We start from the raw sequence: 221,335 nt of genomic DNA, 5'->3' as shown, positions 1-221,335 counted from the left end.
ATGGCGGTGGTCAACAAACTGCTTCGCCAGGCGTATGCAGTGGTTAAATTCAACGAAGACTATGATCCGAATTATCAGCCCGTTATACGCTCTTTAACTTGACTTTTAACACAGTTCATGTTAACTAAACGATAAAGTTAGCCTTCAATAGCAACTACCCATAGGCAAGTTTCACAAAGCTATGATAGTTTTTGTTTCAGTGTATAACTAACTACTATTAGTTAAATTACAGAAAGTATAGGATCAACTAGTAGTGTCTATGTCGAGAGTGGCCTCCAGAAATGGAGGCCTTTTTTTGTCCTTTTAGGGAGCACCTCCATGCCGGACTTTCGTGGCAGATCAATCAAACAACCACAAAAGCACTCGAATGAGCGGATTAATACTAGGAGGCCTCTGAAGTGTAGAAACCAGTTACGCCATGCAACTACATGGCATTATCCAGCCACGGCTGGCAGCAGGGCGGGATCCTTTGCCTCATTCATTTTTTGCCACGCATCCATCGGCCACCCTACCTGCCAGTGAGAACACCGTAATGGCTGGCACATCGGCTTATTATTCCTACGTAGCCGATGTGTACACTACCTCTGGTGTGTGTGATTCCCCTACAGGGAACACTTTCCAGATACGGCCTTTGCTCCTGGGGTTATGAGGATCTGGCTGGCATCATTGAGGTCGCTAACCAGCTCGATAGTGTGCAGGCCATTGTTTTAAAAATCGACTCTCCAGGAGGAGCCGTGAATGGTCAGGCCGCGGAGATCCTTGTGGAGGATTAAACGTTACCAGTCGTTGGCACCATCGGCACCTTACTCGCATATATGGATAATAGCGTTGAGCCTACCCCACGAAAGCACTTGTTTAATGGTTGGGGTATGTTTCCGAATGGTGGACAGCGCTCTCTTTTCGCCTGTTCCCATATAGATTGCTCAATTGTAGATGAGCAAGTTATGGCATTAAGCCATAGAAAAAGCCACCTTTTTGGGGTGGCTTTCGGTAATTATCAACTGGTTTGGCAGAGAGGAAGGGATTCGAACTACCTCTATATAAAGCCTTAATAATAACCGTGTTAATCGCGTGGATTAACAGGGTGCCACCTACTTTGCCACCGGCTCCGCAAAAAAATTTGATGGTGCTTCAAGCAGTTTAACTAAACCGTTGAATGTGTAATCGCGCACCATTAAATCGAATTGTAAATCACCAGTGTAAAGTGGTTGATAGATAGCACCCTCAGGCTTTCCCAGTAGATCCAACAGCTTTTCAATTTGCCTGTCTTTAACTTGAAGTTGTTCTCTTAAGATTCTAAGTTCTGACAGAATCGCTTCGATTCCATTAGTGTCTACCGAGTGCTCCCTACTTGATTTTTTACTTGCCTCTGGCAAGAAGTAATCATCCTTCAAATCAAGTGCTTTACTTAAAGCTAGTAGAGTCGGAACTTTATAAGTCCCTCGTTCTACCATCCTATAAAATCCAGATTCTGACATGTCTATGGCTTCAGCTACAGCTTTAACAGTCTTAAGAGGGCTGTCAGGCTGCCGTATCCTAGACTTGACCAATTCAAGTATCCTATCCATAATAATATAATTATCAAGTTTTACTTGCTTAATGTAGAGTTTTATTATACTATTGCACTACCAATTCTTGTAGTAGACGCTACAAATTAGTGTCCCAATTGCAACAAATGCAAGTATTGACTATGCAAACGGCTCAAAATTCTTCTCTTAGTAAGAATGCATTATGGGATAAATACCGTGATGCAGACAGCTTAGTGCGGGATGAGATTATGCTTGAACTAAAGAAGGCAGGTCTTTTTCGGCATTGGTGGGGTGTGGCCAGTAAAGCAAGCTATGACTTGCATAAAGCAAAGGCACCTTTACGGGACATATTCGTCAAGTTACTACCTGAGTCTGCCCCCTTGTTTGGACTGCCCCCTGTCAAGAAAGTGACAAAGCAGCCTGTAAAGCCAAAGGCAGATGGTACACTAAACCTGTTTGAGCAACCTTAAACCATACCATAACATTTGGAGTCATAATCCCGTCCCCTTAGTTTCCTTCAGGATTTGTTCAAACAGATCAAGGAAGCCAGTCACGACGACACCCGCTGCGAAGCTGAGGCTTTGGAGCAGTACGCACCGCACGAGCGGGAACAGCAGTGGACGATTACCGTATCAGGCCCCTGGATTGAGCTAGGGCCAATATTTGAAGCCAAGAACGTACGTGTCCTGGACATGAGCTGCAAGCGATCCGGAGCGAATACGACTGCTTACATTAAGTCGGTGCTGACGCTATGAAGACGCTCGAATACATCGGCCCATTCTGGCCCGCACTGGCCTTTCTGTTAGCGATTGTATTAGGCGTGCCTGGCGTGTGGTTAGTGATGATTACCTGGCGCGAAAACCGGCGTGCAGACAAGGCGATGAACACCTTTAAACCGCATCGCCATGCCTAGCCCAAACACAGATTTTGTAGTCAGCTATCACGTTGACGAGGTGCTGACTATTGATGCCGCACCCCTAACCCGCTGGCAGCGATGGCAGTTGATTGCCGAGATTGATCAGTACGTCGACCGGTACCAGCGGTGTTTGAATTATTGCCGCATTCGCAGTGAAACCCATCAGTTGTTGAGTGAGAAGCTCCGGGCTTTACGTCTCAAGCGCTTTCAGGTATGGAATTCCTTTTACCCGGCCTATCAGCGAGCCATAAAAATCGGATTCTATGCAGTTTGAGATCGATAATCTAACCGACCTGCTGGAGCCAGGCGAGCACAACGTAGTGTATACGCAGTTTGGCCTGGGCGCTGACTTTAACGAGCGAATGGATAAGCTAAACGATGCCGTAACGCTCCATTTTGGCCGGTTAATGAGTAAGCTGTATGGCACACACAATCCGGATCAGTGTACCACCAGTGCCCTACTAGCGACTACGCTAGGCATGGTCGATCAGTACGTAAAGCCCCAAACACCGGCAGAGCTTGTCTGTACAATTTACCTGGTCAGTATGCTGGTCTGCCACATGGAGGAGGCCGTAGCAGCCAATATTGAGATGGAACAGCAGCGCCAGCTGCAACAGGTCAAACCCTTAATCACAACATTTCATGGAGGAAATTCAGCAACAGCTTAATGAGCTGGCCAGGCTGACGCGTCTTATGCGCGAGGCTCAAACGAAATATTTCAAGACGAAGACCCCTGCTGCACTCAGCGAGGCCAAGCAGAAAGAGTCCGCCGTCGATACGTTCTTGGCAAAACTCCCTGATCCGGCCCGGCCGGTGCAGGGGCAGTTAGTCTTAGGTTAATTTCATCACACAATAGGTAATCAGGATTGGCGTCCTGGTCTCTGGGACGCCAATTTAAACACATTGTCATAGGAAACAAATCTGGCGGGGTAGCTCAGTTGGCAAGAGCGTAGGTTTCATAACCCTGAGGTCGGCAGTTCGAACCTGCTCCCCGCTACAATTGGCCGTCGTGCGGTTGGTCTGCACGGTAAAGTTCGGATAGTTCGGTAGGTAGTAATGCCTGGCTGATTGGCTCCGGGACGCTAGCAACACGATACAGCTGGTTGCTTGGGCTATCTGGGAAACGATGGCAGGGAGGGGTGCGGATAGAGGGTAGGTACAGCTTAGGGGTGCAGACTGCCCATAGGCGACGGCCGAAGCAGTAGTTCGAGTCTACTGCCCGCAGCAAGTCAACTGGCTTTCTGGTCTGGTTGATGGTGTGGATAGATAATACGGCAGCGCCGGGGCCAGTGGCCCCGGCCGCTCCTCTGCCCACACAAGTAGTGTCCACTTATAACACACGAGCACATGTTACACGCGTTTAACCCGCCTTAATTCCCCCCGTACGATACCGCCATTGGATGCCAGATTCGAGTTGCAAATCGAGCCTGTTAGGAATCCTACGTGCATTCCGTAGCCGCTAGATCAGCTGAAAAAATCATTTTCGGCGGTCAACCAGGAGAGATACTGCCTAGCCGTTTGGCTCTTTTTTTGGGTCCCGAATTGCAGTTATTCGGTTAGGGTAGATCATACTCAAAAGTTAGTCCTGGTTAGTCTAAGGTCTCAACTGTTGTCAACCTTAGGTTAACCGTTAACAAGTTAGGAGCGCGCGAAAAAAATCGAAAAAACGACTCCCCACTTATCCACATATCAACACCCGGCATAGGCCAGATACGCGCCTGTAGTGACCTGTTTTCTCCCCTAATTTTCAAGTTTAGCATGAATCAGCCAGCCCAATACGCCCGCAAACCCAATACCGGCTCTCCAAAGTTTGAAGCCGATCCGCTTAACTCAACGTTCCGCTGGGAGCTTCATTTAACCGCAGGCCACCCCTTAAACCGGGTGCCTCTGATGGATGGCTACAGCAAGGGCATAGGCTTCGAGAATCCAAACCGGGTGGAGTTACTGCACCGGAAACTGATGAACCCCCTGCTGCCTTATCTGGGGCGCTGTGATGCCATCATCGTCTTCGAGCAGAATGCCGCCCTGCCTAAGCCCTACCATAAAGCCTTGATCGAGCTAAAGCCCCGCTCCTTCAAAACGTTTGAGTGGGTCCAGCAGGATCAGTTTATCAATGATTTTCTGGAAGCGTATTATTCCGAGTATGTGCGCAAAGGCACCATGCCCGCCCTAGAGGATCGGCGTAAGAATGTACGACAGCAGTTTTATATCCCTGAACTGGATCACAGTAAGCACAACTTTAAGAGCCTGGAGGAATTAACGCAATTCTGTCAAAGCCGGATCGAGAAGTATTCAGCCACGTGCATGAATGACTGGTTCACCAAGCACTCCGACTTTCAGCCTGAGCTTTTCAATGCCGACATCGAAGAGGCTTTAACCCACCGGGTGCATTCATCGCCTACCTACGAAGGGGCCCAGGCTGCTCAGGCGATGCTCCAGAGTATGTACAGCAAACATCAAACGAACCGGAAATAACATGAGAGAGCAACTGATAACCCTGCTTATCGCCGATAATCAATTGTGCACAATTAATCTGCGCTACGTGCAAACTATGGAGTCGGCTGGTGATGGCACCCGTATCACCTTCAGCGATGGTCGGGTCATCCGAGCCAGCCATAAGCTAACGGAGATTACGGAATTGATCAATCAAGCCCAAACTTTCATGCCCTCGGCATTGCCAACGTATCTCTTAGCGCGGCATAAGGACGAACAGGCAGAAAATGAGAGTCAAGACTGATTAGCCCCCCATGCTGACCCTAAAGTTGCACCCCAACGAGTTCAAGAGCCTGATGCAATTCCTCAGATTGATGCAGGATGTACACGGCCCGGTACCGCTGATGCAGCGCCATCTGGCCGGCATGGTCTTGATTGGATACCTGGAGCGCTGGAAGCCTCACCAGATTCTGGCCTGGGGGCAACGCCGAGTTGACAAAGCGTACCGGCTTAACCTGCCGCTGACGGTGGCCAGAGCCTTGTATCAGGAAATGCAGTGTTCTGAGCTGATAGGTTGGCAACAGATCGTGCTCAACAAGCTCGACCAGGCGCTGATCAACTATCAGGACCCGAGCCGTATCGATCACCTGCTTTTATGAAAAATCCCCCGACTGCCCTACAGACCGGGGGAAAACCGAGCAATGTAACCACACGCGGCCCAGCCGCAAAGCTAGGGAATTACCATGAGCAAAGTAACCCTCTCCGGTGCGGATATTATACGCGGGCCACCTGGCCATCTTCGTGCCAGTGCGCGGGAAATGATTACACGACAAAAATGGGACCTGCGCACTGGTTTTTTAATCGAAACCGACAACCACAAGCCCTTATGCCCTATGCCTCCTTTTGACCTGGAAACCCAGAACTACGCCCAGATGGATCTGATGCTGCTGCATAAGCTGAAAGCAGCCCTGAAAAATCGCGTAGCCAATCCCAAAACCAACTGGGAAAAATCAAGAGCGCCCGAACACTACCGGGCCATTTCTGAAGAACTATACTGCCGGAAACGGCTTCCTGCACATGCTTGATTCTGAACAACTGGAACCTGACGAGGACGAACAATTTACAGTACGGCCAATCTCAACGGTTATCGCTGTACTTGTGACTATTACCTGCATTTTGATTGTCCTCAACTACGTAAAAATCATTGACTGGAGCTGGCTCTGGCTGACCGTCCCCCTGTGGGGACCTGTGGCGCTGTTCGTCGCCATCGGATCAGGCGTAGCCCTGATCTACCTAATTGGACGCATTATCAACCTGTTTACCGCCAAAAATCATGATTCACGAGACACCAAGCCCACTGGCCGGTAAGACGGTTCAGATAAAGTCATACGTATCCGAGTATGGTGGCCAGATCCTCGAGGTTGAGGACTGGTGGGACCGGATTGCCGGTAGATCCTGGGTTGAAAGCGAGGATAGACCCGAAACGAGGATCTATCCCTTCAGAGCCGGTTTTGAGCGGTTAACCCCTGACAATGACGTGGTATTTGGCAGTATTGGTGACAACAAGCTGCTCATGCACCTGAGCGAACTGGTTACCGATGAGCCTCTGTCCCTTGTCGATCTGTCTGAAAATGCCGTTAACTGGACTTACTATCAGTGTATGACGGTAAAGCCTAACGATGAGAATACCATTCTGGTGGCAGGTGTTCAGGGAGGTGCCCAATTTGAACCCGCGCGAATTGAAACGTATCGGCCGCAGATCCTGCACTACCTGGAACAACTGCCGCAGCAGTTCCGCAAATCGGGCGGTGGTGGCTGGAGCTTTCTCAATATGAACGAGGATAAGGATGGTCGGCAATGGGCGGACTTGCACATCTCAATGGACAAACTTATCTGCCTTGGCAAAGCGATCGGAGTATTGACAACCACTCCAAATGATCTGAACGAGGCTCTTCCGGGCGGCATGCCCTACGTATTTCTTGATTTATAATTCGTATCCCGATGGAAACCCAAACCGCTAACCCCTACTGCCTGGCGCAGTACGTAATTCCCAATCCAGTCGACAGAAAAAAACAGGCGAACGAATATGATGCAGATCCTATTCTGCAACGCCTGCCCGAACATCTGTTAGAATTCATTAAGAACGTATTCGATGACAAGGCAGACTTGGCGCAGTTCGTAGATAAGTACCCCCATCCAAATAGCTTTTTCCTGGCTCTATGTAAGGAGGCTGATCAATTTTGCCCTGGACGTAGTACGTCCGATTTACTGGCTAAACAGCTAATCTGTGAGCGGATGTTTCACTCCTTTGGTAAGGCGCTAAAGACTATAGTTGCTAAGGAACTGGGTGGTAGTCTGATTTTAGAAATCCTTCTGTCAAAGCTCCGGAGATAATCCCCTAAGGTTATGCACGATTGTATCCACTGCCAGAGCGATTGTTATTGCTCTGGCGACATCGACGATATCTACATGGGCGATGAGCCCAACTGCACCGGCTGTGACGAATGCCGGGAAGCGGATCTTGACGATTCGGACGATGACGAGTTCGATGATATTGAGGTAAGCGATGCTAGTACCTGTAGACAATGCGGCTGCCATACGTTCATGGCCTGCAACCATCCGGATCATGGACCTTGCTGGTGGGTAGAACAGGCAATTATTGATGCTGAAGGCGCAATACTCAAAGGCCCCTTATGCTCCCACTGTCTGATGGAAAAACAAAAGGCGGTAGAACCGAATTCGGTCGATCGGCCGTGGAAGGAGGTAAGTCATGAATAGTGCTGAAGTATCCACAAAAAAGCCGATCGGCTTTCAGGCAAAAGCCAAATTGATCAAACTGGCTAAGCCGGTTGAGTACCGTATGCAGTCGTTTGAGGTAAAAGCGGGAACGGTTGTGCCGCGTACAGCAAAGACAGACCGGGTTGTGATTTCGTATGGGTTTCGCCAGGCAGACAGCAAGCCTGAAACCAAAGTGTTTCCGGCCAACAAGGAAGGCATGTGTGTGTCGTGGCTTCAGATCGGTGAGGCACTGGGGGGCATCCGCCAATTGCTGACGTGTTAAAACAATTTGGGTATGCCCTGAAAACCTGATGCGCTATGTCCATCGACCGAAAGAACTATCCACCCAACTGGGAAGAACGCAGCCGCCGGTTCCGGGCCGAGGTTGCCCATGATCAGTGCCAGCGTTGCGGGGTAACACACGGAACGGTGTATCCGAAAGGCCCGGACCTGAAAAGCGAATACCCGGCTACGCGTATTGTGATTGTTATGATCAACACCGCGCACCGGTACCGCGACGTGAGCCGCAGTGACGATGAGGATCTGATTGCCTTATGCCCCCGCTGCCATGCTTATTACGACCTGGACGATTCACTAGCCAAACGGTCGTATGGGGTCAATTACGCCGGTGATCATCAGCTTAAGCTATTTACCGGTGAAGAATGAGACGTAAAACCTGGTAGGAGCCAAACGGTCGGTGGGTTGAAGATCGGTTGCCGAACAAGTTCATTACCCGCAATCATTTTCGGTGTGTAGCGGCCCTTTACCGACTAAGTAGCTGACACATATTAAAGCTAAACGTTCGTTCATCGCCGTTATCAAAATACACGTATGCTTTCACCCTATTTACGCAGCCCCAGCCCCTCCAACTGACAACAAAACCCGCATTCTTGTTCTCGGAAGACAAGTCCATGTTTTGAAAGGTTGGGTGATCAGGTTTATAGACAATCTTTTTAACTCGATCCTTGATCTGGTCTATTCCGTCTAGCCTAATTTCATACATGTACTTTGTTTGATTGTTAACTACACCAGCAGAAGTTGCCGTAACAACGGGCCGTAATTCTTCAACAGATGAATACGTTTCTTGGGGTACTTCTCGCAGAAGCTGATCATCATAGAAAAATCCGAAATTACCACCACTAGCAATTAATACACTTTCTGGCCAATCGCAGGAATCATCGTATAGATTAGCAATCAGTTGAACTTGATGTTGTCTTTTTGTAGTACCGTTGCGTAAAGCCGTATAAGGGATTTCAATTAAAAAATAACGGCTTATATCTATCTTATCTTCGTTCATTTGGAAGATAACCTTGTCCATAAACGGGTTATTTGCAAATTGTAATAACTGTCCATCAACTTTGATCAAAATCTCAAACCTTATTCCTTTCCCAGCTACATTGAAAATGAGATTTATAGGATTTACCTTAAAATAATAAGAGTTTTTAACTCTATCGTAGAGGTTATGCTGTATTTCTAGTGCTATACTTTTATCCGAAGGTCGTGCATTTTGATAAGCTGGAAGATTGCTTGATTGACCTACATATTCAGTTACGGGTGGACTTACCACGATTTGGTTAAATCTAAATTTATAGCTAAACCCGTCTGTATCTATTATTTCGAGTGTAGGCCCATGTTTTGGACTAATTCTCTCCATCACTTTAACACCATCTTTGGTAATGCGGGTTCGCACACCATTACTTACTCCCAGATCTTTACTAAACCGAAATTCGTTTAAGTCTTTCGTCCGTTGTGCAATCCCTCCTGTCCTGTTAAAGACATGATTAAAGAAACTTTTTCTTCTATTAACAAGAGTAGTGGATCCTTGAATCAAATTTTTAATGACATTTTTAGTACTGTATACAGCAGTTGCAAGTATTGGTAAACCGATGTTGCCCCCCCCACCTCCATCTGTACCTTTTCGTTGGTTTGACGGCGTGCGGTCTGGTTTTTCAGGTTTTCCTAAATGATCTTTTGGCGGCTTTTCTTTTGGCTTTTCTTTTGGAGATTCGGTAACCGTTGATCCGGGATGATCAACTTTTAAACTCGGTCTATCACCGGGATTGGATTGGCCTAAAACATTCAAATTAAGAACGCTTACTAGAATGCAGATATAAAGCCTCATAAATCCTCTTGAGATTAGAGTTACCCTGTTTTTTTAAAACCTGTGTCTTTTAGACTTACCCTCAGTGAAAATTGTAATCAATCAAATGAGAAGCCATTGAGCAATAGACGAAATAGCTAAACGATAGTCACTTATCTACAGATTGCGATGCCTGGTTAAAAGACACTCCAGTAGTGTGGCAATTTTGGCGAAACTTTTTCATGACAGATACCACATTAGTCACTATACAAAAGCCGCATCTATAGCATTAGACGCGGCTTTTTGATGAAGTATAGCAAATTAAGCAGTGAGCAATGCTAGAAAGGAGTGAGCGCCCAACTATGAATTTTAACTTTAGCGTCTTTTGCTGGGTTAGTGAATGCCGCTAATTGGATCCTCCGTAGAGCATTGGATTGCTTATTGACAACGGTCAACAGTTCATATACGCTTAACACGTTTGTATTTTCCGTATGGTAGATCGGCTGATCCATATCGTCGACGTAGATCAGGAATTCGATTCCTGTCGTTGCTTTATTCCGCAGACTAACTTTGACCTTATGCGTTTTTCCGTCGAATAGCGAGGGGATCGATTTATTGACAAGCACCTTCGTTGCTTGTATACCTGCTTGAATCAATGTTTTACCGTCTTTAGCACCAATACCTAGTGGACTGTAGGTAGATGATTTTTCCTGAATCATATTAACCTGGACAAACATCTCAGACGTGCCCGAAAACTCATAGGTTGATTCAAAGCCATTCAAGAGGTTAAACGGTTTAGTAAACCCAATAGCGCTCGCTGGATTTCGCTCACTATAACTAATTTCGAAAGCGGGCCCTACAAGTTGTGCATTGTTCCTGACATCCAGCTCGGTTGGAGACTTCGAGAAATCCGTAAGAGCAAACTTCTCACTATAGGATTCTTCAACGGGTACGAGTCGCTCGGCCCAGACGGATGCCCCTACAAACTGCTGATTGTTGGTGACAGCCACGTCAAATACGCAATTGCTGAAATATGGCTCATTTTTAATGCCAGCATTGCGGCACAGCGTTTGGGCCCGTCGGGTTGCCTCTAGGCTAGTAGTGGGTTGGCTTTTGGGAAAGTCGAGCTTAGTGTAGCTCTCGGTTGATTTACCGCTGGGGTAATACAGCAACGATTCTGCCTGAGTGATGCGCCAGCTGTTGGCGTAAGCGGGATAAAGTTGACTAAACTCATTAGCGATTGTTCGTCCATTACGAATCTGCAAATCATTTTCGGTATTGCCATCGTAGTTGCCGATCAGGCCAATGATCTTGCCTTTCCGATTGTCTTTCAGGTAGAGGATGTAGTCTAGTAAATAGCTGTTGTGAAACCGTACTCGAACCACGTCGCCGTTTGAAGTAACAATGTCCAATGTATAATACGAACCGTCTACCGTCCTGACTATATATGCGTTGTTTTGAAGGGATAACTGGTTAAAGTTGAGATCATGGACCTTGCCATTGATATATAACCAGTCCGGGTTAGCCGTAATGCAAACTACATCGGTTCCCGTTTGAACGGCAATCGCAGTGTTTAAGGTGGCTACGGATGTATTGGCAAGATCTTCCTGACGAACCTGAATTTCAAACTTGTCATCTGTCGTTGATTTAGCAAATATGAACTCACCGTGGCCGTGAAAATCATAATGCAGATTATCCGCGGTGGTCAAGTGCGGATCTCCCGTGCTACCCCCTGTTGGGGTTCTCCCACGGGTAGGATTTTCCTTCTGGTGATTAGGGTCGGATGGGAAGAGCAGTCCAGAAATTGTATCCGCTACATCGATTATACAATCGATTTTACCAGTAAAATCAGTTGCTGTCAATATAGAAGTAAGGCAGCTTAGTAAAGTTTGGGTGGCATCATCCAGACCCGTTTCTTCACATTTACCATTGAAGAAATCTTTAAAATCTTGAATTGCACTTATACAGGATAACAAGGTGTTGGCAATATTCAAGCTTCCGGCGACCGCGCCGATTCCGGAGGCAAACTCGGCGACCGTCAAGGATAAGGATAGTGCGCAACTCGTATAACTCAACGCTAAATGAACCATATTGGCCTGAGTTAAACACAAATTGACCGCATAGGATCGACGACCACCCCGGGCTAACGTCTGCCCATTTTCCTGAATCCTTTTCAGGATTGCTACTGCATTGGCATCTAACGTAATCTGCCGCTTGGCAACAAGCACTGCATTCGTATTTCGATCAACCAACTGCATGTTTACCTTGCCAGTGGCCAGATCGTATCCATCGTAAATAACGGCTTGGTGCTGCGTCTGACCGTGCAGGTCTATCTCGGTTATAAGGTTATCGCTGGAAAGCTTAACCCGCACTACGACCGGATTCTTAGGCGAATAGTAAACGATGTCAGAGATGGCAGATAAGACTCCTCCTGCATTTTTTTTACCAAACGCATAGGCAAATTCGGTCCCTAACGAATCGATAAGTGCAAAACCGAGATCTGTCTTTTTATTGACAATGGAATAGAGTTTATACCGTGACGATTGAGTTGACTGATTTGGAGTCGGAACAACGGTATTTTCCTGGGGCTTCTGACAAGAATTGAAAAAAACGAACAACAGGAGCAAAAAGGAAGCTAAAAGTCTTTTCATACAACTGGTGTGGTAACTAAGGTTGAAATGTAAAATTGTGAATCAGGTAATTATACTTTACTTGCCTGATTCACAATTTTACACAATATCAGCCGACTTCTTAGTTTCAGAAGGGTTTTAAATTCGATTTATTTAAGATTATTATCCTCATAACAAGTACATCAATTCACAAATAATTGTTACTGACTGGTAACATCGCCATAATAAAGTGAGTACTTCTCCTTATCTTCGACCTGTTTTCATCTGTACTCTCCGTAACACTAATGTACTTTTCTGAACCAGTCATCTTTGAGGTGCCGGTGCTGCCGCGCATCAAAAAGTTTATTGATGTAAAATTGCAGGACGCCCAAGGCCGTCCGCAGCCGATGCTCATTAGCCCCCAGTGTGAAGGGGCAGGTTTGTTCATGTGGGCGATGGCCCAATCCCGTAAAGTGATGATGCAGATCGGCAGCCATGTCCGTCGGCAGGAGTCAGGGACTCGCAGTGGTGGTGGCCGCATTTTGACGCCTGAGGATTTTACCGAAACCCTTGTCGTTGGCATCTGTGAGTTTCACCAATCGCGCCATCAGTATCTGTATAACGTAGCGGAACTGAACTCCATCTGCTCGTTCATTGACTACATCATTCTCAATGAAATGGTCAATACCTGTCAGCAGGCTCCCATCGACCCGATGCGGTCAATCAAGGTGTTTACCGATACGTATGATTTCTCAATGGAGGACTTAACCGAAGATTCCTTGAAACAAACCTACTTACGTGCCCGGAAAGGCGTCAGCGCCTTCAATTTTCATCCTAAGCTGGTGCATCAGAATCACTTTATGGCCGTAGGCGCAATGGCCGCCTAAGCCAGATGTCAACGCGGGTGTCGCGCCCCAATTTAGAGAGAGCCGGTAGGTTCGCAGTGTCAAAACTGCTTACCTACCGGCTTTTCTTATGTCTGACGATTCGCTAAAAACCATCGGTGGCCTACTGGTTATCTTACTCGTAGTTTTCTGCGTAACCGATTGTTGCACCGGCGCTCAGCGATTCTGCCCTGGTCAGGTCCGTCAGCACGTATTCCACCCTGCCTTCACAACAATTTCCTGCACGTCCGATAAGCACGGTAGTCACTGCCATACAGTATATCATCCGGCGGAATACCACCTGTTGGTCGACTGCCAAAAACCTAACCACATCGCCGATGTCAATACCGGCCGTGTTGGGTATGCCCTTTATCGGGACGATGACCGGGTAATTGTGGGCGAACAAATTGGCCGCTGGACAGGGATCATCTGGAGCGACTGGATCGAGCAAAAACAAACCTCTACTGATTACTAATCATGAAATCCGAAAGAACCACCGTACACGCAGACGTTATTGTTATTGGAGCCTCTAAAACGAGCGCCCGGTTAGCCCGCCTGATCTCGCAGATCGGAGCCACCGCCAATATTGTATTTACTCCCAGCCTGGAAGCGCTCAAAAGCTCAGAACACATCAAGCGGATTAGCATCTCGGCCAAAACGCTGGAGGTGTCGACCAAAGAGTTTGGTCAGGCGCTGAACATGTATCTGCATCCGCCCAAGCATAAATTTTATACGCTGGATGAAATCCGGACGATGAGCCGACAAATCAAGATTCTGGAACAGTGCAAGATAGCTACCCGGAAATCTACGCGCCGTCGGGATCATAACACACCACATCCCCGCATCATTGGCCTTAATTCAGCCTACACGATGCCGCAGTGGAACGATCGGCCGTCAACGCGGGTGTCGCGGGCCGCAGTCAGGTAGTAGGATAGGTTTGTATCACAATGATGGACCTTCTCTTCTCTGGTGGTAATAACGTAGGCGGGAATTACCTCATCCGCTTTACTCCGGTGGTCGGCATCCAGGCGATGCCGACACCGGCCACCAACGGTCCTACCACGCCCGCTACGTTTTACAGTGGCTACCGCTGGTTCGATTGTTACGGAACAGAAGGCACCAAAGCGTTTAGCGAGGACGAACAAACGACCGATAACGGCCCGATCTGGAACGTTACGGTAAACGCGTTTCTACCCGGCGATTCAGCCGAGCGCCGGCAGCAGCTGGCCGAACTGGTTCGACACCGGTTTGTCGTTGAAATTATCGACAATAACGGACAGCGCCGACGAGTGGGCAGCAAACTGGAAAACCTGGAGTTGTCGTATGAGTTCAAAACCGGAGCTGCTGCGGGCGATCGGCAGGGAGCTACCCTAAGCTTTAAAGGCCAGTTAACCCAACCCGCCCCCATTCTTACATATTAGTTTTAGAGAGGTGCCAGAATGGTTGAATGGAACAGACTGCTAATCTGTGGTCGCTTTCGCGACCTCCGGCCGGGCCGCCGGAGCGGTTCGAGCCCCGGTCTCTCTGCAATTTGGGAAGTTTTAAACTTGGTTAATACGGTTATTTGGAAAGCGCTGCGCCCGCTTCGGCGGTCCGATTTGGAGCAGCGCTTTTTTTATGCCACCGCCAGCCATCCTTTCTCAACCAGGTCTGCCACAAACTGGTCAGGGCAACTACTGGAGAGTCGCTGGCCACCGGTGAAATCCTGAAAGGTCATGGCGAAATGACGCATGAAGGTATTCACCGAACGGCTGTAGTGGGTACGTGTATTACCCATCAGAAAGTGTACTAGCTCGCGCGGGGATTGCGCGGGAAGTGGTCGCTCGCAACCAGGGATACGATAAGGCATAAGTGACAAGGAGTTACCGCTACGGCGGCCCGGGGAAACCTCGTGGTAATCTACTGACTGAGCAGACAAAGATAAGTTTTACCCTGAATGCGTCAACGCGGGTGTCGCGCCTGAGGGGTTGGAAGAGCGGCAGATTCGGCCCATGAATAAGCCCTTCCGGACCGTTTCGGCATTTATGCGCCACACCTGGCTGATCGAGCCAGTGTTCGCAGAACAGCATTTACCCATCGTAAATGCCTATCTGACCGGTTCGTTACCCCTAAAAGCCAGTGAAGACGACGAAGAAGAAAGTAGCGGTGAATCCATCACTCGCCTTGGTTTCGCGCTTGCTCCAACAGCAGCAGGCAGTGCAGACGCCCCAGCCCACCAAACCGCTACGGCGGACCGTCGCTACGCACTAGACGATCCGGAACTACCCGAAAACTCAGTTTTCGTCGTCGACATCCGGGGTGCCATTTTTAAAGAAAGCACCTGCTGCTCGTACGGTACCGAAGATTATTGCCGCGCGATCAACCAGGCGTACGCCAATGAGAAGATCATCGGCGTGGTGTGCCTCATCGACAGCCCGGGCGGTCAGCTCTCAGGAACGCCAACGCTATACGATGTCATTCGGGACCCCAAGAAACCAACCGTTTCGGTGGTCAACGAAGGGCTGATGGCCTCAGCTGCGTACTGGCTGGCCTGCGGCTCCGATTTTATCTACGCCACTCAGAAGACCGACCAGATCGGCTCAATTGGTGTTTTTGTGACCCTGCGTGATAGCCGGGAAGCCCTGGCCAAAGAGGGTATCAAAAACATTTCGGTTTACTCCGATCGCTCTACCCAGAAAAACAAACCGTACCTGGATGCCCTGGAGGGTGACACCACGCTCCTGCGCGAAGATCTCAACCAGGCGGCTGACCTGTTCCGGGAAGCTGTGGAAGAAGGTCGGGGTGCCCGCCTGAAGCCCGCCACCAAAGATGCTGACGTATTCAATGGCGGTCTGTTCTACGCTGGTAAAGCTATTGAACTGGGTCTCATCGACGGGTACGGCAACCTGGATACCGCCGTCGCTAAGGTTGTTGAGTTGCACACAAATCGCACACAACCTGATACCAGCACTGGACAAACAAGCCCTCAATCGGCTGTCGTTCAGACAAATTCCTCTGATTCATCTGCGCCCAATAGTGCGCCCATAACCTCCGCTCAGGAGGTCACCCCGGAGCCAGCAGCCCCTACGGCGGCTGCGGCTCCCTTAACGCTCAATTCCAACCCCAACCCCAATTCCAACGACATGTTAGGTTTAATCAGAATGACTGCACTAGCAGGCATTAAAGGTATTGCTGCGGCCGACGTAACAGCAGACCAGATTACGGCTATCAACGCTGAATTTGAAGCCGCTGGCTTCAACGTAGCCGTTGTCAGCGAATCAGATATCGTAGCCGCTCAAACGCTTCAAGCTGACCTCAATACAGCTAACGCAGAAATCACCCGCCTGAAGGGAGAAAACGAAAAACTCGGCAAACAGCCCGGTCACCTGGGCAGCAAGTCGGAGAAAACCGACGAGAAAACAGCCGGCGATTCTGAGGCCAGCGACATCAGCGATACCGATGCGGAGCTGAAGAAAATGAAAGCCACCCTCGGCATCAACTAACACCCCCATTCACTCATCGGACCGCCGATGCGGTTCCCCGCAACTGCTTTCGAGTACCCAACCGAACTTTTTTTTAACAGACAGAAGAAAATGCCACAAGTAAATGACATTCAGGCGATCCGCAACTATGCGGGCCAGTATGCCCCGACCATCATTGGTTCGGTGGTAAATGGCTTGGATATCGCCAATGATGTAACCGTTGTTCGGAACCTGACGGTACCGCGCAACCTGCCTAAATACAAAGGCAACAAGGGCCTTCGGCCGAACAACACCAGCATCGAAGAACCGAAGGGCCAGCATGGTACCATGTCGGTTCGGAAACTGGTACCGCATACAGCCATGAAGATCTTCAAGGTAATTCCGGAAGAGCTTCGTGATACGTATTTGTCGGAGCAGCTCAGCCCCAATGCCAAAGAATATCCGCAGGGTTTTGCCCAGTATTTCTGGCAGGAGCAGGTAAAAGTTGTTCAGTCTGAAATCAACGACAACAGTTTTGATTCGTTTGATTCGGAAGACATCCTGGCCTTCAACGCAGGTACGGCCTACACGGTTGGTCAGCGCTTCTTGTACAAGGACGATTTCTATGAAGTCGTAACGGCAACCACGGCCGGCCAGACACCGGAAACGCACGCGGTGAAGTTTGAGGAAGTCAACAACTCTTCGATTGCCAAAGGTTTCGGTACCATCATCGCCGAGGAGTACTCGACGCTGCCGTCAAGCAACAAGATCGCAACGGGTCTGATCACCGACACCAACGCCTACGACAAGATTGTCGGCTTCTACCGGGGTATTCCGGTCGCTCAGCGTAAACTGGGCGGTGTTGTCTACACCAGCTTCGATACGTACGACAGCTACATGATCCACGTGCAGAACAAATTCACCAACGGAACGAGCTACCTCGACGTAGAAGGCGAATTAGCCGGTTACATCTACGGCTCAGGCCGCCAGTGGAAGATTAAGCCCTGCACCTGGATGGGTGCCAGCAAGCGCATCATTGGTACCCGTAAGGAAAACCTGTACATGGGTACCAACCTGACGAGCGACTTCAGCTCACTGGGTAAAGTGGTGGAAACGCTGCACGGTTACAAGGCCATCATGAAAATGATCCTGTCGTACGAAATCGCCGATCTCGAATCGCTATTCGTCAACGACCAGGTATAAGCCACTCTCATCTGACTATTTCTAACCCATTCTGATCCGGGGCTGCTGAAAAAGCTGCAGCCCCGGATTAGCTAACCCCAAAGCCAAGATCATGGCTGATCAGGACCCAAAAGACAAAGAAATTCTGGAGCTGAAGACAAAGCTTCAAACGGCTGAAACCGAAAATGTAAAGCTGCAAAAAGAAGCTCAGCAAAAAGATACCGACCTGGCTACGGCCAACACGGTCATTACTGAATTAAAGCAGCAGCTGGAGAAGCAGCAGGGAGCTGTGCAGAAACATCCTCAACTGACGATTGGCAAACTAAGCTATGAGCTGATCTCGGAATTTATGTGGGCCGGCAAACTCGTTACGCTGAATCGCCTGAAGGAAGATGCCAAACTAGCCAAAGAGCTGGTGGATGAGGGCGTAGCGAACCTGCGCCTGGTTGAAAAAGCCTAAGTCTGTAATTCGCTCGACCAGGCCCTCTGCCTGACGCTAACCCTCAACTTTTTTAACTACAGTGGCAGACTACAAAGATTTACTCGGACCAGACGGCACCGAGAACAACATGGGTGGAACGCAGCAGTTCTTCTTCTTTACGCCCCATGAAGACATTTTGACGTTCGGAGAGCCAGCCGCGTCGCCTTCGGATGCCGACGATAAGTACGTGATTAAAGTCGCGCACATCATGAAGTCAGGCAAGAAATTCCTGACCGTCTACACGACCATTGATACATCGGAACTCGAACAGGCGCTCAATGGTGAGATCGACGGTCGTTCCTTCAAACCGACCTTCAAGTTCTTCTATCCCGGCTCGAAGAAAGAATCGATTGCCTTCGTTAACCGGGTCAAAAACGGCAAGTTCGTGTTCATCGTGCCGCTTTCTGATGGTACAATGATTCAGATCGGCGCAAAACAGTGGTGCGCCTATGTTTCGCCAAACTTCAAGACCGGCACAACCAGCGGCCGGGGTAAAGGCACCGAGTTCGAGGTAATGGCCTACCAGCCTGATATCATGATTTATGAAGCCGCCGTCCCAACGACGCCAGCTGCCTAATCCTAACTGCGTATGCCTCGTAAACGGACCATGAAACGCGGAAAGCATTATGAGATCGTCGGTCTACAGGAGGCCGACCGGATGCCGATCAGATTTGCCGGGCGTGAATTCGACCTGGCAAACCTGTCGGCCGAGGATGCCTACTTCCTGCTTCAGCACCCGGAACAGGTACCTTATTTAAAGAAATTAGACGTGAGCCCTGCGCCCGTGTAATGGTGGACAAATGGCAAAAGAAGCCCGGTTTTGCCGGGCTTCTTTGTTTTCCCTTCCTCACTTATGGATCTAATAAACCAACTCGCAGCCTGGCTGGAACAACCTGTTTACGGTGAAGGTGTCGTGCTGTACGAACGGCTGATTGGGCCGGGGTTCATGCTCTCGATGCTGAAAACCGGCGATGATGATTACAACCGGCAGAAACTAACGCTCGCCCTAACCGAAAAGCATGAGCAGCTGGTGGCCGAGCAGCAGGCCCGCCAGGCCAGCTACCCCGAACCGCTGACGGCATCCCTCCAGGACGCGGGTATTCTGATGGACGAACGTACCGTGCTGAAGGAGCGCATGCGCAACCAGCTCAACAGTGGCGTTTATGAAAGCCCGGAGCTAAAAGACTGGGCGTTTCGGATTCTGGAAATCCGGGATCAGCTGGGCGTCATCTATGGCCGGAAGGATTTCTTCGATCAGCACGGCTATATGCCCGAGGTGGCCAGCATCGATGCCGAACAAACGCCGGCGGATCTACTGAAACGACGCAACACCCTACGTACCTACATCACCCGCTATCAAAACAAGCTCAGGACCATTCTGACGGCTGAACAGCAGGAAAAACCCGTGCAGTTGCTGGAGCAGTACCGTAAGGAACTCTACCAGGTCGAACAGCAGCTTTCGGCCATAAATGGTCAGGGTGATTCTGTAACCTCCCTTAACGATGTCTCTTTTCACGATTGACGATGCCCACGATTATAGTATCCCCCAGCACCAGCAGGCCGGGGTGCGCCCGGTTGCTGAGCAGCCTGGGCAAACCCATTCACTCATCGGTCGAGTTTCGGATGCTGTCGCTTCAGTGTTCCCGGCTATCGAGCCCGGGCACTCCTACCACTACGCCACTGCCGGACTCTGGAGCACGCACGATCTGCTGCTGCACATCCTCCGGCAAACCGGACCAGCCCGCATAACGCTGGCTACCTGGTCGATGACCGAAGAACCCGCCCGGCTTCTGGTGCAGGGACTTGAGGAAGGCATTATTCTGGAATTGAAAGCGCTGCTCGACGTGCGCGTAAGAGTGCGGAACCCCAGCGTGTATGCTTTCGCCAAACATAACCTGGCCCACGTAGCGCTGTCGATCTGCCATGCCAAAGTAACGACAATTCAGAACGAGGCCTGGAACATCACCATCAACGGATCGGCCAACTACACCAACAACCCCCGTATCGAAGCGGGCGTCGTGACCGAGAGCCGCGACGTAGCGGAATTCCACCGGGAATGGATCGAAGCGGAAATGCAAAAAGCTAAACCCTTCGAAGCCTAACAGATGATAGTCGTGATCAAGAAACGAAGCCTGGTAAACCGCATCATTCGCCTGCCAACGCTCTGGAAATTCAACTGGAATTGGAGTAAAGGATCACCCGTGCAGGACCGGGTATGGCTGCTGTATTCTGCTACCAAAACCCTGCTCAACCTAAGAAGCCCAAACCGTGACACATGAAATTAGACCTGATCAGAATATCCTTAAACGAGGCCGATGAGCCTGTTTTGACCTTCACCCACCGCGAACGTAGTACCGACCTGGAGCAAAAGCTGTTGGGTGCCTTCATACGAAAAGTGAATAAGCAGGGCATCGAACTGAAGCTGACTAAAACCTACGGCGATAGCGAAGATAAACCCCTCTGGGAATACGAAATCCGCGCCAAACAACCTGATGAACTTGACCAAGGACCAGCTGACCCAGATTGAGAATCTGGCCAGCTACTTCTTCAGCCCGGACGAAACCGCCATCATCATTGATGTCGATACCGCGGACTTTGAAGAAGAACTACTCGACGAAACCAGCGATGCGTACCGGGCCTACCAGCGCGGTAAGCTCAAATCAAAGCTGGAACTGCGAAAATCCATCCTAACCCTCGCCAAGCAAGGCTCAGGACCGGCCCAATCGCTGGCTCTGCGCGTGCTCGATGACCTAGAAGCCCGCACGCTTTAGTGCGATCCTTATGAGTACCGAACTCACCCTAACAACAAATGCGCAGACCAGATGGGATGATAAGTTTGATAAGATCGTAAAATTCTACCGCGATCGTCGGCCGGACAGCGACCCTGACAAACTTACGCTCTCCAAGGATCTGCAATTGCAGCTGGACCGATGGATCTTGGTTCATGGGCTGCTCTCCACCGGTCGTTATCCCAAAACGACCCACCAGGTCAATGCCGTCATGAAAGCTATACCCGGCATTACGTCCCGGACGGCCCGCAACTACCTGGAGGACACCAAACGCTTCTTTGCGATGGAGGACCAGCCTAACCTGGCCTATGAGCGCGTGATGCTCATTGAAGAAGTGCGTGACGACATGCGCCTGGCGAAACGCAAGGGCGATTTACGTTCACTGGCAGCCCTACGTAAGCTGTACAGCGAATTGATCGGCGCCAACAAGCCCGAAGAGAAAGTCGAAAATAAAACCATCATTAACATTGTCAACTACAACCCCGAGCAATTGGGTGGTCAGCTGATCAGTGATGAAGCCCTCGACAAGATGATCGAGCGGATGATGGCCGACGACAAAAAGAAACAGGAAGAACTTTTCGACGACTACGAAGATGTCAGCAGCCCCCAACCCTAAGGGTGGAAAGCACCTACCTGATCGCTATAAACTCGATGATCTGCTCCTAGGTGATTTGGGAGCGGCCGTGCGTATGGCGCACGTCGACATCGACTGGAACGCCCTGTCTGATGACATCGTAACCGTTAGCCGCCACTTCAATAAGCCGCAGCTGCGGTCGATGAGCGTAGGAGCCAACGAAGAGTATGCCGTCTGGGGCCGTGGTACCGGTAAGTCTGAAGGGCTGATCGCCCCCCGAACGTTCCGGAACGTGGAAGTGATGCCTCGAAGCCACGGGTGTTTTGTAGGATCTACATACCTGCAATTGCTCGAACGTACACTGCCCCCCGTCATCAAGGGATGGGAGCAGATGGGCTGGGTACGGGGCCGCGATTTCTGGGTCAGGGAGCGCCCACCTAAGAAATTTAACGTTCCTCAGCCCATCGTCGGCCCGATCACGACCGAACACTGCATCTTTTTTCGCAATGGTGCCGTGGCCTCGATGGTCAGCCAGGACCGACCCGGTTCCGCCAATGGTAAAACTGTGCACTGGATCGCCGGCGATGAGGCCAAATTTCTGGATAAGGCCAAACTCGACAATGAATTATTGATGACCAACCGGGGTGATGAGCGATTCTTTGGCGGCATCCCGGAATTTCACAGCCTCTTATTCTGTACCGACATGCCCACCAGTAAGGCGGCCATGTGGATACTGGAGGAAGAGAAACGAATGCTGGAGCAGGAGAAACGACTTGGCTTTAGTCGCGTCAACGCCCTGCTCAACATCCGCACGAAAATCTATGCGTTGTATGAGAACCTGATTGCCTATCCCAAAAAGCGCGGTGCAATTCTTAAAGAAATTGCATCGCTACAGGCTACATGGGATCAACTGAGGGGCAACACCGTATTCTTCAGTGAAGCCTCAACGCTGGACAACATCCACGGCTTTGGTGCCAAGAACATCGCCAAACTGCGCGAGAAGCTACCCTGCTTCATCTTTCAGACGGCTATCCTGAACCGTCGACCATTCTTAACGGTCAATGCCTTTTACCCCGACCTCGACGAACATCATTTTTATGATCAGTTCGATTATAGTTTTCTGGATAGTAAAGAGTTCGATCAGTTCGGTAAGGGCTTATTTGAGGATTCGCGTAAAGATGCGGATGTCGATAAGTATGCGCCCCTCGACGTGGCTCTCGACTATGGTGCCCACATCAACCCCCTACTGGTAGGCCAACCCCACGGAAGGCAGTACCGCATCCTGAAGGAGTTGTATGTACGTCACCCCGAACGTATGCAGGACGTGGCTAAGGCATTCTGCCAGTATTACCGCTACCATGGTAATAAGCGAATCAACTACTTCTATGACCATACCGCAATCGGTACCTCAGCTACCAGTGCTTCTTCTCCTAAGGATGTATTCAAAGAAATCCTGATGAAGGAAGGCTGGGTTGTTGTTGATCGGTACATCGGGTCTACCCCCAACCCAGAGAACCGGTACGAACTATGGGGCCGCTGCCTGCGTGGTGGTGGTGATGGTCAGTTATTCCGGATTGGTTTCAATAAGGAGAACTGCCAGTTCGTGCGTATCTCCATGCAACAGACCCAGATCCAGCAGGGAACGAACGGCTTTCGTAAGGACAAGGGCGATGAAAAGAACCTCGACCTCGACCAACGGGAAACAACCCACTTCTCGGATGCTGCGGATACGTTGTTATGGGGCGCTCACCTGCTGCATCGGTTCGGCTCTAAAACGGGTAGTCTCGATGCGATATTCTTAACCTAACTCGACAGCTAACGTAAGGGAGCGACCTACCAACTAACCCCTTCTCATCTTATCGGACAGCTAACGTAAGGGCACCAGCGGCCCAAAACTCACCTTTTCGGACAGTCAACGCAAGGGCGGCCACACATGGCCGCCCTTTCATATATCGCCCCCTCCCCCCCTAGTGCAATTGCATTTCTCCCCTGTGCGTGTCATGGGGGGCACTGCGTGCCGGGCGCGAAGCGCACGAGAAAAAAAGAAGTTAACTCACTGATTGATAATAGTTTATACCGTTTCTAAATTTCAAAAATAGTGTGCATAGCGTTAGGAATTACTAACGGTAGTTCGTACCTTTATTATGTGATAGTCAGGGAGTTAGGGCATAAATCAGGGTGATTTTTGGGTGGGAAAAGTATGGGTTTGGGTGGGAATTAGGCGGCAGGTACTTGGTGGTCGTATCAGGCGGGAAAATGGGCTAGTTCTTTGATGTATGGTCAGGAAGAAAGCAAGCGGAAAAACCGCCAAGGGGCAGAGTATGCCCAATTTTTAAGCATGAATCAGTAACACTTTCAAACAAAAAAAACGAGATGGAAACGATTGCAAAACGCGACCACTTTGCAGAGGTCACCGCTAGAGTTATTAACAGTCTGGAAAAAGGTGTGGTGCCTTGGCATCAACCTTGGGGATTTGTAGAACCCGCACAGAACCACTTTACAGGCCATAAGTACAGAGGTATCAACCAGCTTTTAATGCTGTTAGAGCCGTATCAAACGCCCTATTTTGCCACCCTTCGCCAGATCAACGAGGCAGGCGGCAAAGTAAAGAAAGGGACGAAAAGTACAGCCGTATATTTTCATGATTGCATCTATCGGGATGCCAAAACGAACGCACGGCTGAAAGAGGAAGAGGCCCTAAAACGCATCAAGGCCGGAGACAAGAACGTAAAAAGATACCCGTATATACGCCTGTTTCCTGTATTCAATATGCAGGACGTAGAAGGGTGCCCGATCAAGCCCGTAAGCCGTAAAGGAAACGCCGAGAATCAGGAGATTGCAATTTGTGCGGACTTCGTTGCGGCCCTCAACTTAGGCCCCAAGCTGATAAACAGCCCGATAGAGGACGCGTATTTTAATAAAGCGGCTGATGTGGTGGTCATTCCGGAGTTGACCCGCTTTGAAACGTCCGAACACTACTATGCAACGCTTTTTCACGAGCTAACGCACTGGACGGGCCATTCGAGCCGGTTAAACCGCCCGACCTTAACCGATGCACTACGGTTTGGCGATACCAATTACAGTAAAGAGGAATTAGTTGCAGAATTGGGTGCCTGTTTTCTGTGCAATCGACACGGTATTGATACCGCGAAAGTTCAGGATAACGCGCATAGTTACATTGCCAACTGGCTGAAAAAGCTGAAAAAGGATAAGAAATTCATTTGGGATTCAGCCAGCGAAGCACAGGCCGCGTACACGTTCCTGATGGATCGAGCCGAGAACGGCCACTATTAACCAGCATTACCGCAAATCCAATTTATATAACCAGTTTAAACACTTTCAAACAAGATGAAAAGTACGCCAAACGTTAACGGAAACGGCACTGCAAACGGTGCAAATGGTTCAAATGGTAACCCTTCAAACGGTGCAGGATTCAAGATCAAGCCGGGAGCCATTACCCCGGTTTCGCAACTGATTGCAGAAGCGAAGGAGAAGAACCCCGACGCGATCACCGAGCCGACAACCTACCCACAGCCGCAGGTTCCGGAGCAGGAAGCCCCGCAAGCCGAGCCAGCGCCAGAACCGACGGTGCAAGCCAGCACACCACCGGCAGAGCCAGTAACGCCAGCACCGGCACCGGTTCAGCCAGCGGCACCGACCCGAAGCCGAGCCGATGAAATCGAATTTCAGATTGATAAGTCTCGCCAGTTGCAACTGATAAACCAACAGTTGCAAAACCTTAAATCGAAACTGGCCGAACTGAAACAGTTCAGCTTTGAGGTCGACAAGGACGACAACCACCGGTATGGACGGATTGCCATTTTTGACGATAACAACCGGGAGTTTAACGCCAAGAATCACGGTTTAGCGGCCCTTGTGGTAGAGTCTCTAAAGGCGGTTTTTAACACCAAAATCGAAGAGAAAGAAACGGAATTGTTAGCCGTTGCCAGTCGTGAGTGAATTTGATTTATTGTTGGTCGACGAGTTGCGCCGGGAGTTTCGGCGCACTCGCCCACCGGCAAAAGCCATTCAGGAGCCGTACACGGCCGGAATTTTCAGGGTGACACAAGGCAACCGGACAGCTTACCGCATTTTCTGGTATTCGTCCGAGTTGCTAACCCCGCTCATCTATACTGTTGATAACACGTTGTTTGAACTCATTGAGCCTTTAGAATTATGACCATTATACCCCACGATATAGAGCGCCTGTTTTGCGTTGGTGAAATCACGGTGCAGTACAACGTTGACCGGAGCCGCAAACGCGAACGGATTTTAAAAAGCTCGGACGCTTTTTTCATTTTGCGCCAGTACTGGAGCGACCAGATAAACCGGCTTGAGGAGTTTTATATTTTATGCCTTGATCGGGCAAACGAGGTTCTAGGCATTTATAAAGTTTCCGTTGGCGGCATAGCGGGCACACTGGCAGACCCGAAAATTATCTATCAGGTTGCTTTAGGTTGCCACGCCAGCAGTATCATATTGGCTCACAACCACCCCAGCGGCAACATGAAAGCCAGCGAGGCCGACAAAGACCTAACCCGAAAGTTTAAGGAAATCGGCCGGTTGTTGGAATGTCCTGTTTTAGATCATCTGATCTTAGGGCCAGAACCGCACGTATACCTATCGTTTGCTGACGAAGGCATTCTATAAACCCCGCCACACCATGCAACAGTATTTTGTTAGAATCAGTAGCCAGATGAAACCGGCAAACCGCTTGCAGGAGTATGTTTTGACTTTTATCAAGAAGGTTGACAACGTATTACTGAATGACCCCGAACTATTATTGAAATCGGTTGAACTGTACGTAAAGCAAGCCTGTAGAGCCTACCCCCGTTGTACAAAGCAGGAAGCCAGCCCAAACCGAGACTATAAGACCAAAGAGCTACGCAGTATAGGCATTAACGGTTTGGTAACCCTTAGCATTTTGAAGGTTGCCGGAGAATTTATACCGCATCCGGATGCAATACCCACCCCCGCACCAGCGACTGCACCACCGCCCGACGTAGCGCCCTATCTGCCCCGGCAAGCCATCCAGAAAAGCCGCGAAGATGATACGATTGTGAAGTTTGTTTACTGGGAAAAATTCCCCGTTTCGATTCGCGTATTATTGCAGGAGGGCAAAATATGGGCCATGTACGAGAACGTATTAGGCCAGATTACAGCCGAAGAGTACGGAGGTAAAACCCATTCCATTCTGTAAGCCCATAGAAGCCCCTTTTTAGCCCATTCCTGCCTATACCCTTCTAAAATTGCACTAGGCACCACAAAGCCCGTAGTTCGTCGCTACGGGCTTTTTTGCGTTCCGGTCAACTACAAACGTAGTGGAGAGGTCGGGCGCGACTTCTTTTTTTCTTTTCCTGTCTTGGGGGAAAAGAAAAAAAGAAGCAAAAAAAGAAAAGCCCGCTATTGGCTCCGCATCAGCTCCTATATTCGTCAGATGTGTTGCCAAAACTTAACCGTCTGATGAAACTTGATAGACCTTACAAACGAATCATTCGCCCATTCGAACGTCCTGACCAATTTAACTTGCCTGGATTAGCGATTGATAATAGCCACATTGCCGATTCTTTATATGCCGCTGACAGGTTCGAGATCATTCGTGCATATCATACGCTGGAAAAAGATTTGATAAACCTCTTCGAGTACGTAGAACCAGCTGACGCAAATCTTAAAACCTACTCTTACAGGATCTATGAGATGCTGTTAAGAGCGTCCACTGAGTTTGAACAGAATGCAAAAAAGATTTTAATGGCCAATGGGTACACCAAGAAAGGCAATTGGACCATGGACGATTATGCAAAAATAAATGCAGCGACCCGGCTAGATGAGTACCGGCTTCTTATTAACGTCTGGGCGAACGGTCAGAAAGAAATTAGGCCGTTTTCAGATTGGACGGCTAAGAATCCTTTGACTTGGTACAAAGGTTATAACCTTGTAAAACACAATCGACATGAGCAGTTTGAGAAAGCATCCTTTGAAAATCTGATAAATGCTGTTGCTGCTGTTTTCGCGGTAGTTTTTGCTCAATTCTTTATCTTTGTTTTTAACGAGTTTCAGTCGACAAGTTGGTATTTAAGTGATGATATTACGTCGGCTTTATCCTCCCAGGGCTCACTGTTCAGCATTATTCCACCGACTTCCTGGGCGGAGGAAGAAATGTATCGGTTTGACTGGAGAACGTTAAAGTTTGAAAATAACCCTTTTCAAAATTACCCGTTTTAAAAATCGCTGGTGCCGCAGATGGTTAGCGGACCGGAGCTGGAGTTAGGGCCAGATCCGGAAGTCGGTGGTTCGACTCCGTCCCGGCGAACAAATCTTTTCGACCCCGCTACGTATCACTTCAGCAAGGACGGCGCGATACGTACAAGCAGAGCCGTTCCCTACCGGCCTCGCTGCACTACTCAGCAGCGGGGCTTTATATAATAATTAATAGGGTTAGTTCAAGACAAGTGCTTTAAACTGTTCTAGCTGCAATATGGCATTCATAAGTGCAATTCGTACAGCAGTATCTTTAATTTCAGCAACCATTTTATGCAAGGAGTTTAACTGTTTAACTCCATCATGATCAAATACTTTCAACCCTTCATCTTTATCTATTTTGAGCCGATCTCCCTCAAAGGCTAAACTAACCTCCCTATGTAAATCTTGCATAAGACTTGTTGCCGTTTTAGCTGTATCATCTATATCATGCTGATCTTCTTCGTTTTGTATTAAAATGTAGGCATGAATTATCTCATCAAGCATTGATAACTGCGTGGATATTAATGGAATAATAGGCTCATTTCCTTCATCATCGTCTAATGATAGACCACTAAAACCTCTAAATAGAGCAGCCGCAATACCTAGGGTGTCATAAGCTTGTTTATGCAGTTTAAAAGTCGTCTTAGCCGATTCCCTTTCGAACTTATTAATTGCTTGTCGAAACGATTTTTCTACTGCATTAATCTTACTCCAAAAAAATCCATAGGTGACTAAACCAGTAAATCCTAATGCAATACCGACAAGCCATTCAAAGTGGCTTCCCTGCCGGTCTACGGCCATTACATAAAAATCATCCTTAGCCCGGTAGTAATACAGCTCTTTATTCAAGGAGTCATTTGTTCGGGTTACCCTTTGTAAACCCTTTGATAAGCTATCAAGCTGTTTAGCCATCACAATCTGTTGACGTTTTAACGTATCTGTTGGTGTGGGGACTGCTTGGCTAGGTTGAAACAGAAATAGTAAAGCGATGATTGTGAGTAATAGTGATTTCATCAAAGCGAATTTATAGTTTAAAATTAGATACAAAACACCCCCAACGCATAGCGCCGAGGGTGTCCACTTTCAAACAAAAAAATTCTTAATTGCCCGAAGGCAGCTTCCATATCTTCTCCTGCTTCACCGTAAAACCGGCTTTGGCAAGCATATCTTCTTTTTTATCCAGACTAATGCCTTTGCCGTTCTTCAGCATACTGCTAAACTGCCGACGTAGGTTGTTGGACTCGCCAGTCAGCGACCAATAATACGGGCTGTTAACCAGTATCTCGAATGCGTCGTGCGTGCCTTTTTCATCCTTAGCCATGCCCAAAAATACAAAAAGGCGTTAAGATTTCCTAACGGCCTAAAGGCATCTCTGTTCCCTGCGTCAACGCGGGTGTCGCGGCTGAGGGCTGCTGAGGACTCCAATTTGCCCTCCTTATGATCAAGGTGCGGGAACTAGTAAAGCAAATGAGGCTGACGGTTGGGATCAACAAACCTAGGCCGTTCAGCCTCATTTACGTCACCGCCGATCGCAAACGCCAGAAGGGTGGTCAGATTCGTGAACTTCATAAGGCCGTGCTGCTCACTAAGCAACCTTCAAAAAACCGCACGGTGAATCTCCAGCCCCTCGGCACTAGCGATATAGTTCCCGTTCACCTTGATCTCATTCTTTACTTCAATGGGCAAGATGTGGCATGAGTAGCCTCCATTATTTCACCGGTGATGCGCATGACGTGGTAATTGTTCCCCACGCCGGCGTGAGCATTGCCCTCGAAAACGACCGTCCCGCCCGCCGGTCGGGTCTGATCACGAGTCCGGGCGCTCAACCCACCGTTGCCCAGCCCGATTGGGCTATGTATCCCTCACTCGGTGGTGATATTATGCCCTGGGGCGATGGCAATGATTTCCCGCAGCGGATTGCTGAATTGTATCGCAAAGACCCCATCATTCCGACCACATTAGGCAAAGTAGCCTCGATGCTGACCGGCAAAGGCGTAAAAGCGGTGCTGGAAGATCTGGATGAGGAAGGCAAGGAAATTGACCGGGCCCTGCCTAAAAACGACCCGGTAACGCGGGAAATCAACGCGTTTCTCAATAACAACTTGTTTCGGCTGTATCTGCGCGAAATGGCGGGCGATGCGGCCTGGTTCTTTAACGGCTGGCCCGAAATGCTGCTCAGCAAGGACCGCAGCAAAATCGTGCAGCTGCACCCGCTCAACGCCGAAGAGGTTCGCTGGTGTAGGATGGACGAACGGGGAAATCTGCCCCATGTGTATCTGAATGCCAACTGGCCCAGCGCCACCACCGGCGACGGCCGTACCATCAAGATCAACGCCCTCGACCCCTACCGCTGGGATCGGGTCGACTGGCTCCGGGAGTCCTCGTTTTACAATTGCGTTTATCCAATTTCCTACCCAACCCCGGGCCAACGGTTTTACAGCCTGGCGCACCACTACAGCATCGTTGAATCGGGCTGGCTGGATGTGCACCTGGCGATTCCCGCCTTCAAGAAATTCCTCCTCAAAAATCAGATGTCGATCAAGTATCACATCAAGATCGACGAGGATTACTGGCCGGAATTATACGGGGATAAATACATCGGCGCGGGCGTGACCGACGAAACGCGTCGGCAGCTGCGCAAAGAGTGGATCGATTCGGTCACGCGCATGCTGACCAACGTAGAAAACGCCGGGGCCCTGCTGGTCACGGCCATGAAAGCGCCCCTAAACCCCGATGGCAAGGTGCGTGATTTTGTCACGCTGACGCCCGTGACCGACCCCATGAAGGACGGCAAGTACATCGAGGATAATCTCGAAGCGGCTGCCAATATCTTCTACACCCTGGGCGTCGACCCTACTCTGGTGGGCTTTGCCGGTGGTGAGAAAATGGGTGCTCGATCGGGCGGTTCTGACAAACGCGAAGCCTATCTGATTGCCCTGGAAATGCTGGCTCCGTTCCGCGATATGCTTATTGAGCCATTAGAGTTTGTGGCTGAATACAATGGCTGGAAAGCCCGCTTCCCGGATCTGCGGTTCCGCTTCCGCGACAAGATCTTAACGACGCTCGACACCGGTGCCGGCACCAAAAAAATCCTAAGCTAACATGAGACTTTTCGACGGCACGACGGAACAGTTTGCCCAGTACGTTCCGGTCAACATAAACTTCTCCCTGGAGGCCGCTATTCCTGAACTGGAAGCGGCTGAATTATCCATTTTGCCCCGTTTCCTGGGGGATGACCTAACCGAGCAGATTTACGAGCTGGCGGATAAGGATGATAGTTATTTGAACGCCCACCGCCACGAACAACGGGCGTTACACCTGGCCCGAGTCGCCGTCGCCCGTATCGGGTTCGCCGGGTATTTGCCTTTTGCTGAGGTGCAGATCGGGGATGACGGCATCACCGTATCGGCCGCTGATGGCCGTAAGGCTGCGTTCGAATACCAGACCTTAAAGCTGGAGCGCAAATTACTGGAGATCGGCTGGCGCTCGATGGATGAGCTGATCACCCTGGTGGCTAGTCAGCCGCCTACGTTCCCTACCTGGCCAGACTCCCCCTTCTATCAGGAGTATCAGGAATCGATTTTCAAAAGCCCGGTCGAGTTCAGCAAGTGCTACCCCATTCAGGATCGCTGGCTGACGTTCTGGGCGCTTCGCCCCTTCATTCAGCGGGTGGAAGAGGATCTGGGCGCTTCCGCTTTTGAGCGCATTGAGCAGTTGCCCGGTACCATTACCGAAAGTCAGCTAGGCCGGGTTAAACGGCCGCTCCTGCGGGCGCTGGCCTTTCAGGCCGTCATCGAGGCTCTGCCCAGCCTGAGTATCGAATTGAACGGCGCCAACGTGCAGGTCAATTACGGCTCACAGTACGGCAATGCGCAGTACTACCAGGCTCCTGATAAGGAACACCTCGGCTGGGTGATGGACAACCTGCAAAAGCAGTGTGCGCTATTCTGGAGTACGTTCGAAAATAACCTCGCTACCCTCACCGCAACACCAGATTCAGAACCTACCCCAACGGGCCGTGGCCTGCTGGGTGGTGGTGCTGTCGCCATGCTTTAAACCCGTACCACTATGCTCACATCCTGCATTCTTGCCCTGATTGCTGCTCTTGTTTTTGAATTTATCTGGAAACTCTTGTTCGACGATGAAATGCCAAGCCTGAGACTAGGGATCAGAGTTCTGATCATTGTTCAAGTCATAGACATGACCAGCTGCAAGCCCAAGCCAAAAGCGGTACCATCCACCCCCACAGTCATCTACGCCGATACCACCCGGGTACGGCTTCAGCACAAAGCTGATCAGTCAGCCAACGAACTCTTGATTGTGCGGGCCAATGCAGATTCTACCGTAACCTCCTTCAACCATGCTGAAACTAAATTCGACTCGGTACACGTCACGCTGCCATAAAGCCGCCCTGCTGCTGATTGCGTTGGGCCTGGCGGCTCTCTGTGCCTTGTTTACGCCCGCTGACGCCCAGAGCGTGCAGGCGATGGTACGTAACCAGCCATTCCCATACAAAACCGGTGTGGCGATGGATTCGGCCCTGTATGCGAACGTTAAAGCTAAACTTCAAGCCGCCGACCAATTGCGAGTAAAAGCCCGTCAGGCAATCGATTCGCTTCAGAAAGAAATCAAGGCGACTCGTCGCGCCATGGACGACCAGGCTCTGGTTGGAAAACACGATAAAGCGCAGCTTGAGATGCTGGCCGCTAAAATGAATTCCCTCCAGAATGATCTGAACATCGCTAAATCTAAACTTCAACAGGCCGAGGATACGATCGCGCAGATCGTCAATGCCCTGCCCAGACGCGTCCGCAAATCAATAACCACACCTGATCAGATTGCCCGGGCGACGGTCGATTATATCCATACCCTCCAGAACCGGAAGTGGAGCTGGTCCGCAGTTAGTGTTATAGGTGGGTTTCTGGCCGGGGTAGCCGCTATTCTCTTTTAACCGATGGGAAAGCTCCTCACCCTGGATGGCCTGTTAGCCGCGGCTAAACGACTACGCACCGGCGTCGCTGAAGTGCGTACGCTGGCCGCTGTAGAAAGCTCGGGTAAAGGGTTTCTGGATGATGGCCGGGTGGTGATTCGCTTCGAGCCGCACCACTTCTCCCAGCGGACCAAAGGACGTTACGATAAAAGCCATCCGCATCTGTCGTATCCGAACTGGAATCCAAACTATCCCCGTGATACGGCACATTCCTGGAAACTCTTCAACGAGGCCTGCACGCTTAATGCGACGGCGGCCGTGATGGCTACCAGCTGGGGCATGTTTCAGGTGATGGGCTTCAATTTCACCCTCTGCGGTTGCAACAGCCTCAAGCAGTTTGTGGCCCTGATGGAGAAGTCGGAAGATACGCAGCTCCAGCTGACGACGGAATACCTGCTGGCCACCGGCCTCGATGATGAATTGCGCGAGCACCGGTGGAAGGATCTGGCCCGGCTCTACAATGGCAAATATTATTACAAGAACCAGTACGATACGCGTTTAGCCCGATTCTTCGCCTGGTTCTCCAGACCGACCCCCGCCACGCTCCAACCCAGATGAAAACGAAAGTAAACACCCTCAAAAACTCCATGCTGCTGGTCACCAACGGCTATGGCCTGATCCTGATCAACTGGCTCGAACAGGTCGGCGGCTACGTTTTATCCCTGGGTGTCGACTGGACTAAACTGCCCTGGGCGTTTGCCGGAGCGACCATCGCCACCCTGAAAGCCAAAAAAGATGCCAACGGGGTTGTCATCCATAAACCCTTCTGGGAATGGGTCACCATCGCCCTCAGCGGTACGGTGATCGGTATGGCGGGCTGGAAAGACGTCGTAAACATGCTCAAACTAACGCCCGAGTTGAGCACGGTCATCGCCGGTCTCATCGGCTGGATACTGGCTGACGTGGTTATCAACCAGGCCAAAAAGCAACTGGGCGATTCCGTACCCAAACCTCCTAAACTCGAATAGCCATGCTACACAATCCCTATTTCTGGCTGGGCGAACTTGGCCTGGTCTTAACTTTTGTCAGCTGCCTTACGCTGATGTACCGCCTGCGTCACCAGCACTGGCTGACGACCATCGTGCCCATCTGGGCGGTGTTGATTTTTACCCTATGCATGCTGGTGCGGCCGGTGATCATCAACATCGACCACACCATACCACCTCTGCCGTATCTATACCGGTTTGCGGTGGGCGTTCTGATGGCCAGCCGCACCTGGCACTACCTGCGCGGAGAAGGCAAAACGACCGATGCCAAAGAATTGACTATGGCCCACCGGATACTGGCCTGGGCCAGTATTGTCGGTACGCTGGCCTTAATTCTAATCGGCTTAAAACTCAAACGCTAGTGAACACCTTCGAACTGGCCATATCGCCCAAACGTAACGCCGGATACAGGCTACCATTCAGTGGCCCCTCCTCATGGAAAGAACTAACCGATGCGCAGCAGGTCGCCCTGATGCGCATTCGTAATCAAGTTTCGACAAAACACGAAGTGTTGTTTGCCGCCCTGAGGATGTTGTACGGCATGAAGAAGCGGCACCAGCGGTGGTTGTTCGACGATACGTTTTTGCGTTATAAAGGGCTTTCGGATGAGGACCGCGCGCTGACGCTGCAACAGGGCATTAGCCTGCTCGATACGTTAAGCTGGATCGCCGAAGATGATGCTGACGCGGTTTTTGTCAAGCGCTTCCGTCGGTATTCGTTTCAATTCGGTTCGCCCCTGGTGTTGGTAAAGCGCTGCTTTAACCGCACTCTGTACGTGGGCCCGGGCGAGGGCCTGCGCGACTGCACGTTCGAAGAGTTCATGTATGCCGATAAGGCCTTCAAGGACAATAACTGGCCCCGCCTGGCGGCCGTGTTATACCGGCCGAGAGCAGCAGGTAGTGCGGAAAGAATACCGCTCGACACCAAACAGATCGAAAAGCGCGAAGCCCTGTTTACGAGTCTTGATCCGGCCCTATTGGAGCGAATCGCGTTCTCCCATGCCTGCACCTTGATGTTGCTGCAACGCGCGTTCCGGTTCGTTTTTCCGAAAAACCAGTCATCGGAGGAACCGACTGCCGGAAAATCAAACAAAAAATCGTCGGATACCTGGCTGGACGTAGCCATCGGCATGGCCAAGCATGACGTCACTAAGATTCCCGAGATCGAAAAGACAAATGTGTATCTGGCCCTGAAGGTGCTGAACGATCAAATCCGTCAGGCCGAAGAGATGGATGCTCAATTGGAAAGCATGAAGAAAAAATGAGCGAACAGGAATACATCGACTACTTCAGGAACCTGGCCACCAAACACACCGCTATTCAGCACTCGGAAACCAACAACCGGTTTTACGTGGCCAGCGACAATAACCGCACGTCGCTCGACCAGGCCGTACGTAAAAAACTAAAATTACCGGCCGTCGTGATCGATCAGTACCTGGATGATCTGGACCGTACCAGCGACAACTATCGGTTAAAAATCTATGGTGGTGTGTCGGTCCTGGTCACCTGTAATGGTAAAGATCCGGACGACGTTCGCCGGGCGCAGGCCGAGGCCCGCATCATTGCCTTATCATTCGTCAATCGGATGTATCGCGATTGCCGTCATCCCCAGGGATTGTTAGTTAACAAACGGATTATACCGAGTACGGAGTTTGAAGGCGAACCCGCCCAGACGATTGCCGAAATAGCCGCCGGATGGGGCTACCCCTTCGAGTGGACGATGCCCACCACCGTGGCCGTTAGTGCCGATGACTGGCTGGATCTTTGAATCCCCCTGCGTCAACGCGGGTGTCGCGGCCTAAGGACGGCTCACCGGGCTAATTCGCCCTCATGTCCGTACAGCTCGTTGAAACGCCCGATGTTTATGGTTTGACCAAAGGGGGCCGGATGACCTATGTCTTTTCCGGTTCGGGCCGATACATTACCCTCGGTACCAAGGCCAAGTGTTTATTATTTGTTGCTTCTCCAGTTATCGATGGCACCAAACTGACACTCCGCTGGAACGGACAAGCCCGCACTTTAACCTTCAAGAACACCCCCTCCCAACCCGGCGAGTTTACGACCGGCGACGGGTCGGCCGACTACCTGGATAACCTGCTCGATGAGTTAAAGGGCTACTATCCCATCCGGGAAGATTTTATTCTTACCCGGAATGAACCTGATCAGATTCCGGGTATCTATTTCACGGCTCGTCAGCCCGGCCCGGCCTACGACATTTCGGTCGGTACGCTGCCCGTCGGAACCCCGTTCGGCTTTGGTACCACCGTATATGGGGCCAATCCGCTCACCCGCACGCAGTACAGCATCTACGTTGAAATCTGGTTGCAAAAACTGGGTACGCCCGGCACCAACCTCGATACGGATTACGAGCGGCTTTTATCCCCTCCTGTCGAGTGCGATGAGAATGGCATAGCCCGCATCAACGTCGGCAATGTAATTCATGCCAAACTCGAAAAAGACTGGCCACAGTGGGGAAGTTCACAAGCTCCCACCGATTCACCCAACTCCGGCCGTAAATACATCATTGCCTCAGGCGAAGCCTGGGGCTCTCCCCTTCAAATCGGCCATGTTTCCTTCGATCAGATCAGGTATGCCTACCTGGGGGGTGCTGATTATATCAATCAAAGTGGTTCGGGCTTACCATTAAACCGGTTTATGGGCGCAACGGCGGCCCTCGACCGGGCGCTTCGCTACGGCTCCTATACCCGCTACATTCTGCCCAATGAGCCGCAGTTCCTGACTTTTCTCAATCAACGGGGTACCCAAACAGATACGTTACTGAAGGTTACGCTCACCCTGGACAATGGGGATACCGTTGTCAGAACGGATCTGTATGCGCCACAGACGGTAGCACAGGGCGAAAAGATTACGTATCCGGTTGGCCCGCTGCATCTGCAGCTGTCCAACTTGGTACCAGCTGGCCGCAACCTGGTGGAGTACTCGGTGCAGCGGGTTTCGGCGAATGGGCTGGTTGCCCTGAGCGTTCCCTATCGCTACCTCCTAAACGGTGAATACCGGCCGTATACCCGGTTTTTTGCATTTCTCAACAGTTTGGGATGCGTTGAAACGCTAACCACCTATGGGAAAGGTTCGTACGAGCTGAACCTGTTCGCCGAGCAGGCCCAGCATTACCTGGCCCATCATTACGATGTATCCGAAGGACAGTTTGCGCCCTATGACCTCTCTACCCAGCAGCAGATCGAAGTAACGACGGGTTTCTGGCCTGAGTCGGTACTGCGCGACTGGACCGACTTCTACCGTTCGCCAAACAAATTCGATCTGTCGAGCGGCCGGGCCTTACCCATTGGCCTGGTTAGCAAAAGCATCCAGCAGCAGAAGGACGGCGATAACTTATTTGCCCATAAGTTTCAGTATGTCTTTTTATACAAAGACGATTTTTATACACTCGACGAAACCGCCAGCATCGGCGACACGCCCCCTCCGCCTAATTTCCAGCCAGGCGGACAGGTCACTATTGAACTGCCGACGATCGTTCATGCCGTCGACGATACCATCCCGGATTTCATCCGTCAGGATTTTACCCAGGACCTGTTTAACAAGATGCGGATTAAGGCGGCTGAGCCAAATCCGGAAACGCTCGGCTTTCTCAAACAGGAGTCAGCTGATCAGCTGTATTTCCCCAGCAACCGCTTTTACACCCGGTCGGAGCTGAACCTGACCGACGTACCGACCATCACGGAGGTCGAGGCCATGATTGGCGAGCAGGCCGGCACGCTTGATGAAGTAACCCGACGCACCGACCTGACCGAAGAATGGCAGGAATCGCCCGGCCTGATGGCCGCAGCGGATAACGTAGCCGATGAAGACGGCAAACGACTGATCCGTTTCATGACTTGGGCGCGAGCAATGGCCAATCTGGTGGTCAACATTACCCCCGAATACGTCAAGCTGTTTGCCGCTAAACTCGCTCAGTTTTTTACCCTCAATGACATTCTCGGCTTTGGCAACATCGCTGACGAGAACATCATCTTACGGGGTAATCACAACTACATTACCCTCCAGGCGTGGGGCCAACCGGCCTCCGATCGGGGGCACATTCACCTGATCGAAAACGAAGACGGCTCGCGCAGTGTCGGCTCCTTTTCGGGCCATGCCGCCGATGGATCACGTGTTACGATCGTTGCTGGGAAGATTGTCGAGAAAACCACCGCTTCCCAGAAAATTTACGGTGTCAGTCGCCTGGAAGCGTCGGCTACCGCTGGCTGGTTCAAGTCGATCGGCATCAAGTCGCTGGCCACTACCGAGGTCGCCGAATCAATCGTTGTGCCCAACTGGGACACCAACGAGGTCGGCGACAACCTGCGCAAACTCTCCATGCGCGATTTGTCTAAAATGCTGGCCAAGCATGGCGACCCGGTTGTGTTCGCCAACTGGCTCCGCGATAAGCTGGGCAGTGGTAATGGTAGCAATGGCGGTGGGGAAAGTGATGTCTTTGTCGTGCAGAACGGCCACCTCTACTGTCGCCCGGTGGAAGATACCGGGGAAGAGCCGGGCACCGGTGGCGGTGGCTCTCCCGCTGAGGACTACGATTTCGAGGCTGACATCAACGATGAGCTCGACAACGACGATCCGATCGACAATCCGTTCGCGGGTCGGCGGGTGTACAACGTGCTCTACTACGGGGCCAGAGGAACCGGGGTCGTCGACGATTCGGATGCCATCCAGGCGGCTATTGATGCCGCTTCGGTTATGGTGGGCGACAGCAGACGCCCCGGTGAAGTGTATTTCCCAGGTAATCAGTACCGCATCGATAAGGGCCTCAACGTAACCAACACCCGCCTGCCCGGAACCCTGCTGCGCGATGGCATTGTCCTGCGGGGCGAATCCAAACTGGGTACGCAGCTGCTGGGCCGAACAGGCGGGGAGGCCATGATCGATCTGACCGGCTCGCAGTGGGCGCGGGTCGAATCGATGGCCCTGTTCTCGGACACGACGGCTCCGCTGGCTCAGCAGAGCACCTTAGGCATTTACACCGGCATCTTCGCGGCTCTGGAGCAGACCCAGAATCAGCAGTATGACAATGTGATCGTCATCATGCCCGATATGCCGTTAGCCAACGGTTTCCAGGGCACGATCGCCTTCAGCAACACCGGGGCCGAAGAAAACACACATACCAACGTATGGTACCGGGCTAACAGCCCCGTCGTGCTGAAGGGGGCTAACAATCCCCCCTACGAGCATTACAAGCACCCGCTGCTGGGCGTACCGCACTCGCTGGGCGTGACCTCGTTTTTGGGCTACTACATCGAGTGTCTGGGCAACGGATCAACCGCCGTCACCACCGAAGATGTCAACTCGCTGTGGATGGCCAACGGCTACATCAAGGTCAATGGCCTCGACAGCAGCGCCTTCGACGCGTTTGGCGGCATGTTCAACGCCAAACTGGGGGGCACCATCGAAGGCGGGGGCCGGGTGATGAACATCTATGGGGCACTCTCCCACGCCGAGATCAGGTTTCAACTGGCCAATGTGATTGAGCCCTCTAAATCTATCTTCGAGCTCAAGCGGGGAGGCCAAGGCTGGATCATCGATAGCAACATCAAGATCATCGACAATACCGGCGATCGCAGGCTGCTGACGACCGACACCCCGGCCAACGTCGACGAGAAGATCAGCTGCTACGTCCGCAACACGATCTTCAATTCATCCAAGCCGCTCAGCTTCTCCCAGCTACCGGCGAAGGTCTTGTGGAACCCCAAAACGGAATCGGTCACGCTGTATACGCCCGACAAACCGGCCTACTACATCGAATCGTCGACCCAGCACCGAACGACGATCCCCATTAAAGTGATCCGCGAAAGCTCGGGTGGTGCCACCAGTGCCAACATACTGCGACTCAATATGCCCCCCTTGGTGGCCAACAACATGGGTCAGAGCGTGCTGATCGAAATTGAGGGCCTGCTGTCGATGGGCTACGAAGGCTCGGATTCGATTGCCACCCGAAAAGTAAACGTATCGATCGCCGTATCAGCCCGCTACAGCGATGGGCAGATGAAGGCTGTACCGACCGTCACGCTGGGTAACCAGGTGGCCCTCAACTCGGCGGGCACGATCGATAACCTGAGCGTGAGCTGCGTGGCCACGGGCAACTCGGCGCTGACGATCGGCTTTTCGCCCCAGGTTACGGAGGGCATCGGCGAGAAGGTCCAGTTCGGGGGCACAGTTACCATGACCGCCATCGGCCACTGCGGAGACCGGTCACACATCCTCATTCTCTAATGGCAGCAAATCCAGACTCACCCGCCAAGATCAGGGACGTATCCAACGGGATGCGCAAGCTCGCTCGGGAGATGAAAACCCGAACCAGCGCCAGTGTGGGCTGGCAGACCGTGGCCACCTATGCCGATGCCCTCACGGCCGCATCGGGCTTAAAGGCCAAACTCATCACCGTCCTCGACGACGATTCGGCTGGCAACGCCGGGGCCGTCGAAGGGGGCACCAATCCGACCACGATGTACCTCTACGTGCCGACTGTGGGCCTTCGACAACTCTACTTATACAAACCCGCGTAATATGAATTCCTCGTTTAAGAACCTTCTTTTACTTTTTTGCTTTGCGGCCAGTGCCGTACTGGGTCAAACGCGACCTGTTGACAATAGCTTACGAATAAACGGCGTATCGGTCACCGGTACGCCTTCTGCTGGTCAGATCATCAAAGCGACTGGCCCTAAAGCCGCCACCTGGCAAGCGGCCCCGACCGGCTCCACCAACCTGAGCAGTGTCAGCGGCCCCTCCAGTATCAGTATAAACAGCGACACCGGCACGGACGTCGTGATCAGTGGCGCAACCTCCGCTAGTGCGGGGGCTATGTCAGCTGCGGATAAAGCTAAAGTGGATGCCTTAGGTTCGGCGGCTTATCTGAACGTACCATTTTCCGGTAACGCGAGTATCGGCGAAGCGGTACGGGGTACCGATACTAGGCTGGGTGACCAGCGGATTCCTGTGGATGGTTCGGTTACTGATGCCAAGATTAACGGTACGCTTAGCCAGTTAAAGATTACCAATCTGACCCTCGACCTGTCGTCGAAAGTACCCAACCTCCGCACCTTATCGATTAATGGGGTACCGCTCGACTTAAGTCAGGATCGTAGCTGGTTAGTGCCAACGGTCTTAACGGGCACCGTTGCTCCCACAAACGGAGTCGGTAACAATGGCGACGTATACATCAATACGGCAACCAGTACCTTCTACGGCCCCAAAGCATCAGGAACGTGGCCTGCTGGCGTGTCGCTCATTGGTGCACAAGGCAGCCAGGGTATTCAAGGCATTCAGGGTGTGGCGGGCGCTACCCCAACGTTCACGATTGGCACCATCACGACCGGCGCACCGGGCACGAATGCAGTGGTCGTATTGGGTGGAACCAGTACGTCTCCTACGCTGAGCTTCACCTTACCGCAGGGCGCAACGGGGGCGTCAGGTAGTGGTTCGGGTGACATGTCGCGTTCGGTCTACGATACCGATGCCAACAACGTCGTCGATAATAGTCAGAAGATCGGAGGGGTGACCGTAACGGGAACGCCATCAACTGGTCAGGTCATCACAGCAACGGGTCCAACGTCGGCGACCTGGTCCACGCCGAGTACCAGCGGCACGGCTACAGCCGGAACCAGCTACACCAACATCATCAATGCAGCCGCTGCGCCTTACAACATCGTAGCCGACGGGTTCACCGATAACGCGACCGGCCTGATGCTGTTGCGTAGTACGCTGGCTGGAGCCAACAAGCCCCATTATGATGCGTACATGCCGGGACCGGGCACGATCCTGACCTCAAACAATCGCTGGGCATACGCCATTAAGGACGCTGATTTTTTCCTGAATGGGAGTACGATTAAAACGATCTATTCAGGCACCGACGATGCGCTGGCCCGGCCGCTCAACATGGGCGAGCTGTTCCAGAACAACGTCCTGAGCTACATAGGTACCAAAACCTATAACCCGTCTCACCTCTTCGGTACCGTTACAGCGGGTAGTCGGAGTCTGACGCTCACCACCACTTCCGAGATCAGCAACTACTCAGCCGGCAAACGCGTGTTTCTGTGGCACTATGACCAGGTGGGCAATGGTGCCCCTCCGGGTGTGCGCTTTTACGAGTGGCACGTGGTCGAATCGGTAAATGCGGGCACGGGCGTCATTACCCTGCAAAAACCGCTTCGCTACAGCTACAATACAGCCGTATGGGATGTGCCCGGTATTCTGGGCGCGGGTAGATATTCAGGCAAACCCCGCATCTACCCCCTTGACGACAATACGTCAAATTACGCGAAGCATATCGGTATCCATAACGGCACGCTGGGCGACGCGACCGGGGGCAATGCCAACAGCCCCGTTGTCATTGGGGCCGAAGATTTGGTTTTAGACGATGTAAAGACCGAAACCGGTTGGGTGTGGGCTTCGGAGAATCGGACGGTGCTGATCGAGAACACCAACTTCAACGGCTCCTCTGAGCTGGATAAGCTCGTCGGTAGCGTCAAGTATAAAAACTCGTCTTTTAAAGGGCAGGTGTCGGGGGCCAGTGGTGTTGAATACGTCAGTTTCGAGGACTGCGATTTAGCTCAGTCGCTCTGGATTGCTCCACGTGCGTACCAGGTGAAGCGCACCCGGCTTCGGGGCGATACCCAGCCCACGGGCTTCCATCCCATCAATTACCACCCAGCCTATTACCCGATCCGGGAGGTGGTACTGGATCAGCTCGATTTCTCGGTCTCGTCTTCGTACCCCAACACGACCCTGATCGATCTGGGCCTGTTTCAGAGCCTGTCCATTCCGGTTGTGTCCGGTACGGATATCAAAATCCCCAACAGCAGCTTTTCGGAAGCCAGCATGCTGGCTGTGCGCACGATGGAGATTGGCACGCGGGTGTTCAAACAAGAGGGTGATAAAGGCGGCTTTGTAACAAATATCAGCTACGATGCTGCCTACAACTCAGGCCAGGGCGCGTATGTGATCTCCGGCACCTGGCCAGCCCCGGTGGTGGGCGAAACCTGGAAGTGGTCGAACATCAAGAACGTAATCGACAAAGGCAATCATACCTGGCCTGCAACACATCGACTCTGGAATGAATCTTCGCAACGTTGGGCGGGAAACCAGTCGTCGGGTGTCGTTAAGCAATTCAGATTGACTCAGCGGGATGTGAAGTGGACGGCCGGGGGCGGAGCTGCCTACGAAATGCCCTTGTACGGCCGGATCGAAAGCATCGAGATCCGGGTCAACAAGAAGTATTCCGGCACCACCTGCATGCTGTCAGTCAATCAGGTGCTGACGGGTAACTACAACCAGATTTTTAACGTGAATCTGATGCAGGAGGGCTACCGCAGGCTCGACCAGCTGAGCGGTAGTTCCGGCATCAAGACGGGGGAATTGCACATCAGCGATACCTGGACAGCCTCAACCGCTTATACCGCAGGTCGGGTGCTGACTGTCGTGCCGGGGGGCACCACGGCTAACCGGGTGTATCAGGTGATCACCGGCGGCACCTCCAGCGGCACAACGCCTACCGACGTTACCGGCAACAACTTCTCCAACGGCACCACCACGCTGAAATACCTGGGCAGCAACGCCCTCTATTCGGGCGCGCCGGTGCTGTCGATAAACACGTATTCGGTTTCGGGAGCCGTGGGCCTGGCTGATCTGCCCGACTTTGAGATTCTTTTCAACTGGCGCTCCTACTAATCCACCGTCATGGCTACCCGCACTCAACAACTTGTTGGCCGACCGGACCCCAACAATCCCGGCCAGCCTCTGCGCGATGCGCAGGGGCGGCTGGTGTTGTATATCGTGCCCCGCAATACCGTTTTAACCATTGGTCAGGCCATTGATCCGCAAGGGCGGGGCTGGGAACGCTACTACGGACCCGAAAACGAGCTGTCGACCGACTGCGCTCAAGAACCGGTACCCGTAACGGGTGCACCCGTGTGGGGGAATGTGCTACCGCCCGGTTTTCTGCCTGGTTTCTGGAAATGGATTGTGCCCCTGGATGCGGCTACGGCCGCGTCGGGTCAGTCTATTGTTAACTATATAGCTGACGTGTGGCCACAGTACCTGGCTCCTTCGTATACGCCGGAGGGGAATCTGGTGATGATCGGGGATAATGTACCGGCCGGAGCCGTGCCTGTGTTCACCCTGGAGGCCGTGCAGAGCGACGGCAAAAAAACTGCCAAGACGTTCACGATTCAGCAGCTCTCGGTGAACGTATACATGCACTATCGCTACTACGCCAGTGAGCGTCGTATCGTGGTGCGGGTGGGCGCTGACAGCAGCATACTGCCGTACGTGAACCTGAAAGGCCCTAGCGGATGGACCGATACCGGTATCTACCAGATGCAGCGTTTCAACGCGAGCATTGGCGCGAAGGACTACTTCTTCGTGTATCCGAATTACCTCAATCCGGTGTCTGGCCAATACACAGTTACGACCCACCACCAGGGGGTTGATATGTATGGCCAGCTGCCCATCGACGCAAATGTCGATAGCGAAGGCGTTGTCAACCTGACGACCGAGCTGCCCGCACCGGTACTGGAGACTACCCCCTGGGGACCCGACGACAGTGACGGCCCGGATCTGGTTGATCTGCCAGCACCGCAGCCCGTGGGCAGCTACCGCTGGAAAGATCTTCCCTACTCGGCCAACGAAGGCGGTGCCGCCATTAAAATTTCCGTTGAAGAAAAGCTCTCCGATGGCAGCTGGCGGCTGTATCCGAATCCGGGTCTGTCGGCTCCCGGCGCACCGGCCGGGGTGGGCTTTATTACGCCTACGGCGGGTGAGTTCAAGGCCAATGCGAACACCATCGGCGCCAATCTGAACCAGACCATTCGGGCGACCATGAGTGGGGTCACCATCGAGCAGAGCGTAGCCATCATCAATGCGGCTGACGTACCCACCGGTACCAACCGCATTGATGAGGTGGATGCCTATCTGATTCAGGGATGGCGGGAGGTGGCCAGCAATGGCAGCGTCAACGAGCACACCTGGATTTTCGCCCGCGTGACCGGCAACGTACGTCCTGAAATCAAGTACGTACAGTCGCGCAATTCGACCGGCAGCACCTTCACTCTGATGCAGCCCCTACCGGCTAACTCTCCGTTCGCTGCGTCTGGCTTTACCCACTTCTCGACCTTCTACAACGAGCAGTTGACCGGCCGAAGCAACCCCTTCAACCAGTTCCTCTTGCGTTTGCCAGGCGTGGACAACTCGCAGGTGCTGGGTACGCTGATCGTCAACCCGAGCTATCCGGATGGTACCACCATCCAGATCTACCCCCAGAATAACTAACTGAGTACCCATAAACCGTAACATGAAAAAGTACTTATTACTCTGGCTGCTCACCCTGATCGGGCTGAGTGGCCCCGCGCAGAACCTGAAGATTCAGAAAGCGAAGCGCGTCTATCTGGGTACGCTCCAAAAAGGGAGAGCCACCCGCAACATGGATTTATACCCGGACAATAGTTTGGGTAAAGCCGCGTTTTTCGATGCCCTCAATGCCGGCTGTATTTCGATCACGCTCAATACGGGCGTGGAGATCGTCGCTAACTGTAGCTCGTCGACGGCGGTGTCGAACATGCTGTCTGCCCGCTATACGTATAGTCCGGGCGTTCAGTCGCTCGACGTGGAAGCGGCTCCCGCTGGCGGCTCCGCACTCACCATGAAAGTGGAACGGGTGGATGGAGTGCCCCTGGCTATGCAGTCATCCGGCAATCAGCAGCTGACATCGGGTACGTATTACATACCTGGGCCGCTTTCCAATCAAGGAAGCTATACCCAGGAGTGGAGTTTTCGCAAAACCGATGCAGCCGGTAGTGGTATACCGGCTACGCCTATTCGCCTGACCTGGAAACGCACCAGCGACAGTCAGACGTTTAGCCACGTCTTTACGCCCACCTCTGCAACCCGACAGCAGATCGTTCAGGTTAGTGGCAATACCGATCCGCCCATCAGTGGTACCACCGGACAGCCACCTTCGTACACCGGTACCCAGAGCCTGAACTTTGCCGCCTATTCTGATCAGGGCTGGCCTCAGTCGGTCGGCATGAAATACATTGAAAACGATCAGATCAAGGTCGGTTTCATCCGGGGTGGGGCCGTGATCGGCTACGCAGCTCTCAAAAACGGGCCGCACGCTGGCCGCAACCTGGTCAACAATTTCCAGATCTACTGGGAGGATGACCCGAGCGATTATCGGTATAAGACCATCACGCCGGATTTGGGCCGCCAGATCATGTTCGGGTCGGATTATGGCACGCCTGGTCCTGAGCCGAATGGCTACACCCAGAACGGCAAAAACACCAAGCAGGGCTACAAAGGCCACGTGTTCAATACGGGCTATAATGTGGTGCAGGGAGGTTCCCTGTTCCCGGCTCTGGATGAATCACTGATCCTGAAATCCGCTGTTATCAACGACAGCCGGGGCCAGGTCTTCTGTGGCCAGATCCGCGCGCGGATCTGGGGGCTAAAAGGCGAGTCAGGCAACATTGTCTTAGATCAGGAGGTGTGGCTGAATGGTACGGCCATCTGTTACAAGGTTCGCCATAACGTTGAACCCCGCCCAGGCAACGCTGATCAGCCGCTGTATTATGCCATCGAGCAGGAAAACCCCTGCATGTATATCCTGGCGCCGTTCACTACCCACTATACAAAGTTGGGCGGGCAGCTGGTTAACCGCTATCCCGGTGGAAATCCGTCGGCCGGTCCACAGTTCTCCAACACCGTGTATTCGGACGAGTGCTGGGTTGGTGGCTATGAGGGGCCGAATGGCATTGGTTTAACCTGGTACTCACCGATGAACTCAGCCATCCGGACGGGCCAGATGACGGGTACCGTTGGAGCCTGGAACGACAACGCCACCAGCTATATCAACAGCGCTTACCGATTCAATTATGATAATCCGGGTGCGTATGATGACTATGGCTATATCATCTTAGGCTCGAACGTCGAGGCCCTGACCAAGATCGCGCAGTTGCCTGGCATTGACCAATCGTTCGACTTCGATTTCACCCAGGATAACCATAGGTGGTGGAACCTGAATAGCCGAATGATCAAGGGGAGTGGCAACTGGAGCGTCTACATCGGCGAGCTGAATCAGGATGGTGGTACGTTCGGCGAGTTTCAATCTCCGCCCCGTGCGTGGCAGGCTGGCGGTATCCAGACCATCCAGTTTGATATGGCCGTCGAGAACTGCTCGGGTCTCTGGCTGGAGTGGAGAAAGCCCGGTGATGTCAACGACAACAACCTGCGCTTCAAGAAATTCCTGCCCCTCCAGGGCGATGGCGTTCGGCGTACCTACACCATCAGCACCAGCGATCCGAATTTTTCGGGCATCATCTCGCAGATTGGACTGAAAGCGATCATGTCGGCTGAAGCGAACGGCAACCCCGTTACGCCCACGAATGCGAAGCTCACCGTGTATAGAATCCGCAAAATCTAATGGCTGACGCACGTAAAATACCGCTTGTGGGTGGACCAGCCGGAATCGACCTGGTGTCGATTCCGGAACTGGCTCGACTGGTCGCGGCCGAGATTGCCCGGCAGGCTCAACCTACCCCGGTTGAACCTGCACCTATTGAGCAAGCGCCCATCGAACCAGTACCGGTTGTGGTGCCGCCAGTTCCCACCGACCCTATCCCTGAAACGCCCACCGACGAAACAACACCCTGGATGGAAGATCAGCACATGGACGAAACTCCGGTGATCGATGCTGCACCGGCACCCACCGTGCCTGGTAGGCTGATTGAGGTTGAGCCTGTTTCGACCTTCAGCGAGGAACCGTTCGGCTATAACCGGTTACAGATCGAGCATCCTGCCTACGAAGATGAGTGGCAGATGAAAGAGTCTGAAATCGCGGTCGAGAATGCGCCGGGTTTCCCGGATGAAACGCCTGAGCTATTGTTTCGCCACGGCCGTACGCAGGTCGATGCGAAGATGTTCTACGGCGATGGCGGCCGGGCGTCGTGGGGGTTGCCGACTAAAAACCAGTCGCTATTCTTCGAGTACTCGGGTGGTGACTTCGAGCCCTACCGCTCACCATTCGACGTGCTGACGACGGACATTCACCAGATTGGTCTAAACCTGAAAAACGTCCGGCTGCCTCGCTGGAACAACAACGAAGGCGATGGCCTCATCGATGGGGTGGCTACCGTACGCGAAGCCCACTTAAACCTGGAGTATGCCTGGCTAACGCTCGATGACTGGAACCGCTGGAGTTATGCCCAGCGCCAAACGTTGTTCTTTAACTACGTAGCAGGCCGCACGGAAACACTCCAGCAGTGCTTCGATCGGGAGGGGCTGAATGGGCTTTCGGAAGCGCTGCACCAGAAATGGAGAAATATTATCGGGCTGGCTATTCTGATCATCAACCGCATTTGCCCTGGTGTCAACGCTTATTACGGGGATCATTCCGGAATAGCGCCCATCCATTCCATCAAGGACTTTTCGGGTAACTACAGTCTGTCGGATCTCTTCAGCTCCTCGGTCAATGATGCCAGCCGGTTTCCGCAGGCGAATGAATATTTGAACGCGGGACGTGTAACTCTCGACGGTGAAGTCTTCGACGTATCGGGTAATCTGCGGGCGCTCTCGAAGGTAGCCCACTGCTACAATTACGAGGATTACGTGATGATGCGGTGGCCCGATTATGGGGACTATCAGCAGGCTACCGGCGACATTCATGCCTGGCACGATAAGCTGGTGCCGAACCTGCACCGGCCGTATGACATCTGCCTGCATGCCGAACTAACCCAGTACGTAAAGCTGAAGAAGAATTGGCCGGATTTCCGCACGTACTGGCAGACCGAGCCGATCTACGAAAGCTCAATCGTGTTTCCCGACAAGAACTGGGAGCGGGTTGGAGCCTGGGTGCCCTGGACGAATAATACCTGCAAAATACCACTGCATCCGGAAGTTTCTCGTGGCCTGGTATTCAACGCCCGGCTTCACCTCGACGGCCTGTTTGTGTGGGGAAAAAACCGCCGACAGTACCTCGAAAAAGGTCAATCGGAAAACTCCCATCCGCAGCTGCATCAGGTTGGCCGGGAAGGGATTCAGATTGCCCTCGACCAGATCAACCAGGTGCGGGCCTTCACGCCAGATACGCAGATTCTGACGGGTTCGATACAGATCAAAAACGACGATCGCAACGAGTGGTTCGCCGGTGATGCCGCCAGTCTGCTGCGTCGCAATGGGTCGGCCGATAAAGCGGTGCCCCTGGTAACAGGTGTGTACAATCCTAAAAAACGGCTGGAGGTATACAGCGTCTACGCGCTCAACCCGGATCGCTACACATCCCGGATTGTGCCATTTCTATCGCCCATCGATGGGGCGGAGCTGAGGGCTGAGGCCAGAGGCTGGGGGCCAACGCTCTACGCTCGCCGTGGCGCTCAATTAATTAACCTATAATCTAAAACCTAACCTTTTTTCTTAAATAAATATGGCCAGAATCACCAACGACCAGGGCATAACGCTTGATCTGTTACCCGGACAAAATCTGGTGACTGAACAGGCTGTGCCCTGGCTGGCCGATGACGAACTACCCGCCGAGTACTCCTACCCCATCGACGCCCCGCTCAATGATAACAACAAGCGGTTCGTGCAATTCGGCTACCGGCCGGATGCCGCTATTCCACGGTACAGCTTGCCGGTGATGGTGGAACTGGAAGGAGTCGCTTACCGGCGCTGCACCTTTGTGTACCGGGTCTCCGGAGGCAAACTGAATGGGTACCTCAAGATCGATAGCGCGGAGGTTTACGATAAAATCAGAAAGTTAACCTTGCTGGAAGCGCTGCCCGACGTCATCAGCCTGGGCGATGGTATTGTGAGTGGTACGCAAACCACCCTGGCGACGCGCATGGGCCAGATTGTCAACATGCCCCCCGGTGAGTTTCCCTGTACGTTTTTCCCGATTCGTAATGAGGGCTTTTTAGAAGATAACTTCGATTCGAATAAACTGGTCGGCTTTGTGCGCCAGAGTTTCGTCAATGTGTGGTCGTCGACGGGTTTCAAAACCGATACGGCTACGCAGTCAGGCTTTTTAGTAGTCCCTCAATTTTACCTCAGCTGGGTATTGAGTCGCATTATGGCCCTGGCGGGCTATCAGATTGAATCGGACTGGTTAGCCGATCCGGAAGTGCAGCGCCTGGTCGTCGTGAATATGACGGCCATGAACGTACAGACCGGTACCAGCATCCTGACCAATCCGACATTGGTGTTCGGGCATAAGGTGACGGCCGGTATGCACCTGCCGGATATGAGTGTAAGTGAGTTTCTTAAGGCCATAAAAGGCCGATTCGGACTCAGCATTACGTTCAACGCCAATAGTCGGATATGTTACATCAAACAGTTCCGGAAGGCTGTACAGGATCAGACCCCGGTTGATCTTACCCAATACCAGAACGGAGAGTATGGTACCGAGCAGCCAGATGGCCGCGGCTACACGGTGGCCGAAGCGCTCGACGAGACTGACGAGTTAAACAAAAATGCCAAAGGTGAACTGCTGAAGCCCAACCAGGCGGTGATTGGTATTGGTGAGCAACTTGTGCAGTTGAAGTGCGGCACCTGCCAGATGGCCTACGAAACCTCTCCCCTGACAGGTAAAGGAAAATGGTTTGTGCCGACAGTTCGCCAGCCGGGCAACATCATTGATTCGTCGTATTCGGTGTCGGCTAATTACCTCGACGAAAAAGGAAAACGACGGAATCCGATTGGTCTTAAGCTGCTTTTGTACCGGGGAATGACCACCGATTCAAAGAATCAGGGCTACCCCCTCGGCACCAACGATGTACGCGATGGCAAGCAGCAGACGGCAGGCAATATGGCCCTCACGTTCACCGGCCGCTATGGTGCCTGGCGGAATGAACTACGTGCGTACTTCTTCTTTCGAAATAATACCCAGAAGATTGTTCAGGACCTGCTGGTACCGGTCACCCTGCTCAGTCAGATGAAGCTCCACGAAAAAGTAGCCTTATCGCTGGAGGATTACATACGTCGTTCGTATCTGATCAGTAAGCTTCAGGCCGAAAGTCCGGGCATCGATGGAAAAGCGATTGTAAAGCTGGAGGTGCTGACTTTACCGTCGGGTATTGACCAGCCGGCCGACGTCGACGATCCATTTGTCTGGGTGGCCATGAGTCAGACCGAAGTGTATAGTGAAGGCCCAGTACTGCCTCCCGGCCCGGCCCGTACGTTCCAGCAAAAGGCGGTTACGTTAACCTTAACCTTTTGGACTGATTCGGGGAAGACAACGCCCTATGCCGCCAACAATCTGCCGGTAAACATCCGGGTAAAAAAGACCTTCAACCCGGGTGGTGAATATGCTCCTCAGCCGGCCTACCTCGAAACGGTAACCACATACCTGGCCAGTGGGCAAAGTATGACCCTGACAGAAGAACTGTATACCCAGCGTCGCCGGCACATTCAGCGCTTTGATTTGGGGCCGTTACTGGTCGAAGATTACGTAGCGGCTTTTCAGCTCGATCCGGGAGAGGGCTATAACATCATCAGCTAATGGCCACCTCCTACAACGACCTGGATATTAATCAGCGCATCAACCTGAAGGGATTGGTGCAGGCCTGGCAGCGAATCAGTGTCGACCGCTTTCGGGGTGATCTGAATGAAAAGCTGTATGCCCGCAAGTGGGCCAAGAAGGCGAAGAAACTCTATCGCACGTATCAGCTGCGAAACAATTGGCGGATGTCGCTATCGGGCGCTGGTGACGATGTGCGCGATGCGAACCTGAGCTTTCTGTTGTACGGCCGTTTCGTCGATATGGGAGTAGGCAACGGCGTTTCCTATGCCCTTTCGAAATACCAGAGTGTTCGCAAGAATGGCGAGCGACGTACCCGAAGACCCATCCGGTGGTACAGCAAACGCAAAAGTTACGAGCTGCACCGCCTGCGCGAGTTGCTCACCCAACATTACATAGAAATACCGCTGGAGGTGCTGGAAAATGCGCTGACCGCGAAAATTGAAGTGATGGCTTAAGCATCAGATACAGCCTCACTTACAGCATCGGGCCAAGCTAAGTCTAAGCTAGGTCTAAGCTAAAGGACAAGTCATACCCACCACTACACAAAGCAGGCTCACGGCAACCTTAACCCTCAATTGCCGTGGCAAAAACGCAAAATGAGCGGGCCGTCATTGACCTCGTGATCAATGGTCAGGCCGCTAAAATCACCCTCAAAGACATCAGCCTGGCTGTAACGAAAACGCGCAGCGAGCTGAACAAAATGAAAGAGGAGGACAATCCGGCTGCATACAAAGCCAAGCTCGCAGAAATGCATAAGCTGGTTAACGCGCAGCGGGACATGACCGCCCGAATTAATGATACCAGTACGGCCTGGGGCCGCTTCAAAAAAGAGATGGCCACCGTTACCATGGGCGTCGTGGGCGGCAACGTCATTACGTTCATGCTGCAACAGCTGGTGGCCCTGATTCCCTCAACCATCGAACGGACGATGAAGCTGAAGGATGCCTTCGCGGACATCGAAAAAGCAACTGGTCTTAGCTCAGAAGGCGTAAAGGCGCTCAACAAGGAGTTAAAAAATATCGACACCCGGACCTCAAATTCCGAGCTTCGCAACATTGCCATCGCGGGTGGTCAGTTGGGGGTTGCCAATGATCAGCTGGTCGATTTCGTCAAAAACGTAGATATGGCCGTCGTTGCCCTGGGTGACGAGTTCACCGGTGGCGTCGAAGAGGTAGCCAAAACGCTCGGCGGTATTGGTAAGCTGTTCGATGAAACTCGGGATAACACCGCTGGCGATAACATTAAGGCGATTGGCTCGGCCATCAATGAATTAGGAGCCGCCGGATCGGCCACGGGTCCGGTCGTCGCTGAATTTACCACACGTATGGGGCAGCTGGGTGGTCTAGCACCGAAGCTGGCTGAAACGATGGGCCTGGGCGCTGCCATGCAGGAGCTGGGGCTGTCGGCCGAGATTGCCGCTTCGGGTCTATCCGGTTTGATGTTAACCGCGGCTAACCGCTCTGATCTGTTCGCTCAGCATTTGGGCATGAGTAAAAAGGCGGTCGAGGATCTGATCAACACCGACCCCAATAAATTCCTGATGACGCTCGCCAAATCCTTCGCCGGACTAAGCAGCACGCAGGTTGCCCAGCGCCTGAAGGAGCTGAAGGTTGAATCGCAGGAATCCATCAAAGTGATGAGTCTGCTGGCCGATCAGACCGACTTTGTTGCTCAAAAGCAAAAGCTGGCCGCCAAAGCGTTGGCCGAAAAAACCAGTCTTCAGGAAGAATATAACAAGAAGAACCACCAGTTGGCCCGTGACCTGAAAGCGCTCAATGAGTGGTTCAATAATCTGTTCACGAGTGAAGGCGTTCAGATGTTTTTAATGGATGCCCTGCATGGTGCCGTCGAGTTTATCAAGGTGCTGAAAGATGTTGGCAGCTGGCTGAACAAAACAAAGGACTACTTCTATATAGCCGCTATGGCGACGGCTGCCTACTACGCGTCGACGATGAAGGCCACGGCCTCGACCATCGCCAACACGGTAGCCGAATTAGCTCGCAAAGCAGCCTATGAACTTGGGTTTCGCTGGCTCGTCATTACCGAAGCAGCTACGAAAGCGTATGCCCTGGCCACTGGCGTATTGACCGGGCAGATTTCGTTGCAAACGGCCGTCGTCACCGTGGCCCGTACCGCTTGGTCAGCCTTCTCCGCGGTCTTGCTTTTAAACCCGATCGGCCTGGTCATAACCGCCCTGGCGGGTCTGGTGGCGGGCATTAAATACTTTTCCGATAACAGTGAACGGGCGCTGGACATCGAGCGCAAAAAGCAGCGTATTCAACGGCAAAGCATTCTGAACACGGAACTGAGTGCGAAAGCGCTGAAGGATCTGAATGAAAAGGTTGCCGGTTTCAATGAGCTATCGGTAAAAGAGCAGGAAAACATTCGTCGTACGATTGTGCTCAAACAACAGGAAGCCCGGGCACGCCTGGCCACTGCCCTGGCACGGGCGCGGGAGGTAGCCCGCGAAAATGCGGAGCCTTCGTTCTGGCAGGGTGTCAAGCAGGGCGCGGGCAATCTGGTAACTGGGAAGTGGGGTACTCTACTAGATAGTAAGGCGCTAGAGCAACAACGTAAGCAGATCGCCGAAGAAAATAAAGCAGCAGCCTACGAGGAAGCGAAACGGCTGGCGAATGTCGAGCAGTTGAAGGCTGATCTGGAGAAATTCGATGATCTGTTGGCCCAGACTAACCCCAAAACGGCATCGACCAAAACTGGCGGTACGTTAAACGAAGTCAAAGATCCAGACAAAAAAGGCAAGAAGGATAAGAAAACGGATGCCGAAAAAGAAGCGGAAGAATTAGAGAAAATGCTGGCTGACTCGCGCGAGCGAATTATGCAGGGCGAGAAAACCCAGTACGAAAATGAGGTGGCTGCTTTTGCCGAGAAGTACACCCGTATGTACGATCTGGCAAAAGACAACCAGGCTAAGATTGATGAAATCAAACGGCTCAGCTTACTGGAATTTGCCGAAATCGACAAACGTCGTCTGGAGCAGGATCGGTTACTGGAGAAGAAAAAACTTGAGCAGTCGCTCAAGGATCAGGACATCGACCTTCAGGCCTATCGGCAGGGAGAACTGGATAAACTACGTATCGATAAAGCGGCTGGCAGAATTACCGATACCCAGTTTGAAGGCCGATCGCTGGAGGCCGAAATGAAGTATTTGCTTGCCAAAAAAGCGATTCACAAAAAGTTTTATGATGACGTCGATGCGCTGGGCATTCAGTCGGAGGAAAAACGACTCGAAATCAGTAAGCAAAAAGCAGAGGATGAAGCGGAACTCGAAAAGCAAATTACCGAGAACCTAACCCAGCAGATTGAAGTCCGCATCCAGAAGTCGGATGAGTTTACGGCCAAAAGCATTGCAAACGAAAAGCGTCGCAAGGAAGCTACCAAACAATTGATCGAAGAGGTTCTGGCCATGATGATGATCAACTGGGAGGAGCAGTTGAAAGGGCTCAAAGAGTTCTGGCAGAAATCATCGACGATCCAGAAGGCCGCTTTCGTGGCCAGTAAAGCAATGGCTGTAGCTGAAGCCACTGTTGCCTATGCCAGAACGCTGATGAATATTCTGGCCAACACGCCTAACCCGTGGGCGGCCGTTGGATACTCAACGTTGGCTACTGGTACGTATGCGACTGTACTCAGTAAGATTGCTTCCGCCAACTATGCTGCACCGGCATTTGCGGACGGTGGATTCAGTAACCCGGAGGGCTTCACGAAGGGGCCAACCATGTACAGCGGCTCCACCGGGCCGTTCCTGGCAGGTGAACGCGGTACCGAGTTTATTATCAATAACCGGGCGCTTCAAAATCCTGTAATTGCCGATTTCGCCCGGATGATGGATGCCATGCAGCGGTCAGGTAATTACAGTATGCTTTCACAAGGGCTGGCCTCAGCCTCCAGCGAATCCATTAGCCCACTGGGTCTTGGTTCGGGTACCCGGCAAGCCAGTGGACTCAGCGATCAGGCGATCACGATGCTGGTGCGCGAACAGCAGCTGACGCGTCAAAAGCTGGAGGAAGTAGCCAAACGGCCAATCGTGCAGAATTATCGGCTACTGGAGGAATATCAGGACCAGGTTCAGCAGATTCGTCAGGAAAACACCCTATAATTATTGGATGTCGCGGAAAGGTTTCTTAACTAAATAACCGGCCTGATCGTGTAAAATATTTATGAGCTAGCTCTAACGGGGCTAGCTCATATTACTTAACGGTAGTAAGGCTGAATATTTAATCCGAGTAGTTTAGCGGTTTACATTAACGATACAATATGTATAAACTGTTACGCATCTTAAGTTTAGTTTTTATCCTGAGCAGCTGCTCCAAACGCGAATACTATTACCTGGCAGAAGCACCGGCAGATTTGCATCAAATGTCGTCAGGGCAGAGCTTGATTATTGGCGATGTAGAAGCTGGAGACACCTTAATTAGTCGGTCAAAACTCCGCAAACCAGATGGCCGATTTGTAAGGGTAAAGCATCGAGCGGGCAATGGCTGGGTCCGATATACTGGCCAAACCTATCTGTTTTCGGCTCTCTATGATTCACCTGGTTCTTCCTCTTATTACGGTTCCTCTTCAAGTCTTTCGGACCTGGATATGAGCAGGCCCGTACATGTACGGGCTCATACGCGACACACCAAATCGGGCAAAACCGTGCAGGTACGGGCTCATACAAGGAGTCTTCCCGGTAGTCGTAGTTCAGGATCGTCGGGCAGGAGTTACAGAAGTTCCGGATCAAGTTATCGAAGCGGAAGTTATCGAGGACGACATTAGAAAGAAAAGCCGGGCATCGCTACCCGGCTTTTCTCATGTTACTAAACGGTAGGTATGAGCAACTGGAAATAGCCGTAGTTTCGTGGTTCACCTTATACCGGAATTTATGACCAAACTTCTCTTGTTTTCTTTTGCCTTAATCCTCACCAGCTGTGCAACGTACCAGGCCCGGGTCAGTAACCGGGAAGATCCATTTACAGGCGCTCGTACCCGTGTAATGACCGTTACCGAATCCGATAACTCAATCTTACTGCGGGAACTAGCGGCCTACTCCAGCACGGGCGTATATCGACCAACCCGGCCAAGCGTAGACATCAATCATATTCTGACGATGATCGTCAGCACGGCCGATACAACCTTAACGTATATCCGGGTATTGCCGGAAAAAGCGTACGACGTACCCGTTGAAAGTCAGTTAATGATTCGGTTCTATGACCGCAAACGAACCGAGGGTGGCGTACTGAGCTTGCCGTTGGTGCGAGCCTATCATACGATCGGTGGCTCGCTGATCGTAGCTGCCCGCGTCGATAAGCAGGCGCTGACTGCACTCAGATCGGGTGTGGCGGATATTATCCGGGTGGAACGAGTCAGTACAAATGAGTCGGATTATCTGTCCAACGATTGGCCTACCGTTTTAGAGTACGCACGAGAGTTCAGAAAAGGCGTTGAGATGCTGTTCCCAGACGATGAACCAACCCCGCCCGTTCGTCGTCGACGTTAATCAAACTTAATCATGAACAGTGAAACCAAGCATCATGACCAGGTACTGGATGAATTCCGGAAGGAATCAGACCGGGCCATCCAGCTATCCCGCGAAGCCGGTCAAACTGTAGACCTCTCGGAGTGGCTGACAATTAAGCGGTACGCTCAGCGCTATAACGTATCCATGAACGTAGTATCCAACTGGATTGCACGCGGGATCATTCCCGCCGATTGTGTACTGGATCTACCTGAGCTCAATGACCTGAGATTGGTGAAAAACCAGCCGTATAAATAGGCAGGATATTTGTGAAGAATGCTTTCTATAGAGCCCATCCATTCTGTGGATGGGCTTTTTTAGTAGCTTTGTCCCGCTAAGTTCATGTAATATTCCAAGGGGTCTGCACCGCCATCCGGAGGGCGGTGCTGTACCCCCGTTCCTATACTGTAATAGTATAGGTAGTTTCTACCCCTTGGGCATGGACTTAGCAGCGGGTCAGGCAGCACCGCCATCCGTCTGCCGGTAGCACACTTCCCATGCCCAGATTGACCACCGCCCAAAAGCAAAAGCGCCGGATCGAGCAGCTGGAGAAAACACGTATCGTCGTTCAAAGTAAGATAGCTGTGTTGACCCAATCGCTGGACAGCATCGAAGCGGAGCTGAAGGAACTCACCTCAGCGAAATAGCAAGATTTTTTAGAGATTAGAATCTATAGTAAAGGTTTCAGGTGAAATCTTTACCAGTATAGCTATTCTGTAAGGGATGGGGTGTCAATTCCGGTCGAGTAAACTTTCTGGCATTAACGTTTACTTGGATATTTTCATATATTGGAGCTTCATTGCAAACTTCGGTTTGTAAATGGTGTGGATAGAATTGGAAAGCCTGGAGCAGCTGCTACCAGGTTTTTTTTGTGTACATCAAAACGGTCGCCTTTGTTTAGCTTTCTAAAAATACAGCTGTAATACACGTTGCTCAATGGTGTACACAACCACACAGGATAGATTGTAATAGGTATTGTCAACCCGAATAAACTGGCTACCAAATAATCCCCAGTCTACCGTATGGTTTTCTAATCGTTTCAACTTGTGATTATATACAGCGACTGCAAGAATTCTGGGCCATTCAACATGTTGATGAATGTCAATAGTCATCTGCTCGTTCGAAGTATTCATATAGTTTCCAATGTTGATGTATTAGAACGTACTCCGTTTGCATGTAGACGGATTCCTTTGATCAGAAATAGTGGGCCAACAGCACCGTTTCAATCGATCGACACCCACAGCCATCAACAGACTTTTTGTGTTCATTAAAACGAGTGATATGCTGAACACACCGGATAGTAAAATGGACTGGGGCTAAATGGCTTAAAGCGTGTCCAGAATACCTGTTCAGGATTGCTTGTTCACTATATTTGGTTTTAACCCCTTTACCTGAACACATGGAGCAATACTTACCCCAACGAATCCATGAGGAAACCTGCCTGATGCTGCTTAGCAAACTGGACGGCATGCGACAGGAGATCGATGCCAACCCTCCCATTAATGCTGATGAAATGTATGAACACCTGGACCTGGTTACCGGCATGGTTCAATTTAATCTGGATAGGATCAGAAACGATAAAGCTTAAGCATGAAAATAGGATACGCACGCGTTTCGACGATTGATCAGCACGTAGACCTTCAGCTCAACGCCCTGCGCGAAGCGGGCTGTGGGCTGATCTTTCAGGAGAAGGTGAGCGGGGCCAGTACGCAGCGCCCTGAACTAAACCGGATGCTGGAGCAACTCCGCCCTGGCGATGAGGTGGTGGTCTGGAAACTGGATCGGCTGGGCCGGTCGCTGTCGCACCTGGTGGAGTTGGTGAATGGCTTTGAGCAGCGTAAGGTTACGTTTTCCTCCCTACATGAGCACATCGACACCAGCACACCCTCCGGCAAGCTGCAATACCATATCTTTTGCAGCCTGGCCGAATACGAGCGGTCGCTGATCCGGGAGCGGACACTGGCAGGGTTAGCTGCGGCTAAGCTTAGGGGTAAGACCGGGGGTAAACCGAAGGGGCTAAGCGATGAGGCTCAAAAAACAGCCAGGGTCGTCGAGTCACTCCACCGCGAAGGGTATGCCATTAAGCAGATTAGTCAGCAGTTAAATCTTTCTCGAACTACGGTATATAAATATCTAGAAGAGAGAGGAGTGAAGATTCAGTAGTGATAAAGCCAAGTGCAGGATTGCAAACAGTAATACTTTGTTCATTGAGTGGCCAAGAATTTAGCTCCATTAGTATATCCACAAATAATAATAGCATGAAAAAGATCTATCTCTGTCTCTATTTTCTTGGGTTAACTGTTTCGCTATTTGGACAAGCGAAAACGATTTTTAATCAAGGGCAAGTGCTTCGCATAGGCGAGCGAATAGAATCACCACAGAAGTGCTTCTATTTGATTTTACAGGATGATTACAATCTGGTTCTTTACTCTTCAAGTGGCGTGGCTCTATGGGACGCAGTGTCTGCGGGAAAACCTGCTGGGGTAAAAGTTGATCGAGTAGTTATGGAAAAGTTCCTTACACTATACAATGGCAGTCAATCTGTTTGGAGATGGAACCTGAGAGGTATCCAGGGCTTTGGCTTACCTTCCTATAATGGGGTATACTTTGCTCTTCAAGACGATGGAAATGGAGTCATTTATAACGATTCGGATGAAGCTATACAAAGTACTAAGACTAATAATAAGGCATTCTGTTTGCCTCCAGCTGGGAATAAGCCATCAGAGAGCAGTAAATTGAAAGTATGGGAGGGGACAGGCCAAGGAATAATACTACGTTCTCCCAATCAAATATTTAGTCTCCACTTGGCGAGCACTGAACTTATATTGCTCGAACACAATAACGTTGCTTGGCGGCAAAGCTTTAGTCGAGGGGTATCAGAATACAACCATAACCAAAACGACCCAATCAGATGCCTAATGCAGCCCGACGGGAACTTTGTGATATATGGCTCAAAAAGAAGTGCGTGGTCGTCCCGCACAAACGGGACAGGCGCTACTGTGTTACAACTAAACGATGACGGAACTTTAGCACTTTATCAGAGCAATGGGAGAAGCGTAAATGTATTGCGAAGTCCACCCCCGCCCCCAGATCCCCCAGTAACCGAAACACCGCCACCGCCACCTAGAGAAACGATTTGTTATAGCCTTGTAGAGCAACAAAAATTTTATCAAAAACCAGGAAGTTGGGTGTTAGTTGATATGGGGTACAACTCAGCTATGTGTAATCCATTAGTAGTGCCAACACCTAATACTACATATTACAATTTTATGACATTTATGAGTATTGAAAATGTGAAAGATCCTGTAACAATTTGCTACCTTTCTAATATACCTAATGGTTGGCGGGCCGCACCAAATTCGACTGGTGCGAGTAACACTCTATGTGGAGGCATCCCCGTTAATGCGGCACCTGGCTTTATAAATATTCAGCAAATTGAGCGAATCCAGCGTTAGATAATGCGTTTAAACTCGCTTAAATAAACAATACAATTTTAGAGAGTTCCTTATCTTCAAAGTGTATGTTGAAGTAGTTAGTTTATACCTTTCAAATTTGTTTTAAAACTTAAACAGAACAGCCAGGCTCATTAACCCGGCTATTTTAATGTTAAGATGTAATTCGTATAGTTGAAGTTTTTATTTAAAATTGCCTATATGCCATGTAAGTTCATGTTACGACGCTCTTCTTCACTACCCTGCCAATAATCGTTCAATGAAATGTTCTCTTCCTTTTCAATTGACATCAAACTCAATAAGTCTATTTCTCTGGTATATAACCTTCCATCGAATCCCGGACTTCGCGGTATATTTTTAAATTTTATTTTATAATCACTACGACGAGTAATGGATTTACTGCTTCCAAAGGTTACATTGAGTTCAAGGTAGCTATCAGAATCAGTAAAGAATTTACTAAACTCACTAGATCTTAACTCAAAATCTAAGCTGCACTGTGCGCTCAAGCCATAAGTGATAATCGGTGATACTTCTTGTACAAAAACTAATGGTCCATTAAACAAGTAATTAGGCAAGTCAGTGCTACTTATAAATTTCCCCTCTGATGCCCAGATTTGCACATAAACCCCAGAATCGTTTAAATTTTTAGATTCATTGAACACTGTGACATCAAATTTAAGTTCTATGCGATGCTCATCATGATATCCTTCACCGAAAACGAACCGAAACCCAACAACGCGTAGATATCCTTTGAGCTCTGGTCTTCTAACCTGCTTAAAAAGGGCATCAATTACATAATGCGGAGCAGGCTTAGATTGGCCATCTAAACGAATAAAATACCTGTCCTCATACTGGTGCGGTTTAGATTCACTTTCTGGCACGTCAATTAGATATACAAACAGGCCATGACTAATCTTTACTTCTTTAAACTGCATCGGAGCTCCAAATGGCCTTATATTTTGTGCAACCTTACTTACAAAGTCATCCTTTGTATATCGCCTTTCAACTGGTGATAGATCACCTACACATACTTTAAGCCCATCTTTGTTTTTACTAGTAACTGGAGCTCCCCAGATTAATAAACCTCCACTTGAGTTCAGGAAAGCACAGATAGTCCTCAAAACTGCGTGCTCTTTGTGCTTAAAATCGTTTTCGCGTTGAACAAACGATTTAAACTCTAGGGTAAGCGATTCGTCACGTTCTATCGAAAAGAAGTTTTCTAAATCTTGCGGAGTTACGCCGTCAATGTCTTTACCAAAATAATCTTTTGCAAATGAGTGTGCCATATGGATAGGGTTGTAGTACAAATATAAAATATTAAACAGCCAGGCTAATTAGCCTGGCTGTTTTCGTTTACTATGCCTTTTGCTTCTTCCGCTCCTGCATCACTTTACTCTGTCGGAGTTCACTGGCCACTCGTCGCTCATCGGGTTTGCCATATACGTCGAGGCCAGAGGCTGACTTTCGGCCCAGGACTACCTTCACCGCGTCGGTAGTCAGCCCCAGCGTATTGAAGCACCAATCGGTAAAGGTCTTGCGACCGGCCTTGCTGGAGAGATCAGGATGGAAGCCCAGCTGAGCGGCTATGACCTTCAACCAATAGTTGAACTTAGCCAGGCTAATGAACGGCAGCTTTTCCCAGCCTCCGTATTTCTCAACGATTTCTTTAACCTCATCGAACTGGGGCACTTTCGTCATAACTTCCGTTTTGATACGTTCCTTCATGATCCAGACTTGCCCATCGATGCCCTTACGTAGTGCCGTCTTGTGGTGGCGGATCAGATCGCGCAGGTCATTATAGTGAAAACCGGTTCGGCATAAGATGATGAAAATATCGGCAACCTCCTGGAGCCTGTAATTGTCAAACGTATGGGCCCGCAGTTTGGCGAACTCCTCATCGGTCAGGAAAACGGGATCGTCGTATTCGATGCCTTTCAACCGGTAACCGTCGAGTGGGTTAGAATCGGTAAGTTTGTTGAGCTTCGCCCAGATCAGCACGTTCTTGATGGTTTGAGTCTGCTTGGTGATGTAGGAGTCTTTGTGCCCGATGGTACCATCGGGCAGCTTAACCTTTTTCATCCAGCTGCGATAGGCTTTAACCCACGTGAGGTCGAAGTCATCCACCAGCAGATCCAGGGCTTTCTTGTGGATGAGGAAGCTGAGCAGCTTCTTTCTGACGTTGTCGTAAACGCCCACCGTTTCTTTGGTCAGGTTGCGCTCGGGATCAGACCGGCAATCTTTCAGGTAAAGGTCGAAAGCCGCCAGGAGGCTGACCGATCCGGCGCTACCCAGATAGATGCGCTTGATCTTTGCGGCTGTGATGGGCTCCTTTTTTCGGAACAGGTCGTTGAAGATGGCCCGGAGCTGGTTGCGGATGATCACCAGCTTCTCGTTTTTGAAATAGGCATCCGGATCGGCATTCGTGATATTTTCGCCGTCCCAGTGGTTGAAGTCGATGGTCAGGCCGGTACTACCGATGTCCTGACGCTCCCCTCCTACTGAAATTCGGCAATACAACTGCGCCTTTCCCTTCTGTTTGCTCTTGTGTCTCCAGAAGGTAATTTCCATTTTGGATACATTCATTGTGCACTGCTATTTGGTGAGCAGTGCCGGACTATCCGTTTTAATCCTATGTTACTTTCTGTATACTTAGCGGCATCGATATTACTATCCGGCAGGTAAGTAACTGGTGCCACCAGCGTATTAAGGGTGCCACCACTATTGCCATCAAATAGTCAAATTGCGCTCAGTAAGCCAGAAACGGGCACAAAAAAAGCCCGATACGGCTTTGTATCGGGCACCTGGTCATTATTAATGGACTTTTGCAGAGAGGAAGGGATTCGAACCCTCGATACGGTTGCCCGCATACACACTTTCCAGGCGTGCTCCTTCAACCACTCGGACACCTCTCTAAAACAAGCGCACCAAGGTTTCCTGGTGCGCTTGTGGTCTTCGGCAGAGAGCGAGGGATTCGAACCCCCGGTACCCTTGCGAGTACTTCTGATTTCGAATCAGACCCGTTCGACCACTCCGGCAGCTCTCTTCGGCATTTGGGAGTGCAAATATGCAGGATTGCGCGTAACGACGCAACACCTACCCATAAAAAATCATCACCTATGAAGTTCCGGCAGGCTCATCTCCCCGCTTATGGGCTGGGCGAGTCCTGTTCTGAGCCGCGTAATAGCCTCAGCCTCCCGGTTACGTTCCCGGCCGAGCAACACCATGAGCTTCGTAACGGCGGCTTCGGTGGTGATGTCGGCCCCGCTCACTACACCAATCTGCTGGAGCAGTTTGCTCGTCTGATAGCGTCCCTGCGTCACCCGGCCTCCTTCGCACTGCGATACGTTGAACAAGACTACGCCCCGATCGATCGTCTCTTTAAGCGTATCCAGAAACCACCCGTCCGTCGGTGCGTTCCCGGCTCCGAACGTTTCCAGCACAATACCGCGCAGATTACGGATATTCACGATCGACTCCACTACGGGCTGCGTTATCCCCGGAAACAGCTTTAAAATCGTTACGTTCGGGTCCAGTACGGTATGGATCGTCAACGATTGCTCCGGTTGGTAGGTACGAATGAAGGGCCGATTGTAGTCGATGCTGACCCCGGCCGTTGCCAGGTGTGGGTAGTTTTCGGAAGCAAAGGCGTTGAACTGTACGCTTTCCTGCTTGGTCGACCGGTTTCCGCGCAGCAGCCGCGAGTTAAAGTACACGCACACCTCAGGCACAATCGGACGGCCATCTTCCTCGGCCGCGGCAATCTCAAGGGCAGTGATGAAATTTTCGCGGGCGTCGGTACGGGCGGCACCGATGGGTAGCTGAGCGCCGGTCAGAATAACGGGTTTATTCAGTCCCACCAGCATAAAACTCAGGGCCGAGGCCGTGTACGACATGGTGTCGGTACCGTGCAGAATCACGAAGCTATCGTACTGGTTATAATTTCTCTGAATAATTCGCGCCAGTTCTACCCACACCGCCGGTTTCATATTCGACGAATCGACAATGTCGTGCAAGGTAATGAGCGTAATTTCAAAATCGAGTCGGTGCAACTCGGGCAGGCGATCCGGCACCCGTTCGAAGTCAAACGGGATGAGCTGATCGGCCCGCTGATCATACACCATACCGAACGTACCACCGGTATAAATCACCAGAACGGACTGACGGGGGCGTTTGGGCAGAACCGGATTTATGTAGACTGTTTTATAAGACATGATACCAGAATTAAACGTCTTTGCGCCGGAATCGGTACGGGCGTTTAGCTAGTCGGGCAGCAGGTTCGCGTACAAGGCAGGCAACAGCGACAAGGCGTTAGCGGTTGTATGGCGCGCTACGTCATCAAGGCTTATTTGCTTCAGGTCTGCCACGCGCTGGGCAATAAGCCGAAGGTAAGCCGACTCATTCCGCTTCCCACGGTGGGGTACGGGAGCCAGATAAGGCGCGTCGGTTTCCAACACCAGATGCTCCAGGCCAATCGAGGGCAGAACCTTGTCCAGGCCGCCGTTTTTAAACGTACTAACGCCACCAATACCCAGCTTGAAGCCAAGTTCAATGGCTCGCTCAGCCTCGTCAAGTGTGCCGACAAAACAATGAAAAATACCGGTCAGACCCGGCAAGGCCAGCTTCTCGATCAGATCAGCGGCTTCGGCAAAGGCGTTGCGGTCGTGCCCCGAGCGCGTATGCATCGATACGGGCAACTTCTGCTCGCCAGCCCAGCGGAGCTGCGTTTCAAAGGCCATAAACTGCTGATCCACGAAGGTCATGTCCCAGTAAAAATCCAGACCAATTTCCCCCACGGCCAGGAACGCATGTCGATGTAAGGCATCTTCCACGGCAGCCAGTTCTTTGGCCACTGTTTCCGTTACGTAAGCGGGGTGCAGGCCCATCATAGGCAGGCAGCGATCGGGATACTGCTCGGCAAGAGCCATCATACCCGCCACGGTTTCCCGGGCGCAGTTAGGCATCCAGATCTGACTAATTTGGTGGGCCTCGGCCCGGCTGAGCATCGCATCCCGATCCTCGTCGAACTGAGGATCGTAGACGTGCGCATGCGTATCAATAAGTCGCATAGGGTTAAATTGTCGGCATCTGACACCCCCGGACGTACCGGGATGGCTCCCGTACCGACGGATTAGTTGTACGTTCTGCCCTTCCACTCAACCTGGTTGTTTAACCAGTAAGAAACGAGCAAAAAAGGGCCGATAATGAGCTGATACCCTTCGAAGGCGAACATATACGGCCATAACTTAGTTTGCCGAAACTTTATTAAGACACCCCAAATGCCGAGTGTTTGCCCCAGTAATTTAGGAACATAAATACCTAACGCCAGTGAAGGAGAAACCAGAGCCAGCGGAAGAATGAGGGGAATAGTCAAGTAGTTTAGGTGTAATAAAATAACCAGCCAGAGCGGTAGTTTCATGGCTCCCCGCATCCACCGTTTACGCTGGTTGATTAATTGGCGCAGGGTATCAACCGGCTCCGTATAAGCCAGCACGGATTCACTGATCAGGTTCCGAAAGCCAAACCCTTTCTGGGTGATAGCCTCAAACAAGGCGTGATCTTCAGTTATCGAAAATGGTATCGACTCGTACCCACCTATGGCGTCGTACGCCTGACGGCTTACGGCCATATTGTTTCCCATAGATGAAACCGGGACAGACAGGCGGCTTAGGGTGTGAATGACCAGAATATTATATAGCCAGTCAACAGCCTGCAACTTATCAAATGGGCGTAGGCCTCGGGTAGACGTAACACCGGTGACAATACCCATATTGGGTAAGAAATGGTAGTTCATTCCCTTAATCCAGGTAGGAAATACCTGCGTATCGGCATCGGTAAAAAACAGATACTCCCCACGGGCTTCGTGGGCCAGCTGAGCCAGTACGTTTGCTTTGCCGGTTAATGAATTAAGGGACTTGGTAATATTAAACAGCCGAAAATTCGGCTTGTCGGCAATGAACTCGGCGACAAGGTCATACGTACGATCCGTAGAATTATCGTTGCCAACCAGTACATCCATAGCCTCGGGCGGGTAATCCAGTTGGGCAACGGCCCGCAGACAGGCCAGTATGTTTGCTTCTTCGTTGCGGGCGGCAATCAGAACACTAACAACAGGCGGGCGATCAGTAGCCAGCATAAACGGGTTGAGGAATGGCACGGAATGAATAATCGCGCTCCGAAAAATGGGCTAGCATCCGGGGGAGCACGTACCGTAGGGTTGGCCAGGCTTTCAGGCTATCGTGAAAGACGACAATGGAGCCCGGTTCGGTATATTGAATGGTTTTTCGCAGGCACAGGTCGGCCGGTAATTTGGGGTCAAAATCTCCGGTCAGTACATCCCACATCACCACCGAGTAGTATTCCATCACCTGGGCAACCTGGGTCTTCTTGATACGTCCGTAGGGCGGCCGGAACAAAGCCGTGTCGATACCTAACTGCTGCTGGCATTTTTGCACATTTTCCAGATACAGTTCATCGTCCGTTTTCCAGCCGTTCAGATGATTGTAGGTATGGTTACCGACCATGTGGCCCGCTTCGAGCACCTGATAGAGCACATCCCGATGCTTGCGGATGTTATCGCCGATGCAGAAAAACGTGGCCTGAGCCGCGTATTTATCCAGTTGTTCCAGCACAAACTCCGTTACGTCCGGAATCGGGCCGTCGTCGAAGGTCAGATAAATTGTCGGTTCGGCGTCATCTTCGATCTTCCACCAAAACTCCGGGTATACCGTTCGAAGCAAAAAGTTTGACTTATGTAGAAAGAAAGACAAAGCGAGTTACGAGTTATGACGTACCATTTACAAAATCACCGGGTTTAGGTCTCCTGCGTGACCAGGCGGGCCTGGCTATTCAGTTCAGCTTACGGCCTTTCCACGTGTAGCCTTTTCCTTGCGCGGCCAGACCGAAGAATACGACGTAGAACGGATACAATAACTGCGTCAGCGGAATAAAGTTCACAGACGATTTTTTTTGTAAAAAAACAAGAACCTGACGTAAAAACAAAAACTCGGTTACAACCTTCAAGCCAACAACGATAAGAACCGCATTACCGTGTATCAGACCCAATCCCCACCCACCAACTGCTGCGACCGGCGCGGCATTACTTAAAAACACAAATACGGCCAGCAGCGAAGGTACCCAGCTCGAATAAGCCCGCCATTTACTGGCCCAGCGCTTCCGCTGGTTATAGAACGCCCGCCACGACCGGTGCGGCTGGGTTTGTACGATGGCTTCCCGACTTTTCAGAAACCGAATCCCGTCCGGATAGCGGGCGGCCACTTTATGCATCAGCAATTCGTCATCCCCCGAAGCCAGCTGATCGACCCCGGCAAATCCGCCCACTTCCGCGAATACCTCCTTTACGTAGCATAGGTTCGCTCCGTTGCACATCGTCGGCCGGCCCAACGCCAGCGTGCAGGCTCCCGACCCGATCAGGCTGGAAAACTCCACCGTTTGCAAGGAGTCAAAAACCGAGGTTTCGGTTGTAAACGTAACCGGCCCCGTAATCATTTTTGCGTTCGTTGCCCGATAGAAAGCCGCAAACGCGTGAATCCAGCCTGGCCCGACCCGGCAATCGCCATCGGTAGTAATAATCAGTTCACCCCTGGCGAGAGCAATGCTTTGGCTGATTGCCCGCTTTTTAGGCGACGCGCTTCGTTCATCCGTCAGGGGTACAGGCCGCAACGTATAGGGAACCCGGCTTACCTGCGCCTGAATTAAGGCCAGGGTGTTGTCCGTGGACGAATCGTCGGCAACGATAACCTCAAAGTTGGAATAGGTTTGCCGATTCAGATCGGCCAGCAACTGTTCGATGTGTTCCGCTTCATTGCGCACCGGGATGATGACCGTGATAAATGGACCATCTACTACGTTCTCATCGGCCTTGACCAATGGCATCCGGAGCCACGTAACCCAGAGTGTTAAGGCAAATAAGGCGTAGAGACCGCTGATCACCACCAGAGAAATCGTCATTCGGCGGTTAGTTTAAGTTTCCAGACCCAGAATAACCCGGCCAGCACAGGGGTCAGCACATTCGCGAGCCAGAGCGTGAGTGTCGCTGTCAGCAGAATGGGTGCCGGGACGGCCGTGGGCGCAAACACCCACAGCGCGGCCGCTTCCCGCACGCCCAGATCGCTCAGCAGATTAAAGGCGGGGGTCAGCGTCTTGACCAGAAACACCAGTCCGATACCCGATGCCGATACGTCGGCGGGTACATGTACGCCAACCAGCCGCAGGGCCAGGTAAAACTGGGTAGAAAAAATCAGGTAGCGAAGCGCTGCGGCTCCGAGCGCTAAGCCAATTTCGCCATCGGTGTAGTGGGCGGCTACGTTCCAGTAGCGCACGAACCGGCTCAACGCCGAACGTCTTTCGAACCAGCGTAAGAGCGGTCGACGAATCAGCGCGAACACGATGCCCAGTCCCGATAAACCCGTGAGTACCGCCAGCAGCCATCGTCCGGCCGTGGTGTTTCGCTCCGGAGCCACAACCAGGTGATGCGCCCAGGCGAGTGTGCCAAAGACCAGCGCTACGTAGAACTGCATGCCCCCCGATACCAGCGAGGCCCCAACGGCGGCTCCACGGTCACCGCTTCGCAGCGACAGCACCCGGCCGGCTGTATCGCCCAGCTGCGCCGGTAACGCAAATCCTAACGACACCCCGGCCAATACCCCCCGGTAAGCACTCCAGAAATGAGTCGTTTCGACGCGCTGGAGCAGAATATACCATTTCAGCGATTCAAAGCCCCAGTTAACGGGGGTCAACAGAAGCAGCGCACCTGCCCATAGTTCGGGATGGTCAACGGTCCGCATCTGCTTGCGCACGCTATGCCAATCGACCGGTTGCTGCCCGACAACGTAGCTGATGTAGGCAACGAGTCCGGCAAAAACGACGATTTTACCCCAAAACGCGATTTTTTTAGTTTGTTTAAGCGACAAAACGTATGAGAAAACGTTACTTTGCAAAAAGCTTAAACGCCCAATCATGATTATCTCCCCCAAACCTGTCGTTACGTCCGAGAAAATAATTCTTGGTGTAGACCCCGGCACCCAGGTAGCCGGTTACGGCATTATCTCGGTCAGCGGAGGAGTTATGCGTATGATTCAGTACGGCGTTGTTCAGCTGAGCAAATATAGCACCTACCAACTGAAGCTTCAGAAACTTCACGAAACCATTATCCGGCTCATCGAGGAATACAAGCCCGACGAGATGGCTATCGAAGATCCTTTTTTCGGAAAGAACGTGCAGGCCATGCTGAAACTAGGCCGGGCGCAGGGTGTCGTGATGGCCGCGGCCCTGTCGCGCAATATTCCAATTGTTGAATACGCTCCCCGGCGCATAAAACAGTCCGTTACGGGCAACGGTAATGCGTCCAAAGATCAGGTGTCGCACATGGTGGGCCACCTGCTGAAAGAAGACCTGAATCCGCAATTCTTCGATGCGACCGACGCCCTGGCGATTGCGGTATGCCACCACTTCCACGAAAACGCCCTGCCGACGGTCTCAAACAAGAAAACGAAGAAAGGAGCCTGGGGTGCCTTCGTGAGCGAGAACTCCGGCCGCATTAGCGGGTAAGTTTCGCCCAATCTTCAATCGGCCAAAGTAACGAACGTTTTATCGCAACCAGGTTCTGGCTACTGATATCTCTGACTATAACCTGTATGTCAGAGTATAGCGGATACTGCCCCGGTAGCGGTAGATTAACAACGTACAGACAGAAGGTATAGGTCTGCCATCGTTCAGCGCCGGTTTCCAGTTTAACTGATTAGGTGTCCATTCCGGCAGGTTCCGCATCGTACGCTGAACGTAACCGGATATGGTAGCTGGTTGCGGCTCAACGCCTAACCCCGCGTTTACTACTGACTTTACGTCAATGATCTGCCCGATTTCGTTGATGGTCAACGTAGCGGTGATGGTTCTGACTCGAAACCCATCGACCACGGCCTCGAATTTTTGCTTAAGATAGGTCGACAGGTCATTGGCGCTGCCTGTAAACTGCGCGGGCTGATAAAATGGTTCGCACGCCCTGACGCTCCCGTCGGGGGTGTAACATTGACTTTTCTTGAGGTGGCCGTGGCGGTAATAGTCCCGGCGTTTGATGGCTCCATCGGTATAGAAAACCATAAAAGGGCCCGTAAGCAGACCATCTTTATAATCGCAGGTTAGGTAGACCTGCCCCGTTGGGTACATAATTTTCGTCGGTCCATAGCGAACAAGTCGGCTCAGGCTGTCCAGTTGAAAGCCATTAGCCAGCGTTTTGGGCAAAACGGTGTACGTATCGAGTCGGTAGAGCGTACCATTTTTTTGCAGCGTCCGTACGGTAAAATACTGATCTCGTCGGCCGAAGTAGCTGATTTCCTGGTTATAATCCGCGTATTCTCGCCGAATCGTCGCTTTTGAACTCGCCGTTGTCAAACCAGATTGCGCCAATGTGGGTTGACAGATCAGAACGCAGCCCATGAAGAGATAGAGCGCACGCATACAATTTCCGGTTCAAAGCCGCGGCCCGGGTTATTCCGGGCAGTTGACTTTATTTAGCCAATATACACAATGGCCTTTTTCCAGAAAACCATTCATTTACCAGCTTATCCACGGGGCTTTCATTTGATCACGCGCGTGATTGAGCGGGAGTTTACTGATTTCCAGCAGATTCGAATTGGCTTACTGCACGCATTTATTCAGCACACCTCCGCCAGCCTCACCATCAACGAGAACGCCGATCCTACCGTGCGGGGCGACTTCGAGCGTTACTTTAACAAGACAGTGCCCGAGAATGCACCCTATTACCAGCACGACTACGAAGGATCGGATGATATGCCCGCGCATCTGAAAGCGGCTATGCTCGGCCACTCGGTCAGCATTCCGATTACCAACGGCCGACTCAACCTGGGAACCTGGCAGGGCATTTATCTGGGCGAGCACCGGAACCAGGGCGGTTCCCGAACGCTGGTGCTGACGGCCTGGGGCGAATAAATTCCCTGTTGTTGCATGCCGCCCCGCGAGTCTGCATACAACAGGGAATCAGAGAGTCGCGTTAACTTCAATAGGTTTCGTACTCGAAGCGCAGGGTCTCAACCGTAGTGCCGCTCACCTGAGTAATCCGGCTGGTTGGCAAATTGCTGCTGTTATACGTGTAGGTATAGGTCCTGGTCCCGTCGGAAAGCACATTGTTCTGGCTTAGGTTGAGCAGGTTATCGATACCCCCGTAATACGTGTAATACGGGCCAAATGAACCCGAAACAGGAGAAGGACCAAATACGCTCGGTGCCGGAATAAGGAATGTCCCGTAGAACGGATTTATCTTGTCGTCGTAGGTATACGTTGCCTTTGTTGATCGGGTGAAAACAGGCACGTTAGGCCCACCCGAACGCCCTACCCTAAACTCCTCCGTAGCAAACGTTACGTTATTTCCCGTAAAGGTTAAGGCTCCACCGCCACTGGACGTCAAACCGCTCACCCCGATTGATTTGTTGTATCCTGACACCTGATTTGCGGCCGTATAGCTGGGTATTATAAAAAATGTCGACGGCGCGTGACTAAAATCAGATATCTGACCAGCCGCGTTGTATCGGTATCTGTAGGTTTCCGAATTCGATCCCCGTCTGACTACCGTGCGCTGAGCCTGCGTGAGCCGATTTTGGCCGTCGTACTCATACACCGTGTTTTCTACCGGCGCTGCGCTGCTATCGGGCAGTTGATAAGCAATCAACAGGCTGAGCCGACCCTGACTATCGTAACGAAACGAACTAACCTTATTCGGCGCATTGGGCGTTTCCTGCGTGATGGTTTTAACCCGGAGCCGCCCCGCCGATGAACCAGGCGATACGACAGTGATCCGGTGATCGGTACAGGACACAACCCAACCGATGAACAGAAAACAAACAAGATAATGAAGCATACGGGTATGGAACATAAGAAAATTGCGTTAAATACTGGTTAAATTTTTCTTTACTAAATGCAATTTTACAGATAAACCATACCCGCTAACCAAACAAGCGAGCATCCACGCCTACAATTTATTTATCGGCTATAATCGCCTGCTTAAGCTATAAAACCTTTATTATGAGTTACTTGTAAGACTTGCATTTGGCGCAATTGCTTTCTTTCACTCAACGTAACAGCCGCCATACTTCGTCGACGCTCGTAACGGGCAGCTGACACGCCCGGTTGTAGCAGACGTACACTGTCGTTTGTCCGTTGATCGCGTTCCGTTGTTGAAGCAGCGGCAAATTATCCCGGCCGGCTTCGGTTGTATCGCTCGTCCCACACAAGACTTTGTTGGGGTAAAACTCCGCGTCGATCTGCGCCCGAAACTGCTCGGCTTCAGGACCAATCAGGGCTATTTCGGCCGTGGGGCGGGTCCGTATGGCAAATACGGCCGCCCAGTTAGTGAGGTAATCGGCGTTTTGCTGCACCAGTGGCTGTATTCGCCCCAGCATTCGATCGGCTCGTTCGGCATAGTCGGGTCGTTCCAGCAACAAGCTCAGGGCATACAGGTTTTCGGCCATCATCGAGTTGGATGCCGGTATTACGTTGTCGAACAACTCTTTACGCCGGGCAATCAGCTCTTCGCTGTTTTTGTCGGTAAAGAAGAGCATCGGATCGGTCCCTCCTTCCGACTCGGTATTATCGACAAAATTGGTGAGCACATATTGCATTAGTTGATCGGCTTCGTGTAGCCAGCTTTCGGCAAACGTGGCCTGATACAGCGCCAGCAAGCCGTCGATCACGGCCGCGTAATCATCGAGGAAACCGGCCTGTTTGGCTCTCCCCTGCCCGCCGGGGGTAGTTTTGTACGTATGCCAAAGCCGACCGTTACGACTGTCCCGCATTTTTTTCAACAAAAAGAACGCATTGCGCAGGGCCAGCGTCAGAAACTCGGGTTCGCCGAATACGCGATACGCCGTAGCCAGCCCTTTGAGCATCAGCCCATTCGACGAGCACAGTATTTTATCGTCCAGGCCCGGCCGGATCCGTTCACTACGTACGCGCATCAGGCGGATATGCGTAGCGTCCAGCCGAACGTTCAGATCAGCCAGTGTCCAGCCCATCCGTTCGGCAAACGATTCGTCGCTTTCAGTCCGGTGCAGAATGTTACGGCCATGTTCCCAGTTGGCCACTTCCGTGAGTTGGTCCACCGTTGTGGGAGACGCCGGGGCGGTGGGCAGATGGTATAGTTTAGCGAACCAGTCGTAGTCGGCACCCAGTATCTCCTGCAACTCCCGCGTAGTGAAGGTATAAAACTTACCTTCTACTCCTTCGCTGTCGGCATCCAGCGCGGAGTAAAAGCCACCTTCCGGACTCAGCAGCTCGCGCTGCGCAAACGCAATGGTCTGGTAAACGACATGCTTATACAACGAACTTTTGGTGAGGCTATAGGCTTCGGCGTACAGCGTCAGCAGTTGGCCGTTGTCGTAGAGCATCTTCTCGAAGTGGGGCGCAAACCAGTCGGCATCGGTTGAATAGCGGGCAAAGCCACCGCCGAGCTGATCGTAAATACCGCCCAGGGCCATGCGGTCGAGGGTTAACGTTACCTGATGCAGGGCCGCGTCGTTACCCGTAGTGTCGTAGTAACGGAGCAGAAACCGCCAGATGCTGGGCATCGGAAACTTGGGGGCCCGGCGCATACCGCCTTTCTCGTCATCGGCTTTTACGGCGACTTTCCGGTAAAGTACATCCAGCGTTTCGGGCGCAAACAGTGGGTCGTTCTGGGTCAGACCGTATCGTTCGGTATCGGTCAGGTTCAGTTCGATGGCGAATCCTTCAGCCGATTTTACCAGATCGTCGCGGTGTTCGGTAAAAGCCGCCCGAACGCTGTCGAGCAGATTGATCCAGTTAGCTTTGGGCAGGTACGTAACGCCGTAGAACGGCTTGGCGTCCGGCATCAGAAAGACGTTTAACGGCCAGCCTCCCTGCACTCCCATCGCCTGAACGGCTTCCATATAAATCGTATCAACATCCGGGCGCTCTTCCCGGTCGACTTTTATGCAAACAAAATGCTGGTTCATGACCCGCGCTACGTCTTCTTTCTCGAACGATTCGCGCTCCATGACGTGGCACCAGTGGCAGGCTGAGTAGCCAATGCTGACCAGAATTGGCTTATCTTCGGTGATGGCCTTGGTCAGCGCTTCTTCCCCCCACGGATACCAGTCGACCGGGTTTTCGGCGTGCTGGAGTAAATAGGGACTGGTTTCGTAAATCAGTTGATTAGGCATACGCTCGTTACGTGTCGATGGTTATTTTCGGGCCGGTCAGCCGCTTTAGATCCGAACGGATCAGTTATGGATAACAATTTTTTTGATTTGCTGCCCCGTGTCGCTACTAATGCGCAGCCAGTAAACTCCGGGAGCCAGATTGGCCGTATTCAGCACTTCCTTAACACTGTTAACCTCTTTTTTTAACCTGGTTTGGCCTTGTATGTTCAGAAGTGTCAATTCGGTTTTGCGACCCGGCAGACGCTGGAACTCGATGGCAATCGCCGTTGTAGCGGGGTTCGGGTATACCCAAACATCACCCAGCACCGGCTCGACTGCCGTTACGGCGCTCATATCGAACCGGCACAAATACACCTCCCGGCCGGTCAACTCAATGACCTGCTGCCATGCTTTGTAACGTACCATAACCGTTGTTTTCTGGGTTTCGCTGGCGTACGGGTTCTGGGCCGCAATCAGAATGTTATTGTTTTTGACGACACCCCGCCAAACGGGCAGTTGCTTGTCCATCAGATCACGGGCGGGCGTTTCGATCACCAGCTCGTGGGGTCCCTGAAACATATCGGCAAAGCGCGAAAGCCGGTACAGGCCATGCGTAAACTGTTCGTAGGCGGCATACACATCCGTGCGGCTCCGGTCCAGCCCCGGCTCTTCCCATAACCACAAGCCAGCAGCTCCGGAGAAAAACGGGAAAATAGCGGTAGCCTCGGCCATGAACGGCTGGATGAACGACGGGTAGCTGCTCGACGAGTTGTGGTAACGCAGCCATACCCAGGGGATTACCGGCTTGCTGCTCCACGCCCGGTTTACTTCGACCTGAAACAGCAGGTAAGCCAGGTAATCTCTCGCCAGTGGATTCGGATAATCATAGAAGTAATACGCCGAGGGCGACAAGACGTCTAACTGCTCGTAGTACGGTCCTCCAACCCTTCGCTCGGTTGAATCTTTGACCAGATAATTCACATTCGTGAGATTCGTTGTCCAGTCTGACCAGGAGTAAGTCGGTACGTTCAGATACGTATTGAGCACGGGCGTATCGGCATAGCTGCTGATCGTTACGCCGGTCAGGTCCGCCCGCTGGCGGATATACCGCAGCCCTTCGGCGTACAGATTCCGAATGGCTATTTTATAAGCCGCAATAAAATCGGCATCCGACAGCTTCCGATACGTATCGGGCACCTGCGCATCCTGCTTCAGCCGTAGGATGCGGCTGTCAGTTTCCTGAATCCGTTCGATGTCGAGCACCAGCCGACTGCGTTGGAGCACGTACTGGCCCGCTGCGTTTTTCTGCCCACCCGACACTTCGCGCAGAAACTGCTCCCATTTAGCCCGGTACGCCGTGAGGTCGTTTGCCCAGGGGCTCTCGATTGTTTCCCAGGGCTGATTCAAACCCGTAGCAAAGCCGTAATACACCAGGGCCAGGTGCGCTGGCTTTACCAGCGTACCAAACTCGCTGTCTTTAGCTTCCGCCAGGTGGCTAAAGCCGTGTTTGAGCGGGCTGGCCTGCGCATCGTCGAAGCGAGGACCGTTGTAAATAACCGGAAACGGCAGGCTGAACTCAGGAAATTTGTTCCACTCGATGCGGTTCGGCTGGCTAACGGGCGTAAACGTCAGCCGGTCGGCGCACTGCTGCTGAGCGACTCCCGACCAACCATTCGCTAGTATAAACACGAGCAACCATACCAAAAAAAAGCCAGATCGAACCCTCATTACTTATTTTTTGGCCAAAGTTAAGCTATCGACAACATAAGAAGGTTCACCTTCCGTTTTTGCTGCCTTTCATAAGACAGGTAGCGGAAGTGCCATTTTCGTTTGTTTCCGGCGACTGTTTCAATAGGGGTTTAGTGTTGTTTGCAACGGCTGTGGACGATTATTCAAACACCATACTCCGTAACTCCTCGCTTTCTGAGTCAGACCAACGTATTTATGCCTCCGCTCGGTGGGAGGGAGTACAAAAGCATTACGTGAACAAAACTCCGTTCTCTGCTGGCTTTTTCTATCAAGGGCAGTGAGTGGACCTTTGCGCATCATAGCGAATAAAGAAGTTTATCCACGTTAAGCGAGCCAGTCGGAAGACCACCGGCGTCAATACCACAATTAAGCTGATCAAGACAATCAAGAATTGAGTCAGCTCCCAGTTCAGCATGACTTCGAACAGGATAAAACAACCCACAATCAAGGCAGTATAATAGGCATAACTCACGTACAGAGCGCCAGTGTAGTAGCCAGGCTCTCGCTCAAAGCGTTCATCGCAACAGCTACAGCGCAGATTCATCTGGTCAAAATGCCTAAGGTTATAGGGATTATCAACGGCAAAGAATTTCCCCCGCTGACAACGAGGACAGGTGTTAAGAAGAATGCTGTAGAGTTTAGTGCCTTTGCCCAAAGTAATCATGAGACGGAGCCGTCCAGAGTCATAGTTTCTTAAGATGAACTACGCCTTTAGACGAGTTAGTGTGTTATGATTACTATTAAACCACCCCCGTTGTTTGCTCCTGTTAAGCGTGGATGTTACGGGGCCCCCTTCCCGTCTCGGCTGCACACCGATCTGCTTATAGCCATTTGAGAGAAGTTATCTTTTGAGCCCGATGGGTATTTTATTTCGCTGGCCATTCCGTCTGGACTGATATGCAACCGGCGAAGTGACCATTACTTAAACTTCCGTGGTCGAATTTGCAGGTGTGGTAATTTCTAAAAAGGGCGTGGGTGCAGGTTATTTTTTCGAATATCGTCTTCGGTTCTGGGTAGCAAGACCGTCCTCAAGTTTTGCTCAGCCTCCGCTTGTACCTGTTCTATAAACGGACGAAAGTTAGTATGATACGCTAAAAAGGCGTTCCCAACATTACCGTTCTGCTCGTACAAGGCATCGGCCAAGGCTGCTGCTCCACTTATCGCCAGAGAGCCACCCATACCCGCAGCCGGAGACGCACAATAGGCGGCATCGCCGACTAAGGCCACACGACCTTTCGTCCAGGATGGCATTTTGATTTGATAAAATTCAACAAAGTAAAAATTATCCGATCGTTGCATTTCCTCCAGCAGCTCAGCAGTTCGCCAGCTTTGTCCGGCAAACTGCTCCAGAATCAGCTGTTTTTGCTGCTCCTTGTTGCGATAATCGTATGGAATTTCGGTATCTGAAACAAAACTGAAAATAATATCCGTCTTATTGTTGTACGCGTTGAGTGCAATTGACTTGCCAGGTAGTCTGTACATCTGCATGCTCTTTGGTTTGATCAGCAGTTTATTCAAAATGGTAAGTGAGCCATATGCCTGCAAGAAATGAGCGTAGGTAGCCTCCTCACCAAACCAAAGCTTTCGTACCCCCGAATGGATGCCATCGCAGCCAATCACCAACTGAAAAGAGCGTTGTGGGCCATTTTTAAAATTGACAACGATAGCCTCATCGGTCTCACAAAGGGCCGTGATGTTGTCGCTGAATAGGAACGTTACGTCGTTTTGCAAACTCTGAAACAGAATATCAATAAAGGCATGCCGTTCGATCTCGATTTCGTCAGAAGCTCCGTCCTCCAGTTGAATCGAGCCTTCCGCCACATCGTCAGCATTCTTAAACTCTACCAAATCAACGTGTAAGCGGTGTTGTTTCAATTGGTCATACAGGCCCATGCGTTTCACTACGTCAATGGCATCGCCCTTTACATCAACGGCGGCTCCATTGATGCGGGGTTCGCTGGCTAGTTCAACAACCGTTACGGTATACCCGAGCCGATTCATCCACCAGGCGGTGCAAAGTCCGGCTATGCTTGCCCCAGAAATGAGCACTTCTTTTCCTTTTACTGCGTCCATTGTGTTAACGATTTTTGATGACACAAAGGAACTCAGCCTAACTGGGGTCCGAAATGACAAGACAAAGTAAGTATTGGACTAATCGAGGTTTTTGATTCGGAAGGCCAAAGCCGTCATGCCCGTTGTTTTGGTAAAGAGCCGCGAAAAATATGGATAATCGTCGTACCCTAATCCGGCGGCAATTTCTTTTACCGATTGATCGGAGTGATAAAGTAACCGCTTAGCTTCCAGAATGATACGTTGCTGAATGTGATGCGAAACAGAACGACCAGTCGTTTTTTTAACGCACTCATTCAGGTAAGCAGTCGATACGTTTAGTTGCTGGGCGTATCCTGCCGGGCGTTTGATGGTCGTATAGTTACGTTCCAGTAGGTGTCTGAACGCTTTGGTCACCAGGTCAAACCGAGAAAATTTATCGGGTGATTTCGCTTGTTCTAAATAGGCTGAAAGAACCAAAGCAACCAACGTATTACAAGCATCTTTTAACAACGAGTGGCTTAGTCGGTTGCTTCTGCGTTCCGACAACTTCAGGCAAAGTGAGGAGGCTTCGGCTAGTAAGTCGAATGTTTCGGGCGATAGCGACAAAGGTTTTGTGGGAACAAGGTCTTCCAGTAATTTCAGATACTCAGGGTTCAGATTTTCATTCGTAATGGCCAAACTAACAACGGTTACCTGCTCAAACGCAGTTGTACGGTGTACCTGATCAGGGTGAATGTAGATGACTGACGAGGGCTTTATTATAAACTGCTGAAAATCGATGTCAATATGAACGGTTCCTTTTTCGAGCAGGTGAAATGTATGAGTGTTGTGCCGATGTACTTGTCGATCTTCTCCAACGGTATCAGATTTATCTGAGAGGGGTAGATGCTGGAAAGCTATTTTTTCTATAGCCATTCCAGCATCCAGATCGTCAGTCATGGTATTGACCGGTATGGATTTTATTTGTTTAGCCACTAGTTTTAGTCTCAGTACAGAGAATCACAGGCTTCTATGCCACTAGAAGATCTCGCAGGGATACGTAGCTGCTGGTTTAACCATCAACTACAAAGTGAAAGTGTATCTGAAACCTACCTTAGGTCTTGCTTATTCAGGAGTTGAATTCAGGAGCAGCTGGATCTAGCCAGGCGATTTGCTGATGAGGAACGTGTACCTGCCCTAAAATATGTTTGTATAGCTCCAGCCGCCGGGTGTTTCGATAGCGGTGCCCGCCAGTTTGAAATAGCTTTTCAGGCGTGCAAGTCGTTACTACGTCATCATCTAACTGGCGACATTCAACCAAATTACCCCCGAATGGGTTAATGATCATCGAGTCCTTCAAATGGATTGAGAACGTTGCCTTTCTGAAGGGTATGTAAAGATAGCCGAAACAGGTTTTCCCGTTGGCATGGCCATCCCGGGTAGTGACGATGCGACGGACTCATATCTTCCGCTCTTCTTCGACGAGCGGAAGATATGAGTCCGTTGAAAATAACGGGGTGATACGGCGGAAGGCAGTCCGGACTTCCTTGCTGGCTACCCCATTTTTCACAAGAAAAGAAAGGACCAAGGTTAAGTAAACAAATTGACCAGACAATAAGAGTTTAAGCTAAACCCCAGACAGCTTATTTTGCAGAGCCCGGTGAATAGCATAGCGAAAATCACAACCTACTGATTCCTAGCCGCATAAATAATACCACTTGTTTTTTGACCAAATCGCAAGGAATTTTGCCCGAGACGATACAGCCTGGCCGGATTGATGCGTAAACGATTCGCTGGTTTCTGTTCGTTACTAGTCCGATACGTATCACTGATCATCGTCCTGCCAACTGATTCTCTTGTTATGAACACAATTCGATTCCTGGTTGCCTTCCTATTTATTGCGGCTACCCTAACCAGTTGTAAAAAAGACGAGGGCGCAACGCCCACGACCTCCTCGCAAACAGACCTGTTGGTGGCCAACAACTGGCGGACCGTTCGGGTTACTAATCCGGATGGGCAGGAAATTAACCGCACCCGACTCAATCTCACGACCCAGATTCTGTATGACCTGAATATGCAGTTCCGGAGTGATGGTTCGGTACGAGCGCTGGACCCGAATCAGTCGAATAAAGTGATTAACGGGGGGGCCTGGAAACTGGCCGCCGACAACCAATCGATTGATGTCGACGTAACGGGCTTTAAAGGCAACTTCCCCATTGTGCAGCTCAACCGGACTAAACTCATTCTCCGCCAGCGCGCTCCGGTCGATGGCAAAGATGCCGACATCAACCTCGAATTTGACCCAACGCTTTAATCAAAGAGTGAACGTGATAAAGAGTGAAAGAGCGGTTAAAATTTGGCGTCAGCTATTCACTCTTTCACTCTTTACCTCTTTCGCTCCGCTTCGGCGGTCCGATTTAAACTATGCTTCGTTTCGAAACTGAGCCGGGCTTTTTTGTTGCCGCCGACGCCTGGGGCGATCCTTCTCATGAACCGGTCCTGCTGCTGCACGGTGGTGGGCAGACCCGTCACTCGTGGGGTGATACGGCCCGATTGCTGGCCGAAGCGGGTTGGTATGCCCTTGCGCTGGATGCCCGTGGTCATGGCGATAGTGACTGGTCGCCGGAAGGGCATTACGAACTGGATGATCTGGCAAAAGATGTACGGGCCGTTATTGCGCAGCTTTCTCAGAAACCGGCTCTCGTGGGTGCTTCGATGGGGGGCATGACGGCCTTGATTGCCGAAGGCGAACGATCTCCCGGCTCCTCTTCCATCTGTACCGCTATTGTACTGGTCGACATTGCCCCGCGTGCCGAACAGAAGGGCATCGAACGCATTTTTTCCTTTATGAGTGGTAATCAGCACGGGTTCGCGAGCCTGGACGAAGCCGCCGAAGCGGTAACCGCTTACCTTCCCCATCGCCCCCGGCCATCGGACCACAGCCGACTGGAGAAAAACCTGCGCTTCCGCAACGGCCGCTACTACTGGCACTGGGACCCGAAGATGCTGGCTTTATGGCGGCAGCACACCCTGCCCGATAGCAACGGCCAAGCGCGCCACCTGCTGTACGAAGAGCGATTGTACGAAGCCGCCCGCGCCCTGACCGTGCCGACGCTTATTGTGCGCGGGGGCATCAGCGATGTTGTCAGCGAAAACGTAATGAGTGAGTTTCTGGATGCGGTGCCCCACGTACAGAGCGTCAGCGTTGCCGAAGCAGGCCATATGGTTGCCGGTGACTCAAATCATGCCTTCACAAAGGCGGTAATCGGGTTTTTGAAAGAGCGAATGCGTGAATGAGCGAAAGAGTGATTTAACTTTACCACCGTCACCACTAAGCACTTTCTGCTATTTCGTTGCCACTCAACGAAGAGCATCGCTCATTCACGCATTCGCCCGTTCGCTACATGAAGAATTCCCCCCGTATCCTGACCGCCTGGACTTTTTACGACTGGGCCAATTCGGTTCATTCATTGGTCATTGTCTCCAGTATCTTTCCCGTTTACTTCTCAGCAACGGCCCTCAACGAAGCGGGCGGGCCGGTGATTAATTTCCTCGACATTCCGGTTAAGAATTCGGTCCTGTTTTCCTACACGATTTCGGCGGCTTTTCTGTTTACGGCCCTGCTTTCGCCGTTGTGCAGCGCCGTTGCCGACTACAGCGGCCGGAAGAAAGCGTTCATGAAAGCCTTCTGCTACACAGGAGCCATCAGTTGCAGTCTGCTGTATTTCTTTACGCAGGAAACGACCACGTTCGCGGTGATCTGCTTCTGGCTCAGCCTGATCGGCTGGAGCGGCAGCATCGTGTTCTACAACTCCTACCTCCCCGACATCGCGACCGAAGATCAGGTAGACCGGGTCAGTGCGCGGGGGTTCTCGATGGGCTACATCGGCAGCGTACTGCTCATGGTGTTCAACCTCTTGGTAATCCTGAAGCGCGACTGGTTCGGCAACATTTCCGAAGCGATGGCCTCCCGGCTGGCTTTCCTGACGGTTGGGCTGTGGTGGATTGGCTTCGCCCAGATTCCGTTCAGCCGCCTGCCGGATGGCACCCGGAAAGCGGCTGCCCCCGGCAATTACCTGCTCAACGGCTTCAAAGAGCTACGTAACGTCTGGGCTCAGATGCAGGAACGCCCGCTGATCAAGCGGTTTCTGGTCTCGTTTTTTGTGTACAACATGGGGGTGCAAACGGTCATGTACGTAGCCACCATTTTCGGGAGTGACGAGCTGAAACTGAAAGGGCAGAGCTTAATCATCATCATCTTACTGATTCAACTGGTGGCAATTCCGGGGGCGTTCGGCTTCTCCCGATTATCGGAGCGCATTGGCAATACGTATGCCCTGATGGTGGCGGTTGTGATCTGGATCGGGGTCTGTGCAGCCGCCTATTTCATACAAACCGAAGGTCAGTTTTTTGCCCTGGCAGCCGTTGTTGGGCTGGTCATGGGTGGTATTCAATCGCTCTCGCGGTCAACCTATTCCAAGCTCATTCCGGCCACGACCGACACGGCCTCGTACTTTAGTTTCTACGACGTAACGGAAAAAACGTCCATTGTGATTGGTACGTTGGCCTATGGCTTGATCGAGCAGTTGACGGGTAGTATGCGGAACAGCGTACTAGCCTTGCTTGTGTTTTTTGTGATCAGTTTCCTGCTGCTGTGGCGCATTCCATCGCAAAAAATCTATTCGGCGGATTTGCAAACGGAAGAGGTTTTGTAGTATGTTTGCAACCGCAAAGGAGGTTAGCTCAGTTGGTTCAGAGCGCTGCTTTGACAGAGCAGAGGTCAGCGGTTCGAGCCCGCTACTTCCTACCCAAAGCCCCAAATCGATCCGATTTGGGGCTTTTTAGTTTAACGTGGGTTATGAATAATGGTTGACGCTCGGCCCGCTACGGCAAACGATGCATAACCAGGCAAACGGGTGATGGAATAGACAGCTCGTTGCCAGTGGCGGTCAATTCACCCGTGGCTGCATCATGCCGGAAAATAGTGATGTTGTCGCTTTCCTGATGCCCGACCCATACGTACTGTCCTTGCTCGTCGACCAGAAAGTTTCGGGGCTGCTCACCGCCTGTGTACTGCAAACTCTGGTAAGTCAGCTTACCATCATCACCGATGGAAAAAACGGCCAGCGTGTTGTTGCCCCGATTCGTTACGTATAGATACTGACCCGTAGGATCAACGTGGATATCGCCACCTGAGCGCTCGCCAGCGTACTTTTCGGGCAGGAAAGACACATCATCTTCAGCCAGTTCGAACGTATCAGTCTGGACGTTACGTCGGAGAATGGCCACAGTTGAACTCATTTCTTTAACGCTGTAGGCAAACTGATCCTTGGGATGTACAGCAATCGACCTTGGTCCCGACCCAGCCGCGACCGATACGTAGGGCGTTTCGTGAGGAGATAATTTACCTTGTTCTTCATCGACTGCATAGATGTGAATCTTGTCGGTACCCAAATCCGATACGTACAAAAACCGGCCGTCAACCGAGCGAATGGCCGAATGCACGTGGGGCGCATCCTGTCGCTCTTCGTCAATTCCTTTGCCCGTGTATTTAAAAAGTTGTGAGACCTCTCCCAACGAGCCATCGTCCAGAATCGACAGCACCGTCAGGCTACCACCGCCGTAATTAGAAACGAACGCCAGTTTTCCGCTTTGGTGAATGCTGATGTGGCAAGGGGCCTGCCCCTGCGTGAGTTGTTGATTGATGAACGTCAGCTTGCCCGATTGCTGATCGATGGCATAGGCATTAACCGTTCCGGAATGGTCCTCGCCCTGATCGTCTTTTTCATTGACCGCATACAAAAACCGCCCCGAAGGGTGGATAGCCAGGAACGAAGGACTATTCGGATTGTCGACGGTTTGACGAAGGCTAAACGTACCGGTCGAGCGATCGAACGCGAAGACGTAAATGCCTTTGCTGCCCCGAACCGAATACGTTCCGACATATAGAATTTCGTTGAAAGACGGGTTTGGTACCATACTGTTGAGTGAAAAGAGAAATCAGCGCTTTGTTAGGCAACTCGATTCTCAACAGCAGGTTTGGTTGGATGAGCTTAGGTGTCCTGACACGATCTGTTATTGGCAAAACACACCGGTGAAAGGCGTTGACGTAGCGATTGCGGCCAACGCCTTTCACCCATCACAAAAAGCCGCGTCCCGATATCGGGACGCGGCTTTTTGTTGAGCTTATCTTGTTACCGTCTTTTCTTGCCCGGCCGGTTGCCCGAAAATTTCGACTTGCCCGTATTATCTGTGTTCGCGTTGCCTTGCTTTGAGCTCCCCAGCAACTTCTCCGCCAGATCGGGACGGTTCAGCTTATTCAGCCGGTTGCGAATCCAGTCTTTATATTCCGGTTTGTACCAGAAGAAATAGCGGTTCTGCGCCTGCTTTTCATCCCGCGTCTTGGCCGTTTTAACGGGCTTGAGCGTGTAGGGGTGCACACCGGAGTAATAGATGACCTCGGCTACTGTCATTGGCGTAGGCGTAAAGTCCTGCACCTGTTCGAGCTGGAAACCCATGTCCTTCGTTTCAGCGGCCAGGTTCGCCATGTCCTGCTCTTCGCAGCCGGGGTGCGACGAGATGAAGTACGGAATCAGCGGCTGTTTTAGGTTGTGCTTGTCCTGAATCCTGTCGTACTTCTTCTTAAACAGCTTGAAATACTTGAACGACGGTTTGCGCATGACCCGTAACGTATCGTCGGCGGTATGCTCGGGAGCGACTTTCAACCGACCCGATACGTGGCGCGTAACGAGCTGCTCCATGTACTCGTCGTGGTTGCCGTCTTCATTATTTTTGTTGAAGTCATCGACCAGCAAATCATAGCGCACACCCGAACCGACGAACGCCTTTTTGATATTCGGATTCGCGTCGACCTTGCGGTATAGTTCCGTCAGGGGCTTGTGCGACGTATCGAGGTTCGAGCAGATAACCGGGTGAATGCAGCTCGGACTCTGGCAGCGGGCGCAGATGGATTCATCTTTGCCCTTCATCTTGTACATATTGGCCGATGGGCCGCCAAGGTCCGAGATATAGCCTTTAAACTCGGGATGCTTCGTAATCTCGTCGACTTCTTTCAGTACCGATTTTTCGCTGCGCGACGCAATGAACTTGCCCTGGTGGGCCGAAATGGTGCAGAAGCTACAGCCGCCGAAACAGCCCCGGTGCATATTCACCGAAAACTTAATCATTTCGTAAGCCGGAATTGGGCCGCGTTTCTTATACTTTGGATGCGGCATGCGGGTGTACGGCAGATCGAACGACTTGTCGATTTCGGTCTCGTCCATCGTTTTGAACGGCGGATTGATCACCAGTACCTGGCTGCCCACCTTTTGCGTAATCCGGTTCGCCTGCCACTTATTCGACTCTACTTCAACAATTTTGAAGTTAGCCGCGTACTTGATTTTATCCTGCAGGCACACCTCGTGGCTGGCCAGTTCGACCGTATTCCAGTTGTTGTAATCACGCAGGTCGCCGGTATACGTAGCGTGCATAAACGCCACCTGATTGATGTTCCGCATCGATGAGAACGGTACGCCTTTCTGGACCAGTTTCAGAATCTCGCGCAGGGGTTGCTCGCCCATGCCGTACACGAGCATATCAGCCCCCGAATCGGCCAGGATGGACGGCATCAATTTATCCTGCCAGTAGTCGTAGTGCGTAACCCGACGTAACGAAGCTTCAATACCACCGAGCAAAACGGGTACGTCGGGGTACAGTTCCTTCAAAATCCTGGTATACACGATGGTGGCGTAATCGGGCCGGAAACCCGCTTCACCGCCGGGCGTATAGGAATCGTTGGAGCGCAGGCGCTTGTTGGCCGTGTAATGGTTCACCATCGAATCCATACAGCCCGCCGTAACGCCAAAAAAGTATTTAGGGCGACCAAACTTTTTGAAGTCGCGCAGGTCGTCTTTCCAGTTGGGTTGAGCGATAATTGCCACGCGAAAGCCTTCGCTCTCCATGATACGCCCAATCACAGCGGTTCCGAAGGCCGGGTGGTCAACGTAGGCATCGCCCGACACCAGCACAATGTCCACCTCATCCCAGCCCCGTTTTTCAACTTCCTGTTTTGTCAGCGGCAACCAATCTGTAAGGGGTCTTTCAATCATGAGTCTGTGCAATTAGCTACCTGGAAAACGTTGAATTTAGGAAATAATTCACCCAAACGCCAACAAATCACGCACGCTCCGAAGCAGACGTAACGTCGGAACCAGTACTTCCCATGAGACCGGTGCCTTAGCGGATAAAGGAATGCGGGGTATACGCACGTTCTCGCGCATAGACCCCGCAGTTACTTTGTGTTTGGTTATTTCTTGGCTGGTTTTTTGAAGACGGCCTCGTCAACCGGCCCGTTGATGGTGATTTTTTCGGTGTTAAACGAGATCGTTCCGGCCTGGGGCGACTCCATCTGCATCGTATTGGCGAACTTTATCCCGTCTTTATCTTTGTAATTCGAGAAAAGTACATCGCCCGGTTGCCCGTTCACCATCATGCTCACTTTACTCACCATATACGTGGCCGCATCCAGGTACTCGTCCATGGTCTGGCCTTCTTTTGTGGTGATTTTCAGGTGGTACGCATCTTTGCCGTCTACTTTTTCCTTGCCGACCAGCTCAACCTTATTTCCTTTTGCTTTGTAGTTGACCAGAGGACCAAACGGATCGAGCTGACTCAGTTGCTGCTTCACCTGATCGGCGGGCATATCTTCGGGTTCTCCCGTACCGCCCATCATGGTCGGGCGAATCATCCAGCCCGACGTACCGTCAACGACCTGCACCATGGAGTTACCCATAACCGACGATTCAGTACGCATGGCTTTGCCGACAACAACCGTTGACTTGCTCGGAATTTCCATCCCCTGCACTGATAGTGAACGTTCAGTATATACCGATTGAACGCTGCTTAGTTTGTCCATACCGCCCATCGCAGCGACGTGCTTGTCGACAATTTCGTCGACGGTCTGGGCCTGCGCACCGATGGAGAAGCAAACGGCCAGGGCCGCCGACAGAATAAAGTTGGTTTTCATGATTGAATGCGTTTTGGTTGGGTGATACGTTTGGAAACGGGCAACAAGATACTTCAAATTTAGCAGATCAGCTTACCTATGGGCGAGATTGCCCTCCGGCGGGAGCGCTACCGCCCTGCGTTTGTCCGCTGCCGTCGCTTTTTACATCGTCGTTATTAACGGACTTGGCTTTACGGCGGGGAGCGTCCATCGTCATCTTGCCAATTTTGAGCGTAAAGGTCAGGCGGACACCGCGGTTGTACAGATACACATCGTTGACCTGGTTGAACAGCGGAGAGTTCAGGACGGTGTGAATATTAAACCGGCTGTTCAGGAAGTTTTCGGCCGCTAAGCCCAGACTGGCTTTTTTGTTGTGAAACTCTTTCTTCACGCCCACGGTATAGAAGCCAAAGCCGCCCTGCCGCCCCTGCAGCAGCACCTGAGAACCCTGCAAAAAGCCGAACGCCTGCGCGCCCCAGCCGTTTCTGAACGTAGCGTTCATAAAGGTGCCTCCACTTACGTTGAAGCCGCTGTTCGTCAGGTTGGCTGATACGCCATCCCGGCCCATTGCCTGCCCGGTTAAGCTCGAATAGAAAGCGTTCAGAAACAACCCAACGTTAATTTTCGACGTAGCGGCTACGTTGGCGAACAGGTTGGTGCCATAGGCGTGCTGGCGGCCAATGTTCTGATACGTCGTTATAACCGCACCGGCAAGCGTATCAGACGGTTGCGTAACCTGGGTGATGGCGTTGTTGGTGATCCGGCCGAAGAATGTCGCGTTAATGAACGTCTTCCCAATGGTTTTGCTCACAGCCAGTTCCATGTTGTTAGTCAGCTCCGGCCGTAACCGGGGGTTACCGATCGTAATATTCTGCGGATTGGCCGCGTTAAAGTTCGGGTTTAACTGCTGTAAGCCGGGCCGCTGAATCCGGCGGTTGAAACCTAGTTTCAGCGTGGTTCCTTTGATGGTTTTCGACGCGTTGACGCTCGGCACTAACACGCCATAATCACCCACGCCCAGGTTACCGCCCTCCCGCGTGCTGGCGTCGATAAAGGTGTGCTCGTACCGCAGTCCGCCTTTGAACGTGTAACGGCTTTTGGTAGTGTAGGTGTACGACGAATACCCGGCGGCAATGTTCTGATGGTACGTTAACTCACCCAGCGTATTGTTGGCTTCGGTGGTAAACTGACCCGATGGACCAGCCAGCAGGTATTTATAATCGCTGTTCACCTCCCGAAAAATGGCTTTTCCGCCAAATTCCAGCAACTGATTTTTCCGAATTGGCGTCTGATAATCGGTTTGCAGGGTAAATTCCTGGTTGACGTTCTTGTTCAGGTTACGTTGCCGGGCCGTCAGTGCACCCCCGCCCGTTAGCAGGTCGGCGTCGAAGTTATTGGTCAGGTCGTTACGGCTATACAAGGTCGAAATGCTCCACTCCTGCTGCGGTTTGAATGTATGCAGGTAATCGATATTCGCGTCCACCGTTCCCGACAGGTTCTTGGCATCGACGTTCCGGTTTGCGGTTGATCCTAACGTTCCGTTGGTAAACAGTTGAGTGACCAGGTCCTGCTGGTTCTGCATGTTCCGAACGCCATAGCGAACACCCGCGGTCAGGCTCTGATTTTTGGCGAGATCGTAATCGAATCCCAGGTTATACTGCCCGAACAGACCTGAACTGTGTCCATTTCCCGCCTGGCGGGTCAGCGTCGTTACGTCCCCTACCCGACTCGTCTGGTCGAGATTGGTTTTGGTGATGGTATTGTACATGGCCCGCCCAAAACCACCCAGCGTGAACCCAGTCTTTCCTTGGCGGTAATTTCCGTTAAGCGACAGCATCGAGCCCCGGTTGCCCACGCCCGAGTCGACATTCAGGTTAAGGCCCTGTAAGCTGTTCTTTTTGGTAACGATATTGATAATACCACCCGACCCTTCGGCATCGTACTTAGCCGAGGGCGAGGTAATCACTTCCACCGTTTTGATCTGATCGGCGGGAATTTGCTTCAGCGCATCCGCTACGCTGCTGGCTACAATCGTCGAGGGTTTGTTGTTGATCAGGACCCGAATGTTCTGGCTGCCCCGGAGCGATACGTTTCCATCCAGATCTACTGTCAGCATGGGTACTTTACGTAGAATGTCTGTAGCGTCACCGCCTTTGGCCGTAATGTCTTTTTCGGCATTGTACACCAGCCGGTCAACTTTTTCTTCAATCAGTGCGCCCTGCCCGACCACCGTCACTTCCTGAAGGGTTTTGACACTGGACGCCAGTTTGACCACGCCCAGATCGAGCGACTGGCCGTTGGTGAGCGTAATATCGGACAGAATCCTGTCGCGAAAGCCGACGAAGCTAATGAGCATCCGGTACTGGCCAGCGACCAGCTTGGTGAGGGCAAATTTACCGTTTTCGTCGGCCACCGTCCCGTCTATGGTTTTTCCGGTTGCCTTGTTGATGAGGGCAATGCTGGCAAACTCAACGGCTTTTGCCTGGGTTGAATCGACGATGGAACCCATGATTTTAGCATTTCCCTTGGGAGTCTGATCGCCAGCCGTGCCGGGCAGCGCCTTGGTGGGAGCAGCACCGCCCATGGACGGAAACTGTGCATTAGCCGGTAAACTTTGGGTAACTACGAGTAAAAAAAGGACAATAAGTAAGCCGTTAGGTTTCATAAACTTGGGAGTTGACGCTGTAAAGGTGTAATGGGAAGGCAAGCGGTGAAATGAAAAAGGGATGAGTGCGGGTTTTAGCCCGACAGATATTTGTTTTTGGCTGACGAACGAACGTAGCACAGTACGTACGGTTCGTTTTCGGGTTTGAAAAGTTGCTTCACCCAGCTCGACAGCACTGATCTCAACTTACAGCCTAATCCGTTGGTGCGGAATTACAATGCTGTGTGTTCGCTTTGTTGATTATCGACTATCGCCTATGTACAGGCCCTGCAATAGTTTTCTCGTAGCAGGCGATGGAGGCTGTCAGCGGATGTTTGATGATTTGAAAAAGCGGCTCGACAACATTAGTCAGTTCAGCGGGTATAAATAAGACGGTGAGTACCGTATTTCTATAGGGTAACTCTGTCCACTACGCACTGTGTGCACCCCTCGCCGAAAACGAGGCCAGCGCAGGGGTTGAGACGACATAACATCCTTACTTGACTGGCTATACAGCCTGCCAGAGAAGCCACCAGCGTGGTGGAAAAGACACCCGACGATATGCCAAACAATACGCCCAATGCGGGCAACGAGCGAACTATCAGCCAAAACGATCTAGCTATTAGCTATTGTTCAGGCTGTTATACTTTCCCCTTAAATAAAAACCCCGACACCGTAGTGCCAGGGTTTGACGCATATCGCTTATTAAGTAACTTAGCGTTGCCGGTCAACTGTTACCAGCAGCCGACCAGCCCGAAGCCTCCCCGGAGGTGGAGGCTTATTGCTTCACACTCAAAACATGCACGAACATGCGGAGAGCGAAACAGAGTCCTTTAGCATTACGAGTGCTAAAGTGTCTCAATACCTATCAGCCATTGATCCAAACGGTCTTTGGTCTGATAAGGACTGGCTTCTCGATGTTGATGTCTTGGCATCGACACGAATAGGCTAGTTTCCTAACGGCGCTCCACCCTTACCAGGGGTGGGGCGTTTTTTTATCCCATTCACGAGACATGCAAAAATAAATGAAATTAATCAGAATAGAGTGCCAATTATTTATGATTTTATTTCCTTTTTTATTATATGCCCTTGTTTTTGGCATCTGAATGTCTTCGACCCGTCCTGTGGGTTAGGTTATTTTTGATGTGGTATCTAATCATCAATAGTATGAAACAGCACAAGCGCCCCTAACTGATTGCGTTATTGCCAATCCTCCTTATTTGATCTTTTCGCTGGCTCAGGAGGGAAAGTTATTACAGGCTTGACTTTTATATATACACACTCTTTACTTTGTTAACGAAAAAGCGCAACTGCTGGAAACAATGCGCCCTCTTTAACCAATGGACGCATGGAAAATGGATAATTATGGAAATAGACCTGCAAACGATACACAGAACAACAATAGCCGTAGTTCTATCCAACGATATGGTAATTAAGGACGCGCAGGACGCCTTAGACCTGCTGGGCAATTGCGCCTATCAGGGAGCCGAGAAAATCATTATCAATCAACAAAACCTTAGCCCCGATTTCTTTGAGTTACAAACCGGACTGGCTGGAGAGATCCTCCAGAAGTTTTCCAATTACCGGATGCAACTGGCGGTTGTCGGTGATTACTCCGGTTACACCAGCAAAAGCCTGCGTGATTTTATCCGGGAGAGCAACAAGATGGGACGAATCAGTTTTGTCAACTCGCTCGATGAGGCTAAAGAAAAATTGCTTGTGTAGACGTCTACTAAACGAATCGACCCATTTTCGAGCAGGTTTAAAAGCCGTTATTGGACCAAAGGCTTTGGTCCAATAACGGGTCCACCTAAAAGCACCAGCCTCGGCAAGGATTAATAGCGCATCTGATACGTTAGCAGCATGACGCCAGTGTCGTACCTTTTGGAGTCAAGCAAAGACAACTGAACCGATTTATCGCTTTTAAACAGGGGAAGCCCTTTACCGAACACGACGGGGTAAAGCTTGATTTTTAGCTCATCAATCAGTTCTTGTTCGAGCAGAAATCCCGCAAATTTGCTGCCTCCACACAAATAGATGGGCGTTCCTTCGCTGGCTTTTAACTGCTTGATAAACCCAATCTCATTTTTCCGAACCACCTCAACCTGATCGCCGGGCGCAGTCTCAACCTGTATTGTCTTTGAGAAGATATAGTGTTTCATGTGCGGATAAGCAGGCTGGCCCGGCTGAAGACCAAATTGATAGCCGTATTCATACGTGGCTTTACCCATGATAACGGTATCGTAATCCAGTAAACTTTGCTGGTATTCGGTTACGTGTTCACCTTCATTGATGAAGCCTTCGGAGGCTGAACCGTCTTCATGACCAATAAAACTGTCCAGTGTAACGCCTACGTGATAAATCAGCTTTCTCATGGTATTTGTGCGAATTGAAACCAGGTTAAATCTGTCTAATAAGGGCTGCTTCGGAATTAATTAGCAGCCTTACAACTGCATGTGCAGTAATGGATAGGGCTTTCCCATGCCATCGACCGCCGAGCGGCCGACAATCCTGAACCCCATTTTCTGATAAAATCCAATCGCCTGTTCATTCTGCTCGTTGACATCGACCTGCGTTGCGCCGAGTACCTCAACCGCATACGCCAGTAATTGCTGGCCAATACGTTTTCCGCGCCAGGCCGGATCAATAAACAGCATCTCTATTTTGCCGGTATCTACGCCAATAAAACCAACGGCTTTCCGGTCAGTCGTGCGTTGGCAAAATATAGGCATGGCCGGAAGCGCCTGATCGCGCACGATCTGCCTAAATAGCGTAATGTCAGCTTCCGTAATAAAGTGATGCGTGGCCCGAACCGAAGCTTCCCAGACCGCCAGTAAGGCAGGGTAATCGTCAGGATAGGCCGGCCCGATGCCGTCAAGGAGTGATTCGCTCATAGCAGCCGAAAGAGAGACCAGACCTTACATTTTGTAGTGGTTGCGAATCATCCGTTCGTACACGCTTGTGGGCAGAATTCGTTTGAGCAGCACCGATAGCTTCTCCACCGGTTTACCGACGCGGTATACCCGTTCCACCCGCGACGAATTCAGTATTTTGTCGATCAGCGGACCGAATACGCCGGGGTCCATTCCCTCGCTTACGCTCTGGTCGATGAGTTCGTACGTGCGGTCGAACGTTTCTTTGTACACGCTTCCGGTCGAAAGTGATACGCGTAACCGGTTTTTGTTGATATCGGTACGCGTACCGCCCGGCTGAACCGAACAGGCCAGAACGCCAAACGGAGCAAGCTCTAACCGGAGTGCTTCCGTCAGTCGCTCCACGGCGGCTTTGCTGGCGCTGTAGCCACCTCGATACGGCAATCCGGCCTCAGCAGCAATCGAACTGATGTTGATAATATAGCCAGATTTTTGCTGGCGCATATAGGGCAACACCGCCTGTATGGTCCGGATCACGCCAATTACATTCGTGTCCAGCACGTGCTGGATATCCGCCAGGGGAAGCTCTTCGATCGGGGCGGCAATGCCTAAGCCCGCATTATTGATCAGCACATCGATCCGTCCTTCCTGCTCCAGAATTCGCCCGACCGCCTGCTTAACGCTCTCCGCACTCGTCACATCCATCGCCAGCATTCGAAAACTTTTGTCGGGTAACTGGGTCCGGGACGTACCGTAGACGATGTATCCCCGCTGTACGAGGTAGCTGGCGATCGACTCGCCTAAGCCAGTCGACGCACCGGTAATTAAAACAACTTTAGTCATAAAGAGTAGCCGGGCGAGTGCCTGCCCGGTCATTGACGCCCCAAATGTAGAGTGAGCAAAGCAATTTCTATCAGTTTAGTAACCGTTTGGCTGTGGGCCAGACTCACATTTATGGTGCGGTAGGCTCAAGGGACGCTTCGTAACCCGATGACAGTCTTCTGAACAAACAGAACGTAACAGGCTCAATACTGCGATGCTGTCGACAAGGTAATCAGGGCTTTGTTGGCTTCCATGATACCCGCAGACTCAGCCGTTACGGCCTCCCATGAGAACGGAAGCCATACATCATCCAGACTGTTGAAGACCTCCGTAGCCGACGGACAGGCAAACAGCTTATAATCAAATTTCGGGTATTTATGAACCAGATAGCCGGGGTAGTAATACGTCTTCCGATGCAACTGGGCATGCTTCATTTTTTGCAGAATTACGTATTTGCCGAGGCTGTATTTGCGGTAAGCCGGGTCGTAAAAGTTCATAATGCCCGCAATGCTGGTCGAGCCATTATCGAAGATTCCCCCGGCAATTAAGCGCCCCTCGTCCCGAACCTCAACGATGTACGTATCAAACACGCTGTGCAGCACCCCACCCAGCAGACACGATTCAACCGATTCGGGCGCATCAAATGTAATCGACTGCCGATACAGGCTGTACAGGCGTTCGATCTCGTCGGACAGGATGAACGGCTTTATCGTTACCGTAAATTTATCGTTGATTCGCAGGAGCCGAAGCTGATCTTTACCGTACGTAACGTTACGTATGGCAATGCGGAGCCAATGAGCCGAATAAAATAAGTCGTCGAACATGAGCAGCTGGCACGTAAACAGCCGCTGCTGCATCCGGAAATAACCCCGGCTTAACCAAAAATCCAGTTCGTGTCCACTCATCATTGCGTTACGCGACTCGTTCAGGCTACCAATATAAACGGGAATCCGGTATTATAAATCGATGCCGTCAACGATTTTTCGGCGTATTAGTAAACGCATTGATTATCAAGAATAACACAGAAATGAACTACCCTGAAATCGGCAAAGACGCCAGCCGCGTGTCGATCTGCTGCGTGATCCAGGCGAAATCAGCGGGGTTCGCGGCATAGTCCAGCTCGTTCACATCGACAATCAACAGCTCGCCGATCTGGTACGAGGCCACAAATTCTTCGTACAGTCGGTTCAGGCTGCTCAGGTACTCGTCGCTGATCGACTGCTCGAACGACCGGCCGCGTTTGTGAATCTGCTCACGGAGTTTAGGTAAACCAGCCCGGAGGTAAATCATCAGATCCGGCGGACGAACCAGGCTCATCATGTTATCGAACAGATCGCGGTACGTCTGGTAGTCGCGCTCTGCCATGTAGCCGCCCTGGTACAGGTTTCGGGCGAAAATAGCGGCATCTTCGTAGATGGTCCGGTCCTGCACGACCGTACGGACCTGTTGGGGTGTAGTCTGATTGGCCTGCTGAATGGCAATGATTTTTTTGATCTGAGCAAACCGGCTGTTGAGGAAATAGATCTGCAGGTTGAACGACCAGCGCGACATATCCTCGTAGAAATCGGCGAGGTACGGGTTGCCTTCAACGGCCTCGTAGAGCACTTCCCAGCCGTAATGATGCGCCAGTTGCTCGGCCAGTGTGGTTTTTCCGGCCCCAATATTTCCTGTTATGGCAATGTGCATAGGGGTGAGGGAGGAACGGGAGACGGAACAAACGGGAGCAGGACATTTGTTTTATTCCTCTATTGCCGTTCATCTAACTTCACCCTCTCCTCCATTATTCCCATAGTGAACGAACTTTGGCAAAATGGGTTTAATTTTGTTACTCATTACCCCATTGACATGAAACCGTACCGCGTTCTTCTTTACTACATTTATTCACCCATCGAGAATCCTGAGCAGTATCGCGAAGAGCACCATCTGCTGTGTCTGCAACTGAATCTGCTGGGGCGCATTATTGTAGCCCCGGAGGGACTGAACGGCACCGTATCGGGTCTGACGGCCGACTGCGAAGCGTACATGAACGTACTTCGGGCCGACCCGCGCTTTGCCGGTATCGAGTTCAAAATCGACGAAGCCGACGGGCACACCTTTCAGAAATTACACGTGCGGGTGAAACCCGAAATTGTTCATTCCGACCTGCCGGTCGATCCGCTGAAGCAAACGGGCATCCACCTCGAACCCGACGAGTTCCGCCAGTTGAAAAACGATCCGGATGTCGTGCTGGTTGATATGCGCTCGAACTACGAACATGCCGTCGGTAAGTTCAAAGGTGCCATTACGTTCGATATGGAAAACCTGCGCGAATTGCCGGAGCACGTTCACCAGATCGAGCATCTGAAAGACAAAAAGGTGATTACGTACTGCACGGGCGGTATCAAGTGCGAAAAAGCCAGTGCGTACCTGCTCTCGCAAGGGTTTCAGAACGTATACCAACTCCACGGCGGCATCATTAAATACGGCATGGAAGCGGGTGGCGAAGACTTCGACGGTCAGTGCTACGTGTTCGACAACCGCGTAACGGTGCCCGTGAACCACATCAATCCAGCCGTTATTTCGACCTGTTACCGCTGCGGCACCTCAACCACGCGGATGATCAACTGCGCCAGCCCGGCCTGCAACAACCACGTAACGCTTTGCCAGGACTGTGGCGATGCGCACCAGGGCACCTGCACCGACGACTGCAAGAACGACCCCGACCTGCGCCCCTACAACGGTACGGGTTACTATGGTAAACAAACCCCGGACTACACGCCCGTTCAGGGCTATAAAAGTAGGATGGGCCAGCGCGTCGAGCTTGCGATCTCCCCCAAAGAAACGATTGTTTAGCGGGACCAGTTGCCTTTGATGGCGTCGAGGTATTTCTGGCCCGAGGCCGTGTTCAGGAGCAGAATGTGCTCATCGGGTTGGAGCCAGCCCTGTTGCAGTAAGGTTTTCGTGGCCGCCCAGATGGCTCCGCCTTCGGGGGCTACGAACATCCCTTCGTGGCGGGCCAGCTCGCTGACGCCCTGCAGCATAGCCTCTTCCGATACGGCAATGGCCGTTCCCTTTGATTCACGCAGGACCTCCAGCATAAGCGGTTCGCCGATGGGCCGGGGTACGGCCAGTCCGTTGGCCAGCGTCGGTTTGCCGACGTACTGTTTACTGTTCGCCTGCTTGCCCAGATACGTATCCACGACCGGCGAACACTGCTCGGCCTGAACGGCCACCATCCGGGGCAGTCGTACATGAGCAGGTAACCAGCCTAAGGCTTTCAGTTCATGGAACGCCTTCCAGATGCCGATCAGACCCGTGCCGCCACCGGTTGGGTACATGATTACGTCCGGCAACTGCCAGTAGAGCTGTTCCGCAATCTCATAGCCCATTGTCTTCTTGCCTTCAAGCCGATACGGTTCCTTGAGCGTCGATACGTCGAAGTAGGTGCCGTGCTGGTTGATTTCCTGCACCTTAGCCGCACAGTCATTAATTAATCCATCGACCTCAATGAGTCGGGCCCCATAGCCGATGCACTCTTCCTTGAACGCGTCGGGCGTATGGCGCGGCATAACCACCACCGCTTCCAGGCCAGCCCGGGCGCAGTAGGCGGCCATAGCGACCCCGGCATTCCCCGCCGTTGGGATAATGCAGGCTCGTTCGCCGTTTTCTTTGGCCTTCGATATGGCCATACTCAATCCCCGCGCTTTGAATGAGCCCGTTGGGTTGAGGCTTTCGTCCTTGACCGTAAGCTGGCGCAGACCGTACCGGTCAGCAAGTCGATAGAGAGTCAGCAGGGGCGTAAAGCCTTCGCCCAACGTGATCTGGTTTTCGGATTGCAGAACCGGCAACAGTTCCTCGTAGCGCCAGAGTGAGTTAGGGCGCGTGGCCAGATCAGCTGGAGTCAGACTATCGGGTTGAAGGTCATACTGGCACAAAAAAGGAGCCTGACAGCAGGTCGAAAGCGTTTGCCGAACGAGCGCATCGTCAGTTTTGCCGCAATTGGAACAGCACAGGTCTTGCAGGAGCGAAAGTGTAGTGGCGGTATGCATCGTTGCGGTTTATTTTCCCGAAAACTCTCAGATAACGATGCATGAAGCAAATAGCGTTTTGGCATGAGTTATTCCACAACGGAATAACGTAACCGGTTTTAGTATTTCGGCTACCTTTTACTAAACATATATTTCCTGTTAAAATACGCGTAAATTAACGAGATTTGGCCTTTTCTTTTCGGTAGGTTTTAGTTGTATCATACTTATAACCGAAAAGAGATTACACCCATATTTCAGTAAAATGGCGCTGACCTTTAACATCGAACTTGCCTCCAAGCCCGACCGGACCGGCCGGTACGTGGTTATGGTTCGGCTCCATCAAAAAGAGCAGAAGCCAGCGCGGGTTGTAACGTCGGTGAAAATTCTACATGCGCCGAAGTACTGGTGGAAAAATCAGAAGCCACCAAAGGGGCAAAAGCCTACGCTAGTTTGGGGGCGGTGGGTGAAGGGCCACCCGGCCTCGGATGCAATCAATGGAGACATACTTTCTGAATATGAACGGATAAAAAGGCAGGCGGAGGCCTGGCTAAAAGAGTCGGCAGAGCTAACGCCTTTCGATCTGGCCGAGCGGTTTCGATCAGGCACCAGCGATCTGTATTTTGACTGGGTTGACCAGGTGCTTGCTGACGTTCAGGAAAACGAATCGTATAACAACTGGGTCAACAAAAGAAGTGCAGCGAATCTGTTCAAGACGTTTGCCGGTGTTGATCTGTCCGTCAATGGGGTGACGCTCCAACTGGTCCGTAAATTCCGGGAACACCTTCGAAAGACACCCAAAATTAATCGACCTGACGATGAAGGAAAGCGCGAGGCCAGCACAATCAATAAGACCTTTGACCGGCTGCACAGTCTGCATATAGAGGTACTGATCAAACAAGGCCAGACGAAGAAAAAGGCCGAGTTCGCTTCACCGTGGAATGAAGACGGTAAGCTAAAAGAGAAAAAGCCTAAAAAAGCCAAGCTGAATGCGGATCAGATCAGTGATCTGGCTCAGGTAGAAGTCGTCTCCAAACGCCGGGTCATGCCGCCTGAGAATGCGTTTGCCATCTGGATGCTGTCTCATCTGTTAGCGGGTGCTCGGGTGTCAGATATGCTGACGCTTCGCTACAAGAACTTTACAAAGGATAGAAGTGGCCTGCCTACGCATTGCAAATACGAGATGTTAAAGACGGGCACTGTCGTTTCATTTCCAGTACTGGAAGAGGCTCGTGAACTCTTGAAACGCTACTGGAATCCGTTGGCTAAACCCACTGACTACGTATTGCCTTACCTGAAGACTACTGAGCCTTATGCTACGGTGCTGACCCATGAGGAATACCGATCCGCACCGTTTGCTGTAAGGGCTAAACTTAGCCGTGCGATTCAGTACTGGACCCGTCAAATTGATACCGGCCTGAAACTACTCGAAGAAGAAGCGGGTCTTACAGAGAAACTAAGGATGCACAATAGCCGACATTCCTTTGCTGAATGGGCCAGGCAGGTCATGCAACAGGATAAGACCATTACTACCTACGACATTCAGCTCCTGCTGGGCCATACCCAGTTCAGCACGACGGAAGGTTATTATAAGGACGGTTCTGAGCAGGATTCGACTGAGGCTATGCAGGCTATAGTCAAACGGAAACAAAAATGACCTGATGCACAGCACCGGCCATTCCATACCCACCGTAATGTAATGTGTCTCGAAGGTAAAGCATTGCCCACTAAGCCGCTAGGATAGTTAGCCAGTGGGATTAATGTATGGTCTTATTTACCAGCCGTGTAAATAATGTTGCCGTTGGCATAGACGTACGTTGACTTAGGTAACCGACGGCTCAAACGCCTAGCCACATCATCAATTACTCGGAAGCCTTTCTTCTGTAAATTGTTTGCGTGTCGATCGTAATTGAGTTCCTGATTCTGCACCCGATACCCCAACCCTTGGGCCTGACCTTCACCTCTGAATGATATTTTGCTTTCCTTAATGCTGATGATCAGCCGAACGGCAACCAAGGTGTTGGTAATGGATTTGTAATCCGTAACGATCTGGCCTCGTTTGCTATCGGACTTATTGACAATGTATCCTTCCTGATCAAGAAAAGTAAGCGTTGATTCATAAAGTGCGGAATCTGGGTAAGGGGTAGTGATCTCCAGACGGTCAGCATTGTACGGTATACGTTGCTGAGTTTTACAGGCACCAAATAGGTGAGAAAGTAACCAAAGCAGCAGTCCGATCGGAAGCCAGTACTTCATGTAGCCAAGTACCTCCCTGGCTCTGTTTTCTTGGGGTGTACGGAATAGGTGATCGTCAGAGTAACGTTTCTTCATAAAGTAATTTATCTCCGGTTCCAATCCCGGTCTACTTTTCGGATTTTATATAGTTCATACACCTCAGTTAGGCTTACCTCAAAATTTGGGTACTCATTCTTATCGGGGTTTTTTGACGAACAGGTTATGATGCCTTCTTTTATATCGTGCTTAATAATGCGTTTTAAAATCACTCCTTCGTGAGTAACAATGATATAATCGGTACCCCCATTACTGTAGAGTTTCTGATCCCAATAATCAGGCTCAATTAACTTCCCGATGGCAACATCCCCGAAACAGATAGCATTAAAGCTGCCGTCGTCCATACTATCTCCCCTGACCTCGAATGCTCTAAAAAAACCTTGTTCCCGTTTTGCCAGGACAATCGAATATCTGGGCAGTTCGACAAGAAATTCAGGATCTTTAAAACCCCTTGGATAACTGGCGTAAGCGATCTCATCTACTAATGGCATAGTCATCAAAACCATGCCATTATCAAGGTCTCTGAATTCCATGCCGTACGAATTTTGAGAGACCTCGGTTTCGTCCATAAACCTGAGCGGTACAGCCAGATTACCAGACCTAAGCTCTTTGTTTAATTGTTGATTAATCTTTTTTGGCCCTTCGCCATGACGGATCCATCTGGCTGACCAGCCTAAACGATCTTGAAGGCGATTAACAAACGTGTCAGTTAACGGCTTGTCGGAGTTTAGATAACCGCTAATAAGGGAAGGTGCACGATCCAGCTTTATGGCTAGATCTTTCTGACTTTCAATATTGTCCTCGGCCATCAAAACTTGAACACGTTTTGCCGATTCATCCATAACTATCAAGTAATCAGTAGTAAACATGGTGTGTTGATCCAGTATAAAATATAAATTCAGTTTTTTGAACAATATTCTGAATATTTACTTTATATTTGTATCAACCTTTTGTCAAGAGTTAATAAACTAAATTTAAACGGTATATGCAAGGGATAACCGGTATTCGCGATAAGATCAGGTTAGACGTTGAGAGCCTCGACGGCGGCTATACTACTGTTGCTAAGATCCTTCGGAAGTCTACTCAATTCGTACACAAGACGTTAAGCGAAACAAATACGCCGAGGATTGATACGCTTGAGGAAATTAAAGACGCTGTAGATACCGCCAAAAAGAAGCAAGAGAATCGTCTTCAGCGCTTAGCTGGTTGATATTTTTTTGCCTTTACGATTCAGTTTTTTGAATTATACGATTGATAAAATTCAATAAATAGAATTATTCATGTCAGCTTCAACACTCATTGCCCTTGATGCCAATCTGGTCGAGTCGTTACAGCGAACGCTGCAACTGGCTAGTGAGCAACTGGCTGACCTGGCTCAGCGTGAAACGAAGGCACTTCAAGAAGCGGAGCGCAACCAGCTCCTAAATGAGGTGGATGCTTGCGCCTACCTAAAACGGGATTCGGATACGCTGCTCTATTACCGGAAAAGAGGCTTGCCCTACTACAAGCGCGGCAATGATGTGTGGTACCGAAAAGGAGAGATCGACGATTGGCTGATTGCGGCAAAAGTCCATCGCCATAGTCGCTAACGATACCCCGTTAAGGGAGGAATTGGAAAAGTTAAGCAACGCCGGGGCTACTGGTCCCGGCCTTCTTCTCTCTTCCAAAAAGACAAAACCCGGCCAATTGGTCGGGTCAGTGCAAACTTATAATCACTTAATAATTATGGAACAAACACAGAAACGGAAGAAACAAGTTCGGCATGGGCTTGAATTAAAAATCCATGTTCAAAAGCAGTACCGCAAGATTCAGGAAAATACGCCTAGCTCTGATCGCTACCGGAATACTGTCCGACTGCTGGCCGCTGACGCCCTGATCTTCGAGGACGAACTTCAACTGGCTAACCTACGCAACTGATGGAAACCAATGCAGTATCACAGGTGCTCACGCTGAACAACATCAGCGGTTGGAGCAAGAAAGAGCTTTCGGAACTCGCTGCGGTGTCGGTGGCTGACGTGGCGGAAAACGGAGAAGATACGCTGGCACTGCTGGCCTTAGCCGCCAAGCTGGAACACTTCGCCGGTGAGGTCAAGAAAGCCGCCAAAGCTGCTGGTATTCAGGATTTGGCAAAGTACGGGCGTGAGCCTGTAACCAAATCCGGAGTGAAGCTGGTGCTCAAAGAAACAGGCGTTAGCTATGACTACTCTAACGATTCTATCTGGCTGCTTTATGATGAACGGGTAAAGCAGGCCGAAGCTTGCCGGAAGGAGCATGAGGAATTGTTAAAGAAGATCCCTCGATCGGGGCTTGGCGTCACTGATCCGACTACTGGCGAAACCTATCTGGCTTACCCGCCTTTGCGGAAAGCTTCGGAGTCCATTCAGGCTACTATCCTCTGATGAGACGCTTATTTCTACGTTACGCTGAACTGATCGGTCTGCTGATCTGGCTGTCGGGGGCCGTTCTGTTCTGCGTATTTCTCGACTGGCTACTGACATGAACGATCGCCAATCCTGGGTATTTCAATACCTCATCCCCGCCCTCTGCGTGGCCATCCTGATTTTCGCCGTGATGGTCTTTCTCGAACGATTCGGTATCCACTTACCCAATTATAACCGATAATGTAATGAATCAACAGGTAACCACTACGAATTCTCAACCTACTGAGCTAGCTCCTCTGACCATTGATACGCTTTCATCCTACCTGGAAGCAATGGGGCTGGCGAACAAGCTTAGCAAAAATGAGCAGGCTCAGTTCCTTCAGATTGCTCAGGCCTACGGGCTTAATCCGTTCAAACGTGAGATTTACTGTACTAAGTATGGCGAAGGTCAGTATGCTCAATTCAGCATCATTGTCGGCTATGAGACATACATCAAACGTGCTGAGCGTTCGGGTAAGCTCAATGGCTGGCAGGCGGAATTCCACGGTGAAGGGGATAGCCTGTCGTGCGTAGTAACGATCTGGCGTAAAGATTGGGAACGGCCTTTCAAACATGAGGCCTGGTACGAGGAAAGCGTACAGCGAACGAAAGATGGCAGGCCCACCAAGTTTTGGGAGAAACGGCGGTTGATGACTCGTAAGGTTGCTATCTCCCAGGCCTTCAGAATGGCGTTTTCGGATGAGCTGGGCGGGATGCCTTACACCGATGACGAACTCGGTGTCAACATTCAGGACGTACAGCATGAGGTTGTGGCTGAAGGTAAAGGTACGCAGGCCGTCAACCGGATCATGGAACAGGCGGGTGCTCCTTTGGAAGCGCACCCCACCCAGTCGCAACAGGCTCCAGCACCCAAGAAGCCCAGTAAACTTGAATTGGCCGAAGCCGCACGGCAACTCGATGAGTGGAACAAGCGCTTAGGTGAGATTCAGCAGGACGTTGATCGGGTAGGCAATCCAACCGCCTACGACGTAGCAGCCGCGGCCTTGGGAGCGATCGCCAATATTGAGCGCAAAGAGAAGATTCAAATCTTTAAAGGGCTGGTTGCATTGGCCTACGAAAACGGGGTTGACTACGATCCGGACTCTAAAAAGTTCTACCTGGCTGAGCCAAATCAACCCACTGACGAAGAGATGTCCGAAGCATTAGCCGAAAATGGCTAAGCGTAAGCTCCCGGCCACTTCTTCATTCCACAAGCCGGGCGTTTACACGGGTCGACATCCTGATACGGGTGTTCTTCACCGACTGACAATCAAAGCTAGTGGTCAGTTGCTCATAGAGCGAAAGCCTTACGTCAGTTCAGGATGGCTGGACTAAAACCTACGAAGACCTCTCCTCTGAGGTCAGCAAGCACGAGTTTCTGATCATTAAAATCTTAAGCAACCCGGCAGACTGGCCGGGGTAAGGGAAAGCTTTATGACAAATGCACAATATAGTGGCCTGGTGGCCTATGCTTCGGCTGTCTTACGCTCTAAACGTACCGATTTGACGCTTTGTCCGCATGATTTAGTTGCCAACGCCTACCTGTTAGTTCGCCAAAATGATCCTACCCTGCTTAGGCAGAAAATCTTAGATCAGGCTTACTCGGAGGCACGACTTGCGACGATGTTTTTGCCTTACTATGATGTGCCGTTGAAGAACAAGCGGATAGAGGAAACGACCCGTATCTGTAAAAACTGTGGCAGTGAAAAAGGCTTGGATAGCTTTCCAATGAGAAAGTCGCACGGGGGCGCAGTCCGCTATTTCAACACGTTCTGTAGGACGTGCCAAAATCGCAAAACGACGCTCCGGAAGAGGTCTACCGAATATAAGGAACGGTTGATGAGTGATCCTGTCCGGTATGCCCACTATTTAGAAACGCTGGCACAGAAGCACAAACGGAAGCATGCCCGGATAAAAGCCGATCCTGAGCGGTGGAATCATAAGCTTAGTCAAGGTCGGGTGACAGCCCGAGAGCGCTACGCTCGTATGAAAGAAGATCCCGAAAAATGGGCGGCTCACAAAGAGAAGGAACGATTGAAGCGCAAGGCCATTTATGCTCGGTTGATTCAGGATCCGGAATGGGCTGCCAAACAAAAAGCAAGTAACCGTGCCGCTTGGGAAAGGCGGAAGGCTCGCCTAAAGACAGAGCCTGTTGAGCATCAAAAGAAGCTGGATCAGCTACGGAATTGGCGGGCTAAAAAGGCGCAATCATGCTAGCCTCTGTATTGAACTGCGAGACGGTGCTGGATATGAATGCCGCCCGTCGTGACCTGATCAATCAGCTCTATAAGCGCGGCATTACGCTGGAAGAGTTCGACACCGGCTACGAACACCTGTTCCGGCACGCGTATTCACTCGGTCTCCGCTGGCACGTTGAATACCGCTCGTACGGCCCGATTAAAATTGACGGTCTTCGTGGCCTGCTGAATAACATCAAGTACGCTCGTTCGATTCGGCAAATCAATCAGGCGTATGAGCAGATTCAGAATCACCTGGTATCGGCTCAGATGGGGCAAGCTCAATATGATATGTGCTGGACGCTACTACTCGCTCAGGCCGACTTTCAGGGCTACACCTGGAACCAGCTAAAACAACTCTTCTACGAATCCTAACTCACCCAATCAAATGGAATTAGCACTCGAATCAATAACTCCTCAGGTGGCCACGGCTATGCTGGAGGGGAATCATAGTAATCGACCGTTCCGCAAACGACACGTAAAGTTTCTGGCCGATCAGATTTTAGCGGGCGCCTGGCAGGTGACGGGTGATCCGATCAAGGTCAGCACCAGCGGCCGGTTGCTCGATGGGCAACACCGGCTCATGGCCATTGTTCAAAGCAACCAAACGGTCAGCCTGTTTGTGGCCCGCAACTGCCCGGATGAAATCTTTTCGGTACTCGACACCGGTGCTATGCGGTCGGCGGGGGATGTGCTGGCCACGGCAGGAATGAAGAGCCATGCCGCCTTGGCCGCAACCGCTAAGCTGCTGATCTACCACCAGCGGGGTGTGATGGCTCAGTTAAACAACGTTGGCCGGCAGACCACGAACGCGCAGATTCTGGAGTTTGCTTCGGCTAACCATCTTGACCCCGCCGTTACGGTGGGCTACCGGATGGCGGGGCGGTCAAAACTCTTGAACGTAAGTGAGTGGTCAGCCTTGTATTACTTACTAGGTAAGCATAGCGAAGAAGACGCGCTGGGCTTCCTCCACCAGCTGAGCACGGGGATTAACCTGACCGAAGGACACCCTATCCTGCTGCTTCGGCAAAAACTGGAGTCGGCCCGCGATGGCCGGTTCAACTTCACGGCGGCCGAGCGGCTGGCTTTAGCGATCAAAGCTTGGAACGCGCACCGTCAGAATAAAAAGATTGGCCAGCTGACCTGGCGTATTTCTGAAAATTTTCCTGAGATACTGCCATGAATCCACACGGCAACTCCCTATTCGTTTTCCTGACTGGCCTTCTCTTCCTGATTCTCAGCCGCTACCTGCGCGGTCCTGTAACGTATAGACGCGACCGGCTTAGCTCAGTCGCTGGCTTCTGCGTGGGCATTGTCCTGCTTTCATTTCTCCACCTGGCTAAACGTATTCGTCCATGAAAACACCCCTCTGGTTTCGTTCGCTTCGCCTGTGGTGGCGCTACTATACCTGCAAGCATCCGCGTAGGACGGAAATCTTCCGGGACTATCACGACCGGTATATTCTCTACAAATGCCCTACCTGCGGCAAACAATTCTTTGTGGACCTATGAGCGGTATCACCCTACGTCCGTATCAGGCCGATGCGATTAACGACATCCGTGCCCACTGGCAGGCAAATCGCCGGAAAGTGATTTTGTGTCTGCCGACCGGTGGCGGCAAAACGGCCTGCTTTTCCTACATGGCCCATCAGGTCCTGACCAAGAAAGACAGCGCTGGCCAGCAGACCGGGCGGGTGCTGATCCTGACCGATCGGGAGGAGCTGCTGACCCAGGCGGGCGGCTCGTTAACCAAGTTCGGCATCCGGCCCGAGCACATCACGGCCGACAACCGGCTGATCAGTAAACGCGCACGATGCTACGTGGGCATGATCGAGACCTACTACAACCGGCTCAAGAAAGCCTTAGCCCACGGCCCCCAGGCCACGGACTGGCTGTTGAACTTTAACCTGATCATCATCGATGAAGCCCACCGGGGAAACTTCCGCAAGATTCTGCAACTCTATTCCGATCAGAAACTGTCTCCCTACATCGTCGGGGCAACGGCAACCCCCCTCAGCACTAAGAAAGACGACCCCTTGTCGAACTACTACGATGCTTTGGTGTGCCCTGTTCAGATCAGCGAACTTATTGATCAGGGCTTTCTGGTGCCCGCGATCACCTACGCAGCGAAGGTGGATCGCTCAAAGCTCAGGACCGACAACAAAGGTGAGTATACGGATGAATCCCAGATGGACGTCTTCGGGGGTCGTCAGGTATATGGTGGGCTGATTGAGAAGTTCATGCAGTACGGCATCGTCGACGGAAAACCCCTGAAGACGATTTGCTTTAACGTCAACGTCGAACACTCCAAACAGGTCTGTCAGGCCTTCAACGATGCCGGTATTGCGGCCCGGCACGTCGACGGAAAGACCGATCCCGATGAGCGGGCGTCCATCTTCCGGGCGTTCAAGACCGGTCACATCGCTGTGCTTTGCAACGTGGGCATTGCCACCACGGGCTTCGACGAACCCAGTATCAGGCTGGTGATCGTCAACCGGGCAACCACCAGTAAAGCTTTATGGCTGCAAATGGTAGGCAGGGGCTCGCGGCTCTATGCCGACAAAGATCACTTCATCCTGCTCGACATGGGCGATAACTATAAGGAGCTGGACCTATGGGAGTCGGCGGTCGACTGGGACGAACTCTGGTGTAAGAAGCGCAAAAAGTCCGCTGACAAAGATGTGGCACCCGTGCGCTCGTGTCCGGCCTGTGAAGCCCTGGCCAGTGCCTCCGCCAAGGTGTGCCCGGTCTGTAGCTACGAGTTTCCCAAACCCGTACGGGGCGAAGCGGAAGCGGTGGAGTTCGAACTGGTCAGTGATGGTCTGGACCGGCTGCTGAAGGCCCGCCCCGCTGACTGGAAGGGCATGAGCATTCACGATCTGTGGGCACTGGCGGAGGCTAAGGACTACAAACCCGGCTGGGTACTGCATGTGCTTCGGGGTCGCAATGAGGATGAACAGTCCTTCCGGGATGAAGTACTCGAGTTCGCCCGGCTGAAAGGCTATAAGCGGGGCTGGGCCATGCGTGTTGATTTCAAGTTGCAGCCAGCAATGGCCTAATACCCACTGACCTATGACGACAGCGAAAGAAAAGTTAGCCATTGAGGATGCTGACATCTCGTATTATACAAACGCCTGGGGGGATAACGACTCGCAGGATACCATCACCGTCCGTGACTGGCTGGATGGTATTCGAATGGGACGCTGGCAGGATCACGTCCTGAAGGTACGCCTGGCCATTGGCAATAAAGACCTGTATTCAAAACTAAAACGGGACGGTCCGGGTGTTACGCCCGGTGCCCGCTTTAGCCATCGCAAGAAAGGCGGAGAAATCTCCTACTCCATGCTGATGGTGATCGATCTGGATCACCTCGACGAAGACCGCGCGGCCGTTAAAGCCATGCTGGCCGTCGACCCGTACGTTTACGCGGTGTTTGACTCCATCGGTGGGCAGGGACTGTGTCTGTTGTTCCGCGTCGATGTCAGCCGCTGGGATGAAAGCTTCTTAGGCATTCAGGAGTACCTGGGCAAAAAGTACGGTCTGTTCGAGAAGTTCGATAGTTCGGGCAAGGACATCTCCCGGCTTCGCTTCGTGAGCTGGGACCCCGACGCCCGCATCAAAGACGTCGTACCGCCCGTCTTTAAGGAGTACCCCAAGAAGGAGCCCAGGCGTAAGCCCATTCCCGAAACGTTCATCGACACGCCCGAAGACTTTGACTTCGTCTTTCAGCAGGTGTGTGATTCCGGCGTGGACATTACTCCGCATTATCAGCAGCGGCTGAAGGTGTGCTTTGCGCTGATCGATAAGTTCGGGGAAGGGGGCTGGCCGTACTTCAACCGCATCTGTCAGAACCATGCCGAGTATGACGAGAAGAAGACGGAACGCATGTGGAAGTCGGCCATGGGCTACGGTGCCCAGAAGGTGACCATCAAAACGTTCTACTACTTCTGCAAGGAAGCCCAGCTTGACATCTCCCGGCCCTTCACGCGGGAAGTCACCAGCATAGCCGCGGCTCACAAAAAGCAGGGAGGCACCATCGGCGGCACGGTGGAAACGTTAAAAAAGATGCAGGGCTTCGATCCAGCCGAGACGGAGCCCATCGTCAAACAGGTATTTGAATGCCGGGAAGAGTTCAAGACCGATGAAACGCTGTTCGACCAGCTGGAGATGTTTCTACGGAACAACTACCCGATGATTCGAAACAGCATTACCCGGTATTGTGAATCACCGGACGGCAAGGTATACGAAGAGACAGAATACAATGGCATCTGGGTTCATGCGGTCAAAGTGCTTGGTGATAAGGTCAGTGACAAAATGGTGTCCAAGCTAATCGCATCGCCATTTACCCCAAATTACAATCCATTCCTTCGGTTTTTCAACGAGCATAAAGACCGGCAATCTGAGGGGCACATCCGCAAACTGGCTGATACCATTCATAGCAATATGGGTTTTGGGCACGGTGAGTTTTTTCCAGACTACGTCTATTTCTACTTACGTAAGTGGCTACTAGGAGTCATCTCATCCATGCTCGGTCAGCATAGCCCGCTAGTGCTGGTGATGACCGGGGGACAGAATGCCGGGAAGACCGAATGGTTTCGGCGGCTATTGCCTCCTCAGCTTCGCTCGTATTACGGAGAGACGCAATTCGAGAAGGGGCAGGATGATGAGATTCTGATGTGTAAAAAACTCATCCTATTTAATGATGAGTTTGGTGGCATGAATAAGCACGATGTCAAGAAGTTTAAAAATCTGACATCCAAACAGACGTTTAGCCTGCGTGAACCTTACGGCCGCGCTCACGTCGACTTAAACCGGATTGCAGTTTTATGCGGCTCCAGTAACGAAGACGACATCTTAAATGACCCAACCGGTAACCGGCGTATTCTACCTGTCCGGGTTACTTCCTTTGATTTTGATGCCTACAATGCCATTGACAAAACGGACTTGTTAATGGAGGTCTACAATGCTTATCAGGCTGGAGAGCGCCATCACCTGACCAGCGACGATATCAAACAGCTCAATGAGAATACAGCCGAGTTTGAAGATATCTGTATTGAGCGCGAATTAATTCAGCATTACTACCGAGTGCCCACCCCTCAGGATGCGCTGACTTCAATGTTTTTAAGCGCTACCGAAATTAAGGTTTTTCTGGAAAAATGCTCCCAACAAAAGATCGGCATAAAACGATTGGCACAGGAGCTAAAAAAGGCTGGCTTTGAATCTGGAGTCCGCAAAGTCAAAGGTTCGTCAGTACGGGGCTACCTCGTTATGTCGGACACTGAACATGCACCATTTTAATCTTTACATATATGAATGTAAAACTAGTATCCCTCACTCAATCAGCGATCGCTGAGAAACCGCTTACTGCTGAAGACCTGATTGTCTATACGGCTCGTGTCAGCAATCCATCCAATCAGCTTAATACCGAAACGTCAGATCGGCTGATTGCCTATCTGGTCAAGAATAAACACTGGAGTCCGTTTGAAATGGTCGATATGACCGTTGAGATTGTCACCAGTCGGGCTATTGCTGCTCAGATTTTACGTCACCGCTCTTTCTCGTTTCAGGAGTTCAGCCAGCGATATGCTGAGGTGACTGAAATGGAGCCGGTACAGATACGTAAGGCGGGTTCAACCAATCGCCAAAGCAGTACTGAGGAATTTGACCCTCGAATCTTTGAAGGTGAATTCCTAGAAGGCGGTGCCTCTGATTATATCAACAGCTACTTGATCGACAGCCAAAGGCTTTACAAAGGGCTGTTAGCAGCAGGTGTAGCTAAAGAAGTCGCTCGTATGGTGTTGCCGCTGACAACGCAAACGACCATCTACATGAAGGGTAGTGTGCGTTCGTGGATTCACTACCTGCAAATCCGTACCGATCAGCATACGCAGCTAGAACACCGTCAGGTGGCTTGCGCAGTACTCGGCATCTTCATTGAACAATTTCCCAACATCTCTAAAGCCATCGCCCTATGAAATCCTCAATCGAACAGGTTGCCGAATTCCACGAAGTATTTAATCATCCGATTGCTTCAGCTCCGTGCATACCAGATATGGCCACGGTCATGTTTCGTATCAACTTCATCCGTGAAGAGTTAGACGAACTTCAAAAGGCTGCTGAAGCTGGTGATTTGGTCGAGCTAGCCGACGGCTTAGGCGATATTCAGTACGTACTGGATGGCTTCTATTTGAATGCGGGGCTGCATGGTGTTAAAGACGCTATCAGTACCGAGATCCATCGGTCGAACATGAGCAAAGCGTGCCTTTATGAGCAACACGCCCTTGATACAATTCAGTCCCTTAAGGATGTAGGTACCGACTGCTATTATGAGCAGATAGGCAACTTCTATATCGTCAAGCGCAGCTCTGACGGCAAAGTCATGAAAGCTTTAGGGTATTCGATGCCAGCTCTTAAACAGATCATTGACAATGCCTAACGATCCGGTCAATCGCCCTTCTCATTACACCGACGGGAACATTGAAGTTATCGACTTCATAGAGGACAAGAAGCTAGGCTTTTGCCTGGGCAATACTGTGAAATACATCTCACGAGCTGGTAAGAAGGACCCCACAAAAACAATTGAGGATTTGAAAAAGGCTCGTTGGTATTTAGATCGGGAAATTGCGCGGATTGAATCTAAGGTATAGCTAGATGTCTGGGTTACACTTCATGAAAAATGACGAAGTGTAACCCCAAGTGTAACCCCAAGTGTAACCGGATAATGCGCTGATAATCTAGCTATTACTTTAAAAGTTACACTTACTACACTTACTATTATAAAAAATACATGCAAGACTAACACACTTATTATACCCGCTTTTATTACGCATTAAACACATGTGGATTTTTAAAAACTTTTGCCAAATTCAAGTGTAACTGTAACCTGCCTTATAACATTATGAATAACAGCGACTTATCGGTTACACTTCAAAATCAACGAAGTGTAACCGGAAATCTGAAAGGAAAAGAGAATGTTGAATTAACCCACGATGCTCTTCAGGCAGCTTGTCATATCTGGCATCACAACACCTTCCCGGAAGACCGTCACCTGGTCCATGCCAATCTGAACAACTCAGTCGGTGTTCGCAGAGGTAATCACAACAAAGCGATCGGTGTCAAGAAAGGCAGAGCCGACCTTCAGTACCTCAAAGCAGGCGTGTTGTATCTGTTCGAGTTCAAAGTTGGTTCTGATCGCCAGAAGCCCGAACAGAAGGCGTTTCAAGCCGCTAATGAAGCTGAGGGCGCTGTTTACGTCATTATTCGCTCAGAGGAGCAGTACCAGGCAACTATCAATGCAATTCGATCACTTTAACCCGCTTATCAACTCACTCATGAACACCGTAATGATTTCATCTTATCAGAAACCGGTCGACCTGGCCACAATTCTATACGTGGCTGGTGATGATAACTACACCTGGTTCTATCTGACCGATGGTAGCCGTCGGCTCTCGTCCCGAACACTTAGCTATTACGATAAGTCATTAGTGGGCTTCATTCGGATTCATAAGCGGTTTTCGGTCAACCGTACGCATGTGGTTTGTTTTGAGCGAACAGGTCCGGATACAGCGGCCGTATCGATGCGAGATACAACCGTACTGCCGGTGGCAAAACGGCGGATAAAGAGCACGCAGGTACTTCTTAGGCAACGTCCTAGCGAGTTGCTGACCGAGACGGTATCTTAGCCGCCTACCGTAACATAACGTAACCTTGACCCCTCGTGAAAAAAAGTTCATTGCTGCCTATTGTCAGCATCTGAACGGAGCCAGGGCCGCTAGAGAAGCCAAATATTCTGTAACCCGTGCTAAGGTCACTGCCTCCGAATTACTAGCCCGTCCTGACATTAAAGAAGCTGTAAGCCAGATACTTGATGCACAGGCCATGTCAACGGCTGAAGCAATTCGCAGGCTTACCGACATGGGTCGTGGTGACCTTTCGCCTTTCATGACTAAGGAAGGCGACCACTACAAACTTGACATCTCCAGTGCAAAAGCCCGGCGTGCTATTGGATTGATCAAAAAGGCCGAACAGAAGCGGTTTGTTGTCCGTGACCATGATGGTAATGAGATTGGGACCGAACAAACCCTAAAGATCGAACTGCACGACGCAAAGGATGCGATTGTCAAGCTACTGGAGGTGCAAGGCAAGATCAAAGGGGCAGGTGATAACACGACGAACGTAACCATCTTTCAACTGCCTGACAATGGCCGCTAAGAAACGTAAGCATAAGTATCCCACTGATACAGAAAGCGGCATTCGCCGGATTGACGAAATCCGAAAGTGTCCCGTTGATCAGCTTACGGATGAGGAACATGTAAAGGCATTCATGGACAGGTTCGGCGCAAAAGCGCTATTACTGGCTTATTTTGATGAAGAGGGGATTCGGCATGTATTTGGTCGGTTGTACACCGCTTCTCAATGGCAACAGCGTTATCGCGAATTGCTGGAGTTGGCTGTTGACTGTGGGTTTTGTGGTTCATTGAAGCAGTTCGCTAATGACTAAGCCCGTTCGCAACATTCGGCCTCAGGATGGCTACCAGATGAAGGCGCTCAGCTCAGCGGCTGATATCGTCATTGGTGGCGGAGCGGCTGGAGTGGGCAAAACGTTCTCTCTGCTATTAGAGCCCTTACGTAACGTCAACAACAAAGAGTTCGGGGCGGTGTGCTTTCGTCGAACCAGCCCACAGATCCGCGCTCAGGGCGGCTTATGGGATGAGTCCATGAAGCTGTTTCCTCTGGCCGGTGGTCATCCGCGTGAATCCGTATTAGACTGGCAATTCCCCAGTGGGGCGAAAATATCCTTTCGACACCTGCAACACGAGAATGATATCTACGACTGGCAGGGGTCACAAGTCCCCTTATTGATGTTCGATGAGGTGACTCACTTCACCGAGAAGATGTTCTTCTACATGCTATCCCGGAACCGGTCTACTTGTGGGGTAAAGCCATACGTTCGGGCTACATGCAATCCTGATCCGGAGTCCTGGGTAGCCAAGCTTATTGATTGGTGGATTGATCCGGAATCCGGTTTTCCAATGCCAGAGCGTGAAGGAGTGCTTCGCTACTTCATCAAGCATGGTGATGAGTATATCTGGGGGGATTCAGCCGGGGAGGTGATTGAGAAAGCCTGGTTCATGCTGGAAGAACTCGTGATTGCATCCGGAGTAGAGTCTCACGAATTTGTCAAGTCTATTACGTTCATATCGGGCACTATCTATGACAACAAGGAGCTACTGAACGTAAACCCGGCTTACTTAGGTAACCTGCTGTCACAGGATGAACAGACCATGCTCCAGCTGCTGAAAGGTAACTGGAAGGTTGTAATCTCGGATAAGGACATCTACGATTACCCGGCCTTTCTGGGCATGTTCCAAAACGTGTATTCGAATCAGGATGAAACTCGCTACATCACGGCTGACATTGCCCTGCAAGGCTCTGATAAGTTCATTGTTGGCGTCTGGTATGGTTTTGAACTGGTCGACATTCTGATCATGCCGAAGTCGAACGGGCAGGAAGTCGTTGATGGAATCAAAGAGCTGGCTAAAAAGCATAAGGTGCAGTCTCGCCATATTGTCTATGATAATGACGGGGTTGGTGGCTTTATCGAAGGATTTGTCAGTGGGGCCAAGGCATTCCACAACGGCGCTACGCCCATGGAAGCCAAGAACGATGCCGGCACCAAAGAAGTCGAGAACTATGAGCACCTGAAAGCCCAGTGTTATTACCGGTCAGGTATGCGGGTTCGTAAAGGTGGCTATAGCATCTCCTATGAGGTGGCCAATGCCATGTATGATACGAAGATGACGGTTCGTCAACGCTTCATGTATGAGCGGAAGGCGATCAAACGGGATAAGGCGGATCTGGACGGAAAGCTGAAGATCATCAAGAAAGATGAGATGAAGGTCAAGCTGGGTGGGCAGAGCCCTGACATGCTGGATATGTTCATGATGCGCGAATACTTTGAATTGAAGCCAACCAAAAAATGGGCTGTTGGCTAGGCCCACCGTAACGATGCTTGATAAATTCCGACTTAAACTCGCTGCGGCCCTGGCGCCTGGCGTCGTGCCTGCTCTGGCTTCGGGGCGGCTCAACTACCTGCTTACCGGTCAGACCATATCGGTACTGCCTTCTGATGCGCTGACCTACATCAACGCCTATCTGGAAAACGATATCGTCTATGCTGTCCAGCACTGGAAGGCGAAGAAGATAGCGGCCTGCCCTCCGGTCCTGTTTCGGGTGAAAGACAAAGCCAAGTTTGCTCGGTACATGGAGGTGCGACGTAAGGACGATATCCAATCGAAGCTTAAAGCAAAAGAGTATAAAGAGCAGGCCCTGGAACCAGTGGACAGTCACAGGATTCTGGACGTGTTCAACAACCCAAATCCGATGCAGACCCGCTTTGAACTGATGTATGCGGTATCGACGATGTATGATATTGTGGGTACGTCGTTTCTGTATGGCAATAAGCTCTCGGCGGGTGTCAACAAAGGGCAGGTATCAGAACTGTGGCGGTTACAGGAATACGGCATGATGGTGGAAGGCTTCGGGTATATGAAGCCGCCAACGCAATACCGGGTGATGTCGGTCAAAGATGCGGTACCTGCAGAAAAGGTCTTGCACATGAAGCGGTTCAACCCACTGGCTGAGATCAAAAACCTTCCTCAGTGGGGGCTGTCCATCCTGGAACCTCTGCGGTTGTCTGTGCTGACCAAACACAAGTACGCCAATGAAGCTGAGACGGAAGCCTTTCAGAATCGTGGCCCACGTAAGCTGGTGTTCCCCAAAGATGGCGCTACGTTGGATGAGTTCGACATTGAGCAGGTCAAACAGGTTCAGGATGATCTCGACAAGAAGCTGGCCAAGGGTAGCTTTAATAAAGTTATCGCTAATACGGTCGCCCTGGATGGCTTAGACATTGGTGCATCACCGGTTGATCTGAACATCATTGAGAGTTATGACGCCATGCTCGAAAAGACGTGTGGCGTGTATCACGTACGCAAGGAAGCACTGAGTGCTGGTAAGCAGTCGACGTATAACAACCTAACTGAAGCGCGTAAGTATTCGATTACTGATGGCGTGGTGCCGGATCTGATGCTGCACTATGATAAGCTCAACAGCTTTTTTGTAGGCTCGTATAATACCGACCGTGAGCAGTTCTATATGGAGCCTGATCTGGACTTCTTCCACGAGTTGCAGGATGACCAGAACAAGAAAGCGGACTACCTCAGCAAGCTGGCGTTGACGGAAAACCAGCGGTTAGAAGCGTTCGGGTATGAGCCGCATCCACATCCGCTAATGGGTGTGCCAATGGTCCCCAGTGGCCGGGTTCCGATCACCGACTTTGAGAATATGGACGGTGAGGACGATGATGTAGAGGGGGAAGATTAAAACGTATATAGATGGTAAAGCAAGTGTTAGTCGTTGCCGGACAGCGGGTCTGTCCACAACGTATCGCTAAAGTCGCGGGCGTGTTAGGTATCACATCTAAGGGGCTGATCAGCCGAATGGAGAAGCTGTATTCAGGTTCGCAGGATCTGTTATCTGCCAAAGAGTTTGCAACTCGTTTAGGGGTAATTGCCCCAGCCGAAAGGCCAGTCAACCAGTCGCGCCGGTCTCGTTACTCACAACCCCAAAAACGACTATGAGAGGAATTATCTATGCAGTACTACTGCTACTGCTGATGTTTTGGGCAGTGCCTCGCGTTCTTGATTGGGCCACCGCTCCCGCTCCTGAGCCTATGGTGTATGTTAATGAAGATTCGGTAGAGGCTAAACGTATGCGGTTCTGGGGTATTATCAGTCACAATGAGATGATTGATAACATCATTCGAGACTTAATGCGTCAACAGGATGGGCTACGGATAGAGCCGGGTCTCACTGATGAGGAGATTGAGCGCCGTCACAGAGAGTTTCAGCACCTACAAAGGCAGATTGAGCTAGTACGTGAGCGTTGGATTCCGCTCGACTCAACCGAAAACTTGAAACGCTGATAAACCAATGGACCAAACACAATTCAATAAGCCACAGCGGGAAACCTTTCAGGAGGGTCTGATTGACCTCTACTGTGAAACCCGAACCTTCGCCCTGACACCCGGCAAGAAAGCCGTCAAGGTGTTAGACAAACGCATCAATCCTGATCGGGCGGCTAGTCGTGCCCTAGCCTATTGTGGTACGAACGCTCAACCTTTCAAGCGCAATGGAAAAGAGACTGTTTAATCACGACCCGAAAGCAGCTATTGGCCAAGTGATCGAAATTGATGGTAAGAAACGAGTAGTGCTGTTTCCTCCGCATCACAAAAAGAAGGTTTACCAGCAATACAAGCCACTGATTGAATCCTTCCTGAATCAGCCATGAAATTCTACACACTTGAGGAGATCAACACAGCACATGGGGAGGCTATGGCTCAAATCATTGCTGAATACGAAGCGGCAAACTGGCTCCTCTACCGAATCCTGATCGTGTTTCGGTTCGATAAACTGTCTAAATGGATGTTCCACCGTCGTGTTCAGCGAAAGCTCAACCGTTGGGTGAAATACCATAAATGGTTGAATAGCTAATGAAACTCCCTCAGCAGCTCCGCTATGCCCGTTCCTACCTGCGCTGGTTTCGTCGCCATCAGCGTAGAGCGTACCGGCTTGTTCGTGCGTGGCTAGGGCGTGTTGCTGAGCAGGTCATTGAAAACATAGCTGAAGAACGTATCGAGCAATCGGATGTCGTACTCAACAGCATCGTATCGTATCAAGGCATCCGCAACCTCTTGAGCCAAATCTATCAGCATACGATGCCCGAAGCGGCCCGTCGTGAGTTCGACCGGATCAGTGAGGTGTTCAGTGTGCAACGTGAGCAGACACTTACCGTCGAAGCGGGGTTTTTCTCGCAAGTATGGCAGAACACCACGGCCCGGATGCTCAACAGCGCTGAAACCGCTTCCCGTATTGGCCAGATTGCGGAATCCACCCGCGGGCAGATCCGACGGATATTACAGCAGGCTAATCTGGAACGATTAGACGTCCGCGCTACAGCCCGACGTATTCAAGGGGCACTTGGAGGTAAAGGAGCCAGAACAAGGGCGCTACTGATTGCGCGAACCGAAACCACCAGGGCTGCCAATGCAGGACACGAAGCGGGGGCCATGAGTACGAGTCTCAAGCTGTCTAAAATCTGGATCGCTACCGGTGATGGCCGTACTCGGGATGCACACCGGGCAATGCTGGGCAGGAAGGCTATACCTAAGGATGAGCTGTTTGTGGTGGGAGGTCGACGGATGCGCTATCCTGGTGATCCGGCCGGTGGTTCAGCCAATGTTATCAACTGTCGCTGCACTGTGGCGTACGTACCCTATGAACGTACGGATTACATGGCAGGGGTAGGAGACGCAAGCGGCTCTGAGGGTGATGCGGAGTTCACACCCGCTGAATCTGTTGCTGAAGCTGAGGAGTATGCCAAACGGTTCTTTAAAGAGGTTAGCTATAAAGGCTTGTCCCCTGAACAGGCTAACCGGGTCAACGCGCAACTAGACAAAATCTATAAAGAGTTGCGGCTGGATCAGATCGGGTTTAAGGTTGGCGCATTCAGCATGAAAGGATTGAGAGGCAACATGGGGGCCAGTACGTACAACATGGGAAAGACGGGTATGCACCTCGAAAAAGCGATTTATGGCACTCGTGCTTTAGAAGACAAATACGTGGCGAAGGCCGCGTCTAACCTCGTTTTGTCACCGGGCATAAAACGAAGAACGACGGCTTTAGACCCTTCTTTGCCTAGCCTGGAGATGACCGTAGCGCATGAGTTTGGTCATCAGTTGGATTATGAGTTTACGACAACTAATTTTAATGTAGCCTTAGACGCGCTTGGTAAAACCAAAGTGAGTGAGCTGACCAAACAGATTTCCTTCTATGCGATGTCGCCAAAGATTGAAACCTGGTGTGAGCTCTCAGCGATGTACTTTACGGGTCATCAAACCATGATCCCCGATGAGTTGTTAAAGGTGTACAAAACGCACCTTGAGTACATAAATGGTGTTATAGGTAAGCGCATCGATCGGTTAAACAGAAAACGTCAGCGACTAGCTGCCAAACGAAAATATGGTAAACGTAGTCTGCTTTTTATGTAAGCACACCGTCCAGCCCAAAGGCGATGAGATGGAATGTCATGCGTTTCCAAATGGGATTCCGCGTTCGGTTATCACCGGAGAGCGGGAACATTTCTCCGTATTGCCCGATCAGACCGGAGACTATGTGTTTGAACCTGCCGATCCTGAATTTGTGGCCGAGTTTCACCCCGACCTGCCGATTCCCCAGCCCACAGCGGACGTTGCCTAAGAAGTTACACAACAGTGTAGTTACGTGCTTATCTTGAAGGCGTACTCACTGTAACGATGAACCTTCCTGTTTTCCCCCTTGATGCCGCAGCTCGTGAGCTTGTCGACTTCTGCCTGTACTTTCAGACCGTAGCTGGTTTTATGGCCGTCTACGAAGACAATTTGAAGGAATACGACAATCAGCCAGGCGTTGCTTATGAAGCGACCGAGACCCAGTACTTCCAGCTGTTCAGCCGTCGGCGCTATGCCGATCGTGAATCCTTCTTTAACGCCAAAGCTCAATTTAGGCGTAAATAATTTCTGTAACCACATAGACGTATATACATAACCGTTAGCGGCTAGCGCAACTTCACGGCAACTTAGGATTCCGTACCTACCGTGAAGTACAAGCTAACTGATGCGCCTGGATTAATTAAAGACGCTGACCCGAAGAAGGGCATCGTTACCGGTTACTTTTCGGCGTTTGGTAATAAGGACTCCGATGGGGATATCATTCGCCAGGGAGCGTTCGCCAAAACCATTGCTGAGTCTGGGCCGACGTCCGCTCAGCCGCGCATCAAACACTTGCTTGACCACCGTTCCAATCAGAGTATTGGTCGGCTACTGGTCCTAAAAGAGGATTCGAAAGGTCTCTACTACGAATCCCAGATTGGCACCCACGCACTTGGCGTCGACTTTTTGAAGATGGCCGAATCCGGCCTGATCACGGAGCACTCCATTGGCTATAGCGTGATGAAGGGCAACTACGACAAAGTTGCCGGTGCGTATGAAATCCTCGAAATCAAGCTCTACGAAGGATCTTCCCTTCAATTCTTTGGAGCCAATCCGAATACACCGCTGACGGGTATCAAGTCCGAGACCGATATTCTGCACACATTGGGTTTGCTGGAAAAAGCCCTCAGCGGTGGCTCGTTTACCGATGAAACCTTCAAGGTCATCGATCAAAAGTTTACCCTTCTGCAAGCGCAGCTTAAAACCATTCGCACCACTCAGCCGGACGGGAAATCTGATCAGTCCCGCACCACTGAGCCGGACGATTACACGGCTTTCTGCGATCGGCTGAAGTCTAAGTTTATTCTCAATTAAATTTCCCGTAACCCAATGAAAACACAGTTTGTGTTACTGATTTTAACGCTGGTGCTGTTTATGCTGTTCAATCAGAACGGGCAGGCCATGGCGTTCTCCTACGCTACGGCCCCTAACCTCAACCGGGGATGGGCGGCCAACTTGTACGAACGGGCAAAAATCTGGTTTGACAAGTCACTTGAAGATGTTGAGAAAACCTTCGATGAAGGCATTAAAAGTCTAAAGGAGCAAAACCAGAAGTGGAAAGAGGATTTTGATAAAGCCACTGATAAAAAAGCTTCTAAAGAAGAGCTTGATAATCTTAAAAAAGAGTGGGAGGAAAAGTCCAACAAGCAACAGGAACAACTGGACGAACTCCAGAAGGCTAAAGATCGGATTAAAGATGGTCAGATTGAAAAGAAGTCATTGCCTCAGCTGCTCGAAGAAAAGACCACGCCCGAGTTCCTGAAGCAAGCCATCAAATTACCGCAAGGTCACGAGCAAAAAGGCATTGAGATTGATCTGAAAGCGGTTTCGATCAACTCAACAGGCTACTCGCTTACGGGTTCAAATGCGGGGTTGCTTCGTGCATTCGAGATGGAGCCAGGCGTTGCCAAAGATCCGAATGCCCCATTCTTCATTCAGGACTTAATCTCTGTCGGTTCGACCAACTCGCATACGGTGTACTGGAACGAGCGGGCCTTGTTGGAAGGCGGTGCTGGTCAGGTAGCGGAAGGTGCTACGTTCCCCCAGGCGTCGATCAAATGGACGAAAAAGTCAGCCGCTACCAAAAAGACCGCCGTGTATACCAAGATCACGGAGGAAATGATGGAAGACGTTGACTTCGTTTTGTCTGAAGTACAGGACGAATTGCTGGACGGTCCGATCGGCATGCGGGAAGCCCTGGAAAACCAGATCATCTCAGGTGATGGAACGGGCGAAAATCACAACGGGATCATGACGCAGGCTACTGCGTTTGCCCTGCCTGCCAACTTTGAGAAACTGGCCGCGCCTAACAACTTCGATCTGATTCAGGCTATGGCCTTACAGGTGGAACTGGCTAAGTACATCCCGACGCACGTTATCTTAGGTTCAGCGGCCTTCGCCAACATGAACGTAACTAAGGATGCGAATGGGAACTACATCATTCCTCCGTTCGTGTCGGTAACGGGTATGCAGATCGCGGGTCTGCAAGTGATCCGGACCAACCGCCTGGGTGCTGACGCCGTGATGGTGTGTAACCCTAAGCTGGCTAAGTTCCGCATCAAGCGCAACCTGACGCTTCGCTTCTTCGAGCAAAACGAAGACGATGCGCTGACGGATCGTACGACCGTTACGGCCTCGCTGCGTGGCGTTCTCTACATCAAAACGCCGGACCTGAAAGCCTTCGTAAAAACCACGTTCACCACGGGTAAAGGGCTGATTAAGACGACCTAAAATTTTTCATTGTCGAATATAATACGGTTGCAAAAAGCCGGATCGATGAGGTCCGGCCTTTTCTAAACCAAGACAATTCTATGAAGACGTTAATCGCAAACACGACCCTTACCGGTGACTACGGCCGAGTTGAACCCGGTGATGAGTTCTCCGCTGACGACGAAGTGGCTGACTCGCTGATCGAGCGGGAACTGGCTTCTGAAGCTACCGCTGACGACGCTGATCAGAAAGACGACAAAGGGGCCGCTGGCCGCAAAACGAAGTAATCATGCAGTCGGGCTTAGTCATAACCGTTCAATCCAGAGAGTCATTAGCAGGCTGGAAATTAACCGATGAGGTTAAGGCCATTCTGCTGCTGGATACGTGCGAATATGACGAAGCCATTGACCGGGCTGTAAAACGGGCTATTGACGATGTGCAGCGCTTTTGTGGCGTGAGCATCGGCATTCAGGTACGTAAGATCAGCTGGTCCGTGCTTACTGAACCGGTGAAGCTGCCCTATGGCCCTTACCTGGAAACGATATCCATCTCAACGGGTGGCGCTGTCGATGAGGAAGGACGCTTAACGGCTTCCTGGCCTAATGGTGGCTCAATCACGGTCAAGTGTGGCTACAACAAGGATACTGTCGATGACGGCTTACTGGGTGCTGTAGCACTTTGCGCGGCTGAGTACTCCCGGTTAGACCCAAGCATTAAGCCAGGCAGCTGGAAAGATGCGGCTCGTAAACACCGTCAGTTCACATGGGCCAGCTAGTTCCCAGAGACCGGGTTGAGTTCTACCTGCCCAAAAAGACCGCTAATGGTTCGGGTGGTAAAACGCTCGACAAAACAACCAAAGGTGAGCTTGCGCTGAGTGCAATGGCGGAGGTTGAATTTCTCAAACCGACTCGTGAGCAACTGGCAGAACAAACTCGATTAGGGCAAACCGTAAAGGTCAAGCTCTGGGCTCGTAAGAACGTAACCTTAACCGCTGATCATGTGCTCTACGTCAACAACGTGCCCTATGCACTCTCCGGGCCTCCGCAGGGAGAAGGTATTGCGCGGGTTGTGTGGGTGCTCTACGCCAAAACGCTGCATAGCTGATGCTGAGCTGGAGCGGACTGAAGTCCTACAAGGCGAAGCTTCGCCGGGGACCCAGCAACTTGAAGGTGAAAAGCAAACGGGATGTAGAGCGATGGGGCCGGGGTGTGGAGTCGGGAGGCAAACAGGATGCACCGGTTGATCTGGGCAAACTTCGTCAGTCGATCAGCTATGAACCCATCGACAACGGCATGGGCGCCAGAGTTTCGGTAAACGAACCCTATGCGGCTTTTATCGAATTCGGCACGGGAGCCGGGGTGATCATACCACCAGGCTGGGACGAAGTAGCGGCCAAGTTCAAAGGTTCAGGAATGCGAAAAGTAACCATTACCGCGCAGCCCTTTCTGACGCCTAACGTCCGCTCAGAGAACGAGAAGTTAAAGAACCGCTTGCGATATAACCTACGCACTTTCTTACAATGATCTATCCTGATTTAGCTGTTCGTACTGTCGTCTTTGCCATGCTCCAACAGGCTGGTATTGCGGCTTTCGACAGTGAAGCACCTGTTGGGGCTTTTGCTCCCTACGTGCTGCTGCTGAATCAGGATAGTGTCGACTATAGTACCAAAAACGGCTACGGCTTCATTCACAAGATGCTGCTGAGTGCCGTTTCGGTGGGTCCATCTGGATCCGGACGTGAACAGGCTGAAATACTGCTGAATGAGACCCTGACGGTTTTGATTGGCGATAAGCCAAATGCACCGGTTAAGATTGACCTGAGTGGCTTTCCATTCAAGTGCTGGATGGTAAAGCCCAGTGCTCCTAAAGACCTGACGTTTACGGGTGAAACCGAGTCGGTCTATCAGAAACTAGTAACGCTTGAACTTTCCATAGACGCAATTCTGCCGTAACTCATGAAGTACAACGCATCAGCGGTGATGGTATCGCTTTACAGCGGATCACCCACCCCAGTTAAAAAACTGATTGCCGAGCAAACCAAGTGTTCGCTCAAACTCGACACGACGATGATCGATGTCACCTCGAAGCAAAACGACGGCTGGAAAGAAGAGCTGGGTGGTTTGCAGTCAGGTGAAGTTGTGGTTGAGTTTTTCGACGATTCTGAAACGGCCTCTACGGAGGTGAACCTGATACCTCTGGTTGCCGCCTGGATGGGGCGCACTAAAGAAAAGTGGTGTATGGAAAGCAACATCGTCGGTACGCTCAACTGGGAATTCTACGCCCGTGTGAAATCGCTTGACCTCAACCGGGATATGGAAACAGGCGCTGCGGGATCAATGACGCTATCCATTACTGCACGGCCTACTACCACTGTTGTAGCGTCGTAATCTTTCCACCTGTACAACTGTACTAACCTTCAATCAGAATCGATGAAAACGACAGCAACCGTAACCGGCCCAGATGGGAAAGTCAAACTCACCTTTGGGGTCTATGGCCTGAAAAACTTCTGCAAACGCCTTGGCTGCGAACCCGACATCCGTTCGGTACTGGCCGCGTTTCGGGGAGGTACCCGCCTGGAGGCCCTGTCTGAAATCATTCGCTCCGGCATTGAGCAGACAGCCGCTGACAAAGGTGAAGCTATCTCGATTACCGACTACGAAGCCTGTCAGGTGCTGGAGACGGCTACCGAAGCTGAGGGCGAAAAAACGACGGCTGCGTTCTTTTCATCGATTCTGAATGAAGACTATGACGTTTGGCTTGACCGATTGATCAAGCAGGTAGAGGCTAAGCAGGCTGAAGTTGAAGAAGCTGAGTCGGACGATGAAAAAAAAAGCCCCTCAGCTGGGACGACATCGAATCCGAAGCTTACGGAGAAATCGGCTTAACGCCTAACGAGTTCCTGTTCGGCATGAGCTGGGGCCAGTATTGTCTATTACAGAAAGGCTACTGGGACCGCAAGAACCGGGAGTGGGAACAGGGACAGATGCCCTTCCGTCGTCTCTACTGGGTGCTCTACAACAGCAATGTTGAAAAGGGTCACCAACGTACCGAGGAACAGTTGTGGCCGCTCCCTTCTGACAAAAAACTGGCGGATAAGTCAACCGCTAAAGCCAAGCCGAAAAGCGAAAAAGAAGTCCTGTATGAGCAGGAAGTCTTTTTCGCCGTGCTGTCGCATTTCTAACCTACCGTCACTGTGTCCGTAACGACTGAAAACCTACAGGCCGTCTTTACGCTGAACGATTCCGCTTTTGATCGTGGGATTGATCGCGTGCTGCGCCGATTAGATCAGTTGACGGCTCGCTCGGAAGGCATTGGCCCCAGTATACAGAAAGGCTTTGAGTCACCACTGGTGTCGCTCACCAAATTTGCCGCGGGTCTGTTCACGATTGACAAGGCACTAGAACTTGTTAAGCAGGGATTGCAGACCGTTTCGGATTTCGAGCGCTACAATTCCGCGCTTAGTGCCGTCTCCTCCTCCAACATTGACTTCGCTCGTTCTCAGTCGTTCCTGCTTGAACTGTCTGACGATTTGGGTGTAAGCTATAGTGCACTGATTTCCTCCTATGCACACCTGAAAGCGGCCACAAATGGCACGAATCTCGAAGGGGCAGAAACCGAACGAATTTTTAAAGCCATCGTAAAAGCCGGTGCGGCTTTGAAGTTAACCAACGAACAGGTTCAGGGCTCATTACGGGCTGTAACCCAAATGTTAAGCGTTGGTACGGTCCAAAGTGATGAGCTTAAGAATGAATTAGGAAATCATCTTCCTGGAGCGCTCAAATTAATGGCATCGGCCTTAAAGGTCAGCGAAGGTGAGTTGATGAAGATGCTGGAAACCGGACAGGTAATGTCTCGGGATGCGCTGCCTAAACTGGCCACAGAGTTAGAGAAAACGTTTGGTTCAAAGGCTCAAAGTAATGTCAACACCATGGCTGGCGGCTTCCAGCGTGCGAAGGATCAGTTGGCTCTGTTCATTGCTGAGTTCGCTAAGGAGAACAAGATTGATTCGTTCTTCGCTAACCTAACTAACAAAGCGGCTGATGCCATAAAAGGTGTTCGTCGGGACATGGCAGGTTCGTTTCAGAACCAGATGGGCGACTTTATGGCCCTGCCCGATGCTGACAAGCAAAAGCGTCTGACTGAGTTGGCCAATAAAATCGGTAAAGCCCAGTTCAATCTAAATACGTTGGAAGCGGCCCCGCTGACTGACGAGAATCTGGCGAAAGAGACGACACTAACCAAACGGCTAGCGTTCATGCGTCAGCTGTACGGTCAGATGTATTTGGTCGTTAGTGAGACCAAAAAGAAGATCAATGCTGCTCCTACGGTGTTTGATCCGATCAAGTTTCTGGATGAGAAGAAGGATCGCCAGAAGTACCTGACTGAGAAAAAGCAGGGGTTAGCGCTGGTTGGTAAAGAACTCTCGAAAGCGGAAGCGGCTGAACTGGCCAAAATCACCAAGCAACTCGAAGATGCGGGTGCTCGTAAACCCAAAAAGGACGATACGTATTTTGAATACGCACAGAAGCAGCTTGAGAAGTTAACCAAGCAAATTGAGAGTTACAGCTCTCGTGATATTGCTGTTCCTGAAAATGTCATTCAGTCGTGGGCAAAGTGGGCTGACAAGGTCGAGAAGGGTAAGAATGCGATCGCGAATCTGAAACCGCTTGATCTGGGCAGTAAGCTAAAATATATCACGACCCCGATTGATAAAGTCCGTGAAGCAATACGTACGTCGACTGTCCCCTTTGCCAATACGCCTGCACTGGGTGAGCGCCGGAATGAAGTGCTCAACTACGGCTCATTTGGGTTCATGCAGGATCAGGCGATTAAGATTTCGGCCATTCTGCAGAACGCTTCTATAAAGAACTTGGAGCTTGACCCCTCAATGGTCAAGATGCTTCAGGAGTACACGCAGCTACTGGAGAAAGCTGAATTGTCCGTCGTCCGGGCGCAAAATCCAATCGCCTTTATTCAGGCTAAAGTTGGTCAGATTCGGCAGATAGTGGGTACGCTCAGCATGGACAAGCTGGTGCCATCGTCTTCAAAAATTGCGGAGCTGGCTAAGTACATATCCATACTTCGGGATGCTGAACAGGCAGATCGGAGAGCCATGGGTAGAGCCTCCGTGTCGGCCGCGATGAGCGGTCCTCGTGACTGGGCCAATATCGGAGCCATTGCCAAAAACTGGAAAGCAGAGGCTATGGCCGCTTTCTACGAGCACCGTGACGAGATCATCGTCGACGCCAAGGATATGACCAAAAAGGTTGAAGAAACCTTACGGTCAGCGGCTCCAGGCGCAGCTCAGGCCATGGGTGAATTTGTCAACGGACTGATTCAGGGCACAGCTAACATTGGCGATCTGAAAGGCACTGTCCTCTCGGCCGTCGCTGACATGCTGGAGAGTCTGGCTAAGGCCTTAGCCGGGTCAGCGGCATTCATGCTATTCATACCTGGTATGCAAGGGCAGGCGGCTGCTCAGTTCGCCGGGGCTGCTGGCCTGTATGGTGTTGCATCGGCTGCCAGAGCTTCGGGCAAGAAAGACCCAATTCGCATGGCGAAAGGTGGCACACTCACCGGTCGGACTACGATAGAAGCCGCCGAATACTCCGGAGCTTCTCAACGACCTGAATGGGTCTCGCCGGTCGACGTAGGGGCCAAACTGATTTCTGACAACATCATGAAAACGCTGGGTGGCTCCGGTGGAGGCACGATTGAGCTACGAGCTCGAGGCAGCGAATTGTATGCGGTAGTCAATGCCTTTGCCATGCGAATAAAGGCATTGGGGGGGTAACGTATATAGGTAAGCGTGAGTGTATTGAATAAAGTTTACTAGTTTTTTTCTTATGGCATTTGGGGAGAAATACCGCTGTGAATTTACTGACGATGGGATACCTGTTGAATTAGGGTATACCCGGACTTCGTATACGGTGAAGTTTCTTTTCGATGGCTATACAGGTCCGGTCATTCCGGTGCGACCTGACTATGATCCATGGACAGAACGCATCCAGGGTTCTCTGGACAATCGCTTTTTATCGATGCTTCCGGAAGTGTCCACCTTTCGGATTATTGCTGAAGATGCTCTTGACGCCAAAGCGTTCTACGTTAACGATGATCAGGAAGTTCAGGTTATTGTCGAGTCAAAAACGGGAGTTGGCTTTATTCGTTTGGAGTGGGCCGGCTGGTTGCAACCCGCTGAAATTAAAGAGCCGTTTGCCGACGCCCCATATCCGATTGAAGTAAATGCGGTTTGTGGCCTTATGCTGCTCAAAGATCGCGTTGTTGCGGATCCTGCCGGTAAACGCTTCATCGGACTTCCGACTGTCCTGGATGTGTTCAAGTCATCTTTAGCAATAACCAAGCTCGGATTACCGCTCACAACGGCTTGCAGTCTGTATGAAGTGGCTGACCTGGCCGTTGGGCAAACCGTGGGTGGTAAAGCCCATCAGGACCGAGACCCTTTAGCCAGAACAAAGATCAATGCGACAAGCCTGGTTACGGACCAAAATGAAACCAAGTCTGCCTATACCGCACTGGAAGACCTGCTAAACCTGTTTGGCTGTCGGCTTGCTCAACACGCTGGTGACTGGGTGATCATCCGGGCAAGTGAGGCTGCTGGTGGCTGGAATGTGTGGGAAAGTGATCCACAAACGATAATGACGCGCCGGTATAATCCCGGTTTCGTCGGTTCGTCGTCAAAAGACTTAAACGTCAATATTGGTAAGGATCGAAACGTACAGGTATTAACAGGAGGTATCACCTTTGGCCTGCCGATTGAACAGGCGTTAAGCGTGAAGCAGGTGTTTGGCGGCTATGCCAACCGGCTTGTTAATGGAGACTTCTCGCAGGTTGCCAATAACTTTCCAACGGGCTGGACAAACCAGCTGTTTCCAACGGATCAGGTTCAATGCTTAGGAACCGGTGTTGATAATGACCCCTACCGAGTACGTATTTATGGCTCAGGCACAAACCGCGTAACACAGGAGTTTCGGGCTATTCAGCAGCGGTATTTCCTGCCCGAAGGCCAACGCAGGAAAACGGTCAGGTTTCGCTTGAAAGGGCAGTTCCGGCTGAAGAATGTCCGCTCGGCTATGGTCTGGGTGACAGCTCAGAAGACCGACATCGCCCAAGGGCAATACGTGTTGCAACAAGGAGGAAAGTGGAAGCTTTCACCTCCAGCACGGGAAATGCTCATGCTTACCATTTCCCATGTGTACCGTGTTCCCGGAAAAGCAGAAGGCGCTGCGGGATGGCAACACGAAAAAGCGGGATGGGCTGATATAGACATCCCAATGGATGCCATCAATGACATTCAAAGCATCGTTGTTTCGCTGTCCGTAGCCGAAGCTTTAGATGGACAAACGTCCAACCCCTTACCCTACATAGAGTATCGGGATATGCGGGTGGAAGTGGTGGAAGATGGGCAGGTACTGGATGGGATTACCGCTACCAAAAAGCGGAAACCCGAATCGCCAAAACCTGACCCCGCTCTAACCATACCGTACGGTGATGTGCCTGATTCTGCGGCTCCCTATGATCGTTCGGGAACACTTTATAAAGCCGATAGCCTGGCCCCCACCACAAAGTGGTTTCCGCCTGGTGCTGATGTTATTACTCAACCTCAGCTGGGCTTTCCATTGATTGACTGGCGACTATCAGAGCGGGCGGATCAACGTATGCGTTATGCAAACGTATTTCAGGGTACGCTCATTGGTAAACTGCCCTGGGGTGTTCATAGCATTCTTCGCTTTGACGTCTATAGTTCCACTGTCAACGGTACTACTCAGGCCATACCGTTTCAGATTTCCCAGTACGAGCGATCAAGGCGGCACGGTCTTCACCGGGTGACGGCGATTCAAATGCAGCAAGTGGCCATTGACCGAGCCACGACAAAAGTCTGGAACACACCAGATGGCGACATTGAATTTGAAGAAGACGAGTACGGGTATGCCTACCCACCAACAATACCGAAGTACTCGACGGGCACTCAGCGAATCTTAGAACTGCTGGGTAAGCTCAGCAATGTTGACCTAAGTAAAATTCAGAATCCCACATTCCCAGGCCACACGTTCGATCCCGACATCGACGAGGATATTTTTTTAGATCAGTACAACGGCCCTCGTAGGGTGGCCGTGCTTCTCAGCAAGTTCAGCAAAATCCTAAACATAGACTTTCTCGTCGGTAACTAATGGCCCAATTACTCGATAGCTATATCCGCATGCGCCCCCGTGATCCCCAGGGGTGGCGCTTTGGCTATCCCGACCGGCCCACGACTACCGAAACCGATTTCCATAGAGACCGGGATGATAAGCCTTTTGAAGATGGCCAACAGTATGCCATTTACGCTTACCACGATACCAAAGCCCCCTCGGGACGGCTGTTCGTCTTCAAGTTCGATGAAAAAGGCGATGCTGTAAAAGTTAACGTAGGGGATTACAGCGAATCAGAACTAACCCGGCAACTACGCGTTGACTACTCCCGCTACGAACTACGGGAAACGGACTTTTCGCTTACCGAAGCCCCCCGGTTCGTCTACATCATCGATCCGGCCGCCGAGGGTGACTTTGTGCTCGATGTAAGCGATACGACCAGTGCTGACGACGGTTTGCTTACGCTGGTTACTGGGTCGGGGCTTCGCTACAAACGGCGGTTGATTGACCTCGACTTTGTGGCCAATAACTCCGATCTGGAGCAGTACTGGCTCGAATCGAAAGGGGTTATTGTCGGCGTCGATAATGTCGAAGGGTCAACCAAACGCCTGATGAGGTTCATGGCCTGGGCGCGGGTGGCCGCTTACGTAGCGGCCAACATGACGCTCGATTACGTCGCCTATTTCGCCCAGCGGCTGGCTCCTTTTTTCACCCTGGAGGGTGTTTTGCGCAACGGCTCCTTTGCCCCCCAGAGCATCCATTTGACCGAGAACGGCAACTACGTCACCCGCCAGAGCAAAGGATCTCCGGCCGCCGATCGGGGACACTACCACCAGGTTGAGAACGAGGACGGATCGATAACGGTAGCCTCGTTCGAGGGCCATAGCGCCGACAACCTGGGGCGGGTCATGGTCATTCATGGCAAGACCGTCGAGAAATCAACTGTCTTTCAGAAAATCTGGGGCTACGTCCGTTTGGAGGCATCGGCAACGGTCGCCTGGTTCAAGAGTGTCGGCATCAAATCGCTGGCCACCACCAAAAAGGCCGATGGCATAGTCGTCTCCGACTGGGATACCGATGAGCTTGGCCACCGGCTGAGTCGCATGACGTTTCGGGACATGCTCAGGCTAGCCTTTGAGGATTCAGCCAACCGGCTGTACGTCGCTGATCTGCTTCGTGAATACCTGCCGGGGGGTGGGGGCGGGCCGAGCGATCCGTTTGTCGTCGAGGCTGGCCACCTGCTCTGTCAAGAACTACCCCTGCCCGACACGCCAACGGGCAGCAACCGGCAACGCATTGACATTACCACGCCCATTTCGGACGGCTCTCCGGTGCTCCATAGCCGGAACACGACAACGCCCGCTATGGACGCCTACATCCGGCTACCGGATGGGACGCTGGAACGCGACAACGCCATCTCCTACAAACCGACCACAAACCCCAATCAGCTCACCATCAATCTGCCGGGTGGCGGCAGCTGGCAGGGACGGATTTACCTCGAAAACTAATATGCGTAACCTGATCCTCTTTATCGCCCTCCTCTTCAACGCGCTCAGTGCGTGGGGACAACCCGGCCAGATTGCCGATACGAGTGCTGTAACCCGGCAGAAGATCGCCGAAGGTCGGGTCGATGTAAAGTTTTACCCAGGTGGCAAATTCTATTTTTTGCAACGAACGGGTAACGCTCTTCCGGGGGTATTCACGGTGGCGGGTAAGCGGGGAGACATTGACCTGGATACCAACGACATTCGGGGTATAAAGGAAAAGTTTTCCCTAGAACGCTTCATCACCAATGCGTCGCTGGAGACCAAAACGACCGCCCTTACCTCGCTGGTTCAGTTTGCGACCTCAACGGCACCGACTGTCACCTTCGATGGGTCAATCTGGGACCGGAAAGCAGGCAACAAAACGGCCAGTTCGTTGGGCTTCGGCGCTATGGTCACCTCATCGGTGGGTGGCTATTACTACGAACGTAGACTGGTGGGGTCGGAAGTTCCATTTCGGGCATGGCGTCCGGATTCGACCGGAGCCACCGACGTGTCGGCGAAGCTACAGGACGCGAGCAATTACAATTCGTCCCTGACGGGCATATCGGGCAAGCCCGTGAAGGTCCACGCCGGAAAGTTTCGGATTGACAATACGATTGACTTAACCAACACCCGCATACCGGGCACCTACCTCCGGGACGGCATTGGCTTTAAAGGTGAATCGCAGGTATCAACGGTCTTTTTGTGCCGGACCGGCCCCCGAGCCTTTGTGGATGGGACCGGCATTCAGTTTGGTCTGTTTTCGGACTTTTGCATTCGTAGCGACCCCGACGTACCGCTATCGCAGCAGACGCAGGTGGGTATGTATTTCGGCATCACCGATACGCTGGAGCAGACCCAGAACATAACCGTTGCCCGCGTTTTAATTGATTTATCGGATAACCCAACTGCCAATCAGGGGGAAGGCTCGATTGGGCTTTTAAACTTCGGAGCCGAAGAACACGAGTATAATGCGGTATACGCCAGGGCGAATCTGCCCTTCAAGTTTACCGGCATTAAGCCTAATTACAATTACTCACCGTTTCCCCAACTCCCGGACCATTCGCTGGGTGTTGTCCGGTTTACGGGGGCTACGTCCGCCATCAAAATTGGCTCGGTTGGACCGGCTATCAAGTTCAAAAACTGCAACAGCTTTACGGGTAGTCTGTACATAAACGCCGAAGGGGGCAGTCCGCCGTCGGCGATAGTGGTCGAGGGGTCGATGTTCAACTTCGACCTGAGCGGTACGATGGAGGGCTTTGGTACCCTGCTGGATTTATACGGAGCCTCGCAGCTGTCGCGAATAAACTTCCAGATCGGCAACATCCACCCCAGTAACCTGACTCTGCCGGTGGTCATGCTCCGGGCGGGGCAAGGCTGGCTGATCAATAGCAAAATTGGCATTAACGCCAACTACACCGGTCGTAAGTTAATTGATCACTACGCGGCCGGTACGACTGAACAGGTGGCCTGCTACGTAAAGGGAACCGAGTTCATTTCCAATTTCTCCCAGGCCAATTCCATGCTGCCCCATAAGGTGCTATGGAATCCGAATACGTTCAACGTTGACATTACCTCCATCGATAAGCCGCGCTATCGGATTGAGGATAATAACACCCATAAACTGGCCGTAACCCGGACCCAGATCCGGGGCTTAGGCCAGAACCCAACGGTTACCTCGGGGGCCATCATGAAGGTGATGTTGCCCCCGGTCATTGCCAACCTGAGCGGACAGACCGTCATCGTCGACGTGGAGGGTATGCTGTCGAGCGACCTGCCGGTCACCAACGCGCTGGCTACCCGGAGCGTACGGCTGAGCATTCCCTTCTTCGTCAATTCGGCCACGGGAGCCGTGACGATGGGCACGGTCGATAAGCAGTTAGGGACGCAGCTTACTCAGGATTCAGGGGGCAACAGCATCACCGATGTCACGGTCTCTTACTCGGTGGCTAACAACCGGGTCATCACCATTTCGCTCACGCCTACCTACGTAGGGGGCAATTACGAACCTGTCTATTTCCAGGGACAGGCCACCATGCGCACCGGCGGGCACACCTCCGACCGGGCTTATCTGCTGAATCCCTAATGGCCGGAACCTACACCCAATACTACGTAGGCCGTCGTGATCCGGCCAACCCGTCCCAACCCCTCCGCGATGCCCAGGGACGGCGGGTGCTGTGGATTGCTCCGATGGGCTATGTGCCCCTCATCGGCCAGGTCGTCGATCCGCAGGCCGAGGGCTGGTCTCGCTACTACGGCCCGGAAAACGTCCTCTCCAGCGAGTGTGCCAGCGGCCCCACTCCGGAAGCAGGAGCGCCGGTCTGGACGAACGTATCACCCCCTGGTTTTCGACCGGGCAAATACTGGGAGTGGATCATTCCGCTTGATGCCGCTACGCCCGCAGCGGGTCAGACGATCGTCGATTACGCCGAACAGACCCTGCCCCAGTATCTGAAAGGTATCCACGCGGGTCCGAACGTGAAAATCTACGGTACGATTCCCGAGGACGCCGTGCCAGTGTTCAGCGTGTATGCGCTGCAATCGGACGGGAAGAACACCCCCCAAACGTTTACGCTCCAGGCGCTTTCGGCGGACGTGTATATGTACTACCGCTACTACGCGGCCCAGAACAAGATTGTCGTGCGCGAAGGTGGGGACGACCGTTCGTTGCCGTCGGTGCAGATGAGTGGACCGGCTTCCTGGACCGATAACGGGAGTTATCAGATGTACCGTTTCGGAGCGATTGTAAACGGGGTGGATTACTTCTTTGCCTGGGACTATCTCAATCCGCAGTCGGGTCTGTATCAGATCAGGACCGAGCATTTGGGCGTAACGCTATACGGGCAGGTACCGATCAATGCAGCCCTCGACAGTGAAGGCGTGGTGCAGCTCACCCTGGAGAGTCCCGGTACCGTTCTGCCGACCACCGACTGGGTGGCCGATGACACCAACGGTCCCGATCTGATTCCGCTGCCGACTACCCACGGCAACCTGCGCTGGGCGGGCCTGCCCTACCAGGTCACCGAAGGCGGTCCGGCCCTGAAGGTGATCGTCGAAGAGCAGCAGCCCGACGGCAGCTGGCAGGTGTACGCCAACCCGCCCCTGTCGGCTCCCTCGGCTCCGGCCGGTATCGGCTTTATCACCCCGGTTCCGGGCGAATTCAAGGCCAACAACGGAACGACCAACAACACCTTCACCCAGCCCATTCGGGCGACCATCGGCGAGGACGTGCTGGAGGTGGGCGTGCAGGTCATCAATGCGCTCGATCCGACGCCGACGACTAACAAGATCAACGAGGTGACGGCCTATCTGATTCAGGGCTGGCGCACCGTGCGCTCGAACGGTACGGTGGAGGAAAGCTGCTGGGTGTTCGCCCGCGTGACGGGCAACGTCATCCCGGAGATCAAGTACGTGCAGTCGCGCAATCCAAGCGGGGCCGTGTATGCGCAGATGCAGGTTCTACCGGCCAACTCGCCGTTCGCGGCCGCTGGTCATACCCACTTTGCTACGTATTACGACGAACAGCTGTCGGGTCGTGAAAACCCCTTCAACCAGTTCCTGCTGCGGTTGCCAAACGTGAGCAATTCGGAGGTGCTGGGCACATTCAACGTATCGGCCAGCTACCCCGATGGGACGGCCGCTCAGATTTACCCGCAAACCAATTAACCACCGTACGATGAAAAAACACCTCATTCTTTGGTTGCTGGCCTTCCTGTCCCTGAGCGGTCAGGCCCAGACCCAGATGATTCAGAAGGCGAAGCGCACCTACGTCGGCACCTTGCAGCAGGGGCAGGCCAAACGCGATCTGACGCTGTATCCCAACAACGCGATCGGGAAGAGTGCCTTCTTCGAAGCGCTCAATGCGGGCTGTATCAGCATTACGCTGACCACGGGTCAGGTCATTCCGGCCAACTGCCAAAGCACGACGGCCGTCTCGACGATGCTGTCGGCCCGCTACAGCTACAATCCCTCGACACAGGCGCTCGATGTGGAAGCCGCGCCGGTGGGCGGAGCGGCCCTGAAGCTGAAGCTCGAACGGGTGGATGGGGTGCCGCTGGTCATTCAGTCGTCGGGTGGTCAGCAACTGGCCAGCAATACGTACTACTTCCCTGGTCCCCTGACCAATCAGGGCTCCTACATTCAGGAGTGGTCATTCCGCAAAACGGACATGGCCGGTTCGGGTGTACCGGCCGTACCGATTCGGGTAACCTGGCAGCGCAGCTCTGACGGCCAGACGGCCAGTCACGTCTTTCAGCCGACCTCGGCCACGCGCCAGGAGATCCTACGCGCCAGTGGTAACTCCGATCCGCCCGTTTCAGGAACCGGCACCGTTGGCATCGCGGGCGCTGGCTACGGCAACGTTTATGCCGCTAACAGTAGCTATCAGGCCCGGCAGGAGACGAGCCGGCCTTCGGGTACGGCCAACGGCCGGGAGCCCTTCGCGCGGAGCTTCATTGATAACGGTAGCGTTCGCATCGGCGTCAATTTATCCGTCGGTGGGGCGCTGGATTACCTGAGCTGGGGCGGTGGCAAAAACGACGTTAACGGCCCAACCTGGGGCGATTCCTCTCCGCCCGGCAAGATGGACGCCGGTCGCCAGCTGGTGTGGAGCTGGTATTTCTATCCCGATGGTAGTCCACCGGAAGCGGGTGGTGAAGGGCACTATACGGAGAACGGCCAGTCAACCGAGCAGATCAAGGGGCCGGGTAAGGTCTCGATCGGCAACAATCCGGTGGAGCCGGGCGACGAGGGGCATAATCCGAATTACTCCTCGGTGCTGGGCTTCTCCAATGCCAATGGCGAGCTATATACGAAGGTTCGTGGGATGCAGTGGGATCTGCGGAACGTACCGGGCCAGTGTCTGACCGAGAAGTGGATCAGCCACGACCCCAACGCGGCTAAGGGCTTCCGCATCCATGCCCGGCTGAGCATGCAGCGCAGTGACCCCTACGCTTCGCACTACCCGACCCCGCGTCAGCAGGAGGGGCCGTGCGCCTATTTCATCGGGGATTACAACCACTTTTTCGTCTGTTACGGGCAACCGTACACCAATGCGCCCCTGACCGAGTACGTCATTGACAACCAGACTCACACCAATCAGGGGGTCAAGTACTCAACCGAACCGGCCATCATGGCCTGTAAGGCGAATGGGGACGAGTGTATCATCCTGTATGCCCCACATAGTGGCCGGTATACGGCTGGGGTGTTCGGTCAACCGCTGGGCGGTCCGGCCATCAACGCCGAAAGCATCAATGACAATTCAGGCTATATCTCGGCCTCGCCGATGTTGTCGGCCGATCCCAACCGGGTCTATGACTTCGATGCGGCTCTCTACAAGGGAACGCGCAACGAGTGCCGGGCCTGGCTCTACAATCAGCCTCGCTGGTCGGGTCTGCCCGAATACCGCTTTGACACTAATGCCAAGTCTCGCTTAGGCTTCACGCTTCACCATGCCCAGGATCAGCGGGAGGATAACATCACCAGCGGCCTGATCGTAACCCCGCTCACGGATCACGGTACCTACAGCAACGGCGTCGACATGAAAGTCAACGCGCCCGAGAAGTGGACGAATGGTAGAGCGGTACCGCATCTGTATATTAAAGCAGGCTTTCTTTCCTCGGATGGTGATTTCGATATCGTCTTTCGGCGGGCGGGGGATAACACCGAATACCACCGGCAGTTCACCGTCAATCCAAACGGATCAGTACAGGTCTACGATATAGACATGAGCACCAATCCAGCCTGGAACGGCGACATCGTGCAGTGGAGCATCCAACGGAATGGGTTGAACGGCTACGAGCCGGTGCCCAATGACAGCTGGAACATCAAGTGGATCTCCTACCGTAATCTGGACAACTTATAAGTATGGCGGACGAACGCAAAATTCTCATTATGGGCGGTCCCAACGGCCCGGAACTCCTGTCTTTTCCGGAGTTCGTCAAGGAAGTTGCCGCCGAACTCAAACGGCAGCAGCCGCCAGTTGAAACGAAAGATCCGGTTGTCGTAACCCCAACTCCCGTTGAGCCAACGCCAGTACCGGACGATGTTGAGCCAGTAGGCATAACAACTGACTGGGTGGATGCGACCGACGCCATCATTGACCTGCCTGCTCCCATCATCGATACGCCCGTTGTCGACAGTGCACCGGCTCCAACGCCCACCGAGCGGGAAACCGACGATGAAGGTACCGCTATCAACCACGAACCCGCGCCAACGCTTAGCGACAACTAACATGAAAAAGATACTGCTCTTGCTGCTGCTGATCAGCCATTTGGTAACGGCTCAAACCTACCGAACCAAGTTGCGACCGAACGGGAACGATTACTCGTTTTCGCCCCAAACGGCTAAGGCCGTGGTTAGCTGGAAACGCTTTCCCCGCTTCAATCTGAACTCAACCGAATGGCTGTACTGGGGGCCTCGGTTTCGGCAGCGTTCGGACTGGGATGATGACTTTATGCAGCATGGCTTCCGGGTAGCCATTCCGCAACGCAACTACGTAGGCACTGGCCTCGACGAGAACGGGATCGATCTGAAGCTGGGCGCCGAGCAGCTGATGGGCTATATTCTGATGCCTGCCGATGCGGGTCAGATGCCGGATTACTTACGGGCCAACTTCAACGCTTTGTCGGACAGCGACCCACGAAAGGCCCAGATCGCGCAGTACGTAAACCGGATGATTCCAGTCACTGACGAAGCAGCCGCCCGGCTCATGGGTAACTGGATGGGCGCGGTGATGAAACAGCAGTGCGGGGGCAAGAATCCGCGGTACGTAACGATCGACGAGGAATCAGCCCATTACTGGGAGCATCCGGCCGGTGAGTTGTCACTTCGTTTGTTTGTCGGCTATTTGTACCTCGGTATTCAGGAAGTCTGTCAAGGCTCGAAAGTTTATACGTACGGCCCGAAGGTGGTCACCGCACCCTGGTACTACGGCTATGCTGACAAAGGCCGCTCGATCGACGGCTACCATTTCACCGAGCACCCCCGGTACGCCCCGAATATGTGGTGGAAGTCGTCGATCAGTGTTAGCAATCCAATCGACGTAAACAGCCCACTAGCGGCCGCACTCCGGGCCAATGGGGGCGGTGTTGCAGCCGGTGATCATTACTGGAGAAGCACCATCGGTACCGGTACCATCTATCAGAAGGATGCAGCTGGTAAGTACATCTATTCGAACGGTCGTCGGGTGCTACGTACCGACAATAGCACCGTTACCCTGTTCGGTCAGACGGTCAAGATCTACGGCAACGATCCGGCCTTCCATGGCAACAACGAATACGACTTCTGGACAAGCTGGCTGTATGAGGATGTCGCGTCGGAGGAGGCTAACCGCTATTGGATGAACGGTCAGCAGTACGCCCTTCGTCGTCATGATCGTAGTGCCGACTTCGCCCGCGTTCACTATGGCGACTGGTACCGCACCAACACCGAAGAGGCCAACGCGCCTGGTCAGGGGGATTCGCGGCCCCTCAATCCACAATCGCTGGAGATGGGGGCCATCTTCCGAAGTGTGATGTTCGACGTCAACTTCCTCTGGCATGGAGAGTATCTGCAAAGAGGACCAACGACGCACGCCAATGGAGCTATCCAGTTTCCGGGTGTGCAGGGCGGCCAGGGTGGCTATAAAACCAACCTCGGCCAGTACGAATACATCGTCAAGGGCCTGCACCGGGTATCGGAGTTTGACGGCCGCAACTGGGGCAACTGGTACTGGCTCCGGGCGCAGCGTGGGGTTGGTGTCTTTGCCGATAAATGGAAAGAGCCGGTCATACGTGGCCGGATTTCCGAGACAGGTAATAACGTGTTGATTGCTGCCGCCTGGCCAATGCTCGATCCGGACGATAAAGTTCGGGTAGACGTGTGGGTCGATACCGGTTCGTGGAAGTCAGGCTCAACCTCGTTTACAATCACCGGCCGTACTACGTATCTCGACGCCTGGCAGATTCCCGGCGTACCGACTGGAGTTGCGATTGAGCCGAAACACCTAAGATTCCGCTTTACAACCCCCTTGTTGCAAACACCCGAGACGGTGACCTGGACCGGGGACTACCGGTTTACTGCCTCCAACGCTGAAGTCTTACCAAACGCAATACCGTAAGTATGAAACTCGTCAATCTCCCCGCTACCCTGCACATCGAACACGATGTGGGCACCGATTTCGCTAAGAAGTTCAGCTGGCCATTCGCCCTGACCAATCAGTGGCAGGCCCAGGTCAGCATCACCACGCCCGGTAAGCCGGATTTGAGCCTGAGCGTTGGTGCTGGCCTGACGATCAATCAAGGCAAGCTGGTATTCACGCTGACCCAGAATCAACTGAATGATCTGGTCAACCGGGAAGCCAGCTGGTCACTATCGCTTATCGCGCCGGATGGGGCACGTAAGAAATACTTCACCGGACAACTAACCATCAGCTAGCCTATGGACATCAACGTACGGGTATCGGATGAAATCAAGATCGTGGGCGATCCGGCCGGTTCGGATGCGGTCTCGATCGAAATTCCCGAGCAGGAGGTCATCGTGACAACGGATCATGTCTACGGAGCGGGTGACCAGGAAGCGCCCGATTATGCCGGCTTTTATCAACTTTTCAAACAATCGTAACCAAGTACTTACCATCATGATGCAGGAACAGCGGATTATCGGCCTAGCCCAGGCCATTGCGGGCGACATTAAAACCCTGACGACCAATCAGGGCAATCTGGCTTCGTTGAATACAGCCGCCAAGACCAGTTTGGTAGCGGCTCTCAATGAGTTGCAAGCGGCCGTTGCTTCGGCCACTAACATTAGCGACGGCACAACGGGTACGTCGACAACCTGGTCATCGACCAAAATCAGCACGGCCATTGCGGCTGCTACGGCCGCTCTGGTGAACGGCTCGGCGGCTGCGTTGGACACCTTGAAAGAGCTGGCGGATGCGCTGGGGGGCGATGCCAACTTCGCAGCCACGACGGCCACCGCACTCGGGAAACGGGTTCGGGTTGACTCCTCGCAGACGTTCACGGCTCTGGAGCAGGCGCAGGCCTGTGCCAACATCGGGATCGGTAACCCCGATACGGATTTTGTCTCGATCTATAACACAGCGAAAGCCTAATGACTTTAAAGCAACGGGTGGAAGCACTGGCAGCGGCCGTAGGAGTGGACATAAAAGCCCTCTTCGGCCGTGCCTTGCCTGCCGGGGGAACAACCGGACAGGTGCTGGCCAAAACCGCAGGCACCGACTATGCCGTGGGCTGGGCAACGCCTAGTGCAGGTAGCAGCGGTCCGCCGATGGTCATTTACGCGGGTAACGCGCCGTACAACATCGTAGCCGACGGCACAGCCGATAACGCCACCGGCCTGATGCTCTTGCGATCGACGCTGGCGGGCACGGGCAAGCCCAAGTACATCGTCCACATGCCGGGGCCGGGTACCATCTTAAGTAGCAACAATCGCTGGCTGTATGGCATTAATAAAGTAGACGTACATCTGAACGGCTCGACTATCAAAACGATCTATACGGGTACGGATGATGCGCTGGCCAGACCCTTAAACATGGGGGAACTGTTTCAAAACAATGTCCTATCTTATATAGGAACCAAGACGTATAACGCGTCTCACCTGTTTAACACCATCACCGCAGGCAGTAAGACAATCACCTTAACCACAACCGCTCAGATCAGTAACTACAGTGCAGGAAAGCGCGTGTTTCTGTGGGGTTTTGATCAAGTGGGAAATGGGGCACCTCCGGGCGTCCGGTTCTACGAGTGGAACGTGGTGGAGTCGGTCAATGCGGGTACGGGTGTGATCACGCTGGTCAAGCCCCTAAAGTATAGCTACAGTTCGTCGTGGTGGGACGTGCCTGGCATCTTAGGTATGGCGTCGGGAAAACCGAGAATCTATCCGCTGGATGGGAATACCTCGAATTACGCCACCAACATCGGACTCTTTAACGGTGTACTGGGCGATTCGACCGGGGGCAATGCCAATAGTCCGATCGTGGTCGGTGCAGAAAATCTAGTACTCAATAACGTCAGTTCGGAAACGGGTTGGGTTTGGGCATCGGAAAATCGGACGGTGCTGGTCGAAAACACAATTTTTGGCGGCAGTTCGGAGCTGGACAAACTGGTTAGCACGGTACGCTACAAAAACTCGGCTTTCAAAGGTCAGGTTTCTGGGGCAAGTGGTGTTGAGTTCGTATCAATTGAAGATTGCGAATTAGCGCAGTCGCTTTGGATAGCACCCAGAGCGTACGAGGTGAAACGGTCGCGGCTTCGGGGCGATACCCAGCCGACCAACTTCCACCCCATCAACTACCACCCGAGCTATTATCCGATCCGGGAAGTGGTGTTAGATCAGCTTGATTTCTCGGTCTCGTCAGCCTACCCCAATACGACGCTGATTGATCTGGGTTCTTTCCAAAGCCTGACGATTACCAATATTTCGGGCACGGACATCAAGGTGCCCAATAGCAGCTTTAACGACGCAAGTATGCTGGCCGTGCGCAGCATGGAAATCGGGACAAGAGTCTTTAAGCAGGAAGGGGATAAGGGAGGGTACGTAACCGGCTTTAGTTACGACGCCACGTACAACTCGGGACAGGGGGCGTTTGTGATTTCGGGTACCTGGCCCGCTCCGGTGGTGGGTGAGACGTGGAAATGGTGTAACATCAAAAACGTCGTTGATCGGGGCAATCACAGTTGGCCAACCGGCTTCCGGCTCTGGAATGAAACGTCCCAACGGTGGGCGGGCAATCAGTCGGCGACTGACGTAAAGCAAATGCGACTCACCCAGCGGGACGTAAAGTGGACGGCTGGCGGTGGAGCGGGTTACGAAATGCCGTTTTACTCGCGCATTGAAAGCATTGAAATACGGGTGAACAAGAAGTATTCAGGCAGCACCTGTATGCTCGGCATTAGCCAGGTGCTGACGGGCAACTACAATCAGATTTTCAACGTCAATCTGATGCAGGAAGGCTATCGTCGTCTGGATCAACTCAGTGGCAGTGTAGGTGTCTTGACCGGCGAAAGCCACACATCGGATGCATGGACGGCTTCGAGCGCCTATACAGCTGGGCGGGTACTGACCGTAGTCGCTTCACCCAACCGAGTGTATCAGGTGGTGACGGGCGGTACGTCGGGAACGACTGCACCGACGAACACCACAGGCAGCAACTTCACGAACGGGACAGCAACTATGAAATACATAGGCAGTAACGCCCTGTACATGGGCGCACAGGTGCTGTCCATCAATACGTATTCCGTATCCGGTTCGGTGGCGCTGGCTGACCTGCCCGAATTTGAAATTCTCGTTAAGCGCCGATCGTTCTAGTTGCCAATTAATTTATTTACCACTCACCGTACTTAAGTAAGCAAATGGAAGACATTATTAACGTAGTCGGCATCGACACATTCGTAGCGCTGGCCGTCTACGTAGGCACGATTATCCGCGCCGGAAAAGGAGAAAAGGTGGACGTGCTGCACGGGCTAATTTCCTCATTTGCTCCCTTTTTCGTGGTGATGTGCATTATCTACATCGTCGAATACGCCCTGAGCTGGTTCGGCATCGTCCCTCCGGCTAAGCCCCTGGGTGCGCTGGGTGGGCTGTTTGGCTACCTCTCAAACAGCTGGCTGATCGGTCTTTCCAAAGACGGAAAGCAGATTGAAGAGGGCGGAGCCGCAGCGAGTGTCGTTACCTTTATTAAATCCGTACTTACCCTAAAAAAACAACCGTAACCATGTGGATCATCATTGCTCAAATCATTTGTCTGGCCTCAGCCATTTCGCTGGTGGCCACTGCTTACGATCTGGATAAAGACACGCCAGGCATCATCCGCTACATGCTCGTTGCCTTATCGACCTTCTTTCTGGGCGTGTTCTTTGTGGGCTTCAAAGGCCAGCGGCTCTACGAGTATGCAGCGGCTGTTGCCTTTACCGGCGTTGGGGTGCTGGCCCTGGTTTATATCACGTATCTGATTCTGAAAAAGCAGATACAGCCTGCGGTTCTAAAGGTTTCGGGAGCGGCCTTGGCTGCTTCTTTATTAGTATGGTTGGTAGGCAGCTGCGCTGACATCAAGCGTCAGGAAGGGCAGATTGATAACTCAACTTCTGTCACCCTACCCGATACGGCCCGGCTGATCGAGATTCCCGACAGCACACGCAAGGCCCTGGAGCAATTCAAACACTACGCGAAATGAAAGAGCGAACCTGCCTATACGTATTAGTGCTGGTGACGGTGCTGGCCTTGCTGGGCACTCATCAGCTGTTCGCTCAGCAGACCATGCCGGTGTATCTGAGCCGGTCGCCCGAGTACTGGTGGGGATTATATCAATCCGAACACACCAGAGCGGATGGATTGGCCACTGAAGGTAGTAAAGCCATTTCGGGCTTGCAGGATGCTTTGCAGGCCGCCAACGATACGATTGCCGTCCAGAATCAGACCATCAAGCGCGTGACCCGGAGCTATGATATCGAGAAGAGCCGGGCTGACAAGTCAGAAATCAGGCTGGAGGACTGCGAGGGGAAACAACCCAAGACCTGGGCGGGCCGCAAGCTGCAACAGGTAGGCCGAACGGCTCGTGATGCGTTGGCCGTAGTGGGAGCCGTAACCGTTACAGTACTCACCGTAAAACTAGTTTTATGAATACGTATCAGATTTCTCTCCGAGGTATCGACTTCATCAAAAACGAAGAAGGGTGCCGACTCAAGGCATACCGTGATCAAGTCGGTGTGCCAACAATAGGAATTGGACATACCGGACCTGACGTAGTGATGGGCAAGGTAATTACCTATGCCGAAGCCTTGCGCCTGCTGGACGAGGATTTAAACCGCTTCGAAAAGGTGGTGAACCGGGCAATCGAAAAACCACTAACCCAAAACCAGTTTGATGCGCTGACCAGTTTTGTTTTCAACGTAGGTACTGGCGCTTTTTTGGGATCAACGCTGCTGAAGGTCATTAATAACGACCCCAACAGTCCTGCCATACGAACGCAGTTTATGCGCTGGACCAAGGGCACCGTAAATGGGCAGAAACGAGACCTAACGGTTTTGGTAGCCCGGCGCAAACGCGAAGCAGATTTTTATTTCAGTTAACAATTAGGTTAGGAATAGAAAAGCCCTGATGTGATGCGTCTGGGCTTTTTTGTGATTATTTGTAATACGCTTATTGTTCTAAACGAATTCTTAAAAGTGCTTCCTTTATATTATAAGTCTTCGTACTAACAATAGGGATGTTAGCAACTATAACATCATCTAACTTTTTAAATATCCAATTTTGCTCAACGGTAAACTTCTGTCGATATTGAACCCCTTCTGGTGAAGTTAAAGCCAAATGTTCTAATGAAAAAGTGATTGTTTGTAAGTTATGTATGACTAACAAAAGTCTTTCAGTAGGGAGCTTTTTGGATTTGCTTTTTACATCCAGACTGAAAGCAAGCATTAGATAGTGAACAGCGCCCATTAAAATAGTAATTGAAGCAACTAACTCTTTAAAATTGCCATTTTTAGGGGAATCCTTTTCCACAGAGTTGTTATACATGAAGGCAATTTCGAGATAAAACAGGCGCCTTTCTTTAGTTAGATTTTCTTCTAAAGACAGAATTGCATCTTTACTTTTCAAGTATTGTTTATTCCATTTGTCTGATACCTTTTGGATACGGCGATTGAAATAATTATAGGAGAAAAACCCGGCAACTGCAATTGCTATCCCAAGTAACCACTCAAAATGACTACCTTGCCTATCTACCGCCATTACGTAGAAATCGTCTTTAGCTCGGTAGTAGTACAGCTCCTTGTTAAGCGAATCATTGGTTCTAGTTACCCTTTGTAATCCTATCGACAAGCTGTCCAACTTCTTAGCCATCGCAACTTGTTGTTGCTTTAGTGAGTCAACAGGAGAAGGAGCGCAAAAACAGTTAATTGAAGCTAATAGACCGAATGCAGTAAGTAGTAGAAATTTCATTTACTGATTAATTCTGGTGAAACGGGTAAGGTTGTAAGGTTACCTGGTGATTATAATCAATCAACATCAGTAGGTACTTTAGGTCTGAAAGTTGTTCAACAGGGAAGCTCAAGCCATGAAAAACGAACCGTCCTTCTTCGGGTTCGAGCCGACCGGTTACCCCTTTGTAGCTGTAGCGGTTTAGTCGATTAGGTATTTCAATAAAGCCTAACCTGAGTAAGACGTCATGAGTGATTTCCATATTCTTCGGTTCTAAGATAGAAATTAAGAATATCAGCCGATAAAAGATCGGGCAAAAAATGCCTATTAGGTTTCATCCATATTTCAGTAATAGGCTACTAACTATCAGTTAATTAGCTATAAATCAGTGGAATGCTAACGTTTGACATTATTCCACAACGGAATAATGCCGCCGGGTAAACTGAATAAAAAGGTTTACAAAGCGGTTGTTTTCGGTGCCCTTGCGCTGAATGAAGTAAAACGTACGTTGCAGTGTCAGGTCACTGACCGGAACCTCCACTAGATCGCCCGCGGCCAATTCTTTTAGAATGGACCGCCGGGGCAGGAACGCCAGACACGTATCGGCCAGCACAAAGTTCTTGAGGGCTTCGGTGCCGCCCAGCCGAATCAGCACCCGCAACGACGCCAGGCTGAGTCCTTTCTTTTTCAGCTCGTCTTCCACGACGGCCAGCGTACCGGAGCCATTTTCACGCACCGCCAGCGGAATATCGGGCAGATCAGTCACCGTCAGTGTGCGCTCCCGCAACGCGCTTCGGGCCGAACAGACCGCCAGTACGTCGTCGGTCATAAACGGCGTATAGGTTAACGTATTGATCTGCGCCCGTCCCTCCACAATGCCCACGTCGATCTCGTGTTCGAGCAGGGCATTCTGAATACTATCGGAATTCCGGTTCAGGACGCTGAGTTGAATGGTCGGGTGCTGACGCAGATACGCCGACAGCACGGGCGGCAGCACATACAACGTAATGGTTGTACTGGCTCCGATGGCTAACTTGGTTGGGGGTCGAAACTCCTCGTTGATCAGTTGCAGCGCCTGGTGTAACTCGTCCTGGAGCTGGTCGGCTTCCTGGAGTTTGGCGTACAGCGTCTGTCCCGCCCTGGTCAGGCTGATGCTATTGCCATGCCGTTCAAACAAGCCGGTTTTATAAAAATATTCCAGCGATTTGATATGCTTGCTGATGGCCGACTGGCTCAGAAACAGCGTCTGGCTCGCTCTGGTGAAGCTCAACTGACGAGCAACCTCCATAAAAACCAGGTGGCGGGATGAGAGCATGATTCAGCAGGGTTGATGAAAGAGTCAGCAAATTTACGGCAACGAGTCTGGAATTCGCGCTCACCAGCCGGACGCTGGCGATTGGTAACGAGACATAACAACCAGAGAACGTGCCCGGTATCCGGCAATCTGGCCCCGACAGTCGCGGGCCGAGCTGGTTTATTTAGTGTATGACGACCACCTCAACCCTGAATGCAACAAGGAATAGGCCGCATTTGCGTAGTTTTACGGCGCAGGATAGCCGTCAACGGCGACTGGCTGACGCTTCTATTTCAGACACAATCAGCGTATCGGGTCGGGCGTTGACAAACCTACTACAACTTTACTATGGCGGAACAAAAACCCCTGATTTTAGTCACGAATGATGACGGCATTACGTCGCACGGCATTCGGACGCTTGTCCAGTTAATGAAAGAACTTGGTTCGGTCGTCGTTGTTGCCCCCAACAGTCCGCAGTCGGGCATGGGGCACGCCATTACCATTGCCAACCCCATACGCCTTTACCCTTCTGACATTTTCGGCGACGTACCGGCTTATGAGTGCTCCGGCACGCCCGCCGATTGCGTGAAGCTGGCAAAACACCACGTATTAAAAGACCGCTCGCCCGACCTGGTGGTCAGCGGCATCAACCACGGCAGCAATACGTCCATCAGCGTGTTGTATTCCGGCACGATGTCGGCGGCCATTGAAGCAGCCATTGAAGGGATTCCGGCCATTGGCTTTTCGCTGAGCGACTTCACCCGTCAGCCCGACTTCTCGCACACGCACGAGCACGTACAGGCCATCGCCCGGACGGTGCTGGAGCGGGGTATGGAACGCGGCACGGCCCTGAACGTCAACTTCCCTGCCCGAACGGCCGAGGCCCTGAAAGGCATCCGGATCTGTCGGCAGGCCAACGCCAAGTGGCAGGAAGTGTTCGACGAGCGCCGGGACCCGCACGGTCGCCGGTATTTTTGGCTGGCCGGCGATTTTGTTAACTTCGATACGCACGCCGAAGACACCGACGAGTACGCCATTGCCCAGAACTATACATCGGTTGTGCCGTGTCAGTATGACCTGACGGCCTACAGCATGATGGACGCATTACGGAACTGGAATTTATAGAGTAGTTGTCATTCACTGTCATTTGTTCTCATTCATCGTCATTGGTTGTTGGTGATAGCAAAAACAAAAATGACAACGAATGACAATAATGACGACTTCACAACATGGCCCTATTAGGCAGTATGCTAAAAAACGGCATTCGACTCACGAATGCGGTCCGGCTCCGGAAAGCCAACGCCCTGAAACAGCAGCGTAAAGTGCTCCGGAAGCTCGTCACCAAAGCCCGGTTTACGGAATTTGGCGCGACGTATCACTTCGAGGAACTGGTGAGTGCCGCTGAGTTCGGCACCAGCACCGAGTTCTACCAGAAGTTTAAGCAGTACGTGCCTATCCACGACTATAACAAGATGTTCGATGGCTGGTGGAAACGCTCGCTGGCGGGCGAAAAAAACATTGCCTGGCCGGGCCGGGTGAAGTATTTTGCGCTCAGTTCGGGCACCTCGGAAGCCGCGTCGAAGTACATTCCGGTTACCAAGTCCATGTCGAAGGCCATCCAGCGAACCAGCATTCGCCAGATTCTTACCCTGGGCCGTTACCAGAACCTTCCTTCCACGCTTTACGAAAAAGGCTATCTGATGCTGGGCGGCAGCACAAACCTGGACCTGCGGGAAGGCCATTATGAGGGCGACCTGAGCGGCATTACGGCCAGCCAGATTCCATTCTGGTTTCAGCGGTTCTATAAACCCGGCCGCGAGATTGCGCAGGAGCGGGACTGGGCGCTTAAACTTGATGAGATTACCGAACAGGCGGGTGACTGGGACATTGGCTACGTAGTAGGCGTTCCGGCCTGGATTCAGCTGCTGATGGAGAAAATCATTGCCCGCTATAACGTCAAAACCATTCATGATGTGTGGCCGAACCTGATGGTCTTTTGCCACGGTGGCGTCTCGTTTGAGCCGTATCGGCAGGGTTTCGAGAAGCTCCTCGCCCACCCCATAACGTATATCGAAACCTACCTGGCTTCCGAAGGCTTCATTGCGTACCAGAGCCACCCTAATGCGGAGGGTATGCAGCTGGTGCTCAACACAGGTTTATTCTTCGAATTTGTCCCCTTCAATGAGCAAAACTTTTCGGCTGACGGCGAACTGGTCGACCAGCCCGAAACGCTGATGATCGACGAGGTTGACGAAGGAAAAGAGTACGCCTTACTGATCTCGACCTGCTCGGGAGCCTGGCGCTACCTGATCGGCGACACGATCCGGTTTGTCTCGAAACGGAAGGCCGAAATTGTGATCACCGGCCGTACCAAACACTTCCTGAGTCTGTGTGGCGAACACCTCTCTGTGGACAATATGAACAAAGCCATCGAGATGGTATCCGAAGAGCTGGGGATTTCGGTGCGGGAGTTTACCGTCGCTGGCGTAGCGCACGATACGTTGTTCGCCCACCACTGGTATATTGGCACCGACGATGCGGTTGATGCCGGGGCCGTTCGTGACCGGATCGACGCCAGGCTGAAAGAACTCAACGACGACTATGCCGTTGAACGAAAACACGCCTTAAAAGACGTAACGGTCACGGTGCTGCCTGCCGCTACGTTCTATCAATGGATGGAGGCTAAGGGCAAGATGGGCGGTCAGCACAAATTTCCGCGTGTTCTGAAAAAAGGCCTCATCGCCGACTGGCAGGACTTTTTGCAGAAAAACGGTTTCGTCAGCGCGGAGAAGTAGCTGGCACGTGGAGTGCAGTGAGTAGTTAGCCTCCTGATTTTGTATCAGTCTGACCTCACTGCACTTACTCCCTCTGCTACACTCCCCTATTACCATCGTTCCATCAGCGCGACTAGGGGTTGGTACAGGCGCGTGTAAAAAATCTGCGTGGCTACGGCCAGAAACACGAAGCCGGTTACCCGGTTGAAAATTGTGACGACCCGGGGCGTAAAGAGCCGTTTGAGTCGGTTTGCGTAATAAGCCAGCGCGGTTTCTGTCACAAAAACGCCAACCAGAGCGGCCCCCATAAACCCGTATTGTTCAGCCACCGTGTAGTGCAGGTGCGAGCGGATGTAGGCGACAATAGCCACCCACGACACGAAATTGACTGGATTCAGGGCATTCAGAAAGAAACCGGTGGTGAAGTAATACACAAAGTTACCAAAGCGGGTTTGTGGGTAGGCCAGCCGGGGCGTGCCCTTCAGGATGTTCACCAGGCCCATGGCGATCAGGAACAACACGCCGACAATAGCCATTATGTGTTCAAAACCCTGCATTTTAGGAATGAACGCCGTGCCAAGCAGAGCTGCCAGCACGAACAGAATATCGCCGATGATGACGCCAAAGACAATTTTGAGCCCCGAACGGAATCCGTTGTCGACACTATTTTGAATTAGCGCAAAAAAAACGGTTCCGAACGTCAGGCAGAGCGCCACACCGACCAGAAACCCGTATAGAATAGGTAAAAACACAGGTAGTTACGTTGTAAAGTTATACAGTGCTACAGTTATCAAGTTGCAAAGGTAGCCTGCAGGGGTGCCCTTTAGGACGAAATCAGCCTGCTGCAACTTTATTTCTACAACCTGATAACGTCTCAACTGTTAGATACCCCGAAGCCGGGCCACCATCAAAAGACCGCTAACGCTCAGCGAATCAGTGATCTGACTCGTCATGGCCATCTCAACGGCCTGAGCCAGGGGAAGTTTCCAGATGCGAAGATCTTCGGTTTCTTCGGGCGCGTGTTCACCCTGCACCAAGTTCTCGGCTACGTAGAGAAATCCTTCTTCGTCGGTGGCTGAATTGGAGGTATGAATCCGCGCAACTTTTGTCCACTGACCCGCTTCCAGGCCGGTTTCTTCTTTCAGTTCGCGTTTGGCGGATTCGAGCGGATCGGTACCGACGGGCGAGCCACCTTCGGGAATCTCCCAGGAATATTCATTGAGGGGGTAGCGATACTGACCAACCAGGTACGTATTGCCTTCGGCGTCAATCGGAATAACGCCTACCGCTTTGTTCTTGAAACTCACCACTCCGTATATACCCGGTGTACCAGCGGGGGTTACGACTTCTTCGTGCCGGATCGACAACCAGTCATTATCATATTTGACCGACGAATTCAGCGTCTGCCAGGGATTTTCAGTCCTATTCATGCGAACGAAAATACGGACTTTACCTTCAGGAATCGTTATCTTTGTTGAATCTGTATGGCTCCGCAGCTCAATCGCTACCGACATTCGCTGACTGCGGTGTCGGTTCGAACGACTGCTCAGGTGCCAATAACCCCAGATTACTCCTGGACCCAAACCCGTTTACAGACGTCATTTCCTGAACTTGATGAGAGCCAGTCAAAAAACAAAATACCGCTGGATGGGCGTCTCGCTGGGGTTGAGCATCATCCTGCTGGCTCTCAAATTCACGGCCTATTTTCTTACGTCATCAACGGCCATCCTGACCGATGCCGTCGAATCCATCGTCAACGTAATCGCCAGTGGCTTTGCCTTTTACAGCATTTATCTGGCTGGGCAACCCGCCGATCAGAATCACCCGTATGGACACGGCAAAGTCGAGTTTTTGTCCTCCGGCTTTGAAGGAGCCATGATTCTGTCGGCTGGTCTGGTTATTCTCTGGCAGGCTGTCCTCAGCTTTTACGAACCCAAGGTGCTGAGTAACCTCGATGTGGGGCTGGCGCTGATTGGCGGAACGGCCGCGGCCAACGCCTTTGTGGGCTGGATGCTGGTGCGCACGGGCCGCACAACCGATTCGCTGGCTTTAACCGCCGACGGCCGGCACCTGCTGACCGATACGTTCAGTAGTGTGGTAGTGATGGTAGGCGTAGCGGTCGTAGCCCTGACGGGTCAGCAGTGGGTTGATAGTGTACTGTCGCTGGTGCTGTCGTTCGTGATCATTTATAATGGCTTTCAGTTGATCCGGCAGTCGGTGGCCCGCCTGATGGACGAAACAGACCTGCCAACGCTCGACCGGGTGGTTTCGCTGCTCAACGTCCACAAAGACCGGAACTGGATTGACGTGCATAACCTGCGCGTTCAGAAGTACGGGGCCGACCTGCACGTGGACTGCCACCTGACACTACCTTATTACTGGGAGCTGAACCAGGTGCATGACGAAGTGCATCATTTTGAAGATACGATAAAAGCCGGCTTTAACAACGAAGTAGAAATCTTCGTACATACTGACCCCTGTGAACAAGCCTGCTGCCACTACTGCCGCGTGGCCGATTGCCCCGTGCGGGGGTTCGCCTTCGTCCGCGATGTAGACTGGACGGCCGAAAATCTGCCCCTGAATCAAAAGCATTTTGTGCCACTCACCTTGCCGGGCATGACGCAAGGCTGATGAACCACTGAATACCGGCTAGCGTACGGGTAATATCCAGACAAACGAAAACGGTGCCCCTTCGTTGGTCAGCCCCTGCATGACAATACGTACCCGCTGAGCGGTGTCGTTGAGTGGCACCATTAGCCTCGCCAGTCCATCGGCATCAGTATAGCCAATCGGATTCCAGTATAATACGTCGCGGTGATCGGGTTGGGAAGCCGTTTGGTCTGCCTTATGTTGGGGAACGTAAAACTCACGCGGGCTCGCTAGTCCCCATACCCAGGTTTCGGCACTGGCGGGTGGTGCTTCCGGCGTTTCTTTCCCACTCCGGCTGTATATGGCAATCACCCCCGAACCGGCCCTGGCTCCGTAAATACCGGCGGTACCCGCGTTTTTCAACAACTCAACGCGGCTGATTGTCCGGGGGTCAACATTTCTGATCATCTCGTAATTGGTATATACCCCATCGAGCAGATACAAAGGAGAGTTATTACCGAAACTTCCTATTCCGCGAATAGTAACAGCATACTCACCATTTACCTCTACAATGTTGACTCCGGGCAATCGTCCTCGCATCAACTCGAATAGATTAGTAAAATTGTTATTGTCATCCACGGTCAAGATGGCATCAGCGTCTCCGTGCATACTGAACCCCTTATCGGCCGACCGGTCAGTTGAGGGCTTGTTGGCTCGCACGACAACTTCAGCCAGTTGCCGGGCACTGGAATCGCGGTAATACGCAGGATCATCCGTCTGCCGGATACGGGCCTTATTCAGGTAAGCCAGAAGCGGCTGTTCGTTCAGAATGGGCGAAGCCGGACTGGCAAACGGCCGCCCTGGCGAATCGAAGGTAACGGTCGCTTTGGGCAGGTCAGGCACCCAGGCTTTTAGCTGAACTTTACCCGGAATCAGCAAGCCATTCATCCGAAAATTGCCCTGCTCATTGGTTGGTAGGCCACGCACCAGTTTCTGCCCGTTAAATTCGAACGATAGCATTACCGTTTTTTGGCTTACTACGTTACCACGGGCATCGCGAACTCGCCCGCTGATTGCCCAGCCCGCCGTAGAGTCAGCCGGTTGAGGAGCCGGTAGCCGACGCCAGCCCTGAGTGAGCAGCAAATCATCGATATCGCTTAAGTGCTCATTATCCAGGTAATACGCTGGTGACTCGATTGGCCCGCGCAGGCCGCTTGTCAATAAGAGGTAGGTCCGAAAATCCGTCGTTGCGCTATCGTCGGGGAGTTGATCGGCGTCCGTAACCGAAGCCGACCACGTTGCCACAACGGGGTAATTATCGGCATCGCGCAATTGTAATCCAACGGCCATGGTATCCCGACTGGCGTACCGCGACTTGCCTTTTACTACCTGCATCTGCAAGGGGCTATTCCGCTCGGGGACAAACACCAACCGCTCAGCCAATGGCTGACCCGTAGCCGCCGACAAGGTCAGCCGACTAACGCCGGGCAACAGGGCCGTTGCCGGTAAGGCAAACTGAAGTTCTCCTTTACGTATCTGCCAGGTCTCGCGGTAAACGAGCAACTCCTGGTTGTACAGGGCAATAGACACGGGTTGTTCGGCAAAGCGACCCGTAGCCCGAACGGTTATCCCTAAACGGCTGCTGTCTGACAGGATGTCGGCCGCCAGGGTCATGCCCTCCGTTTCGGCCGGAGGCAATGCAACTCGGGGCTGTGCTAAACCCGTTGGCGACTCGAACACAGCGACGTAGCTACGACCCGGCTGCGGACTGAGCGATACGTGCCCCATCCCCAGTCGATTTGTGGTAAAGCGAGTTACTTCGGCATCCGTATCATCAACGATTCGACCGCTTAAGGCAAAACCACGCCCGTCAGGTTTAAGGGCTTTTATTCCAAACCGGCCAGGTACACCCACTAACCAGCGTCCGCCCTCCGCTAAAAACTGCACATCGGGCTGTTGACTCGCCAGACCAGGTGATGCAGCAGGCGACATTGGATTCTCTGCTCTGGCTGGTTGCTCGTTTGGCAGTCCAGGCTGGCGGCTACTCAGGATCGAAAATATTCCCTCAAACCCGGGTCCACTCGTCAGCGAGTCGGCGTCGGTATAGGCCCGTAATCGATACGTGCCTGAACGGATTGTGTCGGACAGCCAGAGTTCGCTGCCCGCCCGTCCGTCGGTTACCGGTAGCCATTGATGAACAAGCGAGCGCCCATCGGGGGCAATCAATTCAACGTGCATGGGCTTACCACTATGTCCTAACACGGGCAGATGCCTGACCGGATCGAGCACGTAGGCACTCAGCCACAGATGATCGCCGGTAGCGTACAGTGATTTATCGGTATGCAAGTACACCAGCGGTGCCGTCCGACTACGTTGCCGACGACGTTCAGCCCGTAACGAATCGGCTTGACCGTCCGTTTTTACGGGTCGTCCGGCTTTTATATCGATAGCGACCAGTGTTTCTTTATCGGCAGGCATCCAGTCGGCAGGGAGCAGAGTGGCCAGTCGGTCATTGCCCAGGTAACCGCGCACATCCAGCCCTTTAGGCTGGGTAATAGTCCCCGTGGTGGTCACGGAAAACTCGTTATCGGGCAGCAACAGCACCGAATAGGCCGCCGGGGAATCGCCGTAGGGCGAGTTACGCGTGTAAATCCGGTCGTAGTACACCTCGATAGCGTCTTCAGAAACGAACCGACGCTCAAAGGCCAGTTCACCGGGTTTAAACAAAGCAGATGCCTGTGGAAGGCTGATGCGCTGACGGTCGACAGTCCGGACTCTGGGCAGTAGGGCCTCCGTCTGCCCATCGTTGAGCAGCAAAGGTGTCTTGTATAGTACATATCCCTCCTGCTCATACGTACCCGATAGCAGGCTACTCATCAGATGACGTAACGATCCTTCGTACGCCTTAAGCCGGTTTGCCCGCCACTTGGCCTGCTGCCGCGTGTCTGTGGTCGGTATTTCTTCAAAACGTGCCGCTCCGGCGAAGTGCATCCGATTTCGGTAGACATCGAAATGCAGCAAATCATAAAACAGCCGGTAGCCAAGGGCCAGGTTTTCGATAACCAACGGCTCGGCAGCCTGTGCGGTCAACCGGCCTTTTTCTTCGGTAAACGACAAGACATTTTCGTTGGTGATTCGGCACTCGCGGGCCATCGGTCGACTGCCCAGCAACTCCCGGCTAAACTGGCGAAACTGGCGAATCCATACCCGACTATGCCGCGCCGTAACCGTAACTGCCGACAGCGCGTGGCCGGTCGGGTCGAGCACAAGGTCAATCGTACGGGTTCGGGTACTGGTTAACCGCAATGCCTGGCGAGCGGCCTTATACCCCAACGCCGACGCCACGATTTCCACATCCCCCAGCGGTACGTTCGTCAGGTGGTAGACACCGTTCGAGTCGGCTGTAGTCCCCCGTGTGCTATTGTTTATGTACACGGTGCTGAATGGAACGGGTTTACGACTGGCCGCATCAAGTACGTGTCCCGTCAGCGAGACCACCGATTGCTGAGCCGGAGCCTCTATAACAAACCAGAAACAGGCAACTAATAAGCACCGGAACGATCGCATGGCAGAAGTTGGGTTAGGAACCGTTAAGTTAGAAAGAACCAGCCAATCCACGGCTATGTATGTAATGCGCAACCCGTGTGCTGATCAGCAACTTCAGGAGCTGGTAACACACGGAGAGAAAATGACGACCGCCAAGTCAGTAATTTCCACCTCCAACCCGGAAATTTGGTTACCCTTCGCAGGATAACCGGAGTCATTCGTGCGAACGAATGCGAGCGCAAGCCGTATACGCCTTCTCCGAAGATTCAGGGCTGTTTCTGCTTTCGATTTGTCACCTTTACCCCTTATGTTTGTGCATAACGGAGTTTACTTTTTGTAAGCGTCAACTTTATTTTTTTAACTGTGCACAACACGTCGCCAACAAACCACTACCCGTTCTTGCAGGGCGGTGGCGAGATGGGTCAACTCACCCGGCAATATGATTGGACAAGTACTTCGCTGGGTAGCCCGGACCAATGGCCCCAAAGTTTACGGACTACGCTGAGTATTCTTCTCAACTCCCGGTTTCCCATGTTTCTTTTCTGGGGAAACGAATTGCTTTGTTTTTATAACGATGCTTACCGGCCCAGTCTGGGCAATACGGGCAAACATCCCTGGGCCTTAGGTCGGCCAGGATCTGAGGTTTGGCCCGAAATCTGGCCCCTGATCAAACCCCTGATTGACCAGGTATTAGCGGGTCAGGGCGCTACCTGGAGCGAAGATCAGTTGCTGCCGATTTACCGGAATGGCCAGCTCGAAGATGTCTATTGGACATTCAGCTACAGCCCGGTCAGCGATGAGTCGGGGCAGCCGGCGGGTGTGTTTGTTACCTGCACCGAAACGACCGACAAAGTCCTGACCCTCAATCAGCTTAGATTGTCGCGGCAGCGCTTTGAGAATCTGGTGCGGAAAGTCCCGGTGGGTATTGTAGTAGTCATCGGTGAGGAAATGCGGGTAGGCATCGTTAACGAGTCCTACGGACGACTGGTTAGTCGAACGGTGGCGGAGTTGCAGGATCAACCCCTGTTCGATATTCTATCCGAAGCCGCTGACCCTTTTCAGAACATCATCAGCACGGTCCGTTTGTCGGGTGAGCCGGCTTATCTGTATGAACAGTCTTACTCTGTGTACGCGAACGGCGAGCGTCAGGAAGGTTACCTCAATCTGACTTATCAGCCTTACAGAGAAGACGACGAGATAATCACCGGGGTTATGATCATTTGTCAGGATGTATCCCAGCAGGTGCTGACGCGTAAGAAGATTGAGCAGAGTGAAGCCAAGTTCCGGACTCTCATCGAAGAGTCCCCTGTAGCTACGTGTTTGTTCGTCGGCCCTCAGATGCGCATCGATCTGGCCAACGATACCATGATCAGCTATTTCGGCAAAGGGCCTTCCATCCTCGGCAAACCCATCCGCGAGGTGTTAACTGAACCGAAAGACCAGCAAGCCCTGGACTTGTTAGACCAGGTATTTTCGAGCGGACAAGCGTTTGAAGCGAAGTCGGCTCCGGCTGATTTGACCATCAACAACGTAGCGGGTACGTATTATTTTGATTTCAGCTTAAAGCCTTTGCTGAACACAGATGGTGAGGTGTACGCCATAATTGAGATGGCGATTGACGTAACGGAGCAGGTACGGGCCTGGCAGCAACTCGAAGAAAGCGAAGCGCGGTACCGAAACGCATCCACCGAACTAGAGCAGCAGGTGCAGGAGCGCACCGCTGAACTGGCCAGCCTGAACGAAGAATTAGCCGCTATCAACGAAGAACTGATGGCCACCAACGAAGAGCTGGCATCGGCCAACCGGGAATACGTCACCATCAACGAAGAGTTGGCGGATACGACCCAGGAACTAACCGAATCCAATGCCCTGCTGCTGCGCTCGAACGAAAACCTGCAACGGTTTGCCTACGTAGCCTCGCACGATCTGCAGGAGCCGCTTCGCAAAATTCAGCAGTTTGGCGATCTGTTGAAAATGCGCTATGACGTATCCTCCGGCGATGAGATCGACTACCTCGAACGAATGCAGTCGGCCGCCCGGCGGATGTCGGTGCTGATCCGCGACTTACTGACGTTCTCCCGCATATCGACCCAGCGCGAAGCGGGCGATCTGGTACCGCTGAATCAGGTAGTTGATTCGGTTTTGACGGACTTAGACCTGATTATTGAAGAAACTGGGGCCAATGTGCTCATAGACCCTCTGCCGACCATCGTGGGCGATGCCTCCCAGCTGGGCCAGTTGTTCAGCAACCTGATGAGCAATGCCCTGAAATTTCGCCGGACCGGGGTACCACCCGTCATTCAGATCAGGACGGGCGTAATCACGGCCAATCAGCTACCACCTGCTGTTAAACCCGGCCGTAGTGCCACTATGTATCACCGTATTGAGGTAGCCGATAACGGGATCGGGTTCGAGGAAAAGTACCTGGATCGCATGTTTCAGGTTTTTCAGCGGCTTCACGGGCGTAGTGAATATGCCGGTACGGGCATTGGCCTGGCCATCTGCGAAAAAGTAGTCACCAACCACGGGGGCGCAGTTACGGCTACCAGCCAACCCGGTCAGGGAGCCACCTTCCATATTTATTTACCTGCCTAAGTGCCCCCAATACGTAATGCATCCGGCTCCGGCTTTTCGTAAGCACCTACCTGTTTTGTCCTGGAAGAAGTCCATCATTGCCTAGCAACACGTGGCGTACAATAAATACTGGCATTTATTTTATCAGAATAGTTGTATTAAATCTTTTTATTTGCCAATTTTGACTCACTCGCTTTTTCGACAGACTAGTAAAGACATTGCTTTTTTCAATTCAGGTTGTATTCAATGACTAGCAAAAAACGGCCCTTCCTAGTGAATTGGGGCCGTTTTTTCTTTCGTTTACTCCCTTTCCTTTCCCACCCCCTCTTTTTTACCGCCATCCAACGATTCATCAAGCGGTCGTTTTCATTCATCCCTCCACCTGAGTTTCGCTTAAAGTAAAAGCCCCTCACCACTAGTGAAGGGCTTACTACGGCAACGAACGTCTGCTACGTGACCACTGCGTTAAGTAAAGAAACAGATAATTTTTACTACGAAAAATATCCTTCTTCATATATCGGGATTGTCTTAGCTTGACTTTATCCTGGGCAGCATTAGGGTAGAGTCAAGCTTGGCAGTTGCTGAGAAAACGAGCACCCAACAGTTAGGGTAAATGAACCAGCTCGGCGGAAATCTGACAGCTATCCCTCATCAGTTTAGCGAAAGGCAAATTGCCTTTTGGCGCCATCAGGTAAAGTTGACCTCCCCGAACGGCGGCAAGTTGACTTAAGAGTTTTAGTTTAGATGTCAGGGGTTTTATCTCATCGGTTTTAATAACTAGTTCAAAGTAAGACTTTTGGTTGAACTGTTTGCCCGTTACATCCGGCGTAAACGATAGACCATCTTGTTGCCTGTCGTACGTGATCGGTTTTTCATAGCCATCGGCATTGGCTTTTATGTCAACGAAACCGTGGCTTCTGGCCCAGTCGGCTACCCGCTGTATATGTGCTTTTTTGTTCATAATCAAGGCATTTTACTTATAAAGTTAGGCGGCCGGATCTGTTTGCAGCCCGCTATGGTATGGTTTCGGTTGATGAAATTATACTGCTGGAAACAGCGACTTTATCCATCAGTCATCGTTAGCTTTCAGTCCGTCGGGCTGTACTTCTGGTGAAACGGGCTTTTCCGGTTCAACATACGATTCAGGCCGTATTGCCAGTACGGGAATATGGGCATTGTGAATGATCTGCTGGGTGAAAGGTCCGATAAAAAAGTTATCGCTTGTCGTAGCAAGCCTGGCGGTAATAACGAGCAAATCGGATTGCAATTCATCAGCCTTCTTCAGGACCGTTTCAGCCATCGTATCCGTTGGACAGAATAAGATCTGGCTCTTGATTCCATCCTGAGCAAGCCTTTTGTCCAGATCAATAAGTGAATCCTCCAACTGGTCTATACTAACGACCTCGTCAGGCACAGTAAGGGCCAACACGGTCAGTTCAATGCTGTCCCGACGGATAATTTTTCGCGCAAATTCATATTTATCAATTGCATTGGGGATGGGACGCACCGGAAAAAGAATACGATGGAACATAGCCATTTGGTAATTGTCGGGTACCGTCAGCACCGGGCAGGGTGCCGATTTAATAACCTGATACGCGTCGTTGTTTGTACGGTAAGCCTGAAAGCCTGAGCCGACGCGCGTACCCATAACAATCAGTTCAGCGTTGAGTCCACAGGCCGTCCGGCTTACTTCTTCATGAACCAGCCCCGTCTGGTAACTACCTGAACACAAAATTCCCTGCTCCTGAGCTGTTACCTGGGCCAGCATCTGAATCATCGTTTCTCCTTCCCGAATAAGGTGATGGTCCGCCAACGCCGACCCTAATTTATCAGATGCGTCTACACCAACTGTTTCGGGCGGTAATACACATAATAAATGAAGCGCGGTTTGGTGCTGGCGGCAAAATGAAATGGCAACGGCCAGGGCATTGAGCGATGTTTCGGTAAAATCTGTGAAAATAAGTACCCTCTCTATTGGCAGACTATTCATACGACTTGAATTTTATCCTTCTCCTGCCAGGCATTGCAGACTGAGAATCCCAAAAACGATATTTAATCTTAAGAAGAAATTAAGCCAGCCTTAGAATTTGCTTAGAGTTCTTTGTCCCGGCGATGTGAACGGTACTTTTCCGGGTTTGCGCGAAACTGCGGGGATGGCAAATCCTGAACACCTGATGATAATTTCGGTTTTCCTATTGTAAGATGTTCCCGTCGTTTCGTTATGAAAATCAATTATCAACTCATTATCGGCCTTTTCAGTTTGACATTACTGGTACTGGCCAGACCCGCAGACGCTCAACGCAGTAGTCCGACGATCACTGATGTAAAAGCCAGTGGCGTGAAAACCGGCACAAACCTGGGGCTCAGCGCGGCTCAATCAACCAACCACACCACATTGCTTCAGTTGCTGAAAGCGTCAGGTCTGCTTAAACAGGCTTACGGCAAGGGGCCATACACCGTATTTGCCCCAACAAATGCGGCTTTCTTAACACTCCCGGATGGCGATCTAAACGAACTGCTGTTGCCGTCGAGTAAAAAACGACTTGTTCAGTTTCTGGCTTACCACGTAGTGAACGGAAGAATCACCTCGGATCAGTTGAAAGATGGACAGACACTCACCAACCTGGCCGGACAAATTTTAGTGGTTCACAAACAGGGCAATGACATAACCATCAAAGACGGGCGGGGTACGGTAGCCGATGTTGTTCAGGCAGACATCCGTGCCACAAACGGAGTTGTTTACTCCATCAGCCGGGTCTTGCAGCGGGTTGTCAACAAAGGGCCGATTGTTCGTTAACGATAGACATCCTACGAGAAGCGACAGATGTATGGATTATATTCCAAATTAATGATGGCCTGGGCCTAGGGAAAAATTGTCTGAAATCAGTACGCACATCGATTCTCCGCCTGCTTTCTAACCAGATTCTAAGCATTGCTTAAGCTTTACCTAATCTTTTGAGAGTTTACCTAATATTCAGCCAGCGAACAATCTGATAATCAACCTCGTCTGACTGCAGATACCTAACTAAATTACTTGAATTATGGCCGCCGACACACATGCCAATCACAGTTCAATAATACCTTCGCCTACGTCCCGACTCACGCTTATCCTGTACGGAGTAATTGCGCTGCTAGTAGTGGGCATCGGCTACCTGCTCTACCGAAATATCCGGTTGACTAATGAAGCCGAGCAACAGCGTAGTCAATTACGGACCACTGTACAGGAAAACCAACTCAATACCGACCGCCAGCAACTAATGTTTGGGATGAAAACCTTTGTCTGGGCTGTACGTAACGCGATGCTACAGAACAAACCAGGTGAGATTAACGAGTATTTTAACACACTGGTTAAAGACCGGGGAGTTCAGGAAGTATTACTGATTGATCCGGCCGGGAAGGTCACAATCTCAACCAATAAGAAAAATCAGGGTATCGCATTTGCCAGCCGCTTTCCGGGCTATCTGCTGCAACAGGAGGACGTGTATTTCAACAATAAAAAACCGTATGAACTGTCGGCACCGGTTACGGGGCCAAATAAACGGTTAGGTACGCTGGTGATGTTTTACAGACCCATGCCCATTCTAACAGATTAGTCTAGTAATCCGTTTCGGGCAGCGCACCAGCGAGGCCCCTGACACTGGCTACGGTTACGGTGCCGTCGGGCAAACGGATGATCTCTATCGACGCCATACAGACCGTTACGTTTGACGCAGCAACCCAGTCGTTCCATTTCCGGTTCCAGCCAACGGCAGAACTTAAGCCGGGTACTTACCGCACATCTGTATATACCGACGAATGATACATATTCAGGTTCGGTAAACGTGCGACTGCGGGACAGTTTCTGGTTTTTTTAGTTAAAAGAGCAGCGATGGATAGTTGCTGGCAAATCACGACCACCTGAATACCAATTCGAGTTAGTATTTACATGCTTATTTCGTCCTGTCTGCTTTATAGATCTATCAGCAGGACAGTTTATTTACACTTAACGTTATGCTGCTACTCTGGAGTTTTTTCCAGCCCCAACAGGTGAACGAACCTCCATTTACCGTCAATGATGCCTTAATTTTATTCTGGCATACGGTTCGTGATTTCATGAAAGGAATCGTTGAACGGCTCCCGTATCTTATTGTTGGCGCGTTCGTATTTCTGCTGTTCTGGCTGCTGGGGAAAGGTGTCAAAAATGTCATCAACAAAGTAGCCGTCCAGAGCCATTCCATCGACGATACGCTGGCCAATCTTGTCAGCCGGATTGTTAGTACACTGATTACGATTATCGGTTTTCTGGCCACCTGCGTCGTTGTATTTCCTTCTTTCAAGCCGGGCGATATTATTGCCGGTCTGGGCATTACGTCGGTTGCCATTGGGTTTGCCTTCAAAGATATTCTCCAGAATTTCTTTGCTGGTATCCTGATTTTATGGCGTCGGCCCTTCAAAGTAGGCGATCAGATCAGAGTCAATAATTTTGAGGGAACCGTTGAGGAAATTAACATGCGCTCGACCCGGCTGAAAACTTATGATGGCGAACGGGCCATTCTGCCTAACGGTGACGTGTACACCAGTTCGGTGCTGGTCCGTACGGCTTATAATAAGCGACGAATAAAATTTGTGGTGGGTATTGGTTACCCGGATTCGATTGAGGAAGCGCGCAGCGTAATTCACGGCGTACTTGACGAAATCGACGGCGTATTGAAGGAGCCTGCTCCCTGGGTGTACGTTACCGAGCTGGCGGGTTCGTCGGTCAATCTGACGGTTTATTTCTGGGTCGAGTCCCAGCAGGCAAATGCATTGAAAGTCAGCGATCAGGTTGTAACCGGCATCAAGCTGGCCCTCGATGAAGCCGGTATCGATATGCCGTTCCCGCATTCGGTGGTGTTACTGGAAAAACAGCCGGATGGCCCCGCCATTTTATCCCGGCCACCCGCTAAACGTGAAACCGTTGCCAACGCAGATGGTCAGAAAGTATGACAGATGAACTGACAACATTAGCCGACTGGCTGTTTAAGGGCTGGCAGAGCATCGGCCGGATTATAGTGGTGGGCATACTGGCCTACGCCGGGCTGCTGACCATTCTGAAAATCTCAGGAAAACGGACGCTTTCAAAGATGAATGCGTTTGACCTGGTCGTGACGGTGGCGCTCGGCTCAACGCTGTCAACCATTATCGTTTCCCGGCAAACCGGCGTAGCGGATGGGCTGACGGCCCTGGCGTTGCTGGTTGGCTTACAGTACGTTGTGGCGTGGCTGTCGGTACGCTGGCCCCGGTTCAAACGGTTTATTAAAGACGAACCAACCCTGTTGTTTCATCAGGGACAATATCTCAAGCAGGCCATGCGTCAACAGCGCGTCAACGAAGATGAAATTCTGGCCGCCATACGCGGATCTGGCGCTTCTCGTCCCGACAACGTAACGGCTGTCGTCCTGGAAACTGATGGTTCGTTTACGGTGATTGAAGATAACAGCGGAAAGCCGACAACCAGTCTACAAAACGTGCAGCGGTCAGATGCGGGTGAGTAATGCATCGCATAAAATCCAGAATTAGTATGGAAGGAAGGTTTACGTTTTCTCGTCGGGTCGCTACAGCCGCCTTTATCAGTTTACTGATTGCTGCTTTGTTCTGGCTGATTGGCTATGCAGCCAGTTTTTTCTTTCTGGTCTTCGGCGGCATTACGTTTGCCGTGGTTCTTAGTGGCCTAGGCCATTTCGTTAACCGCAAAACATCCCTGCCCTATGGTTGGTCGGTTGGGGTGGTTCTGGTACTGTTCGTCATCCTGATCGGTGGGGGTATCTGGCTGTTAGCACCCACTGTAAGTGAACAGGCCGACCAACTGGCGGAGTCTTTGCCCCAGTCGATTGATCGACTTAAACAGAATTTGTCGCAAACTGAATGGGGCAAAAAAATGCTGGAAGGAATTCCGGAGCAGCCTGGCCAGCTTCTATCAGCGGGTGGTCCGGGGAAGGGCGTACTGTCGCAGGTAACGGGTGTCGTTTCCGGAACGCTCGGCGGACTGGTGAACGTTCTGATTGTCATAATTACGGGCATTTACCTGGCTTTCAGTCCCGGCAGTTATCGCGAGGGGTTTGTCCGGCTGTTCAATCCTGCATACCGGGACCGGTTGCTGGGGGTGATGGATCAATGTTATACGACACTCAAGAACTGGTTTATCAGTCGTTCCATCACCATGACGGTGGTGGGCGTAGCGACTGGAGCAGGGCTGGCCATGCTGGGAATTCCGTTTCCCATTGTGCTGGGCATCATGGCCGGGATACTGAACTTTATCCCAAATCTTGGCCCTTACATCGCCATGGCACCAGCCCTGCTGGTCGCTTTACCGCAGGGTGTCGATTACGTCATCTATGTTTTCGCATTGTATATGGGGGTGCAGTCGCTGGAAGGGTACATTCTGACGCCTTTGCTCGATAAGCGATTTGTTTCTGTACCGCCCGCGCTGCTGCTCTTTGGGCAGGTGCTGCTGGGGATTCTGGTCGGCCTGATAGGTGTCTTATTCGCGTCTCCACTGATTGCCGTGCTGCTGGTTGTTGTCGAGGAGCTTTACGTAAAAGACCGACTGGAACAGAAACCCTGATTCATTTTCAAGTTAACTTATGTATCACAAAAAACTCAACGAAATGAAAACAATCAAACGAATAGCCACAGGCTTATGCATCGCAGTAGCGCTGAATGCGTGTACGCCCAAATTATCCTTTACCAACTCATCTGTGGTTCCGGCAGCGAGTGGAAACATAAACGTAAAGAAAGACAAGAATGAGAATTATGCGCTGGAAGTACGGGTTCGGAATCTGGCCGAATCCAAAAGTCTGACGCCTGCGAAAGGCACATACCTGGTCTGGATGAAGCAGAACGATAATTCGGTTAAAAAACTAGGCCAGCTAAGTCCATCCGGCAAATCGCTGGCGGCCACCTTAAATGCGACATCCGTTGCCAAACCCGTAGAGGTTTTTATCACTGCTGAAGACAATGCGGATATTCTTTACCCAGCGGGTCAAACAATCCTGACAACCGAAAAATAACGAAACCAACACAATCAGATTTAACCTTTAGATCATTATGGAAAGCGAAGACCGAGAAGACATTATCCGGGCGAAGAAAGCCATTTCGCCCGATGGACTGGAAAATCAGTCGGCCGAAGGGCATAGTGGCGTAGGCAGCGAAGTACCGAAGGAGGATTTACCGACTCTACCAAAGGATGACCTGGAAGACAAATACATGGATGGGCCGGACGAGCCCGGGGAAAACGTTCGGGTAATGAATCCGAATCGAAACCCGAACGACAAACCGGATATCGACAAGCCTGCCTATAACTGAACGTAGTGCGTTCGAACAGAGCGTTAACTACAAGCAAAGCGGTGGTTCACCTGATTTGGGTGAACCACCGCTTTTTTCATCCCCCAATCTGTCCTGATTTTAACCAATCAGAAGTTCCGGATCAATACAGCATCAACGTGTTGCTTGCTTCTAAGGGGATTCTAAGATTAGCTTAAGCCGATTCTAAAATGAATATCGCAACTTTGATAAATACCTATTAATCAATCAATAACTACACAGTTTTTTAAACTTCTATTTTATTATTCGTAAGTAAGCTATGATCAACTCTTACCTAAATCAGAAATTCAGCAGGCTTAATTCAGATGGGTCTAGTTCCCGCTCTGATGGATCGGCCTGGAATCTTATCCAACTCTTTTCGAATGAAATCCATACGTTTATTCTCAATACTTATCGTTGCTAATCTTCTTCCCGGTAAAGTAAGTGCACAGCAACCAGCCCCTGCCGCGGAATCTGTACTTCGTGGCTTAGGCATGCAGCCGGACACAACACGTCCTGTCGCAACAGCGCCGTCCGCCACACTGCAACCTGATAGCACCGACCAACCCAACGCGGCAGGTCGTTCATCGCTCAGCCAGCCTTCGGATACCGCCAACACCTTATCAGAAAGTACGCAGACGGCTCCGGGTGGAGCCATTACAACACAGGCCAGCGAAGCCATAGGGACCCTGAAAGGCCGGTTAATGGCTAAGCAGGCGACCAAAAACCAGGCCGTTGCCTTTGCCAGTATTGGTCTGTTCCGGATCAGTGACTCCAGTTCGGTTACCGGTAGTCTTACTGACGAGAAAGGCTTTTTTATCATCAGCAATCTGGCACCCGGTACTTATTATGCGCTGGTTCAAAGTCTTGGCTATGCCCCCAAACGTATACCTCGTATTACAATCGGCACGTCCAGCGCAACGGTGAACCTGGGTGACATCCTGCTTACCGAAACCTCAACGCAGCTTCAGGAGGTGGTGGTCCAGGGCCAGCGCCAGGCTTATGAATATTCGCTCGACCGCAAAATTGTTAATGCGGATCAGCTACCGATTGCCCAGGGCGGGTCAGCCCTCGATATTTTACAGAACGTACCCTCGGTAACGGTCGATGTTGACGGAACGCTTAGCCTGCGGGGTAGTAGCAACGTGATTGTGCTGGTCGACGGTAAGCCATCGGGGTTGACGGGCCTCGACCGGCAGGCCATTCTGGACCAGATTCCGGCCAGTAACATCGAACGCGTAGAAATCATCACCAATCCGTCTTCGCGTTACGATGCCGACGGCGCTGCGGGAATTATTAACATCATTCTTAAAAAAGAACAGGCGTCTGGTTTCAACGGAAACATACAGCTTAATGTAGGCACCCGCGACAAATACAACGCGTCGGTCAACCTGAATGCCCGTTTCAAAAAACTCAATCTGTTCGGTAGTTATAATTTTCGGGATTACCGGCGGTTCCAGTACCGCATTTCGGATCGGAAAAACCTGTTTGACGACTCAACAAGCTATTTATCCCAGCGTAATGATGCCATTCGCCGGAACGCCAGCAATAATCTGCGCCTGGGTTTTGATTATGCCTTATCCGGCCGCGATAACATCACCCTGTCGACCCTGTACCGACCCCGATACAGTTACGACTCCGAGTTTGAGGTCTTCAATACGCAGGATGCCCGTCGAGAATCGCTGGGAATAACCCGCCGTTCGACCGAGGAGCGGGAACCTGAACGCGGCCTGGACTACACCTTTGGCTACCGTCGGAACTTTGCAAAAAAAGGACGCGAGTTAACGTTCGATGCAACTTTGTCGACCAACCGGGGAACGGAAAATCAACTGTTTACCAACTCGACAACCCTACCCGAAAATTTGCTGACTCCTAATTTTCTGATTGGCCGGCAACGAGCCAGTAATTTTCAGAACAACCGGGTGGGCGTCTTACAGACCGACTTTATAGAGCCGCTGAAACGGAAGCAACGCCTGGAGACAGGCTTGAAATATACGTATCGTCGGCTGGGTGCTGATTACGTTTTCGAGAACCTGCTAGACGATGGCTGGGTAGTGAACCCCAACATCAGTAATAATTTTATTTACAACGAACAGACCAGCGCGGCTTACGTCAACTTTGGCAATGAACTCAAAAAGTTTAGTTACCAGGCGGGGCTGCGAACCGAATACACAACCATCCTGACGGATCAGCGAACAACCGGACAGCAAAACCAGCGCGATTACATCTATCTGTTTCCCAGTGCATTTATTAACTACAGCCTGAGTCAAGAACAGAAGCTACAACTCAATTATACCCGACGGATCAATCGCCCTTCCGTTCGGTCGCTCAATCCGTTTGTTGACCTCTCGGACCCGCTGAATATCCGGTTTGGGAATCCGCTGCTCAGCCCCGAACTGATTAATTCATTTGAGATGAGTTATCTCTGGAATGGAAAATCGACCTCGCTCAATACCTCGCTGTTCTTTCGGCAGACCAATAATGAAATAACCAGCTACCGGACCCTGCGCAATGACGGCATTACCGAGCAAACGTCGCTGAACTTAAATCGTTCGCAGAACTACGGGCTGGAAGTAGTGGCCAATCAGGACATTACCGACTGGTGGAAAGTAAATGGTACGTTTACGTTTTTTCAACGCTCCATTCAGGCCAGCGCCAATGTGCCGGGCGTGCTGACCCGAACCAATCGAAGCTGGACAGGGCGTATCACGACCGACCTTCGCCCCAAACGAGGAACGGCCATCCAGGTAGCGGTCAATTATCGATCGCCCTTCATTGTGGCTCAGGGCACGATAAACAGCTTTTTCAACGTGGATGCTGGCATCAAACAGGATATTCTAAAAGGGCGGGGAACCCTTAATTTCCGGGTCAGCGATATATTCAATACACTACAGTTTCAAAACGATAGTTTCGGGCCAAACTTTCTCGCCAGTACCCTAGGGAAACGCGAAAGTCGGATTGGTTTTATCGGGTTCACCTACCGTCTGAATCGGAAGATCGTGAAGGAAACCAGCCGGCAGAAGGAAGAACAGGAGAACGACAATTCACCGGGTGACATTGAGTACTAAGCATTCTCCCTAAAGAAATAGCCAGGTGAGCTGATAATGAAAGCGGGCAAAAATAAGATCGATAGATGCAAGCTTCGCCCTGTTTGAGGAACCTTAACTATCCTGGGTCGAATAGCGGACCTCTGGAGAGAATCTTCGCTGACTTGCTCATGATCCCTTAGTGCAAAAGGCCACACTGTTCTGACAGGGTCGTCCAACCAGTTAAAGATAATGAGCCCGTTTGGAGTAAGCGAACGGAATCATGTAACGCTCCGTCGATGAACAGCGTATCGAATTTTCGTTGCACGGTAAGTAAACAAGACACTATTGTGCTGAATTCAACGATTTTTCACCTCGCTGGGCGCGTATCCGAAATGACGGGAAAAGCTGGTGGAAAAGTTGGCAGGATTGCTGAAGCCGACCTGATAAGCCACCTCAGCAACGGTACCTACGTTCGCACTCAACAACTCGTGGGCGCGTTGCAATCGAAGTAGGCGGATCAGATCGCCGGGAGCCTCGTTGATCAACGCTTTGAGTTTGCGGTGGAGTTGAGTGCGGCTCAAACCCACATCATTGCTCAATCGCTCGACACTATACTGTTCATCATCCAGGTGATTGTCGATGGCCGTCCGGACCCGCTCTATGAAAACCCGCTCCATCGAAGGTAATACTGGGACGTTCATGAACCATCCTCTTTCGCGGCTGTAGTGCTCACGCAGTTGCTGACGTAACGCAATTAGGTTCGTAATGTGAGCCGTTAATTCACGCTGACTGAATGGCTTGGCCAGGTAAGCATCCGCCCCGGTTTCTAAGCCCTCCAGTTTACTGTCCAGGTCAGCGCGGGCCGTCAGCATGATCACCGGAATATGACTAGTACGTTCATCCTGTTTCAGCCGCTTGCAGACGGCGTACCCATCCATTCTGGGCATCATTAGGTCAGTAATCACCAGATCAGGCACTTGCTGCTGCGCCAGTTGAAGCCCAGCTTCTCCGTCTGAGGCCTCAATAACGCGACAGGATTCTGATCCACTCAACGACGAACGAATAAACGCCCGCACGTCGTCATTATCCTCAATAAGTAGCACCAGTGGGGCATCTTCCGATTCAGAAACGGTATCCTCAGAAAAAGTTGTAGACCGATCGAGCAATTTTGGTTGTTCAGCATCGGCTCCGATTGACGATGAGGCCTGCATCGGTAAGCAGACAATGACCAGCGTTCCAACTCCCTCCTGACTGCTGAGGTGAATGGTGCCCCCGTGTACGTCAACCAGTTCTTTAGTGAGCGCCAGCCCAATACCCGTACCTTCCTGCTCACGGGTGTCGGAAGCATCCGCCTGGTAAAATCGGTCGAAGATATAAGGCTGTTTGGCCGTTGGAATTCCGGCACCCGTATCCTGAACACTTAGTTGTATCCAGCCTTCGGGGATGGCTTCATCGTTGGTGAGGGATAGAGAGACGGTTCCACCAGCTGAGGTGAACTTGATGGCGTTGGACAGCAGGTTGTAGAGGATTTTTTCTACTTTGTCGCGATCATAATGCACAATCAGTCGCTTCTGAGTCGCCCTAAATAGAAGGACGACACCTTTCTGATTAGCGATTGACTCGAACGACTGCAACGTACTACACAGCAGGCTGACCAAATCACCCGGTGAGAGCGTTAGGCTCATCTTACCCGCTTCGAGTTTACTCAAGTCGAGTAGTTGGTTAATCAGTCGCAGCAGCCGGTTTCCGTTTCGTTGGATAAGGCCAACCTGTTGTTTGGTTTGAGGGTCGTCCGTATGTGTCAGCACTTGTTCAGCGGGGCCGAGAATCAGGGTGAGGGGTGTACGGAATTCATGGGTGAGGTTGGTGAAGAAGCGCGATTTAAACGCATCCAGTTCTTGCAACTTGTCGGTTTGCCGCTGAAGCTGATCGGTCCGTTCGCGCACGGTTCGCTCCAGTTGTTCATTCTGTCCAGCGATTAGTTTGAGCTTTTCGGCTTCCTGAGCCCGCGTTTGCGCAGAGAGGTCTTCTACCTGTTGAAGCTGACGTTCGAGGTTTCGGCTGGTTTGCCCAAAATCCCGTGCCAGATACAGCGACGTACATAAGGGGAGCGTCAGAAAGCCAACGGTCAGAAACAGATTCTGCGCCAAGGAATTGTCGGGCCAGATATGGAGCACATCACTGGCACCAATAAATATGGCGATGCCCACCGCCAGCAGGCCCATCCCAATTAGCCAAACGCCTGGCTGCCGACGCAACATGGCCCCTAGCACTACCCGCATCACTTCGAGCAGGCAAAGAAACTCGAAGCCAAACACCCAGGGCACGGAATTAACCCCTCGAATCAAAAGCACCGTCACGACCAGCAATAGAGCAAGGGCGTAAAACCCCCAGACCCACCGGGGGGCTTTGGAATAACAGACCGAATAGATAAATACCACTGACGAGAGTGCCATGCCGATGTTGGCCAACCAGAATCCGTAGGTAACCTGTTGAATGACGACGGGGTTAGCGATCAGCCGGTCGAAATAGACACAGGTAGACGCGCACGCAAACATCCCCAGCCACAAGCTGTAATAGAGGTTGGACCGGCGGGTGGGATAAACCAAAAACAGAAACAGATGCAGCAGGCCAAACAGGCTGGGGGTAAATACCGACACTAAGTTGATACTCCATATTTGCATCATGCCAACGACGTAGGCAGTCATGTGATCGGCGGAGGACAGCCAACTGGCAAACCCCTGCCGATAACGCGCCCAGCGGGTTACGTAAGGCCGAAACGTGGCCATTCGTACCACTAGCAGGTGGGGCCCGGCCCGGTCGAGCTTGAACGTAATAGGTTCAAAACTGGGACAGTAATCGGTTCCGGTCTTAGGCGACTGGCCGACGGTGCCAAACCTGCCGATTCGTTGTCCATCCAGAAATACCTCCGATGCGCCCACCTGGTCGATCCGGATGGCCAGCAGGCTGTCGACCGGCAGTGAATCGATGCTGAAATGCAATCGGAACCACCCAATGCCATTCCAATCAGCAGGTGGGTTACTTAAATCAAAGTCAGTGCCATGGGAGATCCAATCCCGGTCGTCGAAGGAGGGGCTGGCCCAGCGCCGATCGTCACCTGCGTGGTACTGCCAGCGGTGCGATTGCAAAGTGTATCCCCTAAAATCTCGATCCAGGCTATCCAGTATAAGGCGCAAGGGCTGAGGTTGCGCCTGAATGAGCAGACTGCAAAAAATCAGTCCAATTGTAAGGGTGCCAATCCGTTTCATAGTGGAAGATAGCGGATTTACGAACTACTGCCGATTCGATGATCCCTCCTGGTTTACACGGCTCACAAAGCGTTTGTCCGTTAAAGACCGCAGAAAAGCCTCCAGATCTTTTTTCTCCTGATCGGTTAGCCCCAATGGCTTGTTTAATAGTGGGTCCCGGTTTATTGAGTTAGCGACAACCTGGTCGGGGTCATTGTAATAATCAATGACTTGAGCTAGCGTTTTAAACATGCCGTTGTGCATGTAAGGCGCTGTCAATGCTACGTTCCGTAGCGGACCGATTTTAAATTTGCCTAGATCAACAGCTTTTTTCGTAATCGCGGCTCGCCCACTGTCGGTTAGCATTCTACCGTCGAACAGACCGATGTTCCGAAATTCTGAATTGTTAAAATTGGCCCCAAAATGACACTGCACGCAGTTCGCTTTTCCATTGAAGAGCGCAAACCCACGTTTGGCCGATTCACACACCGCAGCTTCATTGTCGTTCATGCGCCAGTCATCAAACGGAGTTTCCGGGGATTCCAGCGTTTGTTGAAACGCAGTCAGGGCTTTGGCCAGATTCGTGCTGGTCGGCAGCTCGCCAAATGCCTGCTTGAAGTAGGCCCGGTACGTCTTGCTCTTATTCAGGCGTTTCACCGCTACGTCGATGGGCAAATCCATTTCATCGGGATTGGCGACAGGAATCAACGCCTGCTCTTCCAAGGTAGCGGCCCGACCATCCCAGAAGAAGCTGGTCTGTAATAGTACGTTCATGGCAGAAGGCGTATTACGTTTCCCCTGGCGACCAAACACGCCCAGACTCACCGCCGACGTATCGGCAAAGGCAAATTCTTCCCGGTGGCAACTGGCGCAACTAATGGTGCGGTTTCGCGATAGGATTGGATCGAAAAACAGCCGTTTGCCGAGGGTTGCTTTGTCTGTCGGCTCGTCAGTAGTGAAAGCAGTTACAACTAAACTGATCCCTAAGAGTGCCGTTAGTAGGGATAGATACGTTTTCATGGTTTCGATATCTTTACCCGGCCTAATCTTATTTGATTGAAACCTCTCCGTCGTCCCCCACACGTATCCGCAAGAACAGTTAACCGAACGGAGTCTTGAGCGAAGAAATCAAGCTTGTACGTACCGAAATAAGCCATATTACAAATGGGATCAGCATATAGAAGTGTGTCTTGGCGAACGTAGTACTTGCCGCTGACAAAGGTTTTGCCATTGATAAAGATATCATTGGTGCCATCGGCCCGGAAAACCGTCACTACAGAAGTTCCATCCGACGATTTATGCTGCCACCGACCTACCAACGGGTCAGGTAGTTGGATGAACGAAATGAGCGCTAATGCTAGGCTAATCAGTGAGAAACAGACGACATTATTCATAAAACGTAACGGGGTTTTGGTTCGACTTTGCAAACCACATCATTACGTTTTATTTTCATATTTGCGCGCGTTGCAAAGGTGTTTGAATTCGTTACAGAAAGGAACGAATAATGGCTGACGTAGTATGAATAATGAAGAGGCTGTTTTAAACCTTTGAAAGAATAACAAAAACCGCTCTCGAATAAAAAGTTAAATAGTTTCTAATGAAGAAACGAACAATATAGCTGGTAAAGCCACGCTGAACACCGGTTATGCCGGGTGGCTATCAGTGAAATGGATGGGTTGAACATTGCCTATTATCCGTTCATACCAGACACAGAATTACGGTTTTCCTGCCTCTATATTGACTTTGTTTAAAAAGCTGACGACCGCTTCCATAGCGGGCTGTGCTTTGGGATAGCTACTGCCCCAATACCACGCCAGGTGATCGGTATCCGGTAGATCTAGGTGCTGATTGGGTACCCCAGCGGCTTTCAGTTTATCGGCCAGCAGTTGGCCATGCGGTTTAAGAACGTCCTTCTCACTGGTAATGATGAGGCTTTGAGGGTAGTCGGCGAAGTGCTCGTTCAGGATCGGGGATACTAAAGGGTTAGTCGGATCAGCCCCGTTACGATACCAGCTGCTGACTAAGCCGTATTCTTCCAAACCGGCTGCGGTGGGCCGCAAATCGATGCCCGGATTGACAAATACTATGGATAAGGGTTTAGCAGGCCGCCCCTGCTGCTGCCGTTTTACCTGCAAAGAGCCCACAAACAAACCACCCGCACTATCGCCGATCAGGCTAATCTTTTGCGGATTTCCGCCCAATGCCTGCGCATGATCAACGACCCAGTTCCAAGCTGCATAACAGTCATCAATGGAAGCGGGGAACGGGTGTTCAGGAGCCACCCGATAATCGACCGAAACGACGATGGACTTTGTCCGATTACAAAGAACCCGAGCAGCCGGACCATCTAAGGCGCTCAAGATAAACGCACCTCCGTGAATGCTATACAAAATGGGCAGGTTTTTCTCCGAATTGGGGTAATAAATCTGAATTCGGATTGAATCGGGGCCCGTCCAGATCGTTCGGACCTCGGTTTTAAATACGTCCGGTAAGGGTTCTTGAACGGGATTGTTTTTCAACATACGAGCCCGCAGTTGCTCAGCGGTCGGGAGCCCCTGCTGGGCCAATGCAGTAAGCGACCCCGACAGCAGCGCGGGCAATAGAATGACGATTAGGCGGTTCATGGAGTAAGTAGAAAAACAGGACATTGAAGCAGACGTGTTAAGAGTTTGTGAATTGGCTTAGCTAACCGTCGACCGAATCCTATCAAGCGATTCAGAAGCGATAGGCAAAACAAGTCACCTGTTCCTCAACCCCGTTTGCGTTTCTGTCATATGTGTTTGAAAATGTTCACTAGTCTTTCAAGATTCCTGCTTTTTTACGCAACTCGCTGGGTGGATAGCCAAAATGACGGGAAAAGCTGGTGGAGAAGTTGGCCGGATTACCGAATCCCACGCTGTAGGCCACTTCGGCTACCGTACTCACGTTTCCTCGTAACAGCTCATGCGCGCGCTGAAGCCGCAGGACACGTAGTAGATCGCCGGGCGTCTGATTGATGAGCGCTTTGAGTTTGCGGTGGAGTTGGGTACGTCCCAGACCGACCTCCTCACACAGGCGATCCACACTGTATTGCTCATCGTCCAGATGGGTTTCCAGAGCAACCCGAACCCGGCTTAAAAAGGCTTGCTCCATGGATGGCACCGAACTGGTTTCAGAAGGCCAAACTGTTTGTTTATCAAGCGTGACCTGGCTGTACCGCTCGCGCAATTGTCGACGTACCAGGAGTAGATTAGTGATCTGTGCCAGTAATTCCCGTTGGTGGAAAGGTTTAGCCAAATAACTATCGGCACCGGTTTGGAGTCCTTCTATCTTACTCTCTAAATCGGCCCGGGCTGTCAGCATAATGATGGGAATATGACTGGTACGTTCGTCCTGTTTGAGGATAGTACACGCCTTATAGCCGTCCAGACGAGGCATCATTAAGTCCGTGATGATCAGATCGGGTATGTGCTCCCACGCCAGTTGGGTACCTTCCTCGCCATTGCCCGCTTCCAGGATACGATAGCTATCGCCCAACGAGGTGCGAATAAAAGCACGTACCTCCTCATTATCCTCAATGAGTAACACCGTAGGGTTCTCGGTCGCCGATTCGTCCCCTTCCGGTTGTTTAGTTTCCGGATGCGCCAACGTGGTTAGGGTAAAATCAGGAGATGCTGTACCAGTTCCTTCCAGTGGTGTTTCTACCGTCGCAATTGCTTGTTCTTGACGTACCGGCAACTGAACGATGACACTTGTACCCATACCTTCCTGGCTGGCAATCTGAATGGTACCGCCGTGCAATTCGACCAATTCTTTGGTGAGCGCTAGTCCAATGCCGGTCCCCTCCTGCTCGCGGGTATCCGACGCATCGACCTGATAAAAGCGATCAAACACATAAGGAAGTTTTGCGGCTCTAATGCCGATACCCGTATCAGCAACCTCTAACTCGACCCAATCCTGATTCTGCTCGTTTTGATGCGTTAGATTAACTGATACGTTGCCATCGACAGGGGTGAATTTCAGCGCGTTGGAAAACAAATTATATAATATATTTTCCAATTTTGCACGGTCCATGGCAATCACCAGTTGATCGCGGTTTGACAAAAAATGCAGAGTGATACGTTGTTGACGAGCCAGTGACTCGAACGAGTGGAGCGTACCCTGAACCAGCATGACCAGATCACCGGGTGCCAGCGTGAGTTCAGCTTTACCGGCTTCCAGTTTGCTTAATTCCAGCAGTTGATTGATGAGCCGGAGTAAGCGCTGGGCGTTACGTTGTAAGAGTCCAACCTGCTGTTTGGTGGTAGGTTCCTTGGTTTGGGCCAGCACCTGTTCGGCAGGGCCCAGCATCAAGGTCAGGGGGGTACGGAATTCGTGGGTCAGGTTGGTGAAAAAACGAGACTTGACCCGGTCCATCTCGCGAAGTTTGTCGGCCTGCTGCTGGAGCTGTTCAGTACGTTCCTGTACGGTTCGTTCTAATTGCTCATTCTGCTGGGCCACCAAATGGAGCTTTTCCGCTTCCTGAGCCATATTTTTTGCCGATAGGTCTTGAACCTGCTGGAGTTGTGCCGCCAGATTCCGATTAGTGCGGGCGAGCTCCTGGGCAAGATAAATCGACGTACACAACGGTAATATCAGATAACCGAATGTTGTATACAGGGTCGAATTATACAGATCATTCACTCGGTTAACCGTATGCCAAAGGTCAAATTGATCGGCGGGTCCGGTGAAAAACACGATTGTTACCGCAATTATACCTACACCAATTAGCCACACCCCGGGCTGTCGGCGAAGGATGGCCAGCAAAACGACCCGGGCCACTTCCAGAGTACAGAAGAACAGGAACCCAAATAATAGTAAAAAAAGGGGTACCAACGGATTCAGCAGCCCATAAGCGACAAGCAGGACGGCCAGCCCAACGAATGCCCAGATTCGCCGGGGTTGTCTGCCATAACCAACTGAATAAATAAAGGCCACGGAAGTAACGGCCAGCGAAAAATTAACGAACATAGCCAGGTAACCTACGGCATTTTGCCAGAGAGGATCACGGAGCGTAAAATCTAAATGGGCGCAGACCGAGTCTACTGTAGACAGCATTAACCAGCCGCTGTAATACAGATTGGAACGCTGGCGTGGGTTGCCCATAAACAGGATCAGGTGCAACAGGGCAAATAGTCCGGTGGCGAATGCCAATGCCAGTGGAAACGTATAGATCCGGGCCAGTCTAACGACCAGGTCGGTCAGGGTTTCATGCAGACCGATCTGCAGCCTGAACCCCTGCTCAGTCCACATGGACCGGGAATTATACGGTTGTCGGGCGGAGAGTCGAATGGCCAGTATGTGGTCACCGGGCCGGGTGAAGCGGAAGGGGAGCAAATCATACTGAACCTGAACGTCGGTATTGGTTGCCGGCGTGGCACCGATCTTCCCAAAACCACCGATTTTCTGGCCGTCCAGATAAATTTCCGATGCACTTCGCTGGACAACGCGCATGGCGAGTTCAAGCCCGACCAGACTCGAATCAACCTGAATGTGGCGCCTGAACCAGCCGACACCGTTCCAGCCGGGCGGAGTATCCGGCATATCAAACGCACTGCGGGAGGGGAGCCAGTTTTTGTCATCAAAGGTCGGATTGGCCCATTGAGCATCATGTCCTGGGTGAAATAACCAGCCAGGCGTTTGATGTAGCGAGTAGCCGCAACAGGGGTATTTACGTAAACTGTCGAGCGTTAATGGCAAGGAGGTTGGCCGAACCTGTCCTCTACTTAGCGTAAGGCTCATACAGCCAATAAGGATATGGAAAAGAAGTCGTTTCATGAGATTACATGGCCGGACAGGTAAGTTTGAAAACGTTTATTGGGGTAGATATTGACGCAGGAACCGATTGACAATGCCGAAAAACTGGTCGGGTTGCTCAATGCTGGCCATATGTCCACAAAAGTTAATACCTTGTACCTCGGCCTGCGGCAGGACTTGTTTGATTGAATAGAAGGTAGTTATGCTAAGGGCGTCCTGCCAACCAAAGACAATGAGCGCAGGTCCTTTGTAGGCTGGAAGGGTGCTGTCGAGGTTGAAGCGTTTTTGGAACAGATCGGTCCACATCAGGTTTAATACCTTGTCATTAACTTTCCCTTTGCTAATCTGTACCCCGTATTGATCCAGCTTCTTGGTATCATACACGTAAGGCGCACGTGATAGCCGACGGCGTTCCTGGGCCGCCCGCTCCGGGTCGCGCCGGACGTTGACCGAATCAGACCAGTATTTTAAGCTGTCGGCGTAGGGCGCCCGTCGAATCCGCATATTGGCATCGGAAATGAACCAACGCTGCACATTGATTTCGCCGGGACCGCTCAAAATCAGCGCACTTACTCGTTGAGGGTACTGAGCCGTGTAAGCCGATGCCAGCATACTGCCCCACGAGTGGCCGTACAGACTCAGCTTGTCGACACCTAAGCGGGCGCGCAGTCGATCGAGGTCGTCAATCGCCGTAGTGAGGTTAATAGTTGTTTTGTCTAACGGTTTCGTCCAGGAGCGGCCCGTACCTCGCTGTTCGAAGAGCACAGTCCGGTAGGTTTTGCTTAGGTTTTCGGCCACGTCGGACTCCTGAAAAGCGCCGATACCTGGTCCGCCACTCAGAATCACGATGGGTGTACCCGAGCCATACGTGTGGTAATACAGAACGGCATTATCAAGGACGATTGAATCCGTAATCACGGCGAGGGCGGCTTGGCGGTCCGACTGGGCGGTGGCGACTACTGGAAGAAACAGAGTCAGCCCAAAAAATACAGCGAGATGGTGTGGGCACTGGCGCATGAGTCAGTGGTTTTAACGGTTTATTGATTGATATGTCCACGCTGCATCTGCTACTCATACGGAGGTCTGGCAGCGTTGGGCAAAACAAGTAAACAAGCCTGACAGTCACGTTTGTCTATTTCCCAAAAGCATTTGAAAATGTTCACCCACCTTCGTACATGCCTGATTTATGCACACTTCGCTGAGTGGGTAGCCAGTTCTACTCGAGCGGCATCAGAATCGATAACCGACCGTAAATCCATAGCGGGGACCAAGGGCTTCTCTACTCATCAGCTCCGGCGTGATTGACCGGAGTGGTGTCCGGCTGGTTGGCAGTTGATATTGAAGCCCGAAAAACAAATCAATGACCATCCGCTTCGGCGTCGCCTGCCAGCCAACCATACCGCCGGGTATCCAAACGTATAGCTGTCGGACGGCTTTCACTAACGATCCGTTCTGATCCCGAATAAATTCGCCCTGGTTGTCGAACTGATAATCGTCGAGAGTAAGCCGGGCAAATCGCCCGTACACGCCTGCGTAGAAACCAACCGGAGCGGCATGGCGTCGACTAAAGTAATTCCGATATTCCAGCGTTACCCGCTCATAATGAAACCTACCCGGTGAAGGCACATTGGCTTTGTTGTTTTGGTAATCAAACCGTTCGGAACCAAATCCAAACCCTCCAACCACCGATGCACGTTTGGTTAAGACCCGTTCGTAAAAGACAGACACGTCGCCGACAAGCAAACTCAGCGGGCTGATTTTCAGCACATTTTTTCGGAGGCCTACCGAATCCAATACCGATTGGGCAGAGAGCGTATTCGACGCGAATAGAATCAGGACGACAAATAAGTATTTTTTCACAATGTAGCGGCAATTAATCTGCTAGAAAGCCAGCCCTATGCACAAACCCAGGCGGAGATCGAAACGGTAATCCTCGGGTTTTGCGTCGAGCGGGTAGTAGGTAGTGCGCTCGGTGGTTATCCGGTATTGCATCAACGGAAAATAGCCCGCTCCCAGAAAGGCATCCAGCACAAATCCGCCCCGGCTGATGAACTGCGTACCGATTACCGCTCCCCCGCCGAACATGGAGTAGAACACGGTGCCGTATTTCTGACTTCCCAATATCCCAATGTGTTCTTCGACTACGGATTGGTATCTGAGGTAAGGACTTACGTAAAACCCTTTAGGAGCCGGGCGATGCGCCGAAGGGGGTTGTTTCGATAAGTAAAATCGGTACTCCGGTGTAATGTTAAAAAACGTGGATTTGCCAAAGAGACCCCAGGTTAGAGACTTGGCACCAAGTTGCAGGCTCTGCTGGTGGACAGTAGGCACCTCTACCAACAGCGAAAACGGCCCGGTTAGATTGGTCTTGACCAAAGCTGGACGTAGGTACCGCTGCGTTGAGTCCTGGGCTACGGCAGCCGTGGCTATAAGGATGCCTACAGCGATAACGGTTGGCAGTAACCGATTGATTGTTCGGTGTTGCATCAGAAGCAGCTTGTTTTTACGCCCACCCCCAGCCTGAGCAGATATAGGCTGGGGATAGCAGTACGGTTTTATGGATAGCTTTATCAAACTACCGACAGTTGACCTAGGCGTGGTGGTTGCGATCACTTCGGCGGGGCTGACAGACGTATTGCTTGCCGTTGATTCGGAAATGTAGCCGTTGCTTTTGAGGATCGGGCTAGTTTGCTTTATTAAAACAGACTTCCTTTATAGAGATGATCTGTTTACTGCCGTTGGTAGCACCTCGAACCGATACACAAGTTTGCCCGATTCAGTAATCTCGATTAAGGTGATGGATAAGAGTTGTGCAATGGCGTTCATAAGCTGTTACTGAACCGATAGAGATATATTGGTAAACGTGGCCGCACCGGTGGTATTAGGCATCATCAACAAATAGATAATTAGTGACTCAACGCCTATCGTATACGGCAGCGTAACGGAGTATTCGGCAAAATCGGCAGTGCCTTTCATCGGGATCTGCCCTTCGGTCGATGCGATTAGCACGGCGGTTTGCCCTTTGCGATCGCCCCGCAACACCAGCGATACGCCATTGCCCTGTACCTGGTCGAGTCGTACTCTCGCTTTCAGCGTTAGAGAGCGGCCTACTCGCAGACTCGTGGGCGGTGAAAAACTATAGGCCCAGTAGCAGTAAGCGGCCGTATCGGTAAGCGCCAATGTGCTCATACCTAGCGTAAACGAAGCCGCTTTTGCGCTCACTCCCACCAGTCCCGTATTTCCAATGGGCGAGGTCACCTCAGGACTACTGTCACGAAAGGTTTGCTGGTAATTGTTGGCATTGCTCCGGTTGCCTCCCTTCTCTACAGAGAAACGCCAGTCGGTAGCCGTTACCATAACCGTGTTGCCAGCCGATGGAAGGCTGGAGTTTCCACTGGAAGCCGTCGAAGTAGCCTTGGGGAAGTTATCATCCCGTTCGCAGCTCAACAGGAACGAAGCCAGAAATAGAAACAAAAACAGATATGTTTGCATGGTCTTTTGGATGGTATGGACAAGAGTAAGTCGTACAGTTTGCTTGTTTATCGTAGGGCCTGGGTAACGATGTCGGTAAACGTAGCGGTTTGATTAGCCTGGTCTTTCGCCGTAACGCCTTCTCGTAGCGCGAGCCGAGTGTATACATGTAAGTCGGAATCAATCAGTTCGACGCGAACAGGCTTGTTATCAACCAGTCTGACACCCTTGTAAATCAGGACAGCACTAACGGGATCGGCGGTTGGGTCTTTTTTTGACTTGTAGACCTTCAGTTGGCAATTCATCGGTAACGTAATGCCCAGTTCCAGCTCTTTGCGAACCGCGGTCAGCAGCGATTGCAGTTGTTGCAGAGTCTCCTGTGGCCGGAAATGATAGTATACCTTGTCTTCCGTCGGGGGCTGGTCAGCTTCGATATACCCCAACATGGGACCCACTACGCCAATGAGCGAGAGCGACTTGTCGGAAGGAATCACAATGGGGTCCACCAGTAACAGGTTACGCGGAGCCGGGCGATTGACAAAATAGCCCGAAGCAACTAGTTCCAGCAGTAGTGCTCCGCTCGTTGAAGACCCGACCAGACTAATATTTTGATAACCGGCTTTAAGCAGGGCATCGTACTCGGCGGTAATAGCGACCTGCCAATCCCGCCAGGACGACTTTTTGAAGTCATCGTAGCTACGACCATGGCCGCCCAGCAATACCTGCGACAAATAAACGTCGGTGCGGCTGCCCAGAAACGCACGCAGTTCGTCCCATTCAAACGTAGTAGCCGAATAGCCGTGGCAGACAATCAACACCGGCCTTCGGGCCTGCTCGGGCGTAGGCTGTGGAATCGCTTTCGAAACAAGGTAGTTCTCCGGTTTGTACAGGGATGGATCGAACAGAGTACCGCTGTCCAACATAACCGGGGCAATGGCTGGCTCCCTAGAGCAGGCTAACCCAAACAGGGCCAGCAGCCATAAACTTAGTAAGGTTTTCATGGGTGGTTAGTGGCGGCTTTTAGAATGTCCCAGGTAATGCTCGTCTGCACAAAAACTGGGTAAAGCGTTCCGGGCCCCGATACGCCATTGCCCGTCAGTAAATTATAGCCGATTGAGCCGCTAACTTTTAAGGGGATTCTGGGACAGAAACAAAAGCCTATTTCTGGAGATGCCAGCGGTGAACTACTCGGCAGGTCGTCGAACAAAGGGAGGTCATAATCCGCTCTGAAATAACCTATGTTCGCTTTAACCAATGGCTGAATAAGCCACTGGGGGCGGAAGTAATAGGCAGCAAAGAGCGTAATATTATCCTGTTTGATGGCGTTCGAAGCGAGCGCCGTCCCCAAACGCGATGTTACGTAGCTGGCACCAGCATAAAGCCGCTGATGAACCAGCTTTGGGCTGGTGAACTGAGCCGTCAGGCCGTTTTCTGTGTAAAAGCCAATCGACTTTTGCAGTCGAATACCCACGTCCAATTGCCGCTGGCCAAACAAAGTTTTGGGTATCAGCAGGGCGAGTACGTAAACAAAGAGGAAGGTTGTTCTCATGGGATTAAAGGGGCGGGTTAGTTGACTTCCACCGATACGTCGCTGAAGGTGACTGTACCTGTTGTTTTAGGCAAGAGCAACAGGTACACGCTCAACAGATCAACCGATTTGGTGTAGGGTAATCTGAGTGCGTATTCTGTAAAATCGGCCGCTCCCCGGATCACTTTTTGCGTTTGTGTACTGGTGAACAAAGCCGCTGTCTGTACGCGCGTGTCGCCCCGAAGAGCCAGCGAAATTCCCTCCCCCTGCACGTTGTCCAAACGCACTTTCGCCCGTAGGGTCAGGGTTTTACCTATCGTCAACTCGTTGCCAGGTTGATAACCAGCTACCCAATAACTAAACGTACTGGTGTCTTTAATCTCCGTGGCCGACAGACTCAGTGAGTAGGAATTACCGCTCGACTGGTGGGTGTTAACATAATTGTTGGGATTATCCTGCGAAAAGTTACTAGGATAAAACAACCAGTCTACTTCGCTGAACGTAACGACATTGTTGGTAGCGGGGGCGGGACTATTGTTGTCCTTTTTACAGCCGAAGGCTAACCCTACAAGCAGGAGAACCAGAACGGGAAGATTTTTCATAGCTTAGGTGATTTGTGTGGATGTTGTTTAAGCTGATTCGGATAAAGTCGGATAAGGCGATCATGGGGTCGGGATTCGCCGTATGTCGATGCGTTACGAAAGTATGGGAGCAGCGGGTGCGATGACTATTGCACATTCCGGCTGTATACAGACACCAACTTGCAGTCGTTACCGTGCTTCTCCAGCACCCGTACCTCCCGGCTTTTAAGTTACCGTTGGTACGTTGTCGGATTTGCAGGGATGTGGCTGTTGCGGCTTTGTCCACGATCGTAACCTGCATATTGCTCGCCTGATCGTCGTGGCCGGGCCCGGTGTTGGATCGTCAAAGTAGCCCTCAAACATACCGCTGTAGGCATCCCAGCCAGCCTGCGTCAGGATGCTGGCCGCTCCGCCCTGGGCCGTCCAGCTAACGTAGGGTTCATGTGCCCAATGGCTGAACCACTTCTCGCGATTTTCCGTAAAAAATGCGTCGCTTTCGTCGGCAATTACGTTCCGGATGGATGGCGGCTTCGTCGACGGCATAGGTACTCGTATCCATACCGCCGTTCGAAGCGGCCAACGTTGTCTGCGCCTGCACAGAACCGGCCATACCAGCGAAGCTAAGGCAATGAATAGGTTTTTCATGAGCGTAGTAACTAGTTTATGTGGAAGTAGAAAGTGTCCCGTTCCCGAATAATTGATTAAAGTCCAGGGCAACGTTTTCCCGGGGCGAGACGAGCGAGGTAAAGATTAGCCTGTGTCCATGTTTGGCAAGAGAATAAGTGGTAGATAGCTTGGTTTACAGACCCATTTAAATCCTTGACAAAGTTTGGCAGAGTGCCCGATTAGCAGTAGTACTTTTGGTACCGATCCTAATAACTTTTTGCCCTCAGAACAGACCGGTAAGTCATTTGGCCGTGCGCAGCCAGTACGCGGGAAACGTTACCCTATGACAAAACAACTCACTGAATACCGAGCAGGCATTTGGTTATGTTGCAAAAGCCTTTGAAAATGTTCCGGCAGAAAAAATGCATCTTCCCAACTGATCCTAGGCTTTGTTAAGTGGCCGACAAGCTATTGCCGGAACGACTAAGCAACCCACCTCCGCCCAGGCCTGGAGCGATCAGCCAGACGAAGAATCATTGGCCTGCGCCGATCGTTGTTCATTGAAGTGTTTGGCTATTTGTGGCAGTTGAACATTCTTGGCCTGAATCAGGCCGGTGACGGCTCCCACGAAACAGCGCTGGCGGGCAGGGTGGCTGGCCAGTAATACTTGCTGGAAAAGAACTAACTTTGTCCTGATCTTCGGATCTGTTGAGAAGCTGTTTTTGGTTGGTCTAGACACCCAAAAAATCAGCTTTCCTTCGTTTCAGACGACTCCAAACATAAATCTTCCGGTAAGTAGAGCGTACCAGAATAGTCAAATTGATAATAATGGTTTAGCTATAACAAACTGTTGGGTGCATTCGCGCGATGGCCCTCGTAGGTATGCTTCGTCTTTGGCCACGATTCGATTATTATATCTATCCACGCTTTATATCCTGGTGAATGGAATGATGCTCTTCTTGACAAAAGGCTAAAAACTTAACGCACTAATGGCTTTGACAACCGATAAAACAGAAGACAATTAGACTCAACCGGCACAATATCGGTTCTGCCGATTACACATAATCTTGAATCTGGCCACATAAAACGCATATACCGGCGTTTAACGCACGCATAAAGCGCAGCCAAATTATTCACTCGAATGAATACTTTGACCACTAGCGAAAAAGTTGACTGCTAAAGGATTCCAGCAAATGCGCATAACGGATCTCTATACCACGAATGACATTTGTGGACGAGAGAGTTGGGTTATTGACGTAATGCTATCGCCCGCAAATACCCTTGTAATCGCAGTACTGACAGGTTTCGAGCTGATCGGTCTTTTTGAAAGGCTTTTCGATATCCAGCATGTTCTGAATGATTTCCCGCAACAGATCTTCCGAATCGGTGATGTATTGGGTCATGCTGTCGTCGGCCCCAAACGAAACCGGGTTTGTCTTAAATCCCCCATTTAGATCGCGGAAGGAATAGAAACCGGCTTCTACGGGCAAGCCAGCGGCCGGATAAACGTCGGTTTTGGCTTTGTTGCGGGGCAGTCCGCCGTGCTCGCTGATGTTCTTGAGCGCCAGGTAGCGATACAGCCAGAGCTGCCGCATCTTATCTTCTTTGCCGTCCAGCAGCAGCTTTTCGCGCAGGTCTTTAGGCGTTTTATCGGGCAGATCAACCCGACCCGTTTTATAATCGACAATGCGGATTTTATCGCCGTACCGTTCAATCCTATCAATTTTTCCGGCTATTCGGACACGTAATGGCTCTCGCCCCTCAAACGGAATCGTCAGGTACGTTTCCAGCGTTTGTTCGGTGCCAATCACCGTGAGGCCGTTTAGCTGGCTCTGCTGCCGCTGAAAATCAAGCATCAGCTTCTGGGCCAGTTCGTACAGCAGCAGGTTCATACCCGACTCGATCACCCGCCCTTTCATGGTCAGAGCGAACTCCTCCTCCAGCAGCTGCTTGATAATGGATTCGTCGACTGGAAGCCCCTGTAGCCGGTAGTCGATGTCGAGCCGTTCGAGGACTTTGTGCATCCAGTTCCCGAAGTCGGCCACGCCCATCTTTTCTTCGATGTCTTCCTCCTCGCTGATGTTAACAATCCGGCTGAAGTAAAACCGCATGGAGCAGCTAACGTACTGATTCAGGTACGACGGATACAGGCCTTTTGTACTCAGCATCCGGGCCAGGTCAGCTCGAATCGTCTCTGTTTTGGGCACCTGTAAATCCGTTACGTCGGCCACCTTCTGGGTTTCCGATTTACCAAAGCGTACGGTCGGATAACTGATGCGGATTAAGCCGTTCGCGTGGGGAGCCAGTTCGTGTTCAAGCTGGCGAATAAAGCGGCTGGGTTCGCCTTTGCTGTTCCCATACGCATCGGTAGACGTCGTATACAGCAGCACAATGTCGCTGGCGCGCTGGAGCAGCCGGTAGAAGTGATACGCCATGACGGCCTCCTGCTCCCGATACGTCGGCAGGTTCAATTCATGGGCGATGTCAAACGGAATCAGCGAGTTCAGCCGACGCGACTGCGGCAGAATTCCTTCGTTTACCGACAGAATGATCACCCGGTCAAAATCCAGCGCCCGCGTTTCGAGCATCCCCATAACCTGAAGCTGGCTTTTTCCTTCGCTGGTGAACGGAATACTCGTTTGCCGGATCAGTTCGTAGAGAAACTGCCGGAAGCTTTTCACCGTTACGGGCGTACTGTTTACCGAGGCAGCCTGCCGCTCCAGCGTCGATTCGAGTTGCTTCAGCAAGGTAAAAAACAGGTATAAGTATTCGATCTCGATGGCATCCTGACTGCTTCGATAGACGTCGCGCAGAAGCTCGATCATGTCGTAAAAGGCCCGGATGGCCCGCATCGGGTCTTCGTTGGGCCAGCGGGAAAACAGCACCCGAACCAGCGGATCGTCCTGGCCCAGTTCACGCAGATCCGATTCGGTCAGATACACGCGCTGCTCTTTCACAATCACTTTCGCAATCCACTGGAAGAGCGGTTCGGGCGGTAGTATCTCGCCTGTATCGAGCTGCTGACCGGGCCACTTCAGCTCCCGAATCCGCTCGTACTGCTTAATGAACGGGTGATTAAGTACCTTGACGACATGGCGATGGTGAAATTTGGGAATTCGCACATCCCGACCGTCTTTGGTACGAAACTCATGCACCGTACGCTGCATCTCAAACAACGTATCGACCAGCGTAAACAGCAGTGAACTCCGCAAGGACAAACCCATGGTAACGTTCAGGTTCGTTACGCTCTCATCCAGGGCATACAGCACCGGCACCAGCAGCGTTTCGTCGGCCAGGACGATGGCGGTTTTACCCCCTCTAGCCCCCCCACCAAGGGAAGGCATCGAAGATTCCATCTCTGCGTCACCAACTCCCCCCCTCGTAGGGGGGGCTGGGGGGGTACTCCCCCACTCCTGATAAATCTTCCCGGCTACTTTCGCCTGCATACTGGCGTTGGGTACGCCCACAATGCGAATGTATTTTTCGGTACCAACCAGATTATTGGCTACGTCCTGGCGGTTTTGTTTCGAGAGTAACCAGCCGTTGTCGCGGTACCGGCGCAGAAAATCACCCGCTTCCTGGCGGTAATCGTTCAAATAGTAGTGGTCGACATCCCAGATCAACTCGGCTTTCTGAGCCTCTACCAACACGCGGATAATTTGCTCTTCGGCGCGACTCAACGCGTTGAAGCCCACAAAATAAACCCGCTCGTAAGCCAGATTGTCGCGAATCAGCGACTCCACCTGCTGCGCCAGCAGCCGATAGGCCATGCCCCGGTACGCCAGTCCCTGTTCGTTCAGGCGTTGGTGCAGCGCATGATAGGCCGTATGCAGGTTCTCGAACAGCTTAAAATACCGGGACGTACCGGGCGTTTCGGCAATCGGGCGAGCCGAAGCTGGCTGATCGACCTGCCAGCGTTCCAGGGCTTTGGCGGCCGTCAGGTAGCTGAACAGTTCGTGCGGATTAACGAGGTATTGATCAATGCGGTCGAAGTCAGCCAGGAGAACCGACGCCCAGCCCACAAACTGTTCGAATTCGACGAGCGGATCAATTTCTTTGAAGATATCGTAGAGTTCAAAGAGCAGACTGACCGAGTCAATAAGCTGCACTCCGGCGGCACGGGTGATAAAATCGTCGACGGCCAGCGCGTGAGGAGCCAGAAACGGGCGATCCGACAGGGCGGCCAGCTCATCGAGAAATACCGACACCGCCCGGCGCGTTGGCAGAATCACCCACACATCATGAAGACTGGGGCCGTGGGTGTCGAATATGTGCTGAGCAGTTTGCCGAAGAAAAGTCATTGAGTGTGGGGAAAGCAATCGCGTTAGTCTGGTTGGCGACACGCCTGTCCGTAAAGATACGTATTGTGACCCACTGAACCGGCTCCCGGGCGAACTAGTTCAGTGCATCCGATCACCACGAACGGCCAGATTCTCCATAATATCGGCTTCTACGGCCAGAAACTCTTTCCAACGCTCCCGCACGCGGTCGGCTGGCAGGTACGTTTCGGCCAGCTCGATGAAATTGCGGTAGTGCCCCGCTTCCGAAATCATCAGTTCACGGTAAAATCTGCGCAGGCTTTCGTCGGCAATCGACTCCGAGAGCAGTTTGAAGCGTTCGCAGCTCCGGGCCTCAATCAAGGCATTAATAAGCAGGTTATCCATCAGCTGCTCGTTCGAATCGCCAATCGACCGCCGTAGCCGGCTCCGTAACTGATTGACGTATTCATCTTTACGCTGCCGCCCCAGCGGAATGTTCCGTTTGCGCAGTTCTTTCAGTACGCGCTGAAAATGCCCCCATTCCTCGGCAACAACGGGTGTAAGGACCTCCACCAGTTCTTCTTTATCGGAATAACTGACAATCAGCGAGATGCAGGACGAAGCTGCTTTCTGCTCACAGTACGCGTGATCAATCAAGATATCGCCAATATTCATTTCGGCGATATTGACCCAGCGGGGGTCGGTGGGTAGTTCAAGACCGAGTGTGGTAAGCGACATAGTCTAGGTATTACAAGCATACGAAGCAACAAATTTACCATTTGTCGGCTATGATACGTACCCCTATACGGCGATTATTACGCGGTTCGGCTGTCCATTTCAGACACTTCGCTGAGCCAGGCAATCGACGACCTGCCTTGTTCTTTCATCAATACGTTGGGTTATGCAATTATCTTTATCTTTAAGCCTACCCTGTTCCCTTATAACAGAGCCAGTATGTACAGTAAACCCAATAACTCTTCCCACCTAAACGCAATTGTTGACCTTTCGCTTAGAGCCTGGGAACCGGTCCTGCGTCGGCACGTAACGCGTACGAGAAGCTTGGCTTCAAATTACTATCAGTTGCCAGATTCTTCAAAAAACTGTAACCCGTACGCGGACCCTAATCAGACGCTTAAGTATCAATTCGTAGTGGATTAAAGATGAAATCGTATAAATCTAAAATAGGGCTTGAGCTAGCTATCCCGCTTTCTGTTTTATTGATCGGGCTAGGAAGCTTTATGCTGTATAAAGGAATCTGGCCAGGTGTAGGTATCATTGGGTTTATCACTTTCTTCATAATACACCTGTTTGTAACGACCCATTACACGATTGATAGCCACCTCTTACGCATTAAGTCTGGCTTCTTTTTCAACAAATCCGTGGAGATTGCCTCAATCAGAAAAATCATTGAAACCCGTAACCCGATCAGTTCACCGGCCCTTTCTCTTGACCGAATCGAAGTAATCTACAACCGATTTGACAGTGTACTACTTTCACCGCAGGACAAAATCGGATTCATTGATGAGTTAAAAAAAGCAAATCCCGATATTGAAGTCCAACTAAAAGATCAGTAACGAAATCTAGACAAGCTACTCCAGTACAGCTCCCGGCACCTTAAATTTTATCGAACCCACTCGCATTCTCACGGAACAACAATACGATTGAGGGGCGGGACTGATGCGGTACTAGATGACGTAGAGCACCTCTACGGTAGGCGAAATCAGGGGGATACGTACCAGAAACATGTCTTCGCCGTGGATAACGTCAATAGATGAGTGGTTGAGCAGCTTGTACTTCATCATGATGTTCTGCAAGCCAATCTGATTGGAAGGTACCGACTGTTTCTTTACCTGAAGATTGTTCTCCACGTACAGATTTCCCTCCCGCGTGTACAGCTTAATCACCAGTGGGCGCTTGGCCGAGATAATGTTGTGCTTAATGGCGTTCTCGAACAGGATCTGGAGCGTCAGCGGGGCAATCATGTAGGCCATGTATTTAGGATCAATATCAGTCTCCATGAAGATACCACTGCCGTAGCGCGTCTTGATCAGGTGGAAATACGCCTGAATGAAGTTCAATTCGTCGGTCAGGGGGCAAAGATCGCGGTTATTCTGCTGAAGCAGGTACCTGTACACCGACGATAGTTCATCCAGAAACCGTTCGGCCTGCTCGGCATCACTGGTAATCAGCGACGAGAGCGAGTTGAGATTATTAAACAGAAAATGCGGATTGATCTGCGTTTTCAGGGATTCGAGCTGACTCTGCAGGTTCGTTTTTTTCAGATCCTGGGCCTCGGTATACGAAACCTTCCAGCGCTGGTAGAGATAAACGCCCTCGTAATACGCGGCAATCTGAACCGTGCCCACTACCGACACGAGCGTATTGAAAAAATAAGGCTTGAACAAGAGGTAATCTTCGGAGGGCCAAAGGCCGATCTGATGATAAACGAAGGTCTGAGTAATCCGGATAGCGCTGGAACAGGCCACAAACCAGATGAGCTGGAACAGGACGCGCGGGCGGGTCTGGGCGAGTTCGGGGTACTTCCGGCGGGATAAAAGGATTCCCCAACGGTTTGTTTCCCAGACGGCCACCGTACCCAGCACGAAGAAAATCGGAATCCGCCAGTCGTCGGGATACGGTACGTTGGTGTAGCCATACATCATCCACTGACCCAGTAGCGACAGTACGGGCACCCCTACAATGCGCATCCATTTGTCGTTCAACCGCTGCATTTTGTCACCGTTTCATTCGAGGCTTACTCCGTCATTCACATAACGGGTTTTGGCGGGCGTTGGATAAATCGTCAGGCAATTCGCTTGTCGTGCATCCGCGGCTGTAGGGTAAAAGTACGGAAATTAGCCGTTTCCTGTAAACGCATGCAGGGGGGATCGATCAGGTCAACCGATTACGGGTTGACGTTCGTACCCGTCCGTACGTTCCGTTGAGCTGTTGTTTACTGACCAAGCGGGGCCTTGCCCTCACAAACTACATCCTCGCCCCCGTTCGACAGGGGCTAACCCGTATCAATTGAGAAAAACCAGCTATGAACCGTCATTTTCGATACTTGAATTGACACTTCCTTTCGGGAACGGTAAGGCCCATACGCAAAGTCTCTGGGGCAACGTAACCAGTTACATTGCCCCAGAGACTTTGCCGACAAACTAACCAGGGTTTTACTGCGGTACGGTAAATTTGAAAATTCGGTACGGTTCGGTGCGCTCCAGCCGTGGAATATGGAGCTGCGAGGTCGTTACGTACAGCGCACCGTCCGGACCGTAAGCGTAGCTGTCGGGCCATTTTAGCTGGCTGTCCTGCACTACACGCTGCAACTCCCCGCTGGACGTCAGTCGCGCAACGGCATTCTGCTGAATGTAGGTAAGATATAGATTTCCATTTGGGTCGAACAGCATCCCGTCCGTAGGGTCCGTTTCCCTGACTGTTTCGACGCGCTGATTCAGCTGGCTGGGGGTTAAACTCTCGTCCTGAAGGGCGGCTGTGGCAATCCGGTACAGCGTTCGGCCGGTGGTCGCGTGGAAATACACGTAATCCCGCTGGGCGTTAGGCCAAGGCCATCGGCATCGACAGAAGTCACTTTACCCGCCTGATTTCGCCAGACGCGCCCTTCGGCCTGAATCACTACGCCCTCCGACTTTGTGGTGGGGCTTTGGCTCAGTACACGCCGGGCTTTCCCGGTTGCCAGATTGACGACAATCAGGGCACCCTGGTTAGAGTCGGTGATGTAGGCAACGTTCTTTTGCGTATCTATCCGGACATCATTCAGGTAACTGCCCGGGTAAACCACCATTTCGTTGTCGAACACAATCCGCTGAATCAGCTGACCCGTTGCCGGATTGAATTTGATGAGTTTGGGGCCTCCCTTCACCACACCGCGCATCTGGGGTGATGCCGCATCCAGTACCCATAAATTGTTTTGATCGTCCATGTAAACGCTCTGCACGCAGATGAAATGATCCTGTGGCGATAACGACGGGTTCCACGTATTCCAGTCGGCATTCGGAAACGGAGTCGCCTGATCGCCCGTTACGTAGGCCACCGAATACGGAATGGTGTCGGTCTCCATGCGCGGGAAGTTGGCAAAAACCCGACCGTCTCTGGCAACTGCGACCCCGGTCCACTGCACCCGTGAGGTAGCCACCTGCGTAAGCGAAACGCTTGGAACCGTGACATCCGCATTATCCTCTTTACAACCCGTCAGGCTGAATAGCCCCATTACCAGGGCCAGCCCGGACCCGTATATTGTTTTCATCGTCGCTGAGCGCTTATGTCTACTAAAATAATAGACTTTAATAGGTATTTTGTTTACAAGAGAGCCTGTAGCTGGCTGATATAGGCCGAAAAATGACTGAGCGGACACTGCGGAATTCAAGTGCCGGTTTATCTGTTCATCAGGCAGCAACTCTCTTTATTATGCGTTTGAACTGTTGTCTGTGGCTTGCCGGCTTGCTGGTAGGTACGTTCCTCTTCGTGAGCTGTAATCAGGCTCCGCCTGCCTCAACGAGTGCTCCGCAAGACATTCGCCCGGCTCAACTGCCGCTTTCCAAACCCGGCGAAGCAGTCGCTACGTTTGCCGGAGGCTGTTTCTGGAGCCTCGACGAAGCCCTTGAATCGCTGAAAGGCGTTCGCATTGTGGTGTCGGGCTACGCGGGTGGCGATCTGGAAAATCCAACCTATGAGCAGGTCGGCACCGACCAGACGGGGCACGCCGAGTCCGTACAGGTATATTACGATCCTAAGCTGATTTCGTTTGATACGTTGCTCGACGCTTTTTTCGCGGCTCACGATGCCACCACGCTGAATCGGCAGGGGCCGGATGTGGGCAGACACTACCGATCCATGGCGTTTTACCGCACCCCTCAGGAAAAAGTCCGGATTGAAGCGGCCATTCGACGCGAGCGCGCATCGGGCCACCACCAGGACCCGATCGTAACTGAGGTGGCTCCTTTTCTGGCGTTTTATCCGGCCGAAGTGTATCACCAGAACTATTACCGCCAGCACCCCAATGAGCTGTACGTGCGCATAGTCTCGAAGCCTAAAGTTGAGAAGTTCCAGGAGCGAATGAGCGATTTCCTGAAAGAAGGAAACGAGTAGAAGCTCCAATCCACTGCACCCGAATCCAGCCCAGACTGGATAAATCGATCGCCGGCTTCGGTTTCTTTTAGAACGGGTAAACTGACCGTTTACGAACACGTTTGGGTATTCATTCGGCCCGTTCTAGAGCAATTTGTCAAGTCCGGTAACCGTTCGGCTTAAATGGCTGTTGACCATTTGCGACGAACCTTGTAACATTGCTCAGTCTTTCACTAACGACTGACACACATGCCCGAACCTGACAAATCGATTGGCCGTAAAATCCTGGGCTTTTTCATCAAAGATAAGGAAGCCGGACCGGTTGCCGCTGGCAGCCCGCCCGCGGGGGCTCCTGCCCCCACCGGTCCGCGCCCGCCCGTTGTTCCGCCTGCGCCTGCCGAATCGCGACCGGCAGCGCCAGCGGTACCGACATCGGGGGCTCTGGACCAGAAATTCGCCGAACATTTCGCGAACGTACTGGCTCAGAACAATCCGCCCGGACCCGATTATTTCGAGTTCCGCGAAACGTTACGTAGTCTGAGCAGCCTGGGCTTATCGGAAGACAAACAGTTTCAGGCGGCCTGGGCCAGCTTCAAGGCGTTGGGTGGACCGGCCGACGTATCGGTACTGACCAACACGGCGAATCAGTACATTGCGGCTCTGAACAAAGATCGGGATGGATTTACCAGGAGTGTGGAAGCGGCCCTGGCCGAACGGGTTGGCGGTCTCCAGAATGAGCAGAAGCGGCTGGAAACCGAAAATCAGGCCTTAGCCAAGCAGTTGGTCGAGATTCAGCAGAAGATCGACGCCAACAACGATCGGCTGGCGGCAATTGGGGGCGAGGTAACGGAGCAGAGTGCCAAAATCCAGCAAAACCGGCAGAATTACGACGTAACGTTTGCGCATTTTACGGATCAGATCAAAGGCGATATCGCCAAACTAACGCAGCACCTAAAGTAATTTACAACGTTGTCGCGTTTTAGAGTTGTCTAGTTCGCCCGCTGTGGGTGAATACAGTCAGACTCTATGTGCAGCTAACTTTACAACGCTCCCCCTAAACTAGATAACTTCTTATCAATGGCAACACCTGATTTTTCACAACTTGGCGGTAAGACTGACGTAGAGAAGCGTTCGTTCTGGAACCGTCCCGAAGGGATTCTGGGCATGATTGTACTGGCCGGTGTGGCTGGTCTGGGCCTGGTGTACTTCAACCGGATTATTGAATTCCTGATCCGGGCCACGTCCAACGTGCTCGAACTGGCGCTGCTCCTCGGCGTACTGGGCGTTATTATTTTCCTGATCACCAGCCGCGACGTGCGCACGGCCGTGTTCTTCCTGTTCAAATCGCTCATGCGCAGCCTTACGGGTACGGTGATCCAGCTGAATCCGATCGCGATCATGAAGATCTACGTTGATGACTTGAAAGAGAAGCGGCAGAAGATGCAGGGACAGATTGACACGCTGGCGGGGCAACTGGTAAAGCTTAACAAGAAAATCAGCGAGAACAACGAGCTTATCAAGCAGAAGTTCGCCGAAGCCAACAAAGCCAACTCCCTCAGCGACCGGCCCGGCATGCGCGAATCGGCCCAGCTGGCAACGATAGAAGGCGCGGGTTTGCAGGAGATGAACGAAAAGCTCTTTCCCCTGCAGCGGAACATGAAAACGGTGCTGGCGTTCATGGAAAAAGTAAACCAGAGCGCCGACTACATCATCAAGGAAACCGAAATCAAGGTTCGGCTGAAAGAAACCGAATACAAGATTGTCAAAGAAAGCTCAAACGCGCTAAAAACAGCCGTCAGCATCTTCAAAGGCGATCCCGACAAGCGCTTCTATTTCGATCAGTCGATGGAATACATTCAGGACGACATGAGCCAGAAACTGGGCGAAATGAAGCGGGCCATGGATCTGTCGATGGATTTCATTAACGGCGTCGATATTCAGAACGGTATCCTGTCCGACAAAGGGGAAGCGCTACTGGAGGCCTATAACAAAGGCGAGTTCAAGATGGTACAGCTCGACGCACCCAGTGCCAACCCGATTTCAGCGCCCATTCCCGGTCAGATTAATCCACCTAAAGACGCGGGATACAGAAATTTGCTTGATTAATTGCGAAATCGGACCGCCAAAGCGGAGTGAATGGGCGAAAGAGCAAAATCGAACTGCCAAAGCAGAGCGAATCTTTTGCCAATACTCATTCACTCTTTTATTCTTTCACTCTTTCACTCTTTATCACATGCAACGATTAACCGTAGCCGGCAGGCTGCTCATCACGGCACTCATTCTGGCCGCTATTTTTTTCGGATTCCGGTATTTCGGCGGCAACGACGCGCTCCGTAAACTAGCGCCCAAGAACGACAAGGAAACCGAGTACAGCGAATCGCAAACGATGCCCCGCGCCGACGACGAAACGGCCGAAGGAGCCGTGGACGAGTCGACAGCTTCCGACAGCAAATCCGGTTCGTCTGACGAAGCAACCAGCGGGGGTGCCCGGCGTTCGTTTACCTACACGCCCCCCGCTCCGCAGAACGGCAAGCTGAAAGGAGTTGTCGAGCTAGGGGCCAGCGGATTTAACTCGTTCATCATCCGGATCGACGATCAGAAAAACTGGAAACTCGAAAAAGCGGAATTTGGCAATAGCCTCGTGCTGGAGAACATGGCCACCGACGAAGACGTCCGGTCGGGGTTGAAGAGCTACATTGGGAAAATGCTCGATTTCGGGGTCAGCGGCCGCGACATTCACTTCGTAGTAAGTTCGGGGGCGGTAAAAGCCGAAGGCACCCAGAAGATCATCAAAGCCCTGAAATCGCTGAATTACTTTGTCAATACCGTTACGGCCGAGCAGGAAGGTTCGCTGGCGCTACGTTCGGTGCTGCCCGCTGACTACGCCGACAATTCGTTTGTGGTCGATATTGGTTCGGGAAATACAAAGATCTCGTGGAAAGAAGGCGGCTCGACCAAAGCGCTGGAAACCTACGGAGCCAAGTATTTCCAGAACGGCACGAGCGATGAAACGGTTGTTTCGGAGGTAACAGCCAAGGCCAAACAGGTGCCGTCGAATCACCGCAAAACCTGTTTCATCATCGGTGGCGTACCCTTTGAACTGGCCAAAGAGGTTCGCAACGGAAAAGAACGCTATACCGTGCTGAACGCTCCATCTGCCTACAAGCTCGAAAACGCGAAATCGAAAGCAGGACTGACAATCTACAAAGCTATTGCCGGGGCCACCGGCTGCGACCAGTTCGTCTTCGACTGGGACGCCAATTTTACCATCGGTTATCTGCTGACGTTAAAGTAAAGAGCGAATAAGCAAAAGAGTGAAAGAGCGAATAAAATATGCGTCAGCTATTCGCTCTTTCACTCTTTTGCTCCGCTTCGGCGGTTTGATTCACTCTTTCTCTTCTCCCATGACTCTCCGCGACGTTTTTGAGGCTATTTCGAGCCAGCCCGCACTGCTGTTTCTGCTGTTGTCGGCGATACCAACCGCTGCGTTTCTGGTGAATCTGTGGTCGGGCGAAACGGCGGAAGAGATCTGGAAATGGCGGTACGTCTACGCGGTTCTAGCGTATCTGGCTTGTATTCCGGGCATCTTCGCCCTTACGTTAAATACGTATCTGTTTCTGTTCGAGCGACAAAGCATCTGGGATGCGAACCTGGCCGCGCAGGCATTTCCTATCCTGACCATGGTCGTTACGTTGCTGCTCATCCGGCGTAAACTTCCCTTCGAGTACATCCCCGGCTTCGGCAAACTGTCGAATTCACTACTCCTGATTGCCGCCCTGATGGGGCTGCTGTGGATTGTAGACCGGACGCGCATCATCGCCATCACCTACATTCCGTTCGTGTACGTAGTGATTGGCTTCGTTATTCTCCTGTTTGTCATTCGCTTCGCCTGGAAACGCATTTTTTAACCGCCCGGTCAGGCATTGCCCGAAACGACATGGCTTTGCAGCCGCTGAATAAGCAGGGCAATCAGGCGACGTGTCAGTTCGGCTTCCTCCGCTATAAACGCCTGCCATTCGTCGGCGGTGAATTGCCCCAGCACCATTCCAATCAAGGTTAAGCGTAGTTTAGTATCCTGCCGCACGGCCTGCTCAATGTGCGCCAGCTTCTCTTTTTGGTTAAATCGCTCATACGGCGTTTTTCGCTTCGGCACGTGATGCAGCCACATCGTCTGGAGGCTGCTATCCAACAGTTTCAGGATGGGACGTAGCGTTTGATTCTGAAACTGTTCGGCCGGGCGTACGGCGGTGGACTCGGTTTCTATCGTGGGCCGCAAAGGCATGGTTCGATCCGTCATTTCGACTTGTGGTTTTAGCTGATCGGTACGGCATTGGTACCGTACGAGACAAGACAAGCCAGGCCTTTCTTTTGTTACGTTTCCTACGTCGTTTCTATAGCGGAACCGCTTATCTTCGACGGTTCTTTATGCCCCCGTTTATGTCCCGCAGGCTTTACGCGCTCTGTTCTTCGCTTGCCTTTCTTGTTCTGCTGACTGGTTGTAAACCGACTTCTCCGGCTCCCTCACCGGGCTTCGAGTATTTCCCACTCGAAGCTGGTCGATACGTTATTTATGACGTGCAGGAGCAGCACTACGCCCTCAACTCCGCTCCCATCCAGCGATCGTACCAGCTTAAAGAAGTAACCGGCCCGGCCTATTCGGATGTGACTGGCCAGACGGCTTTTCAACTGACGCGCTACCGCCGTTCGTCGGCAACAGAGCCCTGGCAGGCGGATTCGATCTGGTCAGCCCGTTTGGTCAATAACGAAGCCATACGTACCGAAAATGGTCAGGATTTGGTTAAGCTCGTGTTTCCGGTGAGTGACCTGCTTAGCTGGAACGGAAATCGGCATACGACCCGCGGACCGGAAGAATACATCATTCGCAATAGCAACCAGCCTTACCGCGTTTCCGATAAACAATTTGACCAAACAGCGACTGTACTTGAACAGAACGATTCAACATTGGTTTCGCAGGATAAACGGCTGGCTGTGTACGCCAAAAACGTGGGCCTGATCTACAAAGAGCGCGTCCAACTCCAGTTCTGTTCATCAACACCCGCCTGCATTGGCAACTACCAGATTGACTATGGAATTCGACAAGTTTACCGCATCAACGCCTATGGGCGGGATTAAAAAAAGCTGGCTATTCGTCTTCCTAGCCCTTGTTCAGTTCAGCGCGTACGGTCAGACGTCGCGCAAGTATCTGGTGCTTCTGCGCGACAAAGCCAACACGCCCTATAGTGTCAACCGGCCCGAGCAGTTTTTGTCGCAGCGGTCGATTCAGAGACGGCAGAAACAAAATATCGCTGTGCTGGAACGTGACCTGCCCGTCAATCCCGCCTATGTAATGCAGCTCAGTCAGGCGGGTGCTAAAATCTGGTTTACGTCGCGCTGGCTCAACGCCGTTCTGATCGAAGCCACTGACGCGACCCTTACTGCCGTTCAGCAGCTTCCTTTTGTGAAGGGGTTGGAGTTCGGCCGAACATTATCGAATGCCCGTGCAGGAGCGCGGGTTGGCAGTACCGAGCGCGTATACACAAAATTCGGCGACGTGGAGCCGTTGACCTATGGCACCTCACAGGCACAGGTGACCCAGATCGGAGCCGACGTTATGCACCAGCGCCGTTACCATGGGGAAGGTATGCTGATCGGCGTTCTGGATTCCGGTTTTCTGAATGCGAACCAGGCCGGGTTCTTAAAACCCCTTTTCGACGAAAAACGCGTGGTCGCTACGTACGATTTCGTCCGAAAAGAAACCAGTGTGTATGAAGACGATTCGCACGGTTTATCCTGCTTATCGGTCATTGCCGCCACCGCCGACAATCAACTGTATGGCACGGCCTACAAAGCCTCGTTTGTGCTGTTACGTACCGAAGATGCTGCCAGCGAGAGCCGCGTTGAAGAAGCCAACTGGCTATTCGGGGCCGAATACGCCGACAGCGCGGGAGTCGATGTGCTCAGTTCGTCGCTGGGCTACACCCAGTTCGACGACCCCGCATCCAGCTATACGTATCAGCAGATGGATGGCAAAACAGCTCTCTCGACCCGTGCGGCCCAGATTGCCGCCGAAACCGGTATGGTGGTTGTGGTAGCGGCTGGCAATGATGGCAATAATGCCTGGCGATATCTGTCAGCCCCGTCCGATGCAGCGTCCGTGCTGGCGATTGGGGCCGTAACGCAAACCGGCCAGCGCGCATCATTCAGTTCATTCGGCCCCTCGGCCGATGGGCGCGTAAAACCGGATGTAGCCGCTCGTGGACAGGGAACAAGTATTGGTCTCCCCAATGGTCAGATCCAGATGGGCAATGGAACCTCATTTGCGACACCCCTGGTGGCGGGTCTGGCCGCGGGATTCTGGCAGGCGCACCCGCGCCTGACCGCAGCCCAGGTAGTCGAAAGTTTGCGCCGGTCGGGCAGTCAGTATGGCGCACCCGACGATCAGCTGGGTTACGGCATTCCTCATTTCGAGCGGGCATCGGTGCTAGCCGATTCGTACAATCAACTGCTGGTTTTCCCGAATCCGTTCAGCGACGCCCGGCCACTGAACGTGCAATGGGGTGAACTCGAACCAAACGTTCCGCTGGATGCTACGTTAACTGACCTTGCGGGACGTATCATCTGGCAAAGCCGCTATCTATCGTCGGGGATGGCGGCCTTCGTGTTCCCCAACCTGAATCTGTCGGCGGGCATGTATGTTGTGACGCTGATAGCGGGCGACAAAAAGCGCAGTCTGAAGGTTATTAAGCAATAGCGCTTTTACGAACGACGGCGGACCAACGTAACGCTGTGGCCGGTATAATTCCCCGATATGCCCGTGTATTGATTCGTTGGCTGGCAGGTGACAACGATATTCTTTCGACTGAACACGCAACGATCACTCGGCGACGGCTCCATCCGGTACCCTGACCGAAGCAAGTCGGTTTGCAACTGCCTGTACTGCCCGTTGGACTGCACCTGATAGACGATAATGTCGGACCCACTGTTCCGGTCGTATTGAATAATCGCTAAAGCCCGATCGGGCGGGGTAAACAGCGGAATAGGCTGGTAGGCGAACAAACACGTCCAGCCCCATACGTTTCCTTTGTTCTGATAACACACGAAGCCTTTTTGTAGCATCCGCCATTCAAACTCGTCGACCGGCGATTGCAGGTAGTGCAGCAAATCGCTCAACTTAACCTGTTGAGCCAGAACGGGAAGCGTGCATATATACAGCCCAGCGATCAGGAATAATCTACGCATGGTTTTTGAAGAGGAATATTGAACAGGATAAACGGGTGGACTGAATCCGTTTATCCGCTGGCAACTTTAATGCCAGAGTGTTTCTGCGCGTATTTCTCTTATTTCCGATGCTTTTTACCCATATAACTCGTAGTTTTGAATTTATTTATACTCATTCTAAATGAAAAAGGCCGTTTCAGTTGGGCTGTTCTTGCTGATTCTATACCATGCGTTACTTCACGTGGTGGTATGTCTCAGTGCGTGGTGGCAGGCTGAAATCGACCTTTCTGAACGCTTACTCGTCTACCGGACGGTAGATAGTCTGGTTGAATTCAAACTCCCACTAAAGGCGACTGGTCAAACCTACACGCTTATTGATCGTCCGAACGACGGATTTACGTATCATGGCCGCTTTTACAGCGTCGTGAATTTCGAGGTGCGGGGCGACACGGTCCACATTGCGGGTCTGGAGATGAAAAGCCATGCTTTCTGGCAAAGCGATCTGCTGTCGTTCCTCAACGACCACCTGTCCGGTGCTACGGACTCCCAGCATAAGGCGCTACAATTTCTGAAACTCCTTCAAAAAGAATATTCGCCCAATCCGCAGGCCATTTTTCGGTTCGCCTTTTCCAGTTGGCGGGAAACGATCCGTTTTCCCGAGCGGACGCTCGTTCCGCCTGCCTTCGCCCAGCGGGTTCCCTCCCCTCCTCCTCAATCGTAGCTGTAACCAGGCCTCACTGGGTAATGTCCTACTTCGTTCTCGGCGCGTAATCCGTCCTTGGTAGGTCGGTTGATCTGTAGCAGTCAACTCGTTACTCCTGCTTTTTCGTAAGAAAGGCAGAGCGTGACCGTACCCAGCGTTTTTCAGATTTGTTGACAGTTATTTCGATTTTAAAATGAAAAAATTCAGGAATCATATACTCTATCTCGTTGGCCAACGGCCTTTCGGCTGGTTAACAGGCTTGTTATTTGTGTTGATCTCGGCCTATGCCAGTGGGCAAGGCAACCCGTCAACCGATTCACTCCGGACCCGAATGTTATCCCCCGTTACGGTGAAAGGCGAACGGGCAACCGTCGTTGAATCGTTACCTGCTGTTCATGGCACCTACCTGATGGGCGGCAAACGGAGTGAAGTCATTCGGTTGTCGAACATCGACGCGACCGTAGCCGAGAAAACGCCCCGCCAGGTGTTTGCCCGTATCCCCGGTGTGTTTGTCTATGATATGGATGGCACGGGCAACCAGATTAACATCGCCACCCGCGGACTCGATCCGCACCGTTCCTGGGAAAATAACATCCGGCAGAATGGCGTCATCACCAATTCCGACATGTATGGGTATCCGGCAAGTCACTACTCGCCCCCGATGGAAAGTATCGACCGGGTTGAGCTGGTTCGCGGAACGGCTTCGCTGCAATACGGCGCTCAGTTTGGCGGTATGCTCAACTACGTAACGAAGCAAGCCGATACCACCCGTCGGTTTGGTTTCGAGACGGTCAACTCCGTTGGCTCCTACGGGCTTTTGAGCAGCTACAATGCAATTGGTGGCCGGGTCGGCAAATGGACGTACTACGCGTATTATTACCGTCGTCATTCCGAAGGGTACCGGCAGAACAGCCGCTCGAATGCCGAAGCGCAATTCGGTACGCTGCACTACCAGGCTACGCCCCGGCTGGGCCTCACTGCCGAACTCGGACGCTCTACCTATACGTACCAGATTCCGGGGCCGTTGACGGATGCCTTGTTTGCGCAGAATCCGCGCCAATCGACCCGCAGCCGTAACTACTTCAACCCCGACATTTACGTACCGTCGTTAAAACTGAACTGGCAACTTTCCGACCGCACCCGTCTGCTCTGGACGACGTCGGCGGTGCTCGGTGCCCGGAACAGCGTTCAGCTAGACGCGTTGGCGACAGTTCCGGATACGATCAGCCGGGTCACGGGGCAGTATCGGACCCGACAGGTCGACATCGACAACTTTAACAGCTACACGACCGAACTGCGGATGGTGCACAGCTACCAGTTAGGTTCCGTACGGTCTAACCTGGCCGGGGGAGTGCAGTTGATGAGTACTGATCTGCATCGGCGTCAGTTGGGCGTAGGCACCACCGCCAGCGATTTCGACCTGACGCTGAGCGATCCATTTAAACGGGATCTGCACTTCCGAACGAAGAACCTGGCGGTTTTCGCCGAAAACCAGTTCAATCTGACGAATCGGCTGATGATTGCGCCGGGTATACGTATCGAAAGCGGGAAAACCGAAATGCGGGGTACCATCAGCTATTACGATCCGCTGAATTTACCGACCGACATCAACCACCAGTTTGCCTTATTGGGTATCAACGCCCAATACCGACTCAACGATGCGGTGAAAGTGTACGGAGGCTGGTCGCAGGCGTACCGCCCGGTGGTTTTCAAGGACATTATACCGACCTCGTTGTACGAACGAATCGACAAAAATCTGAAAGACGCCTTTGGCTACAACGCCGAAATTGGCCTGGATGCGCATTGGGCAACGCTGCACCTGAACATTACGGCTTTCGATCTGCTGTACCGAAACCGACTGGGCACGTTGCTGCTGAGTAATGCGGATGGCAGCAGTTACATCTTCCGGACCAATATTGGTGACACCCGGAGCCGGGGTGTGGAAGCGCTTATTGAAGGGCAACTTATTCGCACCCAACAGTTTCTGCTTAGCGGCTTTACGTCGACGGCTTTCAACGATGCCCGCTACCTGAATGGCCGCGTTTCGGCCGGCTCCGAAAACCGAACGGTGACCGGAAACGAAGTCGAGTCGGCTCCGCGCTGGACCACCCGCAATGGCCTGACGGCCCGCTACCGAACAGCGAGCCTGACGCTGCAATACAGCTACGTTGCGCAAACGTTCTCCGATGCCCTGAACACGCCGGTTCCATCAGCGAACGGGGCAGTAGGTCCGGTGCCTGCCTATGGTCTGTGGGATCTGAACGGCACCTGGCGCATCCGGCGTGGCCTGACCGTGCGGGGTAGCCTCAACAATGTGCTGAATCAGCAGTATTTCACTAAACGACCCACGTTTTATCCCGGTCCCGGCGTATGGCCCTCCGACGGACGTAGTGCCGTGCTAACGGTTGGATTAACCATCTGATCGTAGCAATGATGGTGGATTAGTGCTTGATAACAAATGTTGCTGACGCGTACCGTTTCGACTCCGCTCAGGGTGACACTTAACGGCTGGTTGTTTGAATAAACATCTATTGGCAGCTGTCATCCTGAGCGGAGTCGAAACGGTACGCCGTAGCGGAACCGCGCGTCAGCCATTTATCCGCTACAGCCGCCTGATCTGGCAATCGTTTCCGGTCATACGGGTGTTTTTATTGCTCCGGTTGTTAATGACAACGTATGCCAGCCATCAGCGTAGTGATACGTAACCGCTAACTGGTAGGTATCACAAATCTGCTTAACAATAGCGAGCCCGAGGCCAACCGACTCATTCCCGTTCGCTTCTTTCCGGAACCGCTGAAACAGATTCATCGGGTCGGTGGCGAGTTCGGGACCGGTATTGCTCAGCCGAAGCTGATCGGCCGACGACTCAAGCTGAATGCTCCCCTCCGACCGGTTATGCCGAATGGCATTACTGACCAGATTCGTCAGCAGGCTCTCCGCCAGGAACGGCGGTAACTGGACCAGAAAGGCATCTCCAGGTATAACCCTAACGGTAATCTGTTTGTGGATCAGGACCTCATCCATATCAGCCAGTCGCTGAATCAACTCCGCCCGGAGATCAACCCGCTGCGTGTCGACAAACTGGCGATTCTCGATTTTGGCCAGCAACAACAACCCCTGGTTCAGGCGGGCCATTCGGCGCGACGCCTGATAAATCCCGTCAATCCAGTGCATCTGCGTAGTACTTAACTGCTCCGACTGAATGAGTTGCTCGACTTTGGCGTTGATCAGCGCCAGGGGTGTCTGCATTTCGTGGGAAGCATTTTCGGTGAACTCTTTCAGGCTCCGGTAATCCTGCTGCATTTTATCGGCCATCTTTTGCAGCACTTCGTTCAACTCGCTGAACTCGGAAATCTCCGAATTTTCCAGCTGCAATGGTCTGCTCTCGCGCAGATCGAACCCTTTAATGCGGGACAGCGTACCATAGAATGGTTGCCAGATACGTCCGGATAAGCGGCTCTGGAACCAGAACGTGCCCAGCAGCAGCAGACCCAGGAAGAAAATCATGGTAATGGTAATTACCTCAATGAGTCGGTACGTCTGAATCAGCGACTTACGGATGGCAACCCGGTGCATAGTCCCCTGAATTGGCACGTAAAACGTCAGTTGCCGAAACGGAATTACTTTGTCGTCGTAGCGATTGCGGATGAGCGTATCGGTAAAGGTCTCTCCCGTCGAAGCCCGCTTGCCAACGGGCACCACCTCTATCTTATTTTCAACGAAATACGGACTGCTCGACCACGTATTATGGACTCGTACGTAGGCTTCAAAATCCCGCTTTTCGATGCGCAGGCGGGTCTCCACTTCGTCGTAGATCAGCAGCCGACTGATCTGATAAAAGGCCATTGCCGTCAGCAGGTAAACGACCAGCGAGAAGGCCAGATAGATTCGATTGGTTTTATTGAGCAGTTTCAAAGCGGACCGAATTTATACCCGATGCCATAAATTGATTGCACGTAATCGGCCGCTCCTTTTTCAATCAGCTTTCGGCGCAGGTTTTTGATGTGCGAATACACCATATCGAACGAATCGGCCGAGTCGATGTTGTCGCCCCACAGGTGCTCAGCAATGGACGCTTTCGTTAACGCTACGTCTACATTCGACAGAAAATAAAGCAGCAGGTCGTATTCCTTCCGCGAGAGCGTGGTTAGCTCGCCGTTTACGAAAACCTTGCGAGCGTGGGGAGCCACGGTGATTTCGCGAAAGTTAATCTCGGTATGACCACCGAACTGCCGACGCCGTAACAGCGACTTCAGCCGCGCGTTCAGCTCCGACAGGTGGAAAGGTTTAGTGAGGTAATCATCAGAACCGATCTCTAAACCTCTCAGCTTGTCTTCCAGCGCGTTACGGGCTGAAATGATAATAACACCCGTAGTCGCGATCAGTCGTTTCAAATTCTGAATCAGGTGCAGCCCGTCGCCGTCGGGCAAGGTCAGATCGACAATCACGCAGTCATACGTGTACAGGTAAATGCGCTCGTCGGCGTCCCGAAAGGTTAAGGCGGTTTCGCAGACGTACCCTTCTTTACTCAGGTATTCGCTAATGCTTTCGGCCAGCCCAAGTTCATCTTCTACGACCAATATCTTCATAACGCACGGTCAAATGAACACGAAAGTAGCGCCTAATATTGGAAATATTTGGGAGGTTCGCACCTGAATCAGCAGGCGCTTATCGAGACCGGTAATCGTCTATAATCCCCTGCATGAGCCAGTTAGCCAGCGCCTGCCGGTTCGATGCGATCAGAAACCGCCGTTGATCCAGACTATTCTGGATGTTGCCCAACTCGATAAAAACCGTAGGCGGGTGGCTGTTTTTGACCACGTACAGCGAGTTGCGCGTTTTGACGTTCCCCGAGTAGGGTCGATCGGGCCGGAAACGTTTGTAGTTCGATTTAAACCGCTGGTGAATGTGTTTCGCCAGTCGTTTTCCCACTTTACTGCCACTATGATGATAAAAGAAAACGTCGATCTTTTCCCCTTTCGTCCGGCTGTCGACGTGAATGGTCACGAACCGCCGATAAGCCGCTTTATGGCGGGCGTTGAGCTTATTGACCGCCGTAGTTGTCTGTTTCAGGCGGGCGTTCTGGTCGAGCGGAATGGGCTGTCCGGGATAGGCGACCTCATCATGGTCTAACTTCAGTATGGCCTCATCCCGGATGCCGTCGTTCCGGTCCTGCACGATCATGTACACGCTCGCTCCCTGCTGTTTCAGGAGTTCGGCCAGTCGGATCGTTACGTCGTACGCGTATTCATCTTCGGGCAATATGTGGCGTCCATACCGCCCAAGTGCCCCAGGATCGGGACCGCCATGCCCCGATGCAAGGTAAAAAACGGTACCGCTCAGCGCTTTGCGGGATGACCGGGCTACGGCCGCACTCGCTTTTGCAGGCCGAATTTTTTTCTCTGCTTTATTCGTCCGCTTTACCGCTGCCTTTCGGGTCGACGCGTTTACCAATTTCTTCCCTTTCTTGCGCCGTTTATCAGGCGTCTTGGCCGCCGACTTTTGCGACGAAGGACGGGGAGACGGTCTGGAAAGAGGGGGATGCCGATTCGGCAGCGAACCGGTTTCTACGAGTGCACGGGCTGTATTTGCATACAGAATCAGGCAGATAAACGAAAAAAGAAGCGTTTGCAAAGGCTGGCCTATTGGTACAAAAACGAACGTAATCAGTCCGCAAAAGTACGGGTGAATGCAAAGGCCATCAAGCCGATGCCTAAGCTTATGCACCATTCGCTAAAGCAAACGAGCCAGCCGATGCGATTACACACCGATTGGCTCGTCCTTGCAAGAGTGTATTTACGTTACGCTAACGTAGCCTCCACGCTGATGGTCGTATTGAACAGCTTCGAGATGGGGCAGTTGTGTTCCGCATGATCGACCAGCTCGTCAAACTTCGCTTTATCCAGGCCCGGTACGCTGGCATTGAGCGTCAGTTTAGAACTGGTAATACCGCTGTCTTCCAGCGTAATGGCGCATTTAACGTCCAGCGTATCGGCGGCAAAACCAGCCTGCTGGATATTGAACGCCAATTGCATGGCGAAACAGCCCGCGTGGGCAGCCGCTACCAGTTCTTCGGGGTTTGTTCCAACGCCGTCGGCGAAGCGGGTGTTAAAGGAGTATTGCGTTTCGTTGAGGACCGTGCTGGCCGTTGATACGGTTCCTTTACCATCTTTACCGGTTCCAGCCCAGTGGGCCGAGGCAGTGCGTGTAATTTTCATGACGTTTACTTTAGATTTGTTTTTAAGAACAGGTCAAAGATAGGATGAGCATCGCTTTCTGGTTTTCACCTATGTTAAAAAGCGTTTGTATACTGCTTAACCGGTTCTTTTATTTGCTATAAACTCACCTGCACCCTGCCTGTTGAACGTGCCCTTTTTCAAGTCGCCCTATTTATCGAGTCAATTTAGCGTATGAGTTCGCCCGCCCATCTGACCTTACACCACCATTTACAGCAGTTTGCCCAACTGTCAGACAACGATCTTCAGGTAGCCGATGAATTCTGGCACAGCCGGACCATTCCTAAACACGACCTGTTCAACTTCAGCAATTCCGTCTGTCGGCACGTTGGGTTTATCCTGAGCGGAATCTTCCGGGTGTATTACGTAGATCCTCGAACGGACCTGGAACACAACCTGTATTTTAGTACCGAACATACCTTTCTGACATCTTTAAAAAGTTTATTGACACGTACCACCTGCCCGTACCTGATCGAAGCCCTGGAAGATGCCGAACTGCTGGTGATTGAGCACGACCGGCTGCAACAGTTGTATGACCAATCGCACGGCTGGGAACGATTCGGGCGCCTGTTAGCCGAACAGTATTTTCTCTTTAACCAGACGCGGTCGGAAAGTTTACTGACGCAGACGGCCGAAGAACGCTACGTGGCTTTGCTGGAGCGGTCGCCCGATATATTGAATCGCGTTTCGCTGGGCCACATTGCGTCCTACCTGGGCATAAAAGGGCCATCGTTGAGCCGCATCAGAGCCCAGGTAGCGCATCGGTAACGAATAGGGTCGATCAATACCCTTCGTCCGTAACAAGGTAATAGTTTCTGGACCCGGCATCAGCCGTTGTGAGGGTCAGCCATTCGACGTGCGTATAGACGTTGAAGGCCACGACCTGGCAGTCTGTAACCACCTGCTGGTCAGCTTCCAGCTGCTGCCGGGCAAAGGCGATCGCTTCTTCTTTGGAATCGAAGCTGCCCAGCAGATCGCTCTGGTCGAAGTCAGGCTCCTGGTCAGGCAGCGTTCCGACTACATTCGAAATTGGTGAATCAACGGCTCCTTCAGCGGCAGTCGCCGGGGCCGCAAACAGTTCAATGGTCATCAGTGAAACCGGTTCGTGTCTGTAGTTAACCGTTTTTGAGCCGTTTTGATCGTACGTTTTAGAGCATACAGGGTGTCTGGCCCGTAGGTATCGCCGATCATCGATCACCGGTTGTGTCGATGAAGGTGCCCGTCGAGAACGAAGTGTCTTCGGAGAGCAGCCACAAAATGGCCTGGGCTACTTCTTCAGGGCACCCACCACGTTTCATAGCTACGGTTTCTTTAATTCGGTCGACCAGGTTGCGATTGGTCGGTGAACTGCACCAGATGCTGACCGATCTGGCAGTAAATCAGCGACTAGCGTTCCTGAAATAGCGAATCGTTCGTCAAAGGGCTTTTTCCATACAGATGCTTTCGGCAATAGCAACGTATGGACCGTAGTTGGCGATACGTTGGTAGCCTAACTTGCGGTACAAAGCAATGGCTTCGGGTTGTTTATCCGCCAGTTCCAGGCGGGTGAACGAATGCCCTTCTTCAGCGGCCCAGGTCTCCAGTTCCGTCAGAATCAGCCGGGCAACGCCCAGCCTCCGGCTTTCGGGTCGCACGTACATGCGCTTTATCTCGACGCGCCCGGCTTCGTCCAGTACTTTATAGCAGCCGCAGCCAACGGGTATTTCGCCATCAAGCGCCAGGACGACCTTTGCATCAGCCGGAACGTTGTTGTGCGGATCGAATTGCGCCTGTTGTTGCCCATATCGCCGTCTTAGGTCAGCGTTTAGCTCAGTGATCAAAGCCGTAAATCGATTATCGTCCGGCGCAGTACGTAGGATTGAAAGCATATAAATCGGCGGGTAAAGTGCTCACCTGAAACCCCTCAATAAACTGGTGACCGGACGTATACAGTAATTGGGTTGACTCGCTGTTCCTTCCAGGCACCACTCGTCCGGAGCGCTAAAGAAGGCACTTAATCAGCTCACTATCAAGGCTTATAGCCTGAACAGCCTGTTTGCCCAACAAATAGTATGGCGGGCCGCTGGGCGGAGCAAAGCCGTGAACCAGGTGAATTAGCTACTTTTGCCCTACACTGCCTTACGTTTCATACCCGCTCACACTGATGGCAATAAGTCCGCGATTGCAATACCTGTTTCTGTTCTCAGTACTTGTTCAACTTCTGTTTTGCCTTACTCAGGTCGGTTATCTTCACCCCGACCAGCATTTTCAGCTCATCGAGTTTTCGTCCTGGCAGTTGGGCGAACCCAGTGGTGCCACCAGCGTCTGGGAGCTGAACAGCCACATCCGACCGACACTACAGGTCTATCTGTTCTCAGGCTTTGTCAAGCTTTGCCGCTTTTGCTACGTATACGATGCCTACACGCAGTTAACGATAGTTCGTATTCTGACCGGCCTGTTCAGTTTTACCTTGTTCAATGCACTCGCCCTGTACTATTTCAAATCTGACAAAAAGTTGCTGTACCTGGTCCTGCTCTTGTTGAATGTATCCTGGTCACTGCCTTACGTCCGCACCTTGTTCAGTTCCGAGCTGGCTTCGTCCATCGCATTTTTCGGCGGTATATTCCTCTACGAAACCAGGAAAGATCGGGTTTGGGCCATCCTGTTGACAGGTTTTCTATTCAGTCTTGCCTTTTATTTCCGGTTCCAGATCGCGTTTGGACTGATTGGTTTTGGCCTATGGATGCTGCTGATCGAGAAAAAATACACCCGCCTGCTACCGATGGCCATCGGTTTTGGATTGGGGATAGGCCTTAATATTTTCTTGGATTATCTCTTCTATCACCAATTCGTTTTTACCCCGTATGAATATTACCGGGTCAACATCACCGAAGGCAAAGCCGCGGAGTTTGGCACATCGAGCTTCCTGAACTACGTCTTTATGCTGGCGCTGGTTATTGGTGCTCCCCCGCTCAGTATTTTTCTTTTCTACTACGCTGTTCAAGGAGCCGTTAAAGAGTATCGCCAGCCGCTCGTGTTTGCCGTATTATTTTTCGTTGTCGGCCACTGCCTGGTTGGTCATAAAGAAGAACGGTTCCTATTTCCGATCGTGAACGTCCTGCCAATTCTAGCCGGCTGGGGCTTGTCGTCTTTCATCGGGTATTACCAGCAGGCAAGCGCACGGATTCGCAGCTTGCTGAAAGGAGTAACTTATTTTAGTGTATGCCTCAACGGATTGGCACTGGCTTTCTTAGCCCTGAATCCGTATTCCCAATCCATAGAGTTTTCGCGCAGGGTGACGAATACCTTCCGAGGCACTACGTCGATGGTTTACTGCCTGAAACGTACGCCCTTCGAAACCGAGAGCGGACTCCCCTTAACGTTCTATCGCCGGAACGCGCCGAACATCAAGCTCACTAAATTTCACGAAGCCGACTCGGCCCGCTATCTGAAAAATGCCTGGCTCGTGACTACGTATAACGACGCGAAAGATAAGCTGCCGCTTCTCGATAGCCTGGGTTTCAAACCTCAGTTGTATTCGTCCAGTACGTTGTGGAAGCTCAATGAGTTTCTTCAAAAACAGAACATAAATACCATCAACGAAATCTGGGTGCTGTACCGAAAAGAAGAGTAACCTGTGTTAGCTGTAGGCTACTGGTTTGGGTAATCGATTGACCAGCCAAAGACAGAACACCGCATTGAAGAGTAGGGTGAACGGAATTACAGACAGATTTTTGAAGAACAGAATCAATACCCATTCGGAAGCCTGAGCGGAGATAAGCTGACGCGCCTTAAGGGTGATGTACAAACAGGTCTCATACGCAATGTGATTGATAAACGCATTCATCAGAAAAGCGACAACCGAGAACACGCAAAGATTGCCTAGTATCGCCAGCCAGTTTTTGCGCATGGTTTGCAGGCTTAAATGCCAGTTCTGCTTACGACTTTGTCGGTTGGTCACAAACCGAACCAAACGAGCAATTCCTGCCCTGATATTGGTCAACCCTAATGCATAAACGAAAAGGAGGATGCGGGCCGACTCGACGATTATTTCCAAACCGATGTTCAATTCGGAACTGATCGGTCCGAATGCGTTAAGCTGGATCGCCCGGCCAACAGCAGCGATAAATCCCAGGCCGAAAATGACCAGAAAATGATTTCTGATAAAGGCGATGGTATACACCGTCCAGTCCAGTGACCTGATGAGCCGGGTCGATATCGGATTCATGATATAAGGTTGGTTTAGAATAGCTTACTTATATAAACCTGTTCATTCGGCCAACCATTGTCAACCTTACTTTTACCAGCGGCCAAACTAAAGCCGTCAATGGTTTATCCTATTCGTTTACCCAACCTGACGGCCTATTAAAATTTAGATTATTCGGCTAGCGTACATTTTTCCCAAATGTTTCCAGAATTGACGTAGTGTTTTGTAGCCGTATCCGTGAGTCAGATCAAGTCCGGATACGTTGTTTGGATGAAGCACTTACGATACGTTCACCGAGTACGCTGGCAACCGGTCGCTGGCCTGTTGGCACTGGGACTCGGCTTGCTGACGGAAGCATCAGCGCAGACCCTAACGCTGAATCAGGTGGTGGAGCAGAGCATTCGGCAGTATCCATTTCTGCGCGCCAAGCAGGCCGAAATCAGCAGCGCCCAACGGCGGCTACAGGCCAGCCAGACCGAATGGCTGCCCATTGTGCAGGTGCAGGATCAGTACAACTATGCCACCAGCAACAGCCTGAACGGTTCGTTTTTCCCGAACGAAGCCATCAATATATCAACGTCGGGCGGTGTACGGCCCGTGGCGGTTTCGCAGGCCAGTTTTGGCAGCTTTACCAGCGCTTCCATCGAGTGGCGAGCCATTACGTTCGGGCGGGTAAAAGCCAGCGTCGGCGTAGCTAAAGCCGAACTTCAACGTAGTGAGGCCGATTACGAGAATGAACTCTTTCAGCACAAGGTCCGCACCATCGACGCCTATCTGCTTCTGCTCATCAACCAGAAACTGGTTCAGATTCAGCAGAGCAACCTGGAACGGGCCGAAACCTTCAAGCGCGTGGTTGACTCGGGCGTCCGATCCGGAATGCGGGCGGGTGTCGATAGTGCGCTGGCTACGGCCGAAGCGGTTCGGGCCCGGCTCCTGCTGCTCGAAAGTCAGCAGCGGGAGCAGGTTCAGCGCCTGCGTCTGTCGGAGTTGGCGGGCCAGCTTCAAGCCAATATGCAGATCGATAGCCTGGGCTTTTACACCTCGCTGCCTAATGGTGACGTTCGGGCCGATTCGCTGTCGCCTAATAATCCCACCCTACGGTTATTCCAATCGCAGATTACCCTGTCGGCGGCTCGCAGCCTGGCTACGCAGCGGTCGGGTATGCCCATCATTTCGCTGGTTGGCGTAGGCAACGCCCGGGGATCGGGATTTTCCAATCAGGGGGATATGTTTCTGAACAATCAACTTAGCGGCTTCGGCTATCAGGTAGGCAATTACCTCGTTGGCGTGGTAGCCCGCTGGAACCTGACCAATCTGCTACGCGCTCGCCATGAGTACCACGCCGATCAGTATCTGGTCGAGCGGTCGCGGCAATTATTTAACACGCAACGCCTGCAAATCACCCGGCAAGATCAGGAAGCCGAAACGCAGTATCAGGTCGCACTGGAACAGGCCCGGCAGGCTCCGGTTCAGCTACGGGCGGCCCGGCAGGCCTATAACCAGGCCCGAACGCGCTACCAGAATGGCCTGACCGATCTGCCGACCCTGCTGCAAAGCGTGGTGACACTCAACCGTGCCGAGGTAGACGGCTACGTAGCGACCAGCAACGTCTGGCGGTATCTGCTGCTGAAATCGGCCGCTGAAGGCGACTTGTCTTTATTCCTGAACCAGATAAAGTAATGACAACCTGACTCCCTATTTGTCATGCAACAAATTATTCGTTCTGCCTTACGCAAACCCATTTCGGTTGTCGTTGGCGTAGTGGCTATCCTGTTTTTTTCGGTGATGTCGCTGTTCACAATTCCGGTCGATATTTTCCCGAACCTCGACTTACCAACGATCTACGTCGTACAGCCTTACGGTGGGATGGCTCCCGATCAGATGGACGGTTTTATCGCTACGCGCTATCAGGACCACTTTCTGTACGTATCGGGAATTCGCGACATTGACGTAAAAACCATTCAGGGGTTGTCGCTCATCAAGCTGCAATTCTATCCGGGCACGGATATGGCGCAGGCAGCCGCCGAAGTCGCCAACAACGTATCGCGGGCGAAAGCGTATATGCCCGAAGGCACGGTACCGCCCCAGGTCGTCCGATTCGACGCCAGTTCGGTGCCGGTTGGACAGTTGGTATTTGAAAGCCCGACCCGCTCGCTGAACGAAATCCAGGATTACGCTTCGTCGCGCGTGCGGCCGATGTTCTCCCGCATTCCGGGGGTGTCGAGTCCACCGCCGTTTGGGGGTAACCAGCGTACGATCGTCGTTCGCGTCAATCCGCAACTCGTGCGCAGCTACCAGCTCACGCCGGAAGAAATTATCAAATCGATTGTTACGAACAACCAGCCCTCCCCCGCCGGCAACATTCGGATTGGCGATAAGACGCTGATGACGCCGGTTAACTCACTGGTAAAGAAGCCGGAAGATTTCCTGAACATTCCCATCCGCGTGGGTTCTGGACCCACCGTATTCGTGCGTGACATCGGTACGGTAGAAGATGCCGCCGACGTAACGGTGAGTTACGCCCTCGTCAACGGGCGCCGGGCGGTGTATATTCCGGTGGTCAAAAAGTCGGACGCGTCGACGCTGGACGTAGTGAACAACATCCGCAAGGCCATGCCCGAACTGCAAAATGCCGTACCGGAGGACGTAAAGATCTCGTACGAATTCGACCAGTCCGTTTACGTAACCAACTCGCTGAAAAGCCTGGTGACGGAAGGGATTCTGGGCGCGGTACTGACCGGTTTGATGGTGCTGCTCTTTCTGCGCGACTGGCGTAGTGTAATCATTGTGGTATTGACCATCCCTATCTCGATTCTGACAGCGGTGATCCTGCTCAATCTGTTCGGGCAAACCATCAACATCATGACCTTGTCGGGGCTGGCGCTGGCGATTGGGATTCTGGTCGACCAGGCGACGGTATCTATCGAAAATATCCACCAGCACCTGGAAATGGGCAAGCCCAAACCCATAGCGATCTGGGATGCCTGTAAAGAGATTGTCTTCCCGGAGTTTCTGATTCTGCTGGCCATTCTGGCTGTGTTTGCCCCGGCTTTTGTAATGAGTGGGGTGCCTCGTTCGATGTTCCTGCCGCTGTCCTTATCCGTGGGCTTTGCCATGATCGCGTCGTTCCTGCTCTCGCAGACGTTTGTGCCCGTGCTGGCGAACTGGCTGCTGAAAAGCCATCCAGCCCATGAAGCACCGACGCTGGCCCTTGACAGCCGGGAGCGGCACATGATCGAGGATGAAGCCGCTCACCCGGCGGAAAACCCGAAAGGGTTTGAGAAGTTTAAACAACGCTACTCGGCAACGCTCGAAAGAGTGCTGAACCGTCGCGGCCTGGTGGTCGGTGGTTATCTGGCGGGTACCTTGGCGATCATTGTGCTGTGTTTTATGTTCATCGGTACGGACATTCTCCCGCATGGCAACAGCCATCAGTTTCAGATGCGGCTACGTATCCCCGACGGCACACGGGTGGAACGTACCGAAATAGCGACGCTTAAAGTGCTGGAAATCATCAAGGAGTCCGTAGGGGCCGAGAATGTAGAAATCTCATCGGCCTATGTCGGCACGGTACCGTCCAGCTACGGTACGTCCAACATTTTCGTGTTCAACAGCGGCCCGCATGAGGCTGTACTGCAGGTGTCGCTAAACGAAGAACATCCGATTAAAATGGATGACCTGAAAGAAGAGCTGCGGACACGTATTGCTAAAGCCTTACCGGCTGCCAGCATCTCGTTCGAGCCCATTGAGCTGACCGAAAAAATCATGAGCCAGGGAGCCTCAACCCCTATTGAGGTAACAGTGGCCGCCAAAAATCTGGCCGAAGCCGGGCAATTTGCAAATAAGATTCGGGACCAGATGACGAAGATCGATTTCCTGCGCGATGTGCAGATCGCCCAACCGCTGGCGTATCCCGTTCTGAACGTAACGATGAACCGTGAACGGGCCGGGCAACTCGGTGTTACGTCTACCCAGGTAGCTCGTTCCCTGGTAGCCGCTACGTCGTCGAGTCGGTTCACGGACAAAAACCTTTGGCTCGATGAGTCGAAAGGCCTGGCGTATCAGGTGCAGGTGCAGATCCCGGAATACCAGATGAGCAGCGCCAACGACATTGGCAACATTCCGCTTAAAAGTGGCGAGATGCGCCCGTTACTGTCGGATGTAGCTACGTTTTCGGAAGGGAAAGCCCCCGGCGAGTATGACCGGGCCGGACCGAACCGGTTGGTAACGATCACCGCCAATCTGCAAAAGAAAGACCTCGGCTCCGCCCGCAAGGCAGTGGAACAGGCCATCAAAGAAGCCGGTGAGCCTCCCCGTGGTGTACTCGTGGAAATGGGTGGGCAGACGAACCTGCTCACCGATACGCTGAGCAGCTTACAAACGGGTCTGATGGTGGCCATTGTGATTATCTTCCTGCTGCTGGCGGCTAACTACCAATCCTTCAAACTGTCGCTGGTGATTCTGGCTGCGATTCCGGCGGTGGTAGCGGGTGCATTGCTGATGCTGCTGGCCTGTGGCGCTACGCTCAATCTGCAATCGTACATGGGGCTGATTATGTCGGTCGGCGTATCGGTGGCGAACGCCATTCTGATGGTGACCAATGCCGAGAACCTACGCCTGGAATTAGGTGATACGCGCCGGGCGGTGGTTATGGCGGCCAATAGCCGGATTCGCCCGATTCTGATGACCAGTATTGCCATGATTGCCGGGATGGTGCCGATGGCGTCCGGAATGGGAGAAGGTGGAGACCAGATTGCCCCACTTGGCCAGGCCGTAATTGGTGGATTGATTGCCTCTACCCTGGCGGCTCTGCTGATTCTGCCGTGCGTGTTTACCCAGTTCCAGACCAAAGCCGCCCTGCAATCCGTATCCCTCGACCCCGAAGATCCGGAAAGCAAGTTCTTCAAAAAGGAGACCCCTGATGCGCAGGCTGAACTAGTCGGCCACCCATAACTCACACTTCCCTAATCCATTGTGGCACTCTTTCACTCTTTGAATTTTCTATGAAATCATATCTGAAACTGCTCGGCCCTGCATCCCTTGCTGTTGGGCTAGCGTCCTGCTCGTCGGCCGTGAGCGACGATAAACCCGCCAGGAAAGAACCCGACGTGCAGTCGGTCGCGGTGACCACGGTTCAGTCGATGCAACCCAGCAAACGAGTGACTCTGCCCGGCGAGTTGAAGCCCTGGAACAGGGTAAACATCTACGCCAAAGTGAAGGGTTACGTCCGCGACATCGCGGTGGATCGCGGCACGTCTGTTCGCAAAGGGCAAGTATTGGCCCGGCTCGAAGCACCCGAAGTAATTGCCGAACTGAGTCAGGCGCAGGCCCAGATGCAGGCGCAGGAAGCAACGCTGGTTGAGCAAACAACCCGCGCCCGTGCCAGTCGGCTAACGTACCAGCGACTCGTGCAAACCGCCAAAATGGAAGGGGCGGTTTCGCTCAATGAACTCGACCAGGCCCACGCCCGGATGCAGGCCGATAGCGCAATGGTGGCCGTAGCGCGGGGCACCGTACAGGCCGCCCGGTCGAATTACCAGGCGAAAACCGAACTGCGGCAGTACCTCACCATCACCGCCCCTTTCGACGGTATCGTGATCGAGCGGAACATCAGTCCTGGCGCGCTGGTCGGGGCGGGCGATAGTGGCAAACCGCTGTTTGTACTCGAAGACAGCCGGACGCTACGCCTGACGGTGGCGATTCCGGAGAGCTTTGCCAACCAGCTACCCGCCAAAAGCGCAATCTCCTTCACGGTCAACGCCATTCCGGAGCGTCGCTTCAACGCCCAACTTGCTCGTTCAGCCGAGAGCCTGATCGAAGCGAACCGCGCTATGATGGCCGAGTTCGACGTGAATAATGCGGGCCATGAGCTGAAAGCGGGAATGTACGCCGAAGTAACCTTACCCGTTGAGCGCTCAGTCAAAACGCTGTTTGTGCCCACGACCTCGGTCGTCAGTTCGAGCGAGAAGATGTTTGTGATCCGCGTCCGCGACAATCGGGCGCAGTGGGTACCCGTGCAAAAAGGGAACGTTGTCGATAGCCTGGTTGAAGTATTCGGCGATCTGCAACCCGGCATAGCCATTGTGCGGACAGCCTCCGAAGAAATTCGCGACGGACAGGCGGTGGTGACCAGCCGCAAATAATACGTATACGTTCCTTTTATGACTTTCCTTATTCCAATCGTAATGTCGGGTTGGAATAAGGAAACTGACCTTCTTGAAATTATAGATAAAATGGCGGGGCTACGCGTCAGCAAAATACTGTTAATGTAACGTGAATTATGGATTATCCTCTGACCTCAAATAAACGACTTCTGTCATCCCGACGCAAGGATGGATCTTCTGTCGCTGGAGTAAATATCAGCCTCTCCCGAAGATCCCTCTTTGCGTCGGGACGACAAGAGCTTCTATTTATCTGTTTGACTTACCATGATTTACAGTAGCTAACACCCATAATTCACGTTAATCCACTACTCTAGTTACGCCTATAGTACTAATCACTTCTTTGAAATCTTAAGTAGTTCGCCTGTTTCGTCTCATTACGTAGTCATCTCAAGAAAATCCGTTAAAATCTCAATTAGTACCGACGCCTGACCGTAATAGACCTGGCTTAGCTTTGGCTTCTCAATTACTGAGTCAAACCTATTTGTAAGCCATGGACTATCAAGCGCTGCTCCGTCAGCTTTATCAGGATTTTAACGCGCGTCGGATTGATGCGGTGCTGGCTCATCTGCATACTGATGTTGCCTGGCCAAACGGCTGGGAAGGAGGCTATGTGGCGGGTCACGATGAAGTGCGAACTTACTGGCTGCGCCAATGGTTGCAAATCAATCCAATTGTTGAGCCGCTTTCCTTTGAGCTACGCCCTGACGACCAGATTGCGGTGCATGTCCACCAGGTTATTAAAGACCTGAATGGTCAGCTACTAAGTGATGACCATATCCAGCATATCTATCGCTTCGAAGAAGAAAAAGTGCGTACCATGACCATTGAACACCAGTAGCTTGTTCAGCTTTGTCGTGTTTTGCTTTATTCAACCCGGAATTCAATCATTACGTTACCGTTACCCATCACAGTACTTGTACACAGCAGAACTTTGATACGTAAGGGGGGTAATTGCCCCTTTTTTGTCGCAATAGCCTCCCCTAAGTCCGCAAAAGGCTGGTAGCTTTGCACACGTAACAGACAATATACTGACAACATGCAAAAGCAGGTTCTTTTAGATATGTTAGCCCAGAACCAAACGACTTGTTCGTTTGCCTTTGATCAGATTACGGCTCAGAATGCGGAGCTTCGACTCAATCGAGAAACGGCATCGATTGGCTTCATTTATCGGCATACGGGAGAGATGATGAATCTGTTTGGCTTATTTTTCGGTCTTCCCGTTGAAGTACAGAACACCACCATGGGCCAGATCGATACGGGCCAGGGTAAAGACACCGAGGCCAGTCGGCACCTGATCGAAGCAGGTTATCAGATGTTTCAACGCTATATAGAAATAACGGCCGATGAGTCGTGGCAGGATTCGATTGAAACTCCTTTCTTCGGTACGGTCTCCCGGGCCCGGCTTTTTGGCCACGTTCTGTTTCATACCGCGCATCACGCCGGACAGATCTCCTTAACGTTGAATAGAGGTCAGAGATTTGATTGACACGTAGGGGACTTTAACCCGATCAGAAACTCTCCTATTTTAGAGATGGTCGATTAATACCGTTTACTACGTGTCTATATACACCAAACCAGGAATGTCATTTTCTTATCCATTCACGTGGTCTTTACTAATAGATTATGGCCACTGAGCTTTTTAATCGGCGCGATGTTATTGCTTACTTTATCGTCGCAGCAATTGGTGCTACGTTACAACTTATAGCCGGGAGCTTACTCCAGGATTGGTTTCAACTTAGCTACAAACAAGCGCTACTCGTAGGGTACTTTGTAGCGTTTATTGTTGGATTCTTCCTGACGAAGCTGTTTGCTTTCAATGCAAAGAACTCCGCCCAGACCAAACGGGAAGCCGTCAAGTTTATCCTCGTTTCAGTTATTTCCTGTTTGATTACGGTTTATGGATCGGCTCTTCTTTATGATTATTCAACTCGCAACCTTGAGCAATTCGTTGTGCTGATTCCCTTTTCAATAAAAGAGGTCAATATCAACAAACTCATGGCTCAAGTCATTGGCATGGGTGCTAGTTTTTTAAATAACTATGTGTTGCACAAACGATTCACATTTCGCAATACCGGGTTTTATGAAAAGCTAAAATATTTGTTAAATCTGTAAAAGTTAAAATAGATAGATTTGACGCCTATATAAAATCTGATTTTGTTCAATCTACTGAAGAAACTGGAAGCGATAACTGCTAATTAGCATAAAGCCACTTATATAACAGAAGAATGTTGAAAGAATCTTTAGTTTATCTAGGCTTAGTTATTCTATTTTTTCTCGTCATTTCTAATTATGTCAAAGTGTATTATCACTACCTACTAATTAAGAAATTAGAAAAATCAAAGGGATTGAATTTCTTTCTATTGCCTTTCCAATCTCCCTTTAGATGGATAGAAATAGTATCTCCTTTTACTTCCCGCTACTCTGCAAGTCAACTTTCTCTTGAAGAAAAAGAACTGTTAAACAAAGCTAAGTCAGCTGCGAGGTTCTTTTGGTGGTGCTTGTTCTCGCTATTTTTAGTTGCATTTATATGGGAAGTACTACCGTAAAATAGTCTTCAAATTTTAGACATAAAGCAGATTTGATCTTATATATGTTTACCAACTAATTCTATGAATAGTCGAATAGCATAAAGTGAATTATATGACTAGGTTAGAAAAAGTACAAAGCCTGATCTACTTTTTAAGTAGATCAGGCTTTGTACTTTTTCTATTATATGCCTTTATTTCTTATCCTTACTGATACCCCTTTATTTTAGAAAAACCTCGCACAAAAAGCCAGTATAGACTCAACGATAGGGGTACTAAGACTAGTGGCGTAGCTGTGATATACTTAGCCACCAAAGCTAGAACGATAGCTACTCCTCAAATACCAAATAGAAATTTTGCCCAAGGAAGTTTTGACATGACTTATCGAGTTAAGTTGACTAGTGAAACGGGTTTTGGAATGATTAAATATATCCAAAATTAGATATCAGACAAAAATTGTACTCTTTAAAGGTCTGTTATATAACTAACTTCATGTAAAGGGACATATCCAATAAAAGAGACCTTTTGAAAACTGAGCCGGATTCTCAGAATATTACTACTCCCTTTCGTATTTAATCGGCAAAAGATCAAGCACTGGCGTTTTAAAAACCCCCAAATTATCTTCTAAGATGACTAAAGCATCAGTAGCATAATCAGAGATTAGCTCTCGACACATGCCACAAGGAGCCACTATTTTTCCTGTATGGTAAACCGCTACGATTGTGTCAATATTACTATCTCCTAGAGTGGCTGCTGTTCCAATGGTAACAGCTTCTGCGCAGACGGCAATTCGACCAATGTAGGCTTCCAGGTGAATACCCTCAAAGACTTTTCCTGACTTAGTCCTAAGGACTGAGCTGACCGCATGCACATCGGGTTTGTGCCGAAGTGTGATCAAATCACGAGCTTGTTGAATTAATTCAAAATCATTTTCAACAAGTGGTAAACGAGTCATTTTAGTAGTTGTATAAGTGATAATTATGTTAAGAAGACCCTGCGACTCGATCACCCTGCGTTTGCCGGAGCCACCAGAGAAATAGCGAACCCAAAATTAGGTCTGCACTACCCAATACGGGTACTTTTAGTGGCAATTCGCCTGAAAGCCAGAACCCAACCAGCGTGGCGAAGAAAGCAAGTTTACCCGCTGCACCTACTCCCATTAAGAGTCGGGGTGCCTGGCCGCTAAAAGCGCAGTAGGCATAGGCAACTCCGAAGATAAAGATGAATTCAGCGATAATCCACAGATAAAGAGAATGGCTTGTTGAAGGCAGGTCCATAAGTTGCCGGCCAAGAGGAAAGCTGGGTATAAATAGAATCGCACCAACCAGATTCACTCCAGCTGTGATCCATAGACTGATACGCATCCAGTTAGGTAGGCTCATGCGGAGAAAATTTAGCTAATACACTCATACCAGTTAGTTATATAATTATATAATCTAACGTTATAGTACGTTTGAGCTGGTTTGAAAAATACTCTAAAAACAGTTATTCTACTGTGATTTGAGCCACCAGCGCGGGAAAGTCCGTAGTGTTATTAGCCAAACCTGTTTAACATGTTTT

229 protein-coding genes and 6 tRNA genes are annotated in these 221,335 nt (G+C 51.7%); 163 read left to right on the top strand and 72 right to left on the bottom strand.

The genetic code is table 11. The annotated features are described in order from the left end of the window. Positions 1–569 precede the first annotated feature (569 nt). Positions 570–773, top strand: a complete 204-nt coding sequence (locus tag ACYVBJ_RS15375; protein ID WP_460983194.1) for a hypothetical protein — start codon at positions 570–572, stop codon at positions 771–773. A 318-nt stretch (positions 774–1,091) separates the two neighbouring features. On the opposite strand, the gene ACYVBJ_RS15370 is transcribed toward ACYVBJ_RS15375, so the two are convergent. Then, positions 1,092–1,568 carry a hypothetical protein gene (locus tag ACYVBJ_RS15370; RefSeq protein WP_460983193.1) on the bottom strand — a complete coding sequence of 159 codons (477 nt, stop codon included), beginning with the start codon at positions 1,566–1,568 and terminating at the stop codon, positions 1,092–1,094. A 122-nt stretch (positions 1,569–1,690) separates the two neighbouring features. Between ACYVBJ_RS15370 and ACYVBJ_RS15365 the strand changes: the two genes are divergently transcribed. From ACYVBJ_RS15365 to ACYVBJ_RS15285, 17 genes are all read left to right on the top strand, one after another. After that, positions 1,691–1,999: a hypothetical protein gene (locus tag ACYVBJ_RS15365; RefSeq protein ID WP_460983192.1), complete on the top strand. Its 309-nt coding sequence runs from the start codon at positions 1,691–1,693 to the stop codon at positions 1,997–1,999. A 54-nt stretch (positions 2,000–2,053) separates the two neighbouring features. Further along, the gene (locus ACYVBJ_RS15360; protein WP_460983191.1) at positions 2,054–2,284 is read left to right on the top strand and encodes a hypothetical protein; all 231 of its coding nucleotides are present in this window, start codon (positions 2,054–2,056) and stop codon (positions 2,282–2,284) included. Beyond that, positions 2,281–2,442, top strand: coding sequence for a hypothetical protein (locus ACYVBJ_RS15355; RefSeq protein ID WP_460983190.1), 162 nt, complete (start codon positions 2,281–2,283; stop codon positions 2,440–2,442). Before ACYVBJ_RS15360 ends, ACYVBJ_RS15355 begins: the two co-directional genes overlap by 4 nt. Next, a complete protein-coding gene (locus ACYVBJ_RS15350; RefSeq protein ID WP_460983189.1) occupies positions 2,435–2,719 on the top strand; it encodes a hypothetical protein in 285 nt (94 codons plus the stop codon). Before ACYVBJ_RS15355 ends, ACYVBJ_RS15350 begins: the two co-directional genes overlap by 8 nt. Further along, a complete protein-coding gene (locus ACYVBJ_RS15345; RefSeq protein ID WP_460983188.1) occupies positions 2,709–3,113 on the top strand; it encodes a hypothetical protein in 405 nt (134 codons plus the stop codon). The genes ACYVBJ_RS15350 and ACYVBJ_RS15345 overlap by 11 nt, the downstream gene beginning before the upstream one ends. Continuing rightward, entirely contained in the window at positions 3,088–3,285 is a 198-nt protein-coding gene (locus ACYVBJ_RS15340) for a hypothetical protein (RefSeq protein ID WP_460983187.1), read from the top strand. The genes ACYVBJ_RS15345 and ACYVBJ_RS15340 overlap by 26 nt, the downstream gene beginning before the upstream one ends. Before the next feature lie 83 nt (positions 3,286–3,368). Next, positions 3,369–3,442: transfer RNA gene (locus ACYVBJ_RS15335), tRNA-Met, on the top strand. Between the two features lie 761 nt (positions 3,443–4,203). Then, positions 4,204–4,920 (top strand): hypothetical protein, encoded by a 717-nt coding sequence (locus ACYVBJ_RS15330; RefSeq protein WP_460983186.1) that lies wholly within the window; start codon positions 4,204–4,206, stop codon positions 4,918–4,920. Between the two features lies 1 nt (position 4,921). Then, the gene (locus ACYVBJ_RS15325; protein ID WP_460983185.1) at positions 4,922–5,182 is read left to right on the top strand and encodes a hypothetical protein; all 261 of its coding nucleotides are present in this window, start codon (positions 4,922–4,924) and stop codon (positions 5,180–5,182) included. Positions 5,183–5,192: 10 nt separating this feature from the next. After that, positions 5,193–5,537 (top strand): hypothetical protein, encoded by a 345-nt coding sequence (locus ACYVBJ_RS15320; protein ID WP_460983184.1) that lies wholly within the window; start codon positions 5,193–5,195, stop codon positions 5,535–5,537. Between the two features lie 84 nt (positions 5,538–5,621). Then, a complete protein-coding gene (locus tag ACYVBJ_RS15315) occupies positions 5,622–5,963 on the top strand; it encodes a hypothetical protein (protein ID WP_460983183.1) in 342 nt (113 codons plus the stop codon). Next, entirely contained in the window at positions 5,956–6,246 is a 291-nt protein-coding gene (locus ACYVBJ_RS15310) for a hypothetical protein (RefSeq protein WP_460983182.1), read from the top strand. Before ACYVBJ_RS15315 ends, ACYVBJ_RS15310 begins: the two co-directional genes overlap by 8 nt. Further along, complete coding sequence (locus tag ACYVBJ_RS15305; RefSeq protein ID WP_460983181.1) at positions 6,212–6,868, top strand: hypothetical protein; 657 nt, start codon at positions 6,212–6,214, stop codon at positions 6,866–6,868. The genes ACYVBJ_RS15310 and ACYVBJ_RS15305 overlap by 35 nt, the downstream gene beginning before the upstream one ends. Before the next feature lie 11 nt (positions 6,869–6,879). Then, positions 6,880–7,272, top strand: coding sequence for a hypothetical protein (locus tag ACYVBJ_RS15300; protein ID WP_460983180.1), 393 nt, complete (start codon positions 6,880–6,882; stop codon positions 7,270–7,272). Between the two features lie 12 nt (positions 7,273–7,284). After that, positions 7,285–7,656 carry a hypothetical protein gene (locus ACYVBJ_RS15295; RefSeq protein ID WP_460983179.1) on the top strand — a complete coding sequence of 124 codons (372 nt, stop codon included), beginning with the start codon at positions 7,285–7,287 and terminating at the stop codon, positions 7,654–7,656. Continuing rightward, the gene (locus ACYVBJ_RS15290) at positions 7,649–7,939 is read left to right on the top strand and encodes a hypothetical protein (RefSeq protein ID WP_460983178.1); all 291 of its coding nucleotides are present in this window, start codon (positions 7,649–7,651) and stop codon (positions 7,937–7,939) included. Before ACYVBJ_RS15295 ends, ACYVBJ_RS15290 begins: the two co-directional genes overlap by 8 nt. Positions 7,940–7,974: 35 nt before the next feature. Further along, positions 7,975–8,322, top strand: coding sequence for a hypothetical protein (locus ACYVBJ_RS15285; RefSeq protein ID WP_460983177.1), 348 nt, complete (start codon positions 7,975–7,977; stop codon positions 8,320–8,322). 97 nt (positions 8,323–8,419) lie between these two features. Here ACYVBJ_RS15285 and ACYVBJ_RS15280 read toward each other — a convergent pair whose 3' ends face one another. Next, the gene (locus tag ACYVBJ_RS15280) at positions 8,420–9,739 is read right to left on the bottom strand and encodes a pYEATS domain-containing protein (protein WP_460983176.1); all 1,320 of its coding nucleotides are present in this window, start codon (positions 9,737–9,739) and stop codon (positions 8,420–8,422) included. 335 nt (positions 9,740–10,074) lie between these two features. Then, positions 10,075–12,387, bottom strand: coding sequence for a VWD domain-containing protein (locus tag ACYVBJ_RS15275; RefSeq protein WP_460983175.1), 2,313 nt, complete (start codon positions 12,385–12,387; stop codon positions 10,075–10,077). Positions 12,388–12,650: 263 nt separating this feature from the next. Here ACYVBJ_RS15275 and ACYVBJ_RS15270 point away from each other — a divergent pair, with 263 nt between their 5' ends. From ACYVBJ_RS15270 to ACYVBJ_RS15250, 5 genes are all read left to right on the top strand, one after another. Next, positions 12,651–13,232, top strand: a complete 582-nt coding sequence (locus tag ACYVBJ_RS15270; RefSeq protein ID WP_460983174.1) for a hypothetical protein — start codon at positions 12,651–12,653, stop codon at positions 13,230–13,232. Positions 13,233–13,320: 88 nt separating this feature from the next. Beyond that, on the top strand, positions 13,321–13,704 hold the full coding sequence (locus tag ACYVBJ_RS15265) for a hypothetical protein (RefSeq protein ID WP_460983173.1): 384 nt from the start codon (positions 13,321–13,323) through the stop codon (positions 13,702–13,704). Between the two features lie 2 nt (positions 13,705–13,706). After that, a complete protein-coding gene (locus ACYVBJ_RS15260; RefSeq protein ID WP_460983172.1) occupies positions 13,707–14,156 on the top strand; it encodes a hypothetical protein in 450 nt (149 codons plus the stop codon). Positions 14,157–14,176: 20 nt separating this feature from the next. Beyond that, the gene (locus ACYVBJ_RS15255; protein ID WP_460983171.1) at positions 14,177–14,650 is read left to right on the top strand and encodes a hypothetical protein; all 474 of its coding nucleotides are present in this window, start codon (positions 14,177–14,179) and stop codon (positions 14,648–14,650) included. Positions 14,651–14,654: 4 nt separating this feature from the next. Next, positions 14,655–14,756: transfer RNA gene (locus tag ACYVBJ_RS15250), tRNA-Ser, on the top strand. A gap of 88 nt (positions 14,757–14,844) precedes the next feature. Here ACYVBJ_RS15250 and ACYVBJ_RS15245 read toward each other — a convergent pair. Beyond that, positions 14,845–15,078, bottom strand: coding sequence for a hypothetical protein (locus tag ACYVBJ_RS15245; RefSeq protein ID WP_460983170.1), 234 nt, complete (start codon positions 15,076–15,078; stop codon positions 14,845–14,847). A 142-nt stretch (positions 15,079–15,220) separates the two neighbouring features. On the opposite strand from ACYVBJ_RS15245, the gene ACYVBJ_RS15240 reads away from it, so the two are divergent. From ACYVBJ_RS15240 to ACYVBJ_RS15150, 19 genes are all read left to right on the top strand, one after another. Then, positions 15,221–16,711: a S49 family peptidase gene (locus ACYVBJ_RS15240; protein ID WP_460983169.1), complete on the top strand. Its 1,491-nt coding sequence runs from the start codon at positions 15,221–15,223 to the stop codon at positions 16,709–16,711. A gap of 90 nt (positions 16,712–16,801) precedes the next feature. Further along, the gene (locus tag ACYVBJ_RS15235) at positions 16,802–17,872 is read left to right on the top strand and encodes a hypothetical protein (protein WP_460983168.1); all 1,071 of its coding nucleotides are present in this window, start codon (positions 16,802–16,804) and stop codon (positions 17,870–17,872) included. Between the two features lie 91 nt (positions 17,873–17,963). Continuing rightward, positions 17,964–18,311 carry a hypothetical protein gene (locus ACYVBJ_RS15230; protein WP_460983167.1) on the top strand — a complete coding sequence of 116 codons (348 nt, stop codon included), beginning with the start codon at positions 17,964–17,966 and terminating at the stop codon, positions 18,309–18,311. Positions 18,312–18,372: 61 nt separating this feature from the next. Further along, a complete protein-coding gene (locus ACYVBJ_RS15225; protein ID WP_460983166.1) occupies positions 18,373–18,909 on the top strand; it encodes a hypothetical protein in 537 nt (178 codons plus the stop codon). 12 nt (positions 18,910–18,921) lie between these two features. Next, on the top strand, positions 18,922–19,122 hold the full coding sequence (locus ACYVBJ_RS15220) for a hypothetical protein (RefSeq protein ID WP_460983165.1): 201 nt from the start codon (positions 18,922–18,924) through the stop codon (positions 19,120–19,122). 63 nt (positions 19,123–19,185) lie between these two features. Beyond that, positions 19,186–19,854, top strand: a complete 669-nt coding sequence (locus ACYVBJ_RS15215; protein WP_460983164.1) for a hypothetical protein — start codon at positions 19,186–19,188, stop codon at positions 19,852–19,854. Further along, positions 19,835–20,434 carry a hypothetical protein gene (locus ACYVBJ_RS15210; RefSeq protein ID WP_460983163.1) on the top strand — a complete coding sequence of 200 codons (600 nt, stop codon included), beginning with the start codon at positions 19,835–19,837 and terminating at the stop codon, positions 20,432–20,434. The genes ACYVBJ_RS15215 and ACYVBJ_RS15210 overlap by 20 nt, the downstream gene beginning before the upstream one ends. A 3-nt stretch (positions 20,435–20,437) precedes the next feature. Continuing rightward, positions 20,438–20,611, top strand: a complete 174-nt coding sequence (locus tag ACYVBJ_RS15205) for a hypothetical protein (protein WP_460983162.1) — start codon at positions 20,438–20,440, stop codon at positions 20,609–20,611. Next, the gene (locus tag ACYVBJ_RS15200; protein ID WP_460983161.1) at positions 20,608–20,859 is read left to right on the top strand and encodes a hypothetical protein; all 252 of its coding nucleotides are present in this window, start codon (positions 20,608–20,610) and stop codon (positions 20,857–20,859) included. Before ACYVBJ_RS15205 ends, ACYVBJ_RS15200 begins: the two co-directional genes overlap by 4 nt. Beyond that, positions 20,825–21,103 carry a hypothetical protein gene (locus ACYVBJ_RS15195; RefSeq protein WP_460983160.1) on the top strand — a complete coding sequence of 93 codons (279 nt, stop codon included), beginning with the start codon at positions 20,825–20,827 and terminating at the stop codon, positions 21,101–21,103. Before ACYVBJ_RS15200 ends, ACYVBJ_RS15195 begins: the two co-directional genes overlap by 35 nt. Before the next feature lie 10 nt (positions 21,104–21,113). Beyond that, the gene (locus ACYVBJ_RS15190; RefSeq protein ID WP_460983159.1) at positions 21,114–21,737 is read left to right on the top strand and encodes a hypothetical protein; all 624 of its coding nucleotides are present in this window, start codon (positions 21,114–21,116) and stop codon (positions 21,735–21,737) included. Next, positions 21,715–23,502: a hypothetical protein gene (locus ACYVBJ_RS15185; protein WP_460983158.1), complete on the top strand. Its 1,788-nt coding sequence runs from the start codon at positions 21,715–21,717 to the stop codon at positions 23,500–23,502. Before ACYVBJ_RS15190 ends, ACYVBJ_RS15185 begins: the two co-directional genes overlap by 23 nt. A 566-nt stretch (positions 23,503–24,068) precedes the next feature. Further along, positions 24,069–24,989, top strand: coding sequence for an ArdC family protein (locus ACYVBJ_RS15180; protein WP_460983157.1), 921 nt, complete (start codon positions 24,069–24,071; stop codon positions 24,987–24,989). A gap of 54 nt (positions 24,990–25,043) precedes the next feature. Then, complete coding sequence (locus ACYVBJ_RS15175; RefSeq protein WP_460983156.1) at positions 25,044–25,655, top strand: hypothetical protein; 612 nt, start codon at positions 25,044–25,046, stop codon at positions 25,653–25,655. After that, positions 25,648–25,875: a hypothetical protein gene (locus tag ACYVBJ_RS15170; RefSeq protein WP_460983155.1), complete on the top strand. Its 228-nt coding sequence runs from the start codon at positions 25,648–25,650 to the stop codon at positions 25,873–25,875. The genes ACYVBJ_RS15175 and ACYVBJ_RS15170 overlap by 8 nt, the downstream gene beginning before the upstream one ends. Further along, complete coding sequence (locus tag ACYVBJ_RS15165; protein WP_460983154.1) at positions 25,872–26,345, top strand: JAB domain-containing protein; 474 nt, start codon at positions 25,872–25,874, stop codon at positions 26,343–26,345. The genes ACYVBJ_RS15170 and ACYVBJ_RS15165 overlap by 4 nt, the downstream gene beginning before the upstream one ends. 13 nt (positions 26,346–26,358) lie before the next feature. Next, positions 26,359–26,895 (top strand): hypothetical protein, encoded by a 537-nt coding sequence (locus ACYVBJ_RS15160; protein ID WP_460983153.1) that lies wholly within the window; start codon positions 26,359–26,361, stop codon positions 26,893–26,895. Between the two features lie 263 nt (positions 26,896–27,158). Further along, entirely contained in the window at positions 27,159–27,917 is a 759-nt protein-coding gene (locus ACYVBJ_RS15155) for a hypothetical protein (protein ID WP_460983152.1), read from the top strand. 3 nt (positions 27,918–27,920) lie between these two features. Next, a tRNA-OTHER gene (locus ACYVBJ_RS15150) sits at positions 27,921–28,005 on the top strand. 125 nt (positions 28,006–28,130) lie between these two features. Here ACYVBJ_RS15150 and ACYVBJ_RS15145 read toward each other — a convergent pair. Further along, a complete protein-coding gene (locus tag ACYVBJ_RS15145) occupies positions 28,131–28,949 on the bottom strand; it encodes a hypothetical protein (RefSeq protein ID WP_460983151.1) in 819 nt (272 codons plus the stop codon). Between the two features lie 85 nt (positions 28,950–29,034). Continuing rightward, entirely contained in the window at positions 29,035–29,256 is a 222-nt protein-coding gene (locus ACYVBJ_RS15140; RefSeq protein WP_460983150.1) for a hypothetical protein, read from the bottom strand. A gap of 116 nt (positions 29,257–29,372) precedes the next feature. On the opposite strand from ACYVBJ_RS15140, the gene ACYVBJ_RS15135 reads away from it, so the two are divergent. The 25 genes from ACYVBJ_RS15135 to ACYVBJ_RS15015 all read left to right on the top strand — a co-directional run bounded on the left by ACYVBJ_RS15135 (position 29,373) and on the right by ACYVBJ_RS15015 (position 60,416). Continuing rightward, the gene (locus ACYVBJ_RS15135; RefSeq protein ID WP_460983149.1) at positions 29,373–29,633 is read left to right on the top strand and encodes a hypothetical protein; all 261 of its coding nucleotides are present in this window, start codon (positions 29,373–29,375) and stop codon (positions 29,631–29,633) included. Beyond that, complete coding sequence (locus ACYVBJ_RS15130) at positions 29,630–31,036, top strand: hypothetical protein (RefSeq protein WP_460983148.1); 1,407 nt, start codon at positions 29,630–29,632, stop codon at positions 31,034–31,036. Before ACYVBJ_RS15135 ends, ACYVBJ_RS15130 begins: the two co-directional genes overlap by 4 nt. Before the next feature lies 1 nt (position 31,037). After that, entirely contained in the window at positions 31,038–31,991 is a 954-nt protein-coding gene (locus ACYVBJ_RS15125; protein ID WP_460983147.1) for a DUF6712 family protein, read from the top strand. 12 nt (positions 31,992–32,003) lie between these two features. Beyond that, positions 32,004–32,339: a hypothetical protein gene (locus ACYVBJ_RS15120; protein WP_460983146.1), complete on the top strand. Its 336-nt coding sequence runs from the start codon at positions 32,004–32,006 to the stop codon at positions 32,337–32,339. Then, complete coding sequence (locus ACYVBJ_RS15115) at positions 32,296–32,886, top strand: kinetochore Spc7 family protein (RefSeq protein ID WP_460983145.1); 591 nt, start codon at positions 32,296–32,298, stop codon at positions 32,884–32,886. Before ACYVBJ_RS15120 ends, ACYVBJ_RS15115 begins: the two co-directional genes overlap by 44 nt. 3 nt (positions 32,887–32,889) lie before the next feature. After that, on the top strand, positions 32,890–33,483 hold the full coding sequence (locus ACYVBJ_RS15110; protein ID WP_460983144.1) for an N-acetylmuramidase family protein: 594 nt from the start codon (positions 32,890–32,892) through the stop codon (positions 33,481–33,483). Continuing rightward, positions 33,480–33,893, top strand: a complete 414-nt coding sequence (locus ACYVBJ_RS15105) for a hypothetical protein (RefSeq protein WP_460983143.1) — start codon at positions 33,480–33,482, stop codon at positions 33,891–33,893. Before ACYVBJ_RS15110 ends, ACYVBJ_RS15105 begins: the two co-directional genes overlap by 4 nt. Positions 33,894–33,895: 2 nt before the next feature. Further along, complete coding sequence (locus ACYVBJ_RS15100; protein ID WP_460983142.1) at positions 33,896–34,273, top strand: hypothetical protein; 378 nt, start codon at positions 33,896–33,898, stop codon at positions 34,271–34,273. Then, positions 34,273–35,175: a hypothetical protein gene (locus tag ACYVBJ_RS15095; protein WP_460983141.1), complete on the top strand. Its 903-nt coding sequence runs from the start codon at positions 34,273–34,275 to the stop codon at positions 35,173–35,175. The genes ACYVBJ_RS15100 and ACYVBJ_RS15095 overlap by 1 nt, the downstream gene beginning before the upstream one ends. After that, positions 35,172–35,678 (top strand): hypothetical protein, encoded by a 507-nt coding sequence (locus ACYVBJ_RS15090; RefSeq protein ID WP_460983140.1) that lies wholly within the window; start codon positions 35,172–35,174, stop codon positions 35,676–35,678. Before ACYVBJ_RS15095 ends, ACYVBJ_RS15090 begins: the two co-directional genes overlap by 4 nt. Positions 35,679–35,740: 62 nt before the next feature. Continuing rightward, on the top strand, positions 35,741–40,150 hold the full coding sequence (locus ACYVBJ_RS15085) for a glycosyl hydrolase family 28-related protein (RefSeq protein ID WP_460983139.1): 4,410 nt from the start codon (positions 35,741–35,743) through the stop codon (positions 40,148–40,150). Continuing rightward, on the top strand, positions 40,150–40,443 hold the full coding sequence (locus ACYVBJ_RS15080; protein ID WP_460983138.1) for a hypothetical protein: 294 nt from the start codon (positions 40,150–40,152) through the stop codon (positions 40,441–40,443). The genes ACYVBJ_RS15085 and ACYVBJ_RS15080 overlap by 1 nt, the downstream gene beginning before the upstream one ends. Position 40,444: 1 nt before the next feature. Further along, a complete protein-coding gene (locus ACYVBJ_RS15075) occupies positions 40,445–43,603 on the top strand; it encodes a hypothetical protein (RefSeq protein WP_460983137.1) in 3,159 nt (1,052 codons plus the stop codon). 9 nt (positions 43,604–43,612) lie between these two features. Further along, the gene (locus ACYVBJ_RS15070) at positions 43,613–45,202 is read left to right on the top strand and encodes a hypothetical protein (RefSeq protein WP_460983136.1); all 1,590 of its coding nucleotides are present in this window, start codon (positions 43,613–43,615) and stop codon (positions 45,200–45,202) included. 22 nt (positions 45,203–45,224) lie between these two features. Next, the gene (locus tag ACYVBJ_RS15065; protein ID WP_460983135.1) at positions 45,225–47,351 is read left to right on the top strand and encodes a hypothetical protein; all 2,127 of its coding nucleotides are present in this window, start codon (positions 45,225–45,227) and stop codon (positions 47,349–47,351) included. Further along, a complete protein-coding gene (locus tag ACYVBJ_RS15060; protein WP_460983134.1) occupies positions 47,351–49,318 on the top strand; it encodes a hypothetical protein in 1,968 nt (655 codons plus the stop codon). The genes ACYVBJ_RS15065 and ACYVBJ_RS15060 overlap by 1 nt, the downstream gene beginning before the upstream one ends. Positions 49,319–49,349: 31 nt before the next feature. Continuing rightward, positions 49,350–51,422, top strand: coding sequence for a hypothetical protein (locus ACYVBJ_RS15055; RefSeq protein ID WP_460983133.1), 2,073 nt, complete (start codon positions 49,350–49,352; stop codon positions 51,420–51,422). After that, on the top strand, positions 51,422–51,898 hold the full coding sequence (locus ACYVBJ_RS15050) for a hypothetical protein (protein ID WP_460983132.1): 477 nt from the start codon (positions 51,422–51,424) through the stop codon (positions 51,896–51,898). Before ACYVBJ_RS15055 ends, ACYVBJ_RS15050 begins: the two co-directional genes overlap by 1 nt. A 125-nt stretch (positions 51,899–52,023) precedes the next feature. After that, complete coding sequence (locus ACYVBJ_RS15045) at positions 52,024–55,560, top strand: phage tail tape measure protein (protein ID WP_460983131.1); 3,537 nt, start codon at positions 52,024–52,026, stop codon at positions 55,558–55,560. Positions 55,561–56,328: 768 nt separating this feature from the next. Next, positions 56,329–56,943 (top strand): hypothetical protein, encoded by a 615-nt coding sequence (locus ACYVBJ_RS15040; RefSeq protein ID WP_460983130.1) that lies wholly within the window; start codon positions 56,329–56,331, stop codon positions 56,941–56,943. Positions 56,944–56,955: 12 nt separating this feature from the next. Further along, positions 56,956–57,219 carry a hypothetical protein gene (locus tag ACYVBJ_RS15035; protein WP_460983129.1) on the top strand — a complete coding sequence of 88 codons (264 nt, stop codon included), beginning with the start codon at positions 56,956–56,958 and terminating at the stop codon, positions 57,217–57,219. 239 nt (positions 57,220–57,458) lie between these two features. Next, the gene (locus ACYVBJ_RS15030) at positions 57,459–57,608 is read left to right on the top strand and encodes a hypothetical protein (protein ID WP_460983128.1); all 150 of its coding nucleotides are present in this window, start codon (positions 57,459–57,461) and stop codon (positions 57,606–57,608) included. A 752-nt stretch (positions 57,609–58,360) separates the two neighbouring features. Beyond that, positions 58,361–58,549 (top strand): hypothetical protein, encoded by a 189-nt coding sequence (locus tag ACYVBJ_RS15025; RefSeq protein ID WP_460983127.1) that lies wholly within the window; start codon positions 58,361–58,363, stop codon positions 58,547–58,549. Between the two features lie 2 nt (positions 58,550–58,551). Further along, positions 58,552–59,124, top strand: coding sequence for a recombinase family protein (locus ACYVBJ_RS15020; RefSeq protein WP_460983126.1), 573 nt, complete (start codon positions 58,552–58,554; stop codon positions 59,122–59,124). A 95-nt stretch (positions 59,125–59,219) separates the two neighbouring features. After that, positions 59,220–60,416 carry a hypothetical protein gene (locus ACYVBJ_RS15015; protein WP_460983125.1) on the top strand — a complete coding sequence of 399 codons (1,197 nt, stop codon included), beginning with the start codon at positions 59,220–59,222 and terminating at the stop codon, positions 60,414–60,416. 194 nt (positions 60,417–60,610) lie between these two features. On the opposite strand, the gene ACYVBJ_RS15010 is transcribed toward ACYVBJ_RS15015, so the two are convergent. From ACYVBJ_RS15010 to ACYVBJ_RS14965, 10 genes are all read right to left on the bottom strand, one after another. Then, positions 60,611–61,699 (bottom strand): AlbA family DNA-binding domain-containing protein, encoded by a 1,089-nt coding sequence (locus ACYVBJ_RS15010; protein ID WP_460983124.1) that lies wholly within the window; start codon positions 61,697–61,699, stop codon positions 60,611–60,613. A 70-nt stretch (positions 61,700–61,769) separates the two neighbouring features. Beyond that, the gene (locus ACYVBJ_RS15005) at positions 61,770–62,996 is read right to left on the bottom strand and encodes a phage integrase SAM-like domain-containing protein (RefSeq protein WP_460983123.1); all 1,227 of its coding nucleotides are present in this window, start codon (positions 62,994–62,996) and stop codon (positions 61,770–61,772) included. 242 nt (positions 62,997–63,238) lie between these two features. Continuing rightward, positions 63,239–63,325, bottom strand: a tRNA-Ser gene (locus tag ACYVBJ_RS15000). 44 nt (positions 63,326–63,369) lie between these two features. Next, positions 63,370–63,456, bottom strand: a tRNA-Ser gene (locus ACYVBJ_RS14995). A 67-nt stretch (positions 63,457–63,523) separates the two neighbouring features. Then, positions 63,524–64,624 (bottom strand): asparaginase, encoded by a 1,101-nt coding sequence (locus ACYVBJ_RS14990; protein WP_460983122.1) that lies wholly within the window; start codon positions 64,622–64,624, stop codon positions 63,524–63,526. Positions 64,625–64,672: 48 nt separating this feature from the next. After that, positions 64,673–65,479 (bottom strand): TatD family hydrolase, encoded by an 807-nt coding sequence (locus ACYVBJ_RS14985; protein ID WP_460983121.1) that lies wholly within the window; start codon positions 65,477–65,479, stop codon positions 64,673–64,675. 62 nt (positions 65,480–65,541) lie between these two features. Then, positions 65,542–66,546 carry a glycosyltransferase gene (locus tag ACYVBJ_RS14980; protein WP_460983120.1) on the bottom strand — a complete coding sequence of 335 codons (1,005 nt, stop codon included), beginning with the start codon at positions 66,544–66,546 and terminating at the stop codon, positions 65,542–65,544. Then, a complete protein-coding gene (locus ACYVBJ_RS14975; protein ID WP_460983119.1) occupies positions 66,533–67,180 on the bottom strand; it encodes a polysaccharide deacetylase family protein in 648 nt (215 codons plus the stop codon). Before ACYVBJ_RS14975 ends, ACYVBJ_RS14980 begins: the two co-directional genes overlap by 14 nt. 79 nt (positions 67,181–67,259) lie before the next feature. Further along, a complete protein-coding gene (locus ACYVBJ_RS14970; RefSeq protein WP_460983118.1) occupies positions 67,260–68,381 on the bottom strand; it encodes a glycosyltransferase in 1,122 nt (373 codons plus the stop codon). Continuing rightward, positions 68,378–69,343 carry a lysylphosphatidylglycerol synthase domain-containing protein gene (locus ACYVBJ_RS14965; protein WP_460983117.1) on the bottom strand — a complete coding sequence of 322 codons (966 nt, stop codon included), beginning with the start codon at positions 69,341–69,343 and terminating at the stop codon, positions 68,378–68,380. The genes ACYVBJ_RS14970 and ACYVBJ_RS14965 overlap by 4 nt, the downstream gene beginning before the upstream one ends. Before the next feature lie 46 nt (positions 69,344–69,389). Here ACYVBJ_RS14965 and ruvC point away from each other — a divergent pair, with 46 nt between their 5' ends. Then, positions 69,390–69,980, top strand: coding sequence for a crossover junction endodeoxyribonuclease RuvC (ruvC, locus tag ACYVBJ_RS14960; RefSeq protein ID WP_460983116.1), 591 nt, complete (start codon positions 69,390–69,392; stop codon positions 69,978–69,980). Between the two features lie 75 nt (positions 69,981–70,055). Here the strand turns inward: ruvC and ACYVBJ_RS14955 are convergent, their stop codons facing one another. Then, complete coding sequence (locus ACYVBJ_RS14955) at positions 70,056–70,886, bottom strand: toxin-antitoxin system YwqK family antitoxin (RefSeq protein WP_460983115.1); 831 nt, start codon at positions 70,884–70,886, stop codon at positions 70,056–70,058. Between the two features lie 69 nt (positions 70,887–70,955). Between ACYVBJ_RS14955 and ACYVBJ_RS14950 the strand changes: the two genes are divergently transcribed. Next, positions 70,956–71,378, top strand: a complete 423-nt coding sequence (locus tag ACYVBJ_RS14950; protein ID WP_460983114.1) for a secondary thiamine-phosphate synthase enzyme YjbQ — start codon at positions 70,956–70,958, stop codon at positions 71,376–71,378. Between the two features lie 67 nt (positions 71,379–71,445). On the opposite strand, the gene ACYVBJ_RS14945 is transcribed toward ACYVBJ_RS14950, so the two are convergent. The 6 genes from ACYVBJ_RS14945 to ACYVBJ_RS14920 all read right to left on the bottom strand — a co-directional run bounded on the left by ACYVBJ_RS14945 (position 71,446) and on the right by ACYVBJ_RS14920 (position 79,339). After that, a complete protein-coding gene (locus tag ACYVBJ_RS14945; RefSeq protein WP_460983113.1) occupies positions 71,446–72,303 on the bottom strand; it encodes a hypothetical protein in 858 nt (285 codons plus the stop codon). 211 nt (positions 72,304–72,514) lie between these two features. Next, positions 72,515–74,620: a thioredoxin domain-containing protein gene (locus tag ACYVBJ_RS14940; RefSeq protein ID WP_460983112.1), complete on the bottom strand. Its 2,106-nt coding sequence runs from the start codon at positions 74,618–74,620 to the stop codon at positions 72,515–72,517. Positions 74,621–74,680: 60 nt separating this feature from the next. Further along, positions 74,681–76,327 (bottom strand): T9SS type A sorting domain-containing protein, encoded by a 1,647-nt coding sequence (locus ACYVBJ_RS14935; RefSeq protein WP_460983111.1) that lies wholly within the window; start codon positions 76,325–76,327, stop codon positions 74,681–74,683. A gap of 289 nt (positions 76,328–76,616) precedes the next feature. Next, on the bottom strand, positions 76,617–76,892 hold the full coding sequence (locus ACYVBJ_RS14930) for a DUF983 domain-containing protein (protein ID WP_460983110.1): 276 nt from the start codon (positions 76,890–76,892) through the stop codon (positions 76,617–76,619). A gap of 416 nt (positions 76,893–77,308) precedes the next feature. Next, entirely contained in the window at positions 77,309–78,421 is a 1,113-nt protein-coding gene (locus ACYVBJ_RS14925; RefSeq protein ID WP_460983109.1) for an FAD-dependent monooxygenase, read from the bottom strand. Positions 78,422–78,499: 78 nt separating this feature from the next. Further along, the gene (locus ACYVBJ_RS14920; RefSeq protein WP_460983108.1) at positions 78,500–79,339 is read right to left on the bottom strand and encodes an AraC family transcriptional regulator; all 840 of its coding nucleotides are present in this window, start codon (positions 79,337–79,339) and stop codon (positions 78,500–78,502) included. A 901-nt stretch (positions 79,340–80,240) separates the two neighbouring features. Here ACYVBJ_RS14920 and ACYVBJ_RS14915 point away from each other — a divergent pair. From ACYVBJ_RS14915 to ACYVBJ_RS14900, 4 genes are all read left to right on the top strand, one after another. Then, entirely contained in the window at positions 80,241–80,693 is a 453-nt protein-coding gene (locus ACYVBJ_RS14915) for a hypothetical protein (RefSeq protein WP_460983107.1), read from the top strand. Positions 80,694–80,803: 110 nt separating this feature from the next. Beyond that, on the top strand, positions 80,804–81,676 hold the full coding sequence (locus ACYVBJ_RS14910) for an alpha/beta fold hydrolase (protein WP_460983106.1): 873 nt from the start codon (positions 80,804–80,806) through the stop codon (positions 81,674–81,676). 107 nt (positions 81,677–81,783) lie between these two features. Further along, positions 81,784–83,094 carry an MFS transporter gene (locus tag ACYVBJ_RS14905; RefSeq protein ID WP_460983105.1) on the top strand — a complete coding sequence of 437 codons (1,311 nt, stop codon included), beginning with the start codon at positions 81,784–81,786 and terminating at the stop codon, positions 83,092–83,094. A 17-nt stretch (positions 83,095–83,111) separates the two neighbouring features. Next, positions 83,112–83,186, top strand: a tRNA-Val gene (locus tag ACYVBJ_RS14900). Between the two features lie 77 nt (positions 83,187–83,263). On the opposite strand, the gene ACYVBJ_RS14895 is transcribed toward ACYVBJ_RS14900, so the two are convergent. The 4 genes from ACYVBJ_RS14895 to ACYVBJ_RS14880 all read right to left on the bottom strand — a co-directional run bounded on the left by ACYVBJ_RS14895 (position 83,264) and on the right by ACYVBJ_RS14880 (position 90,048). Next, the gene (locus ACYVBJ_RS14895; protein ID WP_460983104.1) at positions 83,264–84,358 is read right to left on the bottom strand and encodes a lactonase family protein; all 1,095 of its coding nucleotides are present in this window, start codon (positions 84,356–84,358) and stop codon (positions 83,264–83,266) included. A gap of 215 nt (positions 84,359–84,573) precedes the next feature. Then, positions 84,574–86,487: a YgiQ family radical SAM protein gene (locus ACYVBJ_RS14890; RefSeq protein WP_460983103.1), complete on the bottom strand. Its 1,914-nt coding sequence runs from the start codon at positions 86,485–86,487 to the stop codon at positions 84,574–84,576. A 197-nt stretch (positions 86,488–86,684) separates the two neighbouring features. Continuing rightward, positions 86,685–87,404, bottom strand: a complete 720-nt coding sequence (locus ACYVBJ_RS14885) for an outer membrane lipoprotein-sorting protein (RefSeq protein ID WP_460983102.1) — start codon at positions 87,402–87,404, stop codon at positions 86,685–86,687. 76 nt (positions 87,405–87,480) lie between these two features. Continuing rightward, a complete protein-coding gene (locus ACYVBJ_RS14880) occupies positions 87,481–90,048 on the bottom strand; it encodes a TonB-dependent receptor (RefSeq protein WP_460983101.1) in 2,568 nt (855 codons plus the stop codon). Between the two features lie 1,344 nt (positions 90,049–91,392). On the opposite strand from ACYVBJ_RS14880, the gene ACYVBJ_RS14875 reads away from it, so the two are divergent. Next, a complete protein-coding gene (locus tag ACYVBJ_RS14875; RefSeq protein ID WP_460983100.1) occupies positions 91,393–91,752 on the top strand; it encodes a DUF4180 domain-containing protein in 360 nt (119 codons plus the stop codon). A gap of 110 nt (positions 91,753–91,862) precedes the next feature. Here the strand turns inward: ACYVBJ_RS14875 and ACYVBJ_RS14870 are convergent, their stop codons facing one another. The 5 genes from ACYVBJ_RS14870 to ACYVBJ_RS14850 all read right to left on the bottom strand — a co-directional run bounded on the left by ACYVBJ_RS14870 (position 91,863) and on the right by ACYVBJ_RS14850 (position 95,408). Continuing rightward, positions 91,863–92,402 (bottom strand): dihydrofolate reductase family protein, encoded by a 540-nt coding sequence (locus tag ACYVBJ_RS14870; protein ID WP_460983099.1) that lies wholly within the window; start codon positions 92,400–92,402, stop codon positions 91,863–91,865. Between the two features lie 69 nt (positions 92,403–92,471). Then, a complete protein-coding gene (locus ACYVBJ_RS14865) occupies positions 92,472–92,921 on the bottom strand; it encodes an acetyltransferase (RefSeq protein ID WP_460983098.1) in 450 nt (149 codons plus the stop codon). A 24-nt stretch (positions 92,922–92,945) separates the two neighbouring features. After that, a complete protein-coding gene (locus tag ACYVBJ_RS14860; protein ID WP_460983097.1) occupies positions 92,946–93,743 on the bottom strand; it encodes an SDR family oxidoreductase in 798 nt (265 codons plus the stop codon). A 182-nt stretch (positions 93,744–93,925) separates the two neighbouring features. After that, the gene (locus tag ACYVBJ_RS14855) at positions 93,926–94,630 is read right to left on the bottom strand and encodes an arginine-tRNA-protein transferase (RefSeq protein ID WP_460983096.1); all 705 of its coding nucleotides are present in this window, start codon (positions 94,628–94,630) and stop codon (positions 93,926–93,928) included. Positions 94,631–94,754: 124 nt separating this feature from the next. Further along, entirely contained in the window at positions 94,755–95,408 is a 654-nt protein-coding gene (locus ACYVBJ_RS14850; protein WP_460983095.1) for a deoxynucleoside kinase, read from the bottom strand. A 159-nt stretch (positions 95,409–95,567) separates the two neighbouring features. On the opposite strand from ACYVBJ_RS14850, the gene trhO reads away from it, so the two are divergent. Continuing rightward, on the top strand, positions 95,568–96,554 hold the full coding sequence (gene trhO / locus ACYVBJ_RS14845) for an oxygen-dependent tRNA uridine(34) hydroxylase TrhO (RefSeq protein WP_460983094.1): 987 nt from the start codon (positions 95,568–95,570) through the stop codon (positions 96,552–96,554). Here trhO and ACYVBJ_RS14840 read toward each other — a convergent pair. Further along, positions 96,551–97,750, bottom strand: a complete 1,200-nt coding sequence (locus tag ACYVBJ_RS14840) for a threonine synthase (protein WP_460983093.1) — start codon at positions 97,748–97,750, stop codon at positions 96,551–96,553. The two genes, trhO and ACYVBJ_RS14840, sit on opposite strands and share 4 nt — an antisense overlap. A gap of 241 nt (positions 97,751–97,991) precedes the next feature. Between ACYVBJ_RS14840 and ACYVBJ_RS14835 the strand changes: the two genes are divergently transcribed. Continuing rightward, positions 97,992–99,383 carry a tyrosine-type recombinase/integrase gene (locus ACYVBJ_RS14835; protein WP_460983092.1) on the top strand — a complete coding sequence of 464 codons (1,392 nt, stop codon included), beginning with the start codon at positions 97,992–97,994 and terminating at the stop codon, positions 99,381–99,383. Positions 99,384–99,496: 113 nt separating this feature from the next. On the opposite strand, the gene ACYVBJ_RS14830 is transcribed toward ACYVBJ_RS14835, so the two are convergent. Together ACYVBJ_RS14830 and ACYVBJ_RS14825 are read right to left on the bottom strand one after the other, a co-directional pair. Further along, on the bottom strand, positions 99,497–99,982 hold the full coding sequence (locus ACYVBJ_RS14830) for a hypothetical protein (RefSeq protein ID WP_460983091.1): 486 nt from the start codon (positions 99,980–99,982) through the stop codon (positions 99,497–99,499). 83 nt (positions 99,983–100,065) lie between these two features. Continuing rightward, positions 100,066–100,887, bottom strand: coding sequence for a S24 family peptidase (locus ACYVBJ_RS14825; RefSeq protein ID WP_460983090.1), 822 nt, complete (start codon positions 100,885–100,887; stop codon positions 100,066–100,068). 116 nt (positions 100,888–101,003) lie between these two features. On the opposite strand from ACYVBJ_RS14825, the gene ACYVBJ_RS14820 reads away from it, so the two are divergent. The 57 genes from ACYVBJ_RS14820 to ACYVBJ_RS14540 all read left to right on the top strand — a co-directional run bounded on the left by ACYVBJ_RS14820 (position 101,004) and on the right by ACYVBJ_RS14540 (position 144,214). Continuing rightward, positions 101,004–101,228, top strand: a complete 225-nt coding sequence (locus ACYVBJ_RS14820) for a hypothetical protein (protein ID WP_460983089.1) — start codon at positions 101,004–101,006, stop codon at positions 101,226–101,228. 70 nt (positions 101,229–101,298) lie between these two features. Beyond that, on the top strand, positions 101,299–101,607 hold the full coding sequence (locus ACYVBJ_RS14815; RefSeq protein WP_460983088.1) for a hypothetical protein: 309 nt from the start codon (positions 101,299–101,301) through the stop codon (positions 101,605–101,607). A 136-nt stretch (positions 101,608–101,743) separates the two neighbouring features. Continuing rightward, positions 101,744–101,935 carry a hypothetical protein gene (locus ACYVBJ_RS14810; protein WP_460983087.1) on the top strand — a complete coding sequence of 64 codons (192 nt, stop codon included), beginning with the start codon at positions 101,744–101,746 and terminating at the stop codon, positions 101,933–101,935. Further along, on the top strand, positions 101,935–102,417 hold the full coding sequence (locus ACYVBJ_RS14805) for a hypothetical protein (RefSeq protein WP_460983086.1): 483 nt from the start codon (positions 101,935–101,937) through the stop codon (positions 102,415–102,417). The genes ACYVBJ_RS14810 and ACYVBJ_RS14805 overlap by 1 nt, the downstream gene beginning before the upstream one ends. Before the next feature lie 97 nt (positions 102,418–102,514). After that, positions 102,515–102,640: a hypothetical protein gene (locus ACYVBJ_RS14800; protein ID WP_460983085.1), complete on the top strand. Its 126-nt coding sequence runs from the start codon at positions 102,515–102,517 to the stop codon at positions 102,638–102,640. Positions 102,641–102,644: 4 nt separating this feature from the next. Further along, positions 102,645–103,619, top strand: coding sequence for a phage recombination protein Bet (gene bet, locus ACYVBJ_RS14795; RefSeq protein ID WP_460983084.1), 975 nt, complete (start codon positions 102,645–102,647; stop codon positions 103,617–103,619). Continuing rightward, positions 103,612–103,773 carry a hypothetical protein gene (locus ACYVBJ_RS14790; protein WP_460983083.1) on the top strand — a complete coding sequence of 54 codons (162 nt, stop codon included), beginning with the start codon at positions 103,612–103,614 and terminating at the stop codon, positions 103,771–103,773. The genes bet and ACYVBJ_RS14790 overlap by 8 nt, the downstream gene beginning before the upstream one ends. Before the next feature lie 99 nt (positions 103,774–103,872). Continuing rightward, a complete protein-coding gene (locus tag ACYVBJ_RS14785) occupies positions 103,873–104,655 on the top strand; it encodes a hypothetical protein (RefSeq protein ID WP_460983082.1) in 783 nt (260 codons plus the stop codon). Next, on the top strand, positions 104,649–105,050 hold the full coding sequence (locus ACYVBJ_RS14780) for a hypothetical protein (RefSeq protein WP_460983081.1): 402 nt from the start codon (positions 104,649–104,651) through the stop codon (positions 105,048–105,050). Before ACYVBJ_RS14785 ends, ACYVBJ_RS14780 begins: the two co-directional genes overlap by 7 nt. A gap of 13 nt (positions 105,051–105,063) precedes the next feature. Next, a complete protein-coding gene (locus ACYVBJ_RS14775; protein WP_460983080.1) occupies positions 105,064–105,858 on the top strand; it encodes a hypothetical protein in 795 nt (264 codons plus the stop codon). Beyond that, positions 105,855–106,034 (top strand): hypothetical protein, encoded by a 180-nt coding sequence (locus ACYVBJ_RS14770; protein WP_460983079.1) that lies wholly within the window; start codon positions 105,855–105,857, stop codon positions 106,032–106,034. Before ACYVBJ_RS14775 ends, ACYVBJ_RS14770 begins: the two co-directional genes overlap by 4 nt. After that, positions 106,031–106,186 carry a hypothetical protein gene (locus tag ACYVBJ_RS14765; RefSeq protein WP_460983078.1) on the top strand — a complete coding sequence of 52 codons (156 nt, stop codon included), beginning with the start codon at positions 106,031–106,033 and terminating at the stop codon, positions 106,184–106,186. Before ACYVBJ_RS14770 ends, ACYVBJ_RS14765 begins: the two co-directional genes overlap by 4 nt. Next, positions 106,183–107,733, top strand: a complete 1,551-nt coding sequence (locus ACYVBJ_RS14760) for a DEAD/DEAH box helicase (protein ID WP_460983077.1) — start codon at positions 106,183–106,185, stop codon at positions 107,731–107,733. The genes ACYVBJ_RS14765 and ACYVBJ_RS14760 overlap by 4 nt, the downstream gene beginning before the upstream one ends. A 13-nt stretch (positions 107,734–107,746) precedes the next feature. Further along, a complete protein-coding gene (locus tag ACYVBJ_RS14755; RefSeq protein ID WP_460983076.1) occupies positions 107,747–109,972 on the top strand; it encodes a VapE domain-containing protein in 2,226 nt (741 codons plus the stop codon). 11 nt (positions 109,973–109,983) lie between these two features. Then, complete coding sequence (thyX, locus tag ACYVBJ_RS14750) at positions 109,984–110,649, top strand: FAD-dependent thymidylate synthase (protein WP_460983075.1); 666 nt, start codon at positions 109,984–109,986, stop codon at positions 110,647–110,649. After that, positions 110,646–111,110 (top strand): pyrophosphohydrolase domain-containing protein, encoded by a 465-nt coding sequence (locus tag ACYVBJ_RS14745; protein WP_460983074.1) that lies wholly within the window; start codon positions 110,646–110,648, stop codon positions 111,108–111,110. The genes thyX and ACYVBJ_RS14745 overlap by 4 nt, the downstream gene beginning before the upstream one ends. After that, complete coding sequence (locus tag ACYVBJ_RS14740) at positions 111,103–111,321, top strand: DUF3310 domain-containing protein (RefSeq protein ID WP_460983073.1); 219 nt, start codon at positions 111,103–111,105, stop codon at positions 111,319–111,321. Before ACYVBJ_RS14745 ends, ACYVBJ_RS14740 begins: the two co-directional genes overlap by 8 nt. Before the next feature lie 251 nt (positions 111,322–111,572). Continuing rightward, complete coding sequence (locus ACYVBJ_RS14735; RefSeq protein ID WP_460983072.1) at positions 111,573–111,986, top strand: hypothetical protein; 414 nt, start codon at positions 111,573–111,575, stop codon at positions 111,984–111,986. Between the two features lie 19 nt (positions 111,987–112,005). After that, the gene (locus ACYVBJ_RS14730) at positions 112,006–112,356 is read left to right on the top strand and encodes a LytTR family transcriptional regulator DNA-binding domain-containing protein (protein ID WP_460983071.1); all 351 of its coding nucleotides are present in this window, start codon (positions 112,006–112,008) and stop codon (positions 112,354–112,356) included. Between the two features lie 25 nt (positions 112,357–112,381). Then, positions 112,382–112,885: a terminase small subunit gene (locus tag ACYVBJ_RS14725; RefSeq protein ID WP_460983070.1), complete on the top strand. Its 504-nt coding sequence runs from the start codon at positions 112,382–112,384 to the stop codon at positions 112,883–112,885. Beyond that, the gene (locus ACYVBJ_RS14720) at positions 112,875–113,174 is read left to right on the top strand and encodes a hypothetical protein (RefSeq protein ID WP_460983069.1); all 300 of its coding nucleotides are present in this window, start codon (positions 112,875–112,877) and stop codon (positions 113,172–113,174) included. The genes ACYVBJ_RS14725 and ACYVBJ_RS14720 overlap by 11 nt, the downstream gene beginning before the upstream one ends. Next, positions 113,167–114,669, top strand: coding sequence for a terminase large subunit domain-containing protein (locus ACYVBJ_RS14715; RefSeq protein WP_460983068.1), 1,503 nt, complete (start codon positions 113,167–113,169; stop codon positions 114,667–114,669). The genes ACYVBJ_RS14720 and ACYVBJ_RS14715 overlap by 8 nt, the downstream gene beginning before the upstream one ends. Positions 114,670–114,682: 13 nt before the next feature. Next, on the top strand, positions 114,683–116,059 hold the full coding sequence (locus tag ACYVBJ_RS14710) for a phage portal protein (protein WP_460983067.1): 1,377 nt from the start codon (positions 114,683–114,685) through the stop codon (positions 116,057–116,059). 11 nt (positions 116,060–116,070) lie between these two features. After that, positions 116,071–116,316, top strand: coding sequence for a hypothetical protein (locus tag ACYVBJ_RS14705; RefSeq protein WP_460983066.1), 246 nt, complete (start codon positions 116,071–116,073; stop codon positions 116,314–116,316). A gap of 47 nt (positions 116,317–116,363) precedes the next feature. Continuing rightward, the gene (locus tag ACYVBJ_RS14700; RefSeq protein ID WP_460983065.1) at positions 116,364–116,660 is read left to right on the top strand and encodes a hypothetical protein; all 297 of its coding nucleotides are present in this window, start codon (positions 116,364–116,366) and stop codon (positions 116,658–116,660) included. 7 nt (positions 116,661–116,667) lie between these two features. Further along, positions 116,668–116,886: a hypothetical protein gene (locus tag ACYVBJ_RS14695; RefSeq protein WP_460983064.1), complete on the top strand. Its 219-nt coding sequence runs from the start codon at positions 116,668–116,670 to the stop codon at positions 116,884–116,886. Beyond that, positions 116,867–117,025, top strand: a complete 159-nt coding sequence (locus tag ACYVBJ_RS14690) for a hypothetical protein (RefSeq protein WP_460983063.1) — start codon at positions 116,867–116,869, stop codon at positions 117,023–117,025. The genes ACYVBJ_RS14695 and ACYVBJ_RS14690 overlap by 20 nt, the downstream gene beginning before the upstream one ends. Then, a complete protein-coding gene (locus ACYVBJ_RS14685) occupies positions 117,022–117,228 on the top strand; it encodes a hypothetical protein (RefSeq protein ID WP_460983062.1) in 207 nt (68 codons plus the stop codon). The genes ACYVBJ_RS14690 and ACYVBJ_RS14685 overlap by 4 nt, the downstream gene beginning before the upstream one ends. After that, positions 117,228–118,784 (top strand): phage minor head protein, encoded by a 1,557-nt coding sequence (locus ACYVBJ_RS14680; RefSeq protein WP_460983061.1) that lies wholly within the window; start codon positions 117,228–117,230, stop codon positions 118,782–118,784. Before ACYVBJ_RS14685 ends, ACYVBJ_RS14680 begins: the two co-directional genes overlap by 1 nt. Further along, on the top strand, positions 118,756–118,992 hold the full coding sequence (locus tag ACYVBJ_RS14675; RefSeq protein WP_460983060.1) for a hypothetical protein: 237 nt from the start codon (positions 118,756–118,758) through the stop codon (positions 118,990–118,992). Before ACYVBJ_RS14680 ends, ACYVBJ_RS14675 begins: the two co-directional genes overlap by 29 nt. A gap of 56 nt (positions 118,993–119,048) precedes the next feature. Beyond that, a complete protein-coding gene (locus tag ACYVBJ_RS14670; protein ID WP_460983059.1) occupies positions 119,049–119,288 on the top strand; it encodes a hypothetical protein in 240 nt (79 codons plus the stop codon). Positions 119,289–119,369: 81 nt separating this feature from the next. After that, the gene (locus ACYVBJ_RS14665) at positions 119,370–120,077 is read left to right on the top strand and encodes an HK97 family phage prohead protease (RefSeq protein ID WP_460983058.1); all 708 of its coding nucleotides are present in this window, start codon (positions 119,370–119,372) and stop codon (positions 120,075–120,077) included. Positions 120,078–120,092: 15 nt separating this feature from the next. Further along, positions 120,093–121,493: a phage major capsid protein gene (locus ACYVBJ_RS14660; RefSeq protein WP_460983057.1), complete on the top strand. Its 1,401-nt coding sequence runs from the start codon at positions 120,093–120,095 to the stop codon at positions 121,491–121,493. A gap of 80 nt (positions 121,494–121,573) precedes the next feature. Then, complete coding sequence (locus tag ACYVBJ_RS14655) at positions 121,574–121,759, top strand: hypothetical protein (protein ID WP_460983056.1); 186 nt, start codon at positions 121,574–121,576, stop codon at positions 121,757–121,759. 2 nt (positions 121,760–121,761) lie between these two features. Next, positions 121,762–122,247 carry a hypothetical protein gene (locus ACYVBJ_RS14650; protein ID WP_460983055.1) on the top strand — a complete coding sequence of 162 codons (486 nt, stop codon included), beginning with the start codon at positions 121,762–121,764 and terminating at the stop codon, positions 122,245–122,247. Next, complete coding sequence (locus ACYVBJ_RS14645; protein WP_460983054.1) at positions 122,235–122,576, top strand: head-tail adaptor protein; 342 nt, start codon at positions 122,235–122,237, stop codon at positions 122,574–122,576. Before ACYVBJ_RS14650 ends, ACYVBJ_RS14645 begins: the two co-directional genes overlap by 13 nt. Beyond that, positions 122,576–122,995: an HK97 gp10 family phage protein gene (locus tag ACYVBJ_RS14640; RefSeq protein ID WP_460983053.1), complete on the top strand. Its 420-nt coding sequence runs from the start codon at positions 122,576–122,578 to the stop codon at positions 122,993–122,995. The genes ACYVBJ_RS14645 and ACYVBJ_RS14640 overlap by 1 nt, the downstream gene beginning before the upstream one ends. Continuing rightward, positions 122,992–123,423: a hypothetical protein gene (locus tag ACYVBJ_RS14635; RefSeq protein WP_460983052.1), complete on the top strand. Its 432-nt coding sequence runs from the start codon at positions 122,992–122,994 to the stop codon at positions 123,421–123,423. The genes ACYVBJ_RS14640 and ACYVBJ_RS14635 overlap by 4 nt, the downstream gene beginning before the upstream one ends. A 3-nt stretch (positions 123,424–123,426) precedes the next feature. Continuing rightward, positions 123,427–123,858, top strand: a complete 432-nt coding sequence (locus ACYVBJ_RS14630; protein ID WP_460983051.1) for a phage tail protein — start codon at positions 123,427–123,429, stop codon at positions 123,856–123,858. A 42-nt stretch (positions 123,859–123,900) separates the two neighbouring features. Next, positions 123,901–124,356, top strand: a complete 456-nt coding sequence (locus ACYVBJ_RS14625; RefSeq protein ID WP_460983050.1) for a hypothetical protein — start codon at positions 123,901–123,903, stop codon at positions 124,354–124,356. A 23-nt stretch (positions 124,357–124,379) separates the two neighbouring features. Next, complete coding sequence (locus ACYVBJ_RS14620) at positions 124,380–124,652, top strand: hypothetical protein (protein ID WP_460983049.1); 273 nt, start codon at positions 124,380–124,382, stop codon at positions 124,650–124,652. A 12-nt stretch (positions 124,653–124,664) separates the two neighbouring features. After that, on the top strand, positions 124,665–127,265 hold the full coding sequence (locus ACYVBJ_RS14615) for a tape measure protein (RefSeq protein ID WP_460983048.1): 2,601 nt from the start codon (positions 124,665–124,667) through the stop codon (positions 127,263–127,265). Between the two features lie 52 nt (positions 127,266–127,317). Further along, entirely contained in the window at positions 127,318–129,660 is a 2,343-nt protein-coding gene (locus tag ACYVBJ_RS14610) for a hypothetical protein (RefSeq protein WP_460983047.1), read from the top strand. Beyond that, on the top strand, positions 129,660–131,129 hold the full coding sequence (locus ACYVBJ_RS14605) for a hypothetical protein (RefSeq protein ID WP_460983046.1): 1,470 nt from the start codon (positions 129,660–129,662) through the stop codon (positions 131,127–131,129). The genes ACYVBJ_RS14610 and ACYVBJ_RS14605 overlap by 1 nt, the downstream gene beginning before the upstream one ends. A gap of 1 nt (position 131,130) precedes the next feature. Beyond that, a complete protein-coding gene (locus ACYVBJ_RS14600; RefSeq protein WP_460983045.1) occupies positions 131,131–133,233 on the top strand; it encodes a hypothetical protein in 2,103 nt (700 codons plus the stop codon). Next, positions 133,233–134,813: a hypothetical protein gene (locus tag ACYVBJ_RS14595; RefSeq protein ID WP_460983044.1), complete on the top strand. Its 1,581-nt coding sequence runs from the start codon at positions 133,233–133,235 to the stop codon at positions 134,811–134,813. Before ACYVBJ_RS14600 ends, ACYVBJ_RS14595 begins: the two co-directional genes overlap by 1 nt. A gap of 10 nt (positions 134,814–134,823) precedes the next feature. Next, positions 134,824–137,010 (top strand): hypothetical protein, encoded by a 2,187-nt coding sequence (locus ACYVBJ_RS14590; protein ID WP_460983043.1) that lies wholly within the window; start codon positions 134,824–134,826, stop codon positions 137,008–137,010. 2 nt (positions 137,011–137,012) lie between these two features. Continuing rightward, positions 137,013–137,378, top strand: coding sequence for a hypothetical protein (locus tag ACYVBJ_RS14585; protein WP_460983042.1), 366 nt, complete (start codon positions 137,013–137,015; stop codon positions 137,376–137,378). 1 nt (position 137,379) lies between these two features. Further along, a complete protein-coding gene (locus ACYVBJ_RS14580; protein ID WP_460983041.1) occupies positions 137,380–139,245 on the top strand; it encodes a hypothetical protein in 1,866 nt (621 codons plus the stop codon). A 2-nt stretch (positions 139,246–139,247) separates the two neighbouring features. Further along, positions 139,248–139,562, top strand: a complete 315-nt coding sequence (locus tag ACYVBJ_RS14575; RefSeq protein WP_460983040.1) for a hypothetical protein — start codon at positions 139,248–139,250, stop codon at positions 139,560–139,562. 3 nt (positions 139,563–139,565) lie between these two features. Further along, complete coding sequence (locus tag ACYVBJ_RS14570) at positions 139,566–139,748, top strand: hypothetical protein (protein WP_460983039.1); 183 nt, start codon at positions 139,566–139,568, stop codon at positions 139,746–139,748. Positions 139,749–139,764: 16 nt separating this feature from the next. Next, positions 139,765–140,238, top strand: coding sequence for a hypothetical protein (locus ACYVBJ_RS14565; protein WP_460983038.1), 474 nt, complete (start codon positions 139,765–139,767; stop codon positions 140,236–140,238). Further along, positions 140,238–142,454, top strand: coding sequence for a hypothetical protein (locus ACYVBJ_RS14560; RefSeq protein ID WP_460983037.1), 2,217 nt, complete (start codon positions 140,238–140,240; stop codon positions 142,452–142,454). The genes ACYVBJ_RS14565 and ACYVBJ_RS14560 overlap by 1 nt, the downstream gene beginning before the upstream one ends. 44 nt (positions 142,455–142,498) lie before the next feature. Next, positions 142,499–142,858, top strand: a complete 360-nt coding sequence (locus tag ACYVBJ_RS14555) for a hypothetical protein (RefSeq protein ID WP_460983036.1) — start codon at positions 142,499–142,501, stop codon at positions 142,856–142,858. A gap of 2 nt (positions 142,859–142,860) precedes the next feature. After that, positions 142,861–143,319 carry a hypothetical protein gene (locus ACYVBJ_RS14550; RefSeq protein WP_460983035.1) on the top strand — a complete coding sequence of 153 codons (459 nt, stop codon included), beginning with the start codon at positions 142,861–142,863 and terminating at the stop codon, positions 143,317–143,319. After that, positions 143,316–143,765: a hypothetical protein gene (locus ACYVBJ_RS14545; protein WP_460983034.1), complete on the top strand. Its 450-nt coding sequence runs from the start codon at positions 143,316–143,318 to the stop codon at positions 143,763–143,765. Before ACYVBJ_RS14550 ends, ACYVBJ_RS14545 begins: the two co-directional genes overlap by 4 nt. Further along, the gene (locus ACYVBJ_RS14540; protein WP_460983033.1) at positions 143,762–144,214 is read left to right on the top strand and encodes a lysozyme; all 453 of its coding nucleotides are present in this window, start codon (positions 143,762–143,764) and stop codon (positions 144,212–144,214) included. The genes ACYVBJ_RS14545 and ACYVBJ_RS14540 overlap by 4 nt, the downstream gene beginning before the upstream one ends. A 70-nt stretch (positions 144,215–144,284) precedes the next feature. Here the strand turns inward: ACYVBJ_RS14540 and ACYVBJ_RS14535 are convergent, their stop codons facing one another. The 3 genes from ACYVBJ_RS14535 to ACYVBJ_RS14525 all read right to left on the bottom strand — a co-directional run bounded on the left by ACYVBJ_RS14535 (position 144,285) and on the right by ACYVBJ_RS14525 (position 146,376). Further along, entirely contained in the window at positions 144,285–145,082 is a 798-nt protein-coding gene (locus tag ACYVBJ_RS14535) for a hypothetical protein (protein ID WP_460983032.1), read from the bottom strand. A 7-nt stretch (positions 145,083–145,089) separates the two neighbouring features. After that, on the bottom strand, positions 145,090–145,323 hold the full coding sequence (locus ACYVBJ_RS14530; protein WP_460983031.1) for a hypothetical protein: 234 nt from the start codon (positions 145,321–145,323) through the stop codon (positions 145,090–145,092). 147 nt (positions 145,324–145,470) lie between these two features. Next, a complete protein-coding gene (locus ACYVBJ_RS14525; protein ID WP_460983030.1) occupies positions 145,471–146,376 on the bottom strand; it encodes a LysR substrate-binding domain-containing protein in 906 nt (301 codons plus the stop codon). 327 nt (positions 146,377–146,703) lie between these two features. On the opposite strand from ACYVBJ_RS14525, the gene surE reads away from it, so the two are divergent. Further along, positions 146,704–147,480: a 5'/3'-nucleotidase SurE gene (surE, locus tag ACYVBJ_RS14520; protein WP_460983029.1), complete on the top strand. Its 777-nt coding sequence runs from the start codon at positions 146,704–146,706 to the stop codon at positions 147,478–147,480. 104 nt (positions 147,481–147,584) lie between these two features. Then, the gene (locus ACYVBJ_RS14515; RefSeq protein WP_460983028.1) at positions 147,585–149,150 is read left to right on the top strand and encodes a GH3 family acyl-acid amido synthetase; all 1,566 of its coding nucleotides are present in this window, start codon (positions 147,585–147,587) and stop codon (positions 149,148–149,150) included. Between the two features lie 89 nt (positions 149,151–149,239). On the opposite strand, the gene ACYVBJ_RS14510 is transcribed toward ACYVBJ_RS14515, so the two are convergent. Together ACYVBJ_RS14510 and ACYVBJ_RS14505 are read right to left on the bottom strand one after the other, a co-directional pair. Next, positions 149,240–149,881 (bottom strand): LysE family translocator, encoded by a 642-nt coding sequence (locus tag ACYVBJ_RS14510; protein ID WP_460983027.1) that lies wholly within the window; start codon positions 149,879–149,881, stop codon positions 149,240–149,242. Positions 149,882–150,010: 129 nt separating this feature from the next. Further along, positions 150,011–150,559, bottom strand: a complete 549-nt coding sequence (locus ACYVBJ_RS14505; RefSeq protein WP_460983026.1) for an NUDIX domain-containing protein — start codon at positions 150,557–150,559, stop codon at positions 150,011–150,013. Between the two features lie 184 nt (positions 150,560–150,743). On the opposite strand from ACYVBJ_RS14505, the gene ACYVBJ_RS14500 reads away from it, so the two are divergent. After that, complete coding sequence (locus ACYVBJ_RS14500; protein ID WP_460983025.1) at positions 150,744–151,760, top strand: cation diffusion facilitator family transporter; 1,017 nt, start codon at positions 150,744–150,746, stop codon at positions 151,758–151,760. Between the two features lie 18 nt (positions 151,761–151,778). Here the strand turns inward: ACYVBJ_RS14500 and ACYVBJ_RS14495 are convergent, their stop codons facing one another. Next, a complete protein-coding gene (locus ACYVBJ_RS14495) occupies positions 151,779–155,285 on the bottom strand; it encodes a carboxypeptidase regulatory-like domain-containing protein (protein WP_460983024.1) in 3,507 nt (1,168 codons plus the stop codon). Between the two features lie 396 nt (positions 155,286–155,681). On the opposite strand from ACYVBJ_RS14495, the gene ACYVBJ_RS14490 reads away from it, so the two are divergent. Beyond that, positions 155,682–157,859, top strand: a complete 2,178-nt coding sequence (locus ACYVBJ_RS14490; protein ID WP_460983196.1) for a PAS domain-containing protein — start codon at positions 155,682–155,684, stop codon at positions 157,857–157,859. A 583-nt stretch (positions 157,860–158,442) separates the two neighbouring features. Here the strand turns inward: ACYVBJ_RS14490 and ACYVBJ_RS14485 are convergent. Beyond that, on the bottom strand, positions 158,443–158,799 hold the full coding sequence (locus ACYVBJ_RS14485) for a hypothetical protein (protein WP_460983023.1): 357 nt from the start codon (positions 158,797–158,799) through the stop codon (positions 158,443–158,445). A 108-nt stretch (positions 158,800–158,907) separates the two neighbouring features. Then, positions 158,908–159,828: a universal stress protein gene (locus tag ACYVBJ_RS14480; RefSeq protein ID WP_460983022.1), complete on the bottom strand. Its 921-nt coding sequence runs from the start codon at positions 159,826–159,828 to the stop codon at positions 158,908–158,910. A 231-nt stretch (positions 159,829–160,059) separates the two neighbouring features. Between ACYVBJ_RS14480 and ACYVBJ_RS14475 the strand changes: the two genes are divergently transcribed. The 8 genes from ACYVBJ_RS14475 to ACYVBJ_RS14440 all read left to right on the top strand — a co-directional run bounded on the left by ACYVBJ_RS14475 (position 160,060) and on the right by ACYVBJ_RS14440 (position 168,226). Next, complete coding sequence (locus ACYVBJ_RS14475; RefSeq protein WP_460983021.1) at positions 160,060–160,635, top strand: fasciclin domain-containing protein; 576 nt, start codon at positions 160,060–160,062, stop codon at positions 160,633–160,635. Between the two features lie 244 nt (positions 160,636–160,879). Further along, positions 160,880–161,431, top strand: coding sequence for a hypothetical protein (locus ACYVBJ_RS14470; RefSeq protein ID WP_460983020.1), 552 nt, complete (start codon positions 160,880–160,882; stop codon positions 161,429–161,431). Positions 161,432–161,828: 397 nt separating this feature from the next. Continuing rightward, a complete protein-coding gene (locus ACYVBJ_RS14465; RefSeq protein WP_460983019.1) occupies positions 161,829–162,803 on the top strand; it encodes a mechanosensitive ion channel family protein in 975 nt (324 codons plus the stop codon). Next, the gene (locus ACYVBJ_RS14460) at positions 162,800–163,351 is read left to right on the top strand and encodes a DUF421 domain-containing protein (RefSeq protein WP_460983018.1); all 552 of its coding nucleotides are present in this window, start codon (positions 162,800–162,802) and stop codon (positions 163,349–163,351) included. The genes ACYVBJ_RS14465 and ACYVBJ_RS14460 overlap by 4 nt, the downstream gene beginning before the upstream one ends. Positions 163,352–163,377: 26 nt before the next feature. Next, positions 163,378–164,421, top strand: a complete 1,044-nt coding sequence (locus tag ACYVBJ_RS14455; protein ID WP_460983017.1) for an AI-2E family transporter — start codon at positions 163,378–163,380, stop codon at positions 164,419–164,421. Between the two features lie 43 nt (positions 164,422–164,464). Beyond that, positions 164,465–164,866, top strand: a complete 402-nt coding sequence (locus ACYVBJ_RS14450; RefSeq protein WP_460983016.1) for a hypothetical protein — start codon at positions 164,465–164,467, stop codon at positions 164,864–164,866. A 37-nt stretch (positions 164,867–164,903) separates the two neighbouring features. Continuing rightward, a complete protein-coding gene (locus ACYVBJ_RS14445) occupies positions 164,904–165,161 on the top strand; it encodes a hypothetical protein (protein ID WP_460983015.1) in 258 nt (85 codons plus the stop codon). A gap of 380 nt (positions 165,162–165,541) precedes the next feature. Further along, on the top strand, positions 165,542–168,226 hold the full coding sequence (locus ACYVBJ_RS14440) for a TonB-dependent receptor (protein ID WP_460983014.1): 2,685 nt from the start codon (positions 165,542–165,544) through the stop codon (positions 168,224–168,226). A 317-nt stretch (positions 168,227–168,543) separates the two neighbouring features. On the opposite strand, the gene ACYVBJ_RS14435 is transcribed toward ACYVBJ_RS14440, so the two are convergent. The 14 genes from ACYVBJ_RS14435 to ACYVBJ_RS14370 form a co-directional block, all read right to left on the bottom strand. After that, positions 168,544–171,456, bottom strand: a complete 2,913-nt coding sequence (locus tag ACYVBJ_RS14435) for a hybrid sensor histidine kinase/response regulator transcription factor (RefSeq protein WP_460983013.1) — start codon at positions 171,454–171,456, stop codon at positions 168,544–168,546. 24 nt (positions 171,457–171,480) lie between these two features. Next, positions 171,481–172,455 carry a cytochrome-c peroxidase gene (locus ACYVBJ_RS14430; RefSeq protein WP_460983012.1) on the bottom strand — a complete coding sequence of 325 codons (975 nt, stop codon included), beginning with the start codon at positions 172,453–172,455 and terminating at the stop codon, positions 171,481–171,483. Between the two features lie 695 nt (positions 172,456–173,150). Beyond that, on the bottom strand, positions 173,151–174,059 hold the full coding sequence (locus tag ACYVBJ_RS14425) for an alpha/beta hydrolase (RefSeq protein WP_460983011.1): 909 nt from the start codon (positions 174,057–174,059) through the stop codon (positions 173,151–173,153). Positions 174,060–174,228: 169 nt separating this feature from the next. Further along, positions 174,229–177,195: a hybrid sensor histidine kinase/response regulator transcription factor gene (locus ACYVBJ_RS14420; protein ID WP_460983010.1), complete on the bottom strand. Its 2,967-nt coding sequence runs from the start codon at positions 177,193–177,195 to the stop codon at positions 174,229–174,231. 72 nt (positions 177,196–177,267) lie between these two features. Beyond that, a complete protein-coding gene (locus ACYVBJ_RS14415; protein ID WP_460983009.1) occupies positions 177,268–178,227 on the bottom strand; it encodes an alpha/beta fold hydrolase in 960 nt (319 codons plus the stop codon). A gap of 213 nt (positions 178,228–178,440) precedes the next feature. Next, positions 178,441–179,070 (bottom strand): hypothetical protein, encoded by a 630-nt coding sequence (locus ACYVBJ_RS14410; RefSeq protein WP_460983008.1) that lies wholly within the window; start codon positions 179,068–179,070, stop codon positions 178,441–178,443. Positions 179,071–179,091: 21 nt separating this feature from the next. Continuing rightward, a complete protein-coding gene (locus ACYVBJ_RS14405; protein WP_460983007.1) occupies positions 179,092–179,697 on the bottom strand; it encodes a hypothetical protein in 606 nt (201 codons plus the stop codon). Between the two features lie 345 nt (positions 179,698–180,042). Then, the gene (locus ACYVBJ_RS14400; protein ID WP_460983006.1) at positions 180,043–180,702 is read right to left on the bottom strand and encodes a hypothetical protein; all 660 of its coding nucleotides are present in this window, start codon (positions 180,700–180,702) and stop codon (positions 180,043–180,045) included. A 47-nt stretch (positions 180,703–180,749) separates the two neighbouring features. Further along, complete coding sequence (locus tag ACYVBJ_RS14395; protein ID WP_460983005.1) at positions 180,750–181,682, bottom strand: alpha/beta hydrolase; 933 nt, start codon at positions 181,680–181,682, stop codon at positions 180,750–180,752. Continuing rightward, a complete protein-coding gene (locus ACYVBJ_RS14390; RefSeq protein WP_460983004.1) occupies positions 181,679–182,230 on the bottom strand; it encodes a hypothetical protein in 552 nt (183 codons plus the stop codon). The genes ACYVBJ_RS14395 and ACYVBJ_RS14390 overlap by 4 nt, the downstream gene beginning before the upstream one ends. Before the next feature lie 17 nt (positions 182,231–182,247). After that, a complete protein-coding gene (locus tag ACYVBJ_RS14385; protein ID WP_460983003.1) occupies positions 182,248–182,811 on the bottom strand; it encodes a hypothetical protein in 564 nt (187 codons plus the stop codon). A gap of 204 nt (positions 182,812–183,015) precedes the next feature. Continuing rightward, positions 183,016–183,435 (bottom strand): hypothetical protein, encoded by a 420-nt coding sequence (locus ACYVBJ_RS14380; RefSeq protein ID WP_460983002.1) that lies wholly within the window; start codon positions 183,433–183,435, stop codon positions 183,016–183,018. A gap of 1,223 nt (positions 183,436–184,658) precedes the next feature. Next, positions 184,659–187,697, bottom strand: a complete 3,039-nt coding sequence (locus tag ACYVBJ_RS14375; protein ID WP_460983001.1) for a PD-(D/E)XK nuclease family protein — start codon at positions 187,695–187,697, stop codon at positions 184,659–184,661. A gap of 99 nt (positions 187,698–187,796) precedes the next feature. Continuing rightward, on the bottom strand, positions 187,797–188,393 hold the full coding sequence (locus ACYVBJ_RS14370; protein ID WP_460983000.1) for a MiaE family protein: 597 nt from the start codon (positions 188,391–188,393) through the stop codon (positions 187,797–187,799). A gap of 422 nt (positions 188,394–188,815) precedes the next feature. Here ACYVBJ_RS14370 and ACYVBJ_RS14365 point away from each other — a divergent pair, with 422 nt between their 5' ends. After that, positions 188,816–189,229, top strand: a complete 414-nt coding sequence (locus ACYVBJ_RS14365; protein ID WP_460982999.1) for a PH domain-containing protein — start codon at positions 188,816–188,818, stop codon at positions 189,227–189,229. A 111-nt stretch (positions 189,230–189,340) separates the two neighbouring features. On the opposite strand, the gene ACYVBJ_RS14360 is transcribed toward ACYVBJ_RS14365, so the two are convergent. The 3 genes from ACYVBJ_RS14360 to ACYVBJ_RS14350 all read right to left on the bottom strand — a co-directional run bounded on the left by ACYVBJ_RS14360 (position 189,341) and on the right by ACYVBJ_RS14350 (position 191,922). Beyond that, positions 189,341–190,387, bottom strand: a complete 1,047-nt coding sequence (locus ACYVBJ_RS14360; protein WP_460982998.1) for a sensor histidine kinase — start codon at positions 190,385–190,387, stop codon at positions 189,341–189,343. 441 nt (positions 190,388–190,828) lie between these two features. Continuing rightward, a complete protein-coding gene (locus tag ACYVBJ_RS14355) occupies positions 190,829–191,197 on the bottom strand; it encodes an SMP-30/gluconolactonase/LRE family protein (RefSeq protein WP_460982997.1) in 369 nt (122 codons plus the stop codon). Then, on the bottom strand, positions 191,125–191,922 hold the full coding sequence (locus ACYVBJ_RS14350; protein ID WP_460982996.1) for an L-dopachrome tautomerase-related protein: 798 nt from the start codon (positions 191,920–191,922) through the stop codon (positions 191,125–191,127). Before ACYVBJ_RS14350 ends, ACYVBJ_RS14355 begins: the two co-directional genes overlap by 73 nt. A gap of 161 nt (positions 191,923–192,083) precedes the next feature. Between ACYVBJ_RS14350 and msrA the strand changes: the two genes are divergently transcribed. From msrA to ACYVBJ_RS14325, 5 genes are all read left to right on the top strand, one after another. Then, the gene (gene msrA, locus ACYVBJ_RS14345; protein WP_460982995.1) at positions 192,084–192,764 is read left to right on the top strand and encodes a peptide-methionine (S)-S-oxide reductase MsrA; all 681 of its coding nucleotides are present in this window, start codon (positions 192,084–192,086) and stop codon (positions 192,762–192,764) included. A 228-nt stretch (positions 192,765–192,992) separates the two neighbouring features. Beyond that, complete coding sequence (locus ACYVBJ_RS14340; protein ID WP_460982994.1) at positions 192,993–193,703, top strand: hypothetical protein; 711 nt, start codon at positions 192,993–192,995, stop codon at positions 193,701–193,703. Positions 193,704–193,820: 117 nt separating this feature from the next. Next, a complete protein-coding gene (locus tag ACYVBJ_RS14335) occupies positions 193,821–194,849 on the top strand; it encodes a hypothetical protein (protein WP_460982993.1) in 1,029 nt (342 codons plus the stop codon). A 127-nt stretch (positions 194,850–194,976) separates the two neighbouring features. Continuing rightward, positions 194,977–196,038 carry a hypothetical protein gene (locus ACYVBJ_RS14330; RefSeq protein ID WP_460982992.1) on the top strand — a complete coding sequence of 354 codons (1,062 nt, stop codon included), beginning with the start codon at positions 194,977–194,979 and terminating at the stop codon, positions 196,036–196,038. 109 nt (positions 196,039–196,147) lie between these two features. Continuing rightward, positions 196,148–196,651 carry a hypothetical protein gene (locus ACYVBJ_RS14325; RefSeq protein WP_460982991.1) on the top strand — a complete coding sequence of 168 codons (504 nt, stop codon included), beginning with the start codon at positions 196,148–196,150 and terminating at the stop codon, positions 196,649–196,651. A gap of 8 nt (positions 196,652–196,659) precedes the next feature. Here the strand turns inward: ACYVBJ_RS14325 and ACYVBJ_RS14320 are convergent, their stop codons facing one another. Next, positions 196,660–197,040: a glyoxalase gene (locus ACYVBJ_RS14320; RefSeq protein ID WP_460982990.1), complete on the bottom strand. Its 381-nt coding sequence runs from the start codon at positions 197,038–197,040 to the stop codon at positions 196,660–196,662. 140 nt (positions 197,041–197,180) lie between these two features. Between ACYVBJ_RS14320 and ACYVBJ_RS14315 the strand changes: the two genes are divergently transcribed. Both ACYVBJ_RS14315 and ACYVBJ_RS14310 read left to right on the top strand, forming a co-directional pair. After that, positions 197,181–197,876, top strand: coding sequence for a hypothetical protein (locus ACYVBJ_RS14315; protein ID WP_460982989.1), 696 nt, complete (start codon positions 197,181–197,183; stop codon positions 197,874–197,876). After that, a complete protein-coding gene (locus tag ACYVBJ_RS14310; RefSeq protein WP_460982988.1) occupies positions 197,830–199,494 on the top strand; it encodes a S8 family serine peptidase in 1,665 nt (554 codons plus the stop codon). Before ACYVBJ_RS14315 ends, ACYVBJ_RS14310 begins: the two co-directional genes overlap by 47 nt. A gap of 5 nt (positions 199,495–199,499) precedes the next feature. Here ACYVBJ_RS14310 and ACYVBJ_RS14305 read toward each other — a convergent pair whose 3' ends face one another. Further along, positions 199,500–199,982 carry a hypothetical protein gene (locus tag ACYVBJ_RS14305; RefSeq protein ID WP_460982987.1) on the bottom strand — a complete coding sequence of 161 codons (483 nt, stop codon included), beginning with the start codon at positions 199,980–199,982 and terminating at the stop codon, positions 199,500–199,502. A 160-nt stretch (positions 199,983–200,142) separates the two neighbouring features. On the opposite strand from ACYVBJ_RS14305, the gene ACYVBJ_RS14300 reads away from it, so the two are divergent. Together ACYVBJ_RS14300 and ACYVBJ_RS14295 are read left to right on the top strand one after the other, a co-directional pair. Next, positions 200,143–200,682: a hypothetical protein gene (locus tag ACYVBJ_RS14300; RefSeq protein ID WP_460982986.1), complete on the top strand. Its 540-nt coding sequence runs from the start codon at positions 200,143–200,145 to the stop codon at positions 200,680–200,682. Positions 200,683–200,857: 175 nt separating this feature from the next. Next, complete coding sequence (locus ACYVBJ_RS14295; RefSeq protein WP_460982985.1) at positions 200,858–203,086, top strand: TonB-dependent receptor family protein; 2,229 nt, start codon at positions 200,858–200,860, stop codon at positions 203,084–203,086. Positions 203,087–203,298: 212 nt separating this feature from the next. On the opposite strand, the gene ACYVBJ_RS14290 is transcribed toward ACYVBJ_RS14295, so the two are convergent. The 4 genes from ACYVBJ_RS14290 to ACYVBJ_RS14275 all read right to left on the bottom strand — a co-directional run bounded on the left by ACYVBJ_RS14290 (position 203,299) and on the right by ACYVBJ_RS14275 (position 206,882). Continuing rightward, positions 203,299–204,579: a sensor histidine kinase gene (locus tag ACYVBJ_RS14290; RefSeq protein WP_460982984.1), complete on the bottom strand. Its 1,281-nt coding sequence runs from the start codon at positions 204,577–204,579 to the stop codon at positions 203,299–203,301. Then, the gene (locus ACYVBJ_RS14285; RefSeq protein WP_460982983.1) at positions 204,576–205,253 is read right to left on the bottom strand and encodes a response regulator transcription factor; all 678 of its coding nucleotides are present in this window, start codon (positions 205,251–205,253) and stop codon (positions 204,576–204,578) included. Before ACYVBJ_RS14285 ends, ACYVBJ_RS14290 begins: the two co-directional genes overlap by 4 nt. A 79-nt stretch (positions 205,254–205,332) precedes the next feature. Then, positions 205,333–206,298, bottom strand: coding sequence for an N-acetylmuramoyl-L-alanine amidase family protein (locus ACYVBJ_RS14280; protein WP_460982982.1), 966 nt, complete (start codon positions 206,296–206,298; stop codon positions 205,333–205,335). 167 nt (positions 206,299–206,465) lie between these two features. Further along, on the bottom strand, positions 206,466–206,882 hold the full coding sequence (locus ACYVBJ_RS14275; protein WP_460980011.1) for an OsmC family protein: 417 nt from the start codon (positions 206,880–206,882) through the stop codon (positions 206,466–206,468). 192 nt (positions 206,883–207,074) lie between these two features. On the opposite strand from ACYVBJ_RS14275, the gene ACYVBJ_RS14270 reads away from it, so the two are divergent. After that, positions 207,075–207,668, top strand: coding sequence for a Crp/Fnr family transcriptional regulator (locus tag ACYVBJ_RS14270; RefSeq protein WP_460982981.1), 594 nt, complete (start codon positions 207,075–207,077; stop codon positions 207,666–207,668). Positions 207,669–207,681: 13 nt separating this feature from the next. Here the strand turns inward: ACYVBJ_RS14270 and ACYVBJ_RS14265 are convergent, their stop codons facing one another. The 3 genes from ACYVBJ_RS14265 to ACYVBJ_RS14255 form a co-directional block, all read right to left on the bottom strand. Beyond that, on the bottom strand, positions 207,682–207,990 hold the full coding sequence (locus ACYVBJ_RS14265; protein WP_460982980.1) for a hypothetical protein: 309 nt from the start codon (positions 207,988–207,990) through the stop codon (positions 207,682–207,684). A 97-nt stretch (positions 207,991–208,087) separates the two neighbouring features. Beyond that, on the bottom strand, positions 208,088–208,258 hold the full coding sequence (locus tag ACYVBJ_RS14260; RefSeq protein ID WP_460983195.1) for an SDR family oxidoreductase: 171 nt from the start codon (positions 208,256–208,258) through the stop codon (positions 208,088–208,090). 57 nt (positions 208,259–208,315) lie between these two features. Then, on the bottom strand, positions 208,316–208,768 hold the full coding sequence (locus ACYVBJ_RS14255; RefSeq protein WP_460982979.1) for a GNAT family N-acetyltransferase: 453 nt from the start codon (positions 208,766–208,768) through the stop codon (positions 208,316–208,318). Positions 208,769–209,043: 275 nt separating this feature from the next. On the opposite strand from ACYVBJ_RS14255, the gene ACYVBJ_RS14250 reads away from it, so the two are divergent. After that, a complete protein-coding gene (locus ACYVBJ_RS14250) occupies positions 209,044–210,513 on the top strand; it encodes a glycosyltransferase family protein (protein ID WP_460982978.1) in 1,470 nt (489 codons plus the stop codon). 6 nt (positions 210,514–210,519) lie between these two features. On the opposite strand, the gene ACYVBJ_RS14245 is transcribed toward ACYVBJ_RS14250, so the two are convergent. Then, positions 210,520–211,107, bottom strand: coding sequence for a hypothetical protein (locus ACYVBJ_RS14245; protein WP_460982977.1), 588 nt, complete (start codon positions 211,105–211,107; stop codon positions 210,520–210,522). 249 nt (positions 211,108–211,356) lie between these two features. Between ACYVBJ_RS14245 and ACYVBJ_RS14240 the strand changes: the two genes are divergently transcribed. The 6 genes from ACYVBJ_RS14240 (at position 211,357) to ACYVBJ_RS14215 (ending at position 219,362) form a co-directional block, all read left to right on the top strand. Then, the gene (locus ACYVBJ_RS14240) at positions 211,357–212,766 is read left to right on the top strand and encodes a TolC family protein (protein WP_460982976.1); all 1,410 of its coding nucleotides are present in this window, start codon (positions 211,357–211,359) and stop codon (positions 212,764–212,766) included. A 24-nt stretch (positions 212,767–212,790) separates the two neighbouring features. Further along, positions 212,791–216,039 carry an efflux RND transporter permease subunit gene (locus ACYVBJ_RS14235; RefSeq protein ID WP_460982975.1) on the top strand — a complete coding sequence of 1,083 codons (3,249 nt, stop codon included), beginning with the start codon at positions 212,791–212,793 and terminating at the stop codon, positions 216,037–216,039. A gap of 50 nt (positions 216,040–216,089) precedes the next feature. Further along, positions 216,090–217,229, top strand: coding sequence for an efflux RND transporter periplasmic adaptor subunit (locus tag ACYVBJ_RS14230; RefSeq protein ID WP_460982974.1), 1,140 nt, complete (start codon positions 216,090–216,092; stop codon positions 217,227–217,229). Positions 217,230–217,740: 511 nt separating this feature from the next. Beyond that, positions 217,741–218,088: a nuclear transport factor 2 family protein gene (locus tag ACYVBJ_RS14225; protein ID WP_460982973.1), complete on the top strand. Its 348-nt coding sequence runs from the start codon at positions 217,741–217,743 to the stop codon at positions 218,086–218,088. 198 nt (positions 218,089–218,286) lie between these two features. Beyond that, positions 218,287–218,736, top strand: coding sequence for a DinB family protein (locus tag ACYVBJ_RS14220; RefSeq protein WP_460982972.1), 450 nt, complete (start codon positions 218,287–218,289; stop codon positions 218,734–218,736). A gap of 137 nt (positions 218,737–218,873) precedes the next feature. Beyond that, on the top strand, positions 218,874–219,362 hold the full coding sequence (locus ACYVBJ_RS14215; protein ID WP_460982971.1) for a GtrA family protein: 489 nt from the start codon (positions 218,874–218,876) through the stop codon (positions 219,360–219,362). A gap of 969 nt (positions 219,363–220,331) precedes the next feature. Here ACYVBJ_RS14215 and ACYVBJ_RS14210 read toward each other — a convergent pair. After that, complete coding sequence (locus ACYVBJ_RS14210) at positions 220,332–220,730, bottom strand: cytidine deaminase (protein ID WP_460982970.1); 399 nt, start codon at positions 220,728–220,730, stop codon at positions 220,332–220,334. 28 nt (positions 220,731–220,758) lie between these two features. Then, positions 220,759–221,157 (bottom strand): hypothetical protein, encoded by a 399-nt coding sequence (locus tag ACYVBJ_RS14205; RefSeq protein ID WP_460982969.1) that lies wholly within the window; start codon positions 221,155–221,157, stop codon positions 220,759–220,761. Positions 221,158–221,335: the final 178 nt, after the last annotated feature.

The sequence above is a fragment of the Spirosoma fluminis genome, from assembly GCF_054778895.1.
This window is presented reverse-complemented; position numbering and strand designations above follow the sequence as displayed.

What these genes read in the sequence shown, in the direction of transcription:
- ACYVBJ_RS15375 (WP_460983194.1), top strand. Translation starts at nt 570, where the DNA reads ATGTGTACACTACCTCTGGTGTGTGTGATTCCCCTACAGGGAACACTT.
- ACYVBJ_RS15370 (WP_460983193.1), bottom strand. Translation starts at nt 1,568, where the DNA reads ATGGATAGGATACTTGAATTGGTCAAGTCTAGGATACGGCAGCCTGAC.
- ACYVBJ_RS15365 (WP_460983192.1), top strand. Translation starts at nt 1,691, where the DNA reads ATGCAAACGGCTCAAAATTCTTCTCTTAGTAAGAATGCATTATGGGAT.
- ACYVBJ_RS15355 (WP_460983190.1), top strand. Translation starts at nt 2,281, where the DNA reads ATGAAGACGCTCGAATACATCGGCCCATTCTGGCCCGCACTGGCCTTT.
- ACYVBJ_RS15350 (WP_460983189.1), top strand. Translation starts at nt 2,435, where the DNA reads ATGCCTAGCCCAAACACAGATTTTGTAGTCAGCTATCACGTTGACGAG.
- ACYVBJ_RS15345 (WP_460983188.1), top strand. Translation starts at nt 2,709, where the DNA reads ATGCAGTTTGAGATCGATAATCTAACCGACCTGCTGGAGCCAGGCGAG.
- ACYVBJ_RS15340 (WP_460983187.1), top strand. Translation starts at nt 3,088, where the DNA reads ATGGAGGAAATTCAGCAACAGCTTAATGAGCTGGCCAGGCTGACGCGT.
- ACYVBJ_RS15330 (WP_460983186.1), top strand. Translation starts at nt 4,204, where the DNA reads ATGAATCAGCCAGCCCAATACGCCCGCAAACCCAATACCGGCTCTCCA.
- ACYVBJ_RS15325 (WP_460983185.1), top strand. Translation starts at nt 4,922, where the DNA reads ATGAGAGAGCAACTGATAACCCTGCTTATCGCCGATAATCAATTGTGC.
- ACYVBJ_RS15320 (WP_460983184.1), top strand. Translation starts at nt 5,193, where the DNA reads ATGCTGACCCTAAAGTTGCACCCCAACGAGTTCAAGAGCCTGATGCAA.
- ACYVBJ_RS15315 (WP_460983183.1), top strand. Translation starts at nt 5,622, where the DNA reads ATGAGCAAAGTAACCCTCTCCGGTGCGGATATTATACGCGGGCCACCT.
- ACYVBJ_RS15310 (WP_460983182.1), top strand. Translation starts at nt 5,956, where the DNA reads ATGCTTGATTCTGAACAACTGGAACCTGACGAGGACGAACAATTTACA.
- ACYVBJ_RS15305 (WP_460983181.1), top strand. Translation starts at nt 6,212, where the DNA reads ATGATTCACGAGACACCAAGCCCACTGGCCGGTAAGACGGTTCAGATA.
- ACYVBJ_RS15300 (WP_460983180.1), top strand. Translation starts at nt 6,880, where the DNA reads ATGGAAACCCAAACCGCTAACCCCTACTGCCTGGCGCAGTACGTAATT.
- ACYVBJ_RS15295 (WP_460983179.1), top strand. Translation starts at nt 7,285, where the DNA reads ATGCACGATTGTATCCACTGCCAGAGCGATTGTTATTGCTCTGGCGAC.
- ACYVBJ_RS15290 (WP_460983178.1), top strand. Translation starts at nt 7,649, where the DNA reads ATGAATAGTGCTGAAGTATCCACAAAAAAGCCGATCGGCTTTCAGGCA.
- ACYVBJ_RS15285 (WP_460983177.1), top strand. Translation starts at nt 7,975, where the DNA reads ATGTCCATCGACCGAAAGAACTATCCACCCAACTGGGAAGAACGCAGC.
- ACYVBJ_RS15275 (WP_460983175.1), bottom strand. Translation starts at nt 12,387, where the DNA reads ATGAAAAGACTTTTAGCTTCCTTTTTGCTCCTGTTGTTCGTTTTTTTC.
- ACYVBJ_RS15270 (WP_460983174.1), top strand. Translation starts at nt 12,651, where the DNA reads ATGTACTTTTCTGAACCAGTCATCTTTGAGGTGCCGGTGCTGCCGCGC.
- ACYVBJ_RS15265 (WP_460983173.1), top strand. Translation starts at nt 13,321, where the DNA reads ATGTCTGACGATTCGCTAAAAACCATCGGTGGCCTACTGGTTATCTTA.
- ACYVBJ_RS15260 (WP_460983172.1), top strand. Translation starts at nt 13,707, where the DNA reads ATGAAATCCGAAAGAACCACCGTACACGCAGACGTTATTGTTATTGGA.
- ACYVBJ_RS15255 (WP_460983171.1), top strand. Translation starts at nt 14,177, where the DNA reads ATGATGGACCTTCTCTTCTCTGGTGGTAATAACGTAGGCGGGAATTAC.
- ACYVBJ_RS15245 (WP_460983170.1), bottom strand. Translation starts at nt 15,078, where the DNA reads ATGCCTTATCGTATCCCTGGTTGCGAGCGACCACTTCCCGCGCAATCC.
- ACYVBJ_RS15240 (WP_460983169.1), top strand. Translation starts at nt 15,221, where the DNA reads ATGAATAAGCCCTTCCGGACCGTTTCGGCATTTATGCGCCACACCTGG.
- ACYVBJ_RS15235 (WP_460983168.1), top strand. Translation starts at nt 16,802, where the DNA reads ATGCCACAAGTAAATGACATTCAGGCGATCCGCAACTATGCGGGCCAG.
- ACYVBJ_RS15230 (WP_460983167.1), top strand. Translation starts at nt 17,964, where the DNA reads ATGGCTGATCAGGACCCAAAAGACAAAGAAATTCTGGAGCTGAAGACA.
- ACYVBJ_RS15220 (WP_460983165.1), top strand. Translation starts at nt 18,922, where the DNA reads ATGCCTCGTAAACGGACCATGAAACGCGGAAAGCATTATGAGATCGTC.
- ACYVBJ_RS15215 (WP_460983164.1), top strand. Translation starts at nt 19,186, where the DNA reads ATGGATCTAATAAACCAACTCGCAGCCTGGCTGGAACAACCTGTTTAC.
- ACYVBJ_RS15210 (WP_460983163.1), top strand. Translation starts at nt 19,835, where the DNA reads ATGTCTCTTTTCACGATTGACGATGCCCACGATTATAGTATCCCCCAG.
- ACYVBJ_RS15205 (WP_460983162.1), top strand. Translation starts at nt 20,438, where the DNA reads ATGATAGTCGTGATCAAGAAACGAAGCCTGGTAAACCGCATCATTCGC.
- ACYVBJ_RS15200 (WP_460983161.1), top strand. Translation starts at nt 20,608, where the DNA reads ATGAAATTAGACCTGATCAGAATATCCTTAAACGAGGCCGATGAGCCT.
- ACYVBJ_RS15195 (WP_460983160.1), top strand. Translation starts at nt 20,825, where the DNA reads ATGAACTTGACCAAGGACCAGCTGACCCAGATTGAGAATCTGGCCAGC.
- ACYVBJ_RS15190 (WP_460983159.1), top strand. Translation starts at nt 21,114, where the DNA reads ATGAGTACCGAACTCACCCTAACAACAAATGCGCAGACCAGATGGGAT.
- ACYVBJ_RS15185 (WP_460983158.1), top strand. Translation starts at nt 21,715, where the DNA reads ATGTCAGCAGCCCCCAACCCTAAGGGTGGAAAGCACCTACCTGATCGC.
- ACYVBJ_RS15180 (WP_460983157.1), top strand. Translation starts at nt 24,069, where the DNA reads ATGGAAACGATTGCAAAACGCGACCACTTTGCAGAGGTCACCGCTAGA.
- ACYVBJ_RS15175 (WP_460983156.1), top strand. Translation starts at nt 25,044, where the DNA reads ATGAAAAGTACGCCAAACGTTAACGGAAACGGCACTGCAAACGGTGCA.
- ACYVBJ_RS15165 (WP_460983154.1), top strand. Translation starts at nt 25,872, where the DNA reads ATGACCATTATACCCCACGATATAGAGCGCCTGTTTTGCGTTGGTGAA.
- ACYVBJ_RS15160 (WP_460983153.1), top strand. Translation starts at nt 26,359, where the DNA reads ATGCAACAGTATTTTGTTAGAATCAGTAGCCAGATGAAACCGGCAAAC.
- ACYVBJ_RS15155 (WP_460983152.1), top strand. Translation starts at nt 27,159, where the DNA reads ATGAAACTTGATAGACCTTACAAACGAATCATTCGCCCATTCGAACGT.
- ACYVBJ_RS15145 (WP_460983151.1), bottom strand. Translation starts at nt 28,949, where the DNA reads ATGAAATCACTATTACTCACAATCATCGCTTTACTATTTCTGTTTCAA.
- ACYVBJ_RS15140 (WP_460983150.1), bottom strand. Translation starts at nt 29,256, where the DNA reads ATGGCTAAGGATGAAAAAGGCACGCACGACGCATTCGAGATACTGGTT.
- ACYVBJ_RS15135 (WP_460983149.1), top strand. Translation starts at nt 29,373, where the DNA reads ATGATCAAGGTGCGGGAACTAGTAAAGCAAATGAGGCTGACGGTTGGG.
- ACYVBJ_RS15130 (WP_460983148.1), top strand. Translation starts at nt 29,630, where the DNA reads ATGAGTAGCCTCCATTATTTCACCGGTGATGCGCATGACGTGGTAATT.
- ACYVBJ_RS15125 (WP_460983147.1), top strand. Translation starts at nt 31,038, where the DNA reads ATGAGACTTTTCGACGGCACGACGGAACAGTTTGCCCAGTACGTTCCG.
- ACYVBJ_RS15120 (WP_460983146.1), top strand. Translation starts at nt 32,004, where the DNA reads ATGCTCACATCCTGCATTCTTGCCCTGATTGCTGCTCTTGTTTTTGAA.
- ACYVBJ_RS15115 (WP_460983145.1), top strand. Translation starts at nt 32,296, where the DNA reads ATGCTGAAACTAAATTCGACTCGGTACACGTCACGCTGCCATAAAGCC.
- ACYVBJ_RS15110 (WP_460983144.1), top strand. Translation starts at nt 32,890, where the DNA reads ATGGGAAAGCTCCTCACCCTGGATGGCCTGTTAGCCGCGGCTAAACGA.
- ACYVBJ_RS15105 (WP_460983143.1), top strand. Translation starts at nt 33,480, where the DNA reads ATGAAAACGAAAGTAAACACCCTCAAAAACTCCATGCTGCTGGTCACC.
- ACYVBJ_RS15100 (WP_460983142.1), top strand. Translation starts at nt 33,896, where the DNA reads ATGCTACACAATCCCTATTTCTGGCTGGGCGAACTTGGCCTGGTCTTA.
- ACYVBJ_RS15090 (WP_460983140.1), top strand. Translation starts at nt 35,172, where the DNA reads ATGAGCGAACAGGAATACATCGACTACTTCAGGAACCTGGCCACCAAA.
- ACYVBJ_RS15085 (WP_460983139.1), top strand. Translation starts at nt 35,741, where the DNA reads ATGTCCGTACAGCTCGTTGAAACGCCCGATGTTTATGGTTTGACCAAA.
- ACYVBJ_RS15080 (WP_460983138.1), top strand. Translation starts at nt 40,150, where the DNA reads ATGGCAGCAAATCCAGACTCACCCGCCAAGATCAGGGACGTATCCAAC.
- ACYVBJ_RS15075 (WP_460983137.1), top strand. Translation starts at nt 40,445, where the DNA reads ATGAATTCCTCGTTTAAGAACCTTCTTTTACTTTTTTGCTTTGCGGCC.
- ACYVBJ_RS15070 (WP_460983136.1), top strand. Translation starts at nt 43,613, where the DNA reads ATGGCTACCCGCACTCAACAACTTGTTGGCCGACCGGACCCCAACAAT.
- ACYVBJ_RS15065 (WP_460983135.1), top strand. Translation starts at nt 45,225, where the DNA reads ATGAAAAAGTACTTATTACTCTGGCTGCTCACCCTGATCGGGCTGAGT.
- ACYVBJ_RS15060 (WP_460983134.1), top strand. Translation starts at nt 47,351, where the DNA reads ATGGCTGACGCACGTAAAATACCGCTTGTGGGTGGACCAGCCGGAATC.
- ACYVBJ_RS15055 (WP_460983133.1), top strand. Translation starts at nt 49,350, where the DNA reads ATGGCCAGAATCACCAACGACCAGGGCATAACGCTTGATCTGTTACCC.
- ACYVBJ_RS15050 (WP_460983132.1), top strand. Translation starts at nt 51,422, where the DNA reads ATGGCCACCTCCTACAACGACCTGGATATTAATCAGCGCATCAACCTG.
- ACYVBJ_RS15040 (WP_460983130.1), top strand. Translation starts at nt 56,329, where the DNA reads ATGACCAAACTTCTCTTGTTTTCTTTTGCCTTAATCCTCACCAGCTGT.
- ACYVBJ_RS15035 (WP_460983129.1), top strand. Translation starts at nt 56,956, where the DNA reads ATGAACAGTGAAACCAAGCATCATGACCAGGTACTGGATGAATTCCGG.
- ACYVBJ_RS15030 (WP_460983128.1), top strand. Translation starts at nt 57,459, where the DNA reads ATGCCCAGATTGACCACCGCCCAAAAGCAAAAGCGCCGGATCGAGCAG.
- ACYVBJ_RS15025 (WP_460983127.1), top strand. Translation starts at nt 58,361, where the DNA reads ATGGAGCAATACTTACCCCAACGAATCCATGAGGAAACCTGCCTGATG.
- ACYVBJ_RS15020 (WP_460983126.1), top strand. Translation starts at nt 58,552, where the DNA reads ATGAAAATAGGATACGCACGCGTTTCGACGATTGATCAGCACGTAGAC.
- ACYVBJ_RS15015 (WP_460983125.1), top strand. Translation starts at nt 59,220, where the DNA reads ATGAAAAAGATCTATCTCTGTCTCTATTTTCTTGGGTTAACTGTTTCG.
- ACYVBJ_RS15010 (WP_460983124.1), bottom strand. Translation starts at nt 61,699, where the DNA reads ATGGCACACTCATTTGCAAAAGATTATTTTGGTAAAGACATTGACGGC.
- ACYVBJ_RS15005 (WP_460983123.1), bottom strand. Translation starts at nt 62,996, where the DNA reads ATGAATGTATCCAAAATGGAAATTACCTTCTGGAGACACAAGAGCAAA.
- ACYVBJ_RS14990 (WP_460983122.1), bottom strand. Translation starts at nt 64,624, where the DNA reads ATGTCTTATAAAACAGTCTACATAAATCCGGTTCTGCCCAAACGCCCC.
- ACYVBJ_RS14985 (WP_460983121.1), bottom strand. Translation starts at nt 65,479, where the DNA reads ATGCGACTTATTGATACGCATGCGCACGTCTACGATCCTCAGTTCGAC.
- ACYVBJ_RS14980 (WP_460983120.1), bottom strand. Translation starts at nt 66,546, where the DNA reads ATGCTGGCTACTGATCGCCCGCCTGTTGTTAGTGTTCTGATTGCCGCC.
- ACYVBJ_RS14970 (WP_460983118.1), bottom strand. Translation starts at nt 68,381, where the DNA reads ATGACGATTTCTCTGGTGGTGATCAGCGGTCTCTACGCCTTATTTGCC.
- ruvC (WP_460983116.1), top strand. Translation starts at nt 69,390, where the DNA reads ATGATTATCTCCCCCAAACCTGTCGTTACGTCCGAGAAAATAATTCTT.
- ACYVBJ_RS14955 (WP_460983115.1), bottom strand. Translation starts at nt 70,886, where the DNA reads ATGCGTGCGCTCTATCTCTTCATGGGCTGCGTTCTGATCTGTCAACCC.
- ACYVBJ_RS14950 (WP_460983114.1), top strand. Translation starts at nt 70,956, where the DNA reads ATGGCCTTTTTCCAGAAAACCATTCATTTACCAGCTTATCCACGGGGC.
- ACYVBJ_RS14945 (WP_460983113.1), bottom strand. Translation starts at nt 72,303, where the DNA reads ATGCTTCATTATCTTGTTTGTTTTCTGTTCATCGGTTGGGTTGTGTCC.
- ACYVBJ_RS14940 (WP_460983112.1), bottom strand. Translation starts at nt 74,620, where the DNA reads ATGCCTAATCAACTGATTTACGAAACCAGTCCCTATTTACTCCAGCAC.
- ACYVBJ_RS14935 (WP_460983111.1), bottom strand. Translation starts at nt 76,327, where the DNA reads ATGAGGGTTCGATCTGGCTTTTTTTTGGTATGGTTGCTCGTGTTTATA.
- ACYVBJ_RS14930 (WP_460983110.1), bottom strand. Translation starts at nt 76,892, where the DNA reads ATGAATCTGCGCTGTAGCTGTTGCGATGAACGCTTTGAGCGAGAGCCT.
- ACYVBJ_RS14925 (WP_460983109.1), bottom strand. Translation starts at nt 78,421, where the DNA reads ATGGACGCAGTAAAAGGAAAAGAAGTGCTCATTTCTGGGGCAAGCATA.
- ACYVBJ_RS14920 (WP_460983108.1), bottom strand. Translation starts at nt 79,339, where the DNA reads ATGACTGACGATCTGGATGCTGGAATGGCTATAGAAAAAATAGCTTTC.
- ACYVBJ_RS14915 (WP_460983107.1), top strand. Translation starts at nt 80,241, where the DNA reads ATGAACACAATTCGATTCCTGGTTGCCTTCCTATTTATTGCGGCTACC.
- ACYVBJ_RS14910 (WP_460983106.1), top strand. Translation starts at nt 80,804, where the DNA reads ATGCTTCGTTTCGAAACTGAGCCGGGCTTTTTTGTTGCCGCCGACGCC.
- ACYVBJ_RS14905 (WP_460983105.1), top strand. Translation starts at nt 81,784, where the DNA reads ATGAAGAATTCCCCCCGTATCCTGACCGCCTGGACTTTTTACGACTGG.
- ACYVBJ_RS14895 (WP_460983104.1), bottom strand. Translation starts at nt 84,358, where the DNA reads ATGGTACCAAACCCGTCTTTCAACGAAATTCTATATGTCGGAACGTAT.
- ACYVBJ_RS14890 (WP_460983103.1), bottom strand. Translation starts at nt 86,487, where the DNA reads ATGATTGAAAGACCCCTTACAGATTGGTTGCCGCTGACAAAACAGGAA.
- ACYVBJ_RS14885 (WP_460983102.1), bottom strand. Translation starts at nt 87,404, where the DNA reads ATGAAAACCAACTTTATTCTGTCGGCGGCCCTGGCCGTTTGCTTCTCC.
- ACYVBJ_RS14880 (WP_460983101.1), bottom strand. Translation starts at nt 90,048, where the DNA reads ATGAAACCTAACGGCTTACTTATTGTCCTTTTTTTACTCGTAGTTACC.
- ACYVBJ_RS14875 (WP_460983100.1), top strand. Translation starts at nt 91,393, where the DNA reads ATGGAAATAGACCTGCAAACGATACACAGAACAACAATAGCCGTAGTT.
- ACYVBJ_RS14870 (WP_460983099.1), bottom strand. Translation starts at nt 92,402, where the DNA reads ATGAGAAAGCTGATTTATCACGTAGGCGTTACACTGGACAGTTTTATT.
- ACYVBJ_RS14865 (WP_460983098.1), bottom strand. Translation starts at nt 92,921, where the DNA reads ATGAGCGAATCACTCCTTGACGGCATCGGGCCGGCCTATCCTGACGAT.
- ACYVBJ_RS14860 (WP_460983097.1), bottom strand. Translation starts at nt 93,743, where the DNA reads ATGACTAAAGTTGTTTTAATTACCGGTGCGTCGACTGGCTTAGGCGAG.
- ACYVBJ_RS14855 (WP_460983096.1), bottom strand. Translation starts at nt 94,630, where the DNA reads ATGATGAGTGGACACGAACTGGATTTTTGGTTAAGCCGGGGTTATTTC.
- ACYVBJ_RS14850 (WP_460983095.1), bottom strand. Translation starts at nt 95,408, where the DNA reads ATGCACATTGCCATAACAGGAAATATTGGGGCCGGAAAAACCACACTG.
- trhO (WP_460983094.1), top strand. Translation starts at nt 95,568, where the DNA reads ATGAAACCGTACCGCGTTCTTCTTTACTACATTTATTCACCCATCGAG.
- ACYVBJ_RS14840 (WP_460983093.1), bottom strand. Translation starts at nt 97,750, where the DNA reads ATGCATACCGCCACTACACTTTCGCTCCTGCAAGACCTGTGCTGTTCC.
- ACYVBJ_RS14835 (WP_460983092.1), top strand. Translation starts at nt 97,992, where the DNA reads ATGGCGCTGACCTTTAACATCGAACTTGCCTCCAAGCCCGACCGGACC.
- ACYVBJ_RS14830 (WP_460983091.1), bottom strand. Translation starts at nt 99,982, where the DNA reads ATGAAGTACTGGCTTCCGATCGGACTGCTGCTTTGGTTACTTTCTCAC.
- ACYVBJ_RS14825 (WP_460983090.1), bottom strand. Translation starts at nt 100,887, where the DNA reads ATGTTTACTACTGATTACTTGATAGTTATGGATGAATCGGCAAAACGT.
- ACYVBJ_RS14820 (WP_460983089.1), top strand. Translation starts at nt 101,004, where the DNA reads ATGCAAGGGATAACCGGTATTCGCGATAAGATCAGGTTAGACGTTGAG.
- ACYVBJ_RS14815 (WP_460983088.1), top strand. Translation starts at nt 101,299, where the DNA reads ATGTCAGCTTCAACACTCATTGCCCTTGATGCCAATCTGGTCGAGTCG.
- ACYVBJ_RS14810 (WP_460983087.1), top strand. Translation starts at nt 101,744, where the DNA reads ATGGAACAAACACAGAAACGGAAGAAACAAGTTCGGCATGGGCTTGAA.
- ACYVBJ_RS14805 (WP_460983086.1), top strand. Translation starts at nt 101,935, where the DNA reads ATGGAAACCAATGCAGTATCACAGGTGCTCACGCTGAACAACATCAGC.
- ACYVBJ_RS14800 (WP_460983085.1), top strand. Translation starts at nt 102,515, where the DNA reads ATGAACGATCGCCAATCCTGGGTATTTCAATACCTCATCCCCGCCCTC.
- bet (WP_460983084.1), top strand. Translation starts at nt 102,645, where the DNA reads ATGAATCAACAGGTAACCACTACGAATTCTCAACCTACTGAGCTAGCT.
- ACYVBJ_RS14790 (WP_460983083.1), top strand. Translation starts at nt 103,612, where the DNA reads ATGGCTAAGCGTAAGCTCCCGGCCACTTCTTCATTCCACAAGCCGGGC.
- ACYVBJ_RS14785 (WP_460983082.1), top strand. Translation starts at nt 103,873, where the DNA reads ATGACAAATGCACAATATAGTGGCCTGGTGGCCTATGCTTCGGCTGTC.
- ACYVBJ_RS14780 (WP_460983081.1), top strand. Translation starts at nt 104,649, where the DNA reads ATGCTAGCCTCTGTATTGAACTGCGAGACGGTGCTGGATATGAATGCC.
- ACYVBJ_RS14775 (WP_460983080.1), top strand. Translation starts at nt 105,064, where the DNA reads ATGGAATTAGCACTCGAATCAATAACTCCTCAGGTGGCCACGGCTATG.
- ACYVBJ_RS14770 (WP_460983079.1), top strand. Translation starts at nt 105,855, where the DNA reads ATGAATCCACACGGCAACTCCCTATTCGTTTTCCTGACTGGCCTTCTC.
- ACYVBJ_RS14765 (WP_460983078.1), top strand. Translation starts at nt 106,031, where the DNA reads ATGAAAACACCCCTCTGGTTTCGTTCGCTTCGCCTGTGGTGGCGCTAC.
- ACYVBJ_RS14760 (WP_460983077.1), top strand. Translation starts at nt 106,183, where the DNA reads ATGAGCGGTATCACCCTACGTCCGTATCAGGCCGATGCGATTAACGAC.
- ACYVBJ_RS14755 (WP_460983076.1), top strand. Translation starts at nt 107,747, where the DNA reads ATGACGACAGCGAAAGAAAAGTTAGCCATTGAGGATGCTGACATCTCG.
- thyX (WP_460983075.1), top strand. Translation starts at nt 109,984, where the DNA reads ATGAATGTAAAACTAGTATCCCTCACTCAATCAGCGATCGCTGAGAAA.
- ACYVBJ_RS14745 (WP_460983074.1), top strand. Translation starts at nt 110,646, where the DNA reads ATGAAATCCTCAATCGAACAGGTTGCCGAATTCCACGAAGTATTTAAT.
- ACYVBJ_RS14740 (WP_460983073.1), top strand. Translation starts at nt 111,103, where the DNA reads ATGCCTAACGATCCGGTCAATCGCCCTTCTCATTACACCGACGGGAAC.
- ACYVBJ_RS14735 (WP_460983072.1), top strand. Translation starts at nt 111,573, where the DNA reads ATGAATAACAGCGACTTATCGGTTACACTTCAAAATCAACGAAGTGTA.
- ACYVBJ_RS14730 (WP_460983071.1), top strand. Translation starts at nt 112,006, where the DNA reads ATGAACACCGTAATGATTTCATCTTATCAGAAACCGGTCGACCTGGCC.
- ACYVBJ_RS14720 (WP_460983069.1), top strand. Translation starts at nt 112,875, where the DNA reads ATGGCCGCTAAGAAACGTAAGCATAAGTATCCCACTGATACAGAAAGC.
- ACYVBJ_RS14715 (WP_460983068.1), top strand. Translation starts at nt 113,167, where the DNA reads ATGACTAAGCCCGTTCGCAACATTCGGCCTCAGGATGGCTACCAGATG.
- ACYVBJ_RS14710 (WP_460983067.1), top strand. Translation starts at nt 114,683, where the DNA reads ATGCTTGATAAATTCCGACTTAAACTCGCTGCGGCCCTGGCGCCTGGC.
- ACYVBJ_RS14705 (WP_460983066.1), top strand. Translation starts at nt 116,071, where the DNA reads ATGGTAAAGCAAGTGTTAGTCGTTGCCGGACAGCGGGTCTGTCCACAA.
- ACYVBJ_RS14695 (WP_460983064.1), top strand. Translation starts at nt 116,668, where the DNA reads ATGGACCAAACACAATTCAATAAGCCACAGCGGGAAACCTTTCAGGAG.
- ACYVBJ_RS14690 (WP_460983063.1), top strand. Translation starts at nt 116,867, where the DNA reads ATGGAAAAGAGACTGTTTAATCACGACCCGAAAGCAGCTATTGGCCAA.
- ACYVBJ_RS14685 (WP_460983062.1), top strand. Translation starts at nt 117,022, where the DNA reads ATGAAATTCTACACACTTGAGGAGATCAACACAGCACATGGGGAGGCT.
- ACYVBJ_RS14680 (WP_460983061.1), top strand. Translation starts at nt 117,228, where the DNA reads ATGAAACTCCCTCAGCAGCTCCGCTATGCCCGTTCCTACCTGCGCTGG.
- ACYVBJ_RS14675 (WP_460983060.1), top strand. Translation starts at nt 118,756, where the DNA reads ATGGTAAACGTAGTCTGCTTTTTATGTAAGCACACCGTCCAGCCCAAA.
- ACYVBJ_RS14670 (WP_460983059.1), top strand. Translation starts at nt 119,049, where the DNA reads ATGAACCTTCCTGTTTTCCCCCTTGATGCCGCAGCTCGTGAGCTTGTC.
- ACYVBJ_RS14660 (WP_460983057.1), top strand. Translation starts at nt 120,093, where the DNA reads ATGAAAACACAGTTTGTGTTACTGATTTTAACGCTGGTGCTGTTTATG.
- ACYVBJ_RS14655 (WP_460983056.1), top strand. Translation starts at nt 121,574, where the DNA reads ATGAAGACGTTAATCGCAAACACGACCCTTACCGGTGACTACGGCCGA.
- ACYVBJ_RS14650 (WP_460983055.1), top strand. Translation starts at nt 121,762, where the DNA reads ATGCAGTCGGGCTTAGTCATAACCGTTCAATCCAGAGAGTCATTAGCA.
- ACYVBJ_RS14645 (WP_460983054.1), top strand. Translation starts at nt 122,235, where the DNA reads ATGGGCCAGCTAGTTCCCAGAGACCGGGTTGAGTTCTACCTGCCCAAA.
- ACYVBJ_RS14640 (WP_460983053.1), top strand. Translation starts at nt 122,576, where the DNA reads ATGCTGAGCTGGAGCGGACTGAAGTCCTACAAGGCGAAGCTTCGCCGG.
- ACYVBJ_RS14635 (WP_460983052.1), top strand. Translation starts at nt 122,992, where the DNA reads ATGATCTATCCTGATTTAGCTGTTCGTACTGTCGTCTTTGCCATGCTC.
- ACYVBJ_RS14630 (WP_460983051.1), top strand. Translation starts at nt 123,427, where the DNA reads ATGAAGTACAACGCATCAGCGGTGATGGTATCGCTTTACAGCGGATCA.
- ACYVBJ_RS14625 (WP_460983050.1), top strand. Translation starts at nt 123,901, where the DNA reads ATGAAAACGACAGCAACCGTAACCGGCCCAGATGGGAAAGTCAAACTC.
- ACYVBJ_RS14620 (WP_460983049.1), top strand. Translation starts at nt 124,380, where the DNA reads ATGAGCTGGGGCCAGTATTGTCTATTACAGAAAGGCTACTGGGACCGC.
- ACYVBJ_RS14610 (WP_460983047.1), top strand. Translation starts at nt 127,318, where the DNA reads ATGGCATTTGGGGAGAAATACCGCTGTGAATTTACTGACGATGGGATA.
- ACYVBJ_RS14605 (WP_460983046.1), top strand. Translation starts at nt 129,660, where the DNA reads ATGGCCCAATTACTCGATAGCTATATCCGCATGCGCCCCCGTGATCCC.
- ACYVBJ_RS14600 (WP_460983045.1), top strand. Translation starts at nt 131,131, where the DNA reads ATGCGTAACCTGATCCTCTTTATCGCCCTCCTCTTCAACGCGCTCAGT.
- ACYVBJ_RS14595 (WP_460983044.1), top strand. Translation starts at nt 133,233, where the DNA reads ATGGCCGGAACCTACACCCAATACTACGTAGGCCGTCGTGATCCGGCC.
- ACYVBJ_RS14590 (WP_460983043.1), top strand. Translation starts at nt 134,824, where the DNA reads ATGAAAAAACACCTCATTCTTTGGTTGCTGGCCTTCCTGTCCCTGAGC.
- ACYVBJ_RS14585 (WP_460983042.1), top strand. Translation starts at nt 137,013, where the DNA reads ATGGCGGACGAACGCAAAATTCTCATTATGGGCGGTCCCAACGGCCCG.
- ACYVBJ_RS14580 (WP_460983041.1), top strand. Translation starts at nt 137,380, where the DNA reads ATGAAAAAGATACTGCTCTTGCTGCTGCTGATCAGCCATTTGGTAACG.
- ACYVBJ_RS14575 (WP_460983040.1), top strand. Translation starts at nt 139,248, where the DNA reads ATGAAACTCGTCAATCTCCCCGCTACCCTGCACATCGAACACGATGTG.
- ACYVBJ_RS14570 (WP_460983039.1), top strand. Translation starts at nt 139,566, where the DNA reads ATGGACATCAACGTACGGGTATCGGATGAAATCAAGATCGTGGGCGAT.
- ACYVBJ_RS14565 (WP_460983038.1), top strand. Translation starts at nt 139,765, where the DNA reads ATGATGCAGGAACAGCGGATTATCGGCCTAGCCCAGGCCATTGCGGGC.
- ACYVBJ_RS14560 (WP_460983037.1), top strand. Translation starts at nt 140,238, where the DNA reads ATGACTTTAAAGCAACGGGTGGAAGCACTGGCAGCGGCCGTAGGAGTG.
- ACYVBJ_RS14555 (WP_460983036.1), top strand. Translation starts at nt 142,499, where the DNA reads ATGGAAGACATTATTAACGTAGTCGGCATCGACACATTCGTAGCGCTG.
- ACYVBJ_RS14550 (WP_460983035.1), top strand. Translation starts at nt 142,861, where the DNA reads ATGTGGATCATCATTGCTCAAATCATTTGTCTGGCCTCAGCCATTTCG.
- ACYVBJ_RS14545 (WP_460983034.1), top strand. Translation starts at nt 143,316, where the DNA reads ATGAAAGAGCGAACCTGCCTATACGTATTAGTGCTGGTGACGGTGCTG.
- ACYVBJ_RS14540 (WP_460983033.1), top strand. Translation starts at nt 143,762, where the DNA reads ATGAATACGTATCAGATTTCTCTCCGAGGTATCGACTTCATCAAAAAC.
- ACYVBJ_RS14535 (WP_460983032.1), bottom strand. Translation starts at nt 145,082, where the DNA reads ATGAAATTTCTACTACTTACTGCATTCGGTCTATTAGCTTCAATTAAC.
- ACYVBJ_RS14530 (WP_460983031.1), bottom strand. Translation starts at nt 145,323, where the DNA reads ATGGAAATCACTCATGACGTCTTACTCAGGTTAGGCTTTATTGAAATA.
- ACYVBJ_RS14525 (WP_460983030.1), bottom strand. Translation starts at nt 146,376, where the DNA reads ATGCTCTCATCCCGCCACCTGGTTTTTATGGAGGTTGCTCGTCAGTTG.
- surE (WP_460983029.1), top strand. Translation starts at nt 146,704, where the DNA reads ATGGCGGAACAAAAACCCCTGATTTTAGTCACGAATGATGACGGCATT.
- ACYVBJ_RS14515 (WP_460983028.1), top strand. Translation starts at nt 147,585, where the DNA reads ATGGCCCTATTAGGCAGTATGCTAAAAAACGGCATTCGACTCACGAAT.
- ACYVBJ_RS14505 (WP_460983026.1), bottom strand. Translation starts at nt 150,559, where the DNA reads ATGAATAGGACTGAAAATCCCTGGCAGACGCTGAATTCGTCGGTCAAA.
- ACYVBJ_RS14500 (WP_460983025.1), top strand. Translation starts at nt 150,744, where the DNA reads ATGAGAGCCAGTCAAAAAACAAAATACCGCTGGATGGGCGTCTCGCTG.
- ACYVBJ_RS14495 (WP_460983024.1), bottom strand. Translation starts at nt 155,285, where the DNA reads ATGCGATCGTTCCGGTGCTTATTAGTTGCCTGTTTCTGGTTTGTTATA.
- ACYVBJ_RS14490 (WP_460983196.1), top strand. Translation starts at nt 155,682, where the DNA reads ATGGGTCAACTCACCCGGCAATATGATTGGACAAGTACTTCGCTGGGT.
- ACYVBJ_RS14485 (WP_460983023.1), bottom strand. Translation starts at nt 158,799, where the DNA reads ATGAACAAAAAAGCACATATACAGCGGGTAGCCGACTGGGCCAGAAGC.
- ACYVBJ_RS14480 (WP_460983022.1), bottom strand. Translation starts at nt 159,828, where the DNA reads ATGAATAGTCTGCCAATAGAGAGGGTACTTATTTTCACAGATTTTACC.
- ACYVBJ_RS14475 (WP_460983021.1), top strand. Translation starts at nt 160,060, where the DNA reads ATGAAAATCAATTATCAACTCATTATCGGCCTTTTCAGTTTGACATTA.
- ACYVBJ_RS14470 (WP_460983020.1), top strand. Translation starts at nt 160,880, where the DNA reads ATGGCCGCCGACACACATGCCAATCACAGTTCAATAATACCTTCGCCT.
- ACYVBJ_RS14465 (WP_460983019.1), top strand. Translation starts at nt 161,829, where the DNA reads ATGCTGCTACTCTGGAGTTTTTTCCAGCCCCAACAGGTGAACGAACCT.
- ACYVBJ_RS14460 (WP_460983018.1), top strand. Translation starts at nt 162,800, where the DNA reads ATGACAGATGAACTGACAACATTAGCCGACTGGCTGTTTAAGGGCTGG.
- ACYVBJ_RS14455 (WP_460983017.1), top strand. Translation starts at nt 163,378, where the DNA reads ATGGAAGGAAGGTTTACGTTTTCTCGTCGGGTCGCTACAGCCGCCTTT.
- ACYVBJ_RS14450 (WP_460983016.1), top strand. Translation starts at nt 164,465, where the DNA reads ATGAAAACAATCAAACGAATAGCCACAGGCTTATGCATCGCAGTAGCG.
- ACYVBJ_RS14445 (WP_460983015.1), top strand. Translation starts at nt 164,904, where the DNA reads ATGGAAAGCGAAGACCGAGAAGACATTATCCGGGCGAAGAAAGCCATT.
- ACYVBJ_RS14440 (WP_460983014.1), top strand. Translation starts at nt 165,542, where the DNA reads ATGAAATCCATACGTTTATTCTCAATACTTATCGTTGCTAATCTTCTT.
- ACYVBJ_RS14435 (WP_460983013.1), bottom strand. Translation starts at nt 171,456, where the DNA reads ATGAAACGGATTGGCACCCTTACAATTGGACTGATTTTTTGCAGTCTG.
- ACYVBJ_RS14430 (WP_460983012.1), bottom strand. Translation starts at nt 172,455, where the DNA reads ATGAAAACGTATCTATCCCTACTAACGGCACTCTTAGGGATCAGTTTA.
- ACYVBJ_RS14425 (WP_460983011.1), bottom strand. Translation starts at nt 174,059, where the DNA reads ATGAACCGCCTAATCGTCATTCTATTGCCCGCGCTGCTGTCGGGGTCG.
- ACYVBJ_RS14420 (WP_460983010.1), bottom strand. Translation starts at nt 177,195, where the DNA reads ATGAGCCTTACGCTAAGTAGAGGACAGGTTCGGCCAACCTCCTTGCCA.
- ACYVBJ_RS14415 (WP_460983009.1), bottom strand. Translation starts at nt 178,227, where the DNA reads ATGCGCCAGTGCCCACACCATCTCGCTGTATTTTTTGGGCTGACTCTG.
- ACYVBJ_RS14405 (WP_460983007.1), bottom strand. Translation starts at nt 179,697, where the DNA reads ATGCAACACCGAACAATCAATCGGTTACTGCCAACCGTTATCGCTGTA.
- ACYVBJ_RS14400 (WP_460983006.1), bottom strand. Translation starts at nt 180,702, where the DNA reads ATGCAAACATATCTGTTTTTGTTTCTATTTCTGGCTTCGTTCCTGTTG.
- ACYVBJ_RS14395 (WP_460983005.1), bottom strand. Translation starts at nt 181,682, where the DNA reads ATGAAAACCTTACTAAGTTTATGGCTGCTGGCCCTGTTTGGGTTAGCC.
- ACYVBJ_RS14390 (WP_460983004.1), bottom strand. Translation starts at nt 182,230, where the DNA reads ATGAGAACAACCTTCCTCTTTGTTTACGTACTCGCCCTGCTGATACCC.
- ACYVBJ_RS14385 (WP_460983003.1), bottom strand. Translation starts at nt 182,811, where the DNA reads ATGAAAAATCTTCCCGTTCTGGTTCTCCTGCTTGTAGGGTTAGCCTTC.
- ACYVBJ_RS14380 (WP_460983002.1), bottom strand. Translation starts at nt 183,435, where the DNA reads ATGAAAAACCTATTCATTGCCTTAGCTTCGCTGGTATGGCCGGTTCTG.
- ACYVBJ_RS14375 (WP_460983001.1), bottom strand. Translation starts at nt 187,697, where the DNA reads ATGACTTTTCTTCGGCAAACTGCTCAGCACATATTCGACACCCACGGC.
- ACYVBJ_RS14370 (WP_460983000.1), bottom strand. Translation starts at nt 188,393, where the DNA reads ATGTCGCTTACCACACTCGGTCTTGAACTACCCACCGACCCCCGCTGG.
- ACYVBJ_RS14365 (WP_460982999.1), top strand. Translation starts at nt 188,816, where the DNA reads ATGAAATCGTATAAATCTAAAATAGGGCTTGAGCTAGCTATCCCGCTT.
- ACYVBJ_RS14360 (WP_460982998.1), bottom strand. Translation starts at nt 190,387, where the DNA reads ATGCAGCGGTTGAACGACAAATGGATGCGCATTGTAGGGGTGCCCGTA.
- ACYVBJ_RS14350 (WP_460982996.1), bottom strand. Translation starts at nt 191,922, where the DNA reads ATGAAAACAATATACGGGTCCGGGCTGGCCCTGGTAATGGGGCTATTC.
- msrA (WP_460982995.1), top strand. Translation starts at nt 192,084, where the DNA reads ATGCGTTTGAACTGTTGTCTGTGGCTTGCCGGCTTGCTGGTAGGTACG.
- ACYVBJ_RS14340 (WP_460982994.1), top strand. Translation starts at nt 192,993, where the DNA reads ATGCCCGAACCTGACAAATCGATTGGCCGTAAAATCCTGGGCTTTTTC.
- ACYVBJ_RS14335 (WP_460982993.1), top strand. Translation starts at nt 193,821, where the DNA reads ATGGCAACACCTGATTTTTCACAACTTGGCGGTAAGACTGACGTAGAG.
- ACYVBJ_RS14330 (WP_460982992.1), top strand. Translation starts at nt 194,977, where the DNA reads ATGCAACGATTAACCGTAGCCGGCAGGCTGCTCATCACGGCACTCATT.
- ACYVBJ_RS14325 (WP_460982991.1), top strand. Translation starts at nt 196,148, where the DNA reads ATGACTCTCCGCGACGTTTTTGAGGCTATTTCGAGCCAGCCCGCACTG.
- ACYVBJ_RS14320 (WP_460982990.1), bottom strand. Translation starts at nt 197,040, where the DNA reads ATGACGGATCGAACCATGCCTTTGCGGCCCACGATAGAAACCGAGTCC.
- ACYVBJ_RS14315 (WP_460982989.1), top strand. Translation starts at nt 197,181, where the DNA reads ATGTCCCGCAGGCTTTACGCGCTCTGTTCTTCGCTTGCCTTTCTTGTT.
- ACYVBJ_RS14310 (WP_460982988.1), top strand. Translation starts at nt 197,830, where the DNA reads ATGGAATTCGACAAGTTTACCGCATCAACGCCTATGGGCGGGATTAAA.
- ACYVBJ_RS14305 (WP_460982987.1), bottom strand. Translation starts at nt 199,982, where the DNA reads ATGCGTAGATTATTCCTGATCGCTGGGCTGTATATATGCACGCTTCCC.
- ACYVBJ_RS14300 (WP_460982986.1), top strand. Translation starts at nt 200,143, where the DNA reads ATGAAAAAGGCCGTTTCAGTTGGGCTGTTCTTGCTGATTCTATACCAT.
- ACYVBJ_RS14295 (WP_460982985.1), top strand. Translation starts at nt 200,858, where the DNA reads ATGAAAAAATTCAGGAATCATATACTCTATCTCGTTGGCCAACGGCCT.
- ACYVBJ_RS14285 (WP_460982983.1), bottom strand. Translation starts at nt 205,253, where the DNA reads ATGAAGATATTGGTCGTAGAAGATGAACTTGGGCTGGCCGAAAGCATT.
- ACYVBJ_RS14275 (WP_460980011.1), bottom strand. Translation starts at nt 206,882, where the DNA reads ATGAAAATTACACGCACTGCCTCGGCCCACTGGGCTGGAACCGGTAAA.
- ACYVBJ_RS14270 (WP_460982981.1), top strand. Translation starts at nt 207,075, where the DNA reads ATGAGTTCGCCCGCCCATCTGACCTTACACCACCATTTACAGCAGTTT.
- ACYVBJ_RS14265 (WP_460982980.1), bottom strand. Translation starts at nt 207,990, where the DNA reads ATGACCATTGAACTGTTTGCGGCCCCGGCGACTGCCGCTGAAGGAGCC.
- ACYVBJ_RS14255 (WP_460982979.1), bottom strand. Translation starts at nt 208,768, where the DNA reads ATGCTTTCAATCCTACGTACTGCGCCGGACGATAATCGATTTACGGCT.
- ACYVBJ_RS14250 (WP_460982978.1), top strand. Translation starts at nt 209,044, where the DNA reads ATGGCAATAAGTCCGCGATTGCAATACCTGTTTCTGTTCTCAGTACTT.
- ACYVBJ_RS14245 (WP_460982977.1), bottom strand. Translation starts at nt 211,107, where the DNA reads ATGAATCCGATATCGACCCGGCTCATCAGGTCACTGGACTGGACGGTG.
- ACYVBJ_RS14240 (WP_460982976.1), top strand. Translation starts at nt 211,357, where the DNA reads ATGAAGCACTTACGATACGTTCACCGAGTACGCTGGCAACCGGTCGCT.
- ACYVBJ_RS14235 (WP_460982975.1), top strand. Translation starts at nt 212,791, where the DNA reads ATGCAACAAATTATTCGTTCTGCCTTACGCAAACCCATTTCGGTTGTC.
- ACYVBJ_RS14230 (WP_460982974.1), top strand. Translation starts at nt 216,090, where the DNA reads ATGAAATCATATCTGAAACTGCTCGGCCCTGCATCCCTTGCTGTTGGG.
- ACYVBJ_RS14225 (WP_460982973.1), top strand. Translation starts at nt 217,741, where the DNA reads ATGGACTATCAAGCGCTGCTCCGTCAGCTTTATCAGGATTTTAACGCG.
- ACYVBJ_RS14220 (WP_460982972.1), top strand. Translation starts at nt 218,287, where the DNA reads ATGCAAAAGCAGGTTCTTTTAGATATGTTAGCCCAGAACCAAACGACT.
- ACYVBJ_RS14215 (WP_460982971.1), top strand. Translation starts at nt 218,874, where the DNA reads ATGGCCACTGAGCTTTTTAATCGGCGCGATGTTATTGCTTACTTTATC.
- ACYVBJ_RS14210 (WP_460982970.1), bottom strand. Translation starts at nt 220,730, where the DNA reads ATGACTCGTTTACCACTTGTTGAAAATGATTTTGAATTAATTCAACAA.
- ACYVBJ_RS14205 (WP_460982969.1), bottom strand. Translation starts at nt 221,157, where the DNA reads ATGAGCCTACCTAACTGGATGCGTATCAGTCTATGGATCACAGCTGGA.